The organism is Chryseobacterium lathyri, assembly GCF_030812195.1.
GTDB classification, from domain to species: domain Bacteria; phylum Bacteroidota; class Bacteroidia; order Flavobacteriales; family Weeksellaceae; genus Chryseobacterium; species Chryseobacterium lathyri_A.
In genome coordinates this window covers 865,072-1,095,757 of record NZ_JAUSSF010000001.1, presented here as the reverse complement: position 1 = coordinate 1,095,757, position 230,686 = coordinate 865,072, and the positions used below count along the sequence as shown (strand labels likewise).

192 protein-coding genes (2 of these 192 running past the window's edge) are annotated in these 230,686 nt (G+C 37.1%); 103 read left to right on the top strand and 89 right to left on the bottom strand.

Annotation, left to right across the window (positions count from 1 at the left end):
* Positions 1-268, top strand: partial view of a hypothetical protein gene (locus J2T03_RS04940; protein ID WP_307209780.1) — the 3' portion only. 110 nt of this gene lie to the left of the window's left edge; the window shows 268 of its 378 coding nt (coding positions 111-378); its start codon lies beyond the left edge, outside the window; it ends in the stop codon at positions 266-268.
* Between the two features lie 288 nt (positions 269-556).
* Here J2T03_RS04940 and lpxD read toward each other — a convergent pair whose 3' ends face one another.
* Entirely contained in the window at positions 557-1,549 is a 993-nt protein-coding gene (gene lpxD, locus J2T03_RS04935) for a UDP-3-O-(3-hydroxymyristoyl)glucosamine N-acyltransferase (protein ID WP_306842011.1), read from the bottom strand.
* Positions 1,550-2,128: 579 nt separating this feature from the next.
* Between lpxD and J2T03_RS04930 the strand changes: the two genes are divergently transcribed.
* From J2T03_RS04930 to pelA, 4 genes are all read left to right on the top strand, one after another.
* On the top strand, positions 2,129-2,320 hold the full coding sequence (locus tag J2T03_RS04930) for a cold-shock protein (protein ID WP_236850463.1): 192 nt from the start codon (positions 2,129-2,131) through the stop codon (positions 2,318-2,320).
* Between the two features lie 347 nt (positions 2,321-2,667).
* Positions 2,668-5,667: a LamG-like jellyroll fold domain-containing protein gene (locus J2T03_RS04925; RefSeq protein ID WP_307209779.1), complete on the top strand. Its 3,000-nt coding sequence runs from the start codon at positions 2,668-2,670 to the stop codon at positions 5,665-5,667.
* 262 nt (positions 5,668-5,929) lie between these two features.
* Positions 5,930-7,111, top strand: a complete 1,182-nt coding sequence (locus J2T03_RS04920; RefSeq protein WP_307209778.1) for a DUF4861 domain-containing protein — start codon at positions 5,930-5,932, stop codon at positions 7,109-7,111.
* 2 nt (positions 7,112-7,113) lie between these two features.
* Positions 7,114-8,133: a pectate lyase gene (pelA, locus tag J2T03_RS04915; RefSeq protein WP_307209777.1), complete on the top strand. Its 1,020-nt coding sequence runs from the start codon at positions 7,114-7,116 to the stop codon at positions 8,131-8,133.
* A gap of 69 nt (positions 8,134-8,202) precedes the next feature.
* On the opposite strand, the gene J2T03_RS04910 is transcribed toward pelA, so the two are convergent.
* From J2T03_RS04910 to J2T03_RS04835, 16 genes are all read right to left on the bottom strand, one after another.
* Positions 8,203-9,321 carry a pectate lyase family protein gene (locus J2T03_RS04910; protein WP_307209776.1) on the bottom strand — a complete coding sequence of 373 codons (1,119 nt, stop codon included), beginning with the start codon at positions 9,319-9,321 and terminating at the stop codon, positions 8,203-8,205.
* A 246-nt stretch (positions 9,322-9,567) separates the two neighbouring features.
* Complete coding sequence (locus tag J2T03_RS04905; protein ID WP_307209775.1) at positions 9,568-12,039, bottom strand: glycoside hydrolase family 95 protein; 2,472 nt, start codon at positions 12,037-12,039, stop codon at positions 9,568-9,570.
* 19 nt (positions 12,040-12,058) lie between these two features.
* A complete protein-coding gene (locus tag J2T03_RS04900) occupies positions 12,059-12,961 on the bottom strand; it encodes an alpha/beta hydrolase (protein ID WP_307209774.1) in 903 nt (300 codons plus the stop codon).
* Positions 12,962-13,064: 103 nt separating this feature from the next.
* Positions 13,065-13,406, bottom strand: a complete 342-nt coding sequence (locus J2T03_RS04895) for a cupin domain-containing protein (protein ID WP_306842024.1) — start codon at positions 13,404-13,406, stop codon at positions 13,065-13,067.
* A gap of 144 nt (positions 13,407-13,550) precedes the next feature.
* Positions 13,551-14,285: a rhamnogalacturonan acetylesterase gene (locus tag J2T03_RS04890; protein ID WP_307209773.1), complete on the bottom strand. Its 735-nt coding sequence runs from the start codon at positions 14,283-14,285 to the stop codon at positions 13,551-13,553.
* Between the two features lie 135 nt (positions 14,286-14,420).
* Positions 14,421-15,389, bottom strand: a complete 969-nt coding sequence (locus J2T03_RS04885) for a pectinesterase family protein (RefSeq protein ID WP_307209772.1) — start codon at positions 15,387-15,389, stop codon at positions 14,421-14,423.
* Between the two features lie 183 nt (positions 15,390-15,572).
* A complete protein-coding gene (locus J2T03_RS04880) occupies positions 15,573-16,490 on the bottom strand; it encodes an alpha/beta hydrolase (RefSeq protein WP_307209771.1) in 918 nt (305 codons plus the stop codon).
* Between the two features lie 206 nt (positions 16,491-16,696).
* Positions 16,697-18,364, bottom strand: coding sequence for a glycoside hydrolase family 28 protein (locus tag J2T03_RS04875; protein ID WP_307209770.1), 1,668 nt, complete (start codon positions 18,362-18,364; stop codon positions 16,697-16,699).
* A gap of 1 nt (position 18,365) precedes the next feature.
* On the bottom strand, positions 18,366-19,211 hold the full coding sequence (locus tag J2T03_RS04870) for a rhamnogalacturonan acetylesterase (protein ID WP_307209769.1): 846 nt from the start codon (positions 19,209-19,211) through the stop codon (positions 18,366-18,368).
* Positions 19,212-19,469: 258 nt separating this feature from the next.
* Entirely contained in the window at positions 19,470-21,110 is a 1,641-nt protein-coding gene (locus J2T03_RS04865; protein ID WP_307209768.1) for a glycoside hydrolase family 43 protein, read from the bottom strand.
* 138 nt (positions 21,111-21,248) lie between these two features.
* Positions 21,249-22,508, bottom strand: a complete 1,260-nt coding sequence (locus J2T03_RS04860; RefSeq protein WP_307209767.1) for a glycoside hydrolase family 88/105 protein — start codon at positions 22,506-22,508, stop codon at positions 21,249-21,251.
* A gap of 11 nt (positions 22,509-22,519) precedes the next feature.
* Positions 22,520-23,518, bottom strand: coding sequence for a DUF4861 family protein (locus J2T03_RS04855; protein WP_307209766.1), 999 nt, complete (start codon positions 23,516-23,518; stop codon positions 22,520-22,522).
* Between the two features lie 51 nt (positions 23,519-23,569).
* Complete coding sequence (locus J2T03_RS04850; RefSeq protein ID WP_307209764.1) at positions 23,570-24,985, bottom strand: pectate lyase family protein; 1,416 nt, start codon at positions 24,983-24,985, stop codon at positions 23,570-23,572.
* A gap of 39 nt (positions 24,986-25,024) precedes the next feature.
* Complete coding sequence (locus J2T03_RS04845) at positions 25,025-26,047, bottom strand: pectinesterase family protein (protein WP_307209762.1); 1,023 nt, start codon at positions 26,045-26,047, stop codon at positions 25,025-25,027.
* A gap of 82 nt (positions 26,048-26,129) precedes the next feature.
* Positions 26,130-27,953 (bottom strand): RagB/SusD family nutrient uptake outer membrane protein, encoded by a 1,824-nt coding sequence (locus tag J2T03_RS04840; protein ID WP_306842045.1) that lies wholly within the window; start codon positions 27,951-27,953, stop codon positions 26,130-26,132.
* A 10-nt stretch (positions 27,954-27,963) separates the two neighbouring features.
* Positions 27,964-30,966, bottom strand: a complete 3,003-nt coding sequence (locus tag J2T03_RS04835; RefSeq protein ID WP_307209760.1) for a SusC/RagA family TonB-linked outer membrane protein — start codon at positions 30,964-30,966, stop codon at positions 27,964-27,966.
* A gap of 883 nt (positions 30,967-31,849) precedes the next feature.
* On the opposite strand from J2T03_RS04835, the gene kduI reads away from it, so the two are divergent.
* From kduI to J2T03_RS04795, 8 genes are all read left to right on the top strand, one after another.
* On the top strand, positions 31,850-32,686 hold the full coding sequence (kduI, locus tag J2T03_RS04830; protein ID WP_306842049.1) for a 5-dehydro-4-deoxy-D-glucuronate isomerase: 837 nt from the start codon (positions 31,850-31,852) through the stop codon (positions 32,684-32,686).
* Positions 32,687-32,695: 9 nt separating this feature from the next.
* The gene (locus J2T03_RS04825) at positions 32,696-33,478 is read left to right on the top strand and encodes a gluconate 5-dehydrogenase (RefSeq protein WP_307209758.1); all 783 of its coding nucleotides are present in this window, start codon (positions 32,696-32,698) and stop codon (positions 33,476-33,478) included.
* 18 nt (positions 33,479-33,496) lie between these two features.
* Positions 33,497-34,894 carry a glucuronate isomerase gene (gene uxaC / locus J2T03_RS04820; RefSeq protein WP_306842054.1) on the top strand — a complete coding sequence of 466 codons (1,398 nt, stop codon included), beginning with the start codon at positions 33,497-33,499 and terminating at the stop codon, positions 34,892-34,894.
* A 10-nt stretch (positions 34,895-34,904) separates the two neighbouring features.
* The gene (locus J2T03_RS04815) at positions 34,905-35,912 is read left to right on the top strand and encodes a sugar kinase (protein WP_307209756.1); all 1,008 of its coding nucleotides are present in this window, start codon (positions 34,905-34,907) and stop codon (positions 35,910-35,912) included.
* A gap of 93 nt (positions 35,913-36,005) precedes the next feature.
* Positions 36,006-36,665 (top strand): bifunctional 4-hydroxy-2-oxoglutarate aldolase/2-dehydro-3-deoxy-phosphogluconate aldolase, encoded by a 660-nt coding sequence (locus J2T03_RS04810; RefSeq protein ID WP_307209755.1) that lies wholly within the window; start codon positions 36,006-36,008, stop codon positions 36,663-36,665.
* A gap of 151 nt (positions 36,666-36,816) precedes the next feature.
* Positions 36,817-38,346: an MFS transporter gene (locus J2T03_RS04805; protein ID WP_306842059.1), complete on the top strand. Its 1,530-nt coding sequence runs from the start codon at positions 36,817-36,819 to the stop codon at positions 38,344-38,346.
* Between the two features lie 132 nt (positions 38,347-38,478).
* Positions 38,479-39,942 (top strand): tagaturonate reductase, encoded by a 1,464-nt coding sequence (locus J2T03_RS04800; RefSeq protein ID WP_307209753.1) that lies wholly within the window; start codon positions 38,479-38,481, stop codon positions 39,940-39,942.
* 6 nt (positions 39,943-39,948) lie between these two features.
* Positions 39,949-41,562, top strand: a complete 1,614-nt coding sequence (locus J2T03_RS04795; RefSeq protein WP_306842063.1) for a UxaA family hydrolase — start codon at positions 39,949-39,951, stop codon at positions 41,560-41,562.
* A 489-nt stretch (positions 41,563-42,051) separates the two neighbouring features.
* Here the strand turns inward: J2T03_RS04795 and J2T03_RS04790 are convergent, their stop codons facing one another.
* Complete coding sequence (locus J2T03_RS04790) at positions 42,052-43,080, bottom strand: LacI family DNA-binding transcriptional regulator (RefSeq protein ID WP_306842065.1); 1,029 nt, start codon at positions 43,078-43,080, stop codon at positions 42,052-42,054.
* Positions 43,081-43,525: 445 nt separating this feature from the next.
* On the opposite strand from J2T03_RS04790, the gene J2T03_RS04785 reads away from it, so the two are divergent.
* From J2T03_RS04785 to J2T03_RS04725, 13 genes are all read left to right on the top strand, one after another.
* Positions 43,526-44,905, top strand: a complete 1,380-nt coding sequence (locus tag J2T03_RS04785) for a rhamnogalacturonidase (protein ID WP_307209751.1) — start codon at positions 43,526-43,528, stop codon at positions 44,903-44,905.
* 77 nt (positions 44,906-44,982) lie between these two features.
* Positions 44,983-47,757, top strand: a complete 2,775-nt coding sequence (locus J2T03_RS04780; protein ID WP_307209749.1) for a glycoside hydrolase family 2 protein — start codon at positions 44,983-44,985, stop codon at positions 47,755-47,757.
* 2 nt (positions 47,758-47,759) lie between these two features.
* The gene (locus tag J2T03_RS04775) at positions 47,760-49,082 is read left to right on the top strand and encodes a rhamnogalacturonan acetylesterase (RefSeq protein WP_307209748.1); all 1,323 of its coding nucleotides are present in this window, start codon (positions 47,760-47,762) and stop codon (positions 49,080-49,082) included.
* An 11-nt stretch (positions 49,083-49,093) separates the two neighbouring features.
* The gene (locus J2T03_RS04770) at positions 49,094-51,871 is read left to right on the top strand and encodes a glycosyl hydrolase (RefSeq protein ID WP_307209746.1); all 2,778 of its coding nucleotides are present in this window, start codon (positions 49,094-49,096) and stop codon (positions 51,869-51,871) included.
* 75 nt (positions 51,872-51,946) lie between these two features.
* Positions 51,947-53,821, top strand: coding sequence for a rhamnogalacturonan lyase (locus tag J2T03_RS04765; RefSeq protein WP_307209744.1), 1,875 nt, complete (start codon positions 51,947-51,949; stop codon positions 53,819-53,821).
* 67 nt (positions 53,822-53,888) lie between these two features.
* Positions 53,889-55,052 carry a glycoside hydrolase family 88/105 protein gene (locus J2T03_RS04760; RefSeq protein WP_307209743.1) on the top strand — a complete coding sequence of 388 codons (1,164 nt, stop codon included), beginning with the start codon at positions 53,889-53,891 and terminating at the stop codon, positions 55,050-55,052.
* Between the two features lie 169 nt (positions 55,053-55,221).
* Entirely contained in the window at positions 55,222-56,310 is a 1,089-nt protein-coding gene (gene rhaT / locus J2T03_RS04755) for an L-rhamnose/proton symporter RhaT (RefSeq protein WP_307209741.1), read from the top strand.
* A 323-nt stretch (positions 56,311-56,633) separates the two neighbouring features.
* Complete coding sequence (locus J2T03_RS04750; RefSeq protein WP_307209739.1) at positions 56,634-59,675, top strand: SusC/RagA family TonB-linked outer membrane protein; 3,042 nt, start codon at positions 56,634-56,636, stop codon at positions 59,673-59,675.
* Positions 59,676-59,693: 18 nt separating this feature from the next.
* Positions 59,694-61,766 carry a RagB/SusD family nutrient uptake outer membrane protein gene (locus tag J2T03_RS04745; protein WP_307209737.1) on the top strand — a complete coding sequence of 691 codons (2,073 nt, stop codon included), beginning with the start codon at positions 59,694-59,696 and terminating at the stop codon, positions 61,764-61,766.
* A gap of 277 nt (positions 61,767-62,043) precedes the next feature.
* Complete coding sequence (locus tag J2T03_RS04740) at positions 62,044-64,146, top strand: bifunctional aldolase/short-chain dehydrogenase (RefSeq protein WP_307209735.1); 2,103 nt, start codon at positions 62,044-62,046, stop codon at positions 64,144-64,146.
* Between the two features lie 192 nt (positions 64,147-64,338).
* Positions 64,339-65,619, top strand: coding sequence for a sugar isomerase (locus J2T03_RS04735; RefSeq protein WP_307209732.1), 1,281 nt, complete (start codon positions 64,339-64,341; stop codon positions 65,617-65,619).
* A 395-nt stretch (positions 65,620-66,014) separates the two neighbouring features.
* Complete coding sequence (locus J2T03_RS04730; protein ID WP_306842090.1) at positions 66,015-67,403, top strand: FGGY-family carbohydrate kinase; 1,389 nt, start codon at positions 66,015-66,017, stop codon at positions 67,401-67,403.
* Positions 67,404-67,406: 3 nt separating this feature from the next.
* Positions 67,407-68,558, top strand: a complete 1,152-nt coding sequence (locus J2T03_RS04725) for an alpha-hydroxy acid oxidase (RefSeq protein ID WP_307209730.1) — start codon at positions 67,407-67,409, stop codon at positions 68,556-68,558.
* 207 nt (positions 68,559-68,765) lie between these two features.
* Here the strand turns inward: J2T03_RS04725 and J2T03_RS04720 are convergent, their stop codons facing one another.
* The 7 genes from J2T03_RS04720 to J2T03_RS20535 form a co-directional block, all read right to left on the bottom strand.
* Complete coding sequence (locus J2T03_RS04720) at positions 68,766-69,812, bottom strand: GntR family transcriptional regulator (RefSeq protein WP_306842094.1); 1,047 nt, start codon at positions 69,810-69,812, stop codon at positions 68,766-68,768.
* Positions 69,813-70,112: 300 nt separating this feature from the next.
* Positions 70,113-71,201: a glycoside hydrolase family protein gene (locus tag J2T03_RS04715; RefSeq protein WP_307209728.1), complete on the bottom strand. Its 1,089-nt coding sequence runs from the start codon at positions 71,199-71,201 to the stop codon at positions 70,113-70,115.
* A 179-nt stretch (positions 71,202-71,380) separates the two neighbouring features.
* Positions 71,381-73,516, bottom strand: a complete 2,136-nt coding sequence (locus J2T03_RS04710; protein WP_307209726.1) for a hypothetical protein — start codon at positions 73,514-73,516, stop codon at positions 71,381-71,383.
* Positions 73,517-73,525: 9 nt separating this feature from the next.
* Positions 73,526-77,089 carry a DUF4450 domain-containing protein gene (locus J2T03_RS04705; RefSeq protein ID WP_307209724.1) on the bottom strand — a complete coding sequence of 1,188 codons (3,564 nt, stop codon included), beginning with the start codon at positions 77,087-77,089 and terminating at the stop codon, positions 73,526-73,528.
* A gap of 1 nt (position 77,090) precedes the next feature.
* Positions 77,091-78,494, bottom strand: coding sequence for a glycoside hydrolase family 28 protein (locus J2T03_RS04700; protein WP_307209722.1), 1,404 nt, complete (start codon positions 78,492-78,494; stop codon positions 77,091-77,093).
* Positions 78,495-78,856: 362 nt separating this feature from the next.
* The gene (locus J2T03_RS20540) at positions 78,857-79,003 is read right to left on the bottom strand and encodes a bacteriocin-like protein (protein ID WP_444861136.1); all 147 of its coding nucleotides are present in this window, start codon (positions 79,001-79,003) and stop codon (positions 78,857-78,859) included.
* Positions 79,004-79,031: 28 nt separating this feature from the next.
* A complete protein-coding gene (locus J2T03_RS20535) occupies positions 79,032-79,175 on the bottom strand; it encodes a bacteriocin-like protein (protein ID WP_157963349.1) in 144 nt (47 codons plus the stop codon).
* Positions 79,176-79,442: 267 nt separating this feature from the next.
* Here J2T03_RS20535 and J2T03_RS04695 point away from each other — a divergent pair, with 267 nt between their 5' ends.
* Positions 79,443-79,814 carry a hypothetical protein gene (locus J2T03_RS04695; protein ID WP_307209720.1) on the top strand — a complete coding sequence of 124 codons (372 nt, stop codon included), beginning with the start codon at positions 79,443-79,445 and terminating at the stop codon, positions 79,812-79,814.
* Between the two features lie 97 nt (positions 79,815-79,911).
* Here J2T03_RS04695 and J2T03_RS04690 read toward each other — a convergent pair whose 3' ends face one another.
* On the bottom strand, positions 79,912-81,405 hold the full coding sequence (locus J2T03_RS04690) for a hypothetical protein (RefSeq protein ID WP_307209718.1): 1,494 nt from the start codon (positions 81,403-81,405) through the stop codon (positions 79,912-79,914).
* A 606-nt stretch (positions 81,406-82,011) separates the two neighbouring features.
* Here J2T03_RS04690 and J2T03_RS04685 point away from each other — a divergent pair.
* The 6 genes from J2T03_RS04685 (at position 82,012) to J2T03_RS04660 (ending at position 87,344) form a co-directional block, all read left to right on the top strand.
* On the top strand, positions 82,012-82,224 hold the full coding sequence (locus J2T03_RS04685) for a hypothetical protein (RefSeq protein WP_306842107.1): 213 nt from the start codon (positions 82,012-82,014) through the stop codon (positions 82,222-82,224).
* Between the two features lie 147 nt (positions 82,225-82,371).
* On the top strand, positions 82,372-84,123 hold the full coding sequence (locus J2T03_RS04680; RefSeq protein WP_307209716.1) for a cbb3-type cytochrome c oxidase subunit I: 1,752 nt from the start codon (positions 82,372-82,374) through the stop codon (positions 84,121-84,123).
* A gap of 10 nt (positions 84,124-84,133) precedes the next feature.
* On the top strand, positions 84,134-85,132 hold the full coding sequence (locus J2T03_RS04675) for a cbb3-type cytochrome c oxidase subunit II (protein ID WP_307209714.1): 999 nt from the start codon (positions 84,134-84,136) through the stop codon (positions 85,130-85,132).
* Between the two features lie 2 nt (positions 85,133-85,134).
* Positions 85,135-85,416: a hypothetical protein gene (locus J2T03_RS04670; protein WP_306842112.1), complete on the top strand. Its 282-nt coding sequence runs from the start codon at positions 85,135-85,137 to the stop codon at positions 85,414-85,416.
* Complete coding sequence (locus tag J2T03_RS04665) at positions 85,413-85,820, top strand: cytochrome C (protein WP_307209712.1); 408 nt, start codon at positions 85,413-85,415, stop codon at positions 85,818-85,820. Before J2T03_RS04670 ends, J2T03_RS04665 begins: the two co-directional genes overlap by 4 nt.
* Before the next feature lie 54 nt (positions 85,821-85,874).
* Entirely contained in the window at positions 85,875-87,344 is a 1,470-nt protein-coding gene (locus tag J2T03_RS04660) for an alpha-amylase (protein ID WP_307209711.1), read from the top strand.
* A 26-nt stretch (positions 87,345-87,370) separates the two neighbouring features.
* On the opposite strand, the gene J2T03_RS04655 is transcribed toward J2T03_RS04660, so the two are convergent.
* Positions 87,371-87,994 carry a hypothetical protein gene (locus J2T03_RS04655; RefSeq protein WP_307209709.1) on the bottom strand — a complete coding sequence of 208 codons (624 nt, stop codon included), beginning with the start codon at positions 87,992-87,994 and terminating at the stop codon, positions 87,371-87,373.
* 371 nt (positions 87,995-88,365) lie between these two features.
* Here J2T03_RS04655 and J2T03_RS04650 point away from each other — a divergent pair, with 371 nt between their 5' ends.
* Positions 88,366-88,977: a DUF4142 domain-containing protein gene (locus J2T03_RS04650; RefSeq protein ID WP_306842119.1), complete on the top strand. Its 612-nt coding sequence runs from the start codon at positions 88,366-88,368 to the stop codon at positions 88,975-88,977.
* A 93-nt stretch (positions 88,978-89,070) separates the two neighbouring features.
* Here the strand turns inward: J2T03_RS04650 and J2T03_RS04645 are convergent, their stop codons facing one another.
* The 7 genes from J2T03_RS04645 to J2T03_RS04615 all read right to left on the bottom strand — a co-directional run bounded on the left by J2T03_RS04645 (position 89,071) and on the right by J2T03_RS04615 (position 97,383).
* Entirely contained in the window at positions 89,071-89,412 is a 342-nt protein-coding gene (locus tag J2T03_RS04645) for a nuclear transport factor 2 family protein (RefSeq protein ID WP_306842121.1), read from the bottom strand.
* Between the two features lie 117 nt (positions 89,413-89,529).
* Entirely contained in the window at positions 89,530-89,889 is a 360-nt protein-coding gene (locus J2T03_RS04640; RefSeq protein ID WP_306842123.1) for a prevent-host-death protein, read from the bottom strand.
* Positions 89,890-90,284: 395 nt separating this feature from the next.
* Entirely contained in the window at positions 90,285-91,214 is a 930-nt protein-coding gene (locus tag J2T03_RS04635) for a hypothetical protein (RefSeq protein WP_307209707.1), read from the bottom strand.
* A gap of 119 nt (positions 91,215-91,333) precedes the next feature.
* Positions 91,334-92,917, bottom strand: a complete 1,584-nt coding sequence (locus J2T03_RS04630; protein WP_307209706.1) for a hypothetical protein — start codon at positions 92,915-92,917, stop codon at positions 91,334-91,336.
* Positions 92,918-93,188: 271 nt separating this feature from the next.
* Entirely contained in the window at positions 93,189-93,803 is a 615-nt protein-coding gene (locus J2T03_RS04625; RefSeq protein WP_306842129.1) for a response regulator transcription factor, read from the bottom strand.
* Positions 93,796-96,807 (bottom strand): sensor histidine kinase, encoded by a 3,012-nt coding sequence (locus J2T03_RS04620; protein ID WP_307209704.1) that lies wholly within the window; start codon positions 96,805-96,807, stop codon positions 93,796-93,798. The genes J2T03_RS04625 and J2T03_RS04620 overlap by 8 nt, the downstream gene beginning before the upstream one ends.
* A gap of 159 nt (positions 96,808-96,966) precedes the next feature.
* On the bottom strand, positions 96,967-97,383 hold the full coding sequence (locus tag J2T03_RS04615) for a hypothetical protein (protein WP_307209702.1): 417 nt from the start codon (positions 97,381-97,383) through the stop codon (positions 96,967-96,969).
* A 443-nt stretch (positions 97,384-97,826) separates the two neighbouring features.
* Here J2T03_RS04615 and J2T03_RS04610 point away from each other — a divergent pair, with 443 nt between their 5' ends.
* From J2T03_RS04610 to J2T03_RS04600, 3 genes are all read left to right on the top strand, one after another.
* Positions 97,827-99,584: a sensor histidine kinase gene (locus J2T03_RS04610; RefSeq protein WP_306842133.1), complete on the top strand. Its 1,758-nt coding sequence runs from the start codon at positions 97,827-97,829 to the stop codon at positions 99,582-99,584.
* Positions 99,568-100,221: a response regulator transcription factor gene (locus J2T03_RS04605; RefSeq protein ID WP_306842135.1), complete on the top strand. Its 654-nt coding sequence runs from the start codon at positions 99,568-99,570 to the stop codon at positions 100,219-100,221. The genes J2T03_RS04610 and J2T03_RS04605 overlap by 17 nt, the downstream gene beginning before the upstream one ends.
* An 819-nt stretch (positions 100,222-101,040) precedes the next feature.
* The gene (locus J2T03_RS04600) at positions 101,041-101,565 is read left to right on the top strand and encodes a thermonuclease family protein (protein ID WP_307209701.1); all 525 of its coding nucleotides are present in this window, start codon (positions 101,041-101,043) and stop codon (positions 101,563-101,565) included.
* Between the two features lie 71 nt (positions 101,566-101,636).
* Here the strand turns inward: J2T03_RS04600 and J2T03_RS04595 are convergent, their stop codons facing one another.
* The 4 genes from J2T03_RS04595 to J2T03_RS04580 form a co-directional block, all read right to left on the bottom strand.
* On the bottom strand, positions 101,637-102,053 hold the full coding sequence (locus J2T03_RS04595; protein WP_306842138.1) for a hypothetical protein: 417 nt from the start codon (positions 102,051-102,053) through the stop codon (positions 101,637-101,639).
* A 463-nt stretch (positions 102,054-102,516) separates the two neighbouring features.
* Positions 102,517-103,128: a response regulator transcription factor gene (locus tag J2T03_RS04590; protein ID WP_306842141.1), complete on the bottom strand. Its 612-nt coding sequence runs from the start codon at positions 103,126-103,128 to the stop codon at positions 102,517-102,519.
* Entirely contained in the window at positions 103,125-103,502 is a 378-nt protein-coding gene (locus J2T03_RS04585; protein WP_307209699.1) for a hypothetical protein, read from the bottom strand. The genes J2T03_RS04590 and J2T03_RS04585 overlap by 4 nt, the downstream gene beginning before the upstream one ends.
* A 420-nt stretch (positions 103,503-103,922) precedes the next feature.
* A complete protein-coding gene (locus J2T03_RS04580; RefSeq protein ID WP_307209696.1) occupies positions 103,923-104,570 on the bottom strand; it encodes a DUF1349 domain-containing protein in 648 nt (215 codons plus the stop codon).
* A gap of 82 nt (positions 104,571-104,652) precedes the next feature.
* Between J2T03_RS04580 and J2T03_RS04575 the strand changes: the two genes are divergently transcribed.
* The 9 genes from J2T03_RS04575 (at position 104,653) to J2T03_RS04535 (ending at position 113,618) form a co-directional block, all read left to right on the top strand.
* Entirely contained in the window at positions 104,653-105,396 is a 744-nt protein-coding gene (locus J2T03_RS04575; RefSeq protein ID WP_307209694.1) for a response regulator transcription factor, read from the top strand.
* A 102-nt stretch (positions 105,397-105,498) separates the two neighbouring features.
* The gene (locus J2T03_RS04570; protein WP_306842147.1) at positions 105,499-105,855 is read left to right on the top strand and encodes a helix-turn-helix domain-containing protein; all 357 of its coding nucleotides are present in this window, start codon (positions 105,499-105,501) and stop codon (positions 105,853-105,855) included.
* A 425-nt stretch (positions 105,856-106,280) separates the two neighbouring features.
* Positions 106,281-107,537 carry an aminotransferase class I/II-fold pyridoxal phosphate-dependent enzyme gene (locus J2T03_RS04565; RefSeq protein WP_306842149.1) on the top strand — a complete coding sequence of 419 codons (1,257 nt, stop codon included), beginning with the start codon at positions 106,281-106,283 and terminating at the stop codon, positions 107,535-107,537.
* Between the two features lie 6 nt (positions 107,538-107,543).
* Entirely contained in the window at positions 107,544-108,185 is a 642-nt protein-coding gene (locus tag J2T03_RS04560; RefSeq protein WP_306842151.1) for a TetR/AcrR family transcriptional regulator, read from the top strand.
* A gap of 97 nt (positions 108,186-108,282) precedes the next feature.
* Complete coding sequence (gene dnaX, locus J2T03_RS04555; protein ID WP_306842152.1) at positions 108,283-109,368, top strand: DNA polymerase III subunit gamma/tau; 1,086 nt, start codon at positions 108,283-108,285, stop codon at positions 109,366-109,368.
* Between the two features lie 32 nt (positions 109,369-109,400).
* The gene (locus tag J2T03_RS04550; RefSeq protein ID WP_307209692.1) at positions 109,401-109,979 is read left to right on the top strand and encodes a hypothetical protein; all 579 of its coding nucleotides are present in this window, start codon (positions 109,401-109,403) and stop codon (positions 109,977-109,979) included.
* Positions 109,980-110,411: 432 nt separating this feature from the next.
* Positions 110,412-111,491: a chorismate mutase gene (locus J2T03_RS04545; RefSeq protein WP_306842155.1), complete on the top strand. Its 1,080-nt coding sequence runs from the start codon at positions 110,412-110,414 to the stop codon at positions 111,489-111,491.
* A gap of 101 nt (positions 111,492-111,592) precedes the next feature.
* Entirely contained in the window at positions 111,593-112,519 is a 927-nt protein-coding gene (gene rsgA / locus J2T03_RS04540) for a ribosome small subunit-dependent GTPase A (protein ID WP_306842157.1), read from the top strand.
* Between the two features lie 682 nt (positions 112,520-113,201).
* Entirely contained in the window at positions 113,202-113,618 is a 417-nt protein-coding gene (locus J2T03_RS04535) for a nucleoside-diphosphate kinase (protein WP_306842159.1), read from the top strand.
* Between the two features lie 494 nt (positions 113,619-114,112).
* On the opposite strand, the gene rpe is transcribed toward J2T03_RS04535, so the two are convergent.
* Positions 114,113-114,763 (bottom strand): ribulose-phosphate 3-epimerase, encoded by a 651-nt coding sequence (gene rpe, locus J2T03_RS04530; RefSeq protein ID WP_306842161.1) that lies wholly within the window; start codon positions 114,761-114,763, stop codon positions 114,113-114,115.
* Between the two features lie 337 nt (positions 114,764-115,100).
* Positions 115,101-116,174 (bottom strand): chryseobasin maturation metalloprotease ChrP, encoded by a 1,074-nt coding sequence (gene chrP / locus J2T03_RS04525; RefSeq protein ID WP_307209690.1) that lies wholly within the window; start codon positions 116,172-116,174, stop codon positions 115,101-115,103.
* Between the two features lie 51 nt (positions 116,175-116,225).
* Here chrP and J2T03_RS04520 point away from each other — a divergent pair, with 51 nt between their 5' ends.
* A complete protein-coding gene (locus J2T03_RS04520) occupies positions 116,226-116,930 on the top strand; it encodes a DUF4294 domain-containing protein (protein ID WP_306842165.1) in 705 nt (234 codons plus the stop codon).
* Positions 116,931-116,953: 23 nt separating this feature from the next.
* Here the strand turns inward: J2T03_RS04520 and J2T03_RS04515 are convergent, their stop codons facing one another.
* The gene (locus J2T03_RS04515) at positions 116,954-117,370 is read right to left on the bottom strand and encodes an NUDIX domain-containing protein (protein ID WP_306842167.1); all 417 of its coding nucleotides are present in this window, start codon (positions 117,368-117,370) and stop codon (positions 116,954-116,956) included.
* A 96-nt stretch (positions 117,371-117,466) separates the two neighbouring features.
* Positions 117,467-118,165, bottom strand: coding sequence for a tRNA (5-methylaminomethyl-2-thiouridine)(34)-methyltransferase MnmD (mnmD, locus tag J2T03_RS04510; protein WP_307209688.1), 699 nt, complete (start codon positions 118,163-118,165; stop codon positions 117,467-117,469).
* A gap of 85 nt (positions 118,166-118,250) precedes the next feature.
* Here mnmD and J2T03_RS04505 point away from each other — a divergent pair, with 85 nt between their 5' ends.
* The 5 genes from J2T03_RS04505 to J2T03_RS04485 all read left to right on the top strand — a co-directional run bounded on the left by J2T03_RS04505 (position 118,251) and on the right by J2T03_RS04485 (position 124,064).
* Positions 118,251-119,324, top strand: coding sequence for a branched-chain amino acid aminotransferase (locus J2T03_RS04505; RefSeq protein ID WP_306842170.1), 1,074 nt, complete (start codon positions 118,251-118,253; stop codon positions 119,322-119,324).
* Positions 119,325-119,429: 105 nt separating this feature from the next.
* Positions 119,430-120,710, top strand: a complete 1,281-nt coding sequence (locus J2T03_RS04500; protein ID WP_307209687.1) for a spondin domain-containing protein — start codon at positions 119,430-119,432, stop codon at positions 120,708-120,710.
* A gap of 397 nt (positions 120,711-121,107) precedes the next feature.
* Positions 121,108-121,620, top strand: a complete 513-nt coding sequence (locus tag J2T03_RS04495) for an FKBP-type peptidyl-prolyl cis-trans isomerase (RefSeq protein ID WP_307209685.1) — start codon at positions 121,108-121,110, stop codon at positions 121,618-121,620.
* A gap of 81 nt (positions 121,621-121,701) precedes the next feature.
* Positions 121,702-122,742: a peptidylprolyl isomerase gene (locus J2T03_RS04490; RefSeq protein WP_306843133.1), complete on the top strand. Its 1,041-nt coding sequence runs from the start codon at positions 121,702-121,704 to the stop codon at positions 122,740-122,742.
* Between the two features lie 149 nt (positions 122,743-122,891).
* A complete protein-coding gene (locus J2T03_RS04485) occupies positions 122,892-124,064 on the top strand; it encodes a retropepsin-like aspartic protease (protein WP_307209683.1) in 1,173 nt (390 codons plus the stop codon).
* Between the two features lie 86 nt (positions 124,065-124,150).
* On the opposite strand, the gene J2T03_RS04480 is transcribed toward J2T03_RS04485, so the two are convergent.
* From J2T03_RS04480 to J2T03_RS04450, 7 genes are all read right to left on the bottom strand, one after another.
* Entirely contained in the window at positions 124,151-124,414 is a 264-nt protein-coding gene (locus tag J2T03_RS04480; protein ID WP_306842178.1) for a hypothetical protein, read from the bottom strand.
* 817 nt (positions 124,415-125,231) lie between these two features.
* Positions 125,232-126,590: a M20/M25/M40 family metallo-hydrolase gene (locus J2T03_RS04475; RefSeq protein WP_307209682.1), complete on the bottom strand. Its 1,359-nt coding sequence runs from the start codon at positions 126,588-126,590 to the stop codon at positions 125,232-125,234.
* A 3-nt stretch (positions 126,591-126,593) separates the two neighbouring features.
* On the bottom strand, positions 126,594-127,997 hold the full coding sequence (locus tag J2T03_RS04470; RefSeq protein ID WP_307209680.1) for a M20/M25/M40 family metallo-hydrolase: 1,404 nt from the start codon (positions 127,995-127,997) through the stop codon (positions 126,594-126,596).
* Positions 127,998-128,052: 55 nt separating this feature from the next.
* On the bottom strand, positions 128,053-129,297 hold the full coding sequence (locus J2T03_RS04465) for a DUF1015 domain-containing protein (protein ID WP_306842183.1): 1,245 nt from the start codon (positions 129,295-129,297) through the stop codon (positions 128,053-128,055).
* Positions 129,298-129,300: 3 nt separating this feature from the next.
* Entirely contained in the window at positions 129,301-130,266 is a 966-nt protein-coding gene (locus tag J2T03_RS04460; RefSeq protein WP_306842185.1) for a D-2-hydroxyacid dehydrogenase, read from the bottom strand.
* A 123-nt stretch (positions 130,267-130,389) separates the two neighbouring features.
* On the bottom strand, positions 130,390-131,454 hold the full coding sequence (serC, locus tag J2T03_RS04455) for a 3-phosphoserine/phosphohydroxythreonine transaminase (RefSeq protein ID WP_307209678.1): 1,065 nt from the start codon (positions 131,452-131,454) through the stop codon (positions 130,390-130,392).
* A gap of 120 nt (positions 131,455-131,574) precedes the next feature.
* Entirely contained in the window at positions 131,575-131,925 is a 351-nt protein-coding gene (locus J2T03_RS04450) for a 4Fe-4S binding protein (protein WP_306842189.1), read from the bottom strand.
* 59 nt (positions 131,926-131,984) lie between these two features.
* Here J2T03_RS04450 and J2T03_RS04445 point away from each other — a divergent pair, with 59 nt between their 5' ends.
* The 3 genes from J2T03_RS04445 to J2T03_RS04435 are packed head-to-tail and all read left to right on the top strand — an operon-like array spanning position 131,985 to position 134,222.
* Entirely contained in the window at positions 131,985-133,019 is a 1,035-nt protein-coding gene (locus tag J2T03_RS04445; RefSeq protein WP_307209676.1) for an acyl-CoA reductase, read from the top strand.
* A gap of 44 nt (positions 133,020-133,063) precedes the next feature.
* Positions 133,064-133,507 carry a peptidylprolyl isomerase gene (locus tag J2T03_RS04440; RefSeq protein ID WP_306842193.1) on the top strand — a complete coding sequence of 148 codons (444 nt, stop codon included), beginning with the start codon at positions 133,064-133,066 and terminating at the stop codon, positions 133,505-133,507.
* 25 nt (positions 133,508-133,532) lie between these two features.
* Complete coding sequence (locus J2T03_RS04435; RefSeq protein ID WP_306842194.1) at positions 133,533-134,222, top strand: Bax inhibitor-1/YccA family protein; 690 nt, start codon at positions 133,533-133,535, stop codon at positions 134,220-134,222.
* A gap of 344 nt (positions 134,223-134,566) precedes the next feature.
* On the opposite strand, the gene J2T03_RS04430 is transcribed toward J2T03_RS04435, so the two are convergent.
* From J2T03_RS04430 to J2T03_RS04415, 4 genes are all read right to left on the bottom strand, one after another.
* A complete protein-coding gene (locus J2T03_RS04430; RefSeq protein ID WP_034727575.1) occupies positions 134,567-134,815 on the bottom strand; it encodes a DUF6952 family protein in 249 nt (82 codons plus the stop codon).
* On the bottom strand, positions 134,815-135,123 hold the full coding sequence (locus J2T03_RS04425) for a thioredoxin family protein (protein ID WP_034707328.1): 309 nt from the start codon (positions 135,121-135,123) through the stop codon (positions 134,815-134,817). The genes J2T03_RS04430 and J2T03_RS04425 overlap by 1 nt, the downstream gene beginning before the upstream one ends.
* A gap of 142 nt (positions 135,124-135,265) precedes the next feature.
* On the bottom strand, positions 135,266-135,898 hold the full coding sequence (locus tag J2T03_RS04420; protein ID WP_306842202.1) for a peroxiredoxin: 633 nt from the start codon (positions 135,896-135,898) through the stop codon (positions 135,266-135,268).
* Between the two features lie 171 nt (positions 135,899-136,069).
* Positions 136,070-137,266 (bottom strand): pyridoxal phosphate-dependent aminotransferase, encoded by a 1,197-nt coding sequence (locus J2T03_RS04415; RefSeq protein ID WP_307209674.1) that lies wholly within the window; start codon positions 137,264-137,266, stop codon positions 136,070-136,072.
* A gap of 227 nt (positions 137,267-137,493) precedes the next feature.
* Between J2T03_RS04415 and J2T03_RS04410 the strand changes: the two genes are divergently transcribed.
* From J2T03_RS04410 to J2T03_RS04390, 5 genes are all read left to right on the top strand, one after another.
* The gene (locus tag J2T03_RS04410) at positions 137,494-138,831 is read left to right on the top strand and encodes a M28 family metallopeptidase (protein WP_307209672.1); all 1,338 of its coding nucleotides are present in this window, start codon (positions 137,494-137,496) and stop codon (positions 138,829-138,831) included.
* A gap of 98 nt (positions 138,832-138,929) precedes the next feature.
* Positions 138,930-139,565: a 16S rRNA (guanine(527)-N(7))-methyltransferase RsmG gene (rsmG, locus tag J2T03_RS04405; protein WP_306842208.1), complete on the top strand. Its 636-nt coding sequence runs from the start codon at positions 138,930-138,932 to the stop codon at positions 139,563-139,565.
* 62 nt (positions 139,566-139,627) lie between these two features.
* Positions 139,628-140,032: a hypothetical protein gene (locus tag J2T03_RS04400; RefSeq protein ID WP_306842210.1), complete on the top strand. Its 405-nt coding sequence runs from the start codon at positions 139,628-139,630 to the stop codon at positions 140,030-140,032.
* 2 nt (positions 140,033-140,034) lie between these two features.
* Complete coding sequence (locus J2T03_RS04395) at positions 140,035-140,571, top strand: DUF922 domain-containing protein (protein ID WP_307209671.1); 537 nt, start codon at positions 140,035-140,037, stop codon at positions 140,569-140,571.
* Positions 140,568-143,261 (top strand): PD-(D/E)XK nuclease family protein, encoded by a 2,694-nt coding sequence (locus tag J2T03_RS04390; protein ID WP_307209670.1) that lies wholly within the window; start codon positions 140,568-140,570, stop codon positions 143,259-143,261. Before J2T03_RS04395 ends, J2T03_RS04390 begins: the two co-directional genes overlap by 4 nt.
* A 63-nt stretch (positions 143,262-143,324) precedes the next feature.
* Here the strand turns inward: J2T03_RS04390 and J2T03_RS04385 are convergent, their stop codons facing one another.
* The 4 genes from J2T03_RS04385 to J2T03_RS04370 all read right to left on the bottom strand — a co-directional run bounded on the left by J2T03_RS04385 (position 143,325) and on the right by J2T03_RS04370 (position 148,742).
* A complete protein-coding gene (locus tag J2T03_RS04385) occupies positions 143,325-145,271 on the bottom strand; it encodes a T9SS type A sorting domain-containing protein (RefSeq protein ID WP_307209666.1) in 1,947 nt (648 codons plus the stop codon).
* Positions 145,272-145,436: 165 nt separating this feature from the next.
* Positions 145,437-146,615, bottom strand: coding sequence for an acyl-CoA dehydrogenase family protein (locus J2T03_RS04380; RefSeq protein ID WP_306842217.1), 1,179 nt, complete (start codon positions 146,613-146,615; stop codon positions 145,437-145,439).
* A 127-nt stretch (positions 146,616-146,742) separates the two neighbouring features.
* A complete protein-coding gene (locus J2T03_RS04375; RefSeq protein WP_306842218.1) occupies positions 146,743-147,531 on the bottom strand; it encodes an NUDIX hydrolase in 789 nt (262 codons plus the stop codon).
* 23 nt (positions 147,532-147,554) lie between these two features.
* The gene (locus J2T03_RS04370) at positions 147,555-148,742 is read right to left on the bottom strand and encodes an MFS transporter (RefSeq protein WP_307209664.1); all 1,188 of its coding nucleotides are present in this window, start codon (positions 148,740-148,742) and stop codon (positions 147,555-147,557) included.
* 175 nt (positions 148,743-148,917) lie between these two features.
* On the opposite strand from J2T03_RS04370, the gene J2T03_RS04365 reads away from it, so the two are divergent.
* The 7 genes from J2T03_RS04365 to J2T03_RS04335 are packed head-to-tail and all read left to right on the top strand — an operon-like array spanning position 148,918 to position 159,648.
* On the top strand, positions 148,918-151,830 hold the full coding sequence (locus J2T03_RS04365) for a SusC/RagA family TonB-linked outer membrane protein (RefSeq protein ID WP_307209661.1): 2,913 nt from the start codon (positions 148,918-148,920) through the stop codon (positions 151,828-151,830).
* Positions 151,831-151,840: 10 nt separating this feature from the next.
* Positions 151,841-153,385 carry a RagB/SusD family nutrient uptake outer membrane protein gene (locus J2T03_RS04360; RefSeq protein ID WP_307209660.1) on the top strand — a complete coding sequence of 515 codons (1,545 nt, stop codon included), beginning with the start codon at positions 151,841-151,843 and terminating at the stop codon, positions 153,383-153,385.
* Between the two features lie 3 nt (positions 153,386-153,388).
* Complete coding sequence (locus J2T03_RS04355) at positions 153,389-154,816, top strand: glycoside hydrolase family 30 protein (protein ID WP_307209658.1); 1,428 nt, start codon at positions 153,389-153,391, stop codon at positions 154,814-154,816.
* A gap of 9 nt (positions 154,817-154,825) precedes the next feature.
* Positions 154,826-157,048: a beta-glucosidase BglX gene (gene bglX, locus J2T03_RS04350; protein WP_307209657.1), complete on the top strand. Its 2,223-nt coding sequence runs from the start codon at positions 154,826-154,828 to the stop codon at positions 157,046-157,048.
* Positions 157,049-157,055: 7 nt separating this feature from the next.
* Positions 157,056-157,307, top strand: a complete 252-nt coding sequence (locus tag J2T03_RS04345; RefSeq protein ID WP_306842230.1) for a hypothetical protein — start codon at positions 157,056-157,058, stop codon at positions 157,305-157,307.
* A gap of 56 nt (positions 157,308-157,363) precedes the next feature.
* The gene (locus J2T03_RS04340; RefSeq protein ID WP_307209655.1) at positions 157,364-158,167 is read left to right on the top strand and encodes a glycoside hydrolase family 16 protein; all 804 of its coding nucleotides are present in this window, start codon (positions 157,364-157,366) and stop codon (positions 158,165-158,167) included.
* A 41-nt stretch (positions 158,168-158,208) separates the two neighbouring features.
* Positions 158,209-159,648 (top strand): glycoside hydrolase family 30 protein, encoded by a 1,440-nt coding sequence (locus J2T03_RS04335; protein WP_306842234.1) that lies wholly within the window; start codon positions 158,209-158,211, stop codon positions 159,646-159,648.
* Positions 159,649-159,726: 78 nt separating this feature from the next.
* Here the strand turns inward: J2T03_RS04335 and J2T03_RS04330 are convergent, their stop codons facing one another.
* Together J2T03_RS04330 and J2T03_RS04325 are read right to left on the bottom strand one after the other, a co-directional pair.
* On the bottom strand, positions 159,727-160,536 hold the full coding sequence (locus tag J2T03_RS04330; RefSeq protein WP_111953010.1) for an enoyl-ACP reductase FabI: 810 nt from the start codon (positions 160,534-160,536) through the stop codon (positions 159,727-159,729).
* A gap of 120 nt (positions 160,537-160,656) precedes the next feature.
* A complete protein-coding gene (locus tag J2T03_RS04325; protein WP_306842236.1) occupies positions 160,657-160,956 on the bottom strand; it encodes a hypothetical protein in 300 nt (99 codons plus the stop codon).
* A gap of 142 nt (positions 160,957-161,098) precedes the next feature.
* On the opposite strand from J2T03_RS04325, the gene J2T03_RS04320 reads away from it, so the two are divergent.
* Together J2T03_RS04320 and J2T03_RS04315 are read left to right on the top strand one after the other, a co-directional pair.
* On the top strand, positions 161,099-161,659 hold the full coding sequence (locus J2T03_RS04320) for a DNA-3-methyladenine glycosylase I (protein WP_307209653.1): 561 nt from the start codon (positions 161,099-161,101) through the stop codon (positions 161,657-161,659).
* A 251-nt stretch (positions 161,660-161,910) separates the two neighbouring features.
* Positions 161,911-163,305, top strand: a complete 1,395-nt coding sequence (locus tag J2T03_RS04315) for a hypothetical protein (RefSeq protein ID WP_307209652.1) — start codon at positions 161,911-161,913, stop codon at positions 163,303-163,305.
* Positions 163,306-163,437: 132 nt separating this feature from the next.
* Here J2T03_RS04315 and J2T03_RS04310 read toward each other — a convergent pair whose 3' ends face one another.
* The 7 genes from J2T03_RS04310 to J2T03_RS04280 all read right to left on the bottom strand — a co-directional run bounded on the left by J2T03_RS04310 (position 163,438) and on the right by J2T03_RS04280 (position 169,799).
* A complete protein-coding gene (locus tag J2T03_RS04310) occupies positions 163,438-163,620 on the bottom strand; it encodes an Imm70 family immunity protein (protein WP_307209649.1) in 183 nt (60 codons plus the stop codon).
* Between the two features lie 136 nt (positions 163,621-163,756).
* Complete coding sequence (locus J2T03_RS04305; RefSeq protein WP_307209647.1) at positions 163,757-164,227, bottom strand: DUF6630 family protein; 471 nt, start codon at positions 164,225-164,227, stop codon at positions 163,757-163,759.
* A 3-nt stretch (positions 164,228-164,230) separates the two neighbouring features.
* Positions 164,231-164,935 (bottom strand): PoNe immunity protein domain-containing protein, encoded by a 705-nt coding sequence (locus J2T03_RS04300; protein ID WP_306842243.1) that lies wholly within the window; start codon positions 164,933-164,935, stop codon positions 164,231-164,233.
* 23 nt (positions 164,936-164,958) lie between these two features.
* On the bottom strand, positions 164,959-166,500 hold the full coding sequence (locus J2T03_RS04295; RefSeq protein ID WP_306842245.1) for a PAAR-like protein: 1,542 nt from the start codon (positions 166,498-166,500) through the stop codon (positions 164,959-164,961).
* An 11-nt stretch (positions 166,501-166,511) separates the two neighbouring features.
* A complete protein-coding gene (locus J2T03_RS04290) occupies positions 166,512-166,784 on the bottom strand; it encodes a hypothetical protein (protein WP_307209645.1) in 273 nt (90 codons plus the stop codon).
* Entirely contained in the window at positions 166,765-167,607 is an 843-nt protein-coding gene (locus J2T03_RS04285) for a hypothetical protein (protein ID WP_307209643.1), read from the bottom strand. The genes J2T03_RS04290 and J2T03_RS04285 overlap by 20 nt, the downstream gene beginning before the upstream one ends.
* Positions 167,608-167,609: 2 nt before the next feature.
* Positions 167,610-169,799, bottom strand: coding sequence for a type VI secretion system Vgr family protein (locus J2T03_RS04280; protein WP_306842251.1), 2,190 nt, complete (start codon positions 169,797-169,799; stop codon positions 167,610-167,612).
* A 530-nt stretch (positions 169,800-170,329) separates the two neighbouring features.
* On the opposite strand from J2T03_RS04280, the gene J2T03_RS04275 reads away from it, so the two are divergent.
* Positions 170,330-171,088, top strand: coding sequence for a hypothetical protein (locus J2T03_RS04275; RefSeq protein ID WP_307209640.1), 759 nt, complete (start codon positions 170,330-170,332; stop codon positions 171,086-171,088).
* Positions 171,089-171,182: 94 nt separating this feature from the next.
* Here the strand turns inward: J2T03_RS04275 and J2T03_RS04270 are convergent, their stop codons facing one another.
* Positions 171,183-172,037 carry a nucleoside phosphorylase gene (locus tag J2T03_RS04270; protein WP_307209639.1) on the bottom strand — a complete coding sequence of 285 codons (855 nt, stop codon included), beginning with the start codon at positions 172,035-172,037 and terminating at the stop codon, positions 171,183-171,185.
* Between the two features lie 20 nt (positions 172,038-172,057).
* Entirely contained in the window at positions 172,058-172,513 is a 456-nt protein-coding gene (locus J2T03_RS04265) for a hypothetical protein (RefSeq protein ID WP_307209638.1), read from the bottom strand.
* A gap of 230 nt (positions 172,514-172,743) precedes the next feature.
* Here J2T03_RS04265 and J2T03_RS04260 point away from each other — a divergent pair, with 230 nt between their 5' ends.
* The 3 genes from J2T03_RS04260 (at position 172,744) to J2T03_RS04250 (ending at position 177,959) form a co-directional block, all read left to right on the top strand.
* A complete protein-coding gene (locus J2T03_RS04260) occupies positions 172,744-174,573 on the top strand; it encodes a cytochrome-c peroxidase (protein WP_307209636.1) in 1,830 nt (609 codons plus the stop codon).
* A gap of 278 nt (positions 174,574-174,851) precedes the next feature.
* A complete protein-coding gene (locus J2T03_RS04255; RefSeq protein ID WP_307209634.1) occupies positions 174,852-177,005 on the top strand; it encodes an alkaline phosphatase PhoX in 2,154 nt (717 codons plus the stop codon).
* A 54-nt stretch (positions 177,006-177,059) separates the two neighbouring features.
* Complete coding sequence (locus J2T03_RS04250) at positions 177,060-177,959, top strand: leucine-rich repeat domain-containing protein (protein WP_307209633.1); 900 nt, start codon at positions 177,060-177,062, stop codon at positions 177,957-177,959.
* A 2-nt stretch (positions 177,960-177,961) separates the two neighbouring features.
* Here J2T03_RS04250 and J2T03_RS04245 read toward each other — a convergent pair whose 3' ends face one another.
* Positions 177,962-178,285: a translation initiation factor gene (locus J2T03_RS04245; RefSeq protein ID WP_306842264.1), complete on the bottom strand. Its 324-nt coding sequence runs from the start codon at positions 178,283-178,285 to the stop codon at positions 177,962-177,964.
* Positions 178,286-178,528: 243 nt separating this feature from the next.
* Here J2T03_RS04245 and gpmI point away from each other — a divergent pair, with 243 nt between their 5' ends.
* The 5 genes from gpmI to J2T03_RS04220 all read left to right on the top strand — a co-directional run bounded on the left by gpmI (position 178,529) and on the right by J2T03_RS04220 (position 183,400).
* Positions 178,529-180,070 carry a 2,3-bisphosphoglycerate-independent phosphoglycerate mutase gene (gpmI, locus tag J2T03_RS04240; protein ID WP_306842266.1) on the top strand — a complete coding sequence of 514 codons (1,542 nt, stop codon included), beginning with the start codon at positions 178,529-178,531 and terminating at the stop codon, positions 180,068-180,070.
* A 152-nt stretch (positions 180,071-180,222) separates the two neighbouring features.
* Positions 180,223-181,203 (top strand): acyl-ACP desaturase, encoded by a 981-nt coding sequence (locus J2T03_RS04235; RefSeq protein WP_306842267.1) that lies wholly within the window; start codon positions 180,223-180,225, stop codon positions 181,201-181,203.
* Between the two features lie 91 nt (positions 181,204-181,294).
* Positions 181,295-181,726, top strand: coding sequence for a BT0820 family HAD-type phosphatase (locus tag J2T03_RS04230; protein ID WP_111953053.1), 432 nt, complete (start codon positions 181,295-181,297; stop codon positions 181,724-181,726).
* Between the two features lie 97 nt (positions 181,727-181,823).
* The gene (map, locus tag J2T03_RS04225; protein WP_307209631.1) at positions 181,824-182,633 is read left to right on the top strand and encodes a type I methionyl aminopeptidase; all 810 of its coding nucleotides are present in this window, start codon (positions 181,824-181,826) and stop codon (positions 182,631-182,633) included.
* Positions 182,633-183,400, top strand: coding sequence for a class I SAM-dependent methyltransferase (locus J2T03_RS04220; RefSeq protein WP_306842272.1), 768 nt, complete (start codon positions 182,633-182,635; stop codon positions 183,398-183,400). Before map ends, J2T03_RS04220 begins: the two co-directional genes overlap by 1 nt.
* 64 nt (positions 183,401-183,464) lie before the next feature.
* Here the strand turns inward: J2T03_RS04220 and J2T03_RS04215 are convergent, their stop codons facing one another.
* Complete coding sequence (locus J2T03_RS04215; protein ID WP_306842273.1) at positions 183,465-183,791, bottom strand: DMT family transporter; 327 nt, start codon at positions 183,789-183,791, stop codon at positions 183,465-183,467.
* A gap of 69 nt (positions 183,792-183,860) precedes the next feature.
* Positions 183,861-184,424 carry a Crp/Fnr family transcriptional regulator gene (locus J2T03_RS04210; RefSeq protein ID WP_307209629.1) on the bottom strand — a complete coding sequence of 188 codons (564 nt, stop codon included), beginning with the start codon at positions 184,422-184,424 and terminating at the stop codon, positions 183,861-183,863.
* A 211-nt stretch (positions 184,425-184,635) separates the two neighbouring features.
* Between J2T03_RS04210 and era the strand changes: the two genes are divergently transcribed.
* Positions 184,636-185,511 (top strand): GTPase Era, encoded by an 876-nt coding sequence (era, locus tag J2T03_RS04205; RefSeq protein WP_306843135.1) that lies wholly within the window; start codon positions 184,636-184,638, stop codon positions 185,509-185,511.
* 67 nt (positions 185,512-185,578) lie between these two features.
* Complete coding sequence (locus J2T03_RS04200; RefSeq protein WP_307209627.1) at positions 185,579-186,007, top strand: DoxX family protein; 429 nt, start codon at positions 185,579-185,581, stop codon at positions 186,005-186,007.
* A 68-nt stretch (positions 186,008-186,075) separates the two neighbouring features.
* Here J2T03_RS04200 and J2T03_RS04195 read toward each other — a convergent pair whose 3' ends face one another.
* Positions 186,076-186,237 carry a bacteriocin-like protein gene (locus J2T03_RS04195; RefSeq protein WP_307209625.1) on the bottom strand — a complete coding sequence of 54 codons (162 nt, stop codon included), beginning with the start codon at positions 186,235-186,237 and terminating at the stop codon, positions 186,076-186,078.
* A gap of 126 nt (positions 186,238-186,363) precedes the next feature.
* On the opposite strand from J2T03_RS04195, the gene J2T03_RS04190 reads away from it, so the two are divergent.
* Positions 186,364-188,766, top strand: coding sequence for an alpha/beta hydrolase family protein (locus tag J2T03_RS04190; RefSeq protein ID WP_307209623.1), 2,403 nt, complete (start codon positions 186,364-186,366; stop codon positions 188,764-188,766).
* 44 nt (positions 188,767-188,810) lie between these two features.
* Here J2T03_RS04190 and J2T03_RS04185 read toward each other — a convergent pair whose 3' ends face one another.
* Positions 188,811-189,500: an HAD family hydrolase gene (locus tag J2T03_RS04185; protein ID WP_307209621.1), complete on the bottom strand. Its 690-nt coding sequence runs from the start codon at positions 189,498-189,500 to the stop codon at positions 188,811-188,813.
* A gap of 77 nt (positions 189,501-189,577) precedes the next feature.
* On the opposite strand from J2T03_RS04185, the gene J2T03_RS04180 reads away from it, so the two are divergent.
* A complete protein-coding gene (locus J2T03_RS04180) occupies positions 189,578-190,144 on the top strand; it encodes a Crp/Fnr family transcriptional regulator (RefSeq protein ID WP_307209619.1) in 567 nt (188 codons plus the stop codon).
* 78 nt (positions 190,145-190,222) lie between these two features.
* Complete coding sequence (locus J2T03_RS04175; protein WP_307209617.1) at positions 190,223-190,726, top strand: GNAT family N-acetyltransferase; 504 nt, start codon at positions 190,223-190,225, stop codon at positions 190,724-190,726.
* Between the two features lie 348 nt (positions 190,727-191,074).
* On the opposite strand, the gene J2T03_RS04170 is transcribed toward J2T03_RS04175, so the two are convergent.
* The 11 genes from J2T03_RS04170 to J2T03_RS04120 all read right to left on the bottom strand — a co-directional run bounded on the left by J2T03_RS04170 (position 191,075) and on the right by J2T03_RS04120 (position 202,886).
* Entirely contained in the window at positions 191,075-192,088 is a 1,014-nt protein-coding gene (locus J2T03_RS04170; RefSeq protein WP_307209615.1) for a terpene synthase family protein, read from the bottom strand.
* A gap of 561 nt (positions 192,089-192,649) precedes the next feature.
* Positions 192,650-194,044 carry an MATE family efflux transporter gene (locus tag J2T03_RS04165; RefSeq protein WP_307209614.1) on the bottom strand — a complete coding sequence of 465 codons (1,395 nt, stop codon included), beginning with the start codon at positions 194,042-194,044 and terminating at the stop codon, positions 192,650-192,652.
* 104 nt (positions 194,045-194,148) lie between these two features.
* Positions 194,149-195,333, bottom strand: a complete 1,185-nt coding sequence (locus J2T03_RS04160) for a sigma-54-dependent transcriptional regulator (RefSeq protein ID WP_306842289.1) — start codon at positions 195,331-195,333, stop codon at positions 194,149-194,151.
* 56 nt (positions 195,334-195,389) lie between these two features.
* Entirely contained in the window at positions 195,390-196,049 is a 660-nt protein-coding gene (locus J2T03_RS04155) for a YggS family pyridoxal phosphate-dependent enzyme (protein ID WP_307209613.1), read from the bottom strand.
* A 155-nt stretch (positions 196,050-196,204) separates the two neighbouring features.
* A complete protein-coding gene (locus tag J2T03_RS04150; RefSeq protein WP_307209611.1) occupies positions 196,205-197,071 on the bottom strand; it encodes a polysaccharide deacetylase family protein in 867 nt (288 codons plus the stop codon).
* A 346-nt stretch (positions 197,072-197,417) separates the two neighbouring features.
* On the bottom strand, positions 197,418-198,146 hold the full coding sequence (locus tag J2T03_RS04145; RefSeq protein WP_307209610.1) for a DUF72 domain-containing protein: 729 nt from the start codon (positions 198,144-198,146) through the stop codon (positions 197,418-197,420).
* 4 nt (positions 198,147-198,150) lie between these two features.
* Entirely contained in the window at positions 198,151-201,015 is a 2,865-nt protein-coding gene (locus tag J2T03_RS04140; protein WP_307209608.1) for a heavy metal translocating P-type ATPase, read from the bottom strand.
* Between the two features lie 149 nt (positions 201,016-201,164).
* Complete coding sequence (locus tag J2T03_RS04135; protein ID WP_307209607.1) at positions 201,165-201,725, bottom strand: helix-turn-helix domain-containing protein; 561 nt, start codon at positions 201,723-201,725, stop codon at positions 201,165-201,167.
* Complete coding sequence (locus J2T03_RS04130) at positions 201,722-202,114, bottom strand: acyl-CoA thioesterase (protein WP_111953091.1); 393 nt, start codon at positions 202,112-202,114, stop codon at positions 201,722-201,724. The genes J2T03_RS04135 and J2T03_RS04130 overlap by 4 nt, the downstream gene beginning before the upstream one ends.
* Positions 202,115-202,209: 95 nt before the next feature.
* Positions 202,210-202,620: a DUF6157 family protein gene (locus J2T03_RS04125; RefSeq protein ID WP_307209606.1), complete on the bottom strand. Its 411-nt coding sequence runs from the start codon at positions 202,618-202,620 to the stop codon at positions 202,210-202,212.
* 62 nt (positions 202,621-202,682) lie between these two features.
* Positions 202,683-202,886 (bottom strand): helix-turn-helix domain-containing protein, encoded by a 204-nt coding sequence (locus J2T03_RS04120; protein WP_111953095.1) that lies wholly within the window; start codon positions 202,884-202,886, stop codon positions 202,683-202,685.
* A gap of 312 nt (positions 202,887-203,198) precedes the next feature.
* Here J2T03_RS04120 and J2T03_RS04115 point away from each other — a divergent pair, with 312 nt between their 5' ends.
* A complete protein-coding gene (locus J2T03_RS04115; protein ID WP_116011808.1) occupies positions 203,199-203,567 on the top strand; it encodes an RNA recognition motif domain-containing protein in 369 nt (122 codons plus the stop codon).
* 240 nt (positions 203,568-203,807) lie between these two features.
* Here the strand turns inward: J2T03_RS04115 and J2T03_RS04110 are convergent, their stop codons facing one another.
* The 3 genes from J2T03_RS04110 to J2T03_RS04100 are packed head-to-tail and all read right to left on the bottom strand — an operon-like array spanning position 203,808 to position 206,714.
* Positions 203,808-205,598, bottom strand: coding sequence for a DUF4153 domain-containing protein (locus tag J2T03_RS04110; RefSeq protein ID WP_307209605.1), 1,791 nt, complete (start codon positions 205,596-205,598; stop codon positions 203,808-203,810).
* Between the two features lie 18 nt (positions 205,599-205,616).
* On the bottom strand, positions 205,617-206,102 hold the full coding sequence (locus J2T03_RS04105; protein WP_306842302.1) for a BlaI/MecI/CopY family transcriptional regulator: 486 nt from the start codon (positions 206,100-206,102) through the stop codon (positions 205,617-205,619).
* Positions 206,103-206,111: 9 nt separating this feature from the next.
* A complete protein-coding gene (locus tag J2T03_RS04100; protein WP_307209604.1) occupies positions 206,112-206,714 on the bottom strand; it encodes a phosphatase PAP2 family protein in 603 nt (200 codons plus the stop codon).
* 124 nt (positions 206,715-206,838) lie between these two features.
* Between J2T03_RS04100 and pdhA the strand changes: the two genes are divergently transcribed.
* From pdhA to J2T03_RS04045, 11 genes are all read left to right on the top strand, one after another.
* Positions 206,839-207,840, top strand: coding sequence for a pyruvate dehydrogenase (acetyl-transferring) E1 component subunit alpha (gene pdhA / locus J2T03_RS04095; protein ID WP_306842304.1), 1,002 nt, complete (start codon positions 206,839-206,841; stop codon positions 207,838-207,840).
* Between the two features lie 87 nt (positions 207,841-207,927).
* Complete coding sequence (locus tag J2T03_RS04090; RefSeq protein WP_307209603.1) at positions 207,928-209,541, top strand: pyruvate dehydrogenase complex dihydrolipoamide acetyltransferase; 1,614 nt, start codon at positions 207,928-207,930, stop codon at positions 209,539-209,541.
* Between the two features lie 136 nt (positions 209,542-209,677).
* On the top strand, positions 209,678-210,346 hold the full coding sequence (locus J2T03_RS04085) for an ABC transporter ATP-binding protein (RefSeq protein ID WP_306842306.1): 669 nt from the start codon (positions 209,678-209,680) through the stop codon (positions 210,344-210,346).
* A gap of 15 nt (positions 210,347-210,361) precedes the next feature.
* Positions 210,362-210,940, top strand: coding sequence for a murein L,D-transpeptidase catalytic domain-containing protein (locus tag J2T03_RS04080; RefSeq protein WP_307209602.1), 579 nt, complete (start codon positions 210,362-210,364; stop codon positions 210,938-210,940).
* Between the two features lie 37 nt (positions 210,941-210,977).
* Complete coding sequence (gene radC, locus J2T03_RS04075; RefSeq protein WP_307209600.1) at positions 210,978-211,655, top strand: RadC family protein; 678 nt, start codon at positions 210,978-210,980, stop codon at positions 211,653-211,655.
* Positions 211,652-212,563 (top strand): hypothetical protein, encoded by a 912-nt coding sequence (locus J2T03_RS04070; RefSeq protein ID WP_307209599.1) that lies wholly within the window; start codon positions 211,652-211,654, stop codon positions 212,561-212,563. Before radC ends, J2T03_RS04070 begins: the two co-directional genes overlap by 4 nt.
* Positions 212,564-212,654: 91 nt before the next feature.
* Positions 212,655-213,587: a phytanoyl-CoA dioxygenase family protein gene (locus tag J2T03_RS04065; protein WP_306842310.1), complete on the top strand. Its 933-nt coding sequence runs from the start codon at positions 212,655-212,657 to the stop codon at positions 213,585-213,587.
* 114 nt (positions 213,588-213,701) lie between these two features.
* Positions 213,702-214,868 (top strand): hypothetical protein, encoded by a 1,167-nt coding sequence (locus J2T03_RS04060; protein WP_307209597.1) that lies wholly within the window; start codon positions 213,702-213,704, stop codon positions 214,866-214,868.
* 24 nt (positions 214,869-214,892) lie between these two features.
* Positions 214,893-215,405 (top strand): DUF7935 family protein, encoded by a 513-nt coding sequence (locus J2T03_RS04055; RefSeq protein ID WP_307209595.1) that lies wholly within the window; start codon positions 214,893-214,895, stop codon positions 215,403-215,405.
* Positions 215,406-215,421: 16 nt separating this feature from the next.
* The gene (locus J2T03_RS04050; RefSeq protein ID WP_111953138.1) at positions 215,422-216,033 is read left to right on the top strand and encodes an inorganic pyrophosphatase; all 612 of its coding nucleotides are present in this window, start codon (positions 215,422-215,424) and stop codon (positions 216,031-216,033) included.
* Between the two features lie 220 nt (positions 216,034-216,253).
* Positions 216,254-218,989: a sodium-translocating pyrophosphatase gene (locus J2T03_RS04045; RefSeq protein ID WP_307209593.1), complete on the top strand. Its 2,736-nt coding sequence runs from the start codon at positions 216,254-216,256 to the stop codon at positions 218,987-218,989.
* A gap of 110 nt (positions 218,990-219,099) precedes the next feature.
* On the opposite strand, the gene J2T03_RS04040 is transcribed toward J2T03_RS04045, so the two are convergent.
* Complete coding sequence (locus J2T03_RS04040) at positions 219,100-220,239, bottom strand: aminotransferase class I/II-fold pyridoxal phosphate-dependent enzyme (protein ID WP_307209591.1); 1,140 nt, start codon at positions 220,237-220,239, stop codon at positions 219,100-219,102.
* 88 nt (positions 220,240-220,327) lie between these two features.
* Here J2T03_RS04040 and J2T03_RS04035 point away from each other — a divergent pair, with 88 nt between their 5' ends.
* The 5 genes from J2T03_RS04035 to J2T03_RS04015 all read left to right on the top strand — a co-directional run bounded on the left by J2T03_RS04035 (position 220,328) and on the right by J2T03_RS04015 (position 224,349).
* The gene (locus tag J2T03_RS04035; protein ID WP_307209589.1) at positions 220,328-221,371 is read left to right on the top strand and encodes a M28 family metallopeptidase; all 1,044 of its coding nucleotides are present in this window, start codon (positions 220,328-220,330) and stop codon (positions 221,369-221,371) included.
* 154 nt (positions 221,372-221,525) lie between these two features.
* The gene (locus J2T03_RS04030) at positions 221,526-221,975 is read left to right on the top strand and encodes a GNAT family N-acetyltransferase (RefSeq protein ID WP_307209587.1); all 450 of its coding nucleotides are present in this window, start codon (positions 221,526-221,528) and stop codon (positions 221,973-221,975) included.
* A complete protein-coding gene (locus tag J2T03_RS04025; RefSeq protein ID WP_307211074.1) occupies positions 221,972-222,334 on the top strand; it encodes a VOC family protein in 363 nt (120 codons plus the stop codon). Before J2T03_RS04030 ends, J2T03_RS04025 begins: the two co-directional genes overlap by 4 nt.
* Before the next feature lie 15 nt (positions 222,335-222,349).
* Positions 222,350-222,850, top strand: coding sequence for an endonuclease V (locus J2T03_RS04020; RefSeq protein WP_307209585.1), 501 nt, complete (start codon positions 222,350-222,352; stop codon positions 222,848-222,850).
* Between the two features lie 200 nt (positions 222,851-223,050).
* Positions 223,051-224,349, top strand: coding sequence for a T9SS type A sorting domain-containing protein (locus J2T03_RS04015; RefSeq protein ID WP_307209583.1), 1,299 nt, complete (start codon positions 223,051-223,053; stop codon positions 224,347-224,349).
* A 111-nt stretch (positions 224,350-224,460) separates the two neighbouring features.
* Here J2T03_RS04015 and J2T03_RS04010 read toward each other — a convergent pair whose 3' ends face one another.
* A complete protein-coding gene (locus J2T03_RS04010; RefSeq protein ID WP_307209582.1) occupies positions 224,461-227,805 on the bottom strand; it encodes a DEAD/DEAH box helicase in 3,345 nt (1,114 codons plus the stop codon).
* A gap of 240 nt (positions 227,806-228,045) precedes the next feature.
* Between J2T03_RS04010 and J2T03_RS04005 the strand changes: the two genes are divergently transcribed.
* The 3 genes from J2T03_RS04005 to J2T03_RS03995 all read left to right on the top strand — a co-directional run.
* Positions 228,046-229,104, top strand: a complete 1,059-nt coding sequence (locus J2T03_RS04005) for a 3-oxoacyl-ACP synthase III family protein (RefSeq protein ID WP_307209580.1) — start codon at positions 228,046-228,048, stop codon at positions 229,102-229,104.
* Positions 229,105-229,325: 221 nt separating this feature from the next.
* Positions 229,326-230,123: an SDR family oxidoreductase gene (locus J2T03_RS04000; RefSeq protein ID WP_307209579.1), complete on the top strand. Its 798-nt coding sequence runs from the start codon at positions 229,326-229,328 to the stop codon at positions 230,121-230,123.
* A gap of 84 nt (positions 230,124-230,207) precedes the next feature.
* Positions 230,208-230,686 carry the 5' portion of a helix-turn-helix domain-containing protein gene (locus J2T03_RS03995; protein WP_307209578.1) on the top strand. 442 nt of this gene lie beyond the right edge of the window, so the window shows 479 of its 921 coding nt (coding positions 1-479); it begins with the start codon at positions 230,208-230,210; its stop codon lies beyond the right edge, outside the window.

The window sequence follows — 230,686 nt, the reverse complement described above, 5'->3', positions numbered from 1 at the left end:
TGTTAGCGAATCCGAAACTTTAACTGACGATATCATTTATGATATACTGCTTAATACAGTGAATTTGGATCTGGGAGATCCTGATATTAATGCATCTGCAATTATCCTTCATGGCGAATCAGATGGTTATCAGGTAGTCGTAATAGAAATCTTCAGGAATCTTCGTGAAAAATATCAGGCCGTATTTCCTTATTTTATTACAGATGGGCATATTCTTTTTGGAGAGGACCTTAATAAAAAATACCAGACTGATGCGGTAATAGATTAAAGAAGTAGGTAATATGATACTACAAAACCAACATTGGTCTCCTATTTATTTAATCCATCTAAAAATGTTAAAAGTGGTATTAAATGTTCGACTGTGGCCCCTCTGTCTCCGCCCAAAAGCTTTTATAAAAAGCATCAAAAAATATTTAAAACCTGCAAATCATTGATTTGCAGGTTTTTTGTTTATGCTGACTGTTGAAATTTTTAACATAACGATATACTAGTTTATTTGGTATAACATAGTATATCGTTATCTATCTGGGATTTATTTGTACATGCAGACTTTGTCTTAACTATTTGCAGCAAGCCTTTTAAGAGAAGCCCATTGTTTTAGGGTGATGCGTGCTTCGGCAGCTGGGTATCCAAGATAGGTTTTACCTGCGGGTACATCACCCGCAACACCGGATCCTGCGCCTATAATAGCCCCATTACCAATGGTAGTGTGATCTTTAATAGAGGCGCCTCCACCAATAATAACACCATTACCCAGGGTAACACTCCCGGCAAGTCCGCTATTGCCTGCCATGATACAAAACTTGCCCAATACACTGTTGTGACCTATTTGCACAAGGTTATCGATCTTACAACCATCACCAATAATAGTAGAACTAAATTTACCTCGGTCTACACAGGAACCGGCTCCAATTTCTACCCAGTCGCCAATGATAACATTACCAATTTGTGGAATTTTTGCCAATCCTCTTTCCGGGCAGGGCCTAAAACCGAAACCATCAGCGCCGATCGTTGCATTGGGGTGTAATATGGTGTTTTTACCAATATGGCAGTTTTCCCTGATCACAACACCACTCCATACGGTACTGTTTGTGCCGACGGTGCTCTGATCTAAAATGGTAGCATTAGGATAAATAGTTACGTTGTTGCCCAATTCTACCTTAGGGCCAATGTATGCACCTGCCCCAATACGGGTACCCTGCCCAACAATAGCGCTGGGGTGGATCGATGCAGAAGGGTGGATCTCTATATCAAATTGCGGATTAACAGGTGCAAACAATTCCAGAAGCTGGCACATGGCAAGGTCGGCATTATTGACTTTTATAAATGCTCTGTTTTCGCCAGGATTAATAGAGATGTCGTTATTGACAATGGCTATCGAGGCTTTACTGCCTTCCCAAAGTTTCTCGTATTTTTTACTTCCAATAAACGTAATTTGGTTATTATTGGCACGTTCTATTTGCTCCGGAGAGGATACAGAATGTGAAGTACTACCTATGATACAACCCTGTAGTAAGGTATTGATTTCTGATGCTGAATATAATTTCATAAGGGATTTTTTGGATCCGTGCCGGAATCAAGTGCTTATACAGGAAAGTACGGTAAACGGTGCTGAAAATGATGAATTTATTGATTGGTTATAAGTTAATATGGTTATATAACGCTGAAAAAGGAAAATTATTCTAATTAATATTTAATTTCTTTATAATTTATATGATACATCATATGAATCAAGCTTATAGCCTTTGTATAAATTTAAAAATCTTACTGAGAATATGCGCTGCGCAACAGATCATTTAGTCAGGGATTCTACTCTGACTAAATGTATTGACTGGTCAATGAAATAACATTTTTTGCAGAATCCAATTATTTTACCTATATTTGTAAAATAATAAGGCTAATGCTTAAGCATATCTGAAATTTTGTTTATTTCTTATTTGCTGATACTTACGCTCAATTTTGTCATAAATATTTTAGGTGCACTACCTTTTAAGAAGTTCGATTTTCACTCTTAAATTCTATACATCCATATTTTTCTCTCAAAAATTTATTATCGTTTTGATTTTGATCAAAGCACAGGATATTTGATCCTACAAAATAGAATACAATAATTTTTAATACATATACAATGCAACAAGGAACAGTAAAATTCTTTAACGATGCCAAGGGATTTGGTTTTATTACTCCATCTACAGGTGGTCAAGACATTTTCGTACACACATCAGGTTTAGTAGATAATATCCGTGAAAACGATGTCGTAACTTTCGATTTACAAAATGGAAACAAAGGTGTTAATGCAGTTAACGTTAAGATAGCGTAACTTCATTTAATAAATATAAAAGGATATATTGAGAGCAGATAATTTATTATCTGCTCTTTTTATTGCTACCTACCACCATTAAGATCTCATATGGTATAGTTGTCAGTTATCCTCATCTTTTTAAGCCGGTTGACAGGCTTTTGATCTTCTGTTGTCATTGATTCATGGAGAATTTTCCACTTTGTCCTATAAATTTAAATTATTTTTTAGTGGATCTATTGATGCTTTTACCCATTATTTTTTAAACCAGCTTTTTTTGTAATTGATTGATATAGAGATCGACAGGACGGAGCAGGATACTCGTTATTAGTTTTGTGAATAGATTAGTTAACACAAAATTAATATTTATGAAAAATAAACCTTTACTATTTAAACTTAAATCTTTACTGTTTTGTGGATTAGCGTTATCTACTATAGATTTGAGTGCCCAGACATTAGCATTTCCGGAAGCTACTGGTTTTGGCAGATATACTACGGGGGCAAGAGGTTCCTCAAACCCTCAGATTTATCTAGTTACCAACTTAAATGACAGCGGCCCAGGTTCATTCCGGGATGCAGTGAGCCAGCCGGGGCGGTTTGTTATATTCAAAGTGGGAGGCATTGTTAATTTGCAATCGGTTGTTGCTGTGGCGGCTAATACCACGATTGCCGGGCAAACTGCTCCCGGAGAAGGAATTGTATTTTTGGGCCCCAGGGTATCATTTACAGGAGCCAATAACACAATTGCCCGATATCTTCGTATCCGTTATGGCGGAACATCTCAAAATCAGGACGCATCAGGAATAGCCAACGGGGCAAATATCATCTTAGATCATATGACTTTTACCTGGGGTACGGATGAAGTATTTTCAGTTAACTGGGATAATAATGGCACAAGTCCCGATAATATAACGATTCAGAATTCTATTATAGGACAAGGAATGCACCGTCATAATCATTCTGCGGGAGGATTAATGCAACCTCCGCCGGGGGGAAAGATCAGTTTAATAGGGAATTTATATATCTGTAATAAAACCCGTAACAATAAAATAAAAGGAATCAACGAGTTTATCAATAATGTCGTTTACAATTGGGGAAACTATGGAAATACGTATGGTCATACCCAATCCGGGGAGGCGTACATCATGGGAGGAGATTCGGCGGGAAGCTCTTTTGCTAATATTATCAACAATTATTTTATCGGAGGCCCAAATACAAGCAGTACGGTTACCACGCCTTTCAGCGTAGGAAATGCCAATTTCAATTTATACGGTTCCGGGAATTATTTTGACAATAATAAAAATGGAATATTAGATGGAGCTGCAGTCCCTCAAAACTTAACGGGATACCCTGTAGGAGATCCGGCAGCAATAATGGCTAGTCCGTATGATTATCCGATGAAAACCCCTACATTAACCGCTCAGCAGGCATACGATAAAATTGTTACCAATGTAGGAGCATCATATCCAAGACGCGATCAGGTAGATGGTTTAATGATTTCAGATTTAATGTCGAAAGGTACAACAGCCACTTATGTTTATGTACAATCTGATTTAACGGCTCAATTTGGATTTACCAATGGTGGCGCCGGACATGTTTATGGTGCGCCGGCTCCATTGGATACGGACAATGACGGAATGCCTGATGCATGGGAAACTGCCAACGGACTGAATCCAAATGTCTTCGATGCTTTGGCAGTAAGCCCTACACATGCTCCGTATCTTAATATTGAGGTTTATATTAACGGTTTACCCAACACAGCTCCTCCGGATTTCATTATTCCGCCAACCAATGTGAATTTCACCAATACAGTCACAACTACAGGAGCTTCACCTTCAAGTTCTTTAACAGTTAATTGGAATGATAATGCTACGAATGAAACTAATTATGTTGTAGAGCGTTCTACCGATGGTACTAATTTTACAGTCATTGCAACATTAGGGGCAAATGTAACAAGCTATAATGAAGCGGGCTTAGCGCCCAATACTCAATATTATTATAGAGTTAAAGCAACAAATGTGTCACAATCTTCAGTCTATACATCAAATACATCAGTAACCACACCTCCAATTCCATCAGCTCCCACAAAAGCAAATAACCCAATTCCCGCAACTGGCAATAATAACGTTGAATTGAGCGGTGGAAACCTGCTTTTAAAATGGAACGGAAGCTCAAACACAACTGCGTATACAGTTTATTTTGGAACAGATCCCCTAAATTTAAGCAATGTTGCTACCGTACCTTATTCTGCTATACCATCATATCAGCTTAATAATTTAAATCCGGCAACAAATTACTATTGGAGAATTGATGCTGCTAATGCTCTTGGTATTACTGCAGGAGATGTGTGGAGTTTCCGTGCATTGACTCCAAGTCTTGTCGGCAACTGGCCATTTGCAGAGGCTCCTTCCGCGGGTGCGCAAATTGCGGACGTAACGTCTTTTGCTAATCATGGAATATTAGATACGGCTTATGATAATGCCAATGTAAGAGTACCGGGAAAAGAAAATAACGCCCTTAATCTGGCAACTTCATCTAGTAATATGTACATTGCCAGCATTCCTCATCAGAATCATATTTTATTTGATAATCATTCGTTCACTGTTTCTTTTTGGATGAAAGCTCCAATAAGCATGATTCCAACATCTTCATCTACAAGTCTTTATGTATTGTGTAAAGGTTCTTTCACTAAAAATACTTCAACAGGAGCTACAGGTAAACGTTTCAATGTAGAAATCAAAGGAGGTCAGCTGCGATATGCTATTGATGATGATGTTACGAAAAAGGAAATCACATCACCTATTGCCAATTATTTTACTGATAGCTGGGTGCATGTTGTGATTCAAAGAGATATTGCTGCGCATAAAATGAGAATTTATACCAATGGCGTTTTAAGTACTGAAGGAGATGAAACTGCGGTTACAGGGATTGGTGAAGCAAGTGATCTGATTATCGGGAATATTGGTGAGCTTGAGTTTTTATCAACAGCCAATGCCCCAGCTCCTTATAAGGGGGCATTCGATGAACTTAAGTTGTACAATTATGCTTTATCTCCAACGGAAATATCTGCTTTGTACAATCAGATGGTGTTGAGTAATAATGAATTCAGTGTCAGCAAAAATGTTGGAACAGTATATCCAAATCCTGCAAAAGATCAGATTTTCATTATGCTTCCCGAATATAAAAAATCTAATTTAACAGCAACAATTATTGATCTGACAGGAAAAATTGTTGTCAAAGAAAAGATTAATACTGATAGAAACGGAGTCTTTAAACTAAATATTGCAGACAAGAAAGCTTCAGGAAATTATATACTCAATGTTTCAGGAGAAAATCTGAATAGTAATTTTAAAATTATTATTAAATAAAAGCTATTACCAAAGTTTAATTTCATTTATATTTAAAAAAAAATCCTTTCAAACCATTTGAAGGGATTTTTCTTTTAGCTGTAAATATTTTAAATATGATCCTGATTCATCAGACACCTGAAGCAAAAAAATTGAATTTCAATTAATTTTGATTTGTTTAAGTTTTTTTTTAATTAACCTTTTAGATTTAAAATTTGATTATTTTTTTATGTTCATAAGAAAGTTATCATTATTTTTGATTTTACAACTCAATTGAATAATTATGTTCAGAACAAAATTTTTAATTTCCGGATGTATGTGTGCAATCGTTTGCGCATGTTCTTTTCTAAAGGCACAAAATTCTATTCAGGTAAAAAATACATTGAATTTTTCAAGAAATGAAGTCGTATCAATACCCGTTGCTCATTTAACTTCTTTTCTAAGTAGAAGCAGCGAATCTGATCTCAGGATAAGTGATAATGGTAAAAATGTTTTACCGATTCAATGGATCGACTATAATGGAGACGGAAAAAGCGACGAACTCCTTTTTCAGGTGAATATTGAAGCAAAAAAAACAAACACCTATACCATTATTGCAGATGCCAAAGTTGCAGTTCCTGAAAGCAAAATTTCAACATATTCAAGATTAGTTCCTGAAAGAGTAGACGACTATGCCTGGGAAAATGATAAAATAGCATTCCGTGTCTATGGCCCGAAAGGTCAGAAAGAAGCATTGCAAGGGATAAAAGGAAGCACACTTTCCAGCGGAGTTGATATCTGGCTAAAAAGGACCGACAAACCAGTGATCAACAAATGGTATAAAGGCTATCTGACCGATCCGTTGTACTATCACAAAGATACGAGAGACGAGGGGTATGATCCTTACCACGTTGGAGATAGTCGCGGAACGGGTGGACTCGGAATTTGGGTGAATGAAAAGCTTCAGGTGTCACAAAATTTTGTGAGCTCTAAAACCATTGCGGAAGGCCCTTTAAGAACGGTTTTTGAATTAACCTACAATCCGTGGAGTGAATTCGGAGTGAAAGAAACAAAACGGATTTCTCTGGATCTGGGCTCCAATTTTTCAAAGTTTGAATCCAGTTTTCAGGCTGAAAAGCAGGTCCCAAATTACACGATCGGAATTACCCTGCATAAAAACGAAGGCGAAACAAAACTAAACGACAAAAACGGATATTATTTCCACTGGGAAAAAATTGATGATGCTTTTGTAGGGGAAGGAGTGGTTGTAGATCCTAAAATTGTTGAAAAATCTGTTGCTTTTAAATCCGAAACTCCGGATCAGAGCAACCTGTTAGTTGTGACAAAACCTCAAAATAAACTGACTTATTATGCCGGATTTGCGTGGCAGAAGAGCGGGCAGATTCAGACACAAAAAGATTGGGAAACCTTATTGCAAAAACAATCACAGATTATTGCAAATCCACTAATTATTCAAATTAAATAATAATGAAACTAAATCTTTCAGTAGTTGTCTTTTCATTAACAACAGCTGTTTTTTCTGCTCAGGTCAAAGATACTTTAGCCGAAAAAATGCTGGTGTACCAACTTCCAATCGGCGGTTGGGGCAAACAGCTCGGTGATAAATCTGTAGTGAATTATAATTTACCGCTCGATAAGGATCTTTTGAAAAAGATAAAGGCAACGGGTGACGATCACGCAACGATTGATAACAACGCAACATCAAGGGAAATCAATGCTTTAATAAAGGCATATTCCAAGACAAAAAATCCAGAATATCTGAAATCTGCAGAGAAAGGAATTGGCTATCTTCTTTTGATGCAGTATAAAAACGGAGGTTTTCCACAATATTATCCGAATTCCGGATTATACAGAAAGCAGGTGACCTACAATGACAATGCAATGATTAACGCTTTAACAGTTTTATATAATGTGAGCGAAGGGAAAAATGATTTTGATGTTGTTGATTCTAAATTAAAAGAAAAATCAAGAATAGCCGTACAAAAAGGAATTGAATGCATTTTGAAAACCCAGATTTTGCAAAAAGGAATTCCGACAATCTGGGCTGATCAATACAACGAAACTACTCTTCAACCGGATAAAGCACGGGCCTTTGAACCTATTTCTCTGGCAACCGGCGAATCCGTGGGAATCGTACGATTTTTGATGTTGCAGCCTGTCACTCCCGAAATTGAAAAGTCAATAAAATCTGCTGTAAACTGGTTTAAGCAAAATAAAATTGAAGGATATAGCTACAATGTTTCAAAGATAAATGGAAAAGCTGTCCGGACTTTGGCTGAAGACAAAACTTCTGTAATCTGGGCAAGGTTTTATGATATTAACAGCAACAAACCTCTTTTCGGTGATCGTGATGGAAGTGTAAAATACGATTACAACGAGGTTTCTGAGGAAAGGAGAAACGGCTACAGCTGGTTTGGAGATTTTGCTGATAAGCTGATTAATAAAGAATATCCGAAATGGCTTGAGAAAAATAAAATTTCTGAATAATAATTTTTGATCTCTAAAGAAAGACTGAGAAATTCTCAGTCTTTCTTATTTCAATTTGTTTAATTACAATTATAATGAATTACAGATATTCCCTGTTAATGTAGCTCCCGCATTTGCTGTTACGTCAGACTTTACGGAAGATAAAGAAAGCGTCGGGATCGTATAAGGAGGAGTAAATGCCGTACCGCTTCCTGCCGTGTTTCCGGTAACGTTGGTAAATGTATTGTTGGAAGTAACGGTAACCGCTGTATAGCCGCTCATCAGGTTAATAGGCTCTTTTACATTCTCAAATACGTTTCCATCGACACGGATATTCGCCTGAAGCCCTGCTGCAATGCATTTGTTGCTTACAGAACTGTTGAAATAGCTGTTAACAATATGTATTTTACCAAATCTTACTCTCGGCATACGCTCTTTGCATCCCGGAGCCCACCAGCAGCGAACGAATGTTACATTCAGTTTTCCTGCATCGGCTGTTGCGCCGTCACTCGATCCGATAAGATTGGAAAATCTGTGGTCATCCGTTCCGCCTGAACCACCGGGTTTCGGAGCTTTCAGGTAATGGAATTTCGTGTAAGAAACCGTAACGAAATCCGATTTGTTTTTAATATCAAAATTCCCGTCCACACCGTCTCTGAATTCACAATGATCGATCCATACATTTCTACAGTCATCCAAAATGGCATTGTCCCAGCCGTCTGTATCATAAGCACCCGGACCTTCGAAAATCAGGTTTCTGATAACGATATTGTTGCATCTTTTAATATTGATAATTCCAGATCCGCTTGCTGTCTGATCCGTAGAAACCAACTTTGCACCGCTTGCTCCGTAAAGTGTTTTTCCCGTTTGATCCTGAAGTGAAAGACGGGCCGTAATGGTGATCGTTCCGGTCACTTTAATGACTTTTACCGCTGTGTTTTCGATCGCAGCTTTTAACTGCGCATAGGTTGTCACGGTAGTTTCTGCTGCTGTTCCCCCACCGGTTGTTCCTCCGTTTTGAGAAGCCCATCCCGGAGCTACACAGCTTGCTAAAGGAACTATGGCATTGGCGACGAGTTTGTTTCCAAGATTAAGTTCGTTTGGATTTTCCGTTAAATCTGTTTTAAGGTCTTCCTGCCTGCAACCAGTCAGGGCAAAAGTCGAGCTTAGAGCTACCGTAAGAAAGGCAGCTTTGAATGTTGTTTTCATAGTAATTGATTTATTGTTATTTGATTCGGTTATAAAATTATATATTTAATATTTTAATGTGTTATAATTTGATATATTAATATTTATATAATTATAATGTTATTTATATCATTAATTCAATCGGTTGCATTTTGTTATTAATTTAAAACATTTTAATTAACTGGCTTTTCCCCGCAGATTCCTGAATTATACAGATTATTTACTGAATTTGAAATCTGCAGGAAATTTTCTGTTTATTATTGATTATTATTTCGATTCAAAAATATAGGTTACTCCTTTTACAGTATCAAAATCAAAAACCTGCGTTTCAGGAATTGAGAAACCTTTTAATTCAGCTTTATCTGAAACTAATGGCGTTTTAATAGCATTCACCTGGTAATATGGATTTGAATTTTCCCCTGTTGCTGAGGTTAAACTGATCTTAGATTTAAGCTGAATATCTCTCGCGATTCTGATTCTCGCATTTCCTCCCAGAGCAGATTTTACAACCAGTTTCGTCAGTTTAGAATTTTTCCATTCTATATCAACTTCAAAACCACCTCTTGCTTTTAATCCTTTAACAAAACCGTTTGGAAGAGCATCTGGAAGTGCCGGTAAAATGTAAAGATAGCCGTCATAACTTTGGAGTAACATTTCTGCAATTCCGGAAGTACATCCAAAATTTCCATCGATTTGAAACGGAGGGTGTGCATCCAGAAGATTCGGATAAGTTCCTCCGGATTGATCTTTTGCATCCATAGAAACAGGAGATAATTGGTCTGAAATTAGTTTAAAAGCTTGGTTTCCATCCAATAACCTTGCCCACCAATTCACTTTCCAACCCATCGACCAGCCTGTAGATTTATCGCCACGATAAATCATTGAATTTTTTGCAGCTTCTGTTAAATCAGGATTTCTGAAAGGAGAAATCTGTCCCGAAGGAAAAAGTCCGTACAAATGTGAAATATGTCTGTGTTTATCATCGGTTCGGTCCATATCTTTAAGCCATTCCTGCAACTGGGCGTGTTGCCCGATCTGCATGGACGGAAGATTATTTAAAGCTGATTTTACTTCATCCGACAGGTTTTTATCTTCATTTAGAATTTTTGAAGCATTAATGAAATTATTAAAGACATCAAAAACCAACTGATTATCCATCGTTGTTCCGGCCGTAATTCCGACACTCTTCCTATATGTATTTTCAGGTGACATGGAAGGCGAAACGACCAGATATTTTTGGGAAGGATCTTGTTGTAAAATATCCAGATAAAATAAAGCCGAACCTTTTAAAGGCGGATAATATTTTTTCAAAAATTCTTTGTCTCCGGTATATAAATAATGATTCCAAAGGTGTTGTGTGAGCCAGGCACCGCCCATCGGCCACATTCCGTAGAATCCACCATCCACAATTCCTGTAATTCTCCAAAGATCGGTGTTGTGATGCATATTCCAGCCTCTTGCATGATACATTTCTTTAGCAGATTCCTGTCCGGTCACCGACAAATCCTGGATCATGTCCAACAACGGTTCATGCATTTCACTTAAATTCGTGCTTTCGGCAGGCCAATAGTTCATTTCTGTATTGATATTCACCGTGTATTTACTGTCCCAGGCAGGATTTAACTGATAATTCCAGATTCCCTGTAAATTGGCAGGCTGGGTTCCCGGCTGTGAAGATGAAATCAAAAGGTAACGGCCAAACTGGAAATATAAAGCCACTAAATCAGGGTCTTTTGAATGGGCAAATTCTTTAATTCTGACATCCGTTGTTTTTTTTGCCTGGCCTGTTGTCCCTAAATTTAGGCTTACCCGATTAAAATATTTCTGATATTTTTGAATATGAGCTTTTAATTCAGCATCATATTTTTTGCTTAAAGCTGATTTTAAATATTCCGAAACTTTTACATCAGGATTTCCCGAAATGTCATTGTATTTTTTGAAATTGGTAGCGATGGAGACATAAATGACCACTTCATCTGCTCCGGAAACATATAATTGATTTTCAATTGATGTTAACTTTCCACCTTTTAAAACAGGAAAAGCTACCATTTTGAAATTAATTTTCCCGATTTTATTGTCAACCGAACCGCTTGTTCCATTAATTACTAATTGATTTTTCTCCGTAAAAATTGATTTTGTCAAATGTGGGGTAGAAGCATTAATAGAGAAATTCAAACTTCCTTTTTTACTGGAAGATAATTTAATGACAGCTACATTACTGGCAAAAGAAGTGAATATTTCACGCTTAAAAGTTACGCCATTCACCTCGTAGGAAACTGTGCTGATGGCTTTTTCAATATCTAAAGTCCGGCTGTAATGTTGAAAATTTTCATGACCTTTAAAATCCAGAAACAAATCGCCCATCGTCTGATAAGGCATTCCGTAATTCAGATTTTTTGGTGCATTTCTCGGATATGTTTTATTGGAAAGGTTTTGCGCTTCTTCAAATTGACCTTGATCCAACAGTTTCCTGATTTTTTGAATACTGTCAAACGTATTTTTCGGAACATTATTTCCGGGTTCTCCTGCCCAGATTGTCTCTTCATTAAGCTGAAGATGTTCCTGTGAAACTCCGCCAAAAACCATTGCACCTAGTTTTCCGTTGCCTATTGGGAGTGCTTCATTCCAATTTTCTGCGGGTTTGTTGTAGGTAAGCTTTAAATTCTGTGCTTGAGCTACAACCGAAATCAAAGTTCCAAAAGCCAGTAAAAATATTTTATGTTGAATGATTTTTAGCATTTTTCATTTTATTAGGTGATTACTTATTACCGGTCGTTTTCAGCCAGTCTGAGCATAATTTTTTCCAGTTATCCGTCAGTTCGGTTTTATTCATAATTCCGATTTTATGTTCACCTTCAGGAAAAATGAACAACGCGCCTTTCACTTTATTTTTTATCATTGCCTGATAATACAGAATGCTGTTCATCACAGGGACTGTTTTATCATTTTGTGCATGAATCAACATTGTAGGCGGTGTTTTTTCTGTCACACGGTTTTGCATAGAATATTCGCGGATTTTTTCCGGAGAGGCACTTTCACCAAGCAAACTGTTGCGGCTTCCCATGTGTGCAAATTCGCCTAGATCGATTACTGGAGAAACCAGAATCGCAAAATTCGGAATAGTAGAAATATTCTCCCAATCGCCTTTTAATTCTGTATAATCTGTAGAAATGTTGCTTGCCATTGCAGCCAAATGTCCACCTGCAGAAGTTCCGATAACCCCAACCTGATCGGATGAAATACCATATTGTCCAGCATTTTTTCTAAGGTACTTTATAGCCGCCTGAACATCCTGCAACGGAGCAAGTTCTCTCTGGTTGACATCGGGCGAAATCGGTAGCCTGTAATTTAAAACAAAAGCAGATATTCCTAATGTATTAAACCATTTTGCAATTTGGAAGCCGTTCAGATCATAGGTAAGTTTGTAATATCCGCCACCGGGAATGATGATGATAGCCATCTGTTTTCTATCTTCCTTGGGAGGTAAAAATGCAAAAAGTTCCGTTTCCTTTATCTGTACAATTCTGCCGTCTATTTCCTCAGTTTTTAACTGCAACCCTTTGGAATTAGGCATCTGGCCTTTGGGCCAAAGGGTGATTTTTTCCTGTGCGGATAACTGAGCGAAAAGAAAAATTATTAAGATGAAAACAGATTTCTTCATGGCTGGTTAATTTTTAAATTACTGTAAAGTGTATTTTGCTAAACCTAACAGGTTTCAAAAAATCTGTTAGGTTTGAATAGTAAGTTTTAATAGAAGAAAGAAATTAATCTTTAAGAAAATCTTCCCTAAACGGCGTGAAAGCGTCAATCAGCTGCCCTTCTTCCAGACATTTTACACCATGAAAAATATTAGGCTGGGCAAAAAAACCGTCACCTTTCTGTAAAATTTTCACTTCATCATTCACTGTTACTTCAAATTCTCCCGAAGCAACATAAGTGATCTGCGAATGAAAATGCTGATGTAAAGCTCCGATCGCATCTTTTTCAAACTTTACGACCACCATCATCACTTGAGAATTGTACCCAACAAACTGTCTGGAAACTCCGCCTCCTAAATCTTCCCACCCGGAATTACCGTCGAAGAATGGTTCTTTTTTGAATTTCATATTTTCTGTTCTTTTATTTCATTTAATGATTGGAATTCTTTTTTATCAGAGTAATAAAAAAGAGTGTTTTTTCTTCCGCAGATTTCACAGATTATGCAGGTCTTTTTTTAATCTATGAAAATCCGTGTAATCTGTGAGAAATTATTATTTCGTATACTTCTCCAAGCCAATTTTCAAGCTCTTCAAATCTTTCAAAGCTAATTTTGCAACAGTTTCTGCACCTAATTTTGATAAATGCGTGTCATCAGCTTTTCCTTTTGGATAATATGGATTTTCACCTTCTACAAAATGAAGATGCAGTTTTTTAGAATTTTCCGGGCCATATGAAATTTCCATTTGCTCTGTCAATAACTGTAAATCCACAAACGGAACTTTCAGATCATTAGCAACCATTCTTACCATCAAAGGATATTCTTTATGAGTATCAACCAAAACGCCGTTTTCAGTGAAATTTCTTCTCACAATAGAAGTCATCAGAATCGGAGTTGCTCCTTTTGCTCTGGTTTCATTTACATATCTTTCCAAATTGGCTCTGTATTGAGTATACGGATTGGTAAATTTTGTAGAATCCTTCAATTTCTGATCATTATGACCGAATTGAATAACAACAAAATCTCCTTTTTTAAGTTGTTTTTCAACTTTATCCCATCTTCCTTCCGTTCTGAAACTTTTTGAGCTTCTCCCGTTCATCGCGTGATTCTGAACTTCAATTCCTGTTGTTAAAAATTGTGGTAAAACCTGTCCCCAGCCGTGTTCAGGGTTTTTATCGGGGTTTTCCTTATTTGCCATAGTGGAATCGCCGATTAAAAATAATGTTGGCTTTTGTGCAAATGTAAATATTGATAAAAAAACGGATGTTATTAAAAGAATTTTTTTCATTTTTAAATTACGTTTTATTGATATTTAAACTTTTAAGATGCTTCGACAAGCCCAGCATGACATAGCTACAGATCAAACGTCTAGTATTAGAACGGTCATGCTGAGCTTATCGAAGCATCTCAATTAATTATTTCATTATTTATTTGGATTCCAGTCATCAAAAATTTTCTCAATTGTATAATTTTTCAAGGCTTTTTTCGTCAATTGATACGACCAGCTTACACGTTTTGAAACATTTCCGCCTTCACCTTTACTCCCGAATTCTGCATAATAAGCGGTTTTTTCTTTATCAGGAAACATTTTATCACCTTTCCACGGATTCCAGCCTTCAGGAACAATATGTTTTCCCATTTCTGTATTAATGAAAACTGTCTTTGCATAAGGTCTCCAGGGTCTTCCCAAGTAGACTTTTGTGATGCCTTCTTTGGCGATTAATTTACAGTTGAAAAAGACAAAACCGTACTGCCTTCCGGCTTCCGTTGCGGCTGCGGTGATGTAAGAATCGGCTAAACTTTTAATGGTACAATTCTTAAAAATAACTGTTGCCTGACCGAAAATAAAATCTGTCGTCCCTTCAATATAACAGTTTTCAAAATATTGTCTGCTGTGATTGGTTGCAGAATAAATCGTATCCTGGCAACCCAGAATATTAGAATTTTTAATAATAAAACGGTCACCTTCAACATGAAGGGAAACCGCTTGTCCTTCATTGCATGAAGAGTTCTGAATCGTTACATTACTTATTTTTATATCATCACCCATTACCAACAAAGTGTAAGAATTGAAAGTTGTCATTTTTTCATTAAACGAATCCAGTTTTCCTGAAAAATCATTGTTGGTGATAATTGTAGTGTCTTTATTTTCGCCTTCTAACGTGATTTTATGTTTTGAAGAAGGGATTATAATTTTTTCGTTATAAGTTCCTGATTTAATAAAAATCAATGCTTCCGCAGGTCCTAAATCTCTTATAGAATTGATCGCTTTCTGAATGGATGTAAAATCTCCGCTTCCGTCTTTAGCCACGGTCATTTTAATATATGGATCATTTCCCGCAAAGAGAAACTGAGTAATCGAAATGAATAGAATTAAGAATAATTTTTTCATAAAATGATTTGTTATTTTTTGGCGCAAAGACTTATTTTACAAAACTTCTAATTTTTAGAAAACAAAGGCAAATAAAATTTGCCTTGCGAGGCTATGACAACAACTTCATAAATTCAATTTGTTGATTCATCTTTGCTTCTTAAAATACATATTGCATTAATTAAATCTTCGCGTTTAAAATCATTATTTTTTTTTCAAAACTTTGTTTAAAAAATCAACAGTATAATTCAGGGTTTCCGTAAACCAGGGATCTGCACTCCAAAATGAATGAGGAGAATCTTTAATTTCATGAAACTCAGTTAGAATATTATAGCTCTTCAGCTTCTTCATCATATCGTCCCGACCGGCATGGAAACGGGGTTGCGAACTGTTGATGAAAAGGGTAGGAGGGGTATTTTTATTGACAAATTCCAAGGGTGAAGCTTCTGTCCAGTTTTTTAAATTGACATTTCTGTCACCACCCAGCCAATAAGATGCATAAGTACTTTCTTCAGCTTCGGGATGAATAAACGAAACAATTCCGTCAATATTGATGATTGCCTTAATTTTATTCTTTGATCTTACACCAACTAAGGTTGCGATCTGAGCACCTGCAGATTCACCTAAAACTGCCATTTTATTTTGATCTAAAGAATATTTTTTTCTGTTTTTCCTTAACCAGTTAATAGCTTCCTGAATATCTTCAACTCCGGCGGGATATTTTGCAACATCAGCCAATCGATAACCGACTGCGATGGCGACATAGCCTTTTGAAGCCAATTCCATAGCCATGAACTTTTCATTTTCCTTGCTTCCTGAAATCCAGCCACCACCGTGAACCATTGCAATTCCGGGATACTTTTTGGATTTATCAAGAGGATAGTAGACATCTGCTTTTAAAGAAATTCCGTTGCTGTTTGCATATTCTATATCTTTATCAATTCCGATATTTTGCGGAACCGGCCGATCAATCGGAGTAATAAAAGTATGCTTTTTCTTTAGTTTTTCGTAGGTCGCTTCGTTGGTATAAGGAGTTGCATTCGGCCGTTGAATCTGGCCGAATGCTAATGTTCCTCCCATTAAAAAAATAGAAATATAAGTATGTTTTTTGTTAAAAATCATTCGCCTGTGGAATTTTTTTAATGCTGTTTGTTTATTTTAATATGTTGGAAAATTGCAAAGGCGCAAAGTAGAGTTACAATGTTTACGTTTTAAGGCTCAAGGATTTTATCTAAGATAAAATTTCACATTGCAAACTTTGCTGAAAATCTTTGATTTTCTTGTGCCTTAAAAAATCATTAAGATTAAAAATCTTTGCGATTTTCCAACTATTTAACTGAATTCTTAGCTACATCAGTTCCGATAGAAATTGCGTTTTTATCATTTGCAATTTCCCTTGGTAACAATACAGGTCCCGATTTATTTCCTAAAATCTTGATGAACGGCTTGTTTTGAGATTCAAATTTTACCGTCGCAAGGTTGATATTTTTACTGTTGTAAACTGTTGCTCCCATTCCTTCAGAATATTTCAGCTTCACATTTTTTAATTGTATTCCATCTGAATCTACGATGGTAAGAGCTTTTTTTGTGTCAAACTGTGAATCTTCAATCACAATATTTTTAAGATTCATTTCGGCTAAACCGAATAATGTGATTGCTTCATAAGAATTAACTGCATTGATGTTTTTAAAGAAAATATTCCTGAAAATCGGAGTTTCCTCTGTTACGGGATAAACCTTTTCCGGTGCTTTGTTACCTTCTTTTTTCTGTCCGTCTTCCAAAACCGGTGAAGCGCCTTCATAAAACATATTGAAGCCAATTACCTGTGTCGGAATATTAATCATATCGATGTTTTTTATGTAAATATTTTCAACGATTCCGCCTCTTCCACGGGTTGTTTTGAAACGTAAACCGATGTCTGTCCCGATAAAAGTACAGTCGGAAACGTGAATATTTCTGGCTCCTCCGGACATTTCACTTCCTATGACAAAACCTCCGTGACCGTGATACACGATATTGTTTTTAATAATTACATTTTCAGTCGGCATGTTTCTTTTTCTGCCGTCTTCATTTTTTCCTGATTTAATGCAAATCGCATCGTCACCAACGTCAAACGTATTATCGTAGATTAAAACGTTTTTACAGGATTCTAAATCTACACCATCGCCGTTTTGTGAAAACCAAGGATTTCTAACGGTAAGATTTCTTAAAATTACATTCGAACACATCAACGGATGAAGGTTCCAGGCGGGAGAATTCTGGAAAGTCGGACCATCCAGCAAAACCTTGTCACAACCTACCAAACTTACCATTACGGGACGAAGAAAATCTTTAACTGATTTTAGCTCTTCCTTGGAAATTTTATCAGGAACGTTGAAACTCGAACTGCTTTCAAATCCTTTCTTATAACTTTCTGAGGGGTACCAGGTTTTACCGTCTGAAGATAAAATTCCGCCGGATTTTACAATCTCTTTCCATTCAGATTCAGATACTTTACCTTTTTTAATGGCTCTCCAGGCATCACCGCTTCCGTCGATTACTCCTTTACCCGTGATGGCAATATTAGTTGCGTTTCTTGCAGAAATAGGTGATTGGCAACGGATTGTATTTAATCCTTCAAAGCTTACATCAACTAAAGGATAATCGTTTTTATCTTTACTAAATATGATAAATGCACCTTCTTCTATGTGAAGATTGATATTACTTTTCAATTCAATTGGTCCTGTTAACCACATTCCGCGGGGAACAATCAATTTTCCGCCCCCTTTTTTAGAAAGGTCATCGATTGCTTTTTTGAAAGCTTCTGTATTTTTTACATTTCCGCCCGCAACTCCGCCAAATTGTATGATGGAAACTGTGTTTGCAGGAAAAGAGGTTTCTACAACCTGAGGCATTTTAAACTCAATATTTTTGTAAATATCCAGGTTCTGTGCATATATTTGGCCTGAAAACATCATGGCTGCTACTAAACCGATAATTTTGAGAGACTTCTTCATTCTATTTTTTTTGAGTTTTAATTAATTTTTTAAATTCCTGATAAACAATTGACGCCACAACTTTTGCTCCTTCAGATTGGAAATGGGTGTTGTCCTTTTGACCTTTCGGATAGGCTTCATAGACATTCTCAGGAATATTCATGAAATAATGATTTGTGGTAAAATCCTGTCCTTTTTCCGTAAAATAGTCCATTGACAATTTATTTAAATCAATGTAGGGAACATTCATTTCTTTAGCAATATCAATCGGGGCCTGCCAATAATCTCCATGTACATTTTCGAGTTTTCCATCTTTCCAAGGATAATTTCTTGCAACTGGCGTTAATATAATAGGATTTCCACCTTTTTGTCTTGTTTGAGTTACAAATAGTCTTAAAAATTCTTTATATCCTTCAATATTTACATATCGTTCTGTGTGCTTTTCCGAACCGTCATTATGGCCAAACTGCATAAAAACATAATCATTTGGTTGCAAATGTTCATATACATATCTCCATCTTCCTTCCTGAAAAAAAGTTCGCGTGCTTCTTCCACCATGCGCTCTGTCAATAATTGCAACAGAATCTGTTGTAATTGCAGGTTTCAAAGAAGCCAAACTGTCTTTCATAAAAAATGCCTGAAATACCTGTCCCCAACCCGTAATCGGATAACGGACTTTCATATAGTCTTTTCCGGGCTCATAATTTCCAGTGTAGTCTGCCATTGTTGAATCTCCGATAAGGTAGATATGGGTGACTTTTTTATTGTGTTTTGCCGTTGCCTTTTGGGCATTGCTCTGTGATTGACATGCAGACAACAGCAAAACAACGAATAAAAATGAAACTATATTAAAGACTTTTTTGTTCATATTATATCTTGTTGTAAATCGCAAAGGCTCAAGATTTCTTTATTTTTAATCTGTTTTTAAGACGCAAGACACTTCGACAGGCTCAGTGTGACATCCCTGATACTAGCTGCTAGTTTGAACGCTATCATGCTGAGTTTGTAGAAGTATCAAGATGACAGACGTTTTACAGTATAAAATTTTATCGAAGATAAAATCCTTGCATCTAAAACATATGCCTTTAAATATTCCTTGGGTCTTTGCGATTTACCAACCATAATTTTAATTCTTAGTAATCCTAAACCAATCAAAATCCGCATATCCACCGCGAGGTGCTTTGGTTGTGCTTATGCTGTATAAACCGACCTTAGCACCAATCCATTTTCCGGGTTTTGCCTGAAATACATCTCCCACTTTTGTGAAATTTTTCCCGTTCTCGCTGTAGCTGAACTGGCATAATCCATTCGGTTTGTTCACATTTACTTTTAAATAAGCTTCATTCCCTTTTAATTTTGTCTCAAATAAAACCTTTTCTTCCCCGCCTTTATCAGCCTTTTCGGCCCTTCTTAACTGTAAATAAAATCCATCCGGTTTATTGGTAATTATGATGGATTCATGATCTAATCCCATCACTAAAAGTCCTGCGGTTTTTCCTTCTTTGGCGTCTTCGGGAATTAATTTAACCTTCGTTGAAGCTGCAAAATTCGGAGCAGGGAATTTTTGAGTTAATAAATTCGGAACGTTCCAGAGATTTTTTTCACCTTCAGGAACTTTCATTGAGAACAATCTTAAAAAATTCTGTCCAGGAAGTTTTGATGACCAGACGATATTTTCATTCGCGCTCCATTGCCATTGAATGCCTAATTTTTCACCATCAAATTCATCCGTTTCAGGAGGTGTAGCGGTAGGGTAGGATTGTCCTATGTTTGGCTTTTTATAGGTTAAAACCGGCTCGCCGATTCCATTTTTATTATTGTCGATTCCGATGACAGGCCAGTCTTTTTCCCATTTCATAGGCTGCAGGTGAACGATTCTTCCACCTGCATCAATATCCTGAAAATGGTAGAACCAATCTTCACCTGAAGGTGTATCCACCCAAGCTCCCTGATGAGGGCCGTTGATTTTCGTTGAACCTTGCTCCAGTACAACTTTTTCTTCGTAAGGACCATAAATATTTTTTGATCTCAGCACCAGTTGCCAACCAGTTGCCACTCCGCCTGCAGGAGCAAAAATGTAGTAATAACCATTTCTTTTATAAAATTTCGGGCCTTCAATGGTTGGATGGGCATCGTGACCATCAAAAATATGAACGCCTTTATCCAAGATTTTTGTTCCTTCCGGATTCATTTTATTCACTGAAAGTAAACTTTTCACACCTGCGCGACTTCCTGCCCAGCCATGAACTAAATATGCATTTCCATTATCATCCCAAAACGGACAAGAATCAATCAGACCTTTTCCTTCCATCACTAAAACCGGTTTTTCCCAAGTTCCCAACGGATCTTTGGTTTTAACCATATAAATTCCAAAATCGGGGTCACCCCAATAAATATAAAATTCACCTTTATGGAACCTGATGCTTGGTGCCCAAACTCCGTCACCTCTTTTGGGAGTTGAAAAATGGTCATTGGGAAGAACATCCGGAAGTGCATAATTCACTAATTTCCAATTAACCATATCTTTTGAATGGAGAATAGGCAGTCCCGGAGCTTCATTGAAACTTGAGGCTGTCATATAATAATCTTCATCGACACGAATCGCATCCGGATCGGAATAATCTGCATACAAAATCGGATTTCTGTAATTTTTCCCCTGATCGGCTGTCCAAACTTCGGAAACATAATTTTTTTCCTGGGCATTCAAATAATTTGATGCAACAGAAAAAACTGTGATTGAAAGTATATTTAAAATTTTGTTTGTCATAAGCAGATTTTAATCTGTTTTTTAATGCAATAGGCGCAAATATTTTTTAATATTCCTGCATACTTTTCGTTTGCAAAGGCATTTCACCCAGCAAAGAGGAGAAAATTTATGCTTAGAATTCAACAGATACTGAATTAATTATTTTTCAAATTCCAGGCTTGCCAAAATGAACGGTCCTGTTCCTTTTGCGTCGTTGGAACGAATTTCCTCATTCACATAATATTCATATGAGCCGTCTCTGTAAGGTTTTCCACCTAAGCCAGCTACTGCACAACATTTATTTAAGTTTACAACTCCGTTTTCGTCAACGGTAATTAAATTTTTGATGATTCCGTCGTAGCCTTTTTTAGCATAAGCTCTATAAGATTTTGGAAGGTAACCGTTGTTGACAGATTTAATGATTGTGTAAACAAACATTGCCGATGCTGTAGCTTCTTCATAATTACCATTTGCTAATGGCTTATCCAAAACCTGATACCAAAGTCCGCTATCTTTGTCCTGGACTTTGATGATGGCATCGGTGTAAGATTTTATGTAAGAAATTAATCTTGCTCTTCCCGGATGATCTTTAGGTAAATAATCCAAAACATCCACCATTGCCATTCCGTACCAACCCATCGCTCTTCCCCAGAAATTCGGGGAAAGCCCGGTTTCTTTGTTTGCCCAGGCCTGTTCTTTGCTTTCATCCCATGCGTGATAAAGCAATCCGGTTTTTTTGTCTAAAAGATTCTTTTGAACCGAATCAAACTGAAAAATAATATCATCATACGCTTTTGCTGCTTCCGGGCCTTTTACAAAATCCTTAGTGTAATGTGTGTAGAACGGCATTCCCATGTACAGGCCATCCAACCAGACTTGGTACGGATATATTTTTTTATGCCAGAAAGATCCTTCTTTAGTTCGTGGCTGCCCATCAATCTGGGAACGGAGGGTTTGAAGGGCTTTCAGGTATTTTTCTTTTTTCTCTTTTTCGTAAAGATATAGCAGAACATTTCCGCTGTTCAGAAGGTCGATATTGTACTTTTCAATCTCATAGGTAAGAATTGTACCGTCTTCTTTGATTAGTTTTTCTCCGAATTCGCTGATGTAATTATAATATTCTTTTTTACCTGTTTTTGTGTATAGTTGTTCAGCAGCATCCAAAACAATTGCCGATGGATAGGTCCATTTCGGGCTTTTGCTGAAATCGAGCATCCAGGATTCCGGGAAACGGTGCATTTCGGAAAGCATCATTCTTTCAGACCATTTGAGATTTGTAGGAACTGCTTTTCCTGATTTTGAAATTTCTGCTGAAGGTTTTGAAGCGGTTACAGATTTTGTTTGTGCACAAGCTAAAAACATTCCTGAACCTAAAGCGGCAAATGCTAATAATTTTATATTGTGATTAATGAAATTCATTATTTTAAACTTTAAAGTTGATTAGTTTTATCTAAAATATCCAGTTTTTTATCCAAATCCTGGTAAAATGCTTCTTCTGTTATCAAACCATTTGGCTCCAATGACCAGGCCCCCAAAAAGTAATAAGAAACATTCTTTGTTTTCTTGAAAACTATAGTATGAGTGGATTTTGTCTTAACATATTTATCAAAACTTTCAAGAGGATAGAAGACTGCCATTCCCAGATTGTCATCTTTTTTGGTTTCTGTTTGATTACCGTAAGTAGCCATGTAGCCCCATTTTTTATTTTTACTGATTCCCTGTTTTAACGGAATATTTTTAATGGCAACAATTCCTGTACATAATCCTGAAATGGTATTGTTTAGGTTTAAATCTACTTTTACAAAACGGTCTTTATTAAAAATCGTCAGTTTTGATTGCAAATCTATCGCGTTGCCCCAGGTTTTCCAGCCTTTGTAATCAATGGTTGCATAGGATTGATCTTCTTCATTAACTACTTTTACAGCTGTATTTTTTACGACTTTAAAGGTTTCAATAAAATCATTCTGCTCGTCATATCTTCCGTAAGAACCAATGCCAATGGTACGGCCTGATTTCAAAATATCCTGCCCCCACGGTGCATCGTGATGATAGGATTCAAAGCCGTCCTGCCCAACTTCAGGTAAAACCAAGGTGTTTACTTTTTTACCGAAAATATCTGTAGCATTTCTCCAATCCAGATATAGTCTATATCCGATCTGGTTGTTTTCCAGACCGATACCTTCATATCTGATATAGTAAGAGTGATCTGTATGTTCGGCAGGAAGAACAAGTTGGTTAATATTTTTAAAGGTTCCTCCAACATATTGATTGCCTTCCCATTTTCCGCCTTCTTTTACGGAAAGTTCCGCATAAGAAAAGGGAGCTTTTGGGTTTTTCTTAATTTTTTCAATCACGGAATTCTGAGCCAGAGAAAATGTTGAGCTCAAAAATGTTCCTGCAATTATTATTTTAAACAAACTGAATTTCATAATATTTTTTTATTAGATAACTGGTTTTTTAACTAAAAGTTCTCATGGTTATTAGGAGTGATGTTCTTCGGTTATTTTTTTAACCAGATCGTTAAAATATACTTCAATATTATCGTAATTTTTATCCAAATCCCGTCCGTTGGGATTGGCAACTTTCGGGTCTAATTGATTTTTAATTTCCCATTCATCGGGCATTCCGTCGTTGTCTGCATCGGGAAGGGGGTTGCCAGAGCTTAAATTTGGAAATCCGCCTGCATCATTTTGAGAATCAATGATTCCGTTGGTGCTTCCTTTTGAACCTTTGTAGGTGAAACTTCCATTTTTTGCATCTTTTAAAACATGCAAATCAACGGCATCTCTCACCAGACTTGCCCCTCCGAACTGTAAAATTTTCTCATAGGCTTCTTTTGCAGAATGAGTTTTTACATTGTCCTGAATATCATGTGGCTGATTGATTTTAATAGAGTTTTTATCTTTATCTGTCAGATTATAGGCCTTCATTTGACCGAAAACACCTTTCGTCCAGTTGTCCTTTGTGATTTCCGGGCTTCCTTCCACAACATTTCCATTGATGTAATATTTGCCCCAAATGTTGTACACTTCGGCTTCTCGTTTTTTATTTTTATCTATGGCGACAATCCGTTGCTTTGTTGTGGTCGCAGGACCGGGTTTGTAGTAATTATTAACAATATTTACGTTCATTCCTTCGCCGCCGTATACATTATTGTGCCCCCAATTGTAGATCACATTATTCCTGAAGTCGGTAAGATTGGTTAATGCAAATTTACTTCCCGCATATTCCCCTAATCTTGGATTTCTGCTGTCGTGATGGGCATACATATTATGGTGAAAAGAGGCAAATTTTCCGCCCGCGATTCCGCCATATCCGTGAGCACCTTTTTCATGGGTGGAATTTCTTAAACTTTCAGAAATTATACACCATTGAAGTGTTGTGTTTTCGTTGACGTAAATGGAAACTGTCTCATCCGTAGACCAGCTCATTGAGCAATGATCGACCATCAGATTTTTGATGAATCTTGCACCAAAAGCATCGCCCTGATATTTTTTCTGATCACCCATCCTGAATCTCATGTAGCGGATAACCACGTTATCTGTTGCTACAAAAGTTTCGTAATTGGCAACGGTAATTCCGTCTCCGGGAGCGGTTTGTCCGGCAATGGTGACATCGCCTTCTTTTATTTTCAAGGGTGATTCTAAGTAAATCGTTCCGCCGGTTTTAAAAACAATATATCTCGGTCCTTTCTGATCTAAGGCATGTCTCAAGGTGCCTTCTGAACCATCATCACTTAATTTTGTCACGAAATAAACTTTTCCGCCGCGTCCACCGGTTGTGTGCCTTCCGAAACCTTCTGCACCAGGGAAACTTAGGACGTTTTGAGCTTCAACAAAAGTAAAACTTCCGCATACGATTCCTATCGCCATTATTTTTGTGAAGTGTTTTTTCATGATTGAAAATTCTTTGATATTTTTACTTTTTGATTTAAATTATTTTAAACTTGTTTTCATATTCCAGTGGTCTTTTCCTTTAAGAATATTGTCAGTTGTGTATTTTTTTCTTTCGTGTATTGTTAGTTGGTGCGCCCACGAAGCTCTTTTTGCAGGACTGGCTCCGGACCCTTTTGAATTAAATTCTGCATAGAATGTTGTTTTTTCTGCATTGGGTTTGTTCCAATTGTGCCATCCTTCCGGTTTTATGGTTGAATTCATTTCGCAATCTATGTAAACTGTTTTGGCGAAAGGTCTCCAGGGTCTTCCTAAATAAACGGAATTTTCTTTGGCATTTCCGATAATTTTAGATTGAATAAAAACGAATCCGAATTCGCTTTCCTGTGGAGTAGAAGCGGCAGTAACGTAGCTTGCTGTTTCTTTAGAATAAATTGTACAGTTTTCGAAAACGGCGGTTCCGGCTCCGAAAATGTAGTCTGTGGTACCTTCGATGTAGCAGTTTTTAAAGTAATTTCTTGAAGGTTTTGTTTTATCTGTTAAATCCTGAGCACCTTTCAAATACAAAGTATCCTGATTTCCTAAGAATCTGCAGTTTTCAAAGGTAATTCTGTCACCCGAAGTTAAAACTGCAACAGCCTGTCCGACTCTTCCTGAGCTGTTTTCAAACGAAATATTTTTTGCTATAAAGTCATTTGAATAAATAAAAACCGTTGAAGAGCCTGTTGTTCCGATATCTTTTCCTTCCGAATTCTTTTTTGAAGCATAATCATCGTATGTGATAATTGTATTTTCGGGATTTTCCCCTTCAATACAAATTGGCCCTTTTGTGTCCGGAATAATAATTTTTTCTTTGTAAATTCCGGCTTTGATTAAAATTTTTGTTCTTGTCTCAGAATCATTTTCAATAACATCGATGGCTTGTTGTACCGTAATAAAATTACCTTTTCCGTCTTTTGAAACTATGATTATTTTATCATTGGTTTTAAAAGAAAGAAGATTTAAGAATATCATCGAAAGAATTGAAAATATTTTAAAATTTTTAATAAAAGTGGAAGTTTTCATTAAATAAATTTTGAGTTAAAATACAGACTTCTCTTGTGGCAGGAAGCCTGTATTTCTTTGATATGAATATGAAACTTTTTCTCTAATAACCGTAATCTTGTGTAAGATTGTAGTTGGAATTAATCACGTCTAATGCTATTGGCAGCAATTCTTTTCTGTTTGGCTGAAAATAATATGCATAGCTCTTGATAGGATCCCCACTGATATACGGCTGTGTCATAGCAAGTCTCCAGTTTACTTTTGTGTATCCGGGAGGTGTCGCCACACTTTGATTCGGGTTATAGAAAACATCAGCTTTTGTAACTCCACTTGCCGTATAAAAGTCAATATCCAATACATTTTGCTGAGCTGTATTTGCAGGTGTGTACGGTACTTTTTTATAGAAAATATATTCAGGGACGTTGGCATACATTCCTGTACCGTTCATGAACTGCGTAAGCTTCACTTTGGTTTCGTTAATTTTAGTTTCTAACAAATTCCAACGGATCAGGTCATATTTTCTAAGTCCTTCTCCTCCAAATTCTAATTGTCTTTCTTTAACAATAAAATTAAAGAATTCGTTTTTGGTCGTTGGGATTGTGCCCACTTGACCCAAATTCCCTGCATAAGCTCTCTGTCTAACAGCCAAAACAGCACTGATTGCATCTTGTGACGGACCGCTGTGAAGCTCGTTATCTGCTTCGGCAAACATTAATAAAATATCAGAATATCTTAATAACGGCCAGTCAATACCCAGGTTTTGAGATGTTCCTGTAATAGACGTCCATGATTTTCTAAATTTACCGTCATTCCAGTTAATTGCAGTTTGAAGTTCTTGCTGTTTTGTAGTATTTACTCTGAAAATGGCAATACTAACGTCTCTTCTTACATCATATTTTGTAAAATCGTAAAAATAAACAGGGATTGCATTGATCCCTCCTGAAGATTTCCAGTCTGTATCATCGTGTCGTAACCCGTTGTAATAACCAATTTTACTATCTGTTTTTGAATTTCCTCCGAAGGCTCCAATAGCATATATAACTTCATTCGTTGCATCCTGGCTGTTGGTGTGCAGGGATCTGAACAGTCCTTCATAACTTGGATTTAACTGATGCTGCCCGGAGTTGATGATATCTTTACATTCATCATATGCAATCTGATAATACTTCTGAGGATTGGATCCCTGTATCATTTGCTGTGGATTTCTTCTTAATGAATATCCTGCTCTTGCCAAAGCAATTCTTGCTCTCAAACCTTTTACAGCCCCTTTTGAAATTCTTTGTGAAGTTGTATTTCCTTCTGATTTCCAGGGAACAAAAGTTTCTGCTTTTAATAAATCATCAAGGATTTTATCATAAATTATATCCCGGTCTGTTTTTGCAAGGTACAGGTTAGGAAGATCAGCAGATGGAAGCTCCTGAAATGGCACATCTCCCCAGTTTTTTATAAGATCATGATAAAAATGGGCCCTCAGTGTTAAAGCTTCACCCAAATATCTGTCCATTAATTTTTTATCAGATTCCGAACCTGTCTGGTATACAGGAGAAAGCGGAATATTTTTAATAACAAGATTTGCTCTTTCGATGCCGGCATATGTATCTAAAAAAGGTTTTATAAGCTCAGTATTGGTGGGAATTGCCCCAAAACAACTTATACCTCTTCTGTCATTGGCATTATAATCACCGGAAGTTCTTAAATCATCACCGGACTGTGTTAAAATAAGGTTCATTCTCTGGCCATAGGTATTATCACCCATCGTACTGTTGTAAACTCCCACTAATGCGGAAAATGTATCTGAAACAGAATCAAATTGCTGTTTTTCTGCGGTATTGGATAAACTTTCTACTTCCAAATAATCTTCACATGAAGCTACGGACAGTAATCCCGCAACGGAAAATAGAATTGTTAAAAATTTATTTTTATTCATAATATTAGGTTTAAAAAGTGATATCAACCCCTGATAATATAAATCTGCTACGTGGATAAGCTGCATAATCCACGCCAGGTGTTAAGGGGTTTCTTCTTGTGTTTGCCTCAGGATCGTATCCGGAATATCCTGTGATTGTAAATACATTGTTCATTGTAAAATACAATCTGAAATTTGAAAATCCCAGCTGTTTCGTGAAATCTTTTCCAAGGGAATAACCAACTGTTACGTTGTTTAATCTCAGGAATGATCCGTCTTCAATGGCGTAAGAATGTAAGAAGTATGCACCTGCAGGGGGAGTCCACATGGTTGTATTGGCATTTAATGCAGCCAATGCAGTTGGATCATTTACTTTTATACCTGTATCATCAAACCATCTCCATCTGTCGGCAACTTCTGCCAGCATGTTGTTATCTCTGTAAAGATATTGCGTAGAATATTCTATTTTATTGGCATTATAAACTTTATTTCCTACGGAGAAGTTAAACATTAAGCTCATATCCCAGTTTCTATATCTGAAAGTCTGGTTGAACCCTCCATAGAATTTAGGTTGGGCATTTCCCAAATCTGTCATGTCCTTATTATCAATGATACCATCATTGTTAAGGTCCTGAAGTTTAAGATCTCCGGGCTGTATAGGCTTTGCTCCGTTGGCAGCAGCAGAGGCACTTGGAATACCGGCTTTTAATGTATATATCTGTGTTGTGGGATTGTAATCGAAGTCGTTTAATTCATATCTTCCTGCCGTAACATATCCCCAATAAGTACCTACCGGCTTGCCAACCTGTACTAAAAAATCATTCAGGTTATTCTGCCAACCGGACGGATAATAGTAAAAATTAGCACTTGCAGAGGCACTATTTCCTAAACTTTTAATTGTATTTCTGTTGGACGAAATATTGGCATCAATTTTCCAAGTGAAGTTTTCTTTGTTAATGACAGTACCTCCCACAGAGAATTCGATACCTTTATTGGTAGTACTTCCGGAGTTTTGATACTGATATTCATAACCCGTAGTTTGGGGAATTTTTGCCAAAAGCAAAAGATCTTTCGTATCAGTCTGGTAAACATCAAGAGTACCGTATATTCTTCCTTTAAATAGCGCGAAATCCAAACCTGCATTTTTGGAAGTTGCAGTTTCCCATTTCACGTTTTTGTTGGCCATGATATTACCTGTAGTAGCACCAGGCGTTACATTAGTTCCAAAAGCATAACCATAGTCTGAGGAGGTAATAAAGAATGTATCATATAAAAAAGAACCAATTCTGTTGTTTCCGGATAAACCATATCCTAAACGAAGCTTTAATTCGCTGATAGTTTTACTGTCTTTTAAGAAATTTTCTTCAGCAATTTTCCAGGCTACAGAAGCTGCCGGAAAATATCCCCATCTGTTTCCGGGCCCGAATACACTGGATCCGTCTGCCCTCATAGAAGCGGTAACAATATATTTGTTGTTGAAAATATAGTTGGCTCTTCCAAAGAAAGAAGCTAATCTGTCCGGAACCCTTCCTGCTTTTGGAGCATCCTGAACCAATCCGTTTGGTGGTGAAGCTGATTGAATATTGGCAAATGCTTCTTCTGCACTTATTGATTTTGGAAACCATTTAATATTAATTGCTAATGATTCACCGTCAGTTTTTACAATTTCCTGTCCGGCCAATAAGTCTAATTTATGTTTTCCAAATGTTTTTCTGAAATTTAAAGTATTGGTATTGGTGATTCTTCTTGTCTGGGCTTTGCTCAGGAATACCACTGGTTGATCGTTATTCTGTCTTGCAAGGCTGGTTATTGTTCCCGAAAACTGATTTACAAATTCGTCTCTCTGTACATATCCTATAACACTTCTGAACGTAAAATCTTTATTAATTTTATATTCTAAAGTTCCATTAAGCATTAGGTCGTTTCTACCGTTTTCCTTAATTTCACTATTAGCCAATAAAACTGGATTTACCAAGTTGGTCTGATCTGCAAATAGAGGATCAAACTCATCAACATTCACCGTTGAGCCTCCTTCAAATGGTTGATATCTTACAGCATTTCTTAATCTGTTAGTGCCCTGTGAACCTGTAGAAGATGTTCCGGCCCCGAAAATAGTCTGTCTGCTGTATCTTGCATTTAAAATAAGACTTAATTTTTTTGAAATATCATAATCATATTTAAAATTGGCCATATTCCTTTTAAAGCCTGAGCCGATCATAATTCCGTCTTCTTGAACATTATTTAAAGACAGTGAAAAAGATGATTTCTCAGTTCCCCCTGTAAGAGAAAGATTGTGGGTAAAATTGAATGCTTCTCTGCCGAAAACTTCATCCTGCCAATCTCTTTTCTTGATATCCTTATATTTTCCCAGCTCTTCAAAAGTTCCATATCTTGTTTTAAAAGCATCAATATCTGTTTGTATACCAGCTTTGTTATATAACTCGTACTGATAAAGCACATATTGATATGGATCTAAAACATCAATAGTATTTTGTATTGATCTTACGCCTAAAAATCCATTATAGTTAATAGATGTCTTGGCTTTCTTACGCCCTCCTTTTGTGGAAATAAGAACTACACCATTCGCACCTCTCGCTCCGTAGATGCTTGTGGATGAAGCATCTTTTAAAACTTCAATAGATTCGATCTCTTTAGGTGATAAAATAGATAGTGCATTATCCATCTGAACACCGTCTACGATATAAAGCGGAGCATTACTGCCGGTAATTGAGTTACCTCCTCTGATTACAATATCTACGTCCGCTCCAGGTGAGCCTTCACTTAACGAAACCTGAACGCCGGCCATTCTTCCTTGGATTGCTTCTGCAGCATTATTGGAAGGCATATCTTTTATGGCTTCTGCTTTTACAGAAGAAACGGCATTGGTAACATCTTTTTTGGAAACCTTAGAATAACCTACCAAAACCACTTCATCGATATTGGTTTCTTTATCCTTTTCTTGAGCCATTGCCAGGACAGGAAATAAAAAGAAAGTTAGATATAACCACTTTATTGATTGTACTTTTTTATCCATTTTGTATCCTTATAATTTTAATTTTTGGTTGAAAGTTTTTTTTCAATCGTTCTTGTCTTGTGTGGATTTGTAAGTATTTTACTGATTTTTAGTGGCAAATATTTTCTGAAAGATTTACACATTTTAGAGTGCAATCGATTGCGTAAATTTTCATGATAAATATCTTGGCTTCTAAACTAATATTATTTTTCAATATGCAAAGAAAAAAATATTATTTTTTCATTAATTTGACTGTTGAAAGGTGATTGGTTTGTAATATTTCAAATCATTATAATGTTGTAAAGTGTTGTAAATTAACAATTTGTTAATTTAAATGTAGCTTGAATATTGATGTATAAAAAATCAATTCTCTTTATTCTTAATTAATTTAAAACTTAAAATTTGCTTAAAATTTATCCGTTTTTACTCTTAAAAATTTCCCAAAAAGGATGGCCAGGATTATTTTTTTTACAATATTCCTGATTTTTGTCATCTTTCCAGGTCAATCTTCTCAGTTTTATTTTTTACTTCATATTAATTATTCTTATTGTGTGTAATATATACAGCTGTTTTGTTTTATTGTTGTCAAATCAATATTGAAATTTGGTTGTTTTGTTTTGGCATGATTTTATATTTAAACACTGTTTAAGCATTAATTTTGGTTAATATTATTCTTTCAATTCCTTGAATGCGCTCTTACTTTCCATGTTATTTTTAAATTTAATAGTCTGTAAACAAGCTGTTTATAAATTTAAATTAATTTTTTGTTAACTAATTAAAGAATAATTATATATTTAACAGCAAGTATTTCTATAAGATTTTAGTGTAATTTTATGCAATCGATTACGCAATGTTTAATAGGTTTTGATAAAACCGCAAAAGAAAAGTATAAAAATCAAGCAGTATGACACAGTCAGAATTTCGTTACGCCCATCATCCTGAAGATGCAAAAAAGTATACCACTGAAGATCTTAGGAGGGAGTTTCTAATCAATGATTTATTTAATGAAGATAAGATAAAACTAGTCTATTCTATGTACGACAGGCTTATTGTAGGAGGTGTAATGCCTTCATCAAAAGCTTTAAAACTGGAACCAACAGATGATTTGAAAGCTGAAAACTTCCTTGACAGGAGAGAGCTAGGTATCATCAATGTCGGCGGTGCCGGAAAAGTAATAGTAGACGGCGAAGTATATGAGCTTGCCAACAAAGAAGCTTTATACATCGGAAAAGGCGCTAAAGAAGTGGTTTTTGAAAAGTCAGGCGATGCACAACCTTATTTTTACATCAACTCAGCTCCCGCGCATCATGCTTATCCGACGAAAAAGATCACGAAAAATGAAGCCGAAATTGTAGAATTAGGGGAAGAAAAATACGCCAACAAACGTACGATCAACAAACTGATTGTAAATTCTGTTCTTGAAACCTGTCAACTTCAAATGGGAATGACAGAACTTCAACCTGGAAGCGTTTGGAACACAATGCCTGCGCATACTCATACCAGAAGAATGGAAGCGTATTTTTATTTTGATTTGGAAGAAGGGCAGACAATCAGTCATTTCTTAGGACAGCCTCAGGAAACGCGTCATATTTTTATGAAAAACCGTGAAGCAGTGCTGTCTCCGGAATGGTCAATCCACTCAGGAGTCGGAACTTCTAATTATACTTTTATCTGGGGTATGGCCGGGGAGAATATGGACTACGGCGATATGGACGGAATCAAAACTAACGAACTAATGTAATTTTTTCTAATGAATTTATTTGATTTATCCGGTAAAGTAGCCGTTGTAACTGGCGGTACTCACGGATTAGGAATGGCAATGGCTGAAGGTCTTGCCGCTGCAGGTGCTGAACTGGCGATCACAAGCACGACACCTTCAAAATTAGAGGAAGCTTTAAACTATTATCACGATAAAGGATATAAAGCAACCGGTTATCTTTTTGATGTGACGGATGAGCTGGAAGCTGCTCAGAAAGTAGCTTTAATGGAAGCCGCTCATGGGAAAATAGACATCCTTGTCAACAATGCAGGAATCATCAAACGTGTTCCGGCCATTGAAATGGAAGTTGAAGACTTTAGAAAAGTAATCGATGTAGATCTTACAGGACCTTTTATCATGTCCAAATTAGTTGGAAAATACATGATCAAAAGAAAATCCGGAAAGATCATCAACATCTGCTCGATGATGAGTGAGCTGGGTCGTGACAATGTAGTAGCATACGCTTCTGCAAAAGGCGGACTGAAAATGCTTACCAAAAATCTGGCGACAGAATGGGCAAAGTACAATATTCAGGTGAACGGAATCGGTCCCGGATATTTTGCGACTTCTCAGACAGAGCCTATCAGAGTTGACGGACATCCTTTTAACGATTTTATCATCAGCAGAACGCCGGAAGGAAGATGGGGAAACCCTGAAGACCTTGCAGGAACAGCAATTTTCTTGGCTTCGAATGCAAGCAGATTCATCAACGGACAGATTATTTACGTTGATGGCGGAATTTTGGCGACCATCGGAAAACCTGCTAATGAGTAACAACAGAATTAGATTAGAATGAAACCTTTTATTACAGATCAATTTTTATTACAAAATAAATACGCTGAAGAATTATACTTCAAGTATGCGGAAAAGCAACCCATCATTGATTATCATAATCATTTGATTCCTAAAGATATTGCAGAAGACACTGTTTTCGAAAATATCTCAAAGGTTTGGATTGCCGGCGATCATTACAAATGGAGAGCCATGCGTACATTAGGCGTGAACGAAAAATTCATTACTGGAGATGCTTCAGATAAAGAAAAATTTGAAGCTTGGGCAAAAACAGTTCCTTATACATTGAGAAATCCTTTGTATCACTGGACACATCTGGAATTAAAAAGATATTTCGGAATTGATGAATTATTAAATGCAGACAACGCATCAGAAATTTACGAAAATATTACCGCTCAGCTTCAGACTCCTGAAAAATCGACAAGAGGTTTATTGAAAATGATGAACGTAGAATCTCTGTGTACAACAGAAGATCCTACAGATATTTTAAATTATCACCAGGATTTAGCGAAAAGCGATTTCAGCATTAAAGTAAGCACAGCTTTCCGTCCTGATAAAGCGATTTTAATTGAAAACCACAACTTTGCAGATTATATTTCGAAATTAGGAGAATCAGCCGGAATTGAAATTAATTCTTACCAGACGTTGTGTGACGCCTTATTGAAAAGAATTGAATATTTCCACGAAAACGGATGCAGACTCTGCGACCACGGATTGAACAATATTTCTTTCGAAGAATATACAGAAGTGGAAGTGAATACCATTTTCAATGATAAATTATCAGGAAAAGTGATTGCTGAAAAGCAGGTGAATCAATTCAAAACGGCTATTTTATTGTTCTTGGGCGAAACGTATCACAAATTCGGCTGGGTTCAGCAGTTCCATTTGGGAGCTTTGAGAAATAATAATGAAAGAATGCACAGAATTTTAGGTCCGGATACGGGCTGGGATTCTATCGGTGACTTCGTTCAGGCTGAAACTCTGTCTAAATTATTAAATGCATTAGACGGGAAAGACAAATTAACAAAGACAATTTTATATAACTTAAATCCTGCTGACAATGAGATTTTTGCGACAATGATCGGAAATTTTAACGACGGCAGCATCAAAGGAAAAGTACAGTTCGGTTCAGGATGGTGGTTTCTTGACCAGAAAGACGGAATGATCAAGCAGATGAATGCCCTTTCCAACATGGGATTAATAAGCTGTTTCGTTGGAATGTTAACGGATTCCAGAAGCTTCCTTTCTTACCCGAGACACGAATATTTCAGAAGAGTATTGTGTAATCTTTTCGGTGAAGAGATGAAAAATGGTGAATTGCCTGATGATATTGAAATGATAGGTAAAATAATTTCAGATATTTGTTATCATAATGCTAAAAATTATTTTGATTTTTAATTAAAAAATTATGAGCAGCAAAATAGTCACATTCGGAGAAGTCATCATGCGACTTTCGCCACCCGGAAACAGAACGATGAAGCAAAGCCACGAAATGGAATTCTTTTTCGGCGGAACAGAGCTTAATGTAGCATCTTCATTGGCAACAATGGGTTGCCATGTGAGACATATCAGCAGTGTTTCTGATGATTTTGTGGGTGAATCAGCGGTCTCTTTCATTAAAAGTTTTGGGATTGACACGACTTTCATCAACAAAAATGAATATCCTTTAGGTTTATATTTTTTGGAAGTGGGTTCATCAGTTCGCGCCAGCAGAATCGCTTACAACCGATTAAACGGTTCTTTCGCGAATATTAAATCTGAACAAATTGACTGGAAAAAAGCCCTTGAAGGCTGCAGATATTTCCACTGGACAGGTATCAGCCCCGGAATTTCCGAATCGGCTTATGAAAGTCTGAAAGAAGGTTTACAAACAGCCCGTGAGTTGGGGATTGAAGTTACAACCGACCCGGCTTACCGCTCAAACCTTTGGAAATACGGAAAAAACGGAAACGAAGTTTTGAAAGAATTGGTTTCATATTCTACGATTTTCATCGGTGGAGTGAATGAAATTAATGAAATTCTCGGAACCCGGTTTTCACCGGATAAAGAAGGTTTTATTGAAGCCTGTAATGAATTAAAACAACAAATTCCTTCTATACATAAGATTTTTGACAAGATAAGAATCGGCGTTACGGCGAGTTCTCAGCAAACGCAGGGAAGAGCCCTGATCAACGAAAGTTATTTTGAAACAGAACTTTTAGAAGTGAGTCCTGTGGTGGACAGAATCGGGACAGGTGATGCTTTTGCAGCAGGTCTGATTTATGGTTTAATCAATTTTGATGACGAAAAAGCATTGAAATTTGCCAATGCAGCCTGTGCAATTAAGCATACGATTCCGGGAGACATCAATTACTGCAGCGCAGAAGATATTCTGGAAGTAATGAACGGAAATTCAGGAGGAAGAATAAAAAGGTAAATGACTTTTGGCGATTAGCTTTTAGCAATTAACCTAAACTATAAAATATTGTCAGACTGAGCTAGCCGAAGTCTTAACACAAAAGTCAAAAACATGACAAAGATTCAATTCGTTACAAATACCATCATCAACCAGGGCGTTTTACCTTTATATTATAACGCTGATGAAACGGTAACTTTAGAAATACTGAGATCACTTTACAAAGCCGGAATCCGCGCGGTAGAATATACAAGCCGTGGCGAAGCAGCATTAAGTAATTTCACAAAAATGGTAGAAATCCGTAACGCGGAAATGCCGGAAATGCTTTTGGGAATTGGAACAATCAAGAATGTACAACAAGCTGAAGAATATGATAAAGCAGGTGCAGATTTTTTCATCAGTCCGGGCTTTGTGGCAGAAGTTGCAGAATTTTTAATTCCAAAAGATTTGCTTTACAGTCCGGGCTGCATGACTCCGACAGAAATTATCGAAGCCGAGAACTCAGGAGTAACTTTCATTAAATTATTTCCCGGAAATGCTTTAGGAGTCGGATTTATGAGTGCGATCAAAGATGTTTTTCCGAACCTGAAGTTTATGCCGACCGGCGGTGTTGATACTACAAAAGAAAGTATTGAAAGCTGGTTCAAGGCCGGTGTTTCTGCCGTGGGAATGGGAAGCAAATTGGTAAGTAAAGAATTAATGCTTGCTAAAGACTACACAACTATAGAAAATGAAACTAAAAAAGTATTGGAAATTATTCAGACTTTAAAATAATGATTCCATAAGCTGAACACTTTGTAATCTTAGCAGAGCACCTTTGTGAACTTAAGAATAGTTAGTATCCAAAAAATATCTGCGACTTTGCATTAAAAACGAATATCATTATTTAAAAAAAATTCAAACAATAACTAATTCTAAAATTAATATGAGTTCAGTTAAGTCTCTTAAACCGAGTACATTCAGATGGACGATATGCTTTTTGCTGTTCATTGCCACGACCATCAATTATATGGATCGTCAGGTATTGTCATTGACATGGAAAGACTTCATCGCACCCGAATTTCACTGGAACAATAACGATTACGGAAATATTACAGCATTATTTTCTATTTTCTATGCGGTGAGTATGCTTTTCGCTGGGAAATTTGTGGATTGGATGGATACCAAAAAAGGTTTCCTTTGGGCAATCGCAATTTGGTCTGTTGGGGCGGTTTTACACGCTTTTTGCGGAATTGCAACTTCAGGTGTTTTAACAGGAAACTGGCTGGTAGGTTTTGTTGAATCTAAAGAAATTATCAGTCGGGTTGACAATGTTGGTGCAATCATCAGTACGAGTGTAACGTTGTTTATTTTTGCACGTTTCGTTTTGGCGGTTGGTGAAGCAGGAAACTTTCCCGCTGCAATCAAAACTACGGCAGAATATTTTCCTAAAAAAGACAGAGCTTTAGCTACAAGTATTTTTAATGCAGGGGCAACGGTTGGAGCTTTGGCAGCGCCGGTTACCATTCCTTTTATTGCTAAATCTATGGGTTGGGAATGGGCATTTATCATTATCGGAGCATTGGGGTTTGTATGGATGGGACTTTGGGTTTTCTATTACAAAAAGCCTCACGAACATCATAAAGTTAATGAACATGAGTTAACATATATTCAACAGGACCAGGATGATATACCGAATGAAGATTCAAGTATTCCTGAGAAGAAATTTACTTTCAGAGAATGTTTCAGCTACAGACAAACCTGGGCTTTTGCGTTCGGAAAATTCATGACAGACGGGATTTGGTGGTTCTTTTTATTCTGGACACCGGCTTACTTAAGCTCAGTCTACAAGATGGATTCCACACAAAGTGCATTACCTTTATTCGTCCTTTATATGATTACTTTACTGTCAATTATCGGAGGTTGGCTTCCAAAATATTTCGTTGAAAAAAAAGGAATGAACGCCTATGCAGGAAGAATGAAAGCCATGTTGATTTTTGCATTTTTCCCTTTGTTAGCGCTTTTAGCACAACCTTTAGGCACATTTACCTATTGGCTTCCGGTGTTGATTATCGGAATTGCTGGAGCAGCGCACCAGGCTTGGTCGGCAAATATTTTCTCGACAGTCGGCGATATGTTTCCTAAAAAAGCCATTGCAACCATCACAGGAATTGGTGGAATGGCGGGAGGAATCGGATCATTTTTAATCAATAAATCTTCTGGCGTATTGTTTGATCATGCTCATAAAGCCTGGACGACAGTTGACGGAATTCCATTGTTAGAAAAATATCCTCAATACATCAACGAACGTTTACCGGAAGGTTTTTTTGAGCAATTAGAAAAATCAGGGGCTGTAATCTCAGACGGAATCGACAAAGGTTACATGATTATTTTTTCAATCTGTGCAGTGGCATATTTAATTGCTTGGACCGTAATGAAATCATTAGTTCCTAAATATAAAGTGATAAGTAAGTAAAAATAGTTCTTTGTAAAAGTTAACATTCTTCGCTGAGTCAAACGCCTTTGCGAACTTAAAAATCAACAGCAATAATTACAAAAAAACTTTGTGCCCATTGCGTTAAAAAATAAAATCATCGAGTTAAAAAAGATGGAAAATCAGACAAAACAAAAATTAAATCGTGAATTAATTGATTCTCAGGAAAAGCTTCCCATCAAAATTGTACAATTTGGAGGCGGAAATTTCATGAGAGGATTCACAGATTATGTGATTGATAAACTAAATAAAGAAGCAGGATTTAATGCAGGAATCGTAAACGTTCAGCCGACTCCGGGCGGTTCGGTTCATAAATTGGAAGAGCAGGATAATTTATACACACTTTTTTCAAGAGGAATTAAGAAAGGGGAGATTATTGATACAAAACAGGTGATTTCTGCGATTCAGAAGTCAATCAATCCTTATACAAACTACGACGAATTCTTAGTGTTGGCAAAAGAAAAAGAATTAGAATTTATCTTTTCCAATACAACAGAAACAGGAATTGCTTACGACGAATCAGAAAATGATTACACTGGTCCGCACAAAAATTTTCCTGCGAAACTAACGGTTTTATTACACGAAAGATTCAAACATTTCAATGGAGCAGAAGATAAAGGCTTGAGAATTATTCCTTGTGAATTGATCGAAGACAATGCTTTAGCTTTAAAAGAAATGATCTTAAAATATGCCCGACTTTGGAATTTAGAAGCTAACTTTGTGCAATGGATTGAACAAAATAATTATTTCCATAACACATTGGTAGACAGGATTGTTCCGGGTTATCCTAAAGATGATGCAGACACATATGAAGATCAGTTGGATTATGAGGATCAGATGATGGTAGTTTCGGAAGTATTTCTGCTTTTTGTGATCCAGGATGCGGCAAATTTAAAAGAAAGAATTCCTTTCGATAAAATTGACGAACAGATTTTGGTTGTTGATAATATTCAGCCATATCGTTTGAGAAAAGTAAGAATTTTGAATGGTGGTCATACATTGATGTTGGCTCCGGCGATTTTATCAGGAAAGGAAACGGTAAAAGAATCTATTGATGATCAGTTTTTAGGTAAATTTTTAAGTGAAACGATATTCAATGAAGTGAATCCAACTTTAGGTTTAGATGAAACTGAACTGACGGATTTTGCTGAAGAAGTTTTCGACCGATTCAGAAATCCTTTTATCAAGCATTATCAGGCAAGTATCGCGTTGTATTTTGTTTCTAAATTTAAAGTGAGAATTCTTCCAAGCTTGTTAAAATATGTGGAAATTAACCATAAATTACCACTTAATTTAACCTTCTCATTGACAAGTTTAATCAGATTCTACCAAGGGAATTTTGATGAAAAGTCTCTACCTTTAAATGATGAGGAAGCAATAGTAAACCGATTTAAAGAAATTTGGGCAAACGAAAATTACGATAAAGTCACCGAGTTGGCGTTAAGTGAAACCATTTTCTGGGAAACAGACCTTACAAAGGTTAGCGGTTTGAAATCTGCAGTAGCAAAAGCATTGTGGGAAATTGACCATAATGATATCGAAACTGCATATTACAACTTTATACAATTTTATTCTTAAAAAATTATGCAAAAGAAAGTGCTGAAAGTAAATCCCAAAGATAATGTAGCAGTGGCATTGGTTGATCTCACGCAGGGGGAAACTGTTACTTTGGGCGATCTTACGTATGACATTATAAAAGACACGAAGGCAAAACACAAATTCGTGACCGAAGATCTTACGATTGGAGACGAGATCATTATGTATGGGGTTTTGGTGGGAAAAGCGAGTCAGCCGATCCGAAAAGGAGAGGTTATCACGACTGAAAATGTTAAACACCAAAGTGCAAAGGTAGAGGGCAAAACTGAAACAACTTCATGGACCGCTCCGAATGTTGACAAATGGAAAGATAAAACTTTTATGGGTTATCACCGTGAAGACGGGCAGGTTGGAACAGAAAATGTCTGGTTATTTTTCCCGTTGGTTTTTTGTGAAAACAGAAATGTTGAGATTTTAAAAGATGTTTTTGAAAAGGAATTGCTGTTTGAAAAAGTAACAAAACACCAGTTATTATTAAGATCATTAATCAATAATTCTGAGGCGGAAACTGCTGTTGATGAAGAGCAGGATTCAAGAGTTTTTAAAAATATTGAAGTTAAATTCATCACTCATCAGGGCGGTTGTGGCGGAATTCGTCAGGATGCAGAAGCATTAGGAAGGTTACTGGCAGGTTATGTGAATAATCCGAATGTAGCCGGAGCAACGGTTTTGAGCCTGGGTTGCCAGAATTTACAGGTTCAGATTTTTAAAGATGCATTGGAAAAAATCAGTCCGAATAATAAAAAACCGATCATTGTTTACGAACAGCAAAAATCAGGAACGGTTGATGAAATGCTGAATGGAATCATCAAAGATTCTTACGAAGCAATCAAAAAAGCCAATGAAATCGAAAGAAAACCGGCACCAATTTCTAAACTGGTTTTAGGATTGGAATGTGGTGGTTCAGACGGTTTTTCAGGAATTTCTGCCAATCCGGTTTTAGGACAATTATCAGATTTAATGGCAGGAATCGGAGGTTCAACGATCCTTTCAGAATTCCCGGAATTATGTGGAGTAGAGCAGGAATTGGTAAACCGTTGTGTTAAAGAAGAAGATGCCGAAAGATTTTTACAGTTAATGAAAGATTTCGAAGAATCAGTCGTTGCTGCAGGTTCAGGTTTTGATATGAATCCGTCACCGGGGAATATTAAGGATGGATTGATAACTGATGCCATGAAATCCGCAGGAGCAGCTAAAAAAGGCGGTTCATCACCAATAAATGACGTTCTCGATTTTACAGAATATATCAAGGAACCAGGTTTGAATTTATTGTGCACACCTGGAAATGATGTGGAATGTACGACTGCTTTGGTCGGTTCCGGCTCAAATGTGGTTTTATTTACGACAGGTTTAGGAACTCCGACTGGAAATCCGGTTGTTCCTGTGGTAAAAATTTCATCAAATACTGCTTTATCCCAAAGAATGCCCGACATCATCGATTTCAACACAGGAGACGTGATTACAGGTGAAAAAACAATCGACGAAAAGGCAGAAGAGCTTTTAGAATTTATCATCGAAGTCGCAAGCGGAGAGGTAAAAACAAAAGCCGCAATTTTAAATCAAAACGATTTTATTCCCTGGAGAAGAGGAGTAAGTTTATAATTGTTTTAATTATATTAATATTAGGGCTGAAAATGCTTTCTACATTTGTGGGAAGCATTTTCTTTTGGTTAAATTAAGCTTGATTTTTAACCACAAATAGCACAATTTTTTTCACAAATAAACACAAATTCTGTATCAATAGCAATGGGCTTTAGCCCGTTTACACAAAATAATTAAATCAATTGGCTTTAGCCAAAAATTAAGTATGTTTAGAGTCTTTTATTATCAGAGTTGAGATTATTCCTTTGCCACAATGACATATACATTGAATTATCACGGCGACATAGGAAAATGGAGCGTTAAGAAAAATAATTTTGTGAACGTTAAGAAAATCCCACTGTTTGAGTGCGAGACAAATATTAAACTGAAGAACAAATATCAAATTCGCACGAGTTTTGGGATTTTTAGAAAACAAAAATATTTTTTAGCGGAAGTTTCCAAGTCTTGAATTTTTGTTTCTTTTGTTTCAAGACAAAAGAAATTTATAAATTATTTTCTCTTAGAAGACTTCCTAATATAAAGTTGCGGTGCCAGCACAACTTTCTTCTCAATAGAAACACCAGAACCATTTTCCTTTACGCTTTCAATAAAAACCTGTCCCGCCATTTTCCCCATCGTTACAGGAGTCTGGTCAACGGAACTCATCGGAAGCTCCATAAATTGGGTAAAAGGTTCGTTTGAAAAGCCAATAATAGCTACTTCCTGTGGAATTTTAATTTTACGTTTTTTCAGTTCCTGACAAGCGCCCAACGCAGCAAAGTCACTTGATGAAAAGATGGCATCCGGGATGGATTTCTGATCCCAAAGTTTTTTAACTGCATCAATTCCTTCATCGATCGAACTGCCGGTTGTGATAATATTTTCTTCCTTTATGCTTAAATTATTGTCAATTAAAGCCTGTTTGTAACCGTTTAGACGGTTCTCATAAATTTCTAAATTTAAGTCCCCGGAAAAATGACAAATATTTCTGTAACCTTCATTAATCAGGTGTTCAGTCGCCAAATAACCGCCACGATAGTCATCTATAGTCACCGTACTGATTCCTGAAATATCCTTTTTACGGTCAAAAAATATAATGGGGGTATTGGTTGTATCCAGGATATTCTGAATATGCTCGGTATCAACTGTCGTCTTGGAAACGGACATGAAAATTCCGTCAACCTGAGCGTTAAGCAAGGTATTTAAGTGTCTTTTCTCAATATTTACATCCTCATGGCTCTGGCAGATAATGACATGATAACCATGCGGAGAAAGCTCCTCTTCAATTCCACGGATCACAGATGAAAAGAAATTGGTATTAATATAAGGTACGATAATCCCTACGTTTTTTGTTTCCCCACTTTTCAGAGCTTTGGCAAGATTATTTTGCTTGTAGTTCATTTCTTTGGCGGTTTTCTTCACCAAATCTTTCGTTGCCTGGCTTATTCTCGGATGATCGTTCAATGCTCTAGAAACAGTTGCCACACTTACGCTGAGCTTTTTCGAGATGTCATATATTGTGGCATTTTTCTTATTCATACGTACTTTTTCTGAAATTTTTCGGTATGTCAAAATAACATACATTATAGTCGTAAATTTAATCAAATTATGTCTATCAAAAAGGAAATTTTATGATTTTATATAAGATTATGAATGATTATAATCGGAGAAGTTCTGCCTTGGGTTAAAAAAAAGAAAGTTTGAAAAACGGATGGTTTTTAAAAATTACTGAAATTTTCCTGCAACTGAAATCATTCGGAAACCTGTCAACATGAAAGAGCAGGATAGTGTACATTCCCAAAATGTCTATTTTTATGAAAATGAAATAAAAGAATAATTTTCGTTATACAGTTGAGAATTATTTGCTGTTTTTATGAAAGGAAATCGAATAAGTTTTATTTAAATGATATTCCTTTATTTTGCCATTCTTTTTGAGTGCTAATTTTTAGTAATAAAAAATTAGGATCTATAGTAAAAATAAATTATGAAATCTCAAAATACATCAAACTTCTTATTATCTCTGTTTGTACTCTTATTGTTTTCACCAGGAGTAAAAAGCCAGGATAAATTTCCTGACGGCACCAAAATTCCCAAATGGTTTAAAGAAAATAAATCTACAGACATCAATAAACTTGGTAAAAAATATATTCTTACCGATAACGGAGTGAAAAATGACAGTACGGTTCTTCAGACAAAACAGGTTCAGGCTGTCATCGATCTGGCGGCTAAAAATGGCGGCGGTGTCATCATTGTGCCAAAAGGGACATTCTTGGTCAGTTCCGTTTTCTTCAAACAGGGAACACATTTGCATTTGGAGAATGGTGCAAAGTTAAAAGGAAGTGATGATATCAGTGATTTTCCAGTTGTAGAAACAAGAATGGAGGGACAGACTGTAAAATATTTTCCGGCAATAATCAACGCGGACGGGCTGGATGGCTTTACCATTTCAGGAAAAGGAACGCTGGATGGAAACGGATTGCGCTTTTGGAAAGCATTCTGGAAAAGACGCCAGTGGAACCCTAAGTGTACCAATATGGACGAAATGAGACCGAGAATCATCTATATTTCAAATTCTAAAAATGTTCAGGTTGAAGGAATTACCATAAAAAATTCCCCTTTCTGGAGTACCCACTATTATAAAAGTGAATTTGTAAAATTATTAAACTTGACAATTCTTGCGCCGAAAGAACCGGTAAAAGCACCAAGTACAGATGCTGTTGATATCGATGCCTGCACAAATTTCCTGATTAAAAATTGCTATATGTCGGTGAATGATGACGCCATCGCATTAAAAGGCGGAAAAGGCCCGAAAGCAGATAAAGCGCCTGAAAATGGAGAAAACAGAAATATCATCATCGAAGATAACAGCTTTGGGTTTTGTCACAGCGTCCTGACTTGTGGCAGCGAATCTATCCACAATTATAATGTAATTCTGCGTAACTCAAAGGTGAAAGATGCTTCGAGATTGTTACATCTTAAAATGAGACCAGATACTCCTCAGCATTACGAATATCTTACGGTTGAAAATATCACGGGCAATGTAAAAACCTTCCTGTATGTAAAAGGCTGGAATCAGTTTTTTGATTTAAAAGGGGAAGAAAGACCTAGAAAATCTTTAGCAAATAATATTCTGATAAAAAATATTGATATCAGTTGTGAAATAGCATTTGATGTTGAAAAATCAGACCTGTACGATTTGACAGATTTCACATTTGAGAACTTAAAGATAAAAGCGCTAAAACCTAAAGAAGAAAATTTGGACGCCATTAAAAATTTGAAAAAAATTAAAGTAAATGTAACCCAAGTTGCTTCTTTAGGCCAATCTTACGACAAAAAAGACGATTCCGACATTGCTGCCAAATGAGTTGTTTATCCAAAATATTCGTTCTGTTATGTTTATGCTCCCAATTATTGCATTCCCAATCTAAGGAAATTCAGTTCTTGAGCGGGACAGATTCTGAGCATACAAAAGAATGGGATTTTTGGATCACTGGAGGACGGAAATCCGGAAGCTGGAACAAAATTCAGGTTCCGTCACAATGGGAACAGCAGGGATTCGGGTCCTATAATTATGGAAGAGATTATGTGACTTATGGTAAAAAATTCAAATTTAATGACGAAGTAGGTCTTTATAAACACAAGTTTTTTGTTCCAAATTCATGGAAAGAAAAATCAATCAACATTGTTTTCGAAGGCTCAATGACTGATACCGACGTGAAAATCAACGGACAACCCGCAGGCAAAATTCATCAAGGTGCTTTTTATGAATTTAAATATGATATTTCCGACAAATTAAAGTTCGGAAAACAAAATATTCTTGAAGTTAAAGTTTCCAAAATGTCTGCCGATAAATCCGTTAATAATGCAGAACATCTTGCAGACTATTGGGTTTTGGGAGGGATTTTCCGACCCGTTTATCTTGAAGCAACTCCGATAGAAAATATTTCGTGGACAGTCATTGAAGCCGCGGCAGACGGGACTTTTCGTTCAAATATACATTTAAAAGGAATTGAAGCGGCCAATCAGTTAAAAGTAGAATTATTTGATGGTAAAAATATTCTGATTGGTGAATCTCAGATTACAATTCAAAAAGGAGATACTTTAAAACAAATTCAATTTTCCGTTAAAAATCCAAAACTCTGGACAGCAGAAACTCCCAATTTATACAAAGCTAAATTTAGCTTAAATAAAAACAGAAAAAATATATACCAAACCGAAGAGAAATTCGGTTTCCGAACCATTGAAATCCGAAAAGGTGACGGAATTTACATCAACGGAACTAAGATCAAGATGAAAGGGATCAATCGTCATGTTTGGTGGCCTGAAACAGGAAGAGCAGTCAACAGAAATATCGATTTGATGGATGTTCAGCTCATCAAGGAAATGAATATGAACGCCGTTCGATGTGCTCATTATCCGCCGAATAAATCTTTTCTTCAGATTTGCGATTCATTGGGCTTGTATGTTTTGAATGAACTTGCTGGCTGGCAAAAAAAGTACAGCACGGAAGTTGGCAAAAAGCTTGTGAAAGAAATGGTTACGAGAGATGCAAACCATCCGTCAATAATTTTTTGGAGCAATGGAAACGAGGGCGGGCATAACTTTGATTTGGACACAGAATTTGCAAAATATGATTTGTCAAATCGTCCTGTAATTCACGCTCATCACAAACCTGGAAATGCTTTCAACGGAATCGATTGCAATCATTACGAAGATTATTACAGCACAAAAAAAATCCTTGATGGAGAAAGTATTTATATGCCGACTGAATTTCTGCACGCGCAGGACGATGGCGGCGGTGGAACTTCTTTAGCCGATTATTGGGAACTGCACTGGAATTCCAAAAAAGGAGCCGGAGGATTCATTTGGGCTTTTGCAGATGAAGGTTTGGTGAGAACCGATTTTAATAATCAAATTGACGTGAATGCTATCAATGCTCCGGATGGAGTCGTTGGTCCGCATCGCGAAAAAGAAGGAAGTTTTTATGCGATTCGGGAAATCTACAGTCCGGTAAAAATTGAGTTAAAAACATTGCCAAAGAATTTTAACGGAATCATTCCGGTTGAGAATCGCTACCATTTTACCAATTTAAATGAGTGTCAGTTTGAGTGGAAATTGATGAAATTTAAAACTCCATTTTCTTCCGAATCCGGATTTGATGTTCTTCAAAAAGGAAAAGCAGAATCTCCGGATATAAAATCAACGGAAAAAGGAAATATCAAACTTAATCTTCCTGCAAACTGGAAAGAAAGTGAAGCTTTATCATTAACGGCGACTGATCTTTTTGGAAAAGAAATTTATACTTGGATCTGGAAAATCTCGTCTAATCATGAAATTTCAAAACAATTTCAGAAAATTTTAACCAAGGAATCTTCGGTTTCTGTGGGAGAAAATGATTCTTTATTTATTTTAAAATCAGAAGAAAAAGAATTTTCAATCAGTAAGAAAGATGGATTATTAAAATCAGTAATTCTTGATAAAAAAGGCAAAAAAATGACCTTCCGAAACGGGCCAGTTTTCATAAATGGAAAAGCTGAATTATCAGCCATAAAATCTTTTGCAGAAGCGGAAAATCAAATCATTGAAGTTGTATACAAAGACGGAAAAAAAATTAACTGGAAACTTAATTCCAACGGAATTTTAGAACTAAATTATGAATACTCTCTTTCGGGCGATTATCTGTTTGCAGGAGTAAGTTTTGATTATCCTGAAAATTATGTTATCAGTGCAAAATGGTTGGGCAAAGGACCTTATCATGTTTGGAAAAACCGTACTCAGGGACAGACTTATAATGTTTGGCAAAATCTTAAAAATTCAACCAGAACAGGTTTTTCACCGTGGATTTATCCGGAATTTAAAGGATATTTTGATGATGTTTCGTGGTTGCAACTTGACACAGCAGAAGGAAAAATTACCATTGGAACAAAAGAAGAAAAAATGTTTGTAAGGCTCTTTGATCTTTATGGAATTTATGGTGCGGAAGGATTTCCCAAATTACCAACAGGAAATATTTCATTTTTGGATGCAATTCCACCATTAGGAACTGTTTTAGCATTTAATATTAATAATGAAACTTCAGCTTTTGGACCAGAAAGTGAGTTGAATCATCTCAATGAAACTTTTAAAAGAACATTGTATTTTTATTTTGGGTTACCGGATTTGGGTGATGAAGTAAAGCAGTTTACAATGCCGGAAGTCAATATTTTAACGGACTGATTATGAAAAATTGGATAGGAATTATAGCAATTTTTATTTGTTCATCAATGTTTGCCCAACAAACCAATTTCAAATTTGATTTTGGTGGAAGCAGAACTCAGGAGGGTTTTATTCCCATCACAGAACATTCTAAATTTGACAGAAAAATGGGTTATGGATTTATGGATATTTCCGGTTTAAAATCAGTTGACAGAGGAGGAGATGCTTTGACGGGAGATTATATTACCAGCGACAAACCTTTCTATTTTTCAGTGGTAATTCCGGAAGGAAATTACGATATTAGGTTAAATTTAGGTGATTCTAAAGGAACTTCTCAAACAACAGTTCGTGTGGAAAACCGCCGTCTGATGCTGGATGATGTAAAAACAAAAGAAGGCGAAGTCGTCGAAAAAATAATAACCGTTCACATTAAAGATAGTATACTTCGTAATCAGGAGGGAGTTGAAATTGGAATTGTGAAATTAAAGCCAAGAGAACGAAAATATTTACATTGGGACAATTTATTGACGATTGAATTTAATGATAAAGCTCCAAAAGTTTGTGCAATAATCCTTCAACCCAACAAAACAGCGAAAACCATTTATCTGACTGGAGATTCTACTGTAGTAGATGCGCTCTACGAACCTTGGGCATCATGGGGACAGATTCTGCCGTATTTTTTTATCCCGGAAGAAGTTGCTGTTGCCAATTATGCCGAAAGCGGAGAAACACTGAAAGCCTTTGAAGACCGCCACCGAATCGATAAGATTTGGAACAAGATAAAGCCTGGAGATTATCTATTTATCCAGTTTGGGCATAATGATCAAAAATCTGGGAATAGTACGAAATCCGGATATAGAAAAAGACTTAAAGAATGGATTAATAATGCAAAACAATTGAATGTGATGCTGGTTTTAGTTACTTCAATGAATCGAAGAGTTTTTGATAAAAATAATAAGATTGTCAATACCTTGGATGATTTTCCTGATGCAATGCGGGAAATTGCAAAAGAAGAAAATGTATATTTAATTGACCTGAATGCAATGAGTAAAACACTGTTTGAAGCAATGGGACCGGAAAATTCTAAAAAAGCATTTGTATATTATCCTGCAAATTCTTATCCCAATCAACCGGATGCTTTGGCAGATGATACTCACTTTAATACATATGGTGCTTATGAATTGGCAAAATGTGTGGTAAAAAGTATGGTCGATCAGAAGCTACCTTTGAGTAAATTTATTTCTAAAAATTATAAAGGTTTTGATTTAAATAAACCTGATCCTTTCGAAAAATTTCATTGGCCGGAAAGTGTATTTATGGAATCTTTAAAGCCGGATGGAAACTAAAAAGTAAGAAAATGAAAATTCAATCTATATTTAAGATAGGCATATTTTGTTTTACGTTCGGAAATCTTTCCGCTCAAAATCCGTGGCCAAAAATCACTGAAACGGCAAAGCCGTGGACACGATGGTGGTGGATGGGAAATGCAGTTGATGAAAAAGGATTGGATAAACAGCTGACAACTTTAAATGAAGCAGGTTTTGGAGGCGTAGAAATCGTTCCAATTTACGGAGTGAAAAGCTTTGAAAATCAATACATCAAATATCTTTCCCCGGAATGGATGCAAATGCTTCAATTCACTACAAACAAGGCGAAAAGTTTGAATATGGGAGTTGATATGGCTGTCGGGACAGGCTGGCCAATCGGCGGGCCGCAGGTTGGTGAAGAAGATGCTGCCACAAAAATGATTGTCCAGACATATACGATTTCATCAGGTGAAAAGTTTTCTGAGAAAATTATTCTGAAAGATCAAAAACAAAAGGATTTAAAAACAATAAAGTTAGATATTGTAACTGCTTACAACGAAAAAAATGAAGCAGTTGTCTTAACCGATAAAATAACAAACTACGGTTCTCTTAATTGGAACCCGGATTCTGGGAAATGGACGATTTACGCCGTTTTTATAGGTAAAACTTTACAAAAAGTAAAGCGTGCAGCTCCGGGTGGAGAAGGGTATACTTTAGACCATTTTTCACCAAATGCAGTGAAGGATTATCTGAATACTTTCGATAAAGCTTTTGGAAACTCCAACTATGGAATCCGTTCTTTTTTTAATGATAGTTATGAAGTTTATAATGCTGACTGGACGCCGGAATTTAAATTTGAGTTTAAAAAAAGACGCGGATATGATTTAAGTCCATACATTAAATATTTAGTGAGCAATGAGGAAAATGAAGTTTCCGGAAGAATAAAATCAGATTACAGGGAAACCCTAAGCGAATTGATTTTGGACAATTTTACTAAGAATTTTACGCACTGGGCTCATTCCAAAAACTCAAAAAATACGAATCAGGCTCACGGATCGCCAGGAAATTTACTGGATTTGTATGCTGCAGTTGATATTCCGGAGTCTGAAACTTTCGGAAGCTCAATTTTTGATATTCCTGGGCTGAGAAGAGATAGCGCAGATATTCAAAAATCTGATATTCCTGATTTCAACATGTTAAAATTTGCTTCATCAGCTGCAAATGTGTCGGGCAAGCAATTAATTTCAAACGAAACTTTTACCTGGCTTACAGAACATTTTAAAACTTCGTGGTCACAGGCAAAACCCGAAGTAGAGCAGGTTTTTTTATCGGGGATCAATCACGTTTTTTACCATGGCACGACTTATACACCTGCCGATGTTTCTTTTCCGGGCTGGCTGTTTTATGCATCGGTTAATTTTGTTTCGGAAAATAGTTTGTGGCCACATTTGACAGGATTAAATTCTTATGTGGCACGTACTCAAAGTATTCTGCAGAGTGGGAAATCTGATAACGAACTGTTGATGTACTGGCCGATTTATGACCAATGGGCCAATCCGAAAGGGAAGGATGTAACCTTCAAAGTTCATAACGTGGAAAAATGGTTGCAGCCAACGCCGATGTATGAGAATTTGACGAAACTTAACAAAATGGGCTATTCTCTAGATATGATCTCTGACAAGATGATTGGCGAATCGACATCGGAAGATCAAAAAATTCAGACTGTAAAAGAAGGATCTTCTTATCAGGTTTTAATAATTCCTGAATTAACTTATTTGCAGGAAACTACTTTAAATAATATTCTCAAATTAGCTCAAAATGGTGCTTCGGTTATTTTTCAGAACGTGCCAAAAGATATTCCCGGAAACTTTGAAGTCGAAAAAAGGAGAGCAAAATTAAAATCGTTGTGGGCTCAGATTCCATTTCAGATTCAGAGTGAAAATATGAAAATAGCAACCTTCGGAAAAGGAAAAATTGTTTTAAGTTCTGATATTGAAAAAGGCTTGGAATATTTAAAAATACAAAGAGAAAAATTAACGGAAACCGAATTGAAGTTTGTAAGAAGACAGTTTGCCGGAGGGAAATACTATTTCATTGTTAACCATACTGCAAAGGACATTAATCAATTTATTCCCCTAAACTATACAGGAAAGCAGGCAGTGATCATGAATCCGGAAAACGGAAATTCCGGAGTGTCGGAAACACAAAATAATTCCGTAAGAATCCAGCTGAAACCCGGACAATCTTTAATTTTAAAAAATAGTGAAACTGTTGATCATTCCATCACAAAATGGAAATATATTGAAAAGACAGATTCTCCTATCAGTTTAAATAAAGTCTGGCAGCTGACTTTCAAAGAAGGCGGCCCCAAACTTCCAAAATCAAAAAAAATAAAGAAATTAGAACCCTGGACTAATTTTTTAGAAGATCCTGCAACACAGAGCTTTTCTGGGACTGGTGTTTATACAACCACATTAAATTTGAAGAAGAAAAATGCAAACGATTATCTTTTAAAATTCGATAAACTGTATGAAAGTGCAAAGGTGATTGTCAACGGACAGGAAGCGGGAATTGTCTGGAGTATTCCTTTTGAAATTAACATCGGGAAATATCTTAAAAAAGGAAAAAACACTATTCAGATTGAAGTTTGCAATCTAATGGCCAATAGAATCCGTTACATGGACCAGAATAAAATTCAGTGGCGTAATTACCACGAGATCAATTTTGTAAATATTGATTATAAAGCTTTTGATGCATCCAAATGGAAAGTTCAGCCTTCCGGGTTGGATGGGGAAATTCTGCTATTTCCATTGTATTATTCGAAATAGAACAAAAATGAAAAAGAGGATATCAAAATAATTGCGCAATCGATTGAATTATGTTAATTTGAATAGTTCAGAATTATGAATATAAAATATAACCTTATTTTAATGACAATCGTTTTCTCACAGCTTCTTTCCGCACAAAGGCAAATGGAGTATCTGAAAAGAGGAATTGTCGCGATACCCTCAGAATCAGGGGTTTTTGTGAGCTGGCGTTTGTTGGGAACAGAAACGCAGAATATTCAGTTTGATTTATACCGTGTTGAAAATAACTCAAGCAAAAAACTGAATGAAAAACCACTGCTTAACGAAACCAGTTTTTTAGATACAACGGCGGATAAAACAAAGAATTACACCTATTTCGTAAGATCCAATACCCAAGATCAGGAGATTGATCAAGATTCTGCGAAATATGCTACTAATCAAAAACCCTATTTTTCAATTCCTTTAAAAACACCGGTTGGATATACGCCCAACGATGCTTCTGTGGCCGATCTGGACGGAGATGGTGAGTATGAAATTATACTTCATCAGACGGGGCAATCCAAGGACAACAGTCAGAAAGGTTTTACAGATGAGCCCATTATTCAGGCTTATAAATTGAACGGAAAGTTGTTGTGGGAAATTAACTTAGGGAAAAATATCAGGGAAGGGGCGCATTACACCCAGTTTTTAGTGTATGATTTAGATCAGGACGGTAAAGCAGAAGTGGTGATGAAAACTGCAGACGGAAGCAAAGATGGTAAAGGGAAATTTATTGGAAACCCTGACAAAGATTATCGGAATGAAAACGGATTTATCCTTTCCGGGCCTGAATATTTGACTGTTTTTAATGGTGAAACAGGTGAGGAAATTAATACAGTTCATTATGAAGTTCCCAGATTTGCAGGCAGTTTAAATCCAACTCCTGAACAAATGACTGAAACTTGGGGGGATGCGAAAGGAAACCGTATCGACCGGTTTTTGGGTGCAGTTGCTTATCTGGACGGTAAAACGCCGAGCATCATTATGTCGAGAGGTTATTATACCCGGACGACAATCGCAGCTTGGGATTATAAAGATAAAAAACTCAGTTTGAGATGGCTTTTCGATACGGAAAGCCCGGAAGAAAATAAAAAATATCGGGGTCAGGGAAATCATAACCTGAGCATTGCCGACGTTGATAATGATGGAAAAGATGAAATTATCTTTGGTGCAATGACGGTTGATGATAACGGAAAAGTCTTGAACAGCACGGGCTTTGGCCACGGTGATGCATTGCATGTTGGTGACCTGGATCCCTCATCTCCCGGATTGGAAATTTTCGATATTCAGGAAAGGTTTGACGATGCGGGTGCTCATTTCAGAGCGGGTGCAACGGGTAAAGTTTTATGGAAATTACCTTCTTTAATTTATAGTAAACAAGGCAAATTTCAGGGACCGGGAAGAGGATTGTCTTTAAATATCGATCCCCGTTATCAAGGTTCAGAATCTTGGGCTGCGGGAGCTGGTCTGAAAGGCGTTTACAATACTAAAGGAAGAAAAATAAGTGATAAAAATCCTGCCTGTAATATGGGAATTTATTGGGATGGAGATTTTTTAAGTGAAATTTTAGACGGGACCTCAGTGTCAAAATGGGATTGGATGAAAGAAAAATCGAGTCTAATCTTTGACGCTAAAGATTTTCAGTGTGAATCAAACAACGGCACCAAGAAAAACCCTTCTTTGGTTGCTGATCTATTTGGAGACTGGCGGGAAGAAGTGATTTACAGAACTTCAGACAATCAGGAGCTTCGGATTTTCAGTTCAACAATTCCTACAAAGCATCGTTTGTATACACTGATGCACAATCCACAGTACAGATTGAGTATTGTTTGGCAAAATGTAGGCTACAACCAGCCTCCGCATACAGATTATTATCTGGACGAATCGGTTTTGAAGGTTCCTGCACCAAATATTCATACCGTTAAACCTTAATCCTTTAATTTTCTTAATGTTGAAATTTTTAAAACTAAAAGATTGTAAATAAAAAATATATATAATTATGAAGAAAGTACTAATGAGAGGCGCTTTTTTTGCGTTGATTTTTGGAATCTTATCCTCCTGCTCGGTTCAGAAACCAACAGCGGCAGAAAAAGTTAATCTTCCGGATAAAAAAGAAATTTTGGAAGTTTCACGGAGGGCAAATCAATATTTCATGAACAAATGGCCGGATGCGGGAAAAGAAGTTGTCGGCAAAAAAGTGTGGCCAAGCAATTTGTGGACACGGGCTGTTTACTATGAAGGACTAATGGCATTGTATAAAATAGATCCTAAAAAAGAATATTACGATTATGCCATCGACTGGTCTCAAAAACACAACTGGGACATGATGCGCGGTACCTATACCCGTAATGCAGACAATCAGGCTTGCGGACAGACGTATCTGGATCTTTATGAAATTGATGGAAAAAAAAATCCGGAGAGAATAAAATTTGTGAAAGCCTCAATGGACAGTATGATTGCTTCCAAAAAATCAGATGACTGGTGGTGGATCGATGCTCTTCAAATGGGAATGCCCATCTTTACAAAACTGGGCAGAATTACAGGTGAACAAAAATATTTCGATAAAAATTACGAAATGTATGCCTTTACGAAATATAAGCATGGAGGAAATGGCTTATACAACCCAAAAGACAAGCTTTGGTGGCGAGATAAAAGCTTTGTTCCACCTTACACAGAACCCAACGGCGAAGATTGCTACTGGAGCCGCGGAAACGGTTGGGTAGTTGCAGCTCTGGCTCGGACATTGGAAGATACACCGGAATCTGATCCGCATTATCAGGAATATTTACAGGATTACAAAGACCTGTTATCGGCTTTGCTGCCCATTCAGAGGGAAGATGGTTTTTGGAATGTAAGTCTGCATGATCCTGCCAACTTCGGAGGCAAAGAAATGACGGGCACAGCTCTGTTTGTGTATGGAATGGCGTATGGAATTAATAAAGGGTTGATTGATAAAAAAACATATTTACCCGTTGTTGTAAAAGCCTGGAATGCAATTGTAAAAGATTCTGTCCAGCCGAATGGATTTTTAGGCTGGGTACAGGGAACAGGAAAGGAACCTAAAGACGGTCAGCCGCTTGCCATTGACAAGCAACCTGATTTTGAAGATTATGGTTTAGGCTGTCTGTTGCTTGCTGCAAGTGAAGTTTATAAAATAAAGTAAATCAATATTCAAAAATTGTTTAATTTTCACTGAGTTAATTTTTAGCGGATGATTCCAGGTCTTAAACTTTTGTTTCAGGACAAAAAAATTATTATTGTAACATGACACTACAAGATGCGCAATCGATTTCATAGTATTAATTTTCAAATTCAATCCATAAGATAAAATTATGAATGCATTATTAGGAGTTTTTTTCCACTTCTTAGGGGGCTTTTCTTCAGGGAGCTTTTACTTACCCTATAAAAAAGTAAAAGGCTGGTCCTGGGAAACCTATTGGCTAATAGGAGGAGTTTTTTCCTGGATCATCGTTCCGCCACTTGCGGCATTTCTTACCATCCCTGATTTTTGGGGAATTATTCAGAACGAAAGTTCTTCCATATTGGGGCTGACATTTTTGTTTGGTGCTTTGTGGGGAATTGGTGGTTTTACTTATGGTTTGGGAGTTAGATATCTGGGAGTAGCGCTCGGAAGCAGCATTATTTTGGGGCTTTGTATGGTGTTTGGTTCACTGGTTCCCTCTATTTATTATGAATTTTCTCCACAAACAGGAAAAGACAATATCGGTTTGCTGTTTAGCAGCAAATGGGGACAGTTTGTGTTACTTGGGCTTCTGGTTTGTGTTATCGGAATCATCATCAGCGGAAAAGCAGGAATGATGAAGGAAAAAGAGTTGCAAACCGATTCAATAGATCCTCACGGCGTAGAAGTAAAAACGGAATATAAATTCGGACTGGGATTAATTGTTTCCATCATTTCCGGTGTTTTAAGTGCGTGCTTCAACTTCGGGCTGGAAGCTGGAAAACCAATGGCAATAGTAGCCAATGAAGCCTGGAAAATAGCCAATCCGAATCAAGGAGAATTCCTTTTTCAAAATAATGTAACCTACGTTGTTGTTCTTTGGGGCGGTATGGCAGTCAATCTAATTGGGTGTTTGTATTTAGCCATTAAAAATAAATCTTACACTGATTATACCAGAAGAAATGTACCGGTTGTACGCAACCTGATTTTCTGTGCGCTTGCCGGAACCATGTGGTTTTTACAGTTCTTCTTTTACGGAATGGGTGAAAGTAAAATGGGGAATGGAGCCAGCTCATGGATTTTACACATGGCCTTTATTATTTTTATTGCCAATTTATGGGGTATTATTATCAAAGAATGGAAAGGAGTTTCCAAAAAAACAATTATAACCATTTCTGTCGGAATGATCGTGATGTTTGTCTCTATTTTGATTGTAGGATACGGAAATTCTTTGCGATAAATTTCATTTACGATTTCACATTTATCCGTTCATATAGTTTCAGAGTTAAAATTTTAGCTCTTTTAAAAGGCACTGATTTTTTCAGTGTCTTTTTATTAAAAGCAATAGAACTCTAGTCTATTTGAAACAGGAATTTTTAATTCACTGTTTAGTTAATTATTTTACTGAATGTTTGATGATTTATAAGTTATTTATGATCTATTTTAATATATAATTTAAATATTTGCGGTTAATTATGATAAATTACGAATATTTTAATACAGGATATTGCAGGATGCCCGAATTTTTGTAACGGTGTATTTTGGTAACATAAAAATTAATATATGTCTTTGATAGTTAAACACAAAAATATAAAGCGAATAGTGTTTCCGGCATTTATGCTTTCAACAAGTTTTGTCTGGGGGCAAAAGACGGTAAATGATACTGTGAAAAATGGTACAAAAGATATTGAAGAAGTAGTTGTTATTGGTTATGGTAAAGTTAAGAAGTCAGATTTAACAGGATCTGTTTCTTCAGTTTCGGCAAAAGATTTAGCGGCCACGCCGGCAATGAACGCTTTACAGGCGTTGCAGGGAAGAGCTGCAGGTCTGAATATCGTGACAGCGGGTGGAGCTCCGGGAGCCAACGCAAATGTTACGATCAGGGGAGGTTCTTCTATTACTCAAAGTTCTGATCCGCTTTATATTGTAGACGGTTTCCAATTGGATAACGCTTTGAATGTGATTCATCCTAATGATATTGAAAGTATCGATGTACTAAAAGGAGCTTCTGCCATTGCCATTTACGGGGCCCGTGGTTCCAACGGTATTATTGTTATTAAAACTAAAAGCGGGAAAAAAGGAAGAACGGTTATCACCTATAATACTTTCATGTCATTTGATATGCTTTCAAAAAAACTGGATATGCTCTCAAATCCGGAACAATATGTAAAGTATCAGTACGAATTGGGAGTGCTTCAGTCCAAACCATCAGCGTGGAGTAATGTTTTTGACAATAATCTGGGGACAGATTCACCAGGATTTTATTCCGGAGCCAATCAGAGAATTGCCAATCGCTACGGATCTGCTTCTGCATTAGACTGGCAGGAAAAAATGTTGGGAGGAACAGGATTAACTCAGAACCACAACGTAAACGTTTCTGTAGGAAATGATAAAACACAGGCATTCATCAGTTATAATTACAATAAACAGGATGGATTGCTTCAAAACTTTAGCGAGACAAGAAACTCATTACGTGCCAACATCAATTCAGAATTGTATAAAGGGGTAAGAGTAGATTTCAATGCCATGTTTACGAACAATTCTGTGAACGGTGGAGGTGCTTATTCAGGAATGAAAAAAATTCTTCTTCAGCCTATTACGGGAGGTACATTATTTACTCAGGATCGTTTGTTCAACACTCAAACTTTCCCGGATTTCTCAGCTTTGGATTCTGGTTTCGATACAGAAAATCCATACATAGAAACCCAGGCCTCAACTTCAAACAAACGTACAAGAACATTCGTAGCCAATGCAGGTGTCGAATTTGACTTCCTGAAAAACTTCACATGGAGAACCGCCGGACAGTATAGCTGGACAAACAGCAAATCAACATCATTTTCAGACCGGAATTCCCGTGCGTTTCTTACAGATCCTATCAACACAGGAATCAACGGAAGTATTGCCAATGCAGAAACATTCCGTTATCAGATCACCAATACTTTAAATTATAATAAAACTTTTGGTGAAAAGCATAAAGTAAATGCTTTAATCGGGAACGAAATCTGGTATGAAGAATCCGAAGGAAGCAGCATGAAACTTACAAAGTTCCCTTACCCGAATTTCGGACTGGATGATATTGCGAACGCAACAGTAGCCGATAAAAATACAGACAGATCAAGCAACAGCTTACTGTCCTATTTTGCCCGTGCGAATTATAATTATGATAATCGTTATTTAATTACAGGAACAATCCGTGCGGATGGTTCTTCAAAATTTGCAGAAGGTTCCCGATGGGGATATTTTCCATCTGTAGCAGGTGCTTGGCGTGTTTCTCAGGAAAATTTCTGGCAGGATCATAAGATCAATAAAATCGTTAATGATTTCAAATTAAGAATTGAATATGGGGTAACCGGTAACAATGGGGTCGCTAATAACTTATGGAGAACCAATGTTTTACTGACAGATTACCCAATAAATAATACTCAGGGATATCCGGCATACGTTACAAGTACAAACTGGGGAAATCGTGATCTTCAGTGGGAAGAGCTGAAAACAACCAATATTGGTGTAGATTTAGCTTTTTTTAACAATAGAATTAAATTAACCTCCGAATGGTATAACAATAACGTAAGCAAAATGCTTTTCGAAAGTGTACTTCCCGTTTCTTCAGGATATTCAAGACAATATCAGAATATCGGTTCCATGAGAAACAGAGGGATGGAATTCACGCTAAATACAGTGAATTTAAAATCAGAAAATTTCAGATGGACAACCGATCTTAATATCTCTTTCAATAAATCTAAAGTTCTTTCTCTTGAAAACGGGCAACTGAATAAAACATTCAGTGTAGGAGGCAGCAGAACGGGAATGGTGACCTACTATGCAACTGTAGGAGAAGAATTAGGCGATATGTACGGATATATTTATCAGGGAGTTTATACTACGGATGATTTTACTCAAAATCCGGACGGATCATTAACCTTAAACCCAGGCGTTGTAAAACCTGCAACCGGAACTCCTAAACCGGGCGATATGAAATTTGCTGCCGATAATGAAGCAGGAGACCAGTTTACAAGAAAAATGCGGAAGATTGGAAACGGTACTCCGGACTTTATCGGGGGCATCAGTAATAATTTTTCTTACAAAGGCTTTGACCTGGCTGTATTTATGAAATTCAGCGTTGGAAATGATATTTATAATGCTACTAAACAAAGTTTAAGTCCATATGCGATGTTCCAGAATGTTCCTTCGGAATTCGGAAACAATTATTATCATTTGATTGATCCTAATACGGGGCAGGCAACAACAAATTTAGTAAGATTAAAAGAACTGAATCCGAATGAAGGCTCAAGCCTTTGGAGTTTAAGCAATACAAACACTTCGAATATTGCCTACCCATCATCATACTATGTGGAAGACGGTTCTTATCTGAGAATTGCCCAGGTAACATTAGGATATTCTTTTCCTAAAGAATTTTTAAATAAAGTGATGCTCACCAATGCGCGTATCTATTTTACCGTTAATAATTTGGCGACAATTACAGGGTATTCAGGTTATGATCCTGAAGTTTCGGCGGCAAGCGGGGTGACTGTTACACCTGGGTATGACAGTTCTACATATCCTCGTTCAAGAAGCTATGTTCTTGGTCTTAATTTAACTTTCTAATATATAATATCTAAAATCATGAAAAATATATATAATACTCCCATATTTCTAAGAAAATTAGTCATTCTTCCCTCAATTTTCGTTGCTGTTTTAGCCATGAATTCATGCAGTGAAGATTTTCTGGACCAACCCGCCTACAATTCATTGGATACAGAATCTGTATTTAAAAATATAGATACTGCAGAGATGTTTGTTCTGGGCTGTTACAGAGGTGTAGTTCCAACTGAAATGTATTATCAGTTAGGAGCTGGGGACACAGTAACCCACTCTTCAGAAGATGGCTCTACAAATAATTCCAAATATAACATTGCCAACTATCAATATGATGCTTATACCCCGAATACAGTAACAGGGATTTATTCTGCGATGTATGCGGTTATTGAAAGAACAAATATTGCGGTGAGCGGATTAAGCAAAATGGAAGCCAGTACAAAACGTGATGCTTTATTGGCTGAAGTGAAGGCCATTCGTGCATTTTGTTATTATAATTTAATTCGTGTTTACGGAGACGTCCCTTCGGTTTTTAAACCTCTTGATGAGATGGATCCGAATGACCCGAATACATTATATCCAAAACGTACCTCAAGAGATGAAATTTACGATCGTATCATTGCGGATCTTCAGGAATCCGTAACCAACGTTCCAAGCTTTGGGCAAAGTGGATACGCAACAACAGAACGTTTAACAAAACAGGGAGTCAATGCCTTATTGGCAAGAATTGCTCTTTATGCAGCAGGTTATTCCCTTCGTTGGGACCTGAATACCGGAAGCGGGGCAATGATGTCGCGTCGCAGTGATAACAGCAGAATTCAGCAATTGTATCAGATTGCGGATAATGCCTGTGCCACTATTATTAACGGAGGAACCAATTCTTTGGTTCAGGCTCAGAGTGGCAAAAGTGGTTTTGAAGCCTTGTGGTTCAATTTCTGCCAGAGAAAATTTTCAGTGACAAACTCAGAAATTCTTTGGCAAATTGCTGAGTACGGGGCAAATACAAACTCAGCTTTTGGAGTGTACGCCAATGAAGGTTCTCATAGAGGAACGTACGGATCAAGAAAGGCATTACAGTTCATTCTTCCTAGTTATTATTTGTCTTTTAATCAGGGAGATACACGTAGAGATGTTTCTTGTACTTCTTACAGTGTATATTTCTTAAATAATGGTTTACCCGGTGATACCTGGGTGAATGCCGGAACTACATTTTCCTGCATCCTGTCAGGTAAATTCAGAATGGGATGGTGTGTGGCGCCTCAGGCGGCAGATGCACGTAATTTAAATATTCCTGTTTTAAGATATGCAGATGTTTTATTAATGTATGCAGAAACTCAAAACTATCTCAACGGAGGACCTACTGCTGCAGGAACTGCTGCTTTTATGCAGGTAAGAAACCGTGCAGGAATCGGGGCTATACCGGTTCCGTCCGGTCAGCAGGCATTTGAAGCGGCTATTGTTCAGGAGCGTAAATGGGAGTTTGCCGGAGAGTTTAATCTTCGTACAGATTTGATTCGTATGAATCGTTTAGCAAGTGAAATTGATGCAACAAAACAGGCGATGAAAAACCTGTCAAATAGAACGGGAGCCTATGCAAATACACCTGTTTACCGACTTTATAAACTTGAAAAAAATGCTCAGATTTATGGTGATCCGTTTTTGGCATTAAAATATATTGATATTACGAGCCCTGCAGAAATTGCAGTAATTACTAATGTTCCGACTGCTGATTTCGCGAATTATCAGACTGCATTAAGAGCTATTGCAGTAGCACACGGACAAACCACAACAACAGATGACAAATGGTATCCTGCAAATATGTTCCAGGCTTATAACAGTACATTTAACAGCAATGCAAAAAGGACAGCCGGATTTATAGGAGCCGCTGCGGGTCAGCTCCAGATCGGGAGTATTATCTACACAAAACCAACCGGTTCAGCAGAAAACGGAGGAACGTATCCAAACTGGATCGAAGGTGGAGGAGATGGTCTTTTCTACGGATTTGTACCGAATAAAACAGAATTGTTGCCTTTTGCTGCGCAGTCAGCGGGACATCCTTTAGTTGATAATCCAAATCTGAGTCAATTACCCGGATATTAATTTTAATTAACACTTAAATATATTTTAACCATTAATTAAATTAATCTTTAACTGCTTACATTTTATTAATGGTTAAATTTTTAAACCAGCCTTTTTTAATCACAAAATATTAACTATAAAATATCCTCAGTCGGATTGTTTTATAAAGATGAATTAAATAACAAAGATTCAAATGTTAATTTATCTTTAAATACAGTATTTACCAGTATAGTACGGGATGCTGTAAAAGATATTACAGTCTAATTTTGGATAAAAATTCAGAAATATAAGTAAACAAATGGAAAAAGTTAAAACATTCAAATACGTAGACTATTTATGGGATGAAAACAAAGCGGCGTCTTTGGGAAATGATCAGGTTGCTTTATTTTTATACCGCTCAAACATATTAGGGGCAGATTTAAGAATTACCAATTATGGAGGAGGTAATACAAGTTGCAAAACCATCGAAAAAGACCCGCTAACCAACGAAGATGTTGAGGTTATGTGGGTAAAAGGCTCAGGTGGTGATATCGGAACACTGACAAGAAAAGGAATTGCAGGATTATATACAGAAAGACTAAGAAACTTGAAAAATGTATACCAGGGTTTAGCAGATGAAGATCGAATGGTGGGCCTGTTCAATCATTGTATTTTTGACTTGGATAGTAAAGCTCCTTCTATTGATACACCTTTACATGGTTTACTTCCATTCAAACACATCGATCATCTTCATCCGGATGCTTTAATTGCAGTAGCAGCCGCAAAAGACAGTGAAAAAATTACAAAAGAAATCTGGGGTGATACAATGGGCTGGGTTCCATGGCAGCGTCCGGGTTTTGATTTAGGATTACAATTGGAAAAATGTTTAAACGATAATCCAGGAATCAGAGGAATTGTGTTAGGGAGTCACGGATTGTTTACCTGGGGGGATACTTCTTACGAATGTTATATCAACAGTTTGGAAGTTATCGAAATGGCTTCTGAATATATTGCTAAAAAGATTGAAGAGAAAGGACAGGTTTTTGGCGGGCAAAAAGTTGAATCTCTTCCAGCTGACGAGCGTAAGAATAAAGCAGCTCAATTGATGCCGTTATTACGTGGCCTGGCTTCTTCTGAAAACAGAATGGTAGGTCACTTCACAGACAGCGATGTCGTTTTGGAATACATCAACAGTAATGATTTGGAACGGTTAGCACCATTGGGAACTTCTTGTCCGGATCACTTCTTAAGAACTAAGATCCAACCGTTAGTTTTGACTTTAGATAAAAATGAAGATTTAAGCGATTCTAAAGCTATTTTAGAAAAATTAAATCCTCTTTTCGAACAATACAGACAAGAATATAAAGAATATTACGAAACGTGCAAACATTCAAACAGCCCTGCAATGCGTGACCCGAATCCGGTGATCATCATTTATCCCGGAGTGGGAATGTTCAGTTTCTCGAAAGATAAGCAGACGACTCGTGTTGCCAACGAATTTTATGTAAATGCAATCAATGTAATGCGTGGAGCAGAAGCCATTTCCGAATACACATCTTTACCACGACAGGAAGCCTTTGACATCGAATATTGGTTGCTTGAAGAAGCAAAATTGCAGAGAATGCCAAAAGAAAAACCATTGTCAAGAAAGGTTGCGATCGTAACAGGAGCGGGAGGCGGAATCGGGCAGGCAATTGCTGACAAAATGGTTCAGGAAGGGGCAGTAGTTGTTTTCACAGACTTAAATCAGGAAGCTTTAAATTCCGTGACAGAAAAATACAGCAAAGATCAAGCTGTAGCAGTTACTTGCGATGTGACTAATGATGAGGCGATTGCAAACGCTTTTAAAGAAACTGTTCTGGCATTTGGCGGAATAGATATTATCATTCATTCTGCAGGTTTGGCGATTTCTAAATCACTGGAAGATACTACCACAAAAGACTGGGAATTGCTTGAAAATGTTTTGGTAAAAGGTCAGTTCCTGATGGCAAAAAATGGAGTGGAAATCATGAAAAAGCAAGGTTTAGGAGGAGATATTGTCAATATTGCAAGTAAAAATGGCTTAGTTGCCGGTCCAAATAATGTGGCATATGGAACTGCAAAAGCAGCGCAACAACACATGACAAGATTACTGGCAGCAGAATTGGCAGCAGATAAAATCCGCGTTAATGTGGTAAATCCTGATGGAGTTATCGTAGGAAGCAAAATCTGGGAAGGAGCCTGGGCAGAAGGTCGTGCAAAAGCAAACGGAATTTCTGTTGAAGAGTTGCCCGCATTTTATGCAAAAAGAAATTTATTAAACGAAATTATTCTTCCCGAAGACATTGCCAACGGAGTTTTTGCTTGTGTTGCTATTTTAGATAAAACAACAGGAAACATCATCAATGTAGACGGAGGAATGGCAAATGCATTCCCAAGGTAAATTTGAAGATCTAACCACAACAGTCACAAAAGTTATTAGTGATTTAGGCAAATTTAGAAAAGAGAAAAAGGTTTTAAAGATCTTTGATTTCACCCTTCTTTTTTGAACTTTTGTTTTCAATAATTTTAAGCTTTAAAAATGATCAAAAGCTTTTGTGATTTTTGTGGTAAAAATAAATTTAAAAATCAAATCATGATTATAGGAAAAGATATCATTGAACAATACAATAAAGCGGAAATTGAAAACTTTACTGCAGATTTCGATTTTCTACAAAATAAATTAACAAAATCAGGCGCAAATGTTGCTGAGATAGTCAACAAAATTGCTGATTTTCAGGTGGCAATTCCGAGCTGGGCTTTGGGAGCTGGAGGAACACGCTTTGGAAGATTTTCTTTCGGTGGCGAACCTTCTTCTTTAGAGCAAAAATTAGATGATGTAGGTTTGATTCATGCTTTAACACATTCTGCGGGAGCTGTTTCATTGCATATTCCATGGGATATTCCAAGTGACGTAAAAGCAATTAAAGAAAAAGCAGTTTCTCACGGACTTGTTTTTGATGCCATGAATTCCAACACATTTCAGGATCAAGCCGGAGCTAAACACTCTTATAAATTCGGTTCTCTGAATGCTGTAAATGAAGATTCAAGAGCTTATGCTGTGGAACACAACAAAGAAGTGATCAGGATCGGAAAAGAATTAGGTTCAAAAAGCTTAACGGTTTGGTTGGCAGACGGAGCAAGTTTTCCGGGACAATTGAACTTCCAGGCAGCATTATCCAATACTGAAAAAAGCTTAAAAGAAATTTATGCAGGAATGCCGGAAGACTGGAAACTTTTCATCGAATATAAACCTTACGAACCAAATTTCTATTCAACAACAATTCAGGATTGGGGAACTTCATTTATGTTGGCCAATGCTTGTGGCGAAAGAGCTTATACACTGGTAGATTTAGGTCATCATTTACCCAATACCAATATTGAGCAGATTGTTGCAACCTTGATGTACAAAGGAAAATTAGGAGGTTTCCATTTCAATGACAGCAAATATGGAGATGATGATTTGACGGTGGGTTCCATTAAACCTTATGCTTTATTCTTGATTTTCAATGAATTGGTGTACGGGATGGAAAACAATCCTCAAAATCCTTATCCGGCCTGGATGATTGATGCAAGCCACAACATCAAAGATCCGTTGGAGGATTTATTACAATCTCTGGAAGCTATTTTAATTGCTTATGCACAGGCACTTCTGGTTGATCAGAAAGCATTAAAAACAGCCCAATTAAACAATGATGTCGTTGGTGCACAGGATATTTTGCAGAATGCGTACAGAACAGATGTTCGGCCGTTACTTAGAGCTGCAAGATTGCAGACTGGTGCAGCATTAGATCCGGTTGCTGCTTACAGAAACTTAAAGGTAAGAGAAAATTTAATTACCGAAAGAGGCTTAGAAACCAAAGCAACGGGATTATAAAATCCTGTTTAAAATTGATAATTTCAACTTTTGAGTGCAATCGAAAGTTTTTATTATATGTATCCTTATATTTTTATCATTAAGGTTGAAAGTGTTTGGATGTAGGATATTGGCTTTGCTGCTTAAGAAGTAAGTGGATTTTTTCTTAATGCATCCTATTATCTGAACACTCCTTAATGGTGGAAATCTAATTTATAGTTATATTACTTTGCTGATTATAAGCTGAAGGTTCAAGAACGCAGTTCAGTCTTTGCAGCCTTAAAACTGTATAGTAGTAAAAAAATCTTTGTGAACTTTACGCTAAAATAGATAGTTTCGTTCCTGGCAAAGACAAAACAGAAATTTTTAAAAATAATTTTTTTATTTCATAAAACTCAATTTAATTCATCGCAAGAATGTCCAAAAAAAAGAAGGTAACCATAGTATTTGATATTGGAAAAACCAATAAAAAGTTCTTTTTATTCGATAAGAATTATAAAGAAGTCGTCCGGGAATATACAGAATTACCACTCACCACTGATGAAGACGGTTATCCTACAGAAGACCTTGGAGCCCTGCAAAATTGGATAAAAGATAATTTTAATGCCATTCTTGATAATGAAAAATATGAAGTAAAAGCAATCAATTTTTCCACATATGGAGCAAGTTTTGTGCATCTGGATCAGAAAGGAAATGTTCTGACTCCTTTGTACAATTACACCAAACCGATGGATCAGGAAATCCTTGATTTATTTTATGAAAAACATGGAAGCAAACTGAAAATTGCCCGTGAAACAGCATCACCTCAGGCGGGAATGCTGAATTCAGGTCTGCAATTATTTTGGTTGAAATATAAGCATCCGGAAATATTCAGAAAAATCCGTTACAGTCTTCATTTACCTCAATATTTATCGTATTTGTTTACCGGAATTTGTGTGTCGGAATTTACTTCAATAGGTTGCCACACCAATTTGTGGGATTATGACAAAGCTGATTATCATGACTGGGTGTATGAGGAAGAAATAGATGCTTTATTACCTCCAATTGTGCCGACTTCAGCGAGTATCAATACTTCTTACAGAAATAAAAAAATAAAAATTGGCGTTGGGATTCACGACAGTTCTTCAGCGTTATTACCTTATATTTTAAGCAAAAAAGATCCGTTTTTATTGCTTTCTACAGGAACATGGAGTATTTCGTTAAATCCCTTTAATGATGAAAGTCTGACTGATGAAGATATAGAAAATAATTGCCTGAATTATATGCGGATTGATGGGAAACGTGTAAAAGCATCCCGTTTTTTCATGGGAAATGAATACAAAATTCAGGTTGAAAAATTATGTGCTTATTACGGAAAAGAATATGGTTTCCACAGAGAAGTGCAGTTTGATCAGGATCTGTATCTGCGTTTAATGAAAAATAAAAATATCTATTTTCGCTTTGAAGGAATTATTTTAAAACGAAAAATGATCAGTGAGACAGATTTAAAATCATTTGCTACTTTTGAAGAAGCTTACCATCAATTAATGATAGAACTGATGGATTTACAGATTCATACGATTAAAAACGCAATCGGAAATTCAGATATTGAAAACATTTACATCGATGGAGGATTTACTGATAATGACGTATTTATGAAGCTTATGTCTCACCATTTCCAGCATTACAATGTGATGTCTACACATTCTCCGTTGGGTTCTGCATTGGGCGCTTCTATGGTGATTTCGAACAAAAAAATAGACGAAACTTTTTTACAGCAGCATTATCAGATGAAAGTGCTTCAACCGTTAATTCTTAATTTATAAAACATGTCATTTCCATTTGATACCCGTTACGCTTCGCTTGAATTGTTGATCGAAAGAGCTAAAAAAAAGATGCCCCGCTTTGCTTTTGAATATCTGGACGGAGGTTGTAATGAAAACATCAACCGGGACAGAAATACGAGTGAATTAAGAGAAGTTCTGCTTCGTCCGCAATACCTGAACAATAATTATGTGGAAGCCAATATGGAAACTGAATTATTTGGAGTTAAATATGCCGCACCTTTCGGGGTTTCTCCTGTCGGTTTACAGGGATTAATGTGGCCTAATGCCCCCGAAATTTTAGCAAAAGCGGCTTTTAAACATAATATTCCTTTCATATTAAGTACAGTTACAACAAGCAGTCTTGAAAGAATTTCTGAATTAACAGAGGGAAAAGCCTGGTATCAATTATACCATCCGAGAGAAGAATGGCTGCGCAATGATATTCTCGACCGCTGTGAAGCTTCCGGATACGATGTACTCGTTGTTTTAGCTGATGTTCCCACTTTTGGATACAGAGCAAAAGAAATAAGAAATGGCTTATCAATGCCACCTCAAATTAATTTCCGAAACGTTTCCCAAGCTTTGGCAAAGCCTCAATGGTGTTTAGAGATGCTGAAACACGGAGTTCCGAGTTTTGCAACGATGAATAAGTATATGGATAAAAACATGAATGTGAAACAGCTGGGCCAGTTCATGAATTCTACATTTTCCGGCAGATTGAATTCAGACAGAATTAAGGCTATCCGTGACAAATGGAAAGGAAAACTGGTCATTAAAGGTGTTGCTTCAGATGAAGATGCCGCAGAAGCAGTTCGTTTAGGATTCGATGGAATGATTATTTCAAACCACGGCGGAAGACAGCTTGATGCGGGTGAATCTACGATTGCAGTTGTGAAAGAAATCAGCGAAAAATATAAAGATCAGATCAAAATAATGATGGATAGCGGTGTAAGAACCGGCCCGGATGTCGCCCGCGCTTTAAGTTGTGGTGCAGAATTTACCTTTATGGGAAGAACTTTTATGTATGCGGTTGGAGCCTTAGGTGACAAAGGCGGTGATCATATTATTGAAATGCTTAAAATGCAGTTCAGACAGGTGATGGAGCAGCTTTGCTGTGAAAAACCGGAGGATTTGCAGAATTTTAGAGTGAAGTAATTAGCAAAACAAATATAGTAGGAACGGGCTTTAGCCCGTTTTTCATTGTAAAAATCCGATTGGCTTTAGCCGAAACTTACATAATATATCCAGAGTTACACTCAACGGAGCCTATTAAAAATTTATGCGAAAAGTAATTTTTTAAACATAATTAGAATTTTAACTGAAAACTATGTAATCGATTGCGTTAATTCTTTTAAAAAAAATCTATAATGAATCCCTCTGAATAAACTTAAAAACATTATTCACCTGTTCCTTTTTATTTTTCAAAATCATGTAGGCTGCAGATTCTCCCATAGCTTTAAAATCTGTGGTAATTACTGTAATTCCAAGTAACTCTTTAAGAGGCGTTTCGTTATAGGAAATAATGCCGATGTCTTTGCCCAACTCAAGATTTTTCTGTCTGATCTGCTTAACCAGATTCACCAGATCCCGTTCCCGAATCGTGATGAAAATATCTTTATCCTGCAATTCCATGTCGGGATAAATTTCGTCAAGAATTTCATAATCTAATTTAAAATCCTTACAAAACTTCTCAAAACCGCGGACAATACGAAAAGGATAGGGGTGAATGGATTTATCGGGATAAACTAAAATAATTTTTTCGTATTTCTTTATCTTGTCTAAACCTTCCTTTAAAGCATTGTAAATATCATGTTCAAAATCCTGAAAAATAGAGCCGTATTCTCCGGAAATGTTAGGCTTGGTATTGTCCAATAACAACAACTTGTTTTTCGGGATTTGTTCAATCATATCTAAAACTTGCTGTGTTGAGCTGGTATGTTTAGACTGTTCATCACGAAAATGAGGCATGATTACGTAATAATCAAATCCGCCCAGGTTCTTTTTCAGGGAATTAATGAAAAGTGTTTCGTCACAGTGGTAAATATACATTTCAACATTGCCTTTGGTACCGATTGCATTGACAAAATAATTGTAAATCATCATTTTATAGGTACTCGGTTTGTTGATCAGAAAGAAAATGTTGATCACGTCGTTTTTGTTAATACGTGAGATATAATACCCTTTTCCCTTTACAGATTCGATGATTTGTCTTTTCCGGAGCTCTTTATAAGCTTTTTCTACAGTATCTCTTGAAAGAAAACATGATTCACTGAGTTCGTTTATGGAAGGGATTTTTTCACCAATCTTAATCTCTCCACTATCAATTCCATTAAGAATAGAATCTACAATCTGTTTGTATTTAGGAACTCTGGAATGCTCATTGATTATTATTTCAAATGTTTCTGCCATGATATTGAGATAGGAGATATTTATTTCAGTTTAAAAATAATTCAAAAGTTAACGAACGGCGTAGGGCAAGTTACAAAAATTTATAATAACTTTTTTGATATGTTTTTAATGATTGTAAATGTTAAATATTGATTGTAATGGTGATTGTTCCGGTATATATTATAACGGAAAAATGCAATTTTAGTATACAAAGTTAAACACAATATATAAAAATTTGATAGTATACCTTAAGCTGTCCGATTATGCTTAACCGGAAGTCTGGTTTTGGTAAAGCAAAAAATGTAAAAATGGATTTGAGAATTACATTCCGGTATTTGTAATTTCAAAGACAAAAGATGTAGAAGTTTCGAACTTTCCTCCCTGCGTTGCTCCAAATAGGAATTTAGGGGTCTTACCGTCTTTGTCCATTAAAATCATGGGGCGTTCTAACCTCCCGAATCGTTTTAAATGATTAGGTGCTGCAGGCTCCTTAATATAGCTCTTCATATTAAGATAAGCGATTTCCGGTTTGGACCAGTTAAGGCCATCCATGGAGGTTAAGTGTAAACCATATTCATGATTAAAAAATCCCATATCACGGGCTACTATATGGAATTTTCCATTTTGTTTCCAGATAAAAGCATCTTCCAATTGGGCATTGTCAGGCAACAATGAAAAGTCAATGACAGGATTTTCCTTTATTTTCTCGTAAGGACCTGAAGGATGATCAGCCTTTGCCAGTCCATATTTCCGGTTTCCCCTTACCGGGCCTTTCTGATTTTCATATTCTTCAGTGTTCCAGGATTTATAAAAAAGCCAAAATTTGCCGTCATTTCCTTTTATAAAGGCTGGGTTTGTAGTACAATGGTCGTCCCATGAGCCTTTTTTTCCGGGAAGAAGCAGTGGTGTTTCAGGCCTTACCCATTCTCCGTCAAGACTTTTTGAAGTGGCAAGCCCTATTCTTTTAGTATTTGTTTTTCCGTTTTGGTTTCCCATATAGAAAAGATAATACTCGTCTTCTACTTTTGTAATTAAAGGATTATGACAAGTTGTGGCATCCCAAAATTCGCCTCCTCTCGGAGCAAGAATAACTTGTTTATGCTTGAATTCTCCATAGGGGGAATCAGCTTCCGCACGGCAAATTTCAGAACCGTTGAGCCAGCCACCCATTCCTTTTTCTTTTCTCCATCTGGAATAAAAAAGATGAACCTTACCGTCTTCGCCCCAAATCGGAGAATTACACCAAATGTAATAGTTCTCCAATGAAAAGGTTCGCCCGATTGGCTTTAAGCTGAAATAAGGTTTGTCGGAAGATGAATCTGTAAATGACAGCCCCAGAACCCCAGCTGTGATCCCAAGGGCTGAAGTCTGTAAAAATTCTCTGCGTGTAAAATGTCTGGGCTTGTCCATCTCATCTTTGATTTACTGCTAATTTAATATAAACATATAAACAGACTGTCCTGTACTTTCGGTGAACCGTTAATCAGAACTTGTCTGTCTTTATTTATTTGGTTTTGAAAAATTAAAATCAGGGCATAAAAAAGCCTGCCTAAAGGCAGACTCTAACTACTACTATATGAAACTGAAATTTAAGGCATCTTTTTAAAACCTTCCGCTTTTATTTTCCATGAACCGTCTTTTGGAAAACCCGGAAATTCACCTTTGGAACTGTCCCAGCCTTCAAGCATCATGGCAACAGCCGTTAAAACCCCTCCGTTTCCGGGAAGATAAATGCGGAGACGCTTATCCTGAAAATTATGACCGTTTTTAAGATAGGTATTAGTCTGAATATTCATGAAAAGCGCATCCAGAGCTTTATTTGGAAGCCCCAGTCTTGCAGCATTCATGGCCGTCATCGGGAAATCCCAACCCCAGGTATGTTCCCAGTTCCATCTTTCCCAAACAATGTCCAGCGTGTTTTTCATGATTTTTTTATCCAGTTTCGGAGATTCCGGAACCATTCCTAATGCTCCCAAAACAGCAGGGTGATCGGTCATCCATTTGGGAAAAGTGAAAGAATCTTTTGCAGATTCGGTTGACAAATAAACGCCATCCTGAACCGGAAGTGGTGCCAATTTTGCAATAACCTCATCCCATTTTTTATCTCTCGGCTGCCCCAGTCTTTCCTTCCATTGTTGAGCAACTTTCAGTGCCCAATCCCAATAGGCTACTTCATAAGTCGGATTGTAGGTGTCTTTTGCAGGGAAAACTTCCTGTGCCGGAATAACCCCTTTCCCAAGATTATAACGGTTTTTCTCTTGATCATAATGAGCATAATCTGCCATGAATTCAGCGGTGGCAAAAATCAGGTCTTTATATTTTTCCAAAACTTTTTTGTCCTGTTTATCGCGGTACAGAAGTTCAGTCATATAGATGATATGAGGCTGTTCCCAGATCAGGAATGCTGCCACAGAAGACGGGCTTTCATTTCCTTCATTATCAGACATTTTTATCCATCTTACGCCTTTGTAACCTTGCCTTTCTGCTAATTTTTTTGCTTTTTCAAAAGTCCTGAAATAATAATCCAACTGTTTTTCTAAAATCTCAGGTCTTCCCCATAAAGCGTAGTGAACACCATGCCACCAATGCATTTCTGTATGTGGTTTTCCGTACCAGCTGTTGAAGGTCAGTCCTGTTTCCTGTGGCGGATTGCTTCCTCCGCATTGTACTTTGGTTAAATATTCTGACAGAACAATCCTGCGTTCAAGTTCATTCGCTCTTGGGTCTGTACTTTCCTCAAAATCAACGGCTGCACCGCTTTTCCAGAAAGATTCCCAGCCTGAAATACTTTCTTTTTCGGCATCAGCAAATAACGTTTTCCCGCTTTTCGGATTTTTAGCTGAAAACTCAATGCTTAATTCTATTTTTTTGTTTTTTGAAGACGGTTCAAATACAAAATAATGTTTTCCCGCTTCACGTAATTTTCCTTCCGTAAAATAAAACTGAGTATAATAATCCGCACTCTGCAACTGATGGTGAATCACACCTTGCGTTGATTGTGAAGAGACAATTCTTGTAGTATGATCGTTCTCGTTGCCATAAAAAGCAGCATCATCCAAAAACTGTCCGGTAGGAGAAGGGTAGCGTGCGAAAACTTTTAACCTGTTTTCAGTAATTAAGTCAGACTCAATTTTAACTCCGATTTTATCAGAATTCTGAAAAGAAGCCGTCCAGACTTTTACGGGTGTGCCGTCCAATGAGAATTCACTTGTTATAATTCCCGTCCAAAGATCAATTTTCTGATTAATGTTTGTCAGGTCCGAAATCTTTGCTTTCTGGCCATCTTTTTTAAGCAGTTCAATACCGATATTTCCTAATTGCAGACGATGTTTATTGACCCTGAAATACTCAACAGCTCCTTTATTTCGTTCAGGTTCTTTCAGCTGTACACTGTACAGTGCTTTACGTCCTTCATTGTTGAAATCGTATGCTTTTAATGTTTCCTCAAATTTATAATCTTTAGTATTGGGAAAGCTATTCCAACCCCATTCCGACTGGGTTCCCAGGGATACTCCATGTTTGTAATATTCAGGAAATGACTGCATTCCGGTAATGTCGACCGTATAAGCAAATTTTCCGTTTCCAACCGTTAAAGTAGATAAGGTATCCGCTTTTGTATTAACCACATTGTGACGTTGGACCACTTTTTTCCGGTCTATTTTCTGAGCAGTTAAGGATGAAATTCCAATGCAAAAAAGACTCAGGTATATTGCAATTTTCTTCATTTTTTTAATTTATTTTAAAACAGTAGCACTCATCAGTCCGATAACGACATCGTTGCTCACTGCTGTTAATTTTATTGATTTTAATTCTCTGTTCGGGTCAATCGGCAGATCCAGAATGGTTGCGGCACCGCCTTCAACAGCACGGTTGCTTACCCCTTTAATTTCTGCATATTTCGTTAAACTTCCACCTTTGTACAATTCTCCGGTTTTCAGCTGAACCCGGTACGGAATTTTATCATCCGGAATTTCAAAAGCAAAATTATCGTCAAACAAATCCTGCTCAATGGGCCACCAGTTCACAGGATTTTTTAGTTTTAATTCTGTGTCCGAACCGTCTGAATATTGAACTGTAATAGTTCCGTTGGTAATTTGCGACTGCATCGGATTGGTAGAACCTGCCATCAGAAAATAGACTTTTCTTCCTTTTCCCGTAACAGGAATTTCAACCGATTTCGGGAAATTATTCCACTGACTTGTAAAGACAATATTTTTCTCTTCGTTATTCATTAAAAAGGGGATTCCTAAAAATTCGAGCTTCCCGCCTTTTCGTTTTTTCATCAGTCCGCTGTCATCAATTTGAGTAGTGGTCAACGGATAGCACCAGTTCCCGATTCCTTGCCACGGAAGCTGTAGAGTAGGGACATTGAGCCGTGGAGAAAGATATTTTTGATTGAAAATTCCTGTTACTCTCTCATTATATTTTGAGGCCAGTGAGACAGGATTGAATTCGCCTTTATTCTCGATTTCCCAATCTGTTATTTCTATATTTTGCCTGATTTCATTGTATTCAAGCTGAATAAAATTGGTTCCCTTGCTTAGATCGTTTGTTGGAATTTCAATTGATGTATTTTGATTTTTTTGAATTGAAAAAGCTGTATTTAAATTATTGATACTCAATTTTCCATTGATTGTACTGGATGATTTGGACTGAATTTGAAGTTTTTTATTCACCCATTTTATTTCCAAAGGATATTGAATATCAACATTTACAGGTTGCCACCATTTCGTTCCATTTTGTTCCACTTGAACGAAAAAAGTTCCTTTTCTTTCTTCTTTCACCAAACCAAATTGATTTCCGTTTCGGATTTTTATCAATTCCTGCGGGTCATAAACCTGTTGAATCTTCTTTTTTGAATCTAAATTGAGCTGGAGATTTTCAGAGATATAATTGATATAATCTGTCTTTTCAGTTTTTAATTCATCTCCCGAATACGTAATTTCAATGGTAAATTCTTTTCCTTTTTCTGTTTCTAACTTTACAAAAGGCTGTGAAATAGAATTTGGATGTATCGCAAATTGCACTTTTTTACCGTTTACGGTTACCGATCTTATTTTGGTATGATTCACAGGAATCAATACATCAAGCGAAACCGCATTTGTATACTTTGATTTAAACCAATAATTTGTTTTTTTGGAAGTTCTGTTAAATTTAAATTCCCAATCCGGAAGTTTCAGTTCTGCAAAGTTCCAGTCTTTGGGAAACCCTGGCTGTATATTGATTTTATTTTCTAACAATTTTGGATAAATTCCGAAAAGCCCTTCCGTTAAAGTTCTTGCAGCCACACCAATCGGGTCTGCAAAATCACGGTACAATTCCCCACGAAAAGCATCATAGTGAGATAATTGCTCAAAATTCCCAGGACTGATCCCGTAATACATACTTTCAGCCAGATTACCTTTCCAAAGTCGATAGGCATCTTCATTTCTTCCTGCTTGCCAATACGCTAAAGCAGTTTGTAAATTCTCTGCCAACGCCACATTGTTGATCGACCAGTCATAAGGCTGCCAGTTGGTGGTGGAAAGTGTATAATAATCTTTATTGATCTTACCTTTTACTGTTATAGGGATTTTCGGAGTATGGTTGCTGATGTACTGCGTGTTTTGATAATCTTCAAATTCATTTAAAAGATAAGCATCCGAAACATGATAAATCGACCAGATTCCAGGCTTATCGTGAAGAATTTGATTACCCAGGGCATCTTTATATTCAGCAAAATACCCTTTGTTTTTAATCCAAAGCTCGTTTTTCATAGCTTTTAAAATGGATTCAGCTTCTTTTTCGTAAGGGTTGGAATCTTCGCCAATGATTTTCGCCAGTTTTGCCATTTCACGGTTGGCTCTGTAATGATAGGCAGAAGTGTGGGTTACCTTTCCACCTGAATACTGCAAAGCATCACTTGCCCAGATTGCAGCATAAGCATCATAAAGGTCGCCCCGTTTGAAATTTCGTTTTTCCCAATCCATGTGGCGAACCATTGTGGGCCACATTTTCTTTAAAAAATTAACATCTCCGGTGTAGTTGAAGTGAGAAAACATCTGATCAAAAAAGACCAGATTCATATCGTAATGATGCGGTTTTGAATTGTCATTGGGGTTTCTCGAAACATATCCGCTTGAGAACACCGAAGTTCCCATTTTTTCTGCATGTCTTGCTAAGTGCAACAGCGTATCCATTTCAACAGGTGCAGAATCAGGTTTTAAAACTTGAGAATTTGAATAGCTTTCAAAATGTTCTTTTGCGCGGTCGTGCCAACTGAGAACATCGGCTGCATAAGCTCCTCGCCAGGCATTTAGCCTCATCCTCCAGGCAACTGCGCCATGAAGAAACGTCGGGCTTTCCCAAATTCCATCTGCGGCGACAGCTAAAATTGCTCCGAAATTATTTAAATCTGAATCGGGAGTTTTTAATTGAACTCGATTTGTTAATGTTAAACGTGATTGTTCGGCTTCATTAAAAATGATTGCAAGTTGTTCATCTGAAAAGTTTTGATCTGATTTTCCCTTTTTAATTTGAATATAAACAGGATTTTTTTGTGTTGAATACGTTGCGTAAATTATTGGAGATTTTTCCGCCTTATTTTGTGTAAAATCAGCTAGTTTTTCCAACGTTTTCGCATCGGTCAGTTGTAATGAATTGGCGTTTGAAAAGCTTCCGTTGATAAACAGATTTTCTTTTTTCTTGTTTAAATAAGTAAGCTCAAATTGATTTTTATTGATCTGAAACTGATTGCCTTCACAATATTCCGGGAGCAAATAAAAACCTGATTCCGGATCTGCACCAATGTCACCGTTTCTGCTGAATGTTTTTCCGCTTGCTCCGCCATAAACAGCATAGATTTTTGTATTGGAATCTACATTCTCAGTCTCCATTTTTAAAATTAAGCCTTCTTCTTTAGATTGTGCCAAAACTGTCAGTTTTAAACTTCCGGTTCCAAGAATCTGATCTTTAATGGTATAAAGCATCGATCCTGCACGATAACGGGTTTCAATTTTATCAGCCTGGATTAATTTTTTAATGGAATTTCCTTTCTGAATAACAAACTGAAGATTACCGCCCATTCCGGGAAGATACAGCGCAAACTCCGGCAAATCTCCGGTTTCTATTCTTGAGGCGCGGTTGTTGCCATACAAAGCACGGTTGAACCGGTATCTTCCGTTAACCAACAAAAAATCACCATTGTCTTCTTTGTAATGCAGTTCTCTTTCATTTTTTTGCCAATGTTTGGATTGGGAAAAAGAATGTGAGAATGCAGATAAAACGATAAAGCCTGCTAAAATGGATGTTTTCCGCATTTTATTTTTTTAAGTCAGTTAATGGCTGTCCGTTAACAGTCACGTTTTTCAGGGTTACATTCTTTAGGAAATCAACTTTATATGGGATTTCAACACCTTTAATTTTAGCATTGATCATTGTAAAATCTGTTACCGGAGAAGATTCGTAGGCATCAGAAAGGATGGCGTATTTGCCGCCTTTTTCCACCACTAGATTTTCTACCCAGATGTTTCTGATTGTAGGGATGAAGTTGCCTGGTTTTTCGTAATGCATATTGAAACGAACCGCGGCTTCTTTATAAGCGCCTACTTTTGTGTTGTAGAAGAATACATTTTCGATAATTCCACCACGGCTTGAACTGGTTTTAATACGAAGTGCCCTGTCAAGGTTTTTACTGTCCATCACATTTCCTATGGCATAAATATTTTTTGCTCCACCCGCAATTTCGCTTCCGATCACTACGCCGCCGTGTCCGTCTTTCATTTCACAGTTTTCGATGATGTGGTTTTCCGCCGGTTTCCCGATACCTCTTCCGTCTTCATCTCTTCCTGATTTTATGGCAATACAATCATCTCCCGTATCAAAATATGAATCTTTGATCCATACATTTTTACATGCTTCAGGATCAAAGCCATCATTATTAGGACCGTGACTGATTACTTTTACTCTTTCAATCAAAACATTTTCACACAATACAGGATTCAGGTTCCACATGGGAGAATTTTTTACCAAAACATCCGCCATATAGAAATTTTTACTCTTATAAGGCTGAACGAAATTAGGTCTCAAATAATATCCGTCACCGAATATTCTTTCTCTCGGATCTTTCTTTTGCGCCATGTATTCATGCAGTTTTGCACGGGCCGGATTTTGTCTTCCCGGACGGGACTCGTTCCAGCCATACTTTTTTGCACCACACCAGAACCACCAATGGTCGTTATCAGAGTTTCCGTCTAGTGTTCCTTTTCCGGTCACAGCGATATTTTCTTCCTCATAAGCATAGATCAACGATGAATAATTCATACATTCCATTCCTTCCCATCTTGTGAAAACAATAGGGTAGTCATTACTGTCCTGGCTGAACAAGATCGTTGCACCTTCACTGACATGTAAATTCACATTGCTTTCTAAATAAATAGCCCCTGTCAAAAAGATACCTTTTGGAACTACAACTCTTCCTCCGCCTTCTGAATTGCATTTTTCAATGGCATTTTTAAAAGCTTCCGTATTTTTTGTTTTTCCATCACCAATGGCACCAAAATCGGTAATGATATAGTCTTTTTTTCTGAAGTTGGGTTTTACAATTTGTTTTTTTAATGTCTTGATTTCCTTTAAAGGCTGTTCCGAGGAAGTCCAGGGTTTGTATTGCCCCGAAACGGCAACTGACATGATTAATGCAAAAAATATTAAAGCGTATTTTTTCATAATATTAGAGAGATATATTAGTTTAAGAAAGAACATCAATATTAAAATCTCTTTCTTTATCGCAATCTAAAATAATTATGATTAAAAATTATCCTGCACTGTCGGTATAGAATTTATTAATTGCTTCATGGAGTGCTTTGGGATGGGAAGAGATTTTCCATTTGGTGAAGATGCTATTAAATAGAGGCTGTGTTACAGCATATTTCCAATTGAAAGGGGTTGAATAGTTTTATTGGTATGACCGGCCCTGATATATGATACAGATCTAAAATTGAAATTAGATATTGCCACAATAACCCTTTATCCCTACAAAAAAGCCTTAGAATTCTTGATTCTAAGGCTTTTTATTTCTGATAACTAAATTAACTTAATATATCACATGGTGCTACACAAATTATCCAGGGACATCTTTTTATTCCCGGAGGCGGGCAACATGCTTCGGAGCAACTCAATGCTCCACCATTGATATTCTTCAACTGATCTCTTGAAATTTTCTTAGAATTTTTCATAACAAAGGAATTTGGTTAAGTTTAAGATTTAGGGCTGATTTCCGCCGCCACATCCGTCGTATGGCATGCACTGCCATTTTCCGCTGATTAAGCATAGCTGACCACCCGGGCAGTTAATGCCACCTGTAATTGACTTCATTTCCTGTCTTTCGATTTTTTTTAAATTTTTCATAAAAATTAGGTTTAGTTCTAACCGAAATTAATAAATTTTCTTCAATTCAGTGAAATTATTTATAAAAATTTTTATCTTTAATGAGCATGGTTGTATCATATTTTACTTTAAACTATTTTAAAAAAAGTAAAAATATAACGAGTATGAAGGATATTTAAGCCTACTTTTTAAGAGAATCTGTAAAAAATTCTTCGCCCGAAAAAAAACTTGTCTTGTGGCAAGTTAGTTTTCATAATGACTTGGTAATTTTGGATAAAAGCCTTGAATATGAATACAAAATTTGAAGCAGGAATTAATATTGCCATAAAAATTCCAAAAAGCAAATATGAAAAAACGGTTGCTTTTTACAGGGATATTCTGAAGTTGGATGTTGAAGAAAAATCGATTGTCAATCCTACCGTTTCCAGAACACACGAAGTAAAATTCGGTAACAATATTATATGGCTGGATTGTGTGGACAACTATACCCATTCTGAAACGTGGTTACAGCTTACCGTTCCCAATATAGAAGAGGTTACAAAATATTTACATATGAATGGTGTAGAGACCTGTGACGAAATTGAGGAACTTCCTGAAAATATGCACTGGATTACTGATCCGGCAGGTACAGTTTTCAATGTACAGGAAATGCCAAAATAATATTAAAAAAGCTGTAACCATTAGATTACAGCTTTGTATCTTATTAAGGATCTTGGCAATTTTCAAGAACTGAAAAACTGCATAGAATTGATTTCGATTACTTGATTGTGACAGTCATATTCGGAACTATGATATCGCCATTAGAGCCTGAATATCTCTGAGCAAATATTTCAATATAATCATTATTTGTAAGCTCGGTAGTTCCGTTTATTGGCAATACCACAATGTCATTGGTAGTTGATCCTCTGCCGTATACCTTGTATTGACTTAAAACAGTTCCGCTTTTGGCAATATATATTATATAAGTTCCTGCTGCGGGAACCTGAAAAGAAATGGATCCTGTTACTTGAAAAATTCTTTTCTTTTTGCCCAAATATCTTAATCTGTTGGGAACACCGTCTGTTGAAAACCTGAATAAGTTTGATGAGATGGAAGATGAACTTGCATTACCAACCTTCACAATATTGCTGGGATTAGTACCGTTGCTAAAACTGACGCCAATGCCGGTTCCTACAGCATAGTCTACAGCAAAATCACCAACAGCATTCGTATCAGATTCAGTGGGTATTCCGGCAGCTCTTACTGTCCAGCTATTGTTAAAATTATATCCTGGATAAGTTCCTGTAGCATATGGTCTGATATAACCTGCAGTATTGGTACCCGTAAAAACAACAGATTCCATAACAGCATCACCGGTTATTGTAAGACCGGATGTTGATACGTCAAATCCTGTGGCTGACCCGTTCACCTGGCTGAATCCGCCCTGCTTTTCTATTAATGTGAAAGTACCTGTCAACCGTTCGTACGTTCCGGAATTATTCCCAAACCATCCTATATTGCTAAGTAGCAGCTGCGTTATATTATTATACGTTATACCGTTACTGTTTCCTGTAAATTGAATGATACTTAAAAATACCAGCCCAAAACCAGAGATTGTTCCCACGGTATTCGAGTTGGCAACAACACAATCCCGGAATATTAGGTTTTGCGCAGCAGATCCGTTTAAATTGAAAACATTTCCGCCCGGTGCCGTAAGCGTTAAACTTCTGATACTACCACCTGTGGCGCCATCAAAAATATTGCCCGAAGTTCTCCGGATAATGTCGTTATTGCTGTCATGGCCAGTAATGTAAGAATTATTTATATCAATAGGCAGGTCGAATGTTACCTGTCCATTAATCTCGTAAAGTGTATTGGAGTCCATAAGATATTTCCCCCCGCCTCCGGCAGCAAGTTCATCGGCTAAAACTGTATTCAGCACATCAGTAGATTTTATGCGTTTAAAGTTAAGTCTTTCAGTTACACTGCTTGCCAGTGGAGACCATGATGATGTAGAATTTACATAATAATAAAATAACTTCAATGTAGTATCGTATACCATGAGTCCGTCTGCAGGAGAGACTATGGCGGTCCTTTCGGCTGTGGTCATCCTTGGGGCAAGCATTCCCTTAGTTGTGGAACTTACATCGAGAATAGAACTTGCATCGGGAGTTGGAGTTCCAATTCCAATCTGGGCTTTTCCGGTAAAGATCATAAGTAAGAAAAACAGCAATAAAAAGTTCTGGTAATAGCGGATAATAATTGTATTCATGGTTAATTAATTTATGGTTATTATAGTAAGATTGTGGCTTTCTGTGGCCAGAAGTGTATGATTGGTAAGTATTATCGATAAACTCAAACTGTATAAGATGGATTTGATAAATAATAGCAGAAAGAATTATAACAAATATAATAAATCTCTAGTTGTTGAATTATGATTAGAATCATAATATTTAACTAAAGGAAAGGCTATACTTGTTGATCTTTTTTATAAGGGTTCAGCAGGAATGTTAAAAAGTAAATATATTAGATTCCAATAAATATAATAGTTATGGTCTCGCGATCATCATACCGGTGAAGAATACAGCTTAGATTTTAGTTGATTAATACACTTATACTATCTAAAATGCTGCATTTACCTCTCATCTTATGGGAGGCTTTTTAATATTACCGAAACAGTCGGTGGCAATTTTAGTGCATTATATTCGTTATATATTTTGAGGAGTTCTGAAAGAATAATTTCTGACCTCTGCAAGATTATCATTGATAGCCATTGTTACGGTAAGTGGATTTAAATATCTGCCTTTATGATATGGGTCATAAAAAAGCAAACATCAGTTTTTATAATTTTGTTATACACAGCACAAAATTGAATATTATGAAGTCAACCATATTAATAACTTTAATGTTGGGCTTCTTTGCCGTCAGTTGCAAAAAAGAGTCTCAACCACAACCTACCCATATCGACAGCTTAAATACCGGAGACAGTATCGTTACAGGTACCGCACAGGTTACGCCGGATGCTGGTGACAATACGCTTCCTATGGACAGTACGGCTTATAATGTAGATTCCATTAAAAACAGTAAGTAGTTTTTAAATTGCTTCTGTCATACGTTTTCTTTTAAGAAAAGCGGAATTGACACTTTTTTATCTTGGAAAGGTGATCAATATAGATTCTGTAGAAATTGATAATGTATTCAATAGACACTACCATATATTAAACCCTAAAATTTCATTATGGGAGAATCGTCATTATTCAATCAGACGGGTATCCAGATAACGATACTGTTAATGCTAATGGTGATTATTGCCGGATTAGTCATCCTTATCTTTAAATTTTTATCCATCTACGGAAGGATATTAAAGCGGAAAGAACTTCAGGAAGCCCGGAAAAAAATAGAAGAGATGTCTTCTGAAGAACTCAGAGAATATGAACAGAGGGAAAACGAACTGAATTTCCATCCTGCAGAAAACGAACTCTCCGGTACCTTACCGCCTGCCGATGAAAAAGGAATTATCCGGAACATTAATTCTGTAGAAGATTTGAGAGTGTTTCCTACCAAAAGAAGGACATCATCTTTCCAGCAATATATAAGCCCTGAACTGAGCCGGCTTATTCTTTATTTTCTGGGGACCGCCATATTCTGGCTTATTATAGGAACCAGTTTTGGGCTCTATGCCGGGATAAAATACGTGGCCCCTGATGTTGAACATACCAGTTGGCTGAGTTTTGGCAGACTGCGCCCTGCCCATACCAATGCCGTGTTCTGGGGCTGGGCTTCTTTAGCAATGGTAGGATTTTCATATTACGTTGTTACAAGAGTGAGTAATGTAGAAAATTACAATATCAAGCAGGGTTATATTTCTCTAATTCTCATCAATGCTGCGGTTCTGGCAGGGACCATATCTTTATTGGCAGGAGTTAATAATGGTGGCGGAGAGTACCGGGAATACATATGGCCTATTATGATCACCTTTGGAGCCGGTATTGCGCTATCGTCTCATAATTTATTTAAACCTGTTGTAAAAAGAATTGTAAAAGAAATTTATATTTCAAATTGGTATATTATTTCAGGATTCATGTTTATTATAATTGTCATTATTGTGGGCTATATCCCTATATGGCAGGACGGAGTGGGAGAAACAATTACCCAGGGTTATTATATGCATCAGGCGATTGGTATGTGGTTTATGATGATTAATCTGGGGTTAATGTATTATTTTCTTCCTCAGCAGCTTAATAAGCCTATTTATTCCTATAGTCTGGGAGCATTGGCTTTCTGGACCCATATTTTATTCTATACATTAATAGGAACCCATCATTTTATTTTTAGTGCTATACCCTGGCGGCTGCAGACGACAGCTATTGTTGCCAGCGTCGGGATGTTGATTCCAGTGGCTGCCGGAACCACTAATTTTCTTTTGACCTTTAACGGAGCCTGGTTTCAACTTAAAAACAGCTATACGCTTCCTTTTTATTTCATGTCGATTATTTTCTATTTTACCGGGTCTTTCCAGGGTACTGTGGAAGCTTTTAGATATACGAACCTGCTTTGGCACTTTACAGACTTTACCGTCTCTCATTCTCATTTAACCATGTATGGAATTATCACCTTTATGTTATGGGGATTTTCATATACCCTTATTCCACGGCTTACCGGAAAAGAACCTCCCAAATTATTAGTAGGAATGCATTTTTGGCTGGCATTAATTGGGCTGCTGTTTTATGTTATTGCATTAATGATTGGCGGAACACAGACCGGATTGTTATGGATGAAAAAAAAGCCCTTCATAGATGGTGTTATCAATATGTTTCCTTTCTGGCTTTGGAGAGCGATAGGAGGAACCATGATGTGGGTAGCCCATCTTATTTTCGCCTATAATTTTTACAGAATGATCACACCGGACAGGAATATCAGAATTCCACGAACGCCAGCCGAAATACTGGCTGCGAAGAAACAGAATAGCCATAATGAATTTAACACCTAAAAAAATACTGATGATACTATTGAATGATCATAGAATACTTTTCGGGTCGGCACTTTGTCTTTTTGTTTTTCTTACGCTTTATATTGCCGTGCTTCCGGCTCTTGACAATCAGAGGATCAATAAACCTTTACCCAGACAATCCAAAGTGTTAACCGCAAAGGAGAAGGCAGGTAAAATGGTATATATCGAAAACGGCTGTGTAGCGTGCCATACCCAGCAGGTGAGAAATGTTGAGATGGACAATGTATTTGGTAAAAGACCAAGTATCCCGGCAGATTTTGCGATTAACAGAAGAACTGACTTCTGGAGAAATACAGCCAACTTAATGGGAACGCAGAGAGCTGGCCCCGATCTTACTAGTATAGGAGAGAGACAGCCAAGCGCTGAATGGCATCTGATCCATCTTTATCAGCCAAGAGCCGCAGTAGAAGCATCAATAATGCCTTCTTATGAATTCCTTTTCATAGAAAGAGATTATCTGCAGCCGGGTGATGTAGAAGTTAAAGTGCCGGAAAAATTTCTTAAAAATAAAAGAAAGAAAATAGTAGCTACAACAAAAGCGCTTCAACTGGTTGCCTATCTGAAATCTTTAAAACAGACCGACTACACAGATAAATCTATTGTTCCGCCATTTTTGTATAAACAGACGAAAAAAGAGACGGAAGGAGCACAGGGAGCCACAAACTTACCAGACGGTGCAGAGCTTTTTACGGCTAATTGCGCTTCATGCCACCAGGCGAACGGGGAAGGAGTGCCCGGAGCATTCCCACCCCTTAAAGGCAGCCCGGTAGTAAGTGGCGGGGATCTGGAACTGTATGTAACGATTATTATGAAAGGCTATGACCCCAGACCGGAATTTGCAACGATGCCGCCTGTTGGAACTAATGCCAATTTTACGGCAGAAGATGTTACAGCCATCATTAATCATGAAAGGACAAGCTGGGGAAATAACTCAAAAAAAGTGACCTTGGAAGAAATAAAAGTAATCTATGATAAAATAAAAAAATAGCAATGAAAAATAGATTAAAAAAAATACTGTCTGTGACTTTAATTCTATTAGTTAATTATGCGCTGGCGTGTGATGCCTGTAAGCTTCAGCAGCCGGAAGTCACTAAAGATCTCACGCATGGTACTGGACCTGAGAGTAATTGGGACTGGTTCATTGTAGGAATTGTTATCCTGATAACAGTTTTAGCCTTTATATATTCAGTTAAATATCTGATCAAACCGGGTGAAAAAGATAAAAAGCATATTAAATATTCGGTTTTTTCAGATGAAAATTTAACATTATGACAAAAGACAGGAGCAAAGTTTTTCTTTTCCTGGATGATGACCTGCATCCCATTGCAGAGTTGGAGACTCCTATTGTATTTGACCTGGATACTAAAAAACTGACCGATGGGGAACATGTATTAAAAATTGTCAGCCAGTCGCCATCAGGAAAAGAAGGGATAAGAAAAATCAATTTTACGGTTGCCAACGGGCCATCCATAAGAATTGAAGGTCTGAAAAACAAAGATGTAGTAGACGGTACATTATCATTAATGATCAATGCTTATGACAAAGGAAACCAGAAAAGTTTTCTCATCAACGGAAGCGAAACCCCACAGACGATACCCTTCTGGATCTGGATTATCATTATCTTATTCGTTGGATGGGCTGTTTACTATGAAATAACGAGCTCTGCAATACAGTAGCAGAGAGCTCGCATGCAGATTAAAATTAATTGTGAATGTCTAACAGAATTAGATATGAATGGAGTTATTATACAATTCTTTCATTGGTATCATGAAGGAAATTTATGGAATGAATTTACGAAAAAACTTGACGATCTTAAAAATCTGGGATTTACGGCGGTATGGCTTCCGCCTGCAACAAAATGCGTTTTAGGACAGGAGGGAAGAGGATATGATATTTATGATTTGTATGACCTGGGAGAATTTAATCAGAAAGGAGGTATTCCCACAAGATACGGAACAAAAGATGAATACCTGTCCGCCATTAAAAAAGCCCATGAAGCAGGTATATCCGTTTATGCTGATATTGTACTGAATCACAGAATGGGCGGCGATGAAAGTGAAACTGTTACCGTACATCAGGTCAATGAAGAAAACCGGAATGAAACTATTGGCGAACCCTTCACAGCAAAAGCTTACACAAAATTCCTTTTTCCGGGAAGAGACAGAAAATATTCTGATTTCATATGGGATTATACCTGTTTTAGCGGAATAGATAGCATTCAGAAAGACCAGGAAGAGATAAAAGGGATTTTCAAAATCCATAATGAGTATGGAACAGAATGGAACCCGGCGGTAAGCCATCAGTTCGGAAATTACGATTATCTGATGGGAGCTGATGTAGAATACCGTAATCCTTATGTTGTCACAGAAATGAAAAACTGGATCAAATGGTATCTGGAAACTACCCATGTGGATGGATTACGCCTGGACGCCCTGAAGCATCTCTCGGTTGATTTCTTACAGGAATGGATTACCTATATAAAAACAGAGCTGAAACCTGACTGTTATATTTTGGGTGAATTCTGGAAGCAGGAATCTGAAAAAATATCTGATTTTTCCGATAAAATCAATGATATGATCTCCTGTTTTGATGCACCTCTCCATTACAATTTTTTCAGGGCATCAAAGGATGGACGGAATTATGATCTCAGCCAGATTTTAAAAGGCAGTTTTCTGGAAAAAAAGCCCGTTCTTTCCGTATCGTTTGTTGAAAATCATGACACACAGAAGCTGCAATCCCTGGAATCAGCTGTAAAGGATTGGTTCAAACCTCTGGCTTATGCTATTATTTTATTATCGGAAGAGGCATATCCCTGTGTTTTCTATCCCGATCTTTTCGGTGCGGAATATACGGATACAAAAGATGGTGAAGAAATAAAAGTCATTATGCCCAAGGTGGAAATTCTGCCTAAGCTGCTTGAAGCAAGGAAGCAGTTTGCCTATGGCGAGCAGATCAGCTATTTTGATCACCCCAACTGCATTGCGTGGGTGAGAAAAGGAAATAATGAATATCCCGGCTGTATTGTAATCCTATCCAACGGTGAAAATGGTTATAAAGACATAGAGCTTGGAAAAGAAAACGCAGATTCCGTATACCGCGATTTTACCGGGCAAAGGAAAGATGAAATTAAAACCGATGAAAATGGCAAAGCCAGATTTGTGGTCAGTTCACAATCTGTAAGCGTCTGGATTAAAGTATAGATATATCTTATTGACTTTAATGGAGGCTAAAGAGTCATCCTTAAATTGACGTCTACCACATCGCCCTCTTTTTTAATGGTAACAGATTTCCGGATGTTTGCCTCACTGAGAATCTTAAAGTAATGATGTCCCTGTATTTCTCTTGAACTTTGAAGAGTATTATTGATATAGGTATTCTCATAGCCCAAAGTATAACTCTGCTGTTTATCCTGTATATAGTTGAATCCGGTGATCAGCAAATATTGTCCGGGCATGAGATTATTGATCTCGAAATTGCCTTTATCATCCTTTACCTGTATTACTTTAATGCAGGCTTTAGCCTCTTTGTGCAGTTCTACTATCTTACCTTCTTTTTCATACTTTTTGCTTACTTCTAGCCACTCTTTAAAATAGGCAGTTTGTGGCATTACAATAATAGAAGTCCCTTTGGGTGCATACTGTCTTTTGTTGATGTTAAGGACAGCAATTCCTTTGATGCCCGATTGGTTATCTTTAGCAAAAGCTTGCCCTTTAATGGTTGACTTGCCCCCTGTCATCAACTGTATGGTTTCACTTTTATTAAATTGGGCTTTCTGCTCAACCGTGAATGACTGGGCGCCAGCTGCAGAAAAAAGCAGGAAAAAAGCTATGATATAGTAATTTTTTTTCATAACAATAATATTTTGGTTAAAACTGGTAGGTTGTACATTACAAATATATCAAAAAATACAAACACCGGTATTAAATGCGTAAAATTCTGGATATTAGTTAAATCAACAATTTACACTCATTTTATTCAAAGCTTTTGGTCTTCTAATTTTACCGTTTAAGGTTGGAGAAATTTCACAGGAAATTTATTTTAATTACAAAAATTGCACTTGTAGAAGAAGGTAAAGTTCAGCTTAATTTTATAAAGAGCTCATTATATGATGTTTAGAAATGTATTGATATCATGAAATGTGAATTTTGGCAAATAAATTGTTGTATTTGTATTGAAGTGCTTGTATACTTCATTATTTATCATCACTTTAAAATTATTATTATGAAAAATTCTGTTTTAACACTTTTTGCAGCTGCTGCTTTGATTGCCTGCAAAAAAAATGAAACTACATCTGTAAACGAATCTACAGGTACCCCTACTGTATCTGCCCCGGCTGAATCCGGAATGACGGTTACTGATTCTACTAAAATGGCAGATACCACGGCCACTACAAACTCTCTCAGTGATCAGGACAAAAAATTTGCAGATGCTGCAGCGACAGGAGGGATGATGGAGGTAATGATGGGTCAGCTTGCAGCCACTAATGCTTCTAATGCAGAAGTGAAAGCATTGGGAGAAATGATGGTAAAAGATCACAGCAAAGCTAATGATGAGCTTAAGAAATGGGCTAAGACGGCAGGCTACACTCTACCAGCCAGTCTGGATGCCGAAAAGCAAAAGGAATATGATGATCTAAAGGCAAAAAAAGGAGCTGAGTTTGATCAGAAATATACCAATTTAATGGTCAGTGATCACAAAAAAGACATAGAAGAATTTAAAAAAGAAGCTTCAGAAGGTAAGGAGGCGTCTTTAAAATCTTTTGCAAGCAAAACCCTGCCAACATTGGAGCATCATTTAATGGAATCTGAAAAAGCAAAAAATGCCGTAAAATAATGTACGGTACTTACAGCATAAGCTCCTCTTTTCATTAGAGGAGCTTATATTTTTCAGAATGTTATCAAAATCGATTATTTAATAGCCGAAGAATTATCTTTGGATAACAAAACCTCTCAACTCTGCCATTTTTCCATCTTGGAATCTCCACACATCACAGTAATCATACTCTGTCCATTGGCCATCTTTGTTCAGCAGGCTGATTACGCCTACTGCCGTGACAAAATCTCCTTCACTTATCATATATTCTACATCAAATTTTGGAGGTTCTCTGTAGGTATCCGCCAGATAATTTTGCACTTCTTCTTTTCCTGAAAGAATTTGGTCTCCTACAAATATCCATTTTGTATTTTCGCTGCAATACGAAAGAAAGGTCTCATGATCACCTTTTGATATGGCGGCATTTGCTTTTTCTAAAACAGTTTTATTATCCATGAGTCAGATATTTTAAATAACCAATAAAGATGACTAATTTGAGATTAGCCGTTTAAGATGCTGCTGCTACCTGATTAGCAGTCTGCTAATCGGGAAGGTAGGAAATAAGGACAAAATCTAATTAAGCTGGTAGTTAACAACTACTAAGCTCAAAATGAAATGGACATAATCCTGTTGAGCCTCCTTTACATTCATCAGTTTGTTTTTATAAGCATAGGAATTCAGAACTTTTATTAGTTTCTGGTAAGTTTCAAAATGATCTCCTTTAATTTTGACTCTTCCATTACCGTCTCTTGTTTTAATAATTTCATTATCCAGGGTTCTGACTTTAAATAAGGCATATGATAATTTTGGTTGGAAATTCATTCGCCCTGTATATCTTTCAACTATATTAACCTTGAACGAGTCGAATACGATTGTGTTAAAAACAACAGTAGAGTAAGCATCCTGAGTATTGAGCTCAAGTGTATAGTTCATTATTTTATTTTTTTACAAATTTACTCAGAAGCTTAAAAGAATCAAAGTAAAATAAAAATTTAACTTTTTAATAACTACTGATCGATAGCTTTTTCGCACAGTATTAGCTACTTAGAAGAAATGATTTATGGCCGGAAGTACTGATCAGGACGGGAAATAATGAAAATGTCCTCCAGGAATGATCCAGGAAGTGCTCAGGAAAAAAACAGATACTATCTTAAAGCCCTTTGGATCAGCAGAGATAGTTAAATTCAACAATCTGAATAACAATTTTTTGATTGGAAAATATAAACCAGGATCCCCCTTTTTGTTTGGGAACAAATTGCTTCTTTCTCATCATGTATGATGGTATGTAATGATAGGAGGGGGATTAACTGGTTTATATATGGTACTGTTTAATTAGCGATTTTATAACCGTAAAAAGAACTTACTACCACCTGGTAAGTAGTCCCGCTGGTTACGGCTGCTGCGGAAGCCATACTTACGGTTTCTCCTGCGTTCAGATAGGTGATGCATGAAACGTTTGCTCCTACCAATATACCAGGGCTTGCCTGATAAGACTGAACCAAGATATTATTGGGGGTGGTGCTGAAGTTTTTTACAAGATATAATATGGCCCACGCAAAATTAGGAGCACCGGCAATCGCACCATTATCAAACTGGGTAGAGCCGTAAAACATATAGTATCCACTGGTAACGGCAGTAAACCTTCCATTGGCCGTATTCATCACATTTCCTGTATTGATGACCGTTCCTTGCGGATAATTAATTTCACCGTTGATATAAGGTCCGCTCACTGTAGCAGGTAGAGACTGTCTGGTTGTCGTGCTTATTGTTGAAAAGGCATAAGTGGATGCTGCTGCGGGCAGATTGTTGGAGCTTGAAAGTAAAATAAGCTCCCATGTTGTATTGGTCACTGTTCCTTTGCTTATGAAAAAGGCATAGTAACCAGGAGGTACACTGATAGAAGCTACTCCCGCCCCGCTTTGATTATCAATCAGTTCTGTTCCGCTGGCGGCAATAGATAATGTTGCCGTTCCGGTATTTTTGAAATGATAAGTTCTTCCAATAAAATTACCAGATCCGGTCACGGCAGCAGGCAGTGTTAAAGTACCGTTGCTGTTGCCATTATAGGCTATATAGTAATCATTGGCATCAACAGGTCCACTTGTTCCTGTGGTTTTGTAGGTTGCGGCAAATGAACCATTAACGGTTAGCTTACTGCCCGGATCGTTGGTATTAATACCTATATTTCCTGTCTGAGAATACATTAAATTTCCGCTTAATGCAAGAAGTAACGGGAGAAAAAATATTTTTTTGGTCATCTTTTATACAATATTAATTAAGAACAAGGATTGATGAACTGCTATTGGAATGAGGGATTTCCTGTAGCAGTTCGGTTTTTCAGCTTTATGTATTTAGAATCATGGTTATAGCGGTTTCCTTAATTTTGGAATTTTACAAAATCCAGATAAAATACAGGGTTACCACCATTAAATCCAGTCGGAACTACGAAATTTGTTTTGTGAGCAACTACAGGATAAATTCCGGGAGCTGCAAAGTACAATACTCGGGTCTGATCTCTTGGTACAAAATTAATAGGATCAGGGCTCGCAGTTCCGCAATATGCTTTCCAAACTTCTCCTATACCACTAATGTAAAACCAATAATCATTACATGTGGAAGTGATTGTAATTCCGGAACGGAAAAAATACCATCCTTTGGCCGGAATGTTCACAGAGATTCCTGTGGGTAGATTATCTGCTCCCGAGTTTCCGGTAAAAGGATTAACCAGTGTTCCTGAATATGATGTCCAGTTGTCGGCAAATGCTGTTGTAGTTGTAGAAGACCAGGTAGCAAGACCGTTAGCATCACTGGTCAGTACATAACCCAGCTGCTGGGTGCCATCCTTAATCTGTAGTGCACCGTTAGTGGTACCGTTATCTATAACGATTTTAGAATTGGCAGCTCCCGCAGGTACCGTATTGGTTCCGATCAAAACTTTTCCAGTTCCGTCGATACTCAGGTTATTTCCGGCAGTAGCAATATTAGTTGCCTGGGATAGGGTGCCTCCTAATTTAACATCGGTGCCCGACATAGATAAACCATTACTGGCTGTTATGTTATTATTGATGATGGTAGTTCCACTGCCGCTGCCTCCTTCAAGCTCTGTAATTGACATAAATCCTATACCCGGATTTAATTGAGCTGTTCCGGCACCGCCCAGCCTTACTTTTACCGATGTATCAACAGTAGGTCTATAAATGGCATATGCTTCTGGTTGTCCTCCTATTGTAGTCGCAGGATAATTATTTATTGCGTCAACAACTCCGGTGGTACTGGATGGAAGCACAGAATTATTGGAAGCATCAACCCATTCGTACACAAAAAAACCGCCTGCAAGTGAGAAGTCCGTAGCATGCAGCTGGCAGCGTAGTACATAGGTTTTGCCTGCTTTTAAATTGAAAACGCCGGCATTGTAGGTAATATTATTGGAAGCAATTACAGATCCAAATGTTACATCTGATCCTGTAGAAACAGATTGAGCTGCGTTAGGTTTTACAATGATATAATCTCCTGTTGAAGAAGATCCCATAGAGACTACTTCCCATGTAGAATTGGCTCCTGTGAGCCCGGTATTAATCAGTTGGGCACTCTGATTCGCCGGTACTGTAATACTTGCACTTCCGTTAATTGTTTCAGGTGCTGCAGAATTTACCGTTATGGTAAAGTTTGTATTATTCTTGATCGTATACATTCGACCCTTAAAATTTCCCACTCCGCTGATGGCTGCCGGAAGGTTGAATACAGCATTGGCAGTTCCATTGTAGGAGACATGAAAATCTGCTGAGTTCAAATTGTAAGCTGCTGTATTTATAGCAATGTAATTAGCAGCCAGAGATCCGTTAATATCTATTGTAGATCCGGGGTTTGGGGTATTAATTCCTATGTTTCCTGCCTGCGAAAAGACAAAGGAGGAAGCGAATAGCCCTAATAGTTGTCCTAATTTTGTAATTTTTTTTAGCATTTATTTCAGTTTTAAATCATTAGTTTTTGAGTAGTAGTTATGGGTAGCATAATATATCAATAGAGTATTTCCTTGATTTATTAATTCTATATTAAATAACGGTTAAAATATTATGAATTTGATTGTTTTTTAACTTATTTTTTAAATTAAAAATATTAATAATGTAAAAATATAGAAATATTACTACAAAAAACAATGTGCTTCGTAGAATAAAATAAAATAAAATGTAGAAAAATTTCTACATCATGTGACTTATAAAGTTTGATGGAAATCAGGCAATATAGGTTTGATATAACCTGATCAGATCAGCTAGATTTTTGGTTTTGAGTTTATTATGAATTCTCTTTTTATAGGTGCTGATGGTTGGCATCTGTATTCCCATCTTATTGGAGATTTCCAGATTGCCGTTGCCCTCTACCATTAAAATGAAAATTTCATATTCTCTCATCGATAGATTCTTTATAGAATCCAATGGAGATTCCTGAAGCAATTGCTGTACAATAGACGGAGGATAATAAAAGCCGTCAGAAAATATTTTGTTTACAGCATCCGAGATCTCCTCAGATTTACTTAGCTTGCTGATGTACCCGTTGGCGCCTTCTTTTATATATTGTACGGCTACTTCTTCTTCATAGGCGGAAAATATCAGTATTTTTATATCAGGATCCAGGGCTTTGATTTCGGAGATCATTTTTTTATTTTTACTCTCCGGCATATTAATATCCAGAATAACAAGATTGTATTTCCGCTCTGAAATTTTTTCAAGGGCTTCCGGGTAGTCTCCGGCCTGGTCTATAGCCACTCCTTTGATCCTTGATTCTAAAATCATGCTTGTTCCTACCAGAACAATGTCGTGATCATCGGCAATAAGAATATTCTTAATCATTTTTTTTATTCGTTAAAATCAGTTTGAATGTAGTTCCTTTTAATTTATTTTTTTTAATGACAATTTTCCCTTCTATCATTTGCAGAAGCTGTAACACGAGGTGAAGTCCCATCCCGTATTTTTGCAGTAACAGCTTTTCATTTTCAATATTATCCTGAAGTTTTGTATAATATTCTATCTTCTTTTCATCCATTCCGATTCCGGTATCTCTTATCAGCAGAGTAATGGTATTTCCTTCCACATTGCTTTCTATTGTGATGAAGCCGTCTTTTGTGAACTTCACGGAATTATCCAGCAGGTTATGAACAATTGCAGACAGGATATTCTTGCCGATCCATACCCACAATGCCTTGTCTACATTATTGATGATTGCTGTATTATTGTTCTCTGCGATGGCATTAAAAAGTATTTTCTTTTCTTCTATCAGCTTGTGCAGAGAATAAAGTTCTGTTTTATCGGACTGGTGATGGGTGTAGATATCCGAATATTCTTTCAGAGTAATAGTGAAATTGTATAACTGATCCGAGGATTTGTAAATAGAGTTAAGAATCTTTTCGCTATGCTGTTCACTAAAGTCGTCCTTGTTCAAAGCTTCCTTTGCAGTGAGCGCAATAAATTTTACCGGGGTTGTAATATCGTGGGTAATCGTTCCGATAAGCTTTTTTTGCTGTTCGATTTCTTTATGGAGCTTTCTTTTTGTTATCTCCAGCTTTTCTACGGTATCAGAGAGGCTTCTTGTGCGGGAGTTGATAATCTCTTCCAATTCATGATTCCTCTTTTTCAGAAAGCTTAATCTCCATCTGACCAAAAAATATATAAAAAGCAACAGGGCAGAGGAGATCAGTATTTTAAACCAGAGAGTCTGATAAAAATAAGGCGGAATGATAATATGTATTTTTTTATAAATGTATTTTCCTGTATCGGAAACTAATACTCTCACAACAAAAGAATGATTTCCATGCGTAAGATTCGAAATGGAAAATTTCCCGTCTTTTCCTATCGATTCCCATTTGACATTGGTTGTTCCACTTAGTTTGGTTTCTATAACAAGATTATCAGGATTAGAATAATAAGGAGTATCAATAAATATATCTATACGGTTGGATTCCTGTTTTATATTTAATATCTGATTAAAAAACCGCTCTTTACCGTCAATCAAAGCTCTTTCTATATGTATGTTTTCAGGATAATAGCTCTTTATTTCTGTAGGATTGAAGAAAACCAAACCGTCAAGAGAAGGAAGTACGAACTCTCCGTTTCCTAATTTATTTCCGCACACATTACTGCCGCCATTAAATTCATTGGTTTCAAACCCTGAAACTTTTGAAAATCTGTAATAATTAACCCTTGTTTTTTTATCCTGTACATATCGGAGCAGCTTACTTTCCGGAACCTTGTAAAGCCCGTTATTGGTGGGAATCCAGAAAAATCCGTTCTGGTCTTCCAGAATAGTATGAGGAGAGGAGATATTATTGTCTGCATCATAAGGCATCTTGATGAGACGGTTGTTTTTCAGCAGATAAAATCCCTTTCCCGAAGTGGTGATCCAGAAATTACCATCGCTGGATTGTATGATGTTGCGGATAGATAATTCGGTATCCGGATTTAAGTTGATTATTTTATTCGTCTTTAATGAGACTTTGTATAAACCTTTCGTTGTGCCGGCCAGCAGATAATCTTTATCAAATTTCAGGAATTTGGTAGGTTCGTCATTAAAGAAAAACCTTTTTTTTACAGTTTTGAACGAAAGGTCATTGTATACCATAAGAACTCCGCTGTATCCAATGGTTCCGTCCGTTTTTTCAAGAGCTTCAAAGGCATAGTATCTTTTTGCATCGAAAAAAAAGTCTATTAAAATAGTATTCCGCTTGGAAACAATTTTTGCATAATCTTTCTTTTTCTGATACAGTAGCAGGTCACTTGCTTTGCGGGCAATAACGTTGTCTTCCTGATCATAAGCCAAAAAGAATGGAATATTACTTTTGAAATGCTTATCTTCTACAAGCCCGTTCCGGTTGTATACCTCTCCGTAAGTATTGATTACAGATGAGCCGCCATATGGTAAAGTAGAATAAAAAACAGATTCAGGCTTAGAAGGAGGTCTCTGGACAGTAGTAAAATCTGTAAAGCTGACGATCTGAAGGCCATAAGTACTGCTCCCCAGATAAAGTCTTTTATAAGTTTTGTCATAATATACGCTGATAATATTTTCAGTAATATCCTCAAGCTGCACGAGTTTTGATATTTTGAACCGTTTGTCTTCATACTCGCACCGGTAAATGCTGTTTCCGTTGAATATAAAAACCTGGTTATTGACCCTGCTCCAGTAGATTTTACTTTTATCATCGGTTAATAGCGGTTCATTATAAGAGCTAACGATTTTTCCCCTTTCAATTTTCTGAACTTTTTTTGACTGATAATCAATAAAGAATACGGACTTATCGATCACGAATATTCTGGCAATATTTTTATATTTCGCTTTTATATTCAGATTTTCTTTTGCTTTAGAAAGATTATTAATGTACTTAATGGAATTTTCCCTTATAAAATAAATACCTTCCTGGCATGGAAAATAAAGGCTTATGCCGGGCGATGTGGTATAGATATAATTGGAGCTGTATAAAAAATAATTGATGTTGTCCCTGGATATAAAATCAACATTCCTTTTTGAAGTTTTTGTGACTTTTGGAGATCTTTTGCTGATAAGTAAAGTTTTTCCGGAATCTCCTGTGGTAAAAATGCTGTCTTTTTCAGGGTAGCCGTAGAAAAATGTAAACCTTTGATTGTTTAGTGGAAAATTTTTATAAACTACAAACTTCATTCCATCATACCTTACAATTCCGTTTTCGGTTGTCAGCCATATGAAACCGTATTTGTCCTTTATGATATCCTTTACACTGTTCTGTGGAAGCCCGTTGTCTGTGTTATATGACTGAATATTATATTGTTGGGTATAAATAAGAGAAAAAAAGAAGAGAAGAAAAGCGGAAGTATATTTTTGCACAAATCTTTTATTTTTTAATTTGATGACAAAGTTATTACTGAATTTGTAAAAACAATATCCATAAAAGGTTTTTTTTTAATATCTGGCAAAAAAAAATACAATAGAGTACTGGCTATATTGTTTCCGGCTTCAGTATCATTTAGCAGTTTGTAGCTTCTATTAATTACCTCTGGGCGGCGGTGGCGGTGGCGGATTCATCTTGTTGATTTCTTCAAGGGTTGGTGGAACAATATGTTCCAGGATAACCGTTTTCTTAAAAGGAAACTGTTTTTTTGAAAGCTCCTCATGATAATCGAAATAATAGGTGTTTTCATTGTGATAGGAGGCTTCGACAATCAGTAATCCGTTTTCATTAAAATAATCTTCAGAAATTTTATGCTTTAAAACACCTTTGTTGTCAGCGGCAATCTTCTCAACTAAAACACCGCCTTCTTTGGAGTCTTTAATAAAAATCACACTGACATTGGATGCACGTTCATTGCTGTCGGTCAGAAAATTCAGTTCCAGGTTATATTGCTTTTGTGCCGGAATATATAAAAAGCAAAATAAAAGAAATATAGATGTTATACTTTTCATGGTAAAGATTTATGTTAAGATAAAACAAATATTCCGGATTATAATGTATATTTCCCATCTATAAGATGTGTTTTTATTAAATGAGTCGTAAACCTCCATTAAAACTATGTATAACATGGAAATTGAAACTTTTTTTACCGTGAAAAATTATGTAGTTGGAAAAAACTAATGATTATTGTTTTCAATATGCATGTCTGAGCCGAAAATTATACTTAGACTTAGAGGAATTCTGAAGTTTTGTTATGTTTTGTAATTTGAAATAAAATTAAATTCTCTGTATTTATCACGTGTTTACTGTTATGAAAAGACAAAAATTACTTTAACTTTGCCAAAGGAATGATATAAAAAACATTAGCATGATTTTGGTAATGTGATGATGGCGTTAAAAAACTAATACCGGCAGACTTAGATAATCAGAAAATTAATTTAGCTGATAAAAAGATATGAAATATAAATTCTTAGATTTTAAATTGAGAAAAGTTGTTCATTACTCATTGATCCTGTGCATATTGTTGATACAGGTTATTATAGCCATATTTTTTTACAACGAATTTGTCAATGAAAAGAAACTTCAGTTTATTAAAAACCAACTGGACGAAAGTAAAGCATTGGGCGGGTTAACGGATAATTCAAGGAAGGACTTCATGGATGCACAGACCTACTTTCAAAAGTATGTGGTCAGCCAGGATGATAAGGATCTGAAGTTATACTTTGAAGCCCTTAAAAAGCTTAATAGCAATTTCGAAAAGATAAATGATTATGGAGACACAAATCCGGGGTTGAAAAATAAGCTGGCAAAGCAAAAAAAGGATACGCTGAAAATAACAAAGCTGCAGACCATTATAGATTCTGTATATCAGTATTCTTTGAAACCACCTGTAAAAAACATACCGGACCAGCATTATGAGCTGGAACAGTATAAAAATACTGACAACTTTGAAGATCTGACAATACAAACCCAGACCTATTCTGATACCATTAAAAAGAAAGGCTTGATGGGGCGTTTAAAAGATGCAATATCAGGTAAGGTAGATGTGCAAAAGGAAAGCACCGTCATTACCATGACCAATAAAAAACCGGCCAATTTTTCTAAAATAAAATTGAGGATGGATAGCCTGGCAAAATCTATGGATAAGTATTATACCACCGAAGTTAAAAAAATCCAGCGGTCTACAGTTCAAAGCCAGCAATCCATGGCAGAAAACCAACGGGAAAATCTAAAGTTCTACAGTAATTTCAGTAAGTTATTGGTGTACAGCAACGGATTGATCAATGTTTACGAAAAGGCTATCAAAGAATTTAAGTCAGAATTAGAAAAAGAATATAACAAACAGAGCTCAGATAACAACAGAATCAGGACTTATCTCGTACTGGGATTAATGGTCTTAATGTTTATTGTTTCCATTTTGATCATGTATTTCACAAGAATAGCGTTCATATATGAATTGAAACTTAACGCTGCGAATAAAGAGATTAAAAAGAGCCTTAATTTCAAAAACAGGATTCTTGGAATGCTGAGCCACGAGTTGATGTCTCCTCTGAAGATTATCAATATCTTTATTGATAAGATCAACAGGACCACAAAAGATGAAACCACAAAAGACTACCTTAAATCAATAAAATTTACCAACAGCACCTTGCTTATACAGTCCAATCAGATTCTGGAGTATACAAAAAATCAGGAAGTTGAAAAGAAATTGGTAAAAACCGTCTTTAATCTTAAAGATGAAATTGACTCTATTGTAACAGCCATTACACCTTATATAGAAACCAGAAATAATAAATTTCTGGTAACAAACAGAATTCCTGCAGATATAGTTGTAAATTCAGACAACATAAAAATTAACCAGATATTTATGAATATTCTGGGAAATGCCAATAAATTTACAGAAAACGGCCAGATAGACCTTTCAATGGCAACCGAGAAAGTAAATGAAAATACAATTTCTCTGATAACAATAGTAGGGGATACGGGTGTAGGAATTTCAGAGTCTGATTTGGAAAACATTTTTGAACCTTACTATCAGGGGATGGTTTCTGATAAGGTTGATAATTTTGGAGCCGGATTGGGATTAAATCTCTGCAAAGAAATTATAGAGCTTTTTAACGGGGATATATCTGTTTCAAGTAAGCTGCATAAAGGAACAAAAGTAACATTCAGAATAAATTTAAGTATTAATCATAATGGAAGCACCAATTGAAAATAAAGAGATTATATTTCTTTTAGCGGATGATCACAGTATTGTTCGTCAGGGAATTGCTATTCTGATTGATGAAATTGTTCCCAATTCTAAAGTTTATCAAACCTCATCCTCACAGCAGATCGTAGATCTGATACAGTCAAAAGGAGTGGAAATAGCGATTATTGATGCTCATTTTCCGGACGGCAACAGCCTCCATGTTTTACCGTTGATGAAAAGTGTGAATCCGGATATTAAAATCTTAATCTTTACGGGTCTTGAAGAAGATCTGCATGTACTCAAATTCATTAAAGCAGGGGCCAGCGGATATGTAAGCAAATTAAGTGAAGAGGAAGAAATAAGGCAGGCCATTTCAGATATTGTACATAAAGGCGAATACTTTTCTCCACTTTCCCGAAACTTGATGCTGCAGCTGGTTCAGAATCCGGATTTAATCAACCCGCTTAGTCGTTTAACCAAAAGAGAGCTGCAGATTGCAGAAATGTATGCAGAAGGATATGGGAACCTGGAAATTGCAAATGATCTGGATATAAAACAGAATACTGTGAGCACCATCAAGAAAAATATTTTTGATAAATTAAAAATAGAAAATCTTGTCGAATTGATCGATCTCATTAATACTCATCATAAAATATAGGATTTTCCCAATCCGTTCGTCCTTTCTTCTCGTTTCGTTAAAGCATTTTATCGATAAACATCTACTGCTTTATCGATATATATCGATGCTGATTATAATAAATATTACGCAGTAATGTTGTTACTTTGTCTCAGTAAAATAACCAAAGATACTTTCTGATTTTAGTACAAACGGTAATTTTATAACACACAAAAATGATGAGATAAATATAGTGTATACTTGGCCTTAAAAGGAACTTCTTGAAAGTAAATTATTAAAAAAACACAAATTAATATAGAGAAGTTGACTTGGTCTTTGTAGGTCATTTTATACAGAAAAAAGGGAGGCAAACAGCCTCCTTTTTTATTGGATAATGTCAGGGTTAAATGAATATACCGGTTATAGAATAAATGAAACAGATAGACTTTTTATTGATAAACATCTACCTGGTTATCGATATATATCGATGTTAATTATGAGGCGTATTATTCAGTAATGTTGTTACTTTGTCTTAATAAAATTTACCCGACGATATAGCTGAAAAGTCTTTAATACATATGGTAGATATTATTAGAACACAAATGATGAAATAAATATTGGGGATATGAACGATCTTAAATAGCTTCTTGAATTCGACTTAAAAAAACACAAAATTAATATAAAGAAGCTAATTTGATCTTTGTAGACCATTGATACAAAAGGAGGCCATAGGCCTCCTTTTGTATTGAACGGAATTCCTAAAGCAACTCATGTCTTATTATTGCCCTCCTTTCCCTGGAGAATAATAAAAAAAACTCCGTCTGGTAACGGGTTTCCGAAATAAATACATAATTTCGCATCATGAGAATACTTCTTTCAGCATTATTATGTTTTCCCTTTTTACTCTTCTCACAGACAACGGCTAAAGTAATTGGAATTTCAGACGGAGATACTATCACGGTTTTGCTTGACGGAAATGTACAGAAAAAACTTCGACTGGCAGAAGTAGACTGTCCCGAAAACCGGCAGCCGTTTGGAAAAAATGCTAAAAAATTTACATCAGATCAGGTTTTTGCAAGGCAGATCAGGTTTACAGAAACCAATAAAGATCGCTATGGACGCTCAGTAGCTAAAGTATATTATGACAATGGAAAGTATCTTTCAGCAGAGATTATAAAAGCCGGCTACGGATGGTGGTACTACTCCTATTCTAAAAATGCTGACCTGGGAAAGATGCAGGAAATGGCAAAAAATAACAAATTGGGTCTGTGGCAGGATAAAAAAGCTGTTTCTCCGTGGGATTTTCGTAAAAAACAGCGCGAAAATGCTAAAAATAAGCGGCATCAAAAACAATTGGAAAAGCAGGCACAGAAAAGAGGACTTTAATAAAAATAAAATAATATACAAAAACCGCTGCTCTTTTGCAGCGGTTTCCTTATAATCAACATAATAATAAACTAAGATTCTGTCTTTAACAGTCCAAAATTAGAAGTTGCAGGCTCCTTTCCGAAAAGACAGGAGAAGATGTTCTGAAACTCATGGATATATTTGCATTTGATCGAGTTACCATATATTTTCAGCCCTTCAAGGATTTTCTTTGAACTCAAATCAATATCATATTTAATAAATGTTTCAGGTCTTTCATAACGGATTCTTTCATTTGAACTGTATGTTCTCAAGAAACCAAACTTTTCAAGCCATTCTTCTGTTATCTTAATGGGTTTGAGAGAATCTGCCGGAACTGAAATACTCTGGGTGTCATTTTCGATTTTTACAAAATAATCACGACCTGCCCCCTGAAATATTTCAGTGATGGTGTAAATCTGATTTTTGTATTCAACTAAGTTTTTAATTTTAAGATCTGCTGCATTCATAATATTTTGAGTTTTAGAAAGGTGTGTTGGTAAATATTTAATTGCAAATATTATGCCCAGAGCAATAATAAATATCCTATTTTTATTATAGTTTTTATTAAATTTTAACATAAATAATCAATTATATGTTAAAATAATGCTGAAATTGGCTAAATTGTTAAAAAAATAGATTTTAAATGTGGTATCTGTGTGGTATCTATTGTTTGTTAATGAGTTTTAATAACCTTTAATTTCTGTTTTTTAAGAGCAGACACAAAGAAATTCAAACATTCAATAAGACTAGGGTATAATAGGACATGGAAAGGCATGAGGAATGTAGCCTTAAAATAAGCAAGTATAAATTAAAATGAAAAAATAGAGAATATAGGGATGTGTTGCAGATTTAAGACAGACAAAAAATCTATAAGTCCGGATGTAGTATCATGAATTTCGTTCCAGCTTCAAATACAGCAGTTTCCGGATCCTAATGCATCATTTCATGCACTTTGATGAGCTCTGCGATATTTGAAACATTAAGCTTTTTAAAAATTCTCTTTTTGTAAGTACTTACGGTAGACATCTGGATATCCAGTTTATTCCCGATTTCAAGATTTCCGGACCCTTTGGCCAGGAGCTTAAAGATTTCATATTCCCGCGAAGACAGCTTTTCCGCAGGATTACTTTTTTTATTCTGTATAATAAGCCCGATCAGTTCGCTTGGGTAGTAATAACCTTTTTGAATGACTGATCTTACTGCTTCCCTGATCTCTTCTTCACAGCCCTGTTTGCTGAGATAGCCTTCAGCCCCTTCACGGATATACTGTATGGCTACATCCTTACCATGTCCGGAAAAAACAAGGATCTTCAGGTTTTCCTGGATGCTTTTAAGCTCAGGGATCATTTTCCTATACTGCGTTCCGGGCATATCAATGTCAAGAAGAAGAAGATCATAATGGTGCTCAGATACCTGTTCTTTTACCTGTTCATAGTTTTCTGCAAAATCTATTTTGAGCTTTGGATAGGCCGACTCTAAGACCAAAGCAGCTCCTGCTCTTACTACATAGTGATCATCAGCTATTAAGATTCTTTCATTCATATAAGATTGGCTTTAATAAGAGTTGTTTCAGCGATAGTTTCTTTGGGATAGTTGCCTTTGGATTTAATCTTAGCCAATGGGCAGCTATTGATTTTTTGAGCAGATATTCCCGTTCCTGTACCGGTTGTAGTTAGTTTTTTATTATTTTCAAAAGTCTGAAAGCAGGAGGCTCCGTTTTCTAGTGCATTTATAGTGGCTGTAGCTATTTTCTGAACAGTTCCAGTAAAGCTCCGCGTAAAATTATGATGATCCTTGACAATGGGTTTTGTGCTGTTCTGCAAAAATCCGTTGCCAGTGATAAACCATGTGGAAATATGATGCTGTTCGTAAATGTTCGAAAACAAAATTACAAAAAACAGTGTCCAGGCTTTCATAAATACATAAATGATCTATGCTCCCCGCTTGATTAGAGCGGGAATTTATTAATAATAGTCATTATACAAGCCGAAGTTTTCTTAAGTGTTGGGAATACTGAATACATTTTTTTCATTAATATGTTTGTGTTTGATATCTTGCCGTTGAGCAAGTTGGATTTGGGCCATAAAATTACTAATTTTATGCATATAAATTATCATAATGAAGGCTATTTGATATAAATTTATCTAGTAACCAGACCCATTAAGCAGGATTTTATAACTTTTTATCTTCAGGAAGTGAAATAATATCTTTCTTTTTTAATTTATTTTGTGGAATACCTTTAATGATTGGTCAGAAGGGATTTGAGACAAATAAAAAACCTCCCGAAAATGGGAGGCGAATAAAAATTGACTATATATTGAATGAAAATTCAATCGCTATTTGTTGTTTTCAAGCCATTTCAGCCTACGTTGGTCTGGAAGATGTTTTATCCTGAAGTTTTCAAAGACTGCAGTAAAGCCGTTTCCATCCGGGCAGGCAGCCATTAAGCCAACCATTACAGGAGTATTGTCCTGTAAATAGGCGTTACGCATCATGGTATAACTCTTATCATCAAAGGAATAAAATACTTCTACAGCATCCAGTCTTCTTACAGCTTTTATCCAGACTGCAGAAGGAATCGTGTCCAGTGCAATAACACTCCAGTCACTTGTTTTATGCGTAACTACAGTGCTTAGGTTATATTTTCCATCTACGAATTCAATGCCGGCCTTTATGTAGTTTTCTTTATCAATCCGTAGCATAAGTCCCATCTGGTCAAATCTTGCCTTATAGTTCCCACTGATCTTTACCTTTGCTTCAAACTCTCCGCCATAGATGGTGTAATAAAAGGGAGCGTCGTCCACTGTAAATCCATAATGGGAAATTCTCCAGTAATCACTTTGCGGAGTGACGGTCATGATCAGACTCTTGTTTTTGATTTCCCATTTCTCGGGCTCATTAAACCAATTCATCTTTTCCAAGGTCTGCGAAAATGTTTTCTGGACCATAAAAACAATGCAAAAACTTAAAATCAATCTCTTCATCCTCTTTAGCTGGGTGTAAATTATTATTTTAGCAAAAGTATAGCTATACCTATATTCTGTCAATACTGATAAATAACCATTTATGGAAATCGTAGAAAAACTGAACAGCCGGCTTTTGGATAGATCATCTCAGAAATGCAAGCTTGACATAGAGGAATATAAACAGAGAGCATTGGTATATACCCAGATGGAAGGTGCTATATCTGTTTTGAGCGACATGCAGGCAGGCAGAAGTTATGTGTATAAATCTAAAGCTGCGTGGGAGTTGGGCTTAAGCATGCAGGAAAATCCATCAGAAATTAATTCTATCTGGGAAGAAGAGATTATCAAAAAGATACATCCGGATGACAGGCTCAAAAAGTATATCCATGAACTGAGGTTTTATGAAATGATGGATGCTATGGATACAGAACTTCGGGCAGACTATTCTGTGCTCTCCAAAATCAGGATGAAAGATAAAAATGATGAATACAGGTTTGTAAAACACCGTATGTTTTATATTTATTCTCCCGATAACGGTAAGCTGAGATTTGCATTTTGTCTCTATCATATTGCATTGGACCAGACGCAGCTCCCGGTTTCCGATTTTATGATCATTAATACAGCTAAGGGTGAAATTATTGTAAAAGATAAGCTTAACTATCAGAATATTCTGTCGAAAAGAGAACTGGAAGTTTTAAAATATGTAGGTGAAGGCTATGCCAGCAAAGAAATAGCAGGCATTCTATCCATAAGCATCAATACAGTAAGCAGGCACCGCCAGAATATCCTTGAAAAATTGAAAGTGAAAAATTCTGTACAGGCATTTAAAGACAGCTTTTATTAGTTCAGTTTTCCTGTGAACACAGAAAAGTTCACCATGTTTTTTTTTATTCTTATCTTTAATTTTATAGATTAATTTTTTACTATAAATAAATGATGATAACAAATGAAAAGAAGTGAAGAGATCACCAGACAATATTTTGATTTTCTTGAAAAACACATTCAGGATGTAATTACCGGAGCTGTTCCGGAATTTATGGAGCTTAATGAAATTGCCGGCCAGCTTGCTGTTTCCCATCAACACCTGACAGATACTATAAAAAAAGAGAAAGGACATCATCCATGCTATTTCTATGATGAGAAAATTATTAGCGAAGCCCAATCAATGATAGCGGATTCGGACTATTCTATTGCAGAAATTGCCAGACTATTTACCTATGACCCATCCAACTTTTCCAAATTCTTTAAAAAAATGACTGGAATAACACCGGGAGAATTTAGAAAAAACAGCAGATTGCTGTGATTATAAATTCAGTATTTTTTCCGGAATCGAACCACAATAACATAAAAGTCTTTTTTATAAAATTCCTGAATTTTAATAAATTTTAACACCTAAAAATTAAATTTTAAAAATAATATTTTAATAATGAGACAATTGCGAAGCATTTGTCTTTTTTTTGTGATTTATTTGGAGATAGTAATTTATTGTTGTCTTTTTTTTTGTTAAATTTAGGTTCATTAAAAAAATAACTAACCCTTGAAATACTCAATAGATATATGGATAAGTAAAGTGATTTGATTATCAGATCATAAGGTAAAACGTCTTATATTATGTATAATATTTAACATAATCGATGGATTTCGCAAGCTTTAAATAATCATATATTTGTTTCTTCAAACAACTAAAATATACACTAACACTAACAATTAACACTAACAATATTAAGGATGAGTATCGATTTTGAAACAGCAACTTTTAAAGACTTTGAGAATATTTCAGATTATGATATTGCTCAAAGAGCAAATTATTTTTATGAATTCCTTGACCATATGAAGTCCAGAGGTCATATGAATTACAGACTGAAGAACACTTCAGGAAGCAATGCAACATTAAATATAGATATTGCAAGTCAAAATAAAAACTATGTAAGTTTTGTCTCCAGTGATTATTTAGGATTTACACAGCACCCTAAAGTGAAAGAGGCAGCGATTGAAGGAATTGAAAAATATGGAACAGGTACAGGAGCATCACCCCTGATAGGTGGATATTTTGATTATCATAATGCTATAGAAAAAAAGATTGCTGATTTTTTTGGAAGAGATGAGGAAGAAGTCATATTGTTTACCACCGGATATGCCGCTAATAGTGCTACTTTACAGATTTTAATGCAGAAGGAAGATATTGCTATTTTAGACATGGGAGTGCATGCAAGTGTACATGAAGGATGTGCTTTTACAAATAAAAAAACATTTCCTCACAATAATTTAGAAGCTTTGGAACATATTTTGAAGGTATGTGAGAATACGTACCGTACAAAGCTGGTTATATTAGATGGAGTTTACTCTCAGGAAGGGGACACTTCACGAGCTAAAGAAATATATGATCTTGTAAAAAAATATAATGCCTATCTCATGGTAGATGATGCACATGGTGTAGGAGTGATGGGGAAAACCGGAAGAGGAGCTCTTGAAGACGACGGTTTATTGGATAAGATAGATTTTATAACAGGAACATGTAGCAAGACTTTTGGTAACTTAGGAGGATATGTGATCGCTAACAAGAAAATAACATCATTTCTCAAGTTCCAGTCCAGACAGCATATCTTCTCAGTAACAGCACCCCCTTCTTCCTTCGGAATTTTAAAAGCAATTGATTTGATTGATGAAGAACCATTCTGGAAGGATAAACTATGGGATAATATCAACTATTTTAAAACAGGGCTTAATGATCTTGGTTTAGATACTGGTATTACCTGTTCAGCAATTATTCCTGTGAAAATTGGAGATCAGAATAAAATGTGGGATATTGGGAGAATATTGCTTGAAGAAGGAGTCTATACAAACCCTATTATGTATCCTGCTGTAGCCAGAAAGGATGCCCGTATTAGGATGACTGTAACAGCGCGACACGAAAAAGAACATCTTGACAAAACACTGAATGTTTTTGATGATATTAATAAAAAATTGCATATTGCAAAAAAATAATAAATTATGCCCAGAAAAGTAGTACAAGGCCCCATTAGGGACAAGGAAAAAACAAAGCAGAAACTGCTCGCAGCAGTTGGTAAAATTTTGAGAGTAAAAGGTTACTCAGGTCTGAAAGTAAGTAAGATCGCAGCAGTAGCCGGTTTCGACAAAAAACTTATTTACGAATACTTTGGAAGTACGGATAAGCTAATTGATGAGTATATAAAATCCCAGGATTACTGGAGCAAATTCAGCCCGGATATTGAGGAAGAAGTACAGGTTGGAAAAGGTAAAGAAGTCTTAATCCAGGGGATTATCATGCAGTTTGAAAGTCTGAGAAAAAATAAAGAATTACAGAAAATTATTCTTTGGGAACTTTCCGAAAGCAAGCCGATACTTAAAAATATACTAAAGCAAAGAGAAGATGTAGCAGCCAATCTATTTGAAAATGTTACAGATCCTTATTTCGGGGAAAACGCTACAAATGTAAGAGCTATGTTAGCTTTAATAGCGGCAGGAGTTTATTATCTGAACTTGTTTCCTGCATACAACGGAACAGAATTCTGCGGTATTGATATGAGAACCGATGAAGGAAGAGCCGAAGTGGAGAAAGTGATTGTTGAGATTATAGAACACTATTACGAAACGAAAAAAGCAAAAAAATAATGATTAAAAGTTTTCCAGTTTTCCGAAAATAAATTTTTGTTGATAATTTGAAAACTTTTAATTTTCAGATTAAAACTATATTTCTTATTTTTGACCAATGGAAAATTTTATAGTATCTGCAAGAAAATACCGCCCTCAGCAGTTTGACACTGTAGTAGGGCAATCTCATATTACAGATACCTTAGAACATGCCATTGGAGAAAATCAGCTGGCTCAGGCCTTACTTTTCTGCGGTCCAAGGGGTGTAGGCAAAACTACATGTGCCAGAATCCTGGCTCGGAAGATCAATGAAAAGGATGGTTCAGTTTCAGAAGACGGCTTTGCCTACAACATCTATGAACTGGATGCGGCATCCAATAATTCCGTGGATGACATCAGGGAACTGATAGATCAGGTCCGCTTTGCGCCTCAGGTAGGTAAATATAAAGTCTATATTATCGATGAGGTGCACATGCTGTCTTCTGCTGCTTTTAATGCCTTCCTTAAAACACTTGAAGAACCGCCTGCACACGCTATTTTTATTTTGGCGACTACAGAGAAGCACAAAATAATTCCTACCATTTTATCACGTTGCCAGATCTATGACTTCAAAAGAATTACCATAGAAGATATTCAGGGACATTTAAGAAACATTGCTCAAAAGGAAATTATACAGTATGAAGATGATGCCCTGTATCTGATTGCCCAAAAAGCTGATGGTGCCTTAAGAGATGCGCTTTCTATCTTTGACAGGCTTTCCACATTTTCGCAGAAGAACATTACGCTGGCTAAAGCTGCCGAAGTGCTCAATATCCTTGATTATGACCAGTACCTCAATATAGTGGACCTGGCGAAGGAAAACAAAATTCCCGAAACACTTTTTGCTTTTAATGAAATTGTGAAAAAAGGCTTTGATCCTCATATCTTTATTGCAGGATTAGGGAACCATTTCAGAGACCTCATGATGGCCCAGAATGCCAGGACAATAGAACTTATTGAAGTGGGAGAGAGGACCAAGGTAAAATTCGTGGAGCAAAGCCAGAAATGGAATGCCCAGCAGCTCATCGACGCCATCGAGATCTGTAACCATGCGGATATTAATTATAAAAATTCCAAAAATCCAAGACTTACAGTAGAAATTGCACTAATGCAGCTGTCTTCCCTGACAGCCAATTTAGGTGATACTAAAAAAAAAAGTTCTTAATACTGGCTCCATTTCTCAGTGAGAAGCAGGAAGTGAATATCCCCGTAAAAACTCCCGAGAAAAAAGAAGCCATAGCAGAAAAGTCTGCTCAACAACTTGAAACCGTCCAAGAAACCACAGCAAAAACAACAAAACCTTTATCAAGACAGGGAATTTCTTCTGGCTTCAGCATTAATTCTTTTCTCAATAAAGAAGAAAAAGTAGAGAAAGAAGAAGCTGTAGCCGTAAAAACAGAACACCTTCCCCAAAACCATTTTACAGAAACGGATCTGCAGATGGAATGGAACCTCATGCTCAAACAGCTTCAGAAAAGAAACAGTTTTATCTTTAACGCTGTAAAAACATTCAAGCTGATCAAGGCAGGGGAAAATACAATCAAAGTTCTATATCCTTCCGATTCTGCCAAAGTTGAATTCGACAAGATCGCAGGAGAATTTTTCAACCATTTCAAAACTAAGGTTCACAACTATGCAATTGAAATAGATTATCAGCGGGATTTTGACAGTCTTAAAATTGAAGTGGTGACCAAAAGAAAAATTTTCGAAAAATTCATCGAAAAAAATCCGCTTCTAAAAGACCTTGATGATTTAATGAAATTTGATCTGACATAATTTTTGTATTTATCGCAGTTTTTTTTTGTTAGATTGAGTTTTTTTATATCTTTGTCAAAGATTTTTGTAAAAAATAAGTTTTTGACAAAAACAAATCAGATTTAAAAAACTAGACAACAGAAGTTTCAGACCCAAAGTGGAAAAATTATTCATCCCATATCTGTCTCATTTTGTACCCGCTAATTTCTTTAGCGGTTATTTTAGTTTTTCTGCTTTCTATTATAGAAATTTCAGAACGTATTATCGATTTTACTGGTATTACTAACTGAATTTCTTTCCAAAAAATACAGGAGGATTAAAGTCCTTTTATTTTCCTGATTCCTTTAAAAAACTTTGAACGGCATTTTTTGAAAAGAATTATAAAAATAAATTTTATAATCAAAGGACTATTGCTGTTAATTCAAGAAAAATAAAAACAATAAATTTAAAAATATGAATTTAAAAGATGTAAAAAACGAGTGGATCAACGAGCTTTCACAGCCATTAATGATCGCGGGGCCATGTAGTGCGGAAAGTGAAGCTCAGATGCTTGAAACCGCTAGAAGGATAAGAGAAACCAATGCTCAGGTACCTATTTTCCGTGCAGGAATCTGGAAGCCGCGTACCAAGCCGAACGGTTTTGAAGGAGTAGGAGTTATTGGTCTGAATTGGCTGAAAAAAGTAAAAGAGGAATACGGATTCAAGACCGCTACAGAGGTAGCAAACGCCCACCACGTATTTGCAGCTTTAGAAGCAGATGTTGATGTTCTTTGGATTGGGGCACGTTCTACCGTAAACCCTTTTACCGTTCAGGAAATTGCAATGGCTTTAAGAGGAACTGATAAGCCAGTATTCGTTAAAAACCCTGTAAACCCGGATCTTGCTTTATGGATCGGCGCGTTAGAGAGACTTTTAGGGCAGGATATTAAAAACCTGGGAGTGATTCACAGAGGATTTTCTACCTACCAGAAAACAAAATACAGAAACAACCCGAACTGGCAGATTGCCCTTGATTTTAAAAGCCAGTTTCCCAATATTCCAATGCTGATAGACCCTTCCCATATCTGCGGAAACAGAACAGGTCTTGCAGATATTACACAGGAAGCATTGAACGTAGGATACCAGGGAGCCATTATTGAAACCCACTGCAATCCCGATGAAGCGTGGAGTGATGCTTCACAGCAGATCACTCCTGAAGTACTGGCAGAACTGATTGGCAACTTAAAAGTAAGAAATTCAGGTTTGGCAGGCTTTGATAATGAGATGGGAAGACATAGAACGCTGATTTCTGATCTCGACTTTCAGCTGATCGAGCTTCTTTCCCAAAGAATGAAGATCTCTGAAAAGATTGGTAAGCTCAAAAAGGAAAATGATATCGCGATCTTCCAGCCTGAAAGATGGAAAGTGATTACAGAATACGCTACACAGAAAGCTAGAGAAACCGGAATGTCTCAGGAATTTATTGAGAAAGTTTTCAAAGCGATCCACGAAGAATCTATTGAGGTACAGAATAGTATTATGATTGACAGATAATGCTAAGATAAAATAAGTAAAGGGCTTGGGAAATAGGGAAGAGTTTGCTCATATGCTCAAATCCTAAGCCCTAATTGCTTATATTTGTATCCAATTATCATATGAAAGGGAAAATCATCAAATCTACAGGCAGCTGGTACCAGGTTATGGAATTCGGAACAGATAAAGTTTTCGAAGCCAGGATCCGGGGCAAATTTAAATTAATCAAGACCAGACTTACCAATCCGCTTGCTGTAGGAGATTTTGTGGAATTTCAGTTAGAACAGGATGACATCGCTTGGATCACGAAAATTGAGCCACGTACGAATTACCTGATCAGAAAATCCGTTAACCTTTCAAAAGAAGCGCATATCATTGCTTCCAATATAGATCTGGCGTGCTTTATCTTTACGCTGAAGCATCCGGAAACTTCGCTTGGATTCCTTGACCGCTTTTTGGCATGCTGTGAAGCCTACAATATTACTCCATTGATTCTGTTCAATAAAATTGATGTTCTGAACGAAGAAGAAATAGAGCTTGTGAAAGATATCGAATTCCTTTATCAGGAAATTGGCTATGATACTTTGGAAATTTCATCCTATTCCAAACTCAATTTTGATCAGCTTCAGGAGCTTCTTAAAGATAAAACTTCTGTGTTTTTCGGACATTCGGGATGTGGAAAATCTACGTTGGTTAATGCATTGCAGCCCGGCTTAAATTTAAAAACTTCTGAAATTTCAGACTCCCATCTCAAAGGAAAGCATACCACAACCTTTGCCCAGATGCACTTTTGGGATTTTGGTGGTAATGTTATTGATACTCCCGGTGTACGTGAGTTTGCCATGATCGATATTGAAAAAGAAGAGGTACAGCATTATTTTCCTGAGATCTTCAAAAAAAGAGGAGAGTGTAAATTTCACAACTGTCTTCATATCAACGAACCGAAATGTGCCGTCCTTGCTTCCCTTGAAACTGGAGAAATCCAATATTCTCGCTATGCCAACTACGTAAAACTAATGGAAGAGGCGGAAGAAGCTTCCCAAAAATAGAATTCCCTCAGATTACTGCCGGATTATTCAGTGTTATCATATCATATTTTGATCAAAAGCATGTTAAAATTAGATAATACGCTTAATTAATCAGTCCAAAAATTGATTCCATTTTTTGTAGTCCTGATCTTTGCCGTATAAGATACTTTTTGCTAATTCAAATCATGTACTTTGAAATAATGTAAGCATTATAATAAATCTGCTTTTTCGCCAACCATCAAAAAGATTGTTTCTTCAAATAATATTTCCTTGAAATAAAAAATGCTTCCACTTTTAGAATAACTCTACTTTTTGTCTTAATTTTTTTGCCAAATACGACTATTTTGAAGAATTTAAATTTTGTTCCAAAAGCAGTCGTGAAAAAATATTAAAAAATTATTTTTATCTCATCGGTTGAAATTAAAGCAATAATCTATTAATATGATTTTAATTGGTTTTTCAGATTATTAAATCCGCAATGTAAACTTGGTTTTTTTGCAAATAAAAAACCCAGCCGAAGCTGGGTAAAAACTAATAACCATGAAAACTCAAATTAAACATGAGAATCGTAATAGAATTAACAATTACTGTGCCAAAACTTTTGCTCCATTTCTTAATAAAAGTTATTTTTATGTTAAAAAAAAATTAAAATAAAAATCAAAGATATTTTTTGTAATTTTGCGGCATTAAAAAATATACATTTATGTCTAACATTACATTCACTATGATTAAGCCTGATGCAGTAGCAGACGGACATATCGGTGCTATATTAGGTAAGATTGCTGAAGGAGGTTTTAAAATCAAAGCATTAAAATTAACTCAACTTACGGTTGCTGATGCTAAAAAATTCTACGAAGTACATGCGGAAAGACCATTTTATGGTGAGTTGGTAGAATTCATGAGTTCAGGTCCTATCGTTGCTGCTGTTTTAGAAAAAAGTAATGCAGTAGAAGACTTCAGAACATTGATAGGTTCTACAAACCCTGCTGATGCAGCAGAAGGAACGATCAGAAAAATGTTTGCAAGAAGCATCGGTGAAAATGCAGTTCATGGTTCAGATTCTGACGAGAACGCTCTTATCGAGGCTCAGTTCCATTTTTCAGGAAGAGAAATTTTCTAAGAAAACCCACTTCAAAAATATAAAACCAGAGAATTTCTCTGGTTTTTTTGTGCCAAAATGTCTGGAATTGCAGGCTCTAAATATTGTTTCTCTATTTGTTGGCATCGGCTGCTTGTTTGATAGATTTTTTTGGGAGTAATGACTGTCGGAAATATCCCTTTGGATGATAGGCTGGATAAGCCTCATTACGTATAAATACTTAATGGCAAATTCAGTATTTATACGGATGTGTCATATGTGATTTTATTTGCAAATTTACATAGCAATAACACAAGGAATCTTAAGCATTTTAAAGTCTTACGACAAAAAACTAATAACCACATAAGCTCAAATTCCGCAAGAAGAAAGGCAGTCTCCCAAGGGCTGTCTTTTGTTTTTTAGGCTGTTCTTCAAAGAGTATTTTACTGATGTTTCCTCTAATGTTAAGGGAAAGATCAGTTTAAAAAAAGAAAGGCAGCCGATAAGCTGCCTTTTATATTAGATAAGTGAAGAGATTAGATCTTCAGTAATTCGATCGTTCTTTCAGGGCTTTCTGCAGAGAAAACCGCATTTCCTGCCACAAGAACATCTGCTCCCGCTTCAAAAAGCTTTGAAGCATTATCAAGATTAACCCCGCCATCAATTTCAATTAGCGCGGTGGAGTTGTTGCTCAGGATAAGATCTTTAGTCTCCGCAATCTTTTTGTATGTATTCTCAATAAATTTCTGGCCTCCGAATCCGGGGTTTACACTCATTAAAAGAACAAGATCCACATCGGCAATAATATCTTCAAGCATCAGTACCGGAGTGGAAGGATTTAAAACAACCCCCGCCTTTGCTCCTCTGCTCTGGATATGGTGAATGGTTCTGTGAAGGTGTGTACACGCCTCATAATGTACGGAAATAAGGTCTGCACCATGATCGATGAATTCATCTACATACTTTTCAGGCTCTACGATCATCAAATGGACATCCACAAATTTTTTGGCATGCTGCTGTACGGTCTTCATTACAGGAAAGCCAAATGAAATGTTGGGAACAAATCTTCCGTCCATCACGTCGATGTGGAACCAGTCTGCCTGTGAATTGTTCAGCATTTCAATGTCTCTTTGCAGATTCCCGAAGTCTGCGGATAGAAGGGAAGGAGCAATAAGCTTCGTTTTCATTTTTACTTTTTATACTTTTACTTAGATTTCAATCTTTTAAAATGGGTTAACAAACAAAAAATAATATAGGAAAATACTTCCAAATACAATTGTTTCTATGATTATTAATTTGATATAGTTAATTTTAATAACTAATAACCTGTCAATTATAAATAATCCTAAAGGCACAATACTGAAAATCAATGACATTTCAAGAATCATATTATATGCTGACCCAATTTTGGGAGGGGCAAATATTTTATATACAATTAAAAAAGCTATATAAATAAAAAAAAGAGCAGTTAAAATTGATATAAAAGTGGGCTTTCGGATTAAATGATAAAAGATATTCTTCATTTTAATGATACTTCAACTTCATTTCCGGCTTAATCTTCAGAAGCGTTTCATAGATCAACTGGATGACGTTGCCTACATCTTCCTTAGAGACCATTTCCACCGTTGTATGCATGTAGCGCAAAGGTAAGGAAATTAATGCACTTGGTACCCCGCCGTTAGAATGGGCAAAAGCGTCGGTATCTGTTCCTGTTGCTCTGCTTGCTGCAGCTCTCTGGAAAGGAATTTTCTTAGCTTTTGCTGTGTCAATGATCAGTTCTCTGATGGTATGATGAATGCTTGGGGCAAAGAAAACCACAGGTCCGTCGCCGCATTTCTGGTCACCCTCTTTTTTCTTTTCGATCATTGGAGTAGTGGTATCATGGGTGACATCTGTTACGATGGCAATATTAGGCTTAATGGTGTCAGCGATCATGTCTGCCCCATAAAGTCCTACTTCTTCCTGTACAGAATTCGTGATATATAGTCCGAATGGAATCGTTTTTTTGTTCTCTTTTAAAAGCCTTGCCACTTCTGCGATCATAAAACCTCCGATTCTGTTGTCTAGGGCTCTGCAGACAAAATATCGGTTATTCATTTCAAAGAATTCATCAGGGTAGGTGATTATGCATCCTACATAAATTCCCATTTCCTCAACCTCTTTTTTGGAAATAGCGCCACAGTCGATGAAAATATTCTCAATTTTTGGGGCTGGCTCGTTCTGGTTGCTTCTTGTATGAATTGCAGGCCAACCGAATACGCCTTTTACGATTCCTTTTTCACCGTGAATATGGACAACTTTTGAAGGGGCAATCGTCTGATCTGAGCCTCCGTTTCTGATTACGTAGATCAATCCGTCATCGGTAATGTAATTGACATACCATGAGATTTCATCAGCATGGGCTTCAATCACTACTTTAAATTCAGCATCGGGATTGATTATCCCATAGCATGTTCCATAATGATCCACTTCAATTTTGTCTACATACGGTCTGATGTAGTCCATCCAGATTTCCTGGCCTCTGTGTTCGTAACCTGTTGGTGAAGAAGTGTTTAAGTATTTTTCTAAAAATTTCAAAGATTTCTTTTCAAACTTCATAAAAGGGAATGATTTTTGCGGGTAATTTTTGTTATTATAAGTGTAAAAATAATGAATTTTAGCAAGATTGTCTGTCTTTTTATCCTCTTTTTTGGAGTCAGTGTTTTTGGTCAAAAGGATTCTATCATTGCAAAACCCCTTAACCAATATCCCGCTGAATCTTTAAAAACTGATGAGTTTGGTAATAAATACTACTATGACGAAGGTCAAAAGGTAAAGATTTATGAGATAAATGGTGAACCTGTGGTTGTGCTGGATGAACTGGTTTTGGTTAATAAACCGAGGTTTAATAATCAGCTGGATAAGAATTACTATTATTTCCTTAATAAAAAACTGAACAGAGTTTATCCATTATTTGTCACTGCACTTGAACAGTACAGAGGCATCCAGGCAGATATGACAGATATGGATAGTAAAGCCAAAAGGAAATTTATAAAAGAAAGACAGAATATACTTGCAGATCAATATGAAAAGCAGCTGAGAGATCTTACCACAACAGAAGGCCAGGTTTTTGCCAAGCTAATGAACAGGGCAACCGGAAAAAATGTTTATGAGATCATTAAAGAGATGAGAGGCGGATGGAGCGCTTTCTGGTGGAATGTAAAAGGCAAAATGGCAGATATAGATCTGAAAGACCAATACAATCCACATAAAAACAGAACCGATGAGTTTATAGAATCACTGCTTCAATCCAATTGGAATTCCGGTTATTTACAGCCTTATCCCGGTGCTTCCGATTTTAAAGTTAGAAAATAAAAGAAAAAAATTCCTGTAATAGCTTACAGGAATTTTTCTTTTAATTTATCAAATACAATTTTATCTACCGGAAGCGGAAAAGGATTATCGGGTCTGTCGATGTCGATCCATTCAATTTTTTCAATGCACGGATCAAGGATCAGGAAATCTTCCTCAGTAGTAATATTGACTATATAATATATGGTAAGAAGTTGTTCATTTTCTCTGAAACGGGATACCAGGAAATCTTCCTGTGTATAAAAGTGTTCTACGATTTCTATCTTCACATTCAGCTCTTCATCAAATTCACGGTGAAGACATTCTGTAAGCCCTTCACCGAATTCCAGCCCTCCTCCGGGAAATTTCATTAAAGGCTCACCGGCATATTCTTCAAACAGGGTCAGTACCTTTTTATCCTTTACTGCACACGCGTATACTCTAATGTTGATCTTATCAATCATATATAATATTTTGTATAGCTAAAATAAAGAAATAAGTGGAAAGAGGCAATAAGCCAATTTGCAAATTTGCCTTTATATGATTTGTTTTCTTCCTTTCTAGCTTTCCGGATTTTCTTCTCCTCCTATCTTCAGCGCGTTGATCATCTCTCTTTTTCCCGGAGGTCCCTGTTTTTTCTCCACTTTGAAATTCAGCTCCTGAAGAATCCTTCTTACGCTTCCTTTAGAAGAGTAGGTTGTTAATAAACCGTTAACGGACATTTTGTCGGAAACCATTTCAAACAGAGGTTTTTCCCACAAATCCGGCTGTACTCTCGCCCCAAAGCAGTCATAATAGACAAGATTGATTTTAGGTAAGTCTATGTCTTTCAGGTCAAAGAAGTCACATTCGATCTTTTTAAGGTTAAAACCTGTAATGATTTCTGACGATTTTCCCCACTCTGCCTGATGAATTTTTTGGTAAATATTTTTGAATTCCGGGTTATCAAAATGCTCAAAATAGGCGAGCTCATTAATCTCGGATTCATTTATCGGGTATTTTTCAAGGGAAAAGTAATTGATGACATGATTTTTGTCAGTTTTTAAATATTCATTAATTGTCACCAAAACATTCAAACCTGTTCCAAAACCGAGTTCTAAAATATTAATTTCGTAATCATTTAGCTGATTTAGTCCATTTTTAATAAACACATGTTCTGCTTCCTGAAGCGCTCCGTGATGAGAATGATAGTTTTCATTCAATGTATTGATATATAGTGTTTTACTACCGTCTTTTGTGGTTTTAATTTCTCTTTTCAAGCTATTTTTTTGTCAAATTTACTCTAAAATTTTTATATTTAGAAAATTATGTTAAATTTGTAGAACATCGTAAAAATTTTTAAAAATGATAATTCAAAAAACTGAAAACTCCAGACTTTCGGACTTTGATCCGAACAATTTTTCATTTGGAAATACTTTTATCGACCATATGGTTATATGTGAGTATGAAAATGGAAAGTGGGGTGATGTGAAATTGGTCCCTTATGGTCCAATACCATTTACACCAGCCATGATGGGTGTAAACTATGGACAAGCTTGTTTTGAAGGTATGAAAGCTTATAAAGACAAAGACGGGCAGGTTTTCCTTTTCAGGCCAGAAAAGAATTTTGAACGTATCAATAAATCAGCAAAGCGTCTGGCTATGCCTGAAGTGACTGAGGAAATGTTTTTAGACGGATTGAAGGCATTAGTAGATATCGACAGAAACTGGATTCCGCAGGGAGAAGGAATGTCATTATATATCAGACCATTGATTTTTGCTACAGAGGAAGCTCTGAAAGCAAGAGTTGCTAATAAATACATGTTCGCGATCGTTGCAACACCAGCGAAGAGCTATTATTCAGAACCGGTTTCTGTGAAAATTTCAGATCATTATTCAAGAGCAGCTAACGGAGGAGTGGGCTCTGCTAAAGCAGCAGGAAACTATGCTGCTTCTTTCTATCCTACGCAGCTTGCTATCGAAGAAGGATATGAACAGATCATCTGGACTGATGATTCCACTCATGAATATTTTGAAGAAAGTGGAACAATGAACGTATTCGTAAGAATTAATGATACAATCTATACACCGCCTACTTCTGAAAAAATCCTTGATGGGGTGACAAGAGACAGCTTTATCCAGCTTGCCAAGAAAAGAGGAATTGAAGTGAAAATAGAGCCTGTTGCTGTGAAGACTGTTGTAGAAGCTCAAAAGAACGGAACTCTGAAAGAAGTTTGGGGAGTGGGAACAGCTGTTGTAACTACTGTATTTCAGGCTTTAGGATATGAAGGTACGAAGCTGGAGCTTCCTGCATTGTCAGATGAAGAAAGCTTTGCAGCTCTTCTTAAAAAGGATCTTACAGACCTTCAGAACAATCTTAGCGAAGATCCTTTTGGATGGAGAGTTATGGTTGAAAAAAACGTTCTGGAAACTGTTTAAATTCAAGATTATTTGATTCAATAATAGAACCGGCAGAATAAATTTCTGCCGGTTTTTTTATTTTCTCGCCAATTATTGGTAATTTTTCACAAAATTTAGAATACTATGCAATTCGTAAAGTTCAAATTACCTCTTGGTCTGCTTTCTATGATCAGTGTTTTAGCTGTTTCCTCATGCAGTAAAGATGATGACGGAGCAATGTTGGTAAACGATGCAGCCACAATAACCGTAGAAAATATAATTGAAAGTAAAGCACTCACACAGTTCGGAACATTCCAGAATGCGGGATCATCGCCTGTCATTAATCCCGGAGAATCAGCTTCATTTACATTTTATGCAGGAAAAGGACAGGCTGTAAGTTTTGCAGCTATGTACGGAAATAGTAATGACCTGTTTTTCGCTCCTTCCAATCCGGGAATCAAACTTTACCAGAATAACGGTGATCCGGTAACGGGAGATGTTTCCTCACAGATCCGGCTTTGGGATAACGGGACACGTAAAAATGAACCGACAGGACCTGGCGTTACTCATCCAGGCTCAGCAGAATCCCCTCAACAGAATGTTGCTGAGATTGCATTGGCAACACCTGCTTCACAATTGCTGAAAGCAGAACTGACCCATGAGGGAGGAACCAAGTTCACTTTGAAATTAACCAATACTTCAGGCGGCACAGCCAATGAAACACCTATAAGTGCAGGAGTCTGGGCTGTTTCCCACATTTCAGGAACAGCACTTTTGAAAGAGGATCCTATTTTTTCGCCGGGAAAACCGTCAGCCAACGGATTAACAGACCTTGCTGAATTGGGAAAAACAACGCCTCTTGAACAATATCTAACGGGCATCACAGGGCCTAATTCTGCATTTTCACCTGTATTGGTCGTAATATACAGTGGTAACGATAACCCTATTTTTAAAACAGGGGAGAATGACCGCGGAGAAGGTTTGAAGGAACTTTCTCAACAAGGAAATGCTGATGTTCTGGCTGCTTTTCTTAAAACCAAGCCTGGAGTAAAAGAAGTATTTGTCCTTAAAGATCCGGCGACAGGTATTTTACAGCCCAGAATAAATGGTAATAACGGCGGTAAGGCTTCCCAGACGATATCTGCACGTAAAGGAGACCGTATTGTACTGGCAACGATGTACGGACAGTCTAATGACTGGTTTATTGCTGCCACAAATAACGGTGTAGACGGCTCAACACGGGGTGATATCTCTTCAATCATCGGTCTGTTTGACAGTGGAACCTTACAAAGTTCTTTTCCTGGTGCCCATATAGGGTCGGAGCCGGCTGAGGCTGAAAGCCAGCCGGTACAGCAGCTTGCCAACCCAAATCAGTTCAACACACTTCCTTCACTTCCGCAGATGATTAAAGTGACTATTCAATAATATTTGAGATCAATATATACAATCACCTCTCACGGGGTGATTTTTTGTTTTATGTGATTAAAGTAATTATTTAAACCAGTAGTTCAAATGATATTGAATATTACTATTTAAAATGAAGCTTACCTTAATATTCTTAAAAACTTTAAAACCCTTAACGGTTTAAGACTTCTACTAATAAAAAGTTTACATAATCTGCAAGAGAAAATAATTTTACAGGTTTTTTAGATTGCTCAAAATTTCATAGAATTTTATTTTTAAAATCCTTGAATCTTTGAACTTTTAAATCTTTAAATATCCTATCACACCATTCATGAGAAATACTTTCATGTTTATCTGCTAAATTTTTTAAAACCTATTGAACAATATTTCTCCGAAATGCGTATTTTCGCAAAAGTTTATGAAAAAATTACTCTTCATATCAGCAGTAAGCCTGTTAAGCTGTAACCGGAATGCACCAACGGCGCATCCTCCTGTAGGCGGAGTATTGAGCCAGAAAGACTTGGATGTTTCGAAGGAAAGGATGAGAAACCTCAATACCATAGAGCGAGGCCAGATCCAGAATTGGATCAACGGTCAGCCCGTGAAGTATTATCCTACACAGCTTAATTATTGGGTAACTGTTGAAGGTTTTGATCAGAGAGAAAGAAGAGCGGATAATACAACGATCTCTTATTCTTATGATTTGTATGATTTTGATGAAACCAAGATCTATGACAAACCTTTTGAAAGAAGAGATGCCAGATTCGGGCATTTTGATGAACTGAAAGCGGTAGAGAATGCTTTGCGTTTTATGCATGATGGAGAGGAGGTGACGCTTTTGGTACCTTCTTCACTGGCCTACGGAACCTTTGGAGACGAAAAGAATATAGACAACGATATACCATTAATCATAAAATTAAAAGCTCTGTAAATAATGAAATTGTTTAACAAGAATATAATTCTGGCAGCGGCAAGTATCTCGCTGATGAGTTGTACCCCAATCTATAAAAAAATGAACGTAGACAAAGAAACTTACGAAGGTCTTCATGACGGACTTTATGCAAATCTTCAGACTTCTAAAGGAAACCTGATTGTGCAATTCGAAGACAAAAAAGCACCGGTAACTGTAGCCAATTTCATCGGTCTTGCAGAAGGGAAAATTGATAACAAAGCTAAGGCGAAAGGAGTTCCTTATTATGACGGAACTATCTTCCACAGAGTGATCAAAGATTTCATGATCCAAGGAGGTGATCCTCAGGGAACGGGAATGGGTGACCCTGGATATAAATTCGAGGACGAGAAAAACGACCTTAAGCATACTGGAAAAGGAATCCTTTCTATGGCAAATTCAGGACCTAACACGAACGGTTCTCAGTTCTTTATTACTGAAGTAGCTACGCCTTGGTTAGACGGAAGGCACACGATCTTCGGAAAAGTGGTAAAAGGTAACGATGTAATTGATGCAATTGCTAACGTAGAAAAAGGAGCTCAGGACAAACCTAAGACTGATATCGTTTTAGAAAAAGTTTCTGTTTTCAGCAAAGGTGACGAATACAAAAATTACGATGCAGCAAAAACTTTCACAGAAGGAAAAGCTAAGATCGCAGAAAATAACAAAGCTTATATCGCTAAAGAAGAAGCTGACAGAAAGAAAAAAGAAGAGGAATTCAAAGCTAAGCAGGAGAAAATGGTTGAAGATCTTAAAGCCGGAATGCAGAAAACTGAATCCGGATTATATTACAAGATCACTAAAACAGCTGCGGCTGGAAAAGCACCTAAGGCCGGTGATAATGTATCTGTACACTATGCAGGTAAATTGATCGACGGTACGGAATTCGATTCTTCATTTAAGAGAAATGAACCAATCGAAATTCCAATCGGAATGGGAAGAGTAATTAAAGGATGGGACGAAGGTATCCTGTTGCTTAAGGAAGGCGAAGCTGCTACCTTACTGATCCCGCCGGCAATGGCTTACGGAGAAAGAGGAGCAGGGGGTGTTATCCCGCCAAACGCCTGGTTGATCTTCGATGTTGAGCTTGTGAAAGTAAAGTAATTGAAATTCAAAATATTTTGAAAGCCGTCCGTAAGGATGGCTTTTTTATTGCTAGAGATTTAGAAATTATATAGAAAAGGATTCAGCTCAGGTAAAAGCTTATATTTTTAGTTTAATGTAATTTCCCTATTTTCGTGTAAAATATCCATATGAAAAAAATCCTCTATACACTTCTTATTCTCTCTGCAACCATTATCTCCGCTCAGGGAAAGAAATTCTTCAAAAGTGGTGAAGTACAGCTGCAGAATCCAGTAGAAAAGATCAACCTGAGATATGCCAATGATCTGCCTTTTGTACAGGTAAGCATCAATGGAAAACCCTATAATTTTTTATTTGATACCGGTGCGCCAACGGTGATCTCTACAGCAGTGTACACAGAGTTGAAACTGGAGAAAAAATATAAAAGTAAAGTAAAGGACTCCCAGAAAAAAAAGCAGGAACAGATCTTTACGATTCTACCGGAAATGACCGTTGATAAAGCCGTTTTCAAAGATGTGGGAGCTGTAGTGATGGATTTCAGTGTTTCTGAGCTCAGTTGCTTCAAAATCGACGGTATTCTTGGAGCCAATCAGATGGCAAAACTTTTCTGGAAAATCAATTATTCGGAAAACTCACTCGAAGCCTCAAAAGATCTTGCACAGTTTAATCCGGCAGATTATGATATTGTCATTCCTTTCAGTCCCAGAACACAAAAAACACCCGTTGTAGAAACCGATCTGCAGGGCAAAAAAATAGAGCTCACCTTTGATACAGGATTTTCCGGAAGATTAAAGATAGCAGACAATACGTATAATGCCGAAAAAGCCTTAAAGAGTATCGAAGTCTACGGAACGAACTCTGTCGGTGCTTACGGGGCCGGAAAACCGGCGCCAGGGTATATTTTCAGGACTGCAACCCTGTCATTAGGCAACAAAAGCTTTTTTAATGAAATAATTACTACTGGAGGTGCAGACCTGATCGGGAATGATTTCTTTAAAAACTTTATATTCATCCTCGATTGGACAGGAAATAAGATCTATATGAAACGGATCAAAAACGAGCCTGCCAGATTGGAGTCTTTTGGCTTCGGATACCGTTTTATAGAGGCAAAGCCAACAGTTGCCTTCGTATTTAAGGAAGAAAATTTTCCATTGAAAGTGGGAGATGCCATTATCAGCATCAACAACATTAATCTGGACAACCTTAACAAAGAAAGTGCCTGTCATTATTTTCTTAATAGAGTAGAGAACAGACAGAATACAGTTGATCTTAAGATAAGGAGAGACGGGAAGGAAATGCAGGTGAAGCTGGAGAAAAAGGAGTTTTTGGGAGTCGGGGTTTAAGGATTTGTGTGTGATTTAAAGAAATTTAGTATAAACAAAAAGCCGTTCAAATATTGAACGGCTTTCTAGTAAAGTAGAAATTAAAGTTATGCGTGTCTTGATTTCTTCCTTGTGTTGGAAGAATTCATTTTCCCGGCAAGGGAGCTGATAAATACAATTCCAAAGCCGAGGTATGCCGCAAATGCGGTAAGGTATACAATTAAGCTGTTAAAATCTGGTTTTGAGGCATATATAAAATACACCAGCACGGAAAAAACAGCAAAGCTTAACAGGAGCATAAGGCTCCAGATATTCATTTTTGCAGCATCTTCGTTTCTCTTAAAAATCATTTCAAAAAAGTCTCTCATCATTAATCACTTTTTAAGGGTTATACATTTGTTTTCCGTTCTCCAATAGAACGGTCCGGAATCATTTTCCGATATAAATTAAATGGCACACGGATCATAGTTAACTTGGCTAAGGTTATGATCTTATGGCCGTTTGATTGCTTACATCAGGGTATGCTTTAAGCTGCCCAGAAAGTTTTAATTAAAAAACAGTATTGAATCCCGGAAGGAATTCACGAGCTTTATGACACCGTACACAATCATCATCGTAAATGGAATTGATAAGGGATTATCTTTTCCGTTGCATACGGTATCTAAAGAAAAAAGGGCCATATTAAAATATGAAACGCCTTTATCTGGCTCAGCGGAAACTGAAGCTTCCACGGTAACCTTTTCTCATCGTCTGTGTTTTAAATAAATTTTTTTCAATGATTTAGCTTGCGAATTTCATGCCAAAGTGAATTTTCCAGCTTATTTTTAGCGCTAAGTAGTTTTAAGTTTGTAGATTAGACAGGGAATAAAAGAATTTGAAAAATGAAGAGAGTGAAATTCAAGATTTTCTTTTAACCGCAAAAGTCACAAAAGTTTTAGAATACTTTAAAAGTTTCAGGTTCAAAGTTTAACGGTGAAAATTTATATAAGTTTAAAAATCACAGTTTTTTACAGTAAATCTGTGTAATTTGAAAAATCTGCGGGAGATTATAAAAAGTTGTTTTTCCCTATATAAAACGTCAACAAGTTGATTCCGGAAAATGAAGAAGAATAAAAATTGAATTTATCATTTTACATTTCGGAATCAACTTGTTGATGATATTTTGTTTTAAAACCGGCTTAAAAGATCCTACCAGTTCTTATCAATCATATAAATGATCTGTGTCATAGCTGCTGCCCCCAACAAAAGCTCTCTTCTGTTAACCTTATCAAATGTATCTTCCTCCGTATGGTGGATGTCAAAATACCTCTGGGAATCGGGGACAAGCTCTGCAGTAGGAACTCCCATATCATGAAGCGGATAGATGTCTGTTCCTGAATATTTTCCTTCAAAATTGTAAACTCCATACGGAATGAATAAACTGGTCCAGCCCTTGATCTGATTTCTCTTTTCATCATCCATTTCCAGAGCAATTCCTCTTGGTGCAAAGCCTCCTGCATCAGATTCTATAGCAAAAAGGTGTTTTTCATTCTTCTCCTTGACCGTTTTTCCATATTGGATACCGCCTTTTACACCATTTTCTTCATTAGCGAAGCAGACCACCCTGATAGTATGGTTATTTTTAATTCCTAATTTCTTAAATGTCCTCAACACTTCAATACTCTGCACAATTCCGGCACCATCATCATGAGCTCCTTCACCCACGTCCCAGGAATCAAGATGTCCTCCGGCTACGATTATGCTCTGGTCTTTTTTGCCGGTAATTTCACCAATGACAGAGTGGGATAGTTTTTCGCCTTTCATACCGCAGTTGGAATTCAGTTTTGCGGTAATCTTCTGGGTTTTTAAAAGTGCTTCGAGCTCGTCCGCAGCTGTTGTTCCGATGGCTATGGCCGGAATTTTTGAAACTTTATCTTCATAACGCATCGCTCCTGTATGCGGAACGTCATCAAAAGCTGAAGACAGAGATCTGACGATCGCAAATTTCCCTCCTTTTTTAGCGGTCAATGAAGCTGCGGTTACCCTGTATTTTGCGGCATCACTATAGCCTCTGAATGTCTCTACAAAAGACTGGCTGAAAGGGTAGTTAAAGAACACGATCTTATCCTTTACTTGATCTGGAGAAAGCTTATCATATTCTTCCATAGATTTTACGATAATGATCTCACCGGAAACATCTTTTCCTCCGGTTCCTTCAGAATTTCCAAGAGAAAGCATCTTCATGTTTTTCCATTTTCCATCTGCTGTTTTGATCTGCAGGGACTCCTTTCCTCTGATCCAGACCGGAACCATTACTTCCTGTAGCCATACTTTATCTGCTCCTGCATCGCGAAGCTTCTGTTCGGCCCATTTTACAGCCTTTTCGTAAGCATCCGAACCGCTGAGGCGGTGGCCTATATTTTGGGTTAAATCCCTTAATTCCGTATAACTTTTCCCGTTGTTCAGTATTTCTGTGGAAATTTTACTGAACTGTATTGAATCTTCCTTAGACTGTCCGAAAGCAGCCATTCCCAGGAATAATAATGAAGTTCCGAGTATCTTTTTCATAGTTTACCAGTTTTTATCGATCATAAAAATAAGCTGTGCCATTGCGGTAGCGCCTAACAGTAGTTCCCTTTTGTTCACTTTGTCGAAAGTATCTTGTTCAGAGTGGTGGTAGTCGAAGTATCTTTGGGTATCTACAACCAATTCGGCTAAAGGAATATCTAACTTTTTCAATGGAGAAATATCCTGAATAGCTTCAGTTTGGTCATAATCATAGACGCCATAAGGAAGGAAATAATTTTTCCATTCAAAGATCTGTCTTCGTCTTTGTGGCGGCATATCTAAGGAAAATCCTCTTGGTGAATATCCTCCAGCATCTGTTCCTAAAGCAAAAACATGCTTTTCCTGTTTCTTTTTCACATAGGCTGCATACATTTCACGGCCTTGCCCTCCGTTTTCGCTGTTCGCATAAAAAACAACTCTTATTGTATGATTATTTTCGATACCAAGAGCTTTGAATGTTCTTAAAACTTCAATGCACTGTGCAACACCGGTTCCGTCATCAATAGCTCCTTCACCGAAATCCCACGAGTCTAATTGAGCTCCTAAGACAATCACCTTAGAATCTTTTTTACCCTGAATTTCAGCAATAATATTCGGGTTGGTAGTGTCGCCTTTTGATTGTGCCGTCATATTTAGTTTGGCGGTAACCTTTTGATTTTTTAATAATTTTTCCAATTCATCAGCGGATTTTACTCCAATGGATAGGGCCGGAATTCTTACTTTGTCGTCAGGTTCGTAATACACCATTTTTGCGTGTGGTGTATCGTCCATAGCTGTTGTTAAAGATCTTATAATTAAAGCTTTTGCTCCTGTTTTAGCAATCACGGAAGCGGAAATTAATTTAGATTTTGCGGTCAATAAATAAGAATCATTTGTATTAATGATCTTCGGGTCCATCGGAAGATTTACGAAAACGATTTTATCTTTCAATTGTCCGATTGACATAGCATTAAGCTCAGAAGTTGAATTGATTAAAACAATTTCGCCTGTAAGATCTTTCCCTCCTGTTCCCTCAGAATTCCCGAAAGACAGCATTCTGATATTTTTCCAATCCCCATTTGCTGTTTTTATTTGCAAAGATTCCCTTCCTCTTATCCAGACCGGAGCTTTGGCTTCCATTCTCCAGATCATTTCAATACCGATAGATTTGAGTTTTTTTTCTGCCCACTCCACGGCTTTTATATAACCGGGAGTTGCACTGAATCGCGGGCCGATACCTTTGGTAAGCTCACCCAGATTTTCATAGGCTGTACCGTTGGTCATCACCTCATCTGAAATTTTCCTGAACTCATCATGGTAATTGAACTTGGCCACGGTTGTCTTTTTTACCGGTTTTTTCTGTGGCTTTTTTTGAGAAAATAAAAATCCACTCAAAAAGAGTGGAAGTATAATGAAGATTTTTTTCATTTTTTATTTACCTTTCTTTTTCCAACGATAAAAGTAGGGAAAAATTAGGAATTTATTAAGGTTTCATATCGTACATTAACAGTGCTGTAACCAATTTCGGTTCAATGAATGTACATTTTGGAGGCATGCTGAGCTTAAGGTCAGAAATTTTGATCATATCGTTGAAACTCACCGGATAGATTCCGAATCCTACCTTTCCTTCACCATTATCTATTTTTTCTTTTAAATAGTTAATTCCCTGAATATTGGAGGTTCCTTTTGCATAGGAAATTTTCTCAGAACTGTCTGAATTTTCTATTTTAAGGATATTCTTGAAAATATATTTATCTAAAAGATGATGGTCAAGGTTATCAAGGGACATTTCCGTTGAACGGAGGTCATGCTTCACATGAAGTGAGTAGAATTTACCATCCAGATACATCGAGATATGGAATTTTTGCGAAGGGAAATAAGAGGTTTCTCCTTTTTCGTGGATCAGGAAATACTGGTCCAGTTCTTTTAAAAACTCTTCGCTGGAAAGACCATTAAGATCAGACAGGATTCTGTTGTAATCATGAATCTTGATCGATTGGTTGGAAACGATGAAGCTATACACAAAATTGTAGGCTTCAGTACCATTGTGCCTTTTGTTCTTTTCTTTATGGTGCTTTGCATTCAATGCAGTGGAACCAATCCTATGGTGACCATCTGCAATGTAGAACGAGTCGATCTGGTCAATTACCTCCTTGAACTGCTGAAGTTTCAGGCGATTGTCTATCCTCCAGATTTTATGTCTGATCCCGATAGAATCGACATGGTTGAAAATAGGAACATTCTTCTCTTCATGATTCATCAGAAGCTCTATCTTTGAATTGGAGGGGTAGGTAAGAAGTACAGGTTCAGCCTGAAGACTTACTTTGTCCAGATAATGAGCCAGCTTTTCCTTTTTTTGCGGAATGGTACTTTCGTGTCTTTTGATCTTTCCGTTCCAGAAATCTTCAATGCTCGCTAATCCCAGCAAGCCTCTGAAAACCTGTTTATTGGGGTAGATCTGCTCATAAAGATAATATGATGAACTGTCCTGGATTAGCTTTTTTTCTTCCAGGAGCTCTTCAAATGTTGAACGGATCTTCCTTAAATTCCGGTCAATATCTTTAGATTTACTTACAACATAAGGTTTAATCATATTGATGTAAGTATTTTCAACTTGAGCTTTCTCTGCAATCTCCTCTTGGGTGAAATTGTCCAGCGGGTGGGTAGGGAAAGTGCTCTCAAAGTCTTTATGAGGTCTTATTCCACGGAAAGGTTTAAAAACAGGCATATTTTATCTTATGGTTTCTTTTTGTAGCTTAATAATTTGTTCTGCAAGTTCTGCACCGATCTTTTCCTGTGCATCTATGGTGTTTCCACCTACGTGAGGAGAAAGAGACAATGCTGGATTCATCAGTAAAGGAAGTTCCGGAGTCGGTTCATTTTCGAACACGTCCAGTGCGGCTCCCGCTACTTTTTCAGATTCGATGAAATCTATAAGGGTAACCTCATTGATCACGCCACCTCTTGCTGTATTTACTATGTAGACCCCGTCTTTCATTTTTTCAAACTGAGGCGTGTCTATAATATATTCATTCGTTTTTGGAGTATTGATGCTGATGAAGTCTGTATCTTTAAGGAAAGCATCCATATCATTGGTGGAAGTGATCTCAAAATTCAGACTCTGTCCGTCGAAAAAATCCAGAGTAAGAACTCTTGTTTTCGGATTTTTCGTAAGCACCTTAATTTTCATTCCTAATGCTATCCCCATTTTCACGACTTCCTGGCCGATACTTCCAAAGCCTATCACTCCAAGGGTTTTTCCTGAAAGTTCATACGCTTTGCTGAATGACTTTTTCATGGCGTCGAAGTGGGTTTCTCCTTCCAATGGCATCAGTCTGTTCGATTCGTGAAGGAACCTTGCCAGTGCAAAGAAATGTGCGAAAACAAGCTCGGCTACTGATTTTGAAGATGCTGTAGGCGTATTGATCACTTTGATGCCTTTACTTTTTGCATAATCCACATCAATATTATCCATTCCGATACCGCCGCGTCCAATGATTTTCAGGCTTGGGCAGGCATCGATCATGTCCTGTCTTACTTTCGTCGCGCTCCTTACCAGAAGAATATCCACGTTATTTTCATTAATGAAATTGATCACGTGATTCTGAGCCACTCTGTTCGGCAGGACTTCAAATCCTGCTTCCGTAAGGGCCAGTTCTCCTGTTTTCGAGATTCCGTCGTTTGCTAAAACTTTCATGTGTTATATTAGATTTAAAGATTGAAAAATTTAGATATTTAAAAATTTTAAATCGGGTCGCAAATTAATAAATTTTAATTAACTGCTCTAAATTTTTCAACCTTTGAATTTTTTAGGGTTTAATTACTTGATCGATTTCATAACATCTACCAGAACCTGAACGCTTTCAATAGGTAAAGCATTATATAAACTTGCTCTGTAGCCGCCAAGACTTCTATGTCCGTTTAATCCGCTGATTCCTGCAGCTTTCCATGCCGTGTCGAATGTTTCTTTTTTGCTCTCGTCTGTGATGTTGAAAGAAACATTCATTAAAGAACGGTCTTCTTTTACACAGAATGTTTCAAACAGAGGATTGCTGTCGATCTCGTCATATAAAAGTTTTGCCTTAGCCTCATTTCTTGCTTCTGCTGCGGCAATTCCCCCGTTCTTTTCAAGATACTGTAAAGTAAGAAGGGAAGCATACACAGGGAAAACCGGAGGTGTGTTGTACATCGACTCTTTTGAAATATGCTGAGAATAATCCAGAATAGAAAGCATGTTCTCTCTTCCTGTTTTTCCAAGGATTTCTTTTTTGATAACCACCAAAGTAACTCCTGCAGGTCCCATATTTTTCTGAGCTCCTGCATAGATCAGGTCAAACTTAGAAAAATCCAGCTGTCTTGAGAAAATGTCAGAGCTCATATCGCAAACCATCAAAGTATCTACCTCAGGGAAAGATTTCATCTGTGTTCCGTAGATTGTATTATTCGATGTGCAGTGGAAATAATCGTATTCTGATCCTACCGTATAATCTTTAGGAATGAAAGAATAGTTTTTTTCTTTGGAAGAACCTACCACATCTACATTCCCCAGTTTTTTTGCTTCTTTAACAGCTCCTGCCGCCCATGTTCCTGTATCCAGATAAGCTGCTTTACCACCTACTTTCAGAAGGTTGTAGGGAACCATAGCAAACTGCAGGCTTGCACCGCCACCTAAATAAAGTACTTCATAATCATCACCAAGGTTCATCAGTCTTTTCACAATGGCACGTGCTTCGTCCATTACAGCAACAAAATCCTTGCTTCTGTGAGAAATTTCAAGGAGAGACAGTCCGATTCCGTTAAAATCTAAAATAGCTTCTGCTGATTTTTCAAATACCTCCTGAGGTAAGATGCATGGTCCTGCGCTGAAGTTGTGCTTTTTGCTCATATTTTTACTTTTTTGGTTGTGCAAGAATTTTATGGACTTGCGGTTTATTATTGATATTTACTAGATTCTTCAAATTTATGGTTAAAAAAACCGCCTCATTATGCTGAGACGGAGCCTTTATTATTCACCGTGTAAGAATGCTTTTTTATTAAGCAGGGTTTCTTCAGATTCTACGTGGTCTTCATCAGGAACACAACAGTCTACCGGGCAGACAGCTGCACACTGAGGTTCTTCATGGAATCCTTTACATTCAGTGCATTTATCTGTTACAATGAAATATACATCATCACTTACCGGTTCCTGCGGAGAATCCGCATCTATAGTAAGTCCTGACGGCATAGTCACAGTACCTGCAAGAGCGGTACCTTCAGAAGCTTTCCAATCTACGGCCCCTTCATATATTGCATTGTTTGGGCATTCCGGTTCGCAGGCTCCGCAATTAATGCATTCATCAGTTATTTTAATAGCCATCGCTAATTTTTTTTAAATTTGCACAAAATTACAAAATATTCCCCAATTTAAAAGTAATTATGAATATTGAAAATCAAGTTTTAGGACTTATTAAGTTAAGTGCATATATAAAAGAGTTTTTAGCAAAAAAATCGGCAGATTATAATGATCATGATACCGAGTTTGACTTATTGCTGAAAAGATCCGAAATAGAAAATCCATGGTTTACCCTTGAGAATCAGAAATTTGCTCTTGCAGAGTGGGCTGGTTTGCTTTCCCAAGAAAGTATAAATAACTGGCTTAGAAACTATTCCGTTTCCAAAACTTCAAAAAGAGTAGGATTGATCCTGGCCGGAAACATTCCTCTGGTCGGATTTCATGATGTGATAGCGGTCGTTCTGAGCGGGCATGTTCCATTGATCAAGCTTTCCTCAAAAGATAAACGGATGATTCCGTTCCTGCTGAAAAAATGGAATGAGTTTTCAAGCAGAGCCGTACAGTTTGAATTTGTTGAAAGACTGGAAAACTTTGATGCTGTGATTGCGACAGGAAGTAACAATACAGCAAGATATCTTGAATATTATTTCAAAAACCATTTGAGCATCATCAGAAAGAACAGAACTTCTGTAGCTGTTTTGAAAGGGGATGAAACTCCTGAAGAGCTTCAGCTTCTGGCGGAAGACATTTTCAGGTATTTCGGACTTGGGTGCAGAAATGTAACAAGGGTTTTTATTCCGGAGGACTTTATTATCGACAGATTGTTTGAGAGTTTCGTAAGATTCCAGGATATCATCAATCATAACAAATATGCCAACAATTATGATTACAACAGGGCGGTATATCTTCTAAACCAGGATAAGTTCTGGGACAATAATTTTGTGATGATGAAAGAGGATGACAAGCTTTTCAGTCCGCTTTCCGTGATCAATTTCAGCCGATATTCGTCTCTGGATGAAGTGAAAAGTTTCATCGCTGAGAATGAGCAGGATATTCAGTGTATTGTAGCAAAAAGCGAGCTTGGATTAGATTCTATTCCTTTTGGGGAGGCACAGCATCCTGCTCTGGATACCTATGCGGATAATGTGGATACGATGAAGTTTTTGGAAATGGTCTGATTTTCGTATCTTAACTCACTTATTTTACCAATAATAAAAAGATTATGAAAAAAATATTTTTAGGACTTACAGTTCTTGCCACACAGCTGATGTTTGCTCAGAAAGTAACAGGAGTGAAGGTTGAAAAAGTTCAGAAAGAGATTCCTGCCCAACTGAGCAAAGAGAAGATTAATCTGTATAATGATAACTTCCTCAAATTTGTTGAAGCACTTAAAGCTCCGGATCGTTCAGGTGTTGATGTGCTTCTTTCCGATAAGGTAAAAGAAATAGTTACAGACGATGTTCTTAAAAAAGTAAAAGAAGGCTTTGATGTAAATAAAAAGCTGGAAATTTTAAAGACAGGATACCACAGATTAATGGATGGTTCCAGTTTGCCAAGCATCAACTACAAATATGCAGGAGATCCTTCTTCAAAAGAGGTAATTATGGCTGTGTTTGAAGAGGATGGAAAGATCATTGGGGTGATGCCGGCGAAAAAAGACAAATAATTTAAAACAATAAAAAATACTAACTATGATGACAGATGTTTTAGTTGCTCACTCCTCCGATGTGGAAAAAGCAGCTTTTTACAGAAAAACTTACCTGCATGTTGCCTTATCAATCCTGGCGTTTATCGGGGTTGAAACTATTTTGCTGAAAACGGTCCCAGTAGAGATCATTGCTATGATGTTCGGACAGAAATACACATGGCTATTGGTTATCGGTATTTTCTGGCTGGCCTCGATGCTGGCTTCTAAATGGTCACTTTCGCAGAGCAGAACGACACAGTATTTTGGATTAGGATTCTATATCATTCTGGAAGCCGTGATTTTCATGCCTATGATTTATATTGCAGCAGGAATGCAGGGTGGAGGAAATATCATTTTCCAGGCTGCTATGCTTACGATTGCTATGTTTGCCGGCCTTTCGGCAGTAGCGTTTACTTCTAAAAGAGATTTTTCGTTCCTAAGAAATATTATCGTGATTGGAGGTTTTCTTTCAATAGGGCTGATTGTGGCCGGAGCGATTTTTGGATTTAATCTTGGGCTTTGGTTCTCTGTAGGAATGGTGCTTTTGGCTTCCGCAAGCATCTTGTATGAAACAAGCAAACTTAAAAATGTCTATACAACAGGGCAGTATGTAGGGGCTTCATTGCAGCTTTTTGCATCCATTATGCTTCTATTCTGGTATATTCTGAGAATCTTGATGAGCAGAAGAAGCTAAAATAAAGAATGAAAGGTGAAGAATTATAAAAATCAGATTTATCTTTTATAAATAATGATCCTGGTGATATTTCATCAGGATTTTTTTATGTTTTCCAATCTTTCAATCACTCCCATTTACCGATTTGAGCCCAAAAAATCCTGATGAAATGTCACCGGGACTTTAATGGATTCTTTAATTTATATAAACAGCAGCAACAGCATCAGCAATGGCATATTACAGAAGCTTTCAAGCGTATGTTCAAGTTGAAATTAAAGAATTGAGAAAATATAGTATTGAGGAAAGCCTCAGTAGTACTGTGTTTTATAATTTACTATTAAACCTTAAGTGATTTAATGAAGAAATTATTTGTCAATGGATCCTAAGACCTTCTGTGCAAAAGAATTTAAAGCGTCTTTTTCGCTCATTCCATTCTGAACGCTGGCATGTACTTCCAAGGCACCGCAGATATTTGTGATCAGCTCTCCTGCTACATTCAGATCTTCTTCACTGGTTCCTCTGAACTCGCAGAAGCTTTCTAAAACCTCTAATGTTTTTTCAAGATTCTCAGGCGTCTGGTTCTGATAAAACTGTCGGATTACGGGTAACTTCATTATTGTATTTCTTTAAAAAGATTGATTAAACTCTCAGCCTGGTTGCTCTGTACCTGGTTCACTAATTCACCGTTTTTAAAAACTGCGAAAGTAGGAAGGTTATCAACGGTTGCTAATTTTCTGCTTTCGGGAAGTTTTTCTGCATCTACATATAAAAATGGAATTTCTTCGTTTTCTGATGCTAGTTTTTTGAATTTTGGCTTCATAATTCTGCAGTTTCCGCACCATGTTGCACCGTACTGAACAACTACTTTTTCATTGTCATTCACGATATTCTGTAAAGTATCTTCTGTTAATTCTGTGTACATAAGTTTATTTTTAGAAAAATAAACAATGTAGCAATCTAATAATGTATCAGTTTAACAATTAAACATTGAATTTCAATATTGTTACATTGTTACACTGTTATATTGTTACATTACTGTAATTGCTACATTGCTATATTAAATTTTAGTTCTTAGCTAAGTATTCTGCTGTAGAAGTTCTGTCTGCTTTCATTGCATCTTTTCCTTCTTCCCAGTTGGCAGGACATACCTCACCATGTTTTTGAACGTGTGTGTAAGCGTCGATAAGTCTTAAATATTCTTTCACGTTTCTTCCAAGAGGCATATCATTTACAGACTCATGGAAAATTTTTCCTGTTTCGTCAATTAGGTATGTTGCTCTGTACGTTACATTAGAACCTGTGAAAGTTTCCTCTCCATCTTCATTGTATTCGAAATCCTGATCTACAATTCCTAAGATGTTTGCCAGTTGTCTGTGAGTATCAGCTAAAAGCGGGTAAGTTACTCCTTCGATACCTCCGTTATCTTTTGGTGTGTTCAACCATGCAAAGTGTACCTCGTTAGTATCACAAGAAGCACCGATTACTTTAGTGTTTCTTTTTTCGAATTCGCCTAAAGCATCCTGGAAAGCGTGAAGCTCTGTAGGACATACGAAAGTGAAATCTTTCGGATACCAGAATAAAATTACTTTTTGTTGGTTAGAAGTAGCTTCTTCAAGGACGTTGATTCTAAGATCATCACCCATTTCAGACATAGCATCGATTGTTACATTTGGGAATTTTTTTCCTACTAAAGACATAATTTTCTGTTTTTATATTAAATTTTCTTGTGCAAATATATAAATATTCTATCTATTGAACAAATGAGTATCGATAAATAAAATCTATAATTGTTTTTAATGGATCCAAAGAAAAAAAGCCCTGAAACCAGAGCTTTTTGTTTACTTTATATTGATTTTCATTCAATTTAGTTATGAATTGAACGGCGCCAACACATCTTTAATTCTCTTCATTGCTTCTCTCAGATCTTCTTCAGAAGCTGCATAAGAAAAGCGGATGCATTCGGGACTTCCGAAAGAAACACCGCCTACGCATCCAACATGAGCATTTTCCAGTAAGAACATCGCAAAATCATCTGAATCTTTAATTTCAGTACCGTTCAGTGTTTTTCCAACATAGTAGGAAATGTCCGGGAAGAAGTAAAATGCAGCTTTTGGAAGCACAACTTTAAATCCTGGAATTTCTTTCATCAGATCATAGACAAGATCTCTTCTTTTCTGGAAAGCATCGATCATGTATTTATACTCAGAAGGGTCTGTTTTTAAGGCAGTAATAGAAGCTCTCTGCGCCACTGTATTCGCTCCGCTGGTCATTTGTCCCTGAACCTTTTCGCAAGCTTTAGCCAGCCATTCCGGACAGGCAGAATACCCGATTCTCCATCCTGTCATTGCAAATGCCTTAGACATTCCGTTGATTACTGCAGTCTGCTCATATACTTCCGGGAATTGAGCGATGGATGTTGTTTTTGTTTCATAATTGATGTATTCGTAGATCTCATCTGAAATAACTGTCACATGAGGATATTTGGCAATAACTTTTGCCATCGATTTTAATTCATCGTATGTATAATACCCACCTGAAGGGTTACACGGAGAACTGAAAAGAATGGCTTTCGTTTTATCTGTAATGGATTCTTCAAGCTGCTCGGCAGTGATCTTGAAATCTGTAACATAAGAAGTCGGAAGCATCACCGAAGTTCCGCCCATCATTTTCACCATTTCATCATAGCTTACCCAGTAAGGGGCAGGAAGCAATACTTCATCACCATCATTGATAACGGAGGCAAGCACATTTAAGATTGCCTGCTTTGCACCGTTGGAAACGCAGATCTGTGATGACTTATATTCAAGGTTGTTGTCTCTTTTTAATTTAAAAGCTACTGCTTCACGAAGTTCAAGAAACCCAGGAACAGGAGAGTAGTGGCTGTAATTCTGGTTAATCGCATCAAAAGCAGCCTGTTTGATATTGTCCGGAACATCGAAATCCGGTTCACCAAGAGTAAGACTGATCACGTCAATGCCGGCGGCCTTCATTTCTCTTGCTTTGTTGGACATTACGAAAGTCTGTGAGTAACCTAATCTTTTTACTCTATCTGAAAGTTTATCCATGTGGGTCTTTTTGAATTTTAACAAATATATAATAAAAACGTTTCGCCGGGAAATAAAAGTAGGGCAGGAAAAAAGATTTTTGTCAGGTTTTTTAATTTTAATCATTAAAGTATGGACTCCTTTCATACTTTTCTCCTGAAATACTCGGTTCTGAAAACATGGAAATGAAAAGCCGCTCCCAATCTTATGTTTTTGTATATTTAACTATCTAAATTTATTCAGTTGGTATGAAACATTCTTTCTTTTTACTGTTGGTTCCTTTTGTCGGGTTTTCTCAGGTACAGACAAAAGATGATGAAATAAAGAAATACGTTTCTGAAGTAAGTTCGGATTCTTTAAAATCCTATATCGGTAAGCTGGTAAGCTTTAATACCAGGCATACTTTAAGTTCCGTTGATGATAAGAATCAGGGAATAGGAGCCGCAAGAACCTGGGTACTCAGAAAATTTAAAGACTATGCAAAAAATTCCGAAAGAAGAATGGATGTTTACTTACAGCAGGAAGACATTCAGCCGGATGGAAAACGAATAGACAAAGTTACCAGCCTTGGGAATCCTATAGCTTTTCTGAAAGGTACAGACTCTAATGATAAAAGGATTTTCCTGATTTCTGCGCATCTGGATTCGCGGGTTACTGATGTAATGAACAGAACTTCATTCGCACCGGGTGCCAACGATGATGGCAGTGGAGTAGCTGCTGTTATAGAAGCTGCTCGAATTTTGAGCAGATCTTCCTTTCCCGCATCTGTTATCTTTGTTACTTTTTCCGGAGAAGAACAGTCGCTGCTTGGATCTAAACTTCTGGCAGATAAAGCTAAAAAAGAAAACCTGCAGATAGAAGCGGTCCTGAACAATGATATGATCGGAAATCCTAAAGAAGGAGAAACAGGAGAGATCAATAACCGGATACTGAGAGTTTTCAGTGAAGGGCTTCCTTATGCAGAACTGGATAAAAAAGCGATGGGTATAAGAAACCAGGGATTCGAAAACGATAGTGAATCCCGGCAGCTGGCCCGGTATATTAAAGAAATTGCAGAAGAATATGTGAAAGGGCTTGAAGTAAAGCTGATCTACAGAAATGACAGGTTCCTGCGTGGAGGGGATCATTCCAGTTTTGTCAGTCAGGGATTTCCTTCTGTAAGACTTACTGAATATTATGAAAACTACGACCACCAGCATCAGGATGTAAGAGTTGAAAATAATAAGCAATATGGAGACCTTCCAGAATTTATAGATTTTAATTATCTGAAAAGGAATGTGGCGGCGAATATTGCTGTTCTGGCCAGCCTTGCTAAAGCTCCTTCAAAACCTGAACGCGCAGAAGTAAAAGTTAAAGAACTTACCAACTCCACCTCATTGCAGTGGGAAAGGCCAAAATCAGGAACACCGGTGGGATACTATATTCTTGTAAGAGAAACAGATAGCCCGGTTTGGCAAAAAAAGATCTTTACGAAAGAACTTTCCATTAAAATTCCACTTTCAAAGGATAATTATATTTTTGCCGTTCAGGCAGTTAATCAGAACGGAAATTTAAGCGTACCCGTTATTCCGGGTATTGCAAGATAATATTACCTTAATGAAGCTGGAATTTGAAATATGATCCGGGCAACTTCATTTGAATACAACAGAAATAAAACTTATTTTTGTAGATTATAATAATTCATATGGCAGCATCGTTACTATTAAAATACTTTCCTGATCTTACGGAGAAGCAGATCGAGCAGTTTTCCCAATTGGAAAAACTGTATAATGAATGGAATGAAAAAATCAATGTGATCTCAAGAAAGGACATGGAATCGCTGTATGAGAAGCATATTCTGCATTCCTTAGGAATTGCAAAAATAATGGAATTTGCACCCGGTACCAGAGTTTTGGATATCGGAACGGGCGGAGGTTTTCCGGGGATTCCCCTGGCGATCCTTTTTCCGGAAACACAATTTACTTTAATTGACTCTATCGGAAAGAAGATTACTGTAGTAAAAGCAGTGGCAGAAGGAATCGGGCTGGAAAATTTAACGGCTATTCATGGGAGAGCTGAAAAAATAAAAGAAAAGTTCCATTTTGTAGTGAGCCGCGCTGTCACCCAGATGCCGGAATTCCTGAAATGGCTGAAAGGGAAGTTTGAAAAAGAGCAGATTAATCCCAAACATAACGGAGTTTTATATTTAAAAGGAGGCGATCTTGCTGAAGAATTAGCCGGAATTAAATGTGAAATCTTCAACCTTAAAAATTATTTTGATGAAGAGTTTTTTGATACTAAGAAAGTAATTTATGTATCAAAAGGTAATTTTAATTCTTAATTTTTTAATATTTAGGAATAATTTTTGCTGAATTTTTATTGATAATCAGTAAATTTAAGGTTATGAAAAAACTTTTAATTATTGGATTTTCTGTATTGTTTTCAGGAATGGTTTTTATTTCCTGTGAAGACGATGATTATCAAACTGTACAATCTGTAGAAAAAGTTAAGATCGACAGTGTGAAGATCATGCAGGATACTATGGATGTATATTCGATACAGAGTATTAAGACGTATTCTACCTATTCGTCCCAATGTGAGGGGTTCTACGGATATGATTATATTCATGACAGCAGCCTGGAAAGATCTGTTACCGCTTATAAATATACTACAGATGGGCCTTGTACACAGGAAACTCATGTGGGAGCAAATCAGATCAATTTTAGTCCGCGCCAGACAGGAACTTATACTTTTAAATTCTGGAATGGCGGCAACAGCTGGATCACCAAAACAATTGTAGTTGAATAATAATGAAATGGATTTCACTTTGCTTTTTTCTTTTTGCCAATGCTCTTTTTGGGCAGAAAATTATCTGGCAGGAAGATCGGAAGCTGATCTGGGACAACTTTAAAAGCCCCGTAAACAGAGGGAATATGCTTAATGTAGCTGCTTATACCCACTGCGGCTGGGAATATTCTGTAGTGAAATCTACCAATCCGAAATCCCCGGTTAAAATTGAGGTTATTGCTATTTTTAATGAAGACAGATCCTGGAAAGATGTCAAAAAAATAAATGATTATATCCTGCTCCATGAGCAGAAGCATTTTGATATTGCAGAATTGTTTGTCAGAAAATTCAGGAAAGAAATAGAAGAGAAGATCAAAACTTCCGGTGATTACGATAAAAATTTTAATGCAATTTACAGCAAAATATCAAACGATTACAAAAACTTCCAGATGTCCTATGACAGAGCTACAGAGCATGGAATGAATAAAGGAAAACAGGCAGAATACAATGCCATTATTGCTGAAGAACTGAACAACTTAAAAAGCTACAAAGCCTCTTGAAATTTCTCAATAAGATCATCCACGAACTGCTGGCCCAGAACCCAGACCTTTCGGAGTTCAATATCGTGCTGCCCGGAAAACGTCCTATCGTATTCATCAGGCAAATCTTAGAAGAAAACAATTACTCAGGATTTCTTCCCAATTTCTTTACCATAGAAGAGTTGATCGACAGGATTGCAGACAAACAGCCTGTACAGGGAATCTCTCTGTGGCTTTTTGCCTTTGATGTGTACCGGAGCCTTGGTCTTATTCCGAAAGATGATTTTGCAGACTTCTTAAAGTGGTTTCCGACCCTTCAGAAGGACTGGGATGATATCCTGAAGTTCTCTGAAAGTGATGAGGCCGTTCTGCAGTATATGTTTGATGAAGAAAGGATCAAAGAATGGGCTCAGGATCTGGGTGAAGATGATGATGTTCCCCGTAAAAAATTTCTTAATTTCTGGCAGAATATGAATGTTTTTCTTCCAGTTCTAAAGAAAAAACTGCAGGAAAAGAATTGGGCAACTTCCGGAATGATCCACGAAACTGCTAAAGCAAGAATCGCTGATTTTGCTGAGAATACTTCCGAGAATTTTATATTCTGTGGCTTCAATGCTTTTACACCCGTGGAAGAGAAGCTGGTGAGGAGCTTGCTGCGTCGGAATAAGGGACAGTGTTTCTTTCAGGCAGATCATTATTATTTTGATGATGAAAGACAGGAAGCCGGAAAATTCCTCAGAAACCACAAAACATGGAAAGAATTTGATGATAACATGGCTTTTCAGTGGATAGAAGATGATTTTAACCAGCCGAAAAATATAAGAGTTTATGAAGTTTCCGGAAATGTGACGCAGACTAAAGTGCTGCCTGAAATATTTAAGGAAATTGAAAATAAGACCTATTCCAACACCGCTGTGGTATTGCTGGATGAAAACCTTCTTCCGGCAAGTCTGGATGTAATGTATGGTGTTGAAAATCTGAATATTACTATGGGTTTTCCATTAAAGAATCTTTCTTTTTCCAATGCCGTAAAACAGCTTTTCTATCTTCAGAAACAGCTGGAGAAAAATAAATCTTCCTATTATTACAGAGATATTTTCCCGATCCTTGAAGAGCTTCCAAAATCAGCTGAGGATGAGGTGATTATCAGTAATTTCAGAACAAAAATAGAGGAAAGGAATATCGTTTACATATCAAAAAAGCTTTTAGATGAACTTCTGAGCGGGCTTTCCTATTATGGACTTCTTAAAAAGGCCGATCATACGGGCGTTTACCTGGATATGCTTATCGCTTTCTGTAAACGGATCAAATGGCTGGAAATAGATGACATCCAATATGAAAATGTTTCCCATTTTGAGAATGCGTTCAGGATTATCAAAAACCAGCTCAGCCCATATGATTTTGAGATCAAAATGGAAACGCTGGAGATCCTGATCAACCAGCATGTTAATTCCGAAAGTATAGATTTTCAGGGTGAGCCGCTCCGCGGGCTTCAGATCATGGGACTTCTTGAAACCCGACTTTTGAATTTTGAAAATGTGATCATGCTTTCTGTGAATGAAGGAAAACTTCCTTTGGGAAATTCGCAGAATACCTATATTCCGTTTGATATCAGAAGGTATTTTGATCTTCATACATTCCTGGAAAACGATAGTATTTATGCGTACCACTTTTACAGGCTGATTCAGGATTCGCGGAATGTCCATCTTTTATATAATGCACTCAGTTCCGGAGTGAATACCGGTGAAAAGAGCAGGTTTATCACGCAGATCGAAATGGAGAGTTCCCACAAGATAGAACACCTCATTATTGAAAATTCTTCGGAACCTATTGCTTCGCAGCCGATAGAAATTCTGAAGACCGAGATCGTCATGGAGAGGCTTCAGAAATGGAAGGAAAAAGTATCTGCTTCGCACCTTACCAGTTATCTTTATAATCCGATAGATTTTTATCTTTCCAAGATATTGAAGACCTCTGAAACGGATGAAATAGAAGAAGAATTATCTGTTAAAAATTATGGAAATCTGGTTCATTATTCACTTCAAGAAGTGTATGAATTACTTAAGGGTAAGATTTTAAAAGAAAAGGATTTACAGAATTCAATTAAAGAAATAGATCAATATATAAATATTGCCATTGAAAAGCTGAAACACCAGCCTGAATTCTATGAAAAAGGGATGAATTTTATTCACAGGGCCATTGCTAAAAAGGTGATTGAAAATGTACTTAACCATGATCTTGAATTGGTAAGAAGCGGCAATACCCTGGAGATTTTAGACATCGAAAAAAGGTTCGAAAATGTGGATTTCTATCTTGACGGGAGTGACAAAATTTCTTTCTTTGGATTTATTGACAGGATAGACCGCCTGAACGGAACCTTAAGAATCATTGACTATAAGACTGCAAAAATCAAGAATCTCACAGTAAAAATAGATGAAGGTAACGTTGCCGAATATTTCCATAACAGCGAAAGGAAACAGGCACTTCAGTTATGCATTTATCATTATGTGGTACAGAATCTTCCTGAATTCTGGGGGCTTCCTATAGAAACAGGTATCTGGAGCTTTGCAGAAGCTAAAAAAGGAGTGGTTTCCCTGCAGTTTGATAAAGGCAGTATTGATGATGCCATGCAGTCTGTAAAGAATCTTATTCTGGAAATATTAAATCCTGATCTTAGCTTTATTGAAAATATCCAGCCCTATTCCAAGTAAAAATGCACTTCATTGCTGAAGTGCATTCAATTTGAAATGAAGAATATACGAGTACTATTGTCTTTATAATTTTACTTTTTTATGCACAGTTCTTCCGTCGTTGCCTGTGAACTGGACTACATAAATTCCTGATTCTAAGCTTTTTGATTCGAATTCTGATTTATTGACTTCCTGCTGGAAAATTAATGCACCTGAAATATGGTAGATGCTAATGTTTTTAATACCATTGTCTGCTCTGACGATGATCTGGTGGTTTTTTGTAAATATTTCAGCTTTATGAGATAGTGAGCTGTCTGCCAATGCTTTCCTGAACTGAAGATTATAAAATTGAGTGACAACTTCGAAAGTATTGTTTTGATTGCCAATGTCTTTTACATTAATTCCACTGTTCTCGCTGTAATCTTTCCCGGAAACTGTTTTTAAAAGATTCTTTTTATCATCAAAAATATTGACAGCAATAAGTTCTTCCTGAGGAATCTTCAGTTTTAAAACTCCATTGTTTTCAGACTTTATGATCTCATTTTCAGATACTTCTATAGGAGTGTTCTTAACGTACGGAATTAACTTTTGATCATTGTTTTCCTGTACTTTCAAAAGATAAACTCCATCTTTCAATGAAGATAAACTGCTTTGTGTCCCTGATTTACTTACCGCTTTATCCTGACTGAAATCTGTAATTTCAACCAGCTGCATATTGCCAAGATCCGGTTTTAATTGGGAAGAATAGAGTGAATGAACTTCAGGCTGGCTGTTTCCCTGCTGTTTTGAAGTGAGTATTGCCCATTGGTTCAGAAGACCGCCGCTTCTAAGGGTGTTGAATTTGGCATTAGATGCAAGAGTAAAAGGGATAATTCCTCCTACATGGCCTAAAGGTCCCCAAAATAAAGATTCCAGCTTATATTTGTTCAGATCCCACCAGGCATAATATCCACGCTGTACATCAATAGTTTTAGTGGTGTTTTCAGGTGGAATGGCGAGGTCAACTGAAGAATGTCCTAAAGTCATTGGTGTTTTATTGTACCAGTCATACACATCTTTAGGTTTCATGCACCGTCTGAGATTATTATTCGGATTGTTGGTAACATCATTAACGAAATTCTGGGTGAAAAGATTTCTCCAGATCACCGGCCCCCAAAGAAGGCCTCCATTGTCCTGAATTACATGATAATTGTATTTATCCAGATATTCCGGTGAAATAACCTCCGAAATGCTGGTATTATAGGTTTTATAGCCCGTATTGTTACAGGTATGCAGAACATTGGCAAGGAAAGAAGTGAACGGATAAAAATCTTTTTCCAGCACTCCTTTGTTCAAAGTAACCCCTGAAAAGTCATAAGGTCCGTCTCCCATATAAGCGTACTTGAACTTCAGATTGGTAGGGTTGGAGGTGTTCAGGCTTTTTAAAGTTGACATGGCCGCATGGGCACCCTGTGAATAGCCCGCGAGAAAGTATTCATCATATCTTTTTATTCCTAATTGACCCAGCACCTTATTGGCTGCCTTTACAAAGTCTATCGTTGCACCAGCTTCCGTAACAGCGTCTACGTATGGGTGAACACCATCTCCGTCTCCCATCCCTACATAATCAGGCGCCATCAGGATATATCCATTGAGTACATATGATAGTTCCACTACAAATCCTGCGGTTAAGGCTCCTTTGAAGTTAGAGGGGACATTATTTCTGCTGTCAGTCGTTCCGTGATCAGATACAACCGTTGAAAGTTTAAAATTTACATTTGGGTACATCAGAAGTCCTGTAGCTTTTACTAAGACACTTTTCTCATTTTTGGTGTAATAAGTAATTTTATAGCCTTTAAGTCCCACATTGAACCCATTGAGATAGCTGACGAAATCCGGGGCATTCTGTTCGCCCAGACTGTTGGCGATGAAATTGGTAACTCCCTGTGGGGTCAGATCTAATTTTTGTTCAAAACTAACAACGTCTCCTGCCTGTTGGGCAAAAAAGAATGGAGCAGTGCAGCTTAATAAAAGTGTCGATAATTTTTTCATATTAATATTTTTTAATGTTATTAAATTAATATTTTTTAATAAAATGTCAATAGTATTAATACATCAATAATTATTCATTGAATATAAGTTCCCTGTAAAGTGAATGAAACAAGGAGTCCGGCCATTCGGCTGGACTCCTTGTTTCATTATATTTTGAGCTTTTATTTAAAAAGCGTTGATTCCTGTAATATCTAAACCGGTGATCAGTAAATGTACATCATGTGTACCTTCATACGTGATTACAGACTCAAGATTGGCTGCGTGTCTCATCATCGGGAATTCACCCATGATTCCCATACCGCCAAGGATCTGTCTCGATTCTCTGGCGATATCAATAGCCATTTTCACGTTGTTACGTTTAGCCATTGAGATCTGTGCCGGACTTGCTTTGTGATCATTCTTAAGGTTTCCTAACTGAAGACATAGCAATTGCGCTTTTGTGATCTCTGTTAAGAATTCAGCTAATTTTTTCTGCTGAAGCTGGAAAGAGCCGATCGGCTTGCCAAACTGTTTTCTTTCTTTAGAATATTGAACAGCTGTACAGTAGCAGTCAATCGCTGCACCGATTACACCCCAGGAAATTCCGTATCTTGCTGAGTTCAGACAAGATAGAGGTCCTTTTAATCCTGTTACCCCAGGAAGTAAGTTTTCTTTAGGAACTTTTACATCATTGAATACCAGTTCTCCGGTTTTTGAAGCTCTTAAGCTCCATTTATTGTGAGTTTCAGGTGTGGTAAAGCCTTCCATTCCTCTTTCAACGATCAGTCCCTGTATTTTTCCTTCTTCATTTTTAGCCCAGACTACTGCAATATCGCAGAGCGGGGAATTCGTGATCCACATTTTGGCTCCGTTCAGAAGATAATGGTCGCCCATATCTTTAAAATAAGTTTCCATAGAACTTGGATCGGAACCGTGATTAGGCTCAGTCAGTCCAAAAGAACCGATCATTTCTCCTGCAGCAAGGTGAGGAAGGTATTTTTTCTTCTGTTCCTCAGAACCGAATTCATTGATAGGGAACATCACCAGCGAGCTCTGTACCGAAGCAGCAGAACGCACCGCAGAATCGCCTCTTTCAAGCTCCTGCATAATAAGACCATAAGAAATCTGATCCAACCCTGAACCGCCATATTCAACTGGGATATATGGGCCTAAAGCTCCAATCTTTCCCAATTCTTTCATTAAGCCCGGAATATCAGTATGATTTTGCGCGGCCTGGTCAATCTGCGGCATTACAAAACTTTCCACCCAATCTCTTACCGATTGACGGATCAGTTTGTGTTCTTCAGTAAGTAAAGCATCAATTCCGTAGTAGTCTGGAATGCTTGTAAGAGGATAATATGACATGATTTTTTGATTTGCCTAAAAGTAACACTTTTCGCTGGTTTGGAAAATTTTTTTGTAAATCTTTATTGCCTTTGATTTTCAGTGAGATAAATCACAGCCTGAAGGATTTGAGTAGAAATACAGCCTCCTAAGATTCCTCATCATTGGAAATAGGATACTGATTGGCAGCATTGTGTACCTTGCTTTTGAACTTATACAGATACGGAGCTTTGTTTGCAGATCCGTCATACAGTTTCTCCAGCCTGTCCAGAATATTTAAGCTTAATATCTTGCGTTGAAAATTATTTCTCCTGAATTTCTGCCCTAAAATAGTTTCATACAGCGACTGAAGATCTTTCATTGTAAATTTTTCAGGAAGAAGATTGCTGGCAGCCACTTCGGTATTGATATTCATACGAAGGTATTCAAGGCCCGTTTCTATGACTCTGTCGTGATCGAAGGCCATCTTAGGCAATTTATTAACCTCAAACCATTCACAGCTTTCGTTGAATGCATCCGGAAAAGTATTGGCAACGGAAAAATCAATAAGGCTGCAGTAACCTACCGTAATAAATCTCTGGAAGATCCAGTGGTCTTTCGGAACTTCAATTCCTTTATTGCTAAGAAGGATCTGGTGGACATTATTCTCCGTTCGGTCGATTCTCCCAAAAGTGTGAAACTGTTTTAGAAAAAGGTTTTGAAGATGGGTTCTTTCATACAGTACTCTCGCAGCGGCTTCACGAAGGTCTTCATCATTGAAAACAAAACCGCCCGGAAGCGACCACAGATCCAGATCGTGGTACTTCAGGAGCAAAACCTTCAAAATATTATTGTGAAAACCAAATATCGTGCAGTCAACAGATACGTGTGCTACAAAATCTTTTGTATCAATAAGTTCCTGGAGGGTTTCTTTGTTTTTGGTATCCTTGATTTTCATGGGAGTAAAAATAAAATTATTTTCTATAATTTCTTTCCTGCAAGCCTAAAATATATTAAACTCACCGTAAAAAGCACAGAAACAGCAAGTAATATATATAGCGGATAATAGTTTAGCAGCTGTTTTCCGAACAGGACAGCCATAATAATTGAACTGACAGAGCTTCCAAGCGATGAAAAAATTACAATTAGGGATGTAAACAGGTTGATTTTTTCCTTGTCAATCTGTGCAATCATTTTTGAGTTGATCACAGGGTAGAGCGGTGAAAGGAAAAGTCCGATGACCGGAAATAAGAACAGGATAATGCCGGAGTTCACAGAATCAAAATACTGTATTCCTATAATAATTAACAGGACAACGATAATTAAAAAAATGCATAAAATATAATATCTTGATAAAGAAAATCTCTGAATGATATTAGCTGTTGCTGTCCTGCCCGCATAAGAAAAAAGGGCAAGGAAAGAAGTGGCCTGTAAAGCAAAAAATGAATTCACATTCAGATGGTTTTTATAGAAAGAGGGCAGCCATGAATTAAATCCCTGTTCTACAAAAACGATAAAAAAAACTACAGCAAGGAACATGATTGTTGCAGGCTTTGTGAATGCTGAAAGTTCGGCAATAAGACTTTTATTCTCCGTTTTTTTTGCTTCCGAGATACTCAGCTTTGAAAACAGAAATATCGTTACTGCGCAAAGTACTGTTATAGACAGGAATCCGAACTTCCAGTATTCGGAATAGCGGCTGGAAATGAGCCATCCGAAACCGGTATTCACTATAAAAATACCGACCATGAATGAGGCTTCCACACTGTTCATCATTTTGGCAAGAGATTTTTCATCTGAAACATTGTTCCGGATAATTCCGAAAACGCAGATCTTTCCGACAGCAAAACAGGTTCCGATAATAGCAAACCAAACTTTGTAGAACCAGAAATCTTCTATAAAAGGTAGGAAGCATGAACAGATTCCAACAATGACTAAAGCTGAAATTAATGCTTTTTTTGTTCCTGTTTTACTTATGAAATTCACTGCAAAAAGTGAAATAAATGCTATGGGAAGATCCTTGAACGATTCCAAAAAGCCAAGCTTCTCGTAAGTTATTTTTGCTTCAGAAAGCTGAAGAATCACAATACCCATACAGTTCAAGACCATTGAAAAAATAAGGAAGGTCAGTTTTAAGGGAAGCGAAATCTTGGAAAGCTTAGCTGTCATTTTGGGGACTTTTTTATTGATTTTTTATAATAATTTTATGAATTATGAAGAAGATTTAGGGCTTTCAACTCCCAAAAATAAACGAAAAATTAAAATAATTATGAATAGAATGTTAATTAATTAAAAAAAAATATATTTTTATTGTCTCAATTTGAGAATTAAAAACTAACTGTATATGAATATAAGAATATCAAGAAGCCTGGGGGTGGTTGCTGTAATGTATTTTACAGCTAATTTCAGTGCACAGACCAGTGTAAAGGACACTGTTCCGAAAGAGAATAAAATAGAGGAAGTCATCGTGATCGGTTACGGTACACAGAAAAAGAGTAATGTGACTGGAGCTATTGCAAGTATTAAAGCAAAAGATATTGAAAATGCTCCAGCAGGAAGGCCGGAGCAGGTTCTCCAAGGAAGAGCAGCAGGTGTTACAGTGATTTCAAATTCGGGGCAACCCGGTTCAAAAGCGACCATTCGTGTCCGGGGTATTACCAGTTTTGGGGCAGGAAGTAATGACCCTTTATGGGTAGTGGATGGTATTGTTGTGGATAATATCGGATGGCTGAATCAGTCTGATATTGAAGGGATGGAAATTCTTAAGGATGGAGCCTCTGCCGCAATCTACGGAGTTTCTGCCGCAAAAGGGGTAGTTCTGATCACAACTAAAAAAGGGGTAAAAGGTCGTCTTAACCTTTCTTACAATGGATTCTTCGGTGTTGGAAGTGCCTCTAAAAAACTAGACCTCCTCAATGCGACTCAGTATGCGACAATCATTAATGAAGCAAACGTAAACGACGGACGTAATCCTGTTTTCGCAAACCCTTCAGGATATGGGCAAGGAACAGACTGGCAAAAAGAAATATTTAATACGGCACAGCGTACTTCTCACGAATTCAGCATCAGTGGAGGAAACGATAAGTCTACCTATTATTCTTCATTCGGATACTATGATCAGGAAGGTATAGTGATGAGAGATATCTCTTACTACAAAAGACTGAATGCCAGACTGAATTCAAACCATAAAATATTTGATTTTCTAACGGTAGGACAGACATTCGCTTATACACATACCAAATCCCAAGGGATTAATGAAAATGGAGAATTCGGAGGTCCATTGAGTTCGGCTATAAATATGGATCCGCTTACACCAGTAGTAGTTACCGATCCTGCTATGCTGGCTACAAATCCATATAACAATCCCGATATTATGGGATCTCTTGTACGGGATGAAAATGGAAATCCATATGGAATTTCGAGTCGTGTAAATAAGGAAATGTCTAACCCGATTGCGTTTAAAAAAACACAGCTGGGAAGATACAAATGGAGTGATGATATTGTAGCGAATGTATTTGCTGAATTAAAATTCAACAAAAACTTCACTTTTAAATCAAGTATGAACGGGAAATTATCCTATTGGGGTGAACAGGCATTTACTCCTAAATATTACTTAGGACCTGCGAATAAGACTGATTTTAATAATTTATTCAGACAGATCGATAAAAAATTTGAGTGGAGTACCGAAAATACGCTTACTTATCAGAATAAGTTCGGTGATCACAATTTAAATGTACTGCTAGGGCAGGGATATTATGAATACAATATCTCTTCAGGTCAGAATACAACCTATAAAAACCTTCCTACCAACAACTGGGAAGATGCATCATTTAACTTTGAAATTCCTCAGACAGACAGGTTAACCAATGCCTGGGACGGAAAAGAAACCCATAAAACTTCTTATTTCGCAAGGGTTGTATACGACTATAATAATAAATATTTATTTACAGGAACAATACGAAGAGATGGGTCCTCAAAATTTGCCAGAGCTTATCACTGGGGGAACTTCCCGGCAATGTCTTTAGGGTGGAATGTATCAAACGAGAGCTTCTGGCCTGAAAATAAAGTTGTCAACAGCTTCAAGCTGAGAGGTGGGTACGGAATTTTAGGGAATGACGCTATTGATGATTTTCAGTTTGCCAACTTCCTGTCTCCAGGAAGTAACTATACCTTTGGTGACAATATTATTCATATCGGATATGCACCAAGTACATTGGAGAATCCTGAACTGCGATGGGAAAAGACATCACAAATTAATATAGCAGCTGATATTAAGCTTTTTAGAGATTTTGATTTATCTGTAGATGTTTACAGAAAGAAAAGTACAGATATTTTAAGAAGAATTGAACTTCCCGGTTACTTGGGGCTTGTAAAAGATCCGTGGAGAAATATTGGTGACATGAACAATGATGGGGTAGAAGTTACTTTAGGATATAAAAAGAGCTGGGGCGATTTCGGATTTTCTGCTAACGGAAACTTCAGTTATCTTAAAAATGAAATTACCCGACTGGAAGGAGACAAGTTATATGTACCCTTTGCATCGTTCCAGTCAATGGGTGCTGTTTCAAGGCTGCAGGTAGGATCTTCCTACGGAGCATTTTATGGATTTCAGAATTTAGGTGTTTTCCAGAATGAATCAGAGGTTAATGCTTACAAGGATGCCAGTGGAAACCTGATTCAGCCCAATGCAAAACCTGGAGATTTTAAACGTCTTGATGCTAACGGAGACGGAAAGATCGATGAAAATGATTATGTGAATCTTGGAAACTCAGTTCCGAAATATACTTTTGGTCTTACCCTAAATATGAATTATAAAAACTTTGATGTGATGATATTTGCACAGGGACAAGCCGGAAACAAAATTTTTCAAGGGTTGAGAAGACTAGATATCCAGGATGCCAATTACCAAACAACAATCCTGGATAGATGGACTGGTGAAGGGACATCGAACACGGTGGCCAGAGTCACTCAGGATGATCCTAACCAGAATTATACAAGAATGTCTAATTACTATCTTCAAAAAGGTGATTATCTTCGTCTGAAACTTGTGCAGGTGGGTTATACACTTCCGGTAGAAGTTGCCAAGACCATAGGAGCAAGTAAAGTAAGATTCTATGTTACAGGTGAAAACCTTGCTACATTTACAAAATATACAGGCTACGATCCGGAAATTGCCGGAAATGATACATTTGGTGTAGACAGAGCATATTATCCACAGGCAAGAACATTCCTTTTTGGTGCTAACATTCAATTTTAATTAAGAAAAAATGAAAAATACAAGATTTATCTATAAAAGCATATCTGTTTTAATGCTAACCGGAATTAGTTTCGGAGCCGCTTCCTGTAATGACAGCAATCTTGAAGATGTAAAAAATACAGGGACCTTTGACACAGATAATTATTTCAAAAATGAAGAGCAGTCTTTCAGCGGTCTTATTGCTGTTTACGATATGCTGAGGAAATATTCAGGTGGATTTGAGAATGAAGTGACCTTTTTCAATGCTGCATCAGATGACTTTTATTCCGGTGGAGGAAGTTCTACAGATGGAGCAGGAATCCAGGGATTCTCGAACTATACAATCAATGCTGTGATCATGCCTCCCAGCTACTGGAAAGATTATTACCAAGGAATTGCAAAAGCTAATCTTTTGTTAGAAAGAATTCCCAATGCTGATATGAATGATCAGAAAAGAAAAAGATTTATTGCAGAAGCTAAAGTTCTAAGATCTCTCTATTATTTTGAGCTTGTAAGGATATTTGGGAATATACCGATGATCTTAAAACCCATCCAGTTTAATGAAGATTATTATAATATTAAACAGGAGGATCCTAAAGTAATATATAACCAGATAGAAACTGATATTCTTACCTCTATAAATGATCTACCTGTCTCCATTCCTCCAGCAAATAAAGCAGAAACCGGAAGAATTACGCAAGGTTCGGCAAGAGCTATTTTAGGTAAAATCTACCTTTATGACAAAAAATACGCTTTGGCAGCTGAACAGTTGCAGATGGTCAACGGAATTCCGGGACAGGTCAATCAGTACGGATATCAACTGGTTCAGAATTTTGCAGATTTATGGCAAGTAAGTAACAAGTTTACAACAGAATCTATTCTTGAAGTAATGCATACCAATACAGGGAATTCCGTGTGGGATTTCTGGGGGCAGGGGAAAGATGAAGGAAATTCAATCAACGTAATGCTGGGAATTATATCATACGGCCGTAATACCAATATACCCAATAACGATGCACCAAGTATCTATTCAGGCTGGGGCTTCAACCCAGTAACGGATGATCTTTTTAATTTTATGCAGAACGATCCGCGTCTTGATGCCACCATTTTCAATGCTAAAAAATTAAAGGCAGAAAATAAGATTGTATATTCTCCGGGATATAAAGATTCTGGATATTTCCTCAATAAATATCTTCCTAGAACAAGTGATGTGACAACCGGTGGTGGTAATGCTGAGCTGAACTTCCAACAAAACTATATTGCCATAAGACTGGCAGATACCTATCTGATGGAAGCTGAGGCATTAGGAGGTTCAGGAGCAAGAGCTCAGGCACTGTTGGATGCCGTAAGAGCAAGAGTAGGGTTAGCGTCAATTCCTGTTTCTCTACAGGCTATTAAAGACGAAAGAAGAAGAGAACTGGCAGGAGAAGGACACAGGTGGTTTGACCTTGTCAGATGGGGAGATGCTCCTTCTAAGCTTGCATTCAAAGGATTTAAAGCAAATAAAAATGAAATTCTTCCCATTCCGTTTAATGAATTGCCGAATACTGCTTTAAAACAAAATCCAGGCTACTAAAACATGAAGTTTCACAGTTTATATAGTTTCTTTTTTAAAGGTACTGCGCTGCTTTGCGGCGCGGTACTTTTTCCTGTATCATGTGCATCGGTAAATGGGGATAAAGAAAGTGATGTTCAGTTCTGGCTGACGAAAGGTAATGAAAGTGTAAAATTACAGCAGCAGAGCCCGGTTAGGTTTACAACAAATGTCAATAACTGGCAGAATATTGAAATTGATGACACCCAAAAGTTTCAATATGTTGACGGTTTTGGATATACCCTGACAGGAGGAAGCGTTGAGGTGATCAACAGGCTTTCATCTTCCAAACGGAAAGCACTTCTGAATGAGCTTTTTGGAAAAGGTAAGAATTCAATTTCCATAAGCTATTTACGACTCAGTATCGGAGCTTCCGATCTCGATGGTGAGGTTTTTTCTTATGATGATCTTCCGGAAGGCCAGACAGATCCGGCACTTTCAAAATTCAGCCTGGCAAAAGATAAAGATTTGATTGCGATGCTGAAAGAGATCTTAGCCATCAATCCCGATATCAAAATTATTGCTGCTCCATGGTCATCTCCGGTTTGGATGAAAGACAACGGAAAATCAAAAGGAGGAAGTTTAAAGCCTGAATTTTACAAAGTCTATGCAGAATATTTTGTAAAATATATCCAGGGAATGAAAAAAGAAGGTATTACCATTGATGCCATTACGCCTCAGAACGAACCTCTTCATCCCGGAAACAACCCAAGTTTGTATATGCCGTCTGAACAGCAGAGAGATTTTGTCAAAGGCCATCTAGGCCCAATATTTAAAGCTAATAATATCAAAACAAAAATCGTTGTTTACGATCATAACTGCAACAAACCGGAATATGTTCTTGATATTCTGAAAGATCCCGAAGCGTATCAATATATTGACGGTTCGGCTTTCCATTTATATGAAGGAGATATTTCGGCGTTAAGTACAGTTCACAACGCATTTCCCGATAAAAATTTGTATTTTACCGAGCAGTGGACGGGATCGAAGGGAACTTTTAGTGAAGACCTGAACTGGCATGTTAAAAATGTAATCATCGGTTCCATGAGAAACTGGAGCAAGATTGCTTTAGAATGGAACGTAGCGAATGATCCGCAGTACAAACCGCATACAGACGGCGGATGTACGGAATGTAAAGGGGCAATAACAGTTTCCGACAGTGAGAATTTCACCAGAAATGTTTCTTATTACATCATTGCACACGCTTCTAAATTTGTACCTGCAGGTTCCCGGCGTATTGCTTCCACACAGACAGAAACACTTTCTACGGCGGCCTTTAAAACGCCTGCCGGAAAAACAGTGCTTATTATCCAGAATGGTAACAGTGCAGATGAAAGTTTTAATATCAAATATAACGGAAAGAGCGCTCCGGTTACCCTTTCAGGAAACTCGGCAGCGACTTATGTTTTTTAATTTAATATCATGAAAAAAGCTTATTTCTTACTTACAATTGCAGCATTGGGAATGAATGTCCACGGACAGAAAACGGTTGATCAGAAAGTGTCTGAGCTGCTGTCTAAAATGACACTCGAAGAAAAAGTGGGGCAAATGGTCCAGTATAGTGGATTTGAATATGCTACAGGACCTCAGCAGTCCAATTCTGCTGCGGTTTTAGAAGAAATAAAAAAAGGAAAAGTAGGCTCCATGCTCAATGTAGCGGGTGCTGATGAGACCAGGGCCTTTCAGAAACTAGCCCAGCAGTCAAGGCTGAAAATTCCTTTACTCTTTGGGCAGGATGTTATCCATGGCTACCGGACGACTTTTCCTGTTAACCTGGGGCAGGCGGCAAGCTGGGATCTTGCAATGATTGAAAAATCAGAAAGAATTGCAGCCACAGAAGCTTCTGCTTACGGTATACACTGGACCTTTGCGCCTATGGTAGATATAGCGAGAGATCCGAGATGGGGAAGGGTAATGGAAGGCTCCGGGGAAGATACCTATTTGGGGACCCAGATTGGTCTGGCAAGAATCAAAGGATTTCAAGGAAGAGGCTTGGGAAGCCTTGATGCTGTGATGGCCTGTGCCAAACATTTTGCAGCCTATGGAGCAGCTGTCGGCGGAAGAGATTACAATTCTGTCGATATGAGTTTAAGACAATTGAATGAAACCTATCTACCCCCGTTTAAAGCGGCGGCTGAAGCAGGAGTGGCCACATTTATGAATTCATTTAACGATATCAGCGGAATCCCTGCTACGGCTAATAAATATATTCAAAGAGAACTTTTAAAAGGAAAATGGAATTATAAAGGCTTTGTGGTATCAGACTGGGGAAGCATTGGGGAAATGATTCCTCACGGTTATGCCAAAGATGCTCATGAAGCTGCTGAAAGAGCAATTCTAGGTGGTAGCGATATGGATATGGAAAGCCGGGTTTATATGACGGAACTGCCAAAGCTTGTTAAAGAAGGAAAAATCGATATTAAATTGGTAGATGATGCAGCAGGCAGAATTTTAGCCAAGAAATTTGAAATGGGGCTTTTCGATGATCCTTACAGATTCAGTAATGAAAAAAGACAAAAGGAACAGACCGACAATCAGGAACACCGAAAATTCGGGAGAGAGTTCGGTTCAAAAAGTATTGTTCTCCTAAAAAATAAAGGAAATATTCTTCCGCTTTCAAAAACCGTGAAAACCGTTGCGCTGATCGGGCCTTTTGGGAAAGAAACAGTAGCCAACCACGGTTTCTGGTCTATTGCCTTCAAAGATGACAACCAAAGAATCGTTTCTCAGTTTGACGGAATTAAAAATCAGCTCGATAAAAATTCAACCTTATTATATGCAAAAGGCTGTAATGTAGATGATCAGGACAGATCCATGTTTGCAGAAGCAGTGGAAACTGCGAAAAAAGCTGATGTAGTGATCATGACTTTAGGAGAAGGTCATGCAATGAGTGGTGAAGCAAAAAGCAGAAGCAGTATCGGTTTTTCCGGCGTACAGGAAGACTTACTGAAAGAAATAGCTAAAACAGGAAAACCTGTTATTTTAATGATTAATGCTGGAAGACCTTTGATATTCAATTGGGCAGCAGATAATATCCCTGCAATAACCTATAATTGGTGGCTGGGAACTGAAGCCGGAAATTCTATTGCCGATGTTCTGTTCGGAACAGTGAATCCTGGAGGGAAACTTCCAATGAGCTTCCCAAGAACTGAAGGGCAGATCCCAATTTATTATAATCATTACAACACAGGGAGACCTGCGAAAAATAATATGGACCGGAATTATGTTTCAGCTTATATTGATCTTGATAATGATCCGAAATTTCCATTCGGATACGGATTAAGCTATACGGATTTTAAATATTCTGACATGGTATTAAGTTCAGTCAATCTTAAAGGAAGCCAGACTTTAAATATCAGTGTAACGGTTTCCAATACCGGGAAATATGATGGAGAAGAAGTGGTACAGCTTTATATCAGGGATCTTTTCGGAAAAGTAGTAAGACCGGTTAAAGAGCTTAAAGGATTTCAGAAAATATTCATCAAAAAAGGGGAAAGTAAAAAAGTTGATTTCAAATTGACTCCGGAAGACCTGAAGTTTTTCGATAATGACCTGAATTATGATTGGGAAAGTGGCGAATTTGATATCATGGTTGGAACCAATTCCCAGGATGTTCAGACGAAAAGAATCAATTGGGTAAAATAGATAAGCAATGACAACATTAAAAGAAGAAATGAAGGAATGGACGGATGCTGATATTGCAATGCATCAATTAGCATTACAGTTGGGAATGATACCTGAGGATGATTTTCCAAGGTTTAAATCTTGTTATTGGACAAGTAGTGAGAAAAGTAAGGCACTGGGAAACATATTATTAGAGTTGTCAAAAATTGGTTTTTTAGAATTTAATCAAGATGAATATACTTTCAAAGTAAATCCAGATTTCATTTTTGAAAATGATTGAAAAATCTTTGACTGAATCAATTTGTGTTACAAAATATTAAATATAGAAATTAGAAAATGAAAATCAGTAACAGTATTTACTTTTTAATAGGAAGAATTCTGATTTTTTCTGCAGTAGGTTGTACCTCAAATAAAATAAGCTCTACCAAAAAATTGATCTGGAGTGATGAATTTAACGGAACCGGGCTTCCTGATTCATTAAAATGGAATTACGATGTAGGAGGAGACGGATATGGAAATGAAGAAGCTCAATTTTATACAAAGAAAAGACTTGAAAACGCCAGAATGGAAGGTGGAAATCTTGTCATTGAAGCCAGAAAAGAAAATTGGGACAAGAATAGATATACTTCTGCAAGGCTTTTGACCAAAGGGAAATTCTCTTTCCAGTACGGAACAGTAGAAGTAAGGGCAAAACTTCCCAAAGGCCGCGGAACCTGGCCGGCGATCTGGATGATGAGTGAAGGTATGAAGAAATGGCCTGATGACGGTGAGCTGGATATCATGGAACATGTAGGCTTTAATCAAGGATTTATTCATGCTTCAGTTCACACTAAGAAATACAATCATGTTCAAGGGACACAGAAAACGGATACTTTGATTGTAAAAGATGCAAGTGAAAAATTTCATGTGTATAAAGCAGACTGGACACCAGAGACAATAGATGTCTACATTGACGGACAAAGGTTTTTCACCTATGAAAATAAAGAAAAAACCTATGAAGCATGGCCTTTCGATAAGCCGTATTTTATTATTTTAAATCTGGCGGTAGGCGGTTTCTGGGGTGGAAAAGAAGGAATAGATGACAGCATATTTCCGCAGAAATATTATATAGACTATGTAAGGGTTTATCAAAATAAATAATGAAGAGAGGGCGGTTGCGTCCAATAACAGAAAGAAAAATTATGAAAAAACTAATTGTAAGCTGTTTGGCAGTAGGAGCGTTTCTGAATGCTAATGCACAGAACTATTGGAAAAAGAATGCAGGGAAAACAGCGAAGGTCATTCTTACCAATTCCAAGACCAATGAAAAAATGGCCGATAAAGGGATTGTTAAGTTTGAGAAATTCGGACAGCCTAAAGAAACGGATGCCTGTATATTTGTAGATCCGGATTTTAAATATCAGAAGCTGATCGGAATAGGTGGAGCCATCACTGATGCTTCAGCAGAAACCTTTTATAAAATGCCGAAGAATAAGCAGAAAGAGATTATAGAGGCTTATTTTGGGAAAAATGGATTAGGCTACACAGTAGTTCGTACCAATATGAACTCCTGTGATTTTTCCAGCGATTCCTATACGTATGTGGAAGATAATGATACGGCTTTAAAGACTTTCAATATTGCCCATGACGAAAAGTATAAGATCCCGATGATCAAAGAAGCCCAGAAAGCGATAGGAAAAGATTTTACATTTTACTTCTCCCCATGGAGTCCGCCAGCCTGGATGAAATCCAATAAAAGCATGCTGAAAGGAGGCCGTCTGGAAAACGCATTTTATCAGACCTGGGCAGATTATTACATTAAATTCATTAAAGAATACGAAAAAAGAGGGATCAACATCTGGGGGCTGACTATACAGAATGAGCCGATGGCAACACAGACCTGGGAGTCCTGTATTTATTCAGCTGAAGAAGAAGGTGAATTTCTTAAGAACAATCTGGGCCCGACGCTTTGGAAAAACGGCTACAAAGACAAAAAGGTAATGATCTGGGATCACAACCGGGATTTGATCTACCAAAGAGCAACAACAACTTTAAGCGATCCTGAAACCTCGAAATATGCAAGCGGAATCGGGTATCACTGGTATGAAACCTGGAATAATAAAACCCAGCTTTTCGATAATTTAGCTGAAACGCAGAGAGCTTTCCCTGATAAGTTCCTGGCTTTTACCGAAGGCTGTAAAGAGCAGTTCAATATGTCCGGAATTTATGATGTGAGCCTGGGTGAACTTTACGGAAGAAATATGCTTAACGATTTCAATAAAGGAACCGCTTTGTGGACAGACTGGAATGTGTTGCTGGATGAAACCGGAGGCCCGAACCATGTCGGGAACTTTTGTTTTGCCCCAATCATAGCTGATACCAAAACCGGAGAAGTACATTATACCTATGAATATTATTATGTAGGCCATGTTTCAAAATTTATCAAGCCTAATGCACAGAGGATCGGAAGTTCTTCAAACAGAGCTGCTCTTACATCTACCACTTTCATGAATGAGAACGGTCAGCTGGTTACTGTGATCATGAATGATTCCGGGAATGATATTGAAACAAATCTGTGGATCGAAGGAATGGCCGCGAAATTATCTGCGCCGGCACATTCTATACAGACTGTTATCCTGTAACTTCATATTAACATTTTTATAGAACCGGCGGCCTCGTAGAGGCCGCCGGTTTATTTTTGCAATATATTTTAAATGCTGTTATTCAACATCATATTTGCTGATCACTTTCTGCGTAACTCCGGAGCTGCTGAAACCACCATCATGGAATAGATTCTGCATCGTTACTTTCTTAGTAAGGTCAGAGAATAACGTTACACAATAGTTGGCACAGTCAAGCGCTGTAGCATTCCCCAGTGGAGACATATCTTCAGCGTATCCAAGGAAGCCGCCGAAACCTTTCACACCGCTACCTGCTGTAGTAGGTGTAGGAGATTGGGAAACTGTATTTACACGTACTTTTCTCTCGCCCCAGTAATTTCCGAATGTTCTTGCAATACTTTCCAGATAAGCCTTATTATCAGACATATCATTGTAGTCAGGGAAAGTTCTCTGAGCTGCAATATAGGTAAGTGCCAAAATGCTTCCCCACTCGTTCATGCAGTCTTTTTCCCAGGCTACACGCATTACCTTGTGGAAAGAAACCGCTGAAATATCCCAGCCTTTTTCCAACCAGTCATAATTCATTTCAGTATAATGCTTTCCTTTTCTTACATTTACGGACATGCCTATAGAGTGAAGGATAAAATCTATTTTCCCGAATTTTGCTGTCGCAGCATCAAAAAGTTTTTCAAGATCTTCAATAGAAGTAGCATCTGCAGCGATTACCTCAGAACCTGTTTTTTCTGCTAAACCATTAAGTTCTCCCATTCTCAAAGCAATAGGGGCATTTGATAAGATAAATTCAGCACCTTCTTCATGACATCTTTCTGCAACTTTCCATGCGATTGATTGCTCATTAAGGGCTCCAAAAATAATTCCCTTTTTGCCTTTAAGTAAACCGTATGACATAATTTTTTAATGTTTATTTAAATACAAATGTAGCAATAATTTGTGTTTTTGACATCATAAAAATGGAGCCTTATTGATTTAAGACTCCATTTTCTTGAAAATATTTATATGACGGAAATTTTAATTGGTTTTCTTGTTCCATTCTGCTTTTACATCTTCTGCAGCATCTTTAGTTTTTTCCCAGGCTTCATTGGCTTTATCTTTTATGTCATCCCATGCATCAGCGGCGTTATTCTTTACTTTTTCAAACCAGTCTTCCTGCTGTGCCTCTTCATCATTGTTTCTTTTTTCATTGATATAATCTTTTGCTCTGGCTGCCAGATCCTCAATTTTCCACTTAGCATTGTCTGCTGCATTCTTTAAAGAGTTTTCTGTGTTATTTACTGCATTTTCGGCTTTGTTGTATTCTGAATTGTTCATAATATAATATTTTATTGTTGTGTAACAGTAAATAAACAATAACCATTCCTAAAATCCGGAACTGCTGTTAAACTTTTCTTAATCTTTTGTTATACTTTCACAAATCAGTATTACCTTTAGTATGGTATAAAAAATTACTGTTATGGAGAAAATACGCTGCGGCTGGTGTGATAAAGACGACCTTTACCGAAAATATCATGATGAAGAATGGGGAAGGCCTATTTATGATGATGAAACTATTTTTGAATTTCTGATCCTTGAAAGCTTTCAGGCAGGGCTGAGCTGGTATACTATCCTTTCTAAAAGGGAAAATTTCAGAAAAGCTTTTGATGATTTTAATTATAAAAAAATTGCGGATTATACGGAAGATAAAATTGAAGAGCTCATGAATGATGCGGGAATTATAAGAAACCGCCTTAAAATAAGCGCTACAGTATCCAATGCGCAGAGATTCCTGGAAATTCAGAAAGAGTTTGGAAGCTTTTCAAAATATATCTGGGGTTTCGTAGGAGGAAATCCAGTGGACAATTGTCCTAAAACTCTGGCTGATGTTCCGGCTGTAACAGATATTTCTGATGCTTTATCCAAAGATCTTAAGAAAAGAGGTTTTAAATTTATGGGATCTACAGTGGTTTACGCTCATATGCAGGCCACCGGAATGGTAAATGATCATATTGGAAACTGTTTCGTTAGACAGATTTAAATTTTATTTTATTCATTTTTATGTGATATTTTTTATAGATAATGTAATTTATTATTAGCGAAAATAGAATATAAAGACTCTCTTATACCGCATAAATACTATGTTTTTAGTTTCTTTACTATCCGGTAATGTTTCAACTACAAGTGATTAAGTGTTGATTTAATCACTGCCAGGTGTTTATTTATTGATTTGATAAAAAATATAGCTATTTTATTATAAATTCGTATATTTGCAGCCTCAAAAAAATAACTATGAACAATAAGGCGATGCAGGGTAAATTCAAACTTCAACTCTTTCTTCTTTTTTTACTTACTACTAATTTTATTAACGCACAGGTGGGGATTGGTTTAAATGAGCCTGACTCTTCTGCTATGTTACATATCAGTTCAAAAAACAAAGGAGTGCTTTTACCAAGTGTGTCTTTAGCATCAAATATAGATCAGGTAACCATTCAAAATCCGGCAGAAGGTCTTATTGTCTGGAATAATGGGAAAGGAAGTTTAACGGAACAGGGGTTTTATTACTGGAGCAAATCCAAATGGAATATGCTTTCCATCAGTTCAGGAACCAGTGGAAATGGAACGAATGGAGGAAGTGCTTCATCACTTTCAGCATGGAATAGCACGGCAACAAACAGCGGTAATTCAGGCGGGGCTAATACCAATCTTTCTTTAGGAACCAATACTTCGGACGACCTTATCTTTAAAGTAAATTCTACTACAGTTGGGAGATTGGGGGTAAATAATTCAATAAGTTTTGGAATGGCGGCCAATGCGGACCAGAATGGTATTGCCCTGGGGAATTCCAGCAGCGCTTATCAGGGAATTGCCATCGGAACAAATACTTCCGTTACGGCCAATGAATCGGTGGCCTTGGGAGCCAATACTAAAATTTCCGGGTACCAGTCAACAGCAGTAGGCTTCAACGCCAAAGTAACAATGAACGAAGCTACAGCAATAGGAAATAATGCGGAAGCATCAGGTTTTCAATCTATTGCTGCAGGATATAATGCTAAAACAACAACAAATGATGCAACAGCATTAGGAAAAAACTCAACAGCATCAGGATTTCAGTCTACTGCAGTAGGATATAATGCAAAAACAAGTTCCAACAGTGAAACGGCTGTAGGGTATAATGCAGTGACCAATCACCAGAATTCTACAGCAATAGGGTCGGGGGCAAATGCTTTGGGGCAGTTTTCTACAGCAATAGGATATGGGGCCGTGACTTCCCAGGCTAATGCAATTGTTCTCGGAAATAACAATGCTAATGTTGGAATAGGTACAGGAATTCCCAATACTTCCGCTAAATTGGATGTAAATGGTTCATACAAATTGGGTGAAAAGGGGAGTGTACAGAAAAATCAAATTACTTTTGAAGTCTGGCCATCAGTTTCCGTAAACAATTTATCTCCCGGAAAATCTGTCACCATGGAAATTCCGGTCCCAACAAATATGCAGCCCGGATCTGCAAGAGCTGTGATTGTAGTTTCTCCTGCAGGAGATTTTGCCGGAAATAGTTCTTTCTCCATATCGAATCCAAGAATGACCTCTGTTTCCAGTATTACGCTTAACCTTACTAACATCTCCGGAGGACCTGAAAGCTTATATTCCGGGCACTTCTATATAATGATCAATGAGTTTTAGAATCAAAACCCTGGAAAGAGGTATAGGTTGTTCTATTTAATTCTCATATACAGTTTAATTGACATTTTTAACTAGTATTAAAATGAAAAAACCGCCTTAAAGCGATTGATTATATAAAAAACTTATAGCTATTTATAAACTTTGAACTGATAATTCTTTATTAACTTTCTTTGCTACATCCATAGCTTTTTTGAATACAGCGAAGAGATCTTCACCATCATAAAAATAATTGGCTAAGCTCGTTATTCTTTCAGCAATATTACTACCCCAAGGCGGTTGTTTTGATAAATCTTTAATATCCCATATTAGCATCATCAAATAAATCTGCCAATTCACCTGCTGGGGTAGGAACCTGCCATTCAAGTTTTAAGTCTACAGAATACTTGGCTGTGGATATCAAAATTAAAAGGTCCCAATCTGAAACCTTTTAATGTGAATATTATTGAAAATCTTATCTATATTCCTTTATTCGATTATCTAAAGATAAAAGTCTATGTATGCATTCATAATTGGCTAATAGGCTAACATAACTGTCGCTGTCAATATCTAAGTTTAAAAGCTGATAACCAGATTTTTCTATCTTTTTATTAAGAAGGGGAAAAAAGGATTCGGCTTCCAAATTATAGAGATCTTCATCTTTTTCAATTTCTACAGCTGCATTTTTGTTTCCTAACAGTATTTCTGTCTGGTTTTTAGCTGTGCTGTAATCCTCTTTCCAATCGATCTCAAATGCATGTCCGCTTTCAATAAGCATATCTACCATTGCCAACCAGATTATATCTTGACCATCATCCGGCATTCTGAAGAAAGTATCTTCATATAATGAAGAGTTACTTTTAATTTCAATAAGTCTATCAATAATAGAATTCCTATCGTCCTCATTTGAAACAAGGAGTTTAATAATTTCTACATATTTTTCCATATTTTATGATTTCCAATGAACCAGATCGTAAGGGTAATATTGCTGTTCTTTTAAAGATGAATCATCCAATCTTAAGATTTTCACAAAAGCTCCGCTTTCAAAACTCCAGTATCCAAAGAAAACATCGTTTTTGTTTTTATCATTATCGTACCAATAGGTAGATTTCATTTTTTTGTACCAGCTATCATTTAAATAATCTTTTAATGCAGCAATATTTTTTTCGTCATAAAGATCTTTTAAAAAACCAAATTCGTCAGGATAATATATATTTGAATCTATATTTCTGTCGGATATTTTGGACGAAATAATTATATCATAAATATAATCTTTGTGATTACTATTATCCAGAACGGTTGTTATTTTTTTGTAATCATCTTCCGAAATGTCCAATAAAACACCTAATGAAAGCATCCAAAGCATTAATATATAATCATCAAACTGAATAGTAGGAGTATCACTCTGCCACCCGGTTTTTAAATTATCAATAACTTTTAAGAAGTCATTTTGCATTTCCTGAATAGGAGCTCCGGCAGAATATTTTGCAATGATGGTATGAATACTTGTTGTAAAAATCTGTCTGCTTACAGCGGGGATTCGATCCTCTTTAGTAGCTCCAGATTTTAATCCGTCTTCATAAAATTCAATATCTTCATTATTTAATGTGATATAGTTTTCAAAATACTCAGGGCTCTTAAATCTAGTTCTCATATTTTTTTTATTTTTTTATTGGTTTATGGCCATTTTCCTGCATTTCCTCTAATTATATATCCATTTGCATCAACACGTCTATAAACAATATTTCCATTTGCGTCAACTTTTCCAACAACTCTCTCGTAACCTGATTGTGTTATATTACGCAACTCTTGTCTAGAAACAGTATTACCCAATCTGTCCTGTATCCATTTATCAGACATCTGTCTAGTTCCGTCTGTTAGTGTACTGAGTCCGGCTTGACCATATTTAGCATCTACAACAACATATGATGGTGGTGGTCCAGGATTTTTAAATACTCCATCAATTCCTTGGTGAGTCGAGGCGTCAATGTCTGTTAGCCTCTGATGTAAAGGTTCATACCCTTTATCCATCATATCTCTATCTGCAGTCATTTCACCAAAATTACCTTTTCTTGCGGAAGTACTAAGTTCTATATCTCCATCCTTAACCTGTTTTATAATATCATCTTGAATATCATCCGTAGTTCTTGTAATTACTCGGGCAATATCAGCTGCATCATCACCTAAAGATTCTATAAGTTCTCTACCTGTTCTGGTAGCTACAGCTTCTCCACCCTCCCTTGCTGCCCGCTCACCTGCTTCTTCTACGCCTTCCCGAACTATTCTTTCACCAGCTTCTTCAAGTGCTTCTTTTCCGGCAACTTTAGCACCAGTCAATGCTAAGGAAGATCCCCCACTAAATGCAGCAGCAGCGGCATCAGGAATAAATTCCCCAACAGTGGTTCCTATTGTTCTGGGGTTTTCAGCAACCCAGCTTGCAGCATCTTTAGTGCCTTCCCAGGCTGCGCTTCCTGCATCTGCCCAGTTTTGTCCGTCACTGGCCCAGTTCCAGGCTCCTTCTGCTGCATTGCTCCAGTTATCTCCTTTGCTGGCCCAGTCCCAGGCATTTCCAACACCTTCGGTAGCTGCATTCCATCCGTCACTTACCATTCCTCCCAATGCTTCAGCAGTGCCCACGGGATCCTGACCCACCTGATAAATTGTTTCGCCTAAACCTACAACACCGTTTACGGCTCCTTCTACCAGTCCTGTCCCCAGATCACTGAACCAGTCTCCGACACCTGTTACAGGCTTCATCCAGTCCGGTAGCATTTGGTCCCGCATTTCCCGGCCTTTTTTATTTTGCTCAGCGATCCAGTCAAAACCTTCCTTTATATAATCAGAGGGCATTTTTCCTTCTCCGACGCCATAGGATACCGCGGCAGCTCTGTCAAAGAAGATATTAATCTTTCCGCCAAATATACAATTACAGAAAGAATCTTCCAAGAGCATCCGGCTGCCATTGATCTTTACCCCGTCCTTTGGCGCTTGCCATCCAGTGAGAATGGTTGGCAGGCACGAAGCCCCTGTTGCCCATTTTAAAGGGTTGGTACAAAAACCCATGGGCTTGATATTGAAAAAAGGAAGAAAATCCAGTTCGGAGGCCATGGGAACACTGTATATGGTCGTGTTCTTATTGTTGCTCACCCGCAGGGTAGAGGGGCTTGTTCCTTTGTCGCAAGCTAAAAAGGCACCTTCGGGCACGTATTTTTTTGCCATAATGCGATGATTTAGAGGTTAATTTTATCTGAGCTCAGGATTACATGATTCAATCTTCTGAAACTATTTTCCAGTTTATTAAGGTTTTCCCGGGTTTCCAGAAAAATCTTACCCGGAACTTTCAACAGCTCCGAAACCTTACAATTGTTGATAGAGCAGGTATATTCTCCGTCTGCATAAATATGCCATTCTCTGGTAACCGGAGGCTCCAGGATCTTCTCATCATCGAAGAGAAGATAATATCGGTCATTCTGAAATACAATATCAAGCAGTGGGATGGTCATGGGCTGCAGCTTTTAAAATATTTTTTTCTTCACGGTATAATGTGCCGGGAATCTGTGCCAGGCTCATGCACATGCTCTGTTCAGACCATGGCCACTCTTCCAGAAGATAGCGTTCTATATAATTAAGTTGCAGAAGAGTCGGTACACGGGGTCGGTTCTTTAAGATACGGATCATAGCGGTTACTTTATCCTGCTCAAAATTGTCTTCGTCTATGCTTCCTTTCACATCAATTTGATACCTGCCGTCTTCTAATTTTGAAATTCTTTCTTCTGTAGTAATGGGAACACTTTTGGCCGCAATAAAGTTGGGAAGCTCGCGATATCCGTTGATGATCTCGTTTTTTTTAAACTCTTTGAAATGGATGCCGGGAAAAAGCAGTTGATAGGGCATTGCGAAACGTAGAGCCTCAGCCAGACGTTCACCATCCTCCAAAAGTTCTTCTACGCCCTTAATGAAAAGTTCACGGTATTTTTCACTTCTGTGCTTCAGGATGATTTTGGGTTTTATTTCTCTCCATTGATTCTGGACTTCCGTTAAATTGATAATCTTTCCAAGCTGACCGTTTTCATTGAGGGTACATACTATTTTTTTTCTCAACTGATGCAGATCTCCAACCCATTTGTACATGCCGTCTTTATTGGATTGCTTATAAAATGGCATTTCAACGGTAAAAACTGGCTTTTCATTTTCAATAGAAGTTAATGTAACCTTAAGTTCAGCTTCAATATAGTTTTCATTTCTGAGGCCCTGGAACTGATACCTTTCTTCTCTGAGAAAAGTATACTTCCGGTATTCACCCTTGTTTTCTATATTCACCTGCATGATTATCCTTTATTGATTTCCACATCAGCCCCCTTGATATTGGTAGGTCCTGAAGATGAGGTATTAATTTTGGCAGCTTTGGCATTGATATCACTATCAATCTTAATTCCAGGATTGGCAGCAGCTTTTCCAAGCTCTGTAGTTGTTTTTCCTATAACCTTTACATTGAGCCCTTCTATAGTAATATCTCCTCCTGTAGTCATGGTTATTGAGCTGCTCCCTGTTTTGATGGTAATGGTTGTGTCGCATTCCAGAGTAATATTTCCGCCATTATCCATTTTCAGCATAGAATTGGCCCCTCCGCCCTCTTTTCCTCCTACATTGATAGAACTTAGACTTCCAACATTTACCGTATTATTATTTCCTACAGTGACTGTTTTATCATTGTTGGTATTCGTTATTGCATTTCCGGCACCGTCAAATTTCATATTGGCTCCTCCTTGATCAGTTAAGAATACTGATCCAGCACCGTCATCCAGTTCCAGTTTATTACCACTCCGGCTGCTCAGGCTTTTAACGTTATTGTTTTGTCCGCCGCCGCCGCCAACACCTCCATGAAACATTCCCCCCATTACAAAAGGACGGTCCGGATGCTGATGTACAAAATTGACAACCACCTGATCTCCAACTTCAGGAATAGCCATAAAACCGCGGTTTTTACTTACTTTATCGCTTCCGCCTGCATCGGGAGTCATGACACGGATAAATTCTGTGGTATCCTGTCCGTTTTGCCAGTCAAACTGAACCTGTATACGGCCCTGGTTAAGAGGGTCAGTATTTGAAATAACTTTAGCGAACTGAGGATCTGCTTTAGGCATCTGAAATTCGGGACGTGGCATAAATCCGGTATCTGCTGCTATTGCTTCAAAATTTCCGGTATAATGACCTCTTGCATCTACCTCGTGGCTGACCTCTGTGATCATAAGTTTGGTAAAATAGGTGGTCTGGTTGGTTTCAGATTTTCGCATTTCTACATCTGCAGTACATCCCGGATATAAAAACGGGACGGAAGTGCTCCCGGAAGTGATGAAAACATCTACAGCTTTACTTCCCGCCGTACCTTTCTGTGAGGCATCAATATCCATAAATGTAGATGCTTTGATTGGAGCTACTCTTAATGAAGGTGTTGTGAAGGTTGCCCTGGATATTTCATAGGCACGTTTCGCAATGTCTGACTGATGGTTTATTTTGGAACTTCCAGTTGTAAGTTTTTCATTTTTGCTACTGTTATAACCGTAAAAAACAGGGTTCACATGCTGAGCTCTCATTTTGATCTTAATATCATGTACGCTGCTTCCGTAAACCAACTGAACAGGTTTTTCCTGTGGAGGCAATTTCCCAAAATGAAGAACCTCGCCATCATAATAAAACTGTTCTCCATAAGCTTCGGCCATTCTTGCGAGATAGTTGTAATGGGTTTCGTCATATTGTGAGCTGTAGGAAACATTTCCATGCTGGGAATCTACTCTGAAATCAAATTTATTGGAACCCAGTCCTTCTTTTATTACCCAGTCTGCAATGCTGTTTAGGCTGATCTCTTTTGTGCCACCAAAACTCTGAATGTGTGGTGCCGCATCAAGAAGTACAGTCGGGCTGTTTCCGGTAAGAACAATATTTCCCAGACTACCTTTTTCCTGGCTGAATCCTACTTCTGTAATAACTCCCACAAAGTTTCGTTCGGGACTTTCTTCTACATCTTTATATTTAAATACTACTGTGATTCTTTTGCCCAGAAAGTTTTGTGCCTGCTCTAGATTGTGGTTTTCTGCGCCACCCAAAGCATCATGCGCAAGCATAAGATTAAACTCGTGATGTTTAATAGCACTTTGGGTCAGTTTAAAATGCTTGAAGTGCTTGATTATTTTACCTTCAATAACGATTTCCAGCTTAACCACACGATTGATTCCTAAAAGTTCACTTTTCGGAATTGATCCGGCATTGTATATTTTGGAAGTAGGCTGCTCGTTCCAAATTTTATTTTCAGAAACCAGAGCTGTGTTAGGCTGTGCAGCTTTGTTCATGAAATTATCGGTATAGGAGAGAGCTTGTCCGGCCGTCTGTACTGTTTTTTTTATTTTTTCAGTTTTTTTTTCAGTTTCTTGACCTGAGCCTAGATCTGCCGGTTTTATACTGTCCAGATCTTTTTTAGATTTTGAAATCTGGTTTTTTGATGATTTGCTGTCCTGGAACATAACATATTTTTTCTGGTTAGTGTATGTAACAGCAGTCCGGAATACCAGACTGCATTATGGCTGTTCTTATTACTCACTGCAGATCAAAATACTGTCTGGTTAATGTCAACAGAATAGTATCTTTGTGAGGAGTTATCGTTCTGTTTTCACCTGATGCCGGGAATAGATCCCTGTATATTTTTAAATTTTAAAATATAATTAATATTTAGTTTTAATGAATTTAATATTCTGAATTACAGTTTTGTAATGCTGTTATTAAAATCACATCCACGTGAAACAAATATAAGAAGCAAAGACTTAAATAGGAAAAAAAAGAAAGGCTATTTTTCTTTTTGTCGTAGTTTTACTACTAACAGTTGTTAGGTCCAAGATGAGACAAAAAAACTGATGCATAAATACATCAATTTGTATGGGAAGAATGTGAGGAGGATGAAAGAATTGCAGACAATATAAATTGATTTAATTTTGCTGATGTTCTGCTTATAGAAAGGAGAAAGATTTAGAGTATTAATGCATACACTTGAAAATTTATGAAGAAAATAGGAATTATAGGTTGTGGCTGGCTGGGGTCAAGGATTGCCGGTTCAATGTCCGGGAAGTATAAAATATACACTACCACCACTACAAAAAACAAGGCTGATGAATTGTCTACTAAAGGGTTTAATACTATTGTTGCCAGCTTTCCGGATTTTCAGCTGGAAGAAAAGATTACCCCATGGACTGAGATTAAAGATATCGATATCCTCATCATTACCATTCCGATTTCCGGTAAAAGCTGTTGTGCAAGTTCACTATATAACAGGATTCAGCATTTATTTTCATTTATCGGCGATTTTAAGGGGCAGATGTTTGTGATGAGCTCTACTGGTGTATATCCGGATATTCCGGGAGAATATACAGAAGAAAATCTTTCTACGGATAATGTTCCTGGTGAAAGAATGATGAAAAACAGATATCCGCAGGTTAATATTTTTAGGTTATCAGGACTCATGGGAGATAACAGGCTTCTTAAAAACTATACGGTTTCAAATTCTGAAGCTCCTGTGAATCACATTCACTATGAAGATATCTGCAGGGTGATCGAAAAAATGATCGAAAGAGGATCAGAAGGAAAACTGTACAATGTCTCTGCACCACAACATCCGTCAAAAGCCCAGGTGATCAATGCTCAGCAAAATTTGAAATCTTTTGAAGGAATAATAGGTGAGGGGAAAATTATCCTCTCTTCAAAGCTAATTTCAGAACTTGATTTTATTTTTAAATATCCGGATCCGAGGTATTTCCACTGAATTAAAAATCTGCGTGATCTGCATGCGGAAATATTAATTTCTCGCAGACTGAGCAGATCACGCAGATATTTGGACTTAAATTTCTTTTGGAATTTTATTTAATGATTCTTTCTAATACCCAGTCAATCAGGTTCTTTTCAGAAGCATGGTGATCTGCAGAGAATTCCCCACGTCTTCTGTTGGCTATAACGTTATTCACTGTAATTGCCTTGTGACCCAATAGTTTTGAAAGGGCATAGATTGCTGAGGTTTCCATTTCAAAGTTGGTCACTCCAAGGTCATTTAATGTTTCTAGAAACTTATCATCAACCGCCTTTAAACGCAGCTGTCTTCCCTGCGGAGCATAGAATCCCGGGAAAGTAGCTGTATTTCCGTGGTATTTGGCATCTTTATAATATTCTGCCATTTCTTCTGCCCAGTCTGAGAAATAAAGCATTGGCTTGATCTTCTCATACGGGAATTTTTCCATGAAGCTTTTGGAGAATTCATTCTCGAAGCTGTAATCCTGGTAGAAATGCATCAGCCCATCCAGACCTACAACATTCTGGGTGACCAGCATATTATCTACCTGTACGTCCGGATTTACACTTCCGCAAGTTCCCATACGGAAAAGCTCAAGTGCTTTATGTTCCGTTTTAAACTCTTTGTTTTTAAGATCAATATTCACCAGGGCATCAAGCTCGTTCATCACGATATCAATATTTTCCGTTCCGATACCTGTAGACATTACGGTAATTCTTTCTCCGCGCAGTGTTCCGGTATGGGTATAGAACTCCCTTTTATTTTTTTTGATCTCTACTTTGTCAAAATATTTTGAAACTTTTGCCACTCTGTCCGGATCTCCTACAAGAATGATCTTATCAGCAATATCTTCAGGTAAAAGATTTAAGTGGTATACACTTCCGTCATCATTCAGTACCAGCTCTGAGGCAGCAAGTTTATTTAGCATAATTTATATTTTTTGTTTTTTTAATTAATGAAAATGGCTTCTTTGTAAGGTGATCCGGAAAGATCATAGATGGTATCATATTCTTCTACAATCCGTTTTTGTCCCTGGAAAATCTCATAGACCGTAATAATGGTTTTTTCAAAGTTTTTCGGATCTTTCCTTTGTGTTGTTATTTCGTAGAGCTTATCTCCTTTTTTTAGAACAGAGACCATTTCTTCCTTTGTTGAACTGCTCGAGTCCATCATTCCCGGAAAATCCATAACAATATCCTTAAGTTCGGTATAGTTCTTATAAGGTTTAGTTATTCCATTTGAATACACATAAACATTTGGAACCTGTTTGCCTTCTTCCAGGCGTATCAGGTAATAATCGTTGCCTTTTTTCTCTGCATAAACGGCCATTTCTTTCTTTTTCTGTGAAAATGCACAAATCGAAAGGAAACTCGCCGCAAAAGCGAATAATACTTTTGTTTTCATAATAATATTTTGTTTTTAATTTTACTGAAAATGATGTTATAAGTCCTCTCCCAATATCTTTCGTCACCTTTTTTTGAACCGGCCTATAGAAATCAGCCGTCGTTAAGTATAATGAATTTGATTTCGGGGTTTAAAATTAATAAAAATATTTCACCTAAAATATAAACATTTTTTAATCTCCAATTAATCTTAAGATAACATCGGAACGCTACTTTTGTCGCTAAAAATTCATGAGATTATATCCGCTGCTAGCTGTGATTGTTTTGATAGGTTTGGCTGTTATGTCCTTTAACCCGGTCGATAAGGGAAAAAAAAGCGAAAATACCTTTGTCAATAAAGGCTTATCAGATTTTAAAAACAGGCTGGACCGGCTGAAATCGGATGTCTATAAATTCTCAGAAGACGAGATCTCTATTGAAGAACTTAGAAATTCTTTGAGAGAGACAAGAAATTCATTTAAAGAAATCGAATTTTATATTGCCTATCACTATCCGGAATTTACAAAAACACATCTTAATGCTGCTCCTCTGTTTCATATTGAAGCTGCGGGAACCTCTGCTTTTACGCTGCCACCGGAAGGGCTCCAGGTTTTGGATGAACTGATATTTTCCGATGAAGCCGGGGACCAAAAAGAAAAGATCAAAACCATGACAGATTTTCTGTACAATTCCTATTCAAGCTTTTATCTGAGTACCATAAAGAATGGATTAAGCCGTGGAAACAATAAAACACTGCCATTAAGAATAGAATTGATAAGAATTTATACCCTCGGAGTTACAGGCTTTGATACACCGGGTTCCCTGAATATTTCCGAAGAGGCTAGCCATGCCCTTAGAGGAATAAAAGAATACATCAACGATGATGTTTACTTTAAAAACTATAATGTGCAGAAAGCCAATCAAATCCTTAGTGAAGGAATCAATTATGTTTCTGTGAACAAAGATTTTGAAACTTTTGACAGAATTGCATTTTACAAAAAATATATTCAGCCGCTGTATGAAGAATTTGGAAAATGGGACGGAAGAGCCGATGATCTTAAAGAATTTTCCGGTTGGAATGTGAAGAGCAAAAATCTTTTCAACAGTGATTTTCTGGATCCGTATTTTTATACATTGTTGGAGTCATCAGAAGATAATGCAGGCCTCCGAAATCTCGGAAAATCTATTTTCTATGACCAGAATTTAAGCCAAAATGGTAAAATGAGCTGTGCTGCCTGCCACCTTCAGGAAAATGCTTTTACAGATCTTAAAGTAAAATCGCAGAGCAACGTAGAAGGAAAAACAGTTCTGAGAAATTCTCCGTCTCTGTACAATGCTGTTTTTGCCAAAAGGTTTTTCTATGATCTTCGCGCTTTTTATTTGGAACAGCAGGCAGAACATGTGATTTACAATGATGATGAGTTCAATACAAGCTATGAAGAGATCATCAAAAAATTAAAAACAAAACCTGAGTATAAGAAAGCTTTCCGTACTGCTTTTAAAGACGGTAAAATAAACAAAGAGAATTTTTCCAAAGCCTTAAGTTCTTATGTAGCATCCCTGTATTCTTTTGACAGTGATTTTGACCGATTTATGAGGAACGAAAAAGAAGTCTCTGAAGATGTTAAAAAAGGATACAACCTGTTTATGGGAAAAGCCAACTGTGCAACCTGCCACTTTGCGCCACATTTTTCAGGCCTTGTACCGCCGTTTTTCAATGAGAATGAATCCGAAGTCTTAGGAATTACAGCAAAACCTGTCAATCAGCTTCCTGTTGAACTGGATTCTGATCTGGGAAGGGGAAACAGCCCTGTAAAAAAAGAAAAATCATGGATCTATGATTATTCTTTCAAAACCGTTACGGTAAGAAATATTGCCCTTACCAAGCCATACTTCCATAACGGAGCTTTCAATACCCTGGAAGAAGTTATGGACTTCTATAATGAAGGTGGAGGAGAAGGCCTCGGTTTAAAGATGAAAAACCAAACACTGCCACCGGATAAACTGAATTTAACAAAAACAGAAATCAAGCAGGTCATTGCTTTCCTGAATTCCCTGACGGATATCAGTAAGGCGAGATAAGGTGGAAGAGTTTAAGAGTCGGAGAGAGAGCCGTAAACATCAATAATGCATTTATACAGAATCCTTTTTATAAGTAAATGATTCCAGTCTAATAAATCTCTATATCCTACTTTATCCAAACCCTCCACTCAAAAGACTACATTATTTAATGATTATTTAACTCCCTTAACATTGGGTTATGAATTAATTAATATTCTTCGCTATATATTTAAACTCTTATTAACAAAGGTGCCGCGCCAAAAAAATAGCTTTGTAGAGTCTAATAAATCAATTAAAAAATGAAGAGAAAATTACTTACAATTGCTGCGCTGGCAATGGTCGCTGGCTTTAGTGTACAGGCACAAACTTTTTTATTCAATAAAAACTCGTCCTGGAATTATAAAGATAACAACCAAGCCCTGGCAGATTCATGGAAAGACCAGACATTTAATATCTCAACGTGGGCAGCAGGCAACGGGCCTCTTGGTTATGGAGATCCTGTAACCACTACTATCAGCTCGGGTCTTACAGCAGCTTATTTTGCTAAAGATTTCACAGCAGACCTGTCAACCCTGTCAGACAATATGGAATTAGGGGTAATGAGAGACGACGGAATCGTAGTTTATCTTAACGGAGTGGAAGTGGTGAGAGACAATATGCCGACCGGTAACATTACTTTCAGTACCCCTTCAAGTACCACGATAGATGGTTCAGCAGAGAGTGCTTATAATATTTTTTCTATTCCGAAATCTAGCTTTGTAAACGGAACCAACAGGATTTCCATTGAGCTTCACAACAGAACCGGAGCCAGTTCAGATCTTAGAATTGATGCTTATTTAAAGACAACAGCTACTGTTACACCTCCTCCGGCATGTACAGGAACACACATTAGTTGTTTTACTTCCATCGTTCCGACTGTTCAGACCAGTAAACTGATTATCCCGGCTGAGCATAAATACCAGCTTATATTAAAAGAAGGTGACAATTATACTGAAGGCGGTGGAATGGTAGGAGGTCTGAATGACTTTACAGCCTATGTTGCAAAATTAGGAAGCAGTACGAACGGATATCTTTCTGTGAATCACGAAACAAATCCCGGAGGTGTTACCATTGCTGAGGTTAATTACAATGCTTCTACCAAACTTTGGCAGCTGACAAGATCCAGAGCTGTAAGCTTCTCAGATCCGAGCCTGGTTCAGACGATCAGAAACTGTTCAGGAGGGATTACTCCTTGGGGAACCGTTGTTACAGCAGAAGAATCTGTTACTTCCAATGATGTGAACAGTGACGGCTATAAAGACTATGGATGGTTAGTGGAAATTGACCCGGCCACAGCACAAGTCATTTCCAAAAATGCAGACGGATCCAAAGGAAAACTTTGGCAGATGGGAATTATGAGTCACGAAAATGTAGTGGTAAATAATGCAGGAACTACAGCCTATTACGGAGAAGACGGTGGAACACACATGGTCTACAAATATGTAATGGATACACCGAATAATCTTGCTTCAGGAAACCTTTATGTATTAAAGCTTGATCAGGGACTAAGTACTTCCGGAGATCCTGTAGGAACTACAGCGACATGGATCCAAGTTCCGAACAAAGTGAAAGCAGACCAGAATAATACAACTGCTCTTGCTCAGTCATTGGGAGGTACGAGCTTTAATGGAGTGGAAGATGTAGAGATCAGTCCTTTAGATGGAAAGATTTATTTTACGGCAAAAGGATTGGATAAAATATACCGTCTTCAGGATAACGGAACAACTGCTTCTCAGGTAGAAACTTTTGTGGGAGGTGCTTCTACATCTTATTCATTCAATACAGCACAAGGAATAAAATCTGAAGCATGGGGCGATGGAAACGACAACCTTACTTTTGACGAACTTGGAAATCTTTGGGTGCTTCAGGATGGCGGAAAAAATTATATCTGGGTAATTGCTCCGGATCATACAGCGGCTAATCCTAAAGTGAGGCTTTTCGCTTCTATGCCAGCGGGATCAGAGCCTACAGGACTGACATTTACACCGGATCATAAATTTGGTTTCTTCTCAATTCAGCATCCGAATTCTACGATTTCTACGGATGTAGATGCTACCGGGAATACAATTGATTACAGAGGAAAATCAGCTACCATCGTTATTGCCTTAAAACAAAACTTAGGAACTGCAGGAGCATTAGGAACTGTTGAAAACCAAAATGCGGAAAATACGGTTGAAGTAGCTCCGAATCCTACTTCAGGAATCGTTAAGATCAATTCTCCAAAAGGCCTAAAAGATATTTCAGTAACAGCATACAGCATGGATGGAAAAATCGTTTACACGAATAAATTCAGCGGGATCAACAAATCATTGGATCTTGACTTTACCCATCAGCTGGAAGCATCCCGTATTCTGGTTCTGAATATTGAAGCGGAAGGTGGTTTCCAGAAGACCGTGAAACTATTAAAAAAATAAATTATTAATATCTATTTCGGGCGGCGGCAAAGCCGCCGCCCGAAATTTATCTCTATGAAAAAATTTGTTCTATTGATTTCTGTTCTCTCCCTATGTCTTGCAAAGGCACAGATAGATCCTGTGAAATATCCTACATTTACCAGTATTGATGAAGCTCTAAACAGTAAGAAAACGGTTTACAGCATGAGCTTCAGGGAAAAGGGGCTTTTTAACCTGCCTCCCAAAATTTCGAAACTGGAATCCTTATTTTTCCTTAACATCATGGGGAATAAGCTTGAAAAAATGGATCAGGAGATCTTTACATTAACAGAGCTGGAAATCTTGAATGTGAATGAAAACAGTATCAAGTATATTCCTGACGAAATTGGAAATCTGAAAAAGCTGAATACATTCTCAATGAACCTCAATGGCCTGACAAGCATCAATCCCAATGTTGCAAAACTTCAGAATTTAAAGGCAGTACATTTTGATGCCAATAATCTGAATATTTTTCCCGAAGCCCTGATGGAAATACCGGCGTTGGAAGAAATTAACCTTCAGGGAAACCAGATCAGTAGTATTGCGGACCGTTTATACAAAATTAAAAATTTAAAATTTCTGAACTTGTCTGAAAATCAGATTAATGATTTGGGGAATCTTTCTTTCCCTAAACATTTAAAATATCTTGAACTGCAGCAGAATGCTATTGTAAAGCTGCCGGAAAACCTGTTCAAAGTTCAGAATCTCGAATTTTTGAATGCAAGCAGTAATCATATCACAGAAATATCCCCTAACATAAAAGGACTGAAAAATATAGTCAGTATGAATCTGGCTAATAATAACCTGAAAGATCTTCCTGTTGAAATAAGACAGCTGAAAAAGCTAAAGACCCTTATTCTGACAGGAAACCCTATCGAGAAAACTAAGATTGAACGGTTGAAAAGCCTGATGCCGGAAACCCAGATCTATTTCTAGACCTATCCGCCGACTCTTTTGGTTTTATATCCCATTTCTTTAAGGATATTCATTATTTTGTCACGGTTATCACCCTGAATAATGATCGTTCCATCTTTCTCTGAACCGCCTATTCCCAAGGTGGTTTTTATTTTCTTTGAGATTTTCTTCAAATCTTCCTCACTGCCTTCCCAGCCTTCAACAATCGTTACAGGCTTACCGTTTCTGCCTTTTTTCTCAAATTTACATACCAAAGGTTCCTGTTGCTTAAATTCGTCTTTAGGCATTTCAAAATCCTGTTCTTCATGTTCAGGGAAAAGGTTCTTTAACTGATCTCGTAAATCCATTAAGCAAAATTAAATAATAATTTATAAAAGTGGATCAGATCAATAGATAATTTAACGCAAAAAAATATAGGAAAATTTGAGAATGCAGACATTATTTATAATCTGTGTCATCAGTGATGAAATCTGCGGAGATCAAAAAAGTACTTGCATAATGTTTTTACCCCAATGTTTTCAAAATAAACTTTTCAAATTCTTCCATTCATCGGAAATTAGGTAAATTTGTGTAACAAAAAGTTATAAGAAATGTCAAAAAAAGCAATATTAGCAATCCTTGACGGATGGGGACTGGGAAAAAATCCTGAAGTTTCTGCCTTAGATAAAGCAAACACTCCATTTATAGACAGCTGTTACCAAAAATTTCCACATACAACACTTGAAGCCAGCGGATTGGCTGTAGGACTTCCTGTAGGACAGATGGGGAATTCTGAAGTAGGACACATGAATTTAGGAGCAGGAAGAGTGGTCTATCAGAATCTTGTAAAACTGAATATGGCTGTGGAAAATGGTACATTGGGACAGCAGCAGGTCATTCAGGATGCTTTTGAATATGCTAAAAGAGAAAATAAAAAGCTGCACTTCATCGGATTGGTTTCCAATGGTGGTGTACACTCGCATATCAATCACCTAAAAGGTTTACTGACCGCCGCGCATGAATTTGGGCTGCATGAAAATGTCTTTGTACATGCCTTTACAGACGGAAGAGACTGTGATCCACATTCAGGGCTTGGGTTTATAGAAGAGCTTCAAAATCATATGGAGGTTACCGTGGGTAAGCTGGCAACGGTGATCGGAAGATATTATGCGATGGACCGTGATAAAAGATGGGAACGTGTAAAACTGGCATACGATGCGATGGTAGAAGGAGTAGGACTGCAGACGACAGATGCTTTGACTGCTATTAAATCTTCCTATGATAATAACGTGACCGATGAGTTTCTGAAGCCTATTATTCTTATCAACAGCACAGAAACAGGAAATGTAGTGCCTGTAGCTAAAATCATTGACGGTGATGTGGTGATCTGTTTTAATTTCCGTACAGACAGAGGGCGTGAGATCACAGAAGTCCTTTGCCAGAAAGATTTTCCGGAGTATTTTATGCGTAAGCTGAACCTTCATTATATTACTTTAACCAACTATGACAAGACTTTCCAGAATGTACAGGTTGTTTTTGATGAAGAAGTACTGAAGGAAACAATGGGTGAAATTCTTGAAAGAAACGGTAAAACACAGATCAGAATTGCTGAAACAGAAAAATATCCTCACGTAACGTTTTTCTTTTCCGGAGGCAGAGAAGAAGAGTTCAACGGAGAAAGAAGACTGCTTTGCCCAAGTCCGAAAGATGTTCCGACGTATGACCTTAAACCGGAAATGTCTGCTTATGACATTACCAATGCCATTGTGCCCGAACTGGAAAACGGAACAGCGGATTTTGTCTGTCTGAATTTTGCCAATACTGATATGGTAGGCCATACCGGAGTTTTTGAAGCAGCCGTAAAAGCAGCAGAAACAGTAGATAAATGTATTGAAAAAGTGGCAACTGCAGCGTATGAGCATGGCTATGCCGTATTTATTTTGGCCGACCATGGAAATTCAGATGTAATGATCAACCCGGACGGTACCCCAAATACCCAGCATTCCACGAACCTTGTACCATTTATTGTGATGGATAAAGACCATACATGGAATTTAAAGCCCGGAAAACTCGGAGATGTAGCCCCTACAATTTTAAAAGTAATGGGAGTGGAAATTCCGGAAGTAATGACCGGAGATATCTTAGTTAGTTAAAAATTCAATAATATTGTCCGAAAAATGCCGTTATTGTATTGATGGCGGCATTTTTGTATGATTTATGTCAGTCATCGTATGAGTTGCATAGGTTATTATGCCACAAATAATAAATAAATCATATCTTTGTAAATTAAAATCTATATAATAAGATGTATCAAAAGCTTGTCAGAAAAGAAGTAATGGGAATTTTGGAAAAGGAAGTAGGTTCTTTTCTGGATAAATTTTTAACGCCAATTGAAAAAATCTGGCAGCCTTCCGATTACCTTCCGGATCCGTCAAGCTCTGATTTTAAATATGATCTAGAAGAAATCCAGACTTTTGCCCGTGAAATGCCTTATGATTTGTTTGTAACTTTGATTGGCGACTGTATCACAGAAGAAGCTTTACCATCGTATGAATCATGGTTAATGGGAGTAGACGGAGTGGATCAGGAGCAGAAAGAAGTAGGCTGGGCCAACTGGATAAGAGCATGGACTGGTGAAGAAAACAGACATGGAGATCTTTTGAGCAAATACCTTTATCTGTGCGGAAGAGTGAATATGAGAGAACTGGAAGTGACCACTCAATATTTAATTAACGACGGTTTTGATTTAGGAACAAGCATGGATCCATACAGAAACTTCGTTTATACAAGTTTTCAGGAAACTGCAACCAATATCTCTCACAGAAGAGTAGGAACATTGGCAAAACAGTCCGGAAACGGGAAACTGGCCAAAATGTGTGGGGTAATTGCTGCAGATGAAGCCAGACACGCAAAAGCTTACAAACATTTCGTTGCCAAAATTTTAGAAATAGACCCATCAGAAATGATCCTTGCATTTGAAGATATGATGCGTAAAAAGATCGTAATGCCTGCTCATATGATGAGACAGTCCGGACAAAAAGCCGGAGAGCTTTGGGGACATTTCTCAGATGCAGCACAAAGATGCATGGTATATACAGGTCAGGATTATATCAATATAATGAAAGACCTATTGGATGAATGGAAGATAGAGCATGTAAAAGGACTTACTGAGCAAGCTGAAAAAGCTCAGGAATACCTGATGAAACTGCCTTCGAGACTTCAGAAAATCACAGACAGAATCTCAACTCCGGATTTACAGTTTCAGTTCAAGTGGGTAAAAGGCTAACTTTACAAACACTAAATTATAAAACTTAAGAGTGCCATCGTTTTCGGCACTCTTTTTATTTCTTATCTTTGCAAAGCTAAAAAAAGACAAAATGTTAAATAACAAAAAAATTGCTGTTGATTTCGACGGAACTATCGTTGATGATGCATATCCGGCAATTGGTAAAGCAAAAATCTTTGCTTTCGAAACATTAAAAAGACTTCAGGCAGAAGGGTACAGATTAATTCTCTGGACATACAGACATGGAAAAACTTTGGATGAAGCTGTAGAATTTTGCAGAAATAACGGTGTAGAATTTTATGCAGTAAATTCCAGTTTTGAAGGAGAGGTTTTCGATCCTGAAAATCAGTCAAGAAAGCTGGATGCAGACTGGTTCATTGATGACAGGAATTTGGGAGGATTTCCTGGTTGGGGTGAAATCTACAATATTATCCAAGAGAGAATAGAATTCCGTGTAGAAGGAAAAGAAGTTCTGGCTTACTCAAAACTTAAAAAAGAGAAGAAAAAAGGACTTTTCTGGTAGAAAAGTATAATATAACAATTTAACAGTATAACAATGTAGCAATGACGTATTGATAAATTGTTACACTGGTACATTAATACATTGGTAAATTAATACAATGATTCAATTAAAAACAATAGAGGAGCTCCGCCTGATGAAGGAGAGTGCACACCTGGTTTCGAAAACACTGGGAATGCTTGCAAAAGAAATAAAACCGGGAATCAATACTTTACACCTTGATAAGCTGGCCCACGATTTCATTAAGGATCATGGGGCAGAACCTGCTTTTCTAGGATATGGCGGTTTCCCGAATTCTTTATGTATTTCTCCAAATGACCAGGTTGTTCACGGTTTTCCCAATAATGATATTATCAAAGAAGGGGATGTTCTTTCTGTAGACTGTGGGGTTATTCTCAATGGTTTTGTAGGAGATCATGCCTACACATTTGAGATCGGGGAAGTGAAACCTGAAGTTAAAAAGCTGCTTCAGGTAACGAAAGAATCTCTTTACAAAGGAATTGAAATGTGTGTGAGAGGAAAAAGGATAGGGGATATTTCCCATGCGATTCAGACCCATTGTGAAAAAGAAGGATATGGGGTGGTAAAAGAGCTTGTAGGACATGGTCTTGGAAGAAAAATGCACGAAGATCCCCAGGTTCCGAATTACGGAAGACAGGGAAGCGGAAAAGTCATTAAAGACGGTCTTGCCATTGCTATCGAACCGATGGTGAATCTTGGTACTGAAAAAGTGAAATTCCATAATGACGGCTGGACGGTCACTACTTTAGATAACCTGCCTTCTGCCCATTTTGAACACGATGTAGCGGTGATCAACGGGAAACCGGTGCTGCTTTCAACATTCAAATATGTTTATGAGGCTCTTAGGATCGTAAGTGATGAAGAAAAGCCTTTCCAATTGGATTTTTAATGAAAAAAGTAACTAAACTTTTACTCAATAAAATACCTCGCCCAATGCTTATTAAAATGAGTATCTGGGCGAGGCCGCTTATTTATCAGTTTTTTAAAGGAGAAGAATTCTATGACCCTATCGACGGAAGGTCTTACCGGAAATTCCTTCCTTACGGCTATGGAAAACAAAGGGAAAATGCACTTTCTCCCGGAACCCTGAGTTTGGAAAGACACCGCCAGATGTGGCTGTATCTTCAGAATGAGACCGATTTTTTTATTAAAAATGCAAAAGTTCTTCATATTGCTCCCGAACAGGAATTCCTCAGAAAATTTAAGATGATGAAAAATCTGAATTATATTTCTGCAGATCTTTTTTCTCCCATTGTAGATGTGAAGGCGGATATTTTGGATTTACCTTTTCCTGATGAAAGTTTTGATATTGTTTTCTGCAACCATGTCCTGGAACATATCGAAGATGATGCGAAGGCTATCAGCGAATTGTACAGGGTAATGAAGCCCGGAGGCTGGGGAATTTTTCAGGTTCCCATGAGAAACTCTATGGAAAAGACCTATGAAGATTTTTCAATAAGAGATCCGAAAGAACGCCAGAAACATTTTGGGCAGTACGATCATGTCCGCTGGTACGGAATGGATTATTTCGACCGCTTGAGAAAGGCCGGTTTTGAAACAGAACCGAACTTCTACTCCCAGAATTTTTCAGAAGAAGAAATCAAAAAATATGGGTTGAGACAAAATGAGATCTTACCTGTAGTTTTCAAAAAATAAAGAATAAACCCGTCCTTCTATAGAAGACGGGTTTATTTAATATAGATAGAAATTGTTTTTGATCTTAGTGAGAAACAGATTTCAGTCCTACTACAGAACCAATTAAGGTTATAATAAAAAATACTCTCCAAAAGCTTACAGGATCTTTAAAAAAGAAAATTCCCATAAGCGCTGTTCCTACAGCTCCTATCCCTGTCCATACAGCATAAGCCGTCCCTATTGGAAGTGTTTGTGTAGCTTTGATCAGCAATGCCATACTGATCGTCATGGTCACCAGAAAACCGGCATACCAGTAGTACATCTCAGATCCGGAGGTTTCTTTGGCTTTTCCCAGACAGGATGCAAAAGCAACCTCAAACAATCCGGCGACGATTAAAATAATCCAATTCATTTTTTTTGATTTTCTCTCCTGCAAATTTCAACTTTCAGAAAGGAAAAAAATTATACATTTGTTAAAAAATTATTTTATTTCTGCACGTATTCTGCTAAGACTTACCTGAGTAATTCCAAGATAAGACGCAATATGGCCGAGTTGGACTCTTTTTAAGAGATCAGGTTTGTTGGTCATCAGGTCTTTATATCGTTCCAAAGAAGTTTTAAACTGTCTTGAAATTATTAATTCTTCCGTTTTCACAAGCTCTTTTTCTGCAAATTTCCTTCCCCAGTTGGCCATGTGAATGTCTTCATTAAAAAGTTTTTTCAGGCTTTCCGTTTTCAGAATGTAAAGATCACAATCTTCCAAAAGCTCAATACTTTCATAGCCCGGCCTGTCTTCCACATAGCTTTTCATGGAAACTATGGTTTCGCCTTCACTTCCGAACCAGAATGTAATATCATTCTCAGCTGTAGAGGCATAGGCACGTACAATCCCTTTCCTGATAAAATAGATATGCGGGATAATCTTATCCACTTCCATGAGACAGAAATATTTTGGATGTGATACTTCTTGAATGTGGTGCTTCAAAGCGTTTTTAGAAGCTTCTGGCAAAACATAAATACGGTCAAGGATCTGGTCTATATCCATGAGTTTTAATTACTTTTTAAAGGTTTTCCCTATTGTCTTCAAATCTGTTAATTCTGCAAAATGCTTTTCTGCTTCGGTCATAGATGAATTTTCCCATAAATATATTACTTTTTCAAAGGCTGTACTTACTTTTCATAGAAACAAAACCCAATTAAATTTTGTTTTCACTAACTTTGCAGGCCGGCTCAATATTGAGCCTAAAAATTATTATATGCACAAAGCAGGATTCGTAAATATAGTCGGAAAGCCTAATGCCGGAAAATCTACCTTATTAAACCAGTTAATGGGGGAGAAATTGGCTATCGTAACACAAAAGGCACAGACAACACGCCACAGGATTTTTGGAATTTATAATGAAGAGGATTTACAGATTGTATTTTCAGATACACCCGGAGTTTTAGACGCAAAGTATGGTCTTCAGGAAAAAATGATGGATTTTGTGAAGGATTCTTTACAGGATGCCGATGTATTTTTATTCATTGTAGACGTTACTGACAAAGCTGAACCTTCGGAATTTTTAATTGATAAACTTAACAAGATCCCGGTCCCTGTATTGCTTTTATTGAATAAAGTAGATCAGACTACACAGGAAGGACTTGAAAAACTGGTAGAAGAATGGCACCAAAGAATCCCGAAAGCTGAGATTCTTCCTATTTCTGCCCTTAATGCCTTCAATACAGATATTATTCTGCCAAAACTAAGATCCTTGTTACCGGAGAATCCTCCTTATTATGACAAGGAACAGTATACAGACAAGCCGGAAAGATTTTTTGTGAATGAGGCGATCCGTGAAAAAATCCTTTTAAACTATGAAAAAGAGATTCCTTATTCTGTAGAAGTGGTTACCGAGCAGTTTAAAGAAAAAGAGGGGATTATTTTCATTGATTCTATTATTTATGTAGAAAGAGATACCCAGAAAGGAATTATCATTGGACATAAAGGAGAAGCTATTAAAAAAGTAGGAACAGAAGCCAGATTGGATCTTGAAAAATTCTTTTCAAAGAAAATTCATCTGAATCTTTTTGTAAAAGTGAAAAAGGACTGGCGTAAAAACGACAGGGATCTTAAAAATTTCGGATACAGATAAACTAAAAATGCCCTCGATTCCGTTCTATTAAAAGATTTTTATTAACTTTAGTCTAAATTTTTAGTAAATGAACTATTTTAATTCAAATTCCAGCTCAGTGCCTAAAGATATTATTTTATTAGCAGTGAGAGTATTTGTAGGTTTTGCCATGCTTTCTCACGGGTTTCCAAAACTTCAGATGCTGCTTGAGGGCGGTAAAATTGAATTTTTCGACTTTATAGGATTAGGTCCTACAGTGACCTTGGTTCTTACGGTTATTGCTGAATTTGTTTGTTCAATACTTCTTATTCTAGGTCTTTTTACAAGGATTTCTTTAGGATTTCTGATTTTTACCATGACCATTGCGGCTTTTGTAGTTCATGGAGCAGATCCTTTTGATAAAAAAGAAATGAGTCTGATCTATTTGTCTGTTTATCTGCTTCTCATGGTTTTTGGTGCGGGAAAAATATCGGTAGACCATATGATAGAAAAAAGAAAAAGAGCTTCGGATTGGTAGTCCGGTTCAGATAAAAGATAAAAGATAAAAGATAAAAGAGCATTCAATTTGAATGCTCTTTTTATTTATTATGGCTGACATGGCAGCGAGGACCATACACAGGTCCATATAATTGTACCGTTTTCATCTTCACCTGCTACACATGCTTTGTATCCGGAAGGACATGATGGCACATGTCCTCCAATAATAGTTTTTAAATCTCTCTTGGATAATTTTTTTAGATTTTTCATAATAAATATTTTAAATTATTTGGTACTACTAATATAGAATTATTTAATTATATCACGACTAAGGGGAGTAAAATTATCATTTTAATTATACGCAAAAATCACTACATTCGTGGAAAACGAATTTATATGAAGATAAAACTGACCATTTGCCTTCTGGCATTTCTCAATTTCTATGATGCACAGGAGAATATTACTTATCAAAAACCATCTGCTGAAATTCTAAAGCTTGCAGATTACGAAAGACCGCCAAGTGTTCTGATGAACAGCAAAAAAGACTGGGTGGTTTTCACTTACCGCCCTACCTATAAAACACTTGGAGATCTTAATCAGCAGGAAATGAAACTTGCAGGTTTAAGAATCAATCCTGTTACTAATATTTCAAGCAGCATAACTTACTCTGATAATCTGAAGGTCAGAAAGATCAATGATAAAAGCGAGATTCAGGTGAAAAATCTGCCTGCCAATGCCAAAATCACATATATTTCATTTTCACCGGACGAAAAAACACTGGCATTTACCAATACAACCAATAAAGGAGTTGAACTTTGGACAGTAGATATGGAAACTGCTTCTGCCAAAAAAATTACCGGTGATAACCTGAATGCCAACTTAGGAACACCTTATACCTGGTACAATGATTCTAAAGGCCTTCTGATCAAAACACTTCCTCAAAACAGACCGGCTCTTATAGATGCCAGCAAGGATCTTCCCACCGGACCCATCGTTTCTACGGCTGATGGTAAGGTTTCGCAAAACAGAACCTATCAGGATCTTCTGAAAAATCCTCAGGATGAAAAAAACTTTGAGGTTCTTACTGCTTCAGAAATTTATAATGTAGACCTGAGCGGGAATCTTAAAAAAGTAAAAGATCAGGATATGTATTCCGGTTTAAGCTTTTCTCCGGACGGAAATTATTTAATGGCAACGGTGATTAAAAAGCCTTTTTCATACATTGTTCCTTTAAGCAGATTTCCTCTGACAACTACGGTATACGATATGAAAGGGAATGCAGTGAAAATAGTAAATGATGTTCCTTTAAATGAAATAATGCCAAAAGGATTTTCATCTGTAAGAACAGGGAAAAGAAGCATGGGCTGGAGAAATGACGCACCGGCTACTTTAATATTTGCTGAAGCGCTGGATGGAGGCGACCAGTCTAAATCTGCTGAGTATAGAGATGAGATTTTTACATGGGAAGCGCCATTTGCCGCTGCTCCAAAATCATTCTTTAAAACAAAACAGAGATATGAAGGCGTAAGCTGGACCAATGATCACTATGCCATAATTTCCGAAGGGTGGTATGATACAAGAAATACCAAATCTTTCCTTGTAGACCTTAATAATGGTGAATCAAAAGTGATTGATGACAGAAATTACCAGGATGTTTACAGTGATCCGGGGAACTTTAGTACTACGAAAAATCAGTACGGAAGATATGTTATTGATATGAAAGGAGGAAAAACCTACCTCATAGGAGATGGATTTACGAAAGATGGGCAACATCCCTTCATCGACGAAATGGATGTAAAGTCACTTAAAAAGAAAAGACTGTATACATCTAATATGAAGAATGGTAAGGAAGAGATCATAGATATCCTGAATCCTTCAAAAGGTGAAATTCTCACGACTCAGCAGTCTCCAAGCCTGTATCCGAACTATTTTAAAAAGAATATTAAGTCCAATAAAGCAGAAGCAGTAACTCAATTTGTGAATCCTTTTGAAAGTATTAAAGACGTTTATAAAGAGGTAATTACGTACAAAAGAAATGACGGAGTTACTTTAACGGGAACTCTTTATCTGCCTGCCAATTACGACAGAAAAGCTAAAAAAGAAAAGCTTCCTTTACTGATCTGGGCCTATCCTACAGAATACAAGGATAAAAACACAGCAGGGCAGAATACCCAGAACCCGAACGATTTTACATTCCCATACTACGGATCTTTCGTGTACTGGACTACAAAAGGGTATGCCGTACTGGATGATGCTGCTTTCCCGATCATCGGTGAAGGAAAAACAGAACCGAATGATACCTTTATTCCACAGTTGGTTGCTAATGGAAAAGCGGCCATAGATGCTGTAGACCAGTTAGGTTATATTGATAGAACAAAAGTAGCGGTGGGAGGACATTCTTACGGTGCATTTATGACGGCCAACCTGCTAACCCATTCCAAAGATTATGCGTGCGGTATAGCAAGAAGTGGTGCTTATAACAGAACTTTGACTCCGTTCGGATTCCAGAGTGAACAGAGAAATTACTGGGATGTTCCGGAAATCTATAATACGATGTCTCCATTCATGAATGCTGACAAAATGAAAACACCAATGCTTTTGGTTCATGGTGATGCTGATAATAATCCGGGAACTTTTACCTTGCAGACGGAAAGATATTTCCAGGCTCTTAAAAATTTAGGAGCTCCTGTGAAAATGGTTCTGCTTCCGAAAGAATCTCACGGTTATGTAGCTAAAGAAAACATCTTACACCTTTTATGGGAACAGGATCAGTTCCTTGAGAAATGTTTGAAGAAATAAAATGGTTAAATAGAAAGCCCGTTCTAAACAATGAACGGGCTTTTTTATAAATACTTCAGCACTTCATCAATACTCTTCAATTCCATAAAATTTTTATGTTCCAAATGATGCTCATGCTGTTCATGGGTCCAGGTCACATGATAAGGAATGTGTGCTGCAAAACCTCCGATCTCCAGTACCGGTAAAATATCTGATTTTATAGAATTTCCGAGCATTAGAAATTGCTCTGGTTTGCAATCCAGATGTTTCAGCAGCTTCTGGTAATCACTTTCCTTCTTGTCGCTCATAATTTCTATATGATGAAAGTATTCCTGGAGTCCTGAATTCTTAAGTTTCCGCTCCTGATCCAGCAGATCGCCTTTTGTGGCCACTACCAGCCTATATTTCCCTTTTAAAGCATCCAATGTCTCTGTGACTCCATCTAACAGTTCTATGGGTTTTTGCAGCAGGTCCTGACCGATCTCGATGGTTTGGTTGATCAACTGCATGGATGCTGTACCTTCTGAAATTCTGCTGACGGTTTCTATCATACAGAGCATGAAACCTTTTACGCCGTAACCGTAGAGTTGAAGATTCTTCATTTCAGTCTTGAATAATTCCTGAGAAACAGAATGCTGGGGCAGATAATCTTCAAGAAGTGCACAGAATTCCTTTTCAGCTTCCTGAAAATAAGGTTCATTGATCCAAAGCGTATCATCTGCATCAAAAGCGATGGTCATTATATGATTATTCATTTTACTTTTGTATTTTTCTCGTGACAAAATTCAATATAAAAATTCAAACAGAAAAGGACATTTGTCCCGGATAAGATATGTTACGGACCAATCAGCTATTTTTAAACCATTTGGAAGGTTTATATGAAAAGCAGGAACGCAAAGAAGATATCGTGGTAAGATCATTTTCCAAAGGCGATAGAATATTCGCGCAGGGTGAGGAACTCTCTAAAGTAATGTTGATCAAAGAAGGAATTACCAAATGTTTTTTCGTTGAAGATAATGGTAAAGAGTATATTGTTGAGTTTCTGGGAAAAGGGGAGGTCACCGGGGAAATAGAATTGATCCGGAATATCCCCTGCCTTTGCAGCATTGAAGCAGTTACAGATGTTACTGTGTATGCTGTTGCTATACCGTATTTCAGGTCTTTGATAAAAGCTGATCTCGCATTGAATAATCTGTTGCTGGACGTATTTGCTGAACGTATTGTCAATACTTCAAAAAGAGCCTCATATCAACAGTTGTATGCGGCTGAACATACATTGTCCCAGCTTCTTGAACTGCAGGCGCAACAAGGGATAAAGATTTCAAAAGAAGATATGGCTGCCTATTTGGGAATTACGGTGAGAAGTCTGAACCGGACTTTAAGGAATTTAGGAAAGTAAAATAAATTATAATTACAGACGAACTTTCTGCAAGTTAAAGCTGTAGGCTTCTTATTTTTGCAGAGAAATATATAAAAAATGGGAGAGCTGCAATTCAGGAATGCTGAACTGAAAGATTTAGAAAAAATAGTTGAGATATATAATTCTACCATTCCTTCAAGAATGGTTACTGCCGATACAGAAAGTGTCTCTGTGGAAAGCAGAAAAAATTGGTTTGACGAACATAATCCAGAGACAAGGCCGCTTTGGATCATTGAAAATAATGATCATGAAACGATAGGATGGGTAAGTTTTTCTTCATTTTACGGAAGACCTGCCTATAATGGAACAGTTGAAATGAGTATTTACCTCGATGAATCCTGCAGAGGAAAAGGGTATGGGAAAAAAGTAATGGAATACTGTATTGATAAGGCACCAAGTTTAGGGATAAAAACACTGCTCGGATTTATCTTCTCACATAATGAAGCCAGTTTGAAACTCTTCAGGAATTTCGGGTTTGAAGAATGGGGAATGTTTCCTGATGTAGCGGTTCTGGATGGAATTGAAAGGAGCTTGATGATTTTAGGGAAAAGAGTGAGTTAAATCTTTTTTGAGACATATGTTCTGAGAGGTAAGATGAATCCCGGTTTTAACTTCAAAATGAAAATGCAGATGAAAATACAAGCTTTAAAGAATTTGCGGAAAGGGAACAAAGCTTACTGATATGGAGGAATTATAGTTTAAGTTTGTATAGTTCTTATTCTTGGATAAAAAAATTGCTGAAGCGTTAAGTCAGGTCAGATGTAGCCATTATCCATCCATATCTTTCCTCATCTGCTCTGCATGTGGATGGATAAAGTCGGGCCGGGGTAATGGCTACATGGCATGTAATCTTTTGAATTATATTCTTCTGTAAGATTTAAATTCTGTAAAATATTATCTATATCAGTCCTAGAAATATTTAATTTCTACTCTGTCCATTGTCTCACCTTTTCCATTGGGCGGCACAGCAAATCCATCAGGTTCATATCGTTCTGTTCCGCTTTTATAATACCAATTATTTAATCCACTGATCATTTGTTTTATGTAATAAATAAATTCCTCTGTCTCCTTTTGGTATGGACTGAAATCCGGTAGATGGTTTGATAGTGTTACAAATTCGTTTACAAGCTCATCATGAATCCTCATTCCTTCTTTGCAGGCTTCATCAAAAGAAATTTTATTGTGATGCTGTAATAATTTGATGATATTGAAAATCTCTGATTCTATTGCGAGCTCTTTGCCAATAGTTGCAAAATCGTTCTGAAGAGCAACAATGATTGACTGTAGCATAATAATACGCTGGATAACGGTATGATTATAAATGTAGTCAGGTAAAGCAAAACCAGTTGAAGGGCATATCAAATCAACAAATGGAATCATTCCTATGGAATTTGCACGGATTAAATGAAAGAGAGGAATAGGGGGAATGTCTTTACTGATTTTATATGGTGATTCTTCCATAATTCCATCAGTAACGAAACGGTATTTATAATTCTTAGCAATCCGCTCAAGCCAGAAGTCTGGCATCCCAAGCGCAATCCATTCCTTTCTGTTTGTTTGCATTTGACGGAACATTCCTATTTCTCCCGGTTTTGGATCATCTCCCATCATTATCTCAAAAATACGGTCTCTGAAAGCTGCAATTTCCTTTATGGGCAAAAGTTCAACATAATCATCAGTTACTGTCATATAAATAGCAAAACGCGTTGCATGCAGGATTTTGTCCTTTTCGGTAGCTGCAGGTACCATAAAGGGCCCTACATCAACTAACCTCATTTTTCTGTACCTGGTCATTGCCTCTTTTGATAAGAATTGATAATCCTGGTCATACCAACGGGTTTCTTCTTCATAGAAAGTTCCAACGAAGGGGCTTGAGAGGGTTTCCCAAGGGTATACCGGCTTGGGTACATTAAATTGTTTCATAATAATATGGTTTTAGTTTAAAATGATAAAAAATTGTATTCATACTCACTATGTGATTATTTTCTAAGTTATGCTCACAAATTCTTTCAGGTGTTTATTGTGCAAGCACCAATCTTTAAGACAGGCTTCTTTCAGAGACATTGGATGTTCATGCTGGATTACTTTAAGATAATGCATGCCATCTGGTTGCCTCGTCTTTGATTACCGATTGTACTTCATTGAAAAAGTAATCAGGTTGGGAATTTTTAATGTTGGGAAAGGTTATTTAAACTGTTTGTAAAACAGCTCAAGTGTGTTGAGATTTTCATTGTTCATATTGTGATGTTTTTGGTTTAGTTTTGAATACTAAAATAAGAATTTATTATACATAATATAATTTTATTTTAATTATTCAATATTAATCATATATAATTTTGTATATGATGTGATTTTAAATCAATTAATATTGATGATTTTCCCTATATTTCTCCAAAATATACAAGTTCTTATTCTTGGATAAAAAAGCTGCGCGAAGTCGAAGACTTCGCGCAGCTTTTTTAAATTTAGTCAATAACCGGAGTTTTAATCTCCCAATTGATCTATTGTTATATTCTGTGTATGTTTCTGCTTTATTCTCTTCGCAGACATATTTAAAAACCGCTTCACCAGGAAAACTGCAGAAACCGTGAGTCCCAGTCCTAGAGCGATCCACATTCCGAAAGCGCCCATTTTTAAAGTGACACATAAGAAGTATCCTAAAGGAATAGTAATCACCCAATAAGCAATAAAAGTATAGATCGATGGAATTTTTACATCCTGAAGTCCTCTGAGCATTCCTAAAGCCGTTACCTGAATTCCGTCCGAAAGCTGGAATAAAGCAGCGATAATCATTAATTTCGATGCAAGGGTAATCACTTCAACTTCCTCTTTTTTAGTAAAGAAAGTAGGTAATATATTTCTTCCCAGAATAAAGACCAATCCGCAGATACACATAAAAATAAAGGCGATTTTCAGGTTGTTGATCCCGACTTTTCTTAATTCAACAAAGTTCTGCTCACCAAGCTTTCTTCCGATCATAACCGTTGAAGCCACACTGAATCCTACACACAGGTTGAAGGTAAATGAGGCCATACTTAAAGCAATTTGATGAGAAGCAATATCGTGAGCCGAAATCAGCCCGCAGATAAATGCTGCACCTGCAAAAGCGGTAACTTCAAAGAACATCTGTAAGGCAGTAGGCAGGCCCAGTTTCACCATTCTATCAAACATACTTCTGGAGAAAACCTGAATTTTTAAGGAAAAATCTTTAATATATCTTCTTGTTTTTTTCTCTTTCACCAGTACAGCATACAGGAAAACCACCATGAATATTCTGGAGATCAGTGTGGCTAAAGCTGATCCTTTTACACCCATTTCGGGAAAGATCCAGAGTCCTTTAATGAAAACATAGTTCAGGACAATATTAATAACATTCGCAATAATCGTTGCCTTCGTAACACCAATAGTATAAGAAAGACCTTCAGAGACTTCACGAAGCGTCTGAAAAGCCATGAAGGGGATCATGCTGATTGCCATAATACCCAAGAAATCTACCGTATTCGGAATGATCTTCTCCGGCTGCCCGGAATGATAGAGTAGCGGCATCCCTAAAAGTAAAATTGCCATTAAAATAATCCCTACAGCCATATTGATCACAAATCCGTGGCTGAATACGGAATTAATAGTTCCGTGGTCCTGCTTGGAATGTGCCTCAGAAACAAGAGGCGGTATGGCAAATGAAAAACCCAGTGCCAGTACAAACACCGAGAAAAATACGGCATTCCCCAATGAAACGGAAGCCAGCGCATCCGCTCCTAAAAGTTTTCCGACAATGATATTGTCGAACAGATTCACCGAGACCTGCCCAACCTGCGTAAGCATGACAGGAAGAGCCAGGGTAAGGCATTCTTTCGTATAATTTTTGTTTAAAAAGTTCATAGTATTTTATGATTCATATATAGTTTAATATTTAAAAATAGGGCAAAAAAAATTTGCAGTAAGGCTACTGCAAATTGTTATCATATATTTAATGTTCTATTAAATTATTTCCTTACAAAACTTGCAACATCCTCTTCAGAAACAGTGTTTCCGCCAAGAATAATTAATCTTTCTACAACATTTCTCAGTTCTCTGATATTTCCTGTCCATGAAAGAACTTTAAGCGCTTCAATCGCCTTATCATCAAACTTTTTTACGGCAGTACCATGCTCATCGGCAATTAATCCGGAAAAATGATCTACCAATAATTTGATATCCTCTTTTCTGTCGTCCAACGGCGGAACATAGATTTCAATTACAGAAAGCCTGTGATAAAGGTCTTCCCTGAACTTTCCTTCCTCAATTTCCTTCTGCATGTTCTTATTTGTAGCAGCAATTACCCTTACATCAACTTTTATTTCCTTATCGCTTCCTACAGGAGACACTTTACTTTCCTGCAATGCTCTCAAAACCTTAGCCTGGGCAATAAGGCTCATATCTCCAATTTCATCTAAAAAGATGGTTCCTCCGTTCGCCTGCTCAAATTTTCCTTGCTTGTCTTTAATAGCCCCTGTAAAAGAACCTTTTACGTGTCCGAAAAGTTCAGATTCAATAAGTTCAGAAGGGATCGCAGCACAGTTTACTTCGATCATCGGGCCTCTTGCACGCTCACTTTGATTGTGGATAGCGTGTGCTACCAATTCTTTTCCGGCTCCGTTAGGTCCCGTAATCAAAACACGGGCATCAGAAACAGCTACCTTTTCGATCATATCCTGGATCTTCTTCAAAGCAGGAGACTCACCGATCATCTGGTATTTTTTGTTAACCTTTTTCTTTAAGGTTTTATTTTCAGTTTGAAGATTTTTATTTTCCTTTTTAAGACTTTCTTTAGCTAGAGCATTTTTTACACTTGTGATCAGCCTGTTGATGTCAATCGGTTTAGAAATAAAGTCATATGCACCTTCCTTCAGGCAGGAAACAGCAGAATCAATATCTGCGTGACCTGAGATCATGATAAATGTGCTTTCAGGCTTTAAGATCATACTTTGCTTTAAAAGTTCTGTTCCTGAAAGTTTAGGCATCTTGATATCAGAGATCACCAATGCGAAATCTTCTTTTTCTATCTGTTTGTAGCCTTCAAGGCCATCTTCAGCGATAACAAATTCGTAATCGGTAAGTTCATCAGAAAGGATACTGTGTAATACTCCCGAGATTGCTTTTTCGTCTTCTACAATAAGGATTTTTTGCATAGTTGCAAATTTAGATTTTTTGATTCAATTATTAGCAAAAACTATACCTAAATATACTATTTTGAGTAATCTCTTCTCCCGAAAATAGCTGATCCAACCCTTACGGAATTAGCACCACATTCAATGGCAGCCGGGAAATCATCACTCATTCCCATAGATAAAGTTTCGAGTGTTTTTAATTGATTTAATTCATCAAAAAGTCTTTTTAAAATCAAGAACTCTTCTCTCACCTGTTCTTTGTCGTCTGTAAATGTGGCCATACCCATCAGGCCGGTAATTTCAACATTGGTGAATTTTCCGTCAATATACTGTTGGAATAATGATTTAGCTTCAGCAATCTCAAATCCGAATTTGGTTTCCTCTGCTGCAATTTTTACCTGAAGCAGTACTTTAATAGTTCTGTTGTTCTTTCCGGCTTCCTTACTGATCTCTGAAAGAAGTTTTTCTGAATCCACACTTTGGATAGTATCAATGAAAGGAGCGATATATTTTACTTTATTCGTTTGCAGATGCCCGATCAGGTGCCATTGGATATCCTTGGGTAGGAGAGGGTATTTCTCCATAAGTTCCTGAACCTTGTTCTCACCAAAGACTTTTTGTCCCAGGTCATAAACCTCCTGAACATTCTGAGCAGGATGTGTTTTGGAAACGGCAACCAGCTGAACTCCCGCAGGCAGCTGATTTTTTATTGCATGATAATTTTCTTTAATATCCATAAATGCAAATTTCTGAATTTTAAAAGCAAAAAACTAATGAATCTGTAAAATTGTTGTTGGGGGTGCAGGTTACTGGTTAATTAGTTGCTAGTTATCGGTTACCATCAATATAATTTATTCAGTGCATTATTAAATTGTACTGATACACTGTTACATTAATTGAGAATATCATTGATCTCCGGGTACTGGGAAATCTTTCTGAAGACAAATTTATTGCTTTTCTGAAGCTTTTCTATAAACATGTCCAGCTCATTGATGGAATCGGCATCTCTGAGGTATTGGTCATGCGTAAGAAAAACCAGGTGTCTTGATGTTTTTTCCAGATCATTCAGGAAGATACTGTCCACTTTTTTGATCATAGCCTCATGGCTTCCTTTTAAAGTCATTTTCTGAGAAGGTCTCCATTCAAGATCCCAGCCGATCACTTTATAGCCTGCTTTTCTAAGGCCGTTTGCAGCGTCGGTTGAACTTTTAATATCGGTAACGTTAATATTGTTCAGTCTCCAGATATTTCTTCCCGGAGTTCTTGCTATCTTATCATAAAGTTTAAGACTGTCTTTGGCAATATCAAAATCATGGACTACAGCCTCAGGGTTCTTGTAAAAATCGGTGTATTTATTATGGGCATGGCTAAAGCTGTGATTGGCAAGCTCAATCAGAGGATTGCTTTTTAAAAGTTCCATATCATCTTTCTGTCTTTTACTTCCATAAGCATGTTTTCCCACTAGAAAAGCAGTAGCACACACATTCCTTTTGTTTAATATTTTAAGGAGATTTTCCGTTCCCTGGTTGGGGCCGTCATCAAAAGTAAGGTAAATGATTCTTTTATCGGATTCTATATTCTCATCATCTATTTTCGGGACCGTTTTCACGGTGGGATGTTCCAGTGAAACTTTTTTTTCAAACTCTTTCACATCAGTTTTGCCATTACAGCCGTTGAATACAATTGAGGCCGCACTCATCAATGCAGTCATCCCGAGAAAAGTCATATTTTTTGACTTTCCCCCAAAAATTTTTCTCATAAAGATAATGGAGATTTAAATCGTTAAAAAAATGTTAAATTATCGCTTAAATGTTAACAAATTATATGCCAGTATTTGTTAAAACACTGCTTTTTAATTTTATTTTAAGTTCTTATTTTAAATATCATTCCTAATAGATTAAAAGGTTTTGAATTATCTTTCCTTTTTCTATTATTTTAACATTTATAATTGTAAAAACAATAGTCTTTTTCTATTTCTGTTGAGATTAAATTATTTTTCCTTTTATGGAGAATTATCTTAATTGAACAATAAAAAGTAATGATTTGTTTTTGCTATATCCTAGAATAGGCAAAGAGAGTTGATTGTATGACGGAAATGTAGAGATTTATTTTAAAGTCCCCTTAAGATATGTCGCATTTTTAATGGCAGCAGTGCCCCATGTATTATTGAAAAATATAAATGCTTTTTTTCCTGAATGACTGATTTTTTCAGCCAGATCATCGAGAAAATCCAAGCTGTACTCCGATTTATAGAGGATTGGTTTTCCGTGAAGTCTGTAATACAGAGCTTCAGGATGATTGATTATGATTCCTTCCGGAAGATCACCGGGAAAGCTGACTCCGGAAAAAATAATATTATTTTCTTTTAAAACAGTGAAAATGTCGTCGGTCCACCAGGAATTATGACGGAATTCTATAACATTTAAATAATTAAAATCAAGACTTGTCAAGATCAGATCGATGTTTTCCTGTGAGTTTTTAAAAGAAGGAGGAAACTGATACAGAAACCCGGAAAGCTTTTCTTTTAAATGAATTTGGATGTGTTTACAGAACTCTGAAATATCTTCTTTAGCATCTTTCAGCCGTTTTTCATGGGAAATGACTTTTGGTATTTTAATGAAAAATTTAAAATCAGCGGGTGTTTCATCATACCATTTTAAAAGCGTTTTAGCAGTTGGTTTCCTGTAAAAAGTGGAATTGATCTCCACTGTATTGAAAACCTTGGCATATAAGGTAAGAAAGTCTTTACTTTGGGCATTCTCAGGATATAGCGACCCTTTCCAGTCGTTATTATAAAATCCCGAACATCCAATGTAAAGACTTTCTTTTTTCATGACATTATTTTATATCTGCATCCAGATCTACAGAGTTCAGCCTCAGTGAGTTCAGAATAACAGAGAGTGAACTGACGCTCATTGCTGCTGCAGCAATCATGGGTGACAATAGTATTCCAAAGAAAGGATACAATAATCCTGCCGCTACGGGAATACCCAGCACATTATAAATAAAGGCAAAAAACAGGTTTTCTTTAATATTCTTGAGAAGCTTTTCACTTAATAATTTAGCTTTTGCTACACCTAAAATATCACCTTTCAATAGCGTTATCTCTGCACTTTCCATGGCAACATCGGTGCCGGTTCCCATCGCAATTCCTATATTAGATTGTGCAAGGGCAGGAGAATCATTGATCCCGTCACCGGTCATCGCAACAATCTTGCCTTGCTGCTGAAGTTTTTTTACCTCATTCAGCTTATCTTCCGGAAGGCAGCCTGCTTTATAATGTTTGATTCCTAATTCGTCGGCAACTGCCTTGGCCGTATGTTCATTGTCACCGGTCATCATGATCACGTCAATTCCCTCATTCATCAGACGCTGAACCGCTTTTTTGGAAGTTTCCTTAATTTTATCGGTAAAGCTGATGAAGCCCAACACTGTTTTATCCTGTGCAATATAAGAGATGGTATGTGCCTTGGACTGTACTTCGACTGCTTTTTGTTTTAATTCCTGAGGAATAGATAAGCTGTTGGAGACCAGAAGGCTTTCATTTCCTAAATAAACTGTTTTTCCATTGATTTTCCCCTGAACTCCTTTTCCTGAGATGTTTTCAAAGTGGTTCACCTTTTCAGCAGTTAAATTTTCATTTTTTGCTCTTTTGATCACGGCATTGGATAATGGATGTTCTGAATTTTGGTTTAGAGAAAAGGCAAGTTTCAGGATCTCATTTTTATCTCTGTTCCCTGTAATTTCAATATGTTCTACAGAAGGCTTTCCTTCCGTTAAAGTTCCTGTTTTGTCTGTGATCAGAACATTGACCTTATGCATTTGTTCCAACGCTTCTGCATTTTTGATGAGTATTCCACTTTTAGCTCCTTTCCCGATTCCCACCATCAGTGACATCGGAGTTGCCAGCCCGAGCGCACAAGGACAGGCAACAATGAGAACGGCAACGGCATTCACAAAAGCAAATAAACTTCTTTTTCCTTCCGGCCCGAAAAACTGCCATAAAACAAAAGTAAGAACAGCAATCAGAATTACAACAGGAACAAAGACTTTGGAAACCTTATCGGTCAGTTTCTGTATTGGGGCTCTGCTCCGGCTGGCTTCATTTACCATTTTAATGATTTGCGAAAGAAGGGTTTCATCACCAACTTTTTCAGCTTTCATAATGAATACCTTGTTTCCGTTGATTGTTCCTGAAGAAACTTTATCATCGATGTTTTTCTCTACAGGTACAGGTTCTCCGGTGATCATACTTTCATCGACCAAAGAGCTTCCTTCTGTGATCTTACCGTCAACAGGAATTTTTTCACCCGGTTTTACTTTCAGCAGATCTCCGATTTTTATATGGGAAAGCAATACTCTTTTTTCTTCTCCGTTTACAATAAGATTGGCTTCGTCAGGAGAAAGATTCATCAGTTCCTTGATAGCATTCCCCGTTTTTTTATGAGCGGCGGCTTCCATCAGCTGTCCTAAAATTACCAACGTTAGGATGACACAGACCGCCTCAAAATACAGTGGGATTTCATGATTATGACCTCTGATTTCATGAGGAATAATATCAGGAAAGAACAATGCGGCAATACTGAAGATGAATGCTGCTGCAACCCCTAAAGCAATCAGGCTGAACATATTTAAATTCCAAGTCTTGAAAGAAACCCAGCCTCTTTTCAGCAGGAACCATCCGGAATAAAACATCACGGGAAGCGTTAAAGCAAGTTCAATAAACCCCTGTATTGTGTGGGAAAAAGGAAAGGTGATGAACATTCCACCCATTGAAAGAATAAAAACCGGGATGGTGAAGGCAAGGGAAGTCATGAATTTCCTTTTCAGAATATTGTATGTTTCATCTTCTTCACCCTCGCCACTGTCTGGCATTCTTACCAGGTCCATTCCGCATATCGGGCAGTCTCCCGGTTCGTCACGGATGATTTCAGGGTGCATGGGACAGGTGTATTTTGCAGTTTTCTTTTCCGGGTATTTTACAAGATCCATTCCGCAGACAGGACATCCTACGTTAGAATCATAGGTTTTGTCGCCTTCACAATACATTGGACAGTAATATTTTCCGGCCATATCATCTGTCACTTTGGGAGCTTCATGATGATGGCTGTGATCGTGATGGTGGGAATGAGCATGCTGATGGCTTTGAGAGGTTGCATTTTTTGCAAGATCTTCTGTAATTTCTTCCAGATGCATATGGCAAACCGGGCAGTCGCCTTTCTCGTCATATACTTTATCTCCTTCACAGAACATAGGACAATAGTGCTTTCCTATACTGTTTTTGAAATTCTCGGGCAGATTTGAAGAAGAGTAGGCAGGTTTATGATTAGGATCTTTAGCATGTTTTTCCTCGATGGGAACCAGATACATATTGCAGACCGGACATCTTTCACCCTGTTTAAAATATACTTTTTCGCCTTCGCATTCCATCGGGCAGTAATATACTGAAGAAGGAGAAACCCTGTCCTGAGGTTTTATAAATGTCTTTTCAGGTTGACTGGGGTCTTCCAATCTGTATTTTCCGATTTCTTCTAAAGCGTTATTTAGAACCGACAATTCAATTTCCTTATCGGAAGTGATGGTTGCGGTATTGTTTTCCAGATTTACATCAGCGGTAACTCCCTCAACAGAGTTGAGCTTTTCAGAAATTTTTTTCTGACAGCCGGAGCACGTCATTCCGAGTATATTATATTGTCTGTTCATGATCCTTGAATTTATACTACAAATTTCCAAAACGAATTGGTAAGGCTGTTATAAATTTAAGGATAATAGTTATAGAATTTTGCTTACAGGTGTTTGAGAGTTTTAAAATAGGAGGGTTTTGAGTATCCACAATCTTCCAACCCTCAAACTCAAAGACTATCCAGGGTCTTTCTTTGATGGTCCTTCAGCTTCTTGAATTCCGTAGGAGTAAAGCCTGTGATATTCCTGAACTGGGAGGAAAGATGCTGAACACTTTTATAGCCAAGCTTCCCTGCGATTTCTGTGAGGGTAAATTCATTATAAAGAAGCAGTTCTTTTACTTTTTCAATTTTGTGAAGAATAAAAAACTGTTCGAGGGTAATGTTTTCGTTCTGAGAAAAGGTTTTAGAAAGAGAGCTGTAATCTTTGGGGATTTTTGAGCTTAAAAACTCGGAAAGAAGGAAGTTTTCATCAATATCCAGCTCACTGATCTTGATAATAATGGTATTTTTGATCTTGTCGACAAGCTGGTGAACGGAGTCCTTAATTCTTTCAAATCCAGTCTCCATAAGACTTTTTTCCACAGCCAGCATTTTTTCTGCTGAAATATCAGTGTCGACTTCTACTTCTCCTAACACAACAGAGTTTACTGCTATACCAGCCTCGCTGAATATTTTTTCCACTGCAGAGATGCAGCGGTTGCACACCATGTTCTTAATGAAAATTTTCATGGCTTGCTTAATCTGTCTTTTACAAATTCGATCTGGGTTTTTCCGTGTGGAGCAGGGTTTCCTTCATTATCCAGGTTTACCATTACGATCTTGTCTACGGTAATGATTGTCTGGTGGGTCATTTTGTTCCTTACATCACATTTTAAGGTAACAGACGAAGATCCGAAGTGTGTGGCTTCAATCCCTATTTCTATGATATCTCCCTGTTTTGCAGAGCTTACAAAGTTAATCTCTGAAATAAATTTTGTAACCACTTTTGTGTTTTCCAACTGAATGATTGCGTAAAGCGCTGCCTCTTCATCGATCCATTGTAAAAGTCTTCCTCCAAAAAGAGAATGATTGGGATTCAGGTCTTCGGGCTTTACCCATTTTCTGGTATGATAGTTCATGTTTTGATAATTTGCTTCACAAATTTAGTGTTAAAAACTGGGTTTATCAAAGAAACAGTATTTACTTATCTGAAGGAAATGATTCATTTTCTCAATTATATTTTCTTGGAACGCATCGCCTTTACTTTTTTTATGGTACTATCGTTTAAAAATTTTTGATATTCTTTACTTTCAACAGGGAAGATAGCTACCTTTCCTTCCTCATTGTGATGGATTCCGAATCCATAACGTTTGGATAGCGGGGAACACCTGAGGCAGGGTTGTCCTTTGGAGAAAAACTGTATCCTTGCCTGCTGTCTTTCGCTTTCCGGGATATCATTTTTCAGAGCATAACATTCAAATATGATATCATCAGAAGTATAGCGGTAGGGATGTTTCATGATCTGTTTATACTGAAGCTCTGCCAATGTTTTTATTTTCTTTTCAGACGGTACTTCGGCTTGGGAAACAGGGCAGTCATCGGCAACTTCAATAAAGGTGTTGGTATAATTTGTAGTATGTTTCATAAAGATAAAGATGTTATCAATAAGAGTGATCTATCATATTACTTTGGTTTTTTAAATTCAGGTTACTCTTTGAATTCTAAAATATCACCGGGCTGGCAGTCCAGTGTTTTGCATATGGCATCAAGCGTACTGAAGCGGATTGCTTTTGCTTTTCCGGTTTTTAGATTGGATAGATTGGATAAGGTAAGATTTATTTTTTCTGAAAGCTCGTTCAGTGACATTTTTCGCTTAGCCATCATCACATCAAGATTTATTATAATAGGCATGGGTTATATTTTGTCTTTAAAAAGGTTGTATTTTGCACTTTTGGAGAATAGTTTTTTTATTATGTTAACTAACTTTAACTTTTGGTAAATTTCAACAAAATTTTAGTGAAAAACAATATCTATTTATTGCTATTCAATAAAAAACAGCTTCGAATTCCTCAAAATGTGACAAATACTTTAAAAAAAACTTTGATTTAAAATTTTTAATTGTATCTTGCATACGTTTATATTTGGAATCAATATTTGTTCATTAATTTATGTTGTTTTTCTTTTATATACCAAATTTTTATTAATTTTTAATTTTTATTTAAAATGAACATTTTTGTTTCAAACATCAATTACGCAACTAAAGAATATGAGTTGCATGATCTATTCGCAGAATTTGGTGATGTATCATCAGCTAAAATCGTTACAGACAGAGAAACTGGCCGTTCAAGAGGTTTCGGTTTTGTAGAAATGGGTGATGAAGAAGGAAAGCAAGCTATCGAAGCTCTTAATCAGAAAGAATTTAACGGAAAAGAATTAAACGTATCTGAAGCTAAGCCAAGAGAGGAAAAGCCAAGAAGAAGCTTTGACAACAACAGAGGCGGAGGTTACGGAGGTAACAACCGTGGAAATGGTGGCGGTGGCTACGGCGGTGGTAATAACCGTGGTGGTAACGGCGGCGGAAATCGTTGGTAAAAAATATAAGGCGGCTTTTTTAGCCGCTTTTTTTATGTATTATTATCCCTTCCTGATAAAATTGACTTTGTTGATTTTATCAGGAAGGGATAATAATTTGCTGCCTATACTACATAATAAGATAGGTTTTGGCTATAAAGTAATAAATAGATTCTCAGCGCTAATACAGGCTATTATTGATAGTTTATTATTCTGCAACATAATAATAAATAAAGCGGCTAAAATGCCGCTTTATTATATCTATTTTTCTTTGATCAGCAGTGCTGCATTGTCGTAGAATATATTCTTTTGGTTTTCCCTGGGGGCTTTATCTCTTGAGATATCCGGGAAAATTATTTTGATATGGTATTTTCCCAAATCACTTTCCATAGAGATTTCTTTAAGCTGTACCGTTTTATTTTTGCCGGCATTATTCTCAAATAGTTTATCCATTGCAGAACTGAAATCCACAGCTTCCTTTGAATTGAGGATGACCTTAATTGTTCGCATATTATTAACCTCCGTCTGGTTATCAATCTGGAACGTATCTCCGTTTATATCTTTCGACTCCTGATTATAGCTGTTAAAATTGATTAAATACTGATACCCCCGAATATCAACTATTTTAGACTCGGCTTCTAATACAAACCGTTCAAAACCTGTAGTCTTTGAAGTTTTATTCACATTCGTAAATGCCTCTCTGAGATTGCTGCTTATTAAGCCATAGTAAGGTCTTTCAAAATCATCCGCTATGATTTTCTGTTTTTTGGTATCAACCAGATTCAGTAAAAATTCCTTTTCCTTTCTTTCTGCCAGAAATTCAAATTTATTGGCAATTTCATCAACAAGCGTATCTGATATCTTCTTTTGAAAATCTATTTTATTGTTGACCAGAATTTTATTTCTATCCAGAAGAGTTATCAATTGATTTTTTTGGCTTCGTTTGGCTACACTGAATGCATTTAAATAAGGAAAGACCAATGAAAAAGCGCCAAACGCAAATAAGCTGATTGGAATAAATTTTATGCTTGATTTCTTATTCAATACAAAATAAGAGACTACACTCAGCAGCCATAATGCCAGCAGCAATACGAAGTATCTGGGTTCTGTATAACCGTATTCCAGGATCCTTGTAAATATAGCTGTAAATAATAAAACAAGCAAAGGAATTATGGTGTAATAAAACAGCTTTGAAAATACTTTGACCCAGGATTTTGCTTTTTCCTCTTTAAGCGGATATACAAGCAGTAAGGCAAGGATACCAATGATACTGTAAGCCAGGACCAGATAAGAAACCCATCCTCTCGGAAGTTCCCAATTGATTACTATTTTAAATGAATAAACATATAAGATGACCAGGTAAATAAAAAGCAGCGGAATGAGGACAAACTGTGTGAAAAACTTCAAGATCACCGGATAGGTACTGTCTTTTTCAAGATAGCTTAGCCCCGTTTCATTGAAAAGAAGAAAGATAAAGCTGCTTCCGAAAATAGCCAGGACATAAAACGTATCGGCATATAGATGGTCACTGAAATTAAAATCGAATAATTTGTCAACCGCTAGAATGGCCAGTTCTACACCTCCTGTAAGCACTCCCGTAAAAACGGCAGTCAGGAAAATATTAACGAAAAGATTTTTATTATACTGCCAGAAATTAAGCTCTTTATTCTTTTCCAGAAATGCAGCAAAGGAAACCAGTAAGTGAGAAAGCAGAAGCGTAATAGCTATGATAAAGCCATGTACTTCGGTAAAATCTCTCTCTTTTGTAGGCAGAACAAAGAAAAACCCGATCAGGAATGCTGTACCCAGTATTTCCAGCAACAGTCTTTTTCCGATCCGTTGGGAAAGGATTTTCAAAGCAAACATGAGGGAAATGCCGAGGCAGCAGCAAATCGTAAATTTGGAATGGATGAATAACGATTCACGATCGTACTTACTGTCCAACACACGGATGGCTCCCACAGAAGAGAGTAGCCCCATTAATAAAACCATCGGATAACGCGACAGGACATCCTGTGCCTTTCCTGTTATTTCCCGGATTTTCGTTTTCATGATTCGTGTATTTTGTGCTTAGTCTTTTTTCTTTTTTTTCTTCTTGTCTTTATCCTTATCTTTTGTTTTACTCTTTTTAACTTTTTTAGGATTTAAGATCTCATCTGCATATTCAAATTTCGGTTCTTCAACTTTTGCAGGAATAATCTCAATTTTAAGATCAAAATAATTCTTCAGGTCATCCTGTGATATTAATTTTTCATTGAATAAAAACTCCAGCATTTCCTTTCCGGAATCATTGAAAAAATTATGGGCAAGCTCCTTCAGTAAGAATTTACGGTATTCTTCCATAGGGACAACTACAGTGTATTTGAAGATTCTTCCTTCCTTTTGAGTGGCGACATAACCTTTTTCCACCAATATTTTAAGGTAGGTAGAAACAGTATTCTGGTGCGGTTTCGGTTCAGGATGCTGCTCCATAATGTCTTTAAGATAAAAAGATTCAAGCTTCCAAAACAGCTTCATAAAATTCTCCTCAGCACCGGTAAGATGATTTATTTTCATAGAATATTCTTAATGTTGAAATTGTATATTGCAATAAAGATAAATAAAAGATACCACAAATGCTATTCCTGCACCCATAAATACTTCCTTTACCGTATGTCTTTTTAAAATGATTCTCGTAATTCCCACTAAAGCCGCAATTCCTAGCCATACCAGTCCTGCTTTCCAGTCCAATGTAAAAAACAATGCAGCAACAAATACATTAAATGCCGTATGCATCGAGCTTTTAATAAAGAGGTTACTGATTTGCATCGTGAAAACAAGGATCAGGATAAACAGCATGACAAGATCAATATACCCGTTTCTTATATAGTTGAAAATAAGATAAGTGACCACACAGGCAGCAATAAAAATATAGAGCGTTTTCCTTTGAATACGGTCTGAAACATCTATATTGGTATATCTTCCGGTTTTTACATTCCAAACCAGCCAGATCACGACCGGTACAATAATCATTAATAATATAGGAACAAAATAAAGAAGAGAATCTTCGAGTGAATATTCACTTATACTCATATAAATGAAAAAAATAAATAAAGAAATTAGCGGATTGAAAAAATCTGAGATGATTTTTGAGATTTTATGTACTGTTGAAGGCTGTTTTTCTTCCATGTTCAAGTTTAAAATTCAAATATAACACTATAAGCAAAAAAACAATTACTATGTATACGATAAAAACAAAGTTTTTTTTATAATTTTGCTCAAATATTCATCATAAAAAAGCAAGAGCTAGCACATGAAAGAATTTTCTAAAGAGGTATACCTGAAGTGGTATGAAGATATGACTATGTGGAGAAGGTTTGAAGACAAATGCCGTTCTCTTTATCTAAAACAAAAGATCAGAGGTTTTTTACATTTGTATAACGGTCAGGAGGCTATCCCTGCCGGCTTCACACATGCAATGGATTTAACAAAAGACAGTATGATTACTGCTTACAGATGCCACATCCATCCAATGGCGATGGGAGTAGATCCAAAGAGAATCATGGCTGAACTTTGTGGTAAAGCTACCGGAACGTCCGGAGGTATGGGCGGTTCTATGCACATTTTCAGTAAAGAGCACCGTTTTTATGGCGGACATGGTATTGTAGGCGGACAGATTCCTTTGGGAGCCGGAATTGCTTTTGCAGATAAATATTTTGACAGAAAAGCTGTAAACATCTGCTTCTTCGGAGACGGAGCTGCAAGACAGGGATCGCTTCACGAAACATTCAACATGGCGATGAACTGGAAACTTCCTGTAGTATTTGTAGTGGAAAACAACCAATACGCAATGGGAACTTCTGTAAAAAGAACAGCCAACCATGAAGATATCTACAAATTAGGTTTAGGATATGAAATGCCTTGCCTTGCCGTAGATGCTATGGATCCTGAGAAAGTGGCTGAAGCAGCTTACGAAGCCATTGAAAGAGCAAGAAGAGGAGACGGGCCTACTTTTATAGAAGCCAGAACTTACCGTTACAGAGGACACTCGATGTCCGATGCCGAGCCTTACAGAAGCAAAGAAGAAGTAGCGATTCACAAAAATGATGACCCTATGGAACTGGTAAAACACAGAATTTTGCAAAACGGTTGGGCTACAGAAGAAGAATTGGAAACGATCGACAATAAATCAAGAGATTTTGTAGATGAATGTATCGAATTCATGGAAAATTCTCCATATCCTGATCCGGATAAGGTGTATGAATATGTTTATGCTCAGGAAGACTATCCATTCTTAGATAAATTAGAAAACTAAAATAATTGCTGATCCAATGATAGATGATGTGAAAAATCACAGGTTTCTATCATTACTCATCATATTGAAAAAATAATACAATAAATTATGGCAGAAGTAATTACGATGCCCCGCCTTTCGGATACTATGACGGAAGGGAAAGTGGCAAAATGGCATAAAAAAGTAGGAGATAAAGTAAAAGAAGGAGATATTTTAGCCGAAATTGAAACAGATAAAGCTGTTCAGGATTTCGAATCTGAAATAGAAGGAACTCTTTTATATATTGGTGTAGAAGAAGGCGGTGCTGCTGCTGTAGATTCTGTTTTAGCGATTATTGGGAATGAGGGAGAAGATATTTCAGGGCTGACTGGCGGAGCTGCTGCTTCCGCTGCAGGTGCTTCTGAAGAGAAGAAGTCTGAAGAAGAATCAAAAACAGAAAATAAAGCTACAAGTGTTGAGCAGACTACTGCAGAAGTTCCTGCAGGTGTAGAAATTATTACAATGCCAAGACTTTCCGATACTATGACGGAAGGTAAAGTGGCGAAATGGCATAAAAATGTAGGCGATACAGTAAAAGAAGGAGACCTTCTTGCTGAAATCGAAACAGATAAAGCTGTTCAGGATTTTGAATCTGAATTCAACGGAGTATTATTGAAGCAGGGTGTAGAAGAAGGTGGCGCAGCTCCGGTAGATTCAGTATTAGCAATCATCGGTCCGGAAGGAACAGATGTTTCTGCGGTAGGTGCTCCAAAAGCAGCGGCCCAGACCTCTGAAAAATCGGCTGAACAGAAAACTGAGGCGAAAGCGGAAGAAAAAGCAGCTGCGGCAGCAAGTTCTTCATCTTCAGAAAGAGTAGCGATTTCTCCGTTAGCTAAGAAAATGGCTCAGGACAAAGGGGTTGACATCAACAGCGTTAACGGTTCAGGAGAGAACGGAAGAATTGTTAAAAAAGATATTGAAAACTATCAGCCTTCCCAGGCACAGGCTCAACCGGCGGCTTCTGCTCCGGCAGCAGCTCAGGTTGCATTGAGCTTTGTTCAGGGTGAAGATACAGAAACTCCAAACTCTCAGGTAAGAAATATTATTGCAAAACGTCTTGCTGAAAGTAAATTCTCTGCTCCTCACTATTATCTGATGGTGGAGATCAATATGGATAAAGCGATTGAGGCCAGAAAAGAAATCAATTCTTTACCGGATACTAAAATCTCTTTCAACGATATGATCATTAAAGCAACAGCTGTTGCTTTAAGAAAGCATCCTCAGGTAAATTCAAGCTGGGCAGGAGACAAGATTATCCACAGAGGAAATATCAATGTGGGGGTAGCAGTAGCTATTCCTGACGGATTAGTGGTTCCTGTACTTAAAAATACAGACCAGATGAACTACACTCAGATCTCTGCAGCGGTAAAAGATATGGCTTCCAGAGCTAAGAGCAAAGGCCTTAAAGCTAATGAAATGGAAGGTTCTACATTCTCAATTTCAAACCTGGGTATGTTCGGAATCGAAACATTTACAAGTATCATCAACCAGCCGAATTCAGCGATCCTTTCAGTAGGAGCGATCATCGAAAAGCCGATCGTAAAAGACGGTCAGATTGTGGTAGGAAATATTATGAAGCTTTCGCTGGCATGTGATCACAGAGTGGTAGACGGTGCTACAGGAGCTCAGTTCTTACAGACTCTAAAAACATATCTGGAAAGTCCTTTAACCCTGTTACTGTAACAGTCCGGATTGTAAATATTAAAACCTCTCGCTTTGAGAGGTTTTTTGTTTTAATTAATTAAAATATCTGTTCTGTACATCTATAAAATTTTTAATTAATTATATTTTTGTTTAGAGAAATCACTATTTTTGAATCATGATTAAAGCGAGTAATATCCATAAATCCTATGGAAATTTAGAAGTACTGAAAGGAGTTGATATTCATATTAAAATAGGTGAAGTGGTTTCTATTGTAGGTGAATCCGGAGCGGGAAAGTCTACGCTGCTTCAGATTTTAGGCACCCTGGATCATCCCAGCAATTCCAATAAATACAATACGGAAATAAGTATTGCAGGCGAATCTTTCATTAATATGAATGATAAACAGCTTTCCAAATTCAGGAATCAGAATATTGGTTTTGTATTTCAGTTCCATCAGCTTCTTCCGGAATTTACTGCTTTGGAAAATGTTCTGCTTCCCACGAAAATTGGTGGAGCTAATGAAAAAGAGGCTTTAGAAAAGGCATATGCATTATTTGAAGACCTTAAAATAGAACAGAGACTAAATCATAAGCCCAACCAATTATCCGGAGGCGAGGCGCAAAGAGTAGCTGTAGCAAGAGCCTTGATTAATTCGCCTAAAATTATTTTTGCGGATGAGCCTACAGGAAACTTAGACTCAAAGAATGCAGATGATCTTCACAGGTTATTTTTTGATCTTAGAGATAAATACAACCAAACTTTTGTCATTGTAACCCACAACCCAAATCTTGCCGAAATAACAGACCGGAAACTGGTCATGAAAGATGGAATGATCATCGAATAAAAACAACCTTACCTCATGAAAAAAAATATTTTCCTGTTCCTTTTTATTCTTTCCTGCTCTGGAGTTATGTGCCAGGAAAATAGTGCTTCCGGTGTTCTTCCTGCGGCAAAGGTTCTGGAAATTAAAAATTTTGTGAAGGGAAAGAGCTATAATCAGGATATTGCTATCTTTATTAATTTTAAGATTTATTCCGGGAAATATCGTTACTTTATCTATGATCTGAAAAACAATAAAATATTGCAGAAAGCAATTGTTTCTCATGGCTCAGGATCAGTTATTCAAAATTCTGATAGCCTGAATTTCAGTAATATAGAAGGGTCATATCAGTCTTCACTCGGGAAGTATGAAATATTGAACAGCTATAACGGAAAATTTGGAAAAGCTTACAGGCTGAAGGGTCTGGATAAAGGTAACAGCAATGCCATGCAAAGGGCAATAGTCTTGCATTCTTTCGGATGCATTCAAGATCAGGAATCTCCGGCTCCCGCCTGCTTGAGCTTAGGATGTCCGATGCTCTCTGCCAATGCATTTAAGCAGACCGCAAAATATCTTGATCAGTCAAGACAACCGGTGATCATGTATGCATTTTATTAAATTCTGAAATCCTTATTTATAACTTTATAATACACAAATGACCATAAAATTCCTTGCCGAAGACGATAGACCTAGAGAAAAATTTTTGTTAAAAGGGAAAAGTTCACTTTCTGATTCTGAACTTCTGGCGATCATTATGGGAAGCGGAAGTAAGGACGAAAGCGCATTGGAATTAGCAAGAAAGATCCTTGCATCAGTAAATAACAGCTGGCACCAGTTAAGCCTTCTTTCCAATAAAGAGCTTATGAAATTTAAAGGGGTTGGTGAAGTAAAAGCTGTTTCCATCATTGCTGCATTGGAAATAGGAAAGAGGAGGACCGTTCAGGAAATACCTGAGAAAGCTGTGATTTCAAATAGCGATGATGCATATTTTATTCTTAAAAACAAACTATCCGATTTAAGGACTGAAGAATTTTGGGCTATATTCCTGAACCAGAGCAATAAGGTAATTCATATCTCACAGCTGACACAGGGTGGTATAAGCCAGTCAATCGTAGATGTAAGAATTCTGTTTAAAACGGCCCTTGACCATTTTTCAACAGGAATTATTATTGCTCACAATCATCCGTCGGGAAGCCTGAAACCCAGCAAAGAAGACATCAGCATTACAAAAAAGATACATGAGGCAGGAAAAACATTGAGTATACAGCTTTTAGACCATATTATTGTTACACAGGACACCTACTTTAGTTTCTCAGATGAAGGATTGTTATGATTAGAAGACTGAAATATAACGAGATTGATTTTAAAAAATATGCAGACTGCCTGGAAAAGTCAGAACAGAGGAAGTATTCAGCATCAAAAAGTTTTTTAGATGTAACTACAGACAGGCAATGGGATGTTTTGGTTTATAATGATTATGAGGCGGTAATGCCAGTTCCTTTTATCCTCAAAAAAGGGATTAAAATTGTGCATAATCCGCTGATATGCCAGCAACTTGGAGTCTTTTCAGATAAAGATGATAAAAAGATCAATGAACAATTCCTGTATTTTCTTCAGAAAAATTATCTGGTGAGAGCTTATCACTTTAATGAAACCAATAGCTTTGATTCAAAGTTAAAAACAAAAAAGAATTTTCTTTTGTATCCGGATGAGTATGCTAAAGTGTATGCCAAATATTCGCCCAAAAGAAAAAGAAAATTAAGGTTGTATGATGAAGTAACAGAAAATTCAGAGCTTAAGGAAATACAATACGAAGAAGCAGAAACTTTCATAAAAAACAATGTGATAGGATTGGATAAAGAAGGCGATACAGATACTTTACTGAAAACTCTCGAAGCATTTTATTTATCAAAACATTTAAAATTTCTGGCTTTTTACTACCATCATGAGATCACTAATATGATTGCTATTTATTCAGATTACGATACAATTGCCCTTTTAGGAACTTTTAATGATAAAAAATACATTAAAATGGCCGGGGCATCTACGCTTATTGATCATGTAATCAAAGAAAATATAGAAAATTTTATTTTTGATTTTGAAGGAGGTAATCTTCCGAGTATTGAAGAGTTTTTCAGAGGTTTCAGACCAGAATTAAAACATTATGCTGTCATAGAAAATTCTAAAAAAACATTGATTAAGGATTTTGCCCGGTTTTTAATGAGAGGCAAGCTTTCTTAAAGATCAATATCATGTTTATTTCGTTATTTAGAATGATTTTAATTAAATATTATTCCGTACCTTTATAAAGTATTTATCCAATAATCCAGCCATGCTAAAGCAGATCCGTTATTATAAACTGCCCTATATTATTTATAATTTTTTTAATAAGAAGAAATTACAGCATAATATTCCGTTGTATAGAAAGTATGGGCTCAATAAAAATTACTTTTCCAGTATTTCCAGTGCCGATTTTGCCCATCTTCCGGCTGCCGAAAGAAAAATAGATCAGGATAAGCTTGTTGATACTGCATTTTTCAAAGGACTTACTACCGAAAATAAAGAAAGCGTTCTTCGGTATGACGAGAATGGATACATGATTTTGAGGAATTTCATCACTGCAGATGCTGCCGACAGGATCAATAGCGAAATTGAAAAACTGATGGAAAACGGCACGCTGAAGTTTATTTACGGCGGCAAGCTGATGTTTGCTATCCATCATTCTGAGATCATTAGAAATATTGGAAACGATAAGAACCTGCTGGATTTTTTGTCTGTCCTTTTAGATGGTAAGGCCAAGCTTTTTCAGAGCATTAACTTCATTAATGGCAGCCAGCAGAAAACACATTCAGACAGTATTCATATGACGACCTATCCGCTTGGCGGGCTTCTGGGAGTATGGATTGCCTTAGAGGATGTGGATGAGACCAATGGTGCATTACATTATATTCCCAAAAGCCATAAACTTCCTTATTTCCTTAATTCTGATTATGATAATGAAGGGGGTACATTTAAAATCGGTAAAAAAAGTTACCGGGCCTATGAAGAGTTTTTGGAATCCAAGGTTGAAGAATTAGGTCTGAAAAAAGAGATTTTTAAAGCAAAAAAAGGGGATATGTTAATATGGCATGCCAATATTCTCCACGGTGGCGAACCACACACAGATAAAAACAGAACCAGAAAAAGCCTGGTTTATCACTTCTTTGATGAAAATAGTGTATGTTATCATGAGGTGACACAAAGACCGGCATTATTTCAGTTATAATCTGCTGATCCTCCATAGGAGCTCTCATAAAAAGAATAAATAAGCTGAATCATAATGACCAAGAGAATAGTTTTTTTACTTTTGCATTCTTTATTGAATTAAACTAAAACGCAAATGAAGAAAACTAAAAATATTCTTGTTTTTATTTTTTCGATCTATTTATGCCTGATGTCTTACTATCTGTACACCCATCAGTATTATAATGCAGATTTGGAAGCCTACATGGGTCTTATTTATAAAACTGAATATTCCGATCTTAAAATAGAAGATATTCATAAAAAAGTATATACAGAATTAAAAAATATAAACCCGAAACTTTCTGAAATCTCCACCAATGATGAAGAAATTGCAATAGGTGAAAACAGTTATTATTATATTCTGTCAGAAAACCCCAAAGCGTATGAAGAAGAACTTCAGCTGTTTTCCGTAAAACCATTTTATAATTTTGTGAACCTGATGTTCTTTAAATTAGGTTTTAAAGTCACAACAGCAATATTTTTAACCTCCATACTATCTTATGTTTCTATTTTGATTTTAATATTCAGTTTTCTGATCAGGATTTTAAAAAATTATCCCTTAGCATTTATCATAACAGTTCTAATTTCATTATTTAAACCACTTTTGGAGGCAAGCAGGCATGCTTCGGCGGACAGTTTATCCTGTTTATTGCTTTTGCTGAGTCTGTATGTTTTTGTAGTCAGAAAGAATCATCTTGCAGCTACGGTTTTTGCAATGCTCTGTGTTTTAACAAGACCTGAATATTTTATTTTATATTCGTTTCTTTATATTCTGGTTTATTTTTATAAAAACACTCTTCAGATTAAAACGGCGGAAGTATTTCTTTCTTACGGCTATATTTTCCTTTCCTTCTTTTTGATCCAGTACTTCAACCAGATTTCATGGTCTGTTTTATTCATGAACCAGTTTACAAAAGTCCAGATCTATCCGATATCAAATCCAGATCCATTCTATTTTCCGGATTATCTGAATTTTATAAAAAAAACAATTATGCTGGACTTTAACGGGTCATATTTCCCATTACTTTTATTGTTTATAGTTGTTATTCTTGCAAACAAATTTTCTTTGAACAGTAAAAAAAGCTGGGCTCAGTGCTTATTTTTTGGCGCTGTGTATGCCGCTGTTTTTCTAAGATATCTGGTTTTTCCAAGTCTGGCCAACAGAATGATGATTGGTTTTTACCTGATCATTATTCTGTCTCTGATCTATATTCAGAATTCTAAGACTGATATATTTAAAAACTCTTTAGAAGCCGGAAAATAATTAGTAATTTTGCGGTCTAAAATTATGGCAAGTTTTTCAGGATATCTCCCGTATGCTTTTGCATTGATTATAGCAATTCCTTTTTTGGTTTTGCTGAGACAATTTGTACATTCGTACATTACCCTTAAAAATCAGGAGATCAAGCTTCTTTCCGTGAAATCAAACTCTGAAAATAAAGCACATTCCTATGAAAGGATGACCCTCTTTTTAGAAAGAATAAAGCCATCGAATATCATCCAGAAATTTGATAAAGGTTTGGCAGTACATGAGTTTATCTTCCTTACAGAAAAGACCATCAATGAAGAGTTTGAGTATAATTCTTCACAACAGCTGTATATTACGAAAAGTTCATGGAAGAATATCGTGGACTCAAAAAATGCTTTGATTGATTTACTTCATAAAACATATGATGGGCTGAATGACAATGCTGATTTGGAGGAGTTCAAAACCATTTTCATTATGAATTATATGGAAGGTGAGGATTATATCGCTGCTACCATAGAAGACCTTAGAAGAGAAATTTTAATTATAACTTAAAAATAACAGATAAATAATGATTCCAAATTTTAAAGCACATCCATGGCATGGAGTTTCTGCAGGAGAAGATGCGCCAAATGTTGTAAACGTATTCGTGGAAATCGTTCCTTCAGATACTATTAAATATGAAGTAGATAAAGAAACAGGATTTTTGAAGGTAGACAGGCCTCAGAAATTTTCTAATATTATTCCCGCTTTATACGGATTTGTTCCAAGAACATACTGCCATAATGAAGTCATGAAACTGGCTGTAGAAGCTGGTGCTGATGATGTGACAGAAGGTGATCATGATCCGCTTGATATCTGTGTGTTAAGCTCCCACAATATTCATTCAGGAGGACTATTAATGGAAGCTATTCCAATCGGTGGATTTAAAATGATCGATGGAGGTGAAGCAGATGATAAAATTGTTGCTGTAATGATTGGTGACCATGCTTTTGGACATTTCAGAGATATTTCTGAACTTCCGGAAGCTGAAGTGAAAAGATTGATGCACTATTTCTTAACCTATAAGAACTTACCGGATGAACCTGCAAAATGTAGAATTCATGAGGTATACGGAGCTGAGCATGCTAAAAAAGTGATCAAAGCTTCCCAAAAAGATTATGCAGAAAAATTCGGAGGCTAAGAAACAGCGTTCCAAAATAATAAAGGCAGATGAATTTCATCTGCCTTTTTATTTGTAAAAAATGTTTTTTCATAAATAAATTAATACTTTCCCGGAATATTACCTTTTACGCTTTAAATTTTTCGGAAAAATATAATATAGAACCGGCTTAATAAAACATTGGAATTTTTGTTATATTTATAAAACTAATTACTATTTATTAATATAAAAATAATAAACTATGGATTTGTTCTATTTAATTCCGGTTTTTGGTGTTGTAGCCTTATTGTATACTTTCCTGCAGAGTAACTGGGTAAGTAAGCAGAATGCCGGAAATGAGAAAATGAAAATAATCAGCGGACATATTGCTGACGGTGCAATGGCTTTTCTAAAGGCCGAGTACAAGATTTTGACCTATTTTGTAGTTGTAGTTGCAATACTACTTGCTGTAATGGGATCCAGTAATTCCAATTCCCACTGGAGCATTGGAGTTGCTTTTGCCGTTGGAGCCATATTTTCTGCATTGGCAGGATTTATCGGAATGAAGATTGCAACAAAAGCCAATGTAAGAACAGCAGAAGCAGCAAGAACTTCACTTTCCAAAGCGTTAAAAGTTTCCTTTACAGGAGGTTCAGTTATGGGAATGGGAGTGGCTGGGCTGGCAGTTCTGGGCTTAGGTGCTCTTTTTCTGATCATTAAACAGATCTTCGCTCCTGATGCAACAGTAGATTCCTATGAAATGGAAAGAACAATTGAAATTCTTACAGGATTTTCTTTGGGCGCAGAATCCATTGCTCTTTTCGCGAGAGTAGGCGGAGGAATTTACACTAAAGCTGCAGACGTTGGAGCTGACCTTGTAGGAAAAGTGGAAGCAGGAATTCCTGAGGATGATCCTAGAAATCCAGCTACTATTGCCGATAACGTAGGTGACAATGTAGGAGATGTGGCTGGAATGGGAGCCGACCTTTTCGGGTCTTATGTGGCAACAGTACTGGCAACAATGGTTTTGGGTAGAGAAACAATGTCTGATGATTCCTTCGGAGGCTTTGCACCTATCCTTCTTCCAATGCTTATTGCTGGGACAGGCATTATTTTTTCTATGATAGGAACTTTATTTGTAAGAATTAATGACAATGAAGGCTCATCCACTTCAAGCGTTCAGAATGCTCTGAATTTAGGAAACTGGGGAAGTATTGTAATCACTGCCATATCCTCTTATTTTTTGGTTACCTACCTTCTTCCTGAAAAAATGACACTCAGAGAACATGAATTTACCAAAATGGGCGTTTTTGGAGCTATAATGGTAGGGCTTGTTGTAGGAACTTTAATGAGTATCATTACAGAATATTATACGGCGATGGGTAAAAGGCCGGTCTCCAGCATTGTAAGACAGTCTTCTACAGGTCATGCAACGAACATTATCGGAGGTTTGGCAGTAGGGATGGAGTCTACCTTGCTTCCAATACTTGTATTGGCAGGAGGTATTTACGGATCCTATTTGTGTGCAGGACTTTATGGAGTAGCTATTGCAGCAGCAGGAATGATGGCAACTACTGCCATGCAGCTTGCTATTGACGCTTTCGGACCGATTGCTGACAATGCCGGGGGAATTGCTGAAATGAGTGAACTCCCAAAAGAAGTACGTGAAAGAACAGACATCCTGGATGCTGTAGGAAACACTACGGCAGCCACGGGAAAAGGATTTGCAATTGCTTCAGCAGCATTGACTGCATTAGCCTTATTTGCCGCCTTTGTAGGAATTGCCGGAATCGATGGAATTGATATATACAGGGCAGATGTTCTGGCTGGCTTATTCGTAGGGGGAATGATACCGTTTATATTCTCTTCACTTGCCATTACTGCAGTAGGACAGGCTGCGATGGCCATGGTAGAAGAAGTAAGAAGACAGTTTCGCGAAATTCCGGGAATCCTGGAAGGAAAAGCACAGCCTGAATACGAAAAATGTGTGGCCATATCCACAGATGCATCCATCAGAAAAATGATGCTTCCGGGAGCTATTGCTATTATTTCACCTTTGCTGATCGGATTTATCTTCGGACCTGAAGTTTTGGGAGGCTTTTTAGCCGGAGCTACCGTGAGTGGTGTTCTGATGGGAATGTTCCAGAATAATGCCGGCGGTGCCTGGGATAATGCCAAAAAATCATTTGAAAAAGGCGTTGATATCAACGGTCAGACTTATTATAAAGGCTCAGAACCTCATAAAGCTTCCGTAACAGGAGATACTGTGGGAGATCCGTTTAAAGATACTTCAGGACCATCAATGAACATTCTGATCAAGCTGATGTCCATTGTTTCATTAGTGATTGCACCGACGTTGGCCGTATTGCATAAAGATAAAATTGAAGCCAATAGAAAAGCGAAACTGGAGAGTCTGACAAGAGCTTACAATGCAGGTTCAGCGACAACACATGCAGATATTCAAACGCTTCCTTCAGCTCCAAAGGAAATCAAAGGACACCTTAATGAAAACGGGGATTTTGTTTATGAAACAGGAAATATTCAGGAGGTTAAACTAAAAGGTGGAAAAACAATCACTTTAGGAGAAGGGAGCAGACTGTTCCAGCTGTACAATTCAGTAAATCAAAAAGATCAGACTGTCATAAATCCTAATAACTGGTTTACTCTGGAAAATCTTTATTTCGAAACAGGATCCAGTGATATGAAAGCCGGTTCAGATGTTCAGCTTAATAATCTTGCTGAAATCTTAAATGCCTATCCTGATTTAAAAATCAAATTAGGAGGATACACGGATAATACAGGCAATGAAGAAAGCAATCAGAAATTGTCAAATCTGAGAGCTCAGACAGCAAAACTGAAGCTTTTGGAATTAGGGATTTCATCAGACAGGGTAGAAGCAGAAGGCTATGGTTCTCAGCATCCGGTTTGTGAAGCGAATGACACCGATGAATGTAAAGCAAAGAACAGAAGAATTGATGTAAGAGTTCTTGCTCTTTAAAATCAGAGTTAAATATTCAAAGCACCGTCTCAAGCGGTGCTTTTTTATTGATAAAAAGAATTTTTCAAGTGCATGGCTATGCATGTTTTTTAGATTGACTGATGCCTTATCTACAGGTTTTTCTGCAGATGTTCCAGGGCCTGGATGATCAATTCATCTTTTTTGGCAAAACTGAACCGTACATAATCGGAATTCTGCCGTGAATTATAGAAGGCAGAAAGGGGAAGGCATGCTGTTCCTTTCTCTACTGTTAACCATTTTGAGAACTCTACATCTGTCATCGTATTAGAAACATTCCTGAAATTAACAATTTGAAAAACGCTTCCCTCAGCCTTTTTAGTTGCTTCTAAAGGTGTAAATGCAATCATTTCATTAAATATATCCCTTTTTCGCTGCATCTTCTTTTTATTTTCACAGGAATCAAATACTTCCAGATATTTGGCAAGGGCATATTGGGCGGGAGCATTCGCACTATAGGAAATATATTGCTGGTGGCATCTGAATTTTGAAGTAAGATGTTCTGAGGCAAGTAAATAGCTGACCTTCCAGCCGGAAGTATGAAACATTTTCCCGAAAGAAAAAATGCAGAAAGTCTTGTTTTTCAGCTCAGGATGAAGAAAAGAACTGTAATGTTCGATTCCGTCATAGCAGTAGGTATCATAGATTTCTTCCGATATGAGATAAATTTCCTGGTGTTTTATTAGTTCATAGAGCTGGTTCCAGTCCTTTTGTTTCCAGATGGTTCCTGTAGGATTTTGTGGGGAGTTGACAATAATGGCTTTTGTTTTTTCAGAGATGCAATTTTGAAACTTCTCCCAATTAATGGTAAAATCATTATCAAGGTCATAATAAACAGGAGTGCCGCAGTTAAGAACGACAGAAGGACCGTAAGTATAATAGGAAGGCTGAATAATAATTACTTCATCTCCCTGGCTTAAAATGGATTTAAGGGCTGTATGTAAAGCAAAGGTTGCACATGGAACAACAGTTACCTCATTTTCTTTAAGGCTGATGCTGTTTTTACGTGCTGCATTGTATGCGATAATATTATTTATCAACAGAGGATTGCCTGCAAGTGGCTCATACTGATGCTTGTTGGAATCTACAGCTTCCTTTAAAAATGATTTTAACCGTTCATCAATATCAAAATCAGGAAGTCCCAAAGAAAGGTCAAAACTATTATGCTTTGTAGCCAGCTCAGACATTTCAGTGAAAAAGGAATAATGTGTAAATCCATAAATTTTATCCATCTATGTTGCATTTATATCAAATATAAGGAAAATAGACATTCGTTGAAGATTAAATAAAATTTGTTATTTTTAAGCAAATTATTATCATATGAAAAAAATACTTCTCCCGTTGTTGAGCCTGGCTGTTGTGGTCAGCTGCGGAACAGCGAAATCTTCTGAAGGTGCTTCAACTCACTCCACATCTGTAGCAAAAGGTGATAAAGCCTTTCTTTCTGCCTATAAGACTATTAAAGCTGATGAGCTAAAGAAAAACTTATATGTGATTGCTTCCGATGAGATGGGGGGAAGAGATACCGGAAGTCCGGGACAGAAAAAAGCGGGTGAGTATATGATCAATTATTATAAAAGCTTGGGAATTACTCCTCCAAAGGCGTTAGGTTCCTATTATCAAAAGGTTCCTGCAGAGTTTATGAAAAAAAGAGGCGGTGGAAATCTTCCGGATTCTGAAAATATTCTTGCGTTCATTGAGGGAAGCGATAAGCCTGAAGAAATAATAGTGATTTCTGCCCATTATGACCACGTTGGAACTAAAAACGGGGTTATTTATAACGGAGCTGATGATGACGGAAGCGGAACTGTAGCCGTTATGCAGATTGCAAAAGCTTTTCAGGAAGCTAAGAAGGCTGGGAACGGTCCCAAAAGATCAATTCTGTTCCTCCATGTAACGGGAGAGGAGCATGGCCTGTTCGGATCTGAATACTACACCAGCAATCCCGTATTTCCATTGGCCAATACTGTGGTTGACCTTAATATTGATATGATCGGGCGTGATGATGCAGCCAACAGAGGAAAACAATATGTATATGTGATAGGGTCTGAAATGCTGAGCTCCCAGCTTAAAGTTGTCAATGAAGCAGCCAATAAAAAGACAAATAATTTGGAATTAAACTATAAATATGATGATCCGGCAGATCCGGAACAGCTGTATTATCGCTCAGATCATTATAATTTTGCAAAGAACAATGTTCCGGTAGCTTTTTTCTTTGACGGTATTCATGAGGATTATCACAAACCAACCGATGATCCTGAGAAAATTGATTATCCGTTGCTGGAAAAAAGAGCCCAGTTGATTTTTGCCACTGCCTGGGAAATTGCAAACAGGGCAGAAAGAATTGTAGTAGATAAGAAATAATTTATTGTTGGGTTAAAGCAAAGATAAAAAAGGAAATTACTTTAAATAAGAATATCTAAAATAAAGTAAAACAAATGTTTGCTATTTTCCATAATAAACATCAGACAGATAAAAATTGCGCCTTACCTTGATAATAGGTTTTAATTCAAATCAAATGAATATAATCATCCGAGAAGCCAGATTGGAAGACATTCCGCAGATCCAGATCGTCCGAAACGCTGTAAAGGAGAACACTCTTTCTGATCCCGCATTGGTAACCAATGCAGACTGTGAAGAGTTTCTGTTTGAAAGAGGGAAAGGCTGGGTTGGTGAAATAGAATCCCAAATTGTAGGTTTTTCCATCACAGATCTGAAGGAAAATAACATCTGGGCCCTTTTTATACATCCTGACTTTGAAAATCTTGGATTAGGAAGGAAACTTCACGATATTATGCTTGACTGGTATTTTGGGCAAACCAAAGAAGATGTATGGCTGGGAACTGCACCGGGGACCAGAGCTGAAACATTCTACAGAAAGTCCGGATGGCAGGAAGCAGGTAGGCATAGGAAAAGCGAAATTAAGTTTGAAATGACCTATAATAAATGGAAAAACAGAAAACCATGAGACAAGGTGTAAAATCGATCAGACCATTTATCGGCGCTGAAAATTTTGAAATAAGTAGGAATTTCTACAGAGATCTTGGGTTTGAGGAAATAATTCTTGAACCTAAATTATCTTTGTTTAAAAGGCAGGAAACAGGATTTTATCTTCAGGATTACTATGCCAAAGATTGGGTAGACAATACCATGGTCTTTATGGAAGTAGAGAATACAGATGATTTCTGGAAGGAACTTCAGACTTTACATCTTACTGAGAAATATGAAAAAGTAAAGCTTACCCCTGTACGAACAATGGAGTGGGGAAAAGAATGTTTTGTACATGACCCGTCAGGGATTTTGTGGCATTTCGGGGAGTTTTTTTAATGTTAGAAAGAAAATATGATTTACGCTTTTGATACTTATTATTATGAGGACCATGCAAACACCGTATGTATTGCATTTGAAGACTGGACTTCAGAAAATGAGGCTGATATCTTTACCGAAAAAACAGAAGTCTCCTCCGGATATGAAAGTGGTGCCTTCTACAAAAGAGAACTTCCCTGCATACTGAGTTTATTAAATACAATTGAATTAAAGGAAGGAGATATTATTATAGTTGATGGATATGTTACCCTTGATAATGATAATAAAATTGGACTTGGAGGATATCTTTATGAAGCTCTGAACCGGAAGTATGCAATCATTGGAATTGCTAAAAATGAATTTGCATCACCGGATTCCCAAAGAAGAAATGTTTTAAGAGGAGAGAGCAAAACCCCGTTATTTCTCACGGCAAAAGGAGCCGATGTTGATGAAATACTTCCTAAAGTAGAGCAGATGTACGGATCTTACAGAATACCTGCATTGTTGAAAAAGCTCGATCAGCTTTCCCGAGCTTAGTATTGTTGCTTACACACCCATAGATCCTACAGATTTCCTATATGCATTACAAATATATATACTATTGATTTTCAGTAGTTTTGGCTCAAATGTCTTCCTGATTTTTAAATTATTCTGCAAAAGGTGATAAATATCATTCGTTTCTTATTTTTATTAATTCTAAATAAATATAAATTTGTATCAACAAAATAAAGGAATAAATGAAGAAATTATCTACTCTTTCTGCTGTGGTATTCTATATGCTGATGAACGCACAATACTGTACTCCTGTATTTCAATATGGAACAGATAGCAATATGATCACCAACGTTAGTTTTGGAAATATCAATAATACCTCAACTTCACAATCAGGGAATGCACAGCCTTATGAGGATTTTACCTCACTGTCTGCAGATCTTCAGGCAGGAAACAGTTATCAGATTTCTGTAAAAGGTCCTTCCAGTACTTTTCCAAGCGATGTTGTTGTTTTTATTGACTTTAACAGGAATGGTAATTTTGATGATGCGGGAGAAAGTTTCTATATCGGTAGGCTGGCAGCAGCGAACCCTTTTAATGCCTTTACGGTTAACGGTACCATTGCAGTTCCCGCGAATGCAGCATCCGGTGCCACAAGAATGAGAGTTCTGAAAAATACTAATACCGCAGCTTATTCTGATCCCAATGCACCGAATTCCATCAGTACAGCATGTGATACCAGCTTAAGAGCGGGACAAACCGAAGATTACACCGTTAATATTGCAGGAAATAGTGGGGTTTTCCCATCACCATACTGTGGAGCTGAAAATATTACAACTCTGACTGTTAGCGAAATTACAAAAGTAGAATTTACAGGGATATCCAGCGAAAGTAATATAGATGGTACTTCAGATGTGATCGAAAATTTTACCAATACTGTTTTCAATGTGAACAGAGGTAATTCTTATCCTATAACGATTACAGGAGGAACTCAGGGCCAGGCCAGTGTTTCTGCATATGCTTACATCGACTTTAATCATAATAATGTATTTGATCCTGATGAAGTATTTAATCTGGGCTATCTGGACAATTCTGATCCTATCCCCGGCAAACAGTCGGGAGTAACATCCGGAACCATAACAATTCCTGCCGGTGCAATGCTGGGGCAGACCCGTTTAAGAATAGTCAAAGCTTACGAATCTAATTCATGGATGGGGACCTTGGAAAATCTGCCATGTCCTTCAGGATGGTTCATAGGGCAGGCCGAAGATTATATTTTAAATGTGCTGGCATCCAATCTGGCTACATCGGAGGTCACAAAGAAAGCTTCTGCAAAAATATACCCGAATCCTACATCAGGTTCCGTAACAGTACAAACAGAAGAAGGACTTGAAAAATATGAAGTTTACAGCTTATCAGGGCAGAAGCTTTTGGAAGGAACATCCGGCACTGTTAATATGAACGGCTTTACCTCTGGAACGTACCTGATCAGGATCTACACTAAAGATAAAAAAAGCATCACTGAAAAGATCATCAAAAAATAAACACTTATCTAATCATATCCATATCAATTTTTGTTTTTTAACCGGCAGATTCTATCTGTCGGTTTTCTTTTTTGAACCGATCTAGCTGAATATTGTATTAAAAATGCTTTTTTATAAAGGTTTTGACTCCAGTATTTCCAGTAAATCATGCTTTGAGAGCTTCTGAATACCGGTTCCATCGGTCTGGAGCAGGTTTTGAGCCAATTCGTTTTTCTTTTTCTGAAGACTTAAAATCTTCTCTTCTACAGTATTTGAACATATCAGCCGGACCGCGATTACATTTTTAGTCTGGCCAATCCGGTAACTACGGTCAATAGCCTGATTTTCAGCCGCAGGATTCCACCACGGATCTACCAGATAGATATAATCTGCTTTCGTAAGATTAAGACCTACACCACCAGCCTTCAAACTGATCAGGAACACTCGGACCTCTTCATTTTCCTGGAAATTATTAACGGCTTTCTTCCTGTTTTTAGTTTGTCCGGTAAGGTATTCAAAAGCAATATTTTTACGTTCAAGTTCAGCTTTAAGTAAATCCAGCATCTCTACAAATTGTGAGAACACTAGGATTTTATGATCTTTAGACTTACTTTGGATCTGTTCCATCAGTATTTCTATTTTCACGGCATGATCACCGGAATATCCCTCTTTTAGCAGTACAGGAGAATTACAAATTTGTCTGAGTCTGGTAAGCCCTGTCAGAACATGCATGCTGTTTTTATTGAGATCGTCATCATCATTGGCTGCAATAAATTCGCGGAGCTCTTTTTCATAAGCATCATAGATCTTACGCTGCTCGGTATCCATTTCGCAGTAGATTACCATCTCTGTTTTTTCAGGAAGCTCTTTGGCAACCTGCTTTTTTGTTCTGCGGAGAATAAAAGGCTTTATTTTCTGCTGAAGTTCCTGAGCACGCTTCCCGTATTCAAATTTATCAATCGGAACAGCATAGATGTCTTTAAAATACTGTTTGCTTCCCAGAAGCCCCGGACATGCAAAAGAAAGCTGACTGTAAAGATCAAAAGTATTATTTTCAATAGGAGTTCCTGTAAGAACGATCCTGTTTCTTGAATTCAGCAGACGTGCTGCCTTATATCTTTCCGAATTAGGATTTTTAATCGTTTGTGATTCATCAAGGAAAACACAGTTGAATCGGAAATTTCTAAGAAAACGGATATCCGAAAGTAACATTCCGTAGCTGGTAAGGACCATCTCATATTCAGAAAAATGTTCTGTAGTTTTCAATCTGTCCGCTCCATAATGAGTCATTACCTTTATGGAAGGAGCAAACCTGTTAATTTCTTCCTGCCAGTTGAAGAGCAGGGAAGTAGGCACTACCACGAGGTTGGTAACATGCCCTCTTTTTTCGCGTTGGGAAAGAATAAATGCAATCACCTGAAGCGTTTTTCCAAGACCCATATCATCAGCCAGACATCCGCCGAAATTGAAACCGTCCAAAAAATTCAGCCAGTTCAGCCCATCATGCTGATAATCCCTCAGCACCGCATTCAACCCGGAAGGGATGCTGATCCGAGGAATATCTTTAACGGATGAGAACTGAAGTGAATAAGAAGAAAGCTCTTCCTGTACCTCGTTGCTTAAAATGTCTTTTTCAAACAAATTGGAGACTTCAGTGAAATTGATCTTTGGAATTTTAAGATCTTCAGCATCAATTTCTCCGATCCGGAAAAATTCATTCATTTTGTTGATCCATTCTTCAGGGAGAACCCCGAGTGTGCCATCATCCAGCTGTACAAATTTACTTCTGTTGCGGATCGCACGGTGAAGCTGTTTCAGGGCAGCATCTTTCTGGCCGAAGCTTACCTTTAATTTAGCATTGAACCAATCCAGTCCGCTGGTAATCTGAATATTGACCTTTGCCTTGTGGGAGTTGAGTTTTGTGTTCTTAAGCTCATTGAAACCAAGAATGATGACGCCTTCACGTCTCCATATTTCAAATGAGTGCAGAAACCAGTCCTGATCCAGAAATTTATCTTTATGCAGATAAAAATAATCATAGCCGTCCATCTGTGCTTCAAAGTCCGGATGCTGCTTCATAATGAGAGATGTAAAACGGGCTTCTTCTGCATCACTTCTGTCAATTTTAAATACATTTCCGTTCTGGTCCGTATCAAAAAGCTGCTTTCTGGAATATACGGGAACTTCTACCTGTCCGTATTTCATAACCGGAGTCAAGGCAACATAATTTCCCTGCTGGCGGAGATAAATGATCCGTTCTTTCCGGTGGTTTTTTTCTTCAAGCTGTACTGGCGTTGCAGGCTGTATGTAACTGTAATTGATGTGAATCCGTTCTTCCAGCGAAGAGAGAACATTCTTCATGAACGCTTCATATTTTGAGGCATGCACAAGCAGGATCTCATTATTGGCTTTAAAAAACTTAATCACGCGGAGCATATCAGGATCATCTGCAAAGCTGAAAATATTCCGGCTATAGACAAAATATTCATTCCTGATCATTATATTTTTAAAAGGAATGGATACATCATTGAATTCCAATGCTCCGGTTACCTCATAAAAAGGCTCCTTTTTGAATACGCTAAGCTGTATTTCTGCCTGTAAAACCTCAAGATGTACGGCAACAAGAGATTTTGATGAAACGGTCTCGGACAGCTCACGGTCATGATAATAGGTTTCCAGCCCAAGCGGATTCTGTACGATCAGTTTTAGAGCTTCCAGTTCGGCTGTATTGTAATCTTCATTATAATTATTCTGAAATGCTGAAACTGCAGTGTAAAATTTAATATGCTGCGGTTCTTCGGCTTTCCAGATAAGCTGCATGGCGTCAACAGGATTTATAGGATTTTTGAGCTTTCCTGCCTGTGTGGTTTCAGCTTCCATAAGGGAAAAATTCAGATGGCTGTAATAGCGGTGCCTTCCAATAACCAGAATCTTCCTTTTCCCGTTCTCCTGCAATGCTAATTCATGGATTACAGATGAGCGTTGGGGAAGAAGTTGCTGTTTAAAAACATCCTCATCGATAGGCAACATTTCTTTGATCTTAGGTCGTACCTCGACTTTGCCATCAACGTACTCCAGTTCGAAATACATATCAAGATCAGGGGCATTTTCTAAGCCGTAACTTTTAGCTTTAGCAATAAACAGTTTCTTACGGAGGAACGGATCAAAAAAAGTCCTGAATTTTTTCTCCTCTAAAATACTGTGTATAATTTCTGTCTGATGCTCACAAAGTATGTCTTTGGAACTGTTGCAGGTGCAGGTACTTACGATGGAACTGCCTATCTGGCTTACAGAAACGTCAGGAAAATCCTTTAATGGAGTTTTTTTAGTAAAAACCCCGATATTGTTTTCAATGGCAGTAGGATGAACATCATGAAAATCTCTGATCTCCAGAAAAGCACTGCCAGAAGTATGTTTCAGAAGGTCATACACAGAAAGTGTGCTGATATTTGTATTTTCAAGAATATATGCTGCCATAAACACGCGAATTTACAAAAAAGGATGACAAGAATCCAACGTATTGAGGATGAAGTGAAAATCTAATGACAGACAGCGATCAGAGGGATGCTGATGTTTCATTGTATGCTCTGAATACCAATATAAATATTCAATTCTATTTTATCATACGATTAATAAAAATTTTATCGTTATTATTGTACAATATTTAAATTCATGAAAAAACCAAAATGAATTTAAGAAGATTATAATTTTTTTTTAATGACAAGCAAGATTATAGGAGTCGGCAATTATATTCCGCCGGAAACAATTACAAATTTATTTTTTGACCAGCATCATTTTATTAATAAAAACGGAGAGTCATTAAAGGAAGCGAATGATATTATTGCCAGAAAGCTCAAGGAAATTACCGGCATCGAAGAAAGAAGATATGCATCTGAACATCAGGTGACCTCTGATCTGGGACTGATTGCGGCCCAGAGAGCAATAGAAAATTCAAAAATAGATCCGGAAACCCTGGACTATATTATATTTGCCCATAATTTCGGGGATGTCCGCTTTGGTACCATTCAATCGGATAGTGTTCCCAGTCTCGCTTCAAGGGTAAAACATCTGCTGAAAATCAAAAATAATTTCTGTGTGGCCTATGATGTTCTGTTCGGGTGTCCGGGCTGGATTGAAGGAGTGATACAGGCTAATGCATTCATTAAATCCAGTATTGCCAAACGATGCCTTGTTATTGGAGCTGAAACCCTTTCAAGAGTAGTTGACATTCATGACAGGGACAGTATGATTTATGCTGACGGTGCAGGAGCTGCTATCCTGGAAATCAGTGAAGATGACAAAGGAATACAGTCCCATTTATCTGCTTCTTATACTTTAACTGAAAAAGACTTCCTTTTCTTTGGAAAGTCATACAATAATGACAGCTGTCCTGATACGAAATACATCAAAATGGATGGTAGGAAAATCTACGAATTTGCCCTTGTGAATGTAGCGGATGCTATGAAGAAATGCATGGATGCAAGCGGATATTCTATAGACCAGCTCGACAAAATTATTATCCACCAGGCTAATGAGAAAATGGATGAGGCAATTGTAAAACGTTTTTACCAGCTTTATGATTTGCCAATGCCGGAAAATATCATGCCTATGGTCATTAATAAATTAGGCAACAGCAGTGTAGCTACCATTCCGAGTCTGCTTACGATGATTCTGAATGGAGAACTTCCTTCCCATGAAATTAAAGAAGGACATGTGGTTTTATTTGCCTCTGTAGGAGCAGGGATGAATATCAATTCATTTGTCTGTAAATTTTAAGATAAACCTACTGGAACGAGAATCACAGCTTTATGCTGCTCATTTCTCTTCTTTTGAAAAAAGGCCCGGATTTTATAATCCGGGTCTTTCATTATGGATCAGTCGTTCCGAAAAATATAAATTATTTTAAAATCCATTTTGGCTACACGTTAGTCCAATTTGGCAACTTCAGCCTTTATTCTATTGCTGACCTTTGTCCTGTTAATTTAATACAGAACAAAATGAAAACAATTTTTATAACAGGCGCTTCAACGGGATTGGGAAAAGCGGCTGCCCAATTATTCCAAAGCAGAGGCTGGAACGTTATTGCTACCATGAGAAATCCTGAAGCTGCTTCTGAGCTTGCCACCCTGGACAATGTAACTCTGCTTCCTTTGGATGTTACCAATCTGGAAGAGATAAAATCAACTGTTAATAAGGCCCTTGAACTGGGTGATGTAGATGTGGTTTTCAATAATGCCGGATATGGACTTATTGGGCCTTTAGAAGCTTTAAAAGATGAGCAGATCTTAAAACAGCTGGATACCAATCTTTTGGGGGTAATCCGGGTAACGCAGGCTTTTATTCCATATTTCAGAGAAAAAAATAATGGTATGTTTATTTCTACCACTTCAATCGGAGGACTGATTGCATTTCCTTTGGGCTCAACTTATCATGCAACCAAATGGGCTTTGGAAGGTTGGAGCGAGAGTTTAGCTTATGAATTAAACAAATTCGGGATCGATATCAAAACGGTATCTCCAGGAGGAATTAAGACCGATTTTGTAAGCCGTTCTTTAGATATGGCAACGAGTCCGGCCTATGAAGAAATTACCAATTCTCTTTTTTCAAGCATGGAAGGAATGATGAAAACAGCTTCTTCACCGGAACAGATTGCAGAAGTGGTATATGAAGCAGCTACAGACGGTAAGAAACAGTTAAGATATGTAGCAGGAGAGGATGCCAAAGCATTATATGCACAGCGTCTTGAATTGGGAGATGAAATTTTCAGAGAGCAGCTAGGGAAGCAGTTCATCTAAGATAATTTTAAATATCAGACAGCATAAATAGCTTTTATTTGTGCTGTCTTTTCTTTTAAGCTAAATATTTAATACATTTATGTCATGGAAAAGAAAGATAATACACCTATGAAAATTTCGTCCATATCGGAGCTTCACAATCTGCTGAAACTTCCCAAACCGCTTCATCCATTAGTAAGCCTGGTAGATAATACAAAAATGATTGTGAATAAGGAATTCCTGAACAGAAGCTTTCATCTGAACTTTTATAAAATTTCCTATAAATTTTCTGAACATGGAAAAATCGGGTACGGACAGGGATACTATGATTTCAATGAAGGAGGAATGATGTTTACGGCACCGGGACAGATTCTTTCTACCAATACGGATGCAGATGCGGAATACTGTGGATATACGCTGCTGGTACATCCGGATTTTATACGGACCTATTCTTTGGCCAAGAATATCAAAAAGTTCGGGTTCTTTTCTTATGATACCAACGAGGCCCTGCATCTATCTGATCAGGAAAAAACAATCATAACCGGATTGCTGGATAATATCAGAAATGAGCTGAATACAGCTAT

What these genes read in the sequence shown, in the direction of transcription:
- lpxD (WP_306842011.1), bottom strand. Translation starts at nt 1,549, where the DNA reads ATGAAATTATATTCAGCATCAGAAATCAATACCTTACTACAGGGTTGT.
- J2T03_RS04930 (WP_236850463.1), top strand. Translation starts at nt 2,129, where the DNA reads ATGCAACAAGGAACAGTAAAATTCTTTAACGATGCCAAGGGATTTGGT.
- J2T03_RS04925 (WP_307209779.1), top strand. Translation starts at nt 2,668, where the DNA reads ATGAAAAATAAACCTTTACTATTTAAACTTAAATCTTTACTGTTTTGT.
- J2T03_RS04920 (WP_307209778.1), top strand. Translation starts at nt 5,930, where the DNA reads ATGTTCAGAACAAAATTTTTAATTTCCGGATGTATGTGTGCAATCGTT.
- pelA (WP_307209777.1), top strand. Translation starts at nt 7,114, where the DNA reads ATGAAACTAAATCTTTCAGTAGTTGTCTTTTCATTAACAACAGCTGTT.
- J2T03_RS04910 (WP_307209776.1), bottom strand. Translation starts at nt 9,321, where the DNA reads ATGAAAACAACATTCAAAGCTGCCTTTCTTACGGTAGCTCTAAGCTCG.
- J2T03_RS04905 (WP_307209775.1), bottom strand. Translation starts at nt 12,039, where the DNA reads ATGCTAAAAATCATTCAACATAAAATATTTTTACTGGCTTTTGGAACT.
- J2T03_RS04900 (WP_307209774.1), bottom strand. Translation starts at nt 12,961, where the DNA reads ATGAAGAAATCTGTTTTCATCTTAATAATTTTTCTTTTCGCTCAGTTA.
- J2T03_RS04895 (WP_306842024.1), bottom strand. Translation starts at nt 13,406, where the DNA reads ATGAAATTCAAAAAAGAACCATTCTTCGACGGTAATTCCGGGTGGGAA.
- J2T03_RS04890 (WP_307209773.1), bottom strand. Translation starts at nt 14,285, where the DNA reads ATGAAAAAAATTCTTTTAATAACATCCGTTTTTTTATCAATATTTACA.
- J2T03_RS04885 (WP_307209772.1), bottom strand. Translation starts at nt 15,389, where the DNA reads ATGAAAAAATTATTCTTAATTCTATTCATTTCGATTACTCAGTTTCTC.
- J2T03_RS04880 (WP_307209771.1), bottom strand. Translation starts at nt 16,490, where the DNA reads ATGATTTTTAACAAAAAACATACTTATATTTCTATTTTTTTAATGGGA.
- J2T03_RS04875 (WP_307209770.1), bottom strand. Translation starts at nt 18,364, where the DNA reads ATGAAGAAGTCTCTCAAAATTATCGGTTTAGTAGCAGCCATGATGTTT.
- J2T03_RS04870 (WP_307209769.1), bottom strand. Translation starts at nt 19,211, where the DNA reads ATGAACAAAAAAGTCTTTAATATAGTTTCATTTTTATTCGTTGTTTTG.
- J2T03_RS04865 (WP_307209768.1), bottom strand. Translation starts at nt 21,110, where the DNA reads ATGACAAACAAAATTTTAAATATACTTTCAATCACAGTTTTTTCTGTT.
- J2T03_RS04860 (WP_307209767.1), bottom strand. Translation starts at nt 22,508, where the DNA reads ATGAATTTCATTAATCACAATATAAAATTATTAGCATTTGCCGCTTTA.
- J2T03_RS04855 (WP_307209766.1), bottom strand. Translation starts at nt 23,518, where the DNA reads ATGAAATTCAGTTTGTTTAAAATAATAATTGCAGGAACATTTTTGAGC.
- J2T03_RS04850 (WP_307209764.1), bottom strand. Translation starts at nt 24,985, where the DNA reads ATGAAAAAACACTTCACAAAAATAATGGCGATAGGAATCGTATGCGGA.
- J2T03_RS04845 (WP_307209762.1), bottom strand. Translation starts at nt 26,047, where the DNA reads ATGAAAACTTCCACTTTTATTAAAAATTTTAAAATATTTTCAATTCTT.
- J2T03_RS04840 (WP_306842045.1), bottom strand. Translation starts at nt 27,953, where the DNA reads ATGAATAAAAATAAATTTTTAACAATTCTATTTTCCGTTGCGGGATTA.
- J2T03_RS04835 (WP_307209760.1), bottom strand. Translation starts at nt 30,966, where the DNA reads ATGGATAAAAAAGTACAATCAATAAAGTGGTTATATCTAACTTTCTTT.
- kduI (WP_306842049.1), top strand. Translation starts at nt 31,850, where the DNA reads ATGACACAGTCAGAATTTCGTTACGCCCATCATCCTGAAGATGCAAAA.
- J2T03_RS04825 (WP_307209758.1), top strand. Translation starts at nt 32,696, where the DNA reads ATGAATTTATTTGATTTATCCGGTAAAGTAGCCGTTGTAACTGGCGGT.
- uxaC (WP_306842054.1), top strand. Translation starts at nt 33,497, where the DNA reads ATGAAACCTTTTATTACAGATCAATTTTTATTACAAAATAAATACGCT.
- J2T03_RS04815 (WP_307209756.1), top strand. Translation starts at nt 34,905, where the DNA reads ATGAGCAGCAAAATAGTCACATTCGGAGAAGTCATCATGCGACTTTCG.
- J2T03_RS04810 (WP_307209755.1), top strand. Translation starts at nt 36,006, where the DNA reads ATGACAAAGATTCAATTCGTTACAAATACCATCATCAACCAGGGCGTT.
- J2T03_RS04805 (WP_306842059.1), top strand. Translation starts at nt 36,817, where the DNA reads ATGAGTTCAGTTAAGTCTCTTAAACCGAGTACATTCAGATGGACGATA.
- J2T03_RS04800 (WP_307209753.1), top strand. Translation starts at nt 38,479, where the DNA reads ATGGAAAATCAGACAAAACAAAAATTAAATCGTGAATTAATTGATTCT.
- J2T03_RS04795 (WP_306842063.1), top strand. Translation starts at nt 39,949, where the DNA reads ATGCAAAAGAAAGTGCTGAAAGTAAATCCCAAAGATAATGTAGCAGTG.
- J2T03_RS04790 (WP_306842065.1), bottom strand. Translation starts at nt 43,080, where the DNA reads ATGAATAAGAAAAATGCCACAATATATGACATCTCGAAAAAGCTCAGC.
- J2T03_RS04785 (WP_307209751.1), top strand. Translation starts at nt 43,526, where the DNA reads ATGAAATCTCAAAATACATCAAACTTCTTATTATCTCTGTTTGTACTC.
- J2T03_RS04775 (WP_307209748.1), top strand. Translation starts at nt 47,760, where the DNA reads ATGAAAAATTGGATAGGAATTATAGCAATTTTTATTTGTTCATCAATG.
- J2T03_RS04770 (WP_307209746.1), top strand. Translation starts at nt 49,094, where the DNA reads ATGAAAATTCAATCTATATTTAAGATAGGCATATTTTGTTTTACGTTC.
- J2T03_RS04765 (WP_307209744.1), top strand. Translation starts at nt 51,947, where the DNA reads ATGAATATAAAATATAACCTTATTTTAATGACAATCGTTTTCTCACAG.
- J2T03_RS04760 (WP_307209743.1), top strand. Translation starts at nt 53,889, where the DNA reads ATGAAGAAAGTACTAATGAGAGGCGCTTTTTTTGCGTTGATTTTTGGA.
- rhaT (WP_307209741.1), top strand. Translation starts at nt 55,222, where the DNA reads ATGAATGCATTATTAGGAGTTTTTTTCCACTTCTTAGGGGGCTTTTCT.
- J2T03_RS04750 (WP_307209739.1), top strand. Translation starts at nt 56,634, where the DNA reads ATGTCTTTGATAGTTAAACACAAAAATATAAAGCGAATAGTGTTTCCG.
- J2T03_RS04745 (WP_307209737.1), top strand. Translation starts at nt 59,694, where the DNA reads ATGAAAAATATATATAATACTCCCATATTTCTAAGAAAATTAGTCATT.
- J2T03_RS04740 (WP_307209735.1), top strand. Translation starts at nt 62,044, where the DNA reads ATGGAAAAAGTTAAAACATTCAAATACGTAGACTATTTATGGGATGAA.
- J2T03_RS04735 (WP_307209732.1), top strand. Translation starts at nt 64,339, where the DNA reads ATGATTATAGGAAAAGATATCATTGAACAATACAATAAAGCGGAAATT.
- J2T03_RS04730 (WP_306842090.1), top strand. Translation starts at nt 66,015, where the DNA reads ATGTCCAAAAAAAAGAAGGTAACCATAGTATTTGATATTGGAAAAACC.
- J2T03_RS04725 (WP_307209730.1), top strand. Translation starts at nt 67,407, where the DNA reads ATGTCATTTCCATTTGATACCCGTTACGCTTCGCTTGAATTGTTGATC.
- J2T03_RS04720 (WP_306842094.1), bottom strand. Translation starts at nt 69,812, where the DNA reads ATGGCAGAAACATTTGAAATAATAATCAATGAGCATTCCAGAGTTCCT.
- J2T03_RS04715 (WP_307209728.1), bottom strand. Translation starts at nt 71,201, where the DNA reads ATGGACAAGCCCAGACATTTTACACGCAGAGAATTTTTACAGACTTCA.
- J2T03_RS04710 (WP_307209726.1), bottom strand. Translation starts at nt 73,516, where the DNA reads ATGAAGAAAATTGCAATATACCTGAGTCTTTTTTGCATTGGAATTTCA.
- J2T03_RS04705 (WP_307209724.1), bottom strand. Translation starts at nt 77,089, where the DNA reads ATGCGGAAAACATCCATTTTAGCAGGCTTTATCGTTTTATCTGCATTC.
- J2T03_RS04700 (WP_307209722.1), bottom strand. Translation starts at nt 78,494, where the DNA reads ATGAAAAAATACGCTTTAATATTTTTTGCATTAATCATGTCAGTTGCC.
- J2T03_RS20540 (WP_444861136.1), bottom strand. Translation starts at nt 79,003, where the DNA reads ATGAAAAATTCTAAGAAAATTTCAAGAGATCAGTTGAAGAATATCAAT.
- J2T03_RS20535 (WP_157963349.1), bottom strand. Translation starts at nt 79,175, where the DNA reads ATGAAAAATTTAAAAAAAATCGAAAGACAGGAAATGAAGTCAATTACA.
- J2T03_RS04695 (WP_307209720.1), top strand. Translation starts at nt 79,443, where the DNA reads ATGAATACAAAATTTGAAGCAGGAATTAATATTGCCATAAAAATTCCA.
- J2T03_RS04690 (WP_307209718.1), bottom strand. Translation starts at nt 81,405, where the DNA reads ATGAATACAATTATTATCCGCTATTACCAGAACTTTTTATTGCTGTTT.
- J2T03_RS04685 (WP_306842107.1), top strand. Translation starts at nt 82,012, where the DNA reads ATGAAGTCAACCATATTAATAACTTTAATGTTGGGCTTCTTTGCCGTC.
- J2T03_RS04680 (WP_307209716.1), top strand. Translation starts at nt 82,372, where the DNA reads ATGGGAGAATCGTCATTATTCAATCAGACGGGTATCCAGATAACGATA.
- J2T03_RS04675 (WP_307209714.1), top strand. Translation starts at nt 84,134, where the DNA reads ATGATACTATTGAATGATCATAGAATACTTTTCGGGTCGGCACTTTGT.
- J2T03_RS04670 (WP_306842112.1), top strand. Translation starts at nt 85,135, where the DNA reads ATGAAAAATAGATTAAAAAAAATACTGTCTGTGACTTTAATTCTATTA.
- J2T03_RS04665 (WP_307209712.1), top strand. Translation starts at nt 85,413, where the DNA reads ATGACAAAAGACAGGAGCAAAGTTTTTCTTTTCCTGGATGATGACCTG.
- J2T03_RS04660 (WP_307209711.1), top strand. Translation starts at nt 85,875, where the DNA reads ATGAATGGAGTTATTATACAATTCTTTCATTGGTATCATGAAGGAAAT.
- J2T03_RS04655 (WP_307209709.1), bottom strand. Translation starts at nt 87,994, where the DNA reads ATGAAAAAAAATTACTATATCATAGCTTTTTTCCTGCTTTTTTCTGCA.
- J2T03_RS04650 (WP_306842119.1), top strand. Translation starts at nt 88,366, where the DNA reads ATGAAAAATTCTGTTTTAACACTTTTTGCAGCTGCTGCTTTGATTGCC.
- J2T03_RS04645 (WP_306842121.1), bottom strand. Translation starts at nt 89,412, where the DNA reads ATGGATAATAAAACTGTTTTAGAAAAAGCAAATGCCGCCATATCAAAA.
- J2T03_RS04640 (WP_306842123.1), bottom strand. Translation starts at nt 89,889, where the DNA reads ATGAACTATACACTTGAGCTCAATACTCAGGATGCTTACTCTACTGTT.
- J2T03_RS04635 (WP_307209707.1), bottom strand. Translation starts at nt 91,214, where the DNA reads ATGACCAAAAAAATATTTTTTCTCCCGTTACTTCTTGCATTAAGCGGA.
- J2T03_RS04630 (WP_307209706.1), bottom strand. Translation starts at nt 92,917, where the DNA reads ATGCTAAAAAAAATTACAAAATTAGGACAACTATTAGGGCTATTCGCT.
- J2T03_RS04625 (WP_306842129.1), bottom strand. Translation starts at nt 93,803, where the DNA reads ATGATTAAGAATATTCTTATTGCCGATGATCACGACATTGTTCTGGTA.
- J2T03_RS04615 (WP_307209702.1), bottom strand. Translation starts at nt 97,383, where the DNA reads ATGAAAAGTATAACATCTATATTTCTTTTATTTTGCTTTTTATATATT.
- J2T03_RS04610 (WP_306842133.1), top strand. Translation starts at nt 97,827, where the DNA reads ATGAAATATAAATTCTTAGATTTTAAATTGAGAAAAGTTGTTCATTAC.
- J2T03_RS04605 (WP_306842135.1), top strand. Translation starts at nt 99,568, where the DNA reads ATGGAAGCACCAATTGAAAATAAAGAGATTATATTTCTTTTAGCGGAT.
- J2T03_RS04600 (WP_307209701.1), top strand. Translation starts at nt 101,041, where the DNA reads ATGAGAATACTTCTTTCAGCATTATTATGTTTTCCCTTTTTACTCTTC.
- J2T03_RS04595 (WP_306842138.1), bottom strand. Translation starts at nt 102,053, where the DNA reads ATGAATGCAGCAGATCTTAAAATTAAAAACTTAGTTGAATACAAAAAT.
- J2T03_RS04590 (WP_306842141.1), bottom strand. Translation starts at nt 103,128, where the DNA reads ATGAATGAAAGAATCTTAATAGCTGATGATCACTATGTAGTAAGAGCA.
- J2T03_RS04585 (WP_307209699.1), bottom strand. Translation starts at nt 103,502, where the DNA reads ATGAAAGCCTGGACACTGTTTTTTGTAATTTTGTTTTCGAACATTTAC.
- J2T03_RS04580 (WP_307209696.1), bottom strand. Translation starts at nt 104,570, where the DNA reads ATGAAGAGATTGATTTTAAGTTTTTGCATTGTTTTTATGGTCCAGAAA.
- J2T03_RS04575 (WP_307209694.1), top strand. Translation starts at nt 104,653, where the DNA reads ATGGAAATCGTAGAAAAACTGAACAGCCGGCTTTTGGATAGATCATCT.
- J2T03_RS04570 (WP_306842147.1), top strand. Translation starts at nt 105,499, where the DNA reads ATGAAAAGAAGTGAAGAGATCACCAGACAATATTTTGATTTTCTTGAA.
- J2T03_RS04565 (WP_306842149.1), top strand. Translation starts at nt 106,281, where the DNA reads ATGAGTATCGATTTTGAAACAGCAACTTTTAAAGACTTTGAGAATATT.
- J2T03_RS04560 (WP_306842151.1), top strand. Translation starts at nt 107,544, where the DNA reads ATGCCCAGAAAAGTAGTACAAGGCCCCATTAGGGACAAGGAAAAAACA.
- dnaX (WP_306842152.1), top strand. Translation starts at nt 108,283, where the DNA reads ATGGAAAATTTTATAGTATCTGCAAGAAAATACCGCCCTCAGCAGTTT.
- J2T03_RS04545 (WP_306842155.1), top strand. Translation starts at nt 110,412, where the DNA reads ATGAATTTAAAAGATGTAAAAAACGAGTGGATCAACGAGCTTTCACAG.
- rsgA (WP_306842157.1), top strand. Translation starts at nt 111,593, where the DNA reads ATGAAAGGGAAAATCATCAAATCTACAGGCAGCTGGTACCAGGTTATG.
- J2T03_RS04535 (WP_306842159.1), top strand. Translation starts at nt 113,202, where the DNA reads ATGTCTAACATTACATTCACTATGATTAAGCCTGATGCAGTAGCAGAC.
- rpe (WP_306842161.1), bottom strand. Translation starts at nt 114,763, where the DNA reads ATGAAAACGAAGCTTATTGCTCCTTCCCTTCTATCCGCAGACTTCGGG.
- chrP (WP_307209690.1), bottom strand. Translation starts at nt 116,174, where the DNA reads ATGAAGTTTGAAAAGAAATCTTTGAAATTTTTAGAAAAATACTTAAAC.
- J2T03_RS04520 (WP_306842165.1), top strand. Translation starts at nt 116,226, where the DNA reads ATGAATTTTAGCAAGATTGTCTGTCTTTTTATCCTCTTTTTTGGAGTC.
- J2T03_RS04515 (WP_306842167.1), bottom strand. Translation starts at nt 117,370, where the DNA reads ATGATTGATAAGATCAACATTAGAGTATACGCGTGTGCAGTAAAGGAT.
- J2T03_RS04505 (WP_306842170.1), top strand. Translation starts at nt 118,251, where the DNA reads ATGATAATTCAAAAAACTGAAAACTCCAGACTTTCGGACTTTGATCCG.
- J2T03_RS04500 (WP_307209687.1), top strand. Translation starts at nt 119,430, where the DNA reads ATGCAATTCGTAAAGTTCAAATTACCTCTTGGTCTGCTTTCTATGATC.
- J2T03_RS04495 (WP_307209685.1), top strand. Translation starts at nt 121,108, where the DNA reads ATGAAAAAATTACTCTTCATATCAGCAGTAAGCCTGTTAAGCTGTAAC.
- J2T03_RS04490 (WP_306843133.1), top strand. Translation starts at nt 121,702, where the DNA reads ATGAACGTAGACAAAGAAACTTACGAAGGTCTTCATGACGGACTTTAT.
- J2T03_RS04485 (WP_307209683.1), top strand. Translation starts at nt 122,892, where the DNA reads ATGAAAAAAATCCTCTATACACTTCTTATTCTCTCTGCAACCATTATC.
- J2T03_RS04480 (WP_306842178.1), bottom strand. Translation starts at nt 124,414, where the DNA reads ATGATGAGAGACTTTTTTGAAATGATTTTTAAGAGAAACGAAGATGCT.
- J2T03_RS04475 (WP_307209682.1), bottom strand. Translation starts at nt 126,590, where the DNA reads ATGAAAAAGATACTCGGAACTTCATTATTATTCCTGGGAATGGCTGCT.
- J2T03_RS04470 (WP_307209680.1), bottom strand. Translation starts at nt 127,997, where the DNA reads ATGAAAAAAATCTTCATTATACTTCCACTCTTTTTGAGTGGATTTTTA.
- J2T03_RS04465 (WP_306842183.1), bottom strand. Translation starts at nt 129,297, where the DNA reads ATGCCTGTTTTTAAACCTTTCCGTGGAATAAGACCTCATAAAGACTTT.
- J2T03_RS04460 (WP_306842185.1), bottom strand. Translation starts at nt 130,266, where the DNA reads ATGAAAGTTTTAGCAAACGACGGAATCTCGAAAACAGGAGAACTGGCC.
- serC (WP_307209678.1), bottom strand. Translation starts at nt 131,454, where the DNA reads ATGAGCAAAAAGCACAACTTCAGCGCAGGACCATGCATCTTACCTCAG.
- J2T03_RS04450 (WP_306842189.1), bottom strand. Translation starts at nt 131,925, where the DNA reads ATGGCTATTAAAATAACTGATGAATGCATTAATTGCGGAGCCTGCGAA.
- J2T03_RS04445 (WP_307209676.1), top strand. Translation starts at nt 131,985, where the DNA reads ATGAATATTGAAAATCAAGTTTTAGGACTTATTAAGTTAAGTGCATAT.
- J2T03_RS04440 (WP_306842193.1), top strand. Translation starts at nt 133,064, where the DNA reads ATGAAAAAAATATTTTTAGGACTTACAGTTCTTGCCACACAGCTGATG.
- J2T03_RS04435 (WP_306842194.1), top strand. Translation starts at nt 133,533, where the DNA reads ATGATGACAGATGTTTTAGTTGCTCACTCCTCCGATGTGGAAAAAGCA.
- J2T03_RS04430 (WP_034727575.1), bottom strand. Translation starts at nt 134,815, where the DNA reads ATGAAGTTACCCGTAATCCGACAGTTTTATCAGAACCAGACGCCTGAG.
- J2T03_RS04425 (WP_034707328.1), bottom strand. Translation starts at nt 135,123, where the DNA reads ATGTACACAGAATTAACAGAAGATACTTTACAGAATATCGTGAATGAC.
- J2T03_RS04420 (WP_306842202.1), bottom strand. Translation starts at nt 135,898, where the DNA reads ATGTCTTTAGTAGGAAAAAAATTCCCAAATGTAACAATCGATGCTATG.
- J2T03_RS04415 (WP_307209674.1), bottom strand. Translation starts at nt 137,266, where the DNA reads ATGGATAAACTTTCAGATAGAGTAAAAAGATTAGGTTACTCACAGACT.
- J2T03_RS04410 (WP_307209672.1), top strand. Translation starts at nt 137,494, where the DNA reads ATGAAACATTCTTTCTTTTTACTGTTGGTTCCTTTTGTCGGGTTTTCT.
- rsmG (WP_306842208.1), top strand. Translation starts at nt 138,930, where the DNA reads ATGGCAGCATCGTTACTATTAAAATACTTTCCTGATCTTACGGAGAAG.
- J2T03_RS04400 (WP_306842210.1), top strand. Translation starts at nt 139,628, where the DNA reads ATGAAAAAACTTTTAATTATTGGATTTTCTGTATTGTTTTCAGGAATG.
- J2T03_RS04395 (WP_307209671.1), top strand. Translation starts at nt 140,035, where the DNA reads ATGAAATGGATTTCACTTTGCTTTTTTCTTTTTGCCAATGCTCTTTTT.
- J2T03_RS04385 (WP_307209666.1), bottom strand. Translation starts at nt 145,271, where the DNA reads ATGAAAAAATTATCGACACTTTTATTAAGCTGCACTGCTCCATTCTTT.
- J2T03_RS04380 (WP_306842217.1), bottom strand. Translation starts at nt 146,615, where the DNA reads ATGTCATATTATCCTCTTACAAGCATTCCAGACTACTACGGAATTGAT.
- J2T03_RS04375 (WP_306842218.1), bottom strand. Translation starts at nt 147,531, where the DNA reads ATGAAAATCAAGGATACCAAAAACAAAGAAACCCTCCAGGAACTTATT.
- J2T03_RS04370 (WP_307209664.1), bottom strand. Translation starts at nt 148,742, where the DNA reads ATGACAGCTAAGCTTTCCAAGATTTCGCTTCCCTTAAAACTGACCTTC.
- J2T03_RS04365 (WP_307209661.1), top strand. Translation starts at nt 148,918, where the DNA reads ATGAATATAAGAATATCAAGAAGCCTGGGGGTGGTTGCTGTAATGTAT.
- J2T03_RS04360 (WP_307209660.1), top strand. Translation starts at nt 151,841, where the DNA reads ATGAAAAATACAAGATTTATCTATAAAAGCATATCTGTTTTAATGCTA.
- J2T03_RS04355 (WP_307209658.1), top strand. Translation starts at nt 153,389, where the DNA reads ATGAAGTTTCACAGTTTATATAGTTTCTTTTTTAAAGGTACTGCGCTG.
- bglX (WP_307209657.1), top strand. Translation starts at nt 154,826, where the DNA reads ATGAAAAAAGCTTATTTCTTACTTACAATTGCAGCATTGGGAATGAAT.
- J2T03_RS04345 (WP_306842230.1), top strand. Translation starts at nt 157,056, where the DNA reads ATGACAACATTAAAAGAAGAAATGAAGGAATGGACGGATGCTGATATT.
- J2T03_RS04340 (WP_307209655.1), top strand. Translation starts at nt 157,364, where the DNA reads ATGAAAATCAGTAACAGTATTTACTTTTTAATAGGAAGAATTCTGATT.
- J2T03_RS04335 (WP_306842234.1), top strand. Translation starts at nt 158,209, where the DNA reads ATGAAAAAACTAATTGTAAGCTGTTTGGCAGTAGGAGCGTTTCTGAAT.
- J2T03_RS04330 (WP_111953010.1), bottom strand. Translation starts at nt 160,536, where the DNA reads ATGTCATACGGTTTACTTAAAGGCAAAAAGGGAATTATTTTTGGAGCC.
- J2T03_RS04325 (WP_306842236.1), bottom strand. Translation starts at nt 160,956, where the DNA reads ATGAACAATTCAGAATACAACAAAGCCGAAAATGCAGTAAATAACACA.
- J2T03_RS04320 (WP_307209653.1), top strand. Translation starts at nt 161,099, where the DNA reads ATGGAGAAAATACGCTGCGGCTGGTGTGATAAAGACGACCTTTACCGA.
- J2T03_RS04315 (WP_307209652.1), top strand. Translation starts at nt 161,911, where the DNA reads ATGAACAATAAGGCGATGCAGGGTAAATTCAAACTTCAACTCTTTCTT.
- J2T03_RS04310 (WP_307209649.1), bottom strand. Translation starts at nt 163,620, where the DNA reads ATGATGCTAATATGGGATATTAAAGATTTATCAAAACAACCGCCTTGG.
- J2T03_RS04305 (WP_307209647.1), bottom strand. Translation starts at nt 164,227, where the DNA reads ATGGAAAAATATGTAGAAATTATTAAACTCCTTGTTTCAAATGAGGAC.
- J2T03_RS04300 (WP_306842243.1), bottom strand. Translation starts at nt 164,935, where the DNA reads ATGAGAACTAGATTTAAGAGCCCTGAGTATTTTGAAAACTATATCACA.
- J2T03_RS04295 (WP_306842245.1), bottom strand. Translation starts at nt 166,500, where the DNA reads ATGGCAAAAAAATACGTGCCCGAAGGTGCCTTTTTAGCTTGCGACAAA.
- J2T03_RS04290 (WP_307209645.1), bottom strand. Translation starts at nt 166,784, where the DNA reads ATGACCATCCCACTGCTTGATATTGTATTTCAGAATGACCGATATTAT.
- J2T03_RS04285 (WP_307209643.1), bottom strand. Translation starts at nt 167,607, where the DNA reads ATGCAGGTGAATATAGAAAACAAGGGTGAATACCGGAAGTATACTTTT.
- J2T03_RS04280 (WP_306842251.1), bottom strand. Translation starts at nt 169,799, where the DNA reads ATGTTCCAGGACAGCAAATCATCAAAAAACCAGATTTCAAAATCTAAA.
- J2T03_RS04275 (WP_307209640.1), top strand. Translation starts at nt 170,330, where the DNA reads ATGAAGAAAATAGGAATTATAGGTTGTGGCTGGCTGGGGTCAAGGATT.
- J2T03_RS04270 (WP_307209639.1), bottom strand. Translation starts at nt 172,037, where the DNA reads ATGCTAAATAAACTTGCTGCCTCAGAGCTGGTACTGAATGATGACGGA.
- J2T03_RS04265 (WP_307209638.1), bottom strand. Translation starts at nt 172,513, where the DNA reads ATGAAAACAAAAGTATTATTCGCTTTTGCGGCGAGTTTCCTTTCGATT.
- J2T03_RS04260 (WP_307209636.1), top strand. Translation starts at nt 172,744, where the DNA reads ATGAGATTATATCCGCTGCTAGCTGTGATTGTTTTGATAGGTTTGGCT.
- J2T03_RS04255 (WP_307209634.1), top strand. Translation starts at nt 174,852, where the DNA reads ATGAAGAGAAAATTACTTACAATTGCTGCGCTGGCAATGGTCGCTGGC.
- J2T03_RS04250 (WP_307209633.1), top strand. Translation starts at nt 177,060, where the DNA reads ATGAAAAAATTTGTTCTATTGATTTCTGTTCTCTCCCTATGTCTTGCA.
- J2T03_RS04245 (WP_306842264.1), bottom strand. Translation starts at nt 178,285, where the DNA reads ATGGATTTACGAGATCAGTTAAAGAACCTTTTCCCTGAACATGAAGAA.
- gpmI (WP_306842266.1), top strand. Translation starts at nt 178,529, where the DNA reads ATGTCAAAAAAAGCAATATTAGCAATCCTTGACGGATGGGGACTGGGA.
- J2T03_RS04235 (WP_306842267.1), top strand. Translation starts at nt 180,223, where the DNA reads ATGTATCAAAAGCTTGTCAGAAAAGAAGTAATGGGAATTTTGGAAAAG.
- J2T03_RS04230 (WP_111953053.1), top strand. Translation starts at nt 181,295, where the DNA reads ATGTTAAATAACAAAAAAATTGCTGTTGATTTCGACGGAACTATCGTT.
- map (WP_307209631.1), top strand. Translation starts at nt 181,824, where the DNA reads ATGATTCAATTAAAAACAATAGAGGAGCTCCGCCTGATGAAGGAGAGT.
- J2T03_RS04220 (WP_306842272.1), top strand. Translation starts at nt 182,633, where the DNA reads ATGAAAAAAGTAACTAAACTTTTACTCAATAAAATACCTCGCCCAATG.
- J2T03_RS04215 (WP_306842273.1), bottom strand. Translation starts at nt 183,791, where the DNA reads ATGAATTGGATTATTTTAATCGTCGCCGGATTGTTTGAGGTTGCTTTT.
- J2T03_RS04210 (WP_307209629.1), bottom strand. Translation starts at nt 184,424, where the DNA reads ATGGATATAGACCAGATCCTTGACCGTATTTATGTTTTGCCAGAAGCT.
- era (WP_306843135.1), top strand. Translation starts at nt 184,636, where the DNA reads ATGCACAAAGCAGGATTCGTAAATATAGTCGGAAAGCCTAATGCCGGA.
- J2T03_RS04200 (WP_307209627.1), top strand. Translation starts at nt 185,579, where the DNA reads ATGAACTATTTTAATTCAAATTCCAGCTCAGTGCCTAAAGATATTATT.
- J2T03_RS04195 (WP_307209625.1), bottom strand. Translation starts at nt 186,237, where the DNA reads ATGAAAAATCTAAAAAAATTATCCAAGAGAGATTTAAAAACTATTATT.
- J2T03_RS04190 (WP_307209623.1), top strand. Translation starts at nt 186,364, where the DNA reads ATGAAGATAAAACTGACCATTTGCCTTCTGGCATTTCTCAATTTCTAT.
- J2T03_RS04185 (WP_307209621.1), bottom strand. Translation starts at nt 189,500, where the DNA reads ATGAATAATCATATAATGACCATCGCTTTTGATGCAGATGATACGCTT.
- J2T03_RS04180 (WP_307209619.1), top strand. Translation starts at nt 189,578, where the DNA reads ATGTTACGGACCAATCAGCTATTTTTAAACCATTTGGAAGGTTTATAT.
- J2T03_RS04175 (WP_307209617.1), top strand. Translation starts at nt 190,223, where the DNA reads ATGGGAGAGCTGCAATTCAGGAATGCTGAACTGAAAGATTTAGAAAAA.
- J2T03_RS04170 (WP_307209615.1), bottom strand. Translation starts at nt 192,088, where the DNA reads ATGAAACAATTTAATGTACCCAAGCCGGTATACCCTTGGGAAACCCTC.
- J2T03_RS04165 (WP_307209614.1), bottom strand. Translation starts at nt 194,044, where the DNA reads ATGAACTTTTTAAACAAAAATTATACGAAAGAATGCCTTACCCTGGCT.
- J2T03_RS04160 (WP_306842289.1), bottom strand. Translation starts at nt 195,333, where the DNA reads ATGCAAAAAATCCTTATTGTAGAAGACGAAAAAGCAATCTCGGGAGTA.
- J2T03_RS04155 (WP_307209613.1), bottom strand. Translation starts at nt 196,049, where the DNA reads ATGGATATTAAAGAAAATTATCATGCAATAAAAAATCAGCTGCCTGCG.
- J2T03_RS04150 (WP_307209611.1), bottom strand. Translation starts at nt 197,071, where the DNA reads ATGAGAAAAATTTTTGGGGGAAAGTCAAAAAATATGACTTTTCTCGGG.
- J2T03_RS04145 (WP_307209610.1), bottom strand. Translation starts at nt 198,146, where the DNA reads ATGAAAAAAGAAAGTCTTTACATTGGATGTTCGGGATTTTATAATAAC.
- J2T03_RS04140 (WP_307209608.1), bottom strand. Translation starts at nt 201,015, where the DNA reads ATGAACAGACAATATAATATACTCGGAATGACGTGCTCCGGCTGTCAG.
- J2T03_RS04135 (WP_307209607.1), bottom strand. Translation starts at nt 201,725, where the DNA reads ATGAAAATTTTCATTAAGAACATGGTGTGCAACCGCTGCATCTCTGCA.
- J2T03_RS04130 (WP_111953091.1), bottom strand. Translation starts at nt 202,114, where the DNA reads ATGAACTATCATACCAGAAAATGGGTAAAGCCCGAAGACCTGAATCCC.
- J2T03_RS04125 (WP_307209606.1), bottom strand. Translation starts at nt 202,620, where the DNA reads ATGAAACATACTACAAATTATACCAACACCTTTATTGAAGTTGCCGAT.
- J2T03_RS04120 (WP_111953095.1), bottom strand. Translation starts at nt 202,886, where the DNA reads ATGCCTATTATAATAAATCTTGATGTGATGATGGCTAAGCGAAAAATG.
- J2T03_RS04115 (WP_116011808.1), top strand. Translation starts at nt 203,199, where the DNA reads ATGAACATTTTTGTTTCAAACATCAATTACGCAACTAAAGAATATGAG.
- J2T03_RS04110 (WP_307209605.1), bottom strand. Translation starts at nt 205,598, where the DNA reads ATGAAAACGAAAATCCGGGAAATAACAGGAAAGGCACAGGATGTCCTG.
- J2T03_RS04105 (WP_306842302.1), bottom strand. Translation starts at nt 206,102, where the DNA reads ATGAAAATAAATCATCTTACCGGTGCTGAGGAGAATTTTATGAAGCTG.
- J2T03_RS04100 (WP_307209604.1), bottom strand. Translation starts at nt 206,714, where the DNA reads ATGGAAGAAAAACAGCCTTCAACAGTACATAAAATCTCAAAAATCATC.
- pdhA (WP_306842304.1), top strand. Translation starts at nt 206,839, where the DNA reads ATGAAAGAATTTTCTAAAGAGGTATACCTGAAGTGGTATGAAGATATG.
- J2T03_RS04090 (WP_307209603.1), top strand. Translation starts at nt 207,928, where the DNA reads ATGGCAGAAGTAATTACGATGCCCCGCCTTTCGGATACTATGACGGAA.
- J2T03_RS04085 (WP_306842306.1), top strand. Translation starts at nt 209,678, where the DNA reads ATGATTAAAGCGAGTAATATCCATAAATCCTATGGAAATTTAGAAGTA.
- J2T03_RS04080 (WP_307209602.1), top strand. Translation starts at nt 210,362, where the DNA reads ATGAAAAAAAATATTTTCCTGTTCCTTTTTATTCTTTCCTGCTCTGGA.
- radC (WP_307209600.1), top strand. Translation starts at nt 210,978, where the DNA reads ATGACCATAAAATTCCTTGCCGAAGACGATAGACCTAGAGAAAAATTT.
- J2T03_RS04070 (WP_307209599.1), top strand. Translation starts at nt 211,652, where the DNA reads ATGATTAGAAGACTGAAATATAACGAGATTGATTTTAAAAAATATGCA.
- J2T03_RS04065 (WP_306842310.1), top strand. Translation starts at nt 212,655, where the DNA reads ATGCTAAAGCAGATCCGTTATTATAAACTGCCCTATATTATTTATAAT.
- J2T03_RS04060 (WP_307209597.1), top strand. Translation starts at nt 213,702, where the DNA reads ATGAAGAAAACTAAAAATATTCTTGTTTTTATTTTTTCGATCTATTTA.
- J2T03_RS04055 (WP_307209595.1), top strand. Translation starts at nt 214,893, where the DNA reads ATGGCAAGTTTTTCAGGATATCTCCCGTATGCTTTTGCATTGATTATA.
- J2T03_RS04050 (WP_111953138.1), top strand. Translation starts at nt 215,422, where the DNA reads ATGATTCCAAATTTTAAAGCACATCCATGGCATGGAGTTTCTGCAGGA.
- J2T03_RS04045 (WP_307209593.1), top strand. Translation starts at nt 216,254, where the DNA reads ATGGATTTGTTCTATTTAATTCCGGTTTTTGGTGTTGTAGCCTTATTG.
- J2T03_RS04040 (WP_307209591.1), bottom strand. Translation starts at nt 220,239, where the DNA reads ATGGATAAAATTTATGGATTTACACATTATTCCTTTTTCACTGAAATG.
- J2T03_RS04035 (WP_307209589.1), top strand. Translation starts at nt 220,328, where the DNA reads ATGAAAAAAATACTTCTCCCGTTGTTGAGCCTGGCTGTTGTGGTCAGC.
- J2T03_RS04030 (WP_307209587.1), top strand. Translation starts at nt 221,526, where the DNA reads ATGAATATAATCATCCGAGAAGCCAGATTGGAAGACATTCCGCAGATC.
- J2T03_RS04025 (WP_307211074.1), top strand. Translation starts at nt 221,972, where the DNA reads ATGAGACAAGGTGTAAAATCGATCAGACCATTTATCGGCGCTGAAAAT.
- J2T03_RS04020 (WP_307209585.1), top strand. Translation starts at nt 222,350, where the DNA reads ATGATTTACGCTTTTGATACTTATTATTATGAGGACCATGCAAACACC.
- J2T03_RS04015 (WP_307209583.1), top strand. Translation starts at nt 223,051, where the DNA reads ATGAAGAAATTATCTACTCTTTCTGCTGTGGTATTCTATATGCTGATG.
- J2T03_RS04010 (WP_307209582.1), bottom strand. Translation starts at nt 227,805, where the DNA reads ATGGCAGCATATATTCTTGAAAATACAAATATCAGCACACTTTCTGTG.
- J2T03_RS04005 (WP_307209580.1), top strand. Translation starts at nt 228,046, where the DNA reads ATGACAAGCAAGATTATAGGAGTCGGCAATTATATTCCGCCGGAAACA.
- J2T03_RS04000 (WP_307209579.1), top strand. Translation starts at nt 229,326, where the DNA reads ATGAAAACAATTTTTATAACAGGCGCTTCAACGGGATTGGGAAAAGCG.